Origin of the sequence: Pectobacterium jejuense (genome assembly GCF_026800125.1) — a bacterium.
In the GTDB taxonomy this organism is placed as follows: domain Bacteria; phylum Pseudomonadota; class Gammaproteobacteria; order Enterobacterales; family Enterobacteriaceae; genus Pectobacterium; species Pectobacterium jejuense.
In genome coordinates this window covers 1-230,686 of record NZ_JAPQKX010000004.1, presented here as the reverse complement: position 1 = coordinate 230,686, position 230,686 = coordinate 1, and the positions used below count along the sequence as shown (strand labels likewise).

At 52.2% G+C, this 230,686-nt stretch carries 209 protein-coding genes, 7 tRNA genes, 1 other RNA gene and 2 pseudogenes (1 of these 219 cut by a window edge); 136 read left to right on the top strand and 83 right to left on the bottom strand.

Annotated elements, in window-relative coordinates:
• From NXT09_RS09560 to NXT09_RS09535, 6 genes are all read right to left on the bottom strand, one after another.
• Window positions 1-318: the 5' portion of a hypothetical protein gene (locus tag NXT09_RS09560; RefSeq protein ID WP_268579522.1), read on the bottom strand. 303 nt of this gene lie to the left of the window's left edge; only the first 318 of its 621 coding nucleotides appear in the window; its start codon is at window positions 316-318; the stop codon falls past the left edge of the window.
• 148 nt (window positions 319-466) lie between these two features.
• Window positions 467-946: an Hcp family type VI secretion system effector gene (locus NXT09_RS09555; RefSeq protein ID WP_268579521.1), complete on the bottom strand. Its 480-nt coding sequence runs from the start codon at window positions 944-946 to the stop codon at window positions 467-469.
• A gap of 349 nt (window positions 947-1,295) precedes the next feature.
• The gene (gene ubiI / locus NXT09_RS09550) at window positions 1,296-2,507 is read right to left on the bottom strand and encodes an FAD-dependent 2-octaprenylphenol hydroxylase (protein ID WP_268579520.1); all 1,212 of its coding nucleotides are present in this window, start codon (window positions 2,505-2,507) and stop codon (window positions 1,296-1,298) included.
• 28 nt (window positions 2,508-2,535) lie between these two features.
• Window positions 2,536-3,714 (bottom strand): 2-octaprenyl-6-methoxyphenyl hydroxylase, encoded by a 1,179-nt coding sequence (ubiH, locus tag NXT09_RS09545; RefSeq protein ID WP_268579519.1) that lies wholly within the window; start codon window positions 3,712-3,714, stop codon window positions 2,536-2,538.
• 45 nt (window positions 3,715-3,759) lie between these two features.
• Window positions 3,760-5,085 carry a Xaa-Pro aminopeptidase gene (gene pepP, locus NXT09_RS09540; RefSeq protein ID WP_268579518.1) on the bottom strand — a complete coding sequence of 442 codons (1,326 nt, stop codon included), beginning with the start codon at window positions 5,083-5,085 and terminating at the stop codon, window positions 3,760-3,762.
• A gap of 57 nt (window positions 5,086-5,142) precedes the next feature.
• Entirely contained in the window at window positions 5,143-5,730 is a 588-nt protein-coding gene (locus NXT09_RS09535; protein WP_205553850.1) for a YecA/YgfB family protein, read from the bottom strand.
• Window positions 5,731-5,922: 192 nt separating this feature from the next.
• Between NXT09_RS09535 and zapA the strand changes: the two genes are divergently transcribed.
• From zapA to NXT09_RS09520, 3 genes are all read left to right on the top strand, one after another.
• Entirely contained in the window at window positions 5,923-6,252 is a 330-nt protein-coding gene (zapA, locus tag NXT09_RS09530) for a cell division protein ZapA (RefSeq protein ID WP_010284667.1), read from the top strand.
• Window positions 6,253-6,326: 74 nt separating this feature from the next.
• A non-coding RNA gene (gene ssrS, locus NXT09_RS09525) (6S RNA) lies at window positions 6,327-6,510 on the top strand.
• 39 nt (window positions 6,511-6,549) lie between these two features.
• Window positions 6,550-7,197, top strand: coding sequence for a 5-formyltetrahydrofolate cyclo-ligase (locus NXT09_RS09520; RefSeq protein ID WP_268579517.1), 648 nt, complete (start codon window positions 6,550-6,552; stop codon window positions 7,195-7,197).
• Here NXT09_RS09520 and nadR read toward each other — a convergent pair.
• The 3 genes from nadR to serB all read right to left on the bottom strand — a co-directional run bounded on the left by nadR (window position 7,194) and on the right by serB (window position 10,944).
• Window positions 7,194-8,447 carry a multifunctional transcriptional regulator/nicotinamide-nucleotide adenylyltransferase/ribosylnicotinamide kinase NadR gene (gene nadR / locus NXT09_RS09515; protein WP_268579516.1) on the bottom strand — a complete coding sequence of 418 codons (1,254 nt, stop codon included), beginning with the start codon at window positions 8,445-8,447 and terminating at the stop codon, window positions 7,194-7,196. The two genes, NXT09_RS09520 and nadR, sit on opposite strands and share 4 nt — an antisense overlap.
• A 119-nt stretch (window positions 8,448-8,566) precedes the next feature.
• A complete protein-coding gene (gene radA / locus NXT09_RS09510) occupies window positions 8,567-9,949 on the bottom strand; it encodes a DNA repair protein RadA (RefSeq protein WP_268579515.1) in 1,383 nt (460 codons plus the stop codon).
• Window positions 9,950-9,966: 17 nt separating this feature from the next.
• Window positions 9,967-10,944, bottom strand: coding sequence for a phosphoserine phosphatase (gene serB, locus NXT09_RS09505; RefSeq protein ID WP_039282511.1), 978 nt, complete (start codon window positions 10,942-10,944; stop codon window positions 9,967-9,969).
• Window positions 10,945-11,099: 155 nt separating this feature from the next.
• On the opposite strand from serB, the gene NXT09_RS09500 reads away from it, so the two are divergent.
• Window positions 11,100-11,795 carry a YtjB family periplasmic protein gene (locus tag NXT09_RS09500; RefSeq protein WP_268579514.1) on the top strand — a complete coding sequence of 232 codons (696 nt, stop codon included), beginning with the start codon at window positions 11,100-11,102 and terminating at the stop codon, window positions 11,793-11,795.
• A 54-nt stretch (window positions 11,796-11,849) separates the two neighbouring features.
• On the opposite strand, the gene NXT09_RS09495 is transcribed toward NXT09_RS09500, so the two are convergent.
• Window positions 11,850-12,770 carry a hypothetical protein gene (locus NXT09_RS09495; RefSeq protein ID WP_268579513.1) on the bottom strand — a complete coding sequence of 307 codons (921 nt, stop codon included), beginning with the start codon at window positions 12,768-12,770 and terminating at the stop codon, window positions 11,850-11,852.
• 291 nt (window positions 12,771-13,061) lie between these two features.
• Here NXT09_RS09495 and prfC point away from each other — a divergent pair, with 291 nt between their 5' ends.
• The 7 genes from prfC (at window position 13,062) to NXT09_RS09460 (ending at window position 19,805) form a co-directional block, all read left to right on the top strand.
• Entirely contained in the window at window positions 13,062-14,651 is a 1,590-nt protein-coding gene (gene prfC / locus NXT09_RS09490; protein WP_240584431.1) for a peptide chain release factor 3, read from the top strand.
• 505 nt (window positions 14,652-15,156) lie between these two features.
• Complete coding sequence (osmY, locus tag NXT09_RS09485; RefSeq protein WP_205553839.1) at window positions 15,157-15,765, top strand: molecular chaperone OsmY; 609 nt, start codon at window positions 15,157-15,159, stop codon at window positions 15,763-15,765.
• A gap of 145 nt (window positions 15,766-15,910) precedes the next feature.
• Window positions 15,911-16,072 carry a DUF1328 domain-containing protein gene (locus NXT09_RS09480; RefSeq protein ID WP_009114573.1) on the top strand — a complete coding sequence of 54 codons (162 nt, stop codon included), beginning with the start codon at window positions 15,911-15,913 and terminating at the stop codon, window positions 16,070-16,072.
• Window positions 16,073-16,244: 172 nt separating this feature from the next.
• Window positions 16,245-16,433, top strand: coding sequence for a CsbD family protein (locus NXT09_RS09475; protein WP_010284712.1), 189 nt, complete (start codon window positions 16,245-16,247; stop codon window positions 16,431-16,433).
• A gap of 114 nt (window positions 16,434-16,547) precedes the next feature.
• The gene (locus tag NXT09_RS09470; protein ID WP_268579511.1) at window positions 16,548-17,345 is read left to right on the top strand and encodes a TatD family hydrolase; all 798 of its coding nucleotides are present in this window, start codon (window positions 16,548-16,550) and stop codon (window positions 17,343-17,345) included.
• 317 nt (window positions 17,346-17,662) lie between these two features.
• Complete coding sequence (locus NXT09_RS09465; protein ID WP_039304533.1) at window positions 17,663-18,940, top strand: NupC/NupG family nucleoside CNT transporter; 1,278 nt, start codon at window positions 17,663-17,665, stop codon at window positions 18,938-18,940.
• A gap of 148 nt (window positions 18,941-19,088) precedes the next feature.
• Window positions 19,089-19,805, top strand: coding sequence for a 4'-phosphopantetheinyl transferase family protein (locus NXT09_RS09460; protein WP_268579510.1), 717 nt, complete (start codon window positions 19,089-19,091; stop codon window positions 19,803-19,805).
• 216 nt (window positions 19,806-20,021) lie between these two features.
• On the opposite strand, the gene NXT09_RS09455 is transcribed toward NXT09_RS09460, so the two are convergent.
• A complete protein-coding gene (locus NXT09_RS09455; protein WP_268579509.1) occupies window positions 20,022-21,983 on the bottom strand; it encodes a TonB-dependent receptor domain-containing protein in 1,962 nt (653 codons plus the stop codon).
• Window positions 21,984-22,078: 95 nt separating this feature from the next.
• On the bottom strand, window positions 22,079-23,329 hold the full coding sequence (locus NXT09_RS09450) for an MFS transporter (protein WP_268579508.1): 1,251 nt from the start codon (window positions 23,327-23,329) through the stop codon (window positions 22,079-22,081).
• A 343-nt stretch (window positions 23,330-23,672) separates the two neighbouring features.
• On the opposite strand from NXT09_RS09450, the gene NXT09_RS09445 reads away from it, so the two are divergent.
• From NXT09_RS09445 to NXT09_RS09415, 7 genes are read left to right on the top strand one after another with little or no spacing between them, the layout of a single operon-like run.
• Window positions 23,673-24,869, top strand: coding sequence for an isochorismate synthase (locus NXT09_RS09445; RefSeq protein WP_268579507.1), 1,197 nt, complete (start codon window positions 23,673-23,675; stop codon window positions 24,867-24,869).
• The gene (locus NXT09_RS09440) at window positions 24,866-26,494 is read left to right on the top strand and encodes a (2,3-dihydroxybenzoyl)adenylate synthase (protein ID WP_268579506.1); all 1,629 of its coding nucleotides are present in this window, start codon (window positions 24,866-24,868) and stop codon (window positions 26,492-26,494) included. Before NXT09_RS09445 ends, NXT09_RS09440 begins: the two co-directional genes overlap by 4 nt.
• A gap of 26 nt (window positions 26,495-26,520) precedes the next feature.
• Window positions 26,521-27,396 (top strand): isochorismatase, encoded by an 876-nt coding sequence (locus tag NXT09_RS09435; protein WP_268579505.1) that lies wholly within the window; start codon window positions 26,521-26,523, stop codon window positions 27,394-27,396.
• Window positions 27,393-30,536, top strand: a complete 3,144-nt coding sequence (locus NXT09_RS09430) for a non-ribosomal peptide synthetase (RefSeq protein ID WP_268579504.1) — start codon at window positions 27,393-27,395, stop codon at window positions 30,534-30,536. The genes NXT09_RS09435 and NXT09_RS09430 overlap by 4 nt, the downstream gene beginning before the upstream one ends.
• A gap of 5 nt (window positions 30,537-30,541) precedes the next feature.
• Window positions 30,542-31,312, top strand: coding sequence for a 2,3-dihydro-2,3-dihydroxybenzoate dehydrogenase (gene dhbA / locus NXT09_RS09425; RefSeq protein WP_268579503.1), 771 nt, complete (start codon window positions 30,542-30,544; stop codon window positions 31,310-31,312).
• Window positions 31,313-31,334: 22 nt separating this feature from the next.
• Window positions 31,335-37,697, top strand: a complete 6,363-nt coding sequence (locus tag NXT09_RS09420) for a non-ribosomal peptide synthetase (RefSeq protein WP_268579502.1) — start codon at window positions 31,335-31,337, stop codon at window positions 37,695-37,697.
• Window positions 37,694-39,808: an amino acid adenylation domain-containing protein gene (locus NXT09_RS09415; protein WP_268579501.1), complete on the top strand. Its 2,115-nt coding sequence runs from the start codon at window positions 37,694-37,696 to the stop codon at window positions 39,806-39,808. Before NXT09_RS09420 ends, NXT09_RS09415 begins: the two co-directional genes overlap by 4 nt.
• 543 nt (window positions 39,809-40,351) lie before the next feature.
• Here the strand turns inward: NXT09_RS09415 and NXT09_RS09410 are convergent.
• Window positions 40,352-41,371, bottom strand: a complete 1,020-nt coding sequence (locus NXT09_RS09410) for an IS110 family RNA-guided transposase (RefSeq protein ID WP_268579500.1) — start codon at window positions 41,369-41,371, stop codon at window positions 40,352-40,354.
• Between the two features lie 49 nt (window positions 41,372-41,420).
• On the opposite strand from NXT09_RS09410, the gene NXT09_RS09405 reads away from it, so the two are divergent.
• From NXT09_RS09405 to NXT09_RS09370, 7 genes are all read left to right on the top strand, one after another.
• Window positions 41,421-42,215 (top strand): alpha-D-ribose 1-methylphosphonate 5-phosphate C-P-lyase PhnJ, encoded by a 795-nt coding sequence (locus NXT09_RS09405; RefSeq protein ID WP_268579499.1) that lies wholly within the window; start codon window positions 41,421-41,423, stop codon window positions 42,213-42,215.
• Complete coding sequence (phnK, locus tag NXT09_RS09400) at window positions 42,212-43,000, top strand: phosphonate C-P lyase system protein PhnK (protein ID WP_174871844.1); 789 nt, start codon at window positions 42,212-42,214, stop codon at window positions 42,998-43,000. Before NXT09_RS09405 ends, phnK begins: the two co-directional genes overlap by 4 nt.
• Window positions 43,001-43,021: 21 nt before the next feature.
• Entirely contained in the window at window positions 43,022-43,768 is a 747-nt protein-coding gene (phnL, locus tag NXT09_RS09395) for a phosphonate C-P lyase system protein PhnL (RefSeq protein ID WP_095701505.1), read from the top strand.
• On the top strand, window positions 43,758-44,894 hold the full coding sequence (phnM, locus tag NXT09_RS09390) for an alpha-D-ribose 1-methylphosphonate 5-triphosphate diphosphatase (RefSeq protein WP_268579498.1): 1,137 nt from the start codon (window positions 43,758-43,760) through the stop codon (window positions 44,892-44,894). Before phnL ends, phnM begins: the two co-directional genes overlap by 11 nt.
• A gap of 2 nt (window positions 44,895-44,896) precedes the next feature.
• Window positions 44,897-45,466, top strand: a complete 570-nt coding sequence (gene phnN, locus NXT09_RS09385) for a ribose 1,5-bisphosphokinase (RefSeq protein ID WP_268579497.1) — start codon at window positions 44,897-44,899, stop codon at window positions 45,464-45,466.
• A gap of 71 nt (window positions 45,467-45,537) precedes the next feature.
• Window positions 45,538-46,290: a phosphonate metabolism protein PhnP gene (gene phnP, locus NXT09_RS09380; RefSeq protein WP_370690932.1), complete on the top strand. Its 753-nt coding sequence runs from the start codon at window positions 45,538-45,540 to the stop codon at window positions 46,288-46,290.
• A gap of 684 nt (window positions 46,291-46,974) precedes the next feature.
• Window positions 46,975-49,935: a TrlF family AAA-like ATPase gene (locus NXT09_RS09370; protein ID WP_268579495.1), complete on the top strand. Its 2,961-nt coding sequence runs from the start codon at window positions 46,975-46,977 to the stop codon at window positions 49,933-49,935.
• 223 nt (window positions 49,936-50,158) lie between these two features.
• On the opposite strand, the gene NXT09_RS09365 is transcribed toward NXT09_RS09370, so the two are convergent.
• Window positions 50,159-50,407, bottom strand: a complete 249-nt coding sequence (locus tag NXT09_RS09365) for a helix-turn-helix domain-containing protein (RefSeq protein WP_268579494.1) — start codon at window positions 50,405-50,407, stop codon at window positions 50,159-50,161.
• Window positions 50,408-50,491: 84 nt separating this feature from the next.
• The gene (locus NXT09_RS09360) at window positions 50,492-50,746 is read right to left on the bottom strand and encodes a helix-turn-helix domain-containing protein (RefSeq protein WP_268579493.1); all 255 of its coding nucleotides are present in this window, start codon (window positions 50,744-50,746) and stop codon (window positions 50,492-50,494) included.
• Between the two features lie 104 nt (window positions 50,747-50,850).
• On the opposite strand from NXT09_RS09360, the gene NXT09_RS09355 reads away from it, so the two are divergent.
• Window positions 50,851-51,093: a helix-turn-helix domain-containing protein gene (locus NXT09_RS09355; RefSeq protein WP_268579492.1), complete on the top strand. Its 243-nt coding sequence runs from the start codon at window positions 50,851-50,853 to the stop codon at window positions 51,091-51,093.
• Between the two features lie 84 nt (window positions 51,094-51,177).
• On the opposite strand, the gene NXT09_RS09350 is transcribed toward NXT09_RS09355, so the two are convergent.
• A tRNA-Phe gene (locus NXT09_RS09350) sits at window positions 51,178-51,253 on the bottom strand.
• A gap of 172 nt (window positions 51,254-51,425) precedes the next feature.
• Between NXT09_RS09350 and NXT09_RS09345 the strand changes: the two genes are divergently transcribed.
• Entirely contained in the window at window positions 51,426-52,265 is an 840-nt protein-coding gene (locus tag NXT09_RS09345; protein WP_268579491.1) for an AraC family transcriptional regulator, read from the top strand.
• 41 nt (window positions 52,266-52,306) lie between these two features.
• Window positions 52,307-52,897, top strand: a complete 591-nt coding sequence (locus NXT09_RS09340; RefSeq protein ID WP_268579490.1) for a LysE family translocator — start codon at window positions 52,307-52,309, stop codon at window positions 52,895-52,897.
• Here NXT09_RS09340 and NXT09_RS09335 read toward each other — a convergent pair.
• The 5 genes from NXT09_RS09335 to aspA all read right to left on the bottom strand — a co-directional run bounded on the left by NXT09_RS09335 (window position 52,894) and on the right by aspA (window position 58,551).
• Entirely contained in the window at window positions 52,894-53,469 is a 576-nt protein-coding gene (locus NXT09_RS09335) for a transcriptional regulator (protein WP_014914059.1), read from the bottom strand. The two genes, NXT09_RS09340 and NXT09_RS09335, sit on opposite strands and share 4 nt — an antisense overlap.
• Window positions 53,470-53,503: 34 nt before the next feature.
• The gene (locus NXT09_RS09330; RefSeq protein ID WP_268579489.1) at window positions 53,504-55,234 is read right to left on the bottom strand and encodes a protein-disulfide reductase DsbD; all 1,731 of its coding nucleotides are present in this window, start codon (window positions 55,232-55,234) and stop codon (window positions 53,504-53,506) included.
• The gene (gene cutA / locus NXT09_RS09325) at window positions 55,210-55,542 is read right to left on the bottom strand and encodes a divalent cation tolerance protein CutA (protein WP_010286405.1); all 333 of its coding nucleotides are present in this window, start codon (window positions 55,540-55,542) and stop codon (window positions 55,210-55,212) included. The genes NXT09_RS09330 and cutA overlap by 25 nt, the downstream gene beginning before the upstream one ends.
• A gap of 149 nt (window positions 55,543-55,691) precedes the next feature.
• Entirely contained in the window at window positions 55,692-56,993 is a 1,302-nt protein-coding gene (locus tag NXT09_RS09320; protein ID WP_010286407.1) for an anaerobic C4-dicarboxylate transporter, read from the bottom strand.
• A 118-nt stretch (window positions 56,994-57,111) separates the two neighbouring features.
• A complete protein-coding gene (gene aspA, locus NXT09_RS09315) occupies window positions 57,112-58,551 on the bottom strand; it encodes an aspartate ammonia-lyase (protein WP_039522514.1) in 1,440 nt (479 codons plus the stop codon).
• A gap of 528 nt (window positions 58,552-59,079) precedes the next feature.
• Here aspA and NXT09_RS09310 point away from each other — a divergent pair.
• The 5 genes from NXT09_RS09310 (at window position 59,080) to ubiA (ending at window position 63,442) form a co-directional block, all read left to right on the top strand.
• Window positions 59,080-59,553 carry an FxsA family protein gene (locus NXT09_RS09310; protein ID WP_012773216.1) on the top strand — a complete coding sequence of 158 codons (474 nt, stop codon included), beginning with the start codon at window positions 59,080-59,082 and terminating at the stop codon, window positions 59,551-59,553.
• 231 nt (window positions 59,554-59,784) lie between these two features.
• Complete coding sequence (locus NXT09_RS09305) at window positions 59,785-60,078, top strand: co-chaperone GroES (protein WP_005971295.1); 294 nt, start codon at window positions 59,785-59,787, stop codon at window positions 60,076-60,078.
• Window positions 60,079-60,123: 45 nt separating this feature from the next.
• Window positions 60,124-61,770 carry a chaperonin GroEL gene (groL, locus tag NXT09_RS09300; protein WP_012773217.1) on the top strand — a complete coding sequence of 549 codons (1,647 nt, stop codon included), beginning with the start codon at window positions 60,124-60,126 and terminating at the stop codon, window positions 61,768-61,770.
• A 264-nt stretch (window positions 61,771-62,034) separates the two neighbouring features.
• Window positions 62,035-62,544 (top strand): chorismate lyase, encoded by a 510-nt coding sequence (ubiC, locus tag NXT09_RS09295; protein ID WP_268579488.1) that lies wholly within the window; start codon window positions 62,035-62,037, stop codon window positions 62,542-62,544.
• Window positions 62,545-62,578: 34 nt separating this feature from the next.
• Window positions 62,579-63,442: a 4-hydroxybenzoate octaprenyltransferase gene (gene ubiA / locus NXT09_RS09290; RefSeq protein ID WP_268579487.1), complete on the top strand. Its 864-nt coding sequence runs from the start codon at window positions 62,579-62,581 to the stop codon at window positions 63,440-63,442.
• 138 nt (window positions 63,443-63,580) lie between these two features.
• Here the strand turns inward: ubiA and plsB are convergent, their stop codons facing one another.
• Window positions 63,581-66,076, bottom strand: a complete 2,496-nt coding sequence (plsB, locus tag NXT09_RS09285) for a glycerol-3-phosphate 1-O-acyltransferase PlsB (RefSeq protein WP_268579486.1) — start codon at window positions 66,074-66,076, stop codon at window positions 63,581-63,583.
• A gap of 127 nt (window positions 66,077-66,203) precedes the next feature.
• Here plsB and NXT09_RS09280 point away from each other — a divergent pair, with 127 nt between their 5' ends.
• The 3 genes from NXT09_RS09280 (at window position 66,204) to NXT09_RS09270 (ending at window position 67,955) form a co-directional block, all read left to right on the top strand.
• On the top strand, window positions 66,204-66,569 hold the full coding sequence (locus NXT09_RS09280) for a diacylglycerol kinase (protein WP_039282393.1): 366 nt from the start codon (window positions 66,204-66,206) through the stop codon (window positions 66,567-66,569).
• A gap of 110 nt (window positions 66,570-66,679) precedes the next feature.
• Complete coding sequence (gene lexA, locus NXT09_RS09275) at window positions 66,680-67,288, top strand: transcriptional repressor LexA (RefSeq protein WP_010282910.1); 609 nt, start codon at window positions 66,680-66,682, stop codon at window positions 67,286-67,288.
• Window positions 67,289-67,745: 457 nt separating this feature from the next.
• The gene (locus tag NXT09_RS09270; protein ID WP_010282913.1) at window positions 67,746-67,955 is read left to right on the top strand and encodes a CsbD family protein; all 210 of its coding nucleotides are present in this window, start codon (window positions 67,746-67,748) and stop codon (window positions 67,953-67,955) included.
• A gap of 55 nt (window positions 67,956-68,010) precedes the next feature.
• Here the strand turns inward: NXT09_RS09270 and zur are convergent, their stop codons facing one another.
• The gene (zur, locus tag NXT09_RS09265; protein WP_040032639.1) at window positions 68,011-68,520 is read right to left on the bottom strand and encodes a zinc uptake transcriptional repressor Zur; all 510 of its coding nucleotides are present in this window, start codon (window positions 68,518-68,520) and stop codon (window positions 68,011-68,013) included.
• A gap of 105 nt (window positions 68,521-68,625) precedes the next feature.
• Window positions 68,626-69,324, bottom strand: coding sequence for a pirin family protein (locus NXT09_RS09260; protein WP_205553733.1), 699 nt, complete (start codon window positions 69,322-69,324; stop codon window positions 68,626-68,628).
• Between the two features lie 113 nt (window positions 69,325-69,437).
• Between NXT09_RS09260 and NXT09_RS09255 the strand changes: the two genes are divergently transcribed.
• Entirely contained in the window at window positions 69,438-70,334 is an 897-nt protein-coding gene (locus tag NXT09_RS09255; RefSeq protein WP_010282925.1) for a LysR family transcriptional regulator, read from the top strand.
• A 96-nt stretch (window positions 70,335-70,430) separates the two neighbouring features.
• Here the strand turns inward: NXT09_RS09255 and NXT09_RS09250 are convergent, their stop codons facing one another.
• From NXT09_RS09250 to NXT09_RS09205, 10 genes are all read right to left on the bottom strand, one after another.
• Complete coding sequence (locus NXT09_RS09250) at window positions 70,431-71,426, bottom strand: glutathione S-transferase family protein (protein ID WP_048256595.1); 996 nt, start codon at window positions 71,424-71,426, stop codon at window positions 70,431-70,433.
• Between the two features lie 107 nt (window positions 71,427-71,533).
• Window positions 71,534-71,929, bottom strand: coding sequence for a DoxX family protein (locus NXT09_RS09245; protein ID WP_010282928.1), 396 nt, complete (start codon window positions 71,927-71,929; stop codon window positions 71,534-71,536).
• A gap of 276 nt (window positions 71,930-72,205) precedes the next feature.
• On the bottom strand, window positions 72,206-72,496 hold the full coding sequence (locus tag NXT09_RS09240; protein WP_014914073.1) for a YqjK-like family protein: 291 nt from the start codon (window positions 72,494-72,496) through the stop codon (window positions 72,206-72,208).
• A complete protein-coding gene (locus tag NXT09_RS09235) occupies window positions 72,493-72,888 on the bottom strand; it encodes a phage holin family protein (protein ID WP_268579485.1) in 396 nt (131 codons plus the stop codon). The genes NXT09_RS09240 and NXT09_RS09235 overlap by 4 nt, the downstream gene beginning before the upstream one ends.
• A 13-nt stretch (window positions 72,889-72,901) precedes the next feature.
• The gene (locus NXT09_RS09230; protein WP_040032650.1) at window positions 72,902-73,207 is read right to left on the bottom strand and encodes an ElaB/YgaM/YqjD family protein; all 306 of its coding nucleotides are present in this window, start codon (window positions 73,205-73,207) and stop codon (window positions 72,902-72,904) included.
• A 175-nt stretch (window positions 73,208-73,382) separates the two neighbouring features.
• Window positions 73,383-73,772 (bottom strand): DUF1090 domain-containing protein, encoded by a 390-nt coding sequence (locus NXT09_RS09225; RefSeq protein ID WP_268579484.1) that lies wholly within the window; start codon window positions 73,770-73,772, stop codon window positions 73,383-73,385.
• 5 nt (window positions 73,773-73,777) lie between these two features.
• Window positions 73,778-74,173 (bottom strand): EnvZ/OmpR regulon moderator MzrA, encoded by a 396-nt coding sequence (gene mzrA, locus NXT09_RS09220; protein ID WP_205553726.1) that lies wholly within the window; start codon window positions 74,171-74,173, stop codon window positions 73,778-73,780.
• Between the two features lie 2 nt (window positions 74,174-74,175).
• Window positions 74,176-74,859, bottom strand: a complete 684-nt coding sequence (locus NXT09_RS09215) for a DedA family protein (protein WP_040032654.1) — start codon at window positions 74,857-74,859, stop codon at window positions 74,176-74,178.
• A 501-nt stretch (window positions 74,860-75,360) separates the two neighbouring features.
• Entirely contained in the window at window positions 75,361-76,137 is a 777-nt protein-coding gene (gene exuR, locus NXT09_RS09210; protein WP_039303063.1) for a transcriptional regulator ExuR, read from the bottom strand.
• Between the two features lie 209 nt (window positions 76,138-76,346).
• Window positions 76,347-77,648 carry an MFS transporter gene (locus NXT09_RS09205; protein ID WP_268579483.1) on the bottom strand — a complete coding sequence of 434 codons (1,302 nt, stop codon included), beginning with the start codon at window positions 77,646-77,648 and terminating at the stop codon, window positions 76,347-76,349.
• 414 nt (window positions 77,649-78,062) lie between these two features.
• On the opposite strand from NXT09_RS09205, the gene uxaC reads away from it, so the two are divergent.
• From uxaC to NXT09_RS09185, 4 genes are all read left to right on the top strand, one after another.
• On the top strand, window positions 78,063-79,472 hold the full coding sequence (gene uxaC / locus NXT09_RS09200; RefSeq protein ID WP_205553720.1) for a glucuronate isomerase: 1,410 nt from the start codon (window positions 78,063-78,065) through the stop codon (window positions 79,470-79,472).
• Between the two features lie 324 nt (window positions 79,473-79,796).
• Window positions 79,797-81,263: a tagaturonate reductase gene (locus NXT09_RS09195; RefSeq protein WP_039555545.1), complete on the top strand. Its 1,467-nt coding sequence runs from the start codon at window positions 79,797-79,799 to the stop codon at window positions 81,261-81,263.
• 19 nt (window positions 81,264-81,282) lie between these two features.
• Window positions 81,283-82,773, top strand: a complete 1,491-nt coding sequence (locus NXT09_RS09190) for a UxaA family hydrolase (RefSeq protein WP_048256592.1) — start codon at window positions 81,283-81,285, stop codon at window positions 82,771-82,773.
• 104 nt (window positions 82,774-82,877) lie between these two features.
• Window positions 82,878-83,408 (top strand): YgjV family protein, encoded by a 531-nt coding sequence (locus NXT09_RS09185; RefSeq protein WP_039510620.1) that lies wholly within the window; start codon window positions 82,878-82,880, stop codon window positions 83,406-83,408.
• 83 nt (window positions 83,409-83,491) lie between these two features.
• On the opposite strand, the gene sstT is transcribed toward NXT09_RS09185, so the two are convergent.
• The 3 genes from sstT to NXT09_RS09170 form a co-directional block, all read right to left on the bottom strand.
• On the bottom strand, window positions 83,492-84,739 hold the full coding sequence (gene sstT, locus NXT09_RS09180; RefSeq protein WP_268579482.1) for a serine/threonine transporter SstT: 1,248 nt from the start codon (window positions 84,737-84,739) through the stop codon (window positions 83,492-83,494).
• 367 nt (window positions 84,740-85,106) lie between these two features.
• Window positions 85,107-86,060: a TerC family protein gene (locus NXT09_RS09175; RefSeq protein ID WP_240584465.1), complete on the bottom strand. Its 954-nt coding sequence runs from the start codon at window positions 86,058-86,060 to the stop codon at window positions 85,107-85,109.
• A 253-nt stretch (window positions 86,061-86,313) separates the two neighbouring features.
• Window positions 86,314-87,312, bottom strand: a complete 999-nt coding sequence (locus NXT09_RS09170; protein ID WP_268579481.1) for a Gfo/Idh/MocA family protein — start codon at window positions 87,310-87,312, stop codon at window positions 86,314-86,316.
• 161 nt (window positions 87,313-87,473) lie between these two features.
• Here NXT09_RS09170 and rlmG point away from each other — a divergent pair, with 161 nt between their 5' ends.
• Window positions 87,474-88,613 (top strand): 23S rRNA (guanine(1835)-N(2))-methyltransferase RlmG, encoded by a 1,140-nt coding sequence (gene rlmG / locus NXT09_RS09165; RefSeq protein ID WP_268579480.1) that lies wholly within the window; start codon window positions 87,474-87,476, stop codon window positions 88,611-88,613.
• A gap of 97 nt (window positions 88,614-88,710) precedes the next feature.
• On the opposite strand, the gene NXT09_RS09160 is transcribed toward rlmG, so the two are convergent.
• Entirely contained in the window at window positions 88,711-90,783 is a 2,073-nt protein-coding gene (locus NXT09_RS09160; protein ID WP_268579479.1) for an NADPH-dependent 2,4-dienoyl-CoA reductase, read from the bottom strand.
• A 215-nt stretch (window positions 90,784-90,998) separates the two neighbouring features.
• Here NXT09_RS09160 and NXT09_RS09155 point away from each other — a divergent pair, with 215 nt between their 5' ends.
• From NXT09_RS09155 to NXT09_RS09110, 10 genes are all read left to right on the top strand, one after another.
• Window positions 90,999-91,295 (top strand): hypothetical protein, encoded by a 297-nt coding sequence (locus tag NXT09_RS09155; RefSeq protein ID WP_010282972.1) that lies wholly within the window; start codon window positions 90,999-91,001, stop codon window positions 91,293-91,295.
• A 186-nt stretch (window positions 91,296-91,481) separates the two neighbouring features.
• Window positions 91,482-91,970 (top strand): ATP-independent periplasmic protein-refolding chaperone Spy, encoded by a 489-nt coding sequence (gene spy, locus NXT09_RS09150; protein WP_014914087.1) that lies wholly within the window; start codon window positions 91,482-91,484, stop codon window positions 91,968-91,970.
• Window positions 91,971-92,162: 192 nt separating this feature from the next.
• Complete coding sequence (locus NXT09_RS09145) at window positions 92,163-93,632, top strand: GGDEF domain-containing protein (RefSeq protein ID WP_268579478.1); 1,470 nt, start codon at window positions 92,163-92,165, stop codon at window positions 93,630-93,632.
• A 70-nt stretch (window positions 93,633-93,702) separates the two neighbouring features.
• A complete protein-coding gene (gene copM, locus NXT09_RS09140) occupies window positions 93,703-94,065 on the top strand; it encodes a CopM family metallochaperone (protein WP_268579630.1) in 363 nt (120 codons plus the stop codon).
• 314 nt (window positions 94,066-94,379) lie between these two features.
• Window positions 94,380-96,290, top strand: coding sequence for a beta-glucoside-specific PTS transporter subunit IIABC (locus tag NXT09_RS09135; RefSeq protein ID WP_268579477.1), 1,911 nt, complete (start codon window positions 94,380-94,382; stop codon window positions 96,288-96,290).
• 76 nt (window positions 96,291-96,366) lie between these two features.
• On the top strand, window positions 96,367-97,611 hold the full coding sequence (locus NXT09_RS09130) for a sulfatase family protein (RefSeq protein WP_268579476.1): 1,245 nt from the start codon (window positions 96,367-96,369) through the stop codon (window positions 97,609-97,611).
• A complete protein-coding gene (locus tag NXT09_RS09125) occupies window positions 97,608-98,096 on the top strand; it encodes a hypothetical protein (RefSeq protein ID WP_268579475.1) in 489 nt (162 codons plus the stop codon). Before NXT09_RS09130 ends, NXT09_RS09125 begins: the two co-directional genes overlap by 4 nt.
• Before the next feature lie 74 nt (window positions 98,097-98,170).
• The gene (locus NXT09_RS09120; RefSeq protein WP_268579474.1) at window positions 98,171-99,628 is read left to right on the top strand and encodes a sulfatase-like hydrolase/transferase; all 1,458 of its coding nucleotides are present in this window, start codon (window positions 98,171-98,173) and stop codon (window positions 99,626-99,628) included.
• A 105-nt stretch (window positions 99,629-99,733) separates the two neighbouring features.
• A complete protein-coding gene (locus NXT09_RS09115; protein WP_268579473.1) occupies window positions 99,734-100,957 on the top strand; it encodes an anaerobic sulfatase maturase in 1,224 nt (407 codons plus the stop codon).
• Window positions 100,958-101,013: 56 nt separating this feature from the next.
• Window positions 101,014-102,693 (top strand): sulfatase family protein, encoded by a 1,680-nt coding sequence (locus NXT09_RS09110; RefSeq protein ID WP_268579472.1) that lies wholly within the window; start codon window positions 101,014-101,016, stop codon window positions 102,691-102,693.
• Between the two features lie 74 nt (window positions 102,694-102,767).
• Here NXT09_RS09110 and NXT09_RS09105 read toward each other — a convergent pair whose 3' ends face one another.
• Window positions 102,768-104,156, bottom strand: coding sequence for a glycoside hydrolase family 1 protein (locus NXT09_RS09105; RefSeq protein WP_205553688.1), 1,389 nt, complete (start codon window positions 104,154-104,156; stop codon window positions 102,768-102,770).
• A 704-nt stretch (window positions 104,157-104,860) separates the two neighbouring features.
• Between NXT09_RS09105 and NXT09_RS09100 the strand changes: the two genes are divergently transcribed.
• A complete protein-coding gene (locus tag NXT09_RS09100; protein WP_268579471.1) occupies window positions 104,861-109,084 on the top strand; it encodes a sulfite reductase subunit alpha in 4,224 nt (1,407 codons plus the stop codon).
• Between the two features lie 109 nt (window positions 109,085-109,193).
• On the opposite strand, the gene NXT09_RS09095 is transcribed toward NXT09_RS09100, so the two are convergent.
• The gene (locus NXT09_RS09095; RefSeq protein ID WP_268579470.1) at window positions 109,194-109,958 is read right to left on the bottom strand and encodes a type 1 glutamine amidotransferase domain-containing protein; all 765 of its coding nucleotides are present in this window, start codon (window positions 109,956-109,958) and stop codon (window positions 109,194-109,196) included.
• Between the two features lie 182 nt (window positions 109,959-110,140).
• Between NXT09_RS09095 and NXT09_RS09090 the strand changes: the two genes are divergently transcribed.
• The gene (locus NXT09_RS09090; protein WP_268579469.1) at window positions 110,141-111,043 is read left to right on the top strand and encodes a LysR family transcriptional regulator; all 903 of its coding nucleotides are present in this window, start codon (window positions 110,141-110,143) and stop codon (window positions 111,041-111,043) included.
• Between the two features lie 72 nt (window positions 111,044-111,115).
• Here NXT09_RS09090 and NXT09_RS09085 read toward each other — a convergent pair whose 3' ends face one another.
• Window positions 111,116-111,481, bottom strand: a complete 366-nt coding sequence (locus NXT09_RS09085; RefSeq protein WP_268579468.1) for a protease inhibitor I42 family protein — start codon at window positions 111,479-111,481, stop codon at window positions 111,116-111,118.
• 283 nt (window positions 111,482-111,764) lie between these two features.
• Here NXT09_RS09085 and NXT09_RS09080 point away from each other — a divergent pair, with 283 nt between their 5' ends.
• The 4 genes from NXT09_RS09080 (at window position 111,765) to NXT09_RS09065 (ending at window position 116,880) form a co-directional block, all read left to right on the top strand.
• Window positions 111,765-113,756 (top strand): acyltransferase family protein, encoded by a 1,992-nt coding sequence (locus NXT09_RS09080; protein ID WP_268579467.1) that lies wholly within the window; start codon window positions 111,765-111,767, stop codon window positions 113,754-113,756.
• Between the two features lie 670 nt (window positions 113,757-114,426).
• On the top strand, window positions 114,427-115,842 hold the full coding sequence (locus NXT09_RS09075; RefSeq protein ID WP_180781198.1) for an integrase arm-type DNA-binding domain-containing protein: 1,416 nt from the start codon (window positions 114,427-114,429) through the stop codon (window positions 115,840-115,842).
• Window positions 115,843-116,529, top strand: coding sequence for a hypothetical protein (locus NXT09_RS09070; RefSeq protein WP_268579466.1), 687 nt, complete (start codon window positions 115,843-115,845; stop codon window positions 116,527-116,529).
• 141 nt (window positions 116,530-116,670) lie between these two features.
• Window positions 116,671-116,880 carry a helix-turn-helix domain-containing protein gene (locus NXT09_RS09065; RefSeq protein WP_180781196.1) on the top strand — a complete coding sequence of 70 codons (210 nt, stop codon included), beginning with the start codon at window positions 116,671-116,673 and terminating at the stop codon, window positions 116,878-116,880.
• Between the two features lie 373 nt (window positions 116,881-117,253).
• On the opposite strand, the gene NXT09_RS09060 is transcribed toward NXT09_RS09065, so the two are convergent.
• Together NXT09_RS09060 and NXT09_RS09055 are read right to left on the bottom strand one after the other, a co-directional pair.
• Window positions 117,254-117,517: a hypothetical protein gene (locus NXT09_RS09060; RefSeq protein ID WP_180781195.1), complete on the bottom strand. Its 264-nt coding sequence runs from the start codon at window positions 117,515-117,517 to the stop codon at window positions 117,254-117,256.
• A 2-nt stretch (window positions 117,518-117,519) separates the two neighbouring features.
• A complete protein-coding gene (locus NXT09_RS09055) occupies window positions 117,520-117,702 on the bottom strand; it encodes a YlcI/YnfO family protein (protein WP_180781194.1) in 183 nt (60 codons plus the stop codon).
• A 129-nt stretch (window positions 117,703-117,831) separates the two neighbouring features.
• Here NXT09_RS09055 and NXT09_RS09050 point away from each other — a divergent pair, with 129 nt between their 5' ends.
• The 15 genes from NXT09_RS09050 to NXT09_RS08975 all read left to right on the top strand — a co-directional run bounded on the left by NXT09_RS09050 (window position 117,832) and on the right by NXT09_RS08975 (window position 129,338).
• Window positions 117,832-118,083, top strand: a complete 252-nt coding sequence (locus NXT09_RS09050) for a host cell division inhibitor Icd-like protein (RefSeq protein ID WP_268579465.1) — start codon at window positions 117,832-117,834, stop codon at window positions 118,081-118,083.
• The gene (locus tag NXT09_RS09045; protein ID WP_268579464.1) at window positions 118,076-118,270 is read left to right on the top strand and encodes a hypothetical protein; all 195 of its coding nucleotides are present in this window, start codon (window positions 118,076-118,078) and stop codon (window positions 118,268-118,270) included. Before NXT09_RS09050 ends, NXT09_RS09045 begins: the two co-directional genes overlap by 8 nt.
• Window positions 118,263-118,445, top strand: coding sequence for a hypothetical protein (locus tag NXT09_RS09040; RefSeq protein ID WP_120358150.1), 183 nt, complete (start codon window positions 118,263-118,265; stop codon window positions 118,443-118,445). Before NXT09_RS09045 ends, NXT09_RS09040 begins: the two co-directional genes overlap by 8 nt.
• Window positions 118,438-118,755: a hypothetical protein gene (locus NXT09_RS09035; protein ID WP_268579463.1), complete on the top strand. Its 318-nt coding sequence runs from the start codon at window positions 118,438-118,440 to the stop codon at window positions 118,753-118,755. Before NXT09_RS09040 ends, NXT09_RS09035 begins: the two co-directional genes overlap by 8 nt.
• Window positions 118,748-119,185, top strand: coding sequence for a hypothetical protein (locus NXT09_RS09030; protein ID WP_268579462.1), 438 nt, complete (start codon window positions 118,748-118,750; stop codon window positions 119,183-119,185). Before NXT09_RS09035 ends, NXT09_RS09030 begins: the two co-directional genes overlap by 8 nt.
• A complete protein-coding gene (locus NXT09_RS09025) occupies window positions 119,182-119,406 on the top strand; it encodes a hypothetical protein (RefSeq protein ID WP_268579461.1) in 225 nt (74 codons plus the stop codon). Before NXT09_RS09030 ends, NXT09_RS09025 begins: the two co-directional genes overlap by 4 nt.
• Window positions 119,384-119,572, top strand: a complete 189-nt coding sequence (locus NXT09_RS09020) for a DUF4222 domain-containing protein (protein ID WP_120358146.1) — start codon at window positions 119,384-119,386, stop codon at window positions 119,570-119,572. Before NXT09_RS09025 ends, NXT09_RS09020 begins: the two co-directional genes overlap by 23 nt.
• Window positions 119,556-121,325 carry a DNA primase family protein gene (locus NXT09_RS09015; protein ID WP_268579460.1) on the top strand — a complete coding sequence of 590 codons (1,770 nt, stop codon included), beginning with the start codon at window positions 119,556-119,558 and terminating at the stop codon, window positions 121,323-121,325. Before NXT09_RS09020 ends, NXT09_RS09015 begins: the two co-directional genes overlap by 17 nt.
• A gap of 288 nt (window positions 121,326-121,613) precedes the next feature.
• Window positions 121,614-121,967: a hypothetical protein gene (locus tag NXT09_RS09010; protein WP_268579459.1), complete on the top strand. Its 354-nt coding sequence runs from the start codon at window positions 121,614-121,616 to the stop codon at window positions 121,965-121,967.
• Between the two features lie 296 nt (window positions 121,968-122,263).
• The gene (locus NXT09_RS09005; protein ID WP_151243186.1) at window positions 122,264-123,409 is read left to right on the top strand and encodes a nucleoid-associated protein; all 1,146 of its coding nucleotides are present in this window, start codon (window positions 122,264-122,266) and stop codon (window positions 123,407-123,409) included.
• Window positions 123,402-124,628, top strand: coding sequence for a hypothetical protein (locus NXT09_RS09000; protein WP_268579458.1), 1,227 nt, complete (start codon window positions 123,402-123,404; stop codon window positions 124,626-124,628). Before NXT09_RS09005 ends, NXT09_RS09000 begins: the two co-directional genes overlap by 8 nt.
• Before the next feature lie 632 nt (window positions 124,629-125,260).
• Entirely contained in the window at window positions 125,261-125,974 is a 714-nt protein-coding gene (locus NXT09_RS08990; protein ID WP_268579457.1) for a hypothetical protein, read from the top strand.
• 14 nt (window positions 125,975-125,988) lie between these two features.
• Complete coding sequence (locus NXT09_RS08985; protein WP_268579456.1) at window positions 125,989-126,495, top strand: hypothetical protein; 507 nt, start codon at window positions 125,989-125,991, stop codon at window positions 126,493-126,495.
• Window positions 126,496-128,349, top strand: coding sequence for a lytic transglycosylase domain-containing protein (locus tag NXT09_RS08980; RefSeq protein ID WP_268579455.1), 1,854 nt, complete (start codon window positions 126,496-126,498; stop codon window positions 128,347-128,349). It begins immediately after the preceding gene.
• 410 nt (window positions 128,350-128,759) lie between these two features.
• On the top strand, window positions 128,760-129,338 hold the full coding sequence (locus NXT09_RS08975; protein WP_268579454.1) for a hypothetical protein: 579 nt from the start codon (window positions 128,760-128,762) through the stop codon (window positions 129,336-129,338).
• A 255-nt stretch (window positions 129,339-129,593) separates the two neighbouring features.
• Here the strand turns inward: NXT09_RS08975 and NXT09_RS08970 are convergent, their stop codons facing one another.
• The 3 genes from NXT09_RS08970 to NXT09_RS08960 form a co-directional block, all read right to left on the bottom strand.
• Window positions 129,594-129,926: a hypothetical protein gene (locus NXT09_RS08970; RefSeq protein WP_268579453.1), complete on the bottom strand. Its 333-nt coding sequence runs from the start codon at window positions 129,924-129,926 to the stop codon at window positions 129,594-129,596.
• Window positions 129,927-129,945: 19 nt separating this feature from the next.
• Window positions 129,946-130,707: an abortive infection family protein gene (locus tag NXT09_RS08965; RefSeq protein WP_268579452.1), complete on the bottom strand. Its 762-nt coding sequence runs from the start codon at window positions 130,705-130,707 to the stop codon at window positions 129,946-129,948.
• Window positions 130,708-130,848: 141 nt separating this feature from the next.
• Window positions 130,849-130,924, bottom strand: a tRNA-Ile gene (locus tag NXT09_RS08960).
• A gap of 140 nt (window positions 130,925-131,064) precedes the next feature.
• Between NXT09_RS08960 and mug the strand changes: the two genes are divergently transcribed.
• The gene (mug, locus tag NXT09_RS08955) at window positions 131,065-131,568 is read left to right on the top strand and encodes a G/U mismatch-specific DNA glycosylase (RefSeq protein WP_268579451.1); all 504 of its coding nucleotides are present in this window, start codon (window positions 131,065-131,067) and stop codon (window positions 131,566-131,568) included.
• Between the two features lie 97 nt (window positions 131,569-131,665).
• Here mug and rpoD read toward each other — a convergent pair whose 3' ends face one another.
• From rpoD to rpsU, 3 genes are all read right to left on the bottom strand, one after another.
• Window positions 131,666-133,501: an RNA polymerase sigma factor RpoD gene (gene rpoD / locus NXT09_RS08950; RefSeq protein WP_014914103.1), complete on the bottom strand. Its 1,836-nt coding sequence runs from the start codon at window positions 133,499-133,501 to the stop codon at window positions 131,666-131,668.
• 154 nt (window positions 133,502-133,655) lie between these two features.
• Window positions 133,656-135,410, bottom strand: a complete 1,755-nt coding sequence (dnaG, locus tag NXT09_RS08945) for a DNA primase (protein WP_268579450.1) — start codon at window positions 135,408-135,410, stop codon at window positions 133,656-133,658.
• Between the two features lie 154 nt (window positions 135,411-135,564).
• Window positions 135,565-135,780 (bottom strand): 30S ribosomal protein S21, encoded by a 216-nt coding sequence (gene rpsU / locus NXT09_RS08940; RefSeq protein ID WP_001144069.1) that lies wholly within the window; start codon window positions 135,778-135,780, stop codon window positions 135,565-135,567.
• Between the two features lie 228 nt (window positions 135,781-136,008).
• On the opposite strand from rpsU, the gene tsaD reads away from it, so the two are divergent.
• Window positions 136,009-137,022: a tRNA (adenosine(37)-N6)-threonylcarbamoyltransferase complex transferase subunit TsaD gene (tsaD, locus tag NXT09_RS08935; RefSeq protein ID WP_039274184.1), complete on the top strand. Its 1,014-nt coding sequence runs from the start codon at window positions 136,009-136,011 to the stop codon at window positions 137,020-137,022.
• A 110-nt stretch (window positions 137,023-137,132) separates the two neighbouring features.
• Here tsaD and argR read toward each other — a convergent pair whose 3' ends face one another.
• On the bottom strand, window positions 137,133-137,603 hold the full coding sequence (gene argR, locus NXT09_RS08930) for a transcriptional regulator ArgR (protein WP_010283010.1): 471 nt from the start codon (window positions 137,601-137,603) through the stop codon (window positions 137,133-137,135).
• A 469-nt stretch (window positions 137,604-138,072) separates the two neighbouring features.
• Here argR and mdh point away from each other — a divergent pair, with 469 nt between their 5' ends.
• Window positions 138,073-139,008 (top strand): malate dehydrogenase, encoded by a 936-nt coding sequence (gene mdh, locus NXT09_RS08925; RefSeq protein WP_268579449.1) that lies wholly within the window; start codon window positions 138,073-138,075, stop codon window positions 139,006-139,008.
• 62 nt (window positions 139,009-139,070) lie between these two features.
• On the opposite strand, the gene NXT09_RS08920 is transcribed toward mdh, so the two are convergent.
• Window positions 139,071-139,334 (bottom strand): helix-turn-helix domain-containing protein, encoded by a 264-nt coding sequence (locus NXT09_RS08920; RefSeq protein WP_010283012.1) that lies wholly within the window; start codon window positions 139,332-139,334, stop codon window positions 139,071-139,073.
• A 187-nt stretch (window positions 139,335-139,521) separates the two neighbouring features.
• On the opposite strand from NXT09_RS08920, the gene NXT09_RS08915 reads away from it, so the two are divergent.
• On the top strand, window positions 139,522-139,908 hold the full coding sequence (locus NXT09_RS08915) for a DNA-binding protein (RefSeq protein ID WP_268579448.1): 387 nt from the start codon (window positions 139,522-139,524) through the stop codon (window positions 139,906-139,908).
• A gap of 248 nt (window positions 139,909-140,156) precedes the next feature.
• Window positions 140,157-140,531: a DNA-binding protein gene (locus NXT09_RS08910; protein WP_010283015.1), complete on the top strand. Its 375-nt coding sequence runs from the start codon at window positions 140,157-140,159 to the stop codon at window positions 140,529-140,531.
• A 78-nt stretch (window positions 140,532-140,609) separates the two neighbouring features.
• Here the strand turns inward: NXT09_RS08910 and ispB are convergent, their stop codons facing one another.
• Window positions 140,610-141,581: an octaprenyl diphosphate synthase gene (gene ispB / locus NXT09_RS08905; RefSeq protein WP_010283025.1), complete on the bottom strand. Its 972-nt coding sequence runs from the start codon at window positions 141,579-141,581 to the stop codon at window positions 140,610-140,612.
• Between the two features lie 256 nt (window positions 141,582-141,837).
• Between ispB and rplU the strand changes: the two genes are divergently transcribed.
• The 4 genes from rplU to cgtA all read left to right on the top strand — a co-directional run bounded on the left by rplU (window position 141,838) and on the right by cgtA (window position 144,910).
• The gene (gene rplU, locus NXT09_RS08900; RefSeq protein ID WP_010283026.1) at window positions 141,838-142,149 is read left to right on the top strand and encodes a 50S ribosomal protein L21; all 312 of its coding nucleotides are present in this window, start codon (window positions 141,838-141,840) and stop codon (window positions 142,147-142,149) included.
• Between the two features lie 19 nt (window positions 142,150-142,168).
• The gene (gene rpmA, locus NXT09_RS08895; protein WP_005971498.1) at window positions 142,169-142,426 is read left to right on the top strand and encodes a 50S ribosomal protein L27; all 258 of its coding nucleotides are present in this window, start codon (window positions 142,169-142,171) and stop codon (window positions 142,424-142,426) included.
• Between the two features lie 89 nt (window positions 142,427-142,515).
• Window positions 142,516-143,478 carry a DMT family transporter gene (locus NXT09_RS08890; RefSeq protein ID WP_268579447.1) on the top strand — a complete coding sequence of 321 codons (963 nt, stop codon included), beginning with the start codon at window positions 142,516-142,518 and terminating at the stop codon, window positions 143,476-143,478.
• A 259-nt stretch (window positions 143,479-143,737) separates the two neighbouring features.
• Entirely contained in the window at window positions 143,738-144,910 is a 1,173-nt protein-coding gene (gene cgtA / locus NXT09_RS08885; RefSeq protein ID WP_039282291.1) for an Obg family GTPase CgtA, read from the top strand.
• Window positions 144,911-144,979: 69 nt separating this feature from the next.
• Here the strand turns inward: cgtA and dacB are convergent, their stop codons facing one another.
• Window positions 144,980-146,413, bottom strand: coding sequence for a serine-type D-Ala-D-Ala carboxypeptidase (dacB, locus tag NXT09_RS08880; RefSeq protein WP_268579446.1), 1,434 nt, complete (start codon window positions 146,411-146,413; stop codon window positions 144,980-144,982).
• 268 nt (window positions 146,414-146,681) lie between these two features.
• Between dacB and greA the strand changes: the two genes are divergently transcribed.
• A complete protein-coding gene (greA, locus tag NXT09_RS08875; protein WP_039355275.1) occupies window positions 146,682-147,158 on the top strand; it encodes a transcription elongation factor GreA in 477 nt (158 codons plus the stop codon).
• Window positions 147,159-147,286: 128 nt separating this feature from the next.
• Here greA and yhbY read toward each other — a convergent pair whose 3' ends face one another.
• Window positions 147,287-147,580 (bottom strand): ribosome assembly RNA-binding protein YhbY, encoded by a 294-nt coding sequence (gene yhbY / locus NXT09_RS08870; protein WP_205553663.1) that lies wholly within the window; start codon window positions 147,578-147,580, stop codon window positions 147,287-147,289.
• A gap of 143 nt (window positions 147,581-147,723) precedes the next feature.
• Here yhbY and rlmE point away from each other — a divergent pair, with 143 nt between their 5' ends.
• From rlmE to NXT09_RS08840, 6 genes are all read left to right on the top strand, one after another.
• On the top strand, window positions 147,724-148,353 hold the full coding sequence (gene rlmE / locus NXT09_RS08865; RefSeq protein ID WP_107170110.1) for a 23S rRNA (uridine(2552)-2'-O)-methyltransferase RlmE: 630 nt from the start codon (window positions 147,724-147,726) through the stop codon (window positions 148,351-148,353).
• 56 nt (window positions 148,354-148,409) lie between these two features.
• Window positions 148,410-150,350, top strand: coding sequence for an ATP-dependent zinc metalloprotease FtsH (gene ftsH / locus NXT09_RS08860; RefSeq protein ID WP_205553653.1), 1,941 nt, complete (start codon window positions 148,410-148,412; stop codon window positions 150,348-150,350).
• Window positions 150,351-150,467: 117 nt separating this feature from the next.
• Window positions 150,468-151,301, top strand: a complete 834-nt coding sequence (gene folP, locus NXT09_RS08855; protein ID WP_268579445.1) for a dihydropteroate synthase — start codon at window positions 150,468-150,470, stop codon at window positions 151,299-151,301.
• Between the two features lie 6 nt (window positions 151,302-151,307).
• Window positions 151,308-152,645: a phosphoglucosamine mutase gene (gene glmM / locus NXT09_RS08850; protein ID WP_039274136.1), complete on the top strand. Its 1,338-nt coding sequence runs from the start codon at window positions 151,308-151,310 to the stop codon at window positions 152,643-152,645.
• Between the two features lie 249 nt (window positions 152,646-152,894).
• Window positions 152,895-153,227: a preprotein translocase subunit SecG gene (gene secG / locus NXT09_RS08845; RefSeq protein ID WP_014914113.1), complete on the top strand. Its 333-nt coding sequence runs from the start codon at window positions 152,895-152,897 to the stop codon at window positions 153,225-153,227.
• 24 nt (window positions 153,228-153,251) lie between these two features.
• Window positions 153,252-153,338 (top strand) — tRNA-Leu (locus NXT09_RS08840).
• A 54-nt stretch (window positions 153,339-153,392) separates the two neighbouring features.
• Here NXT09_RS08840 and NXT09_RS08835 read toward each other — a convergent pair.
• From NXT09_RS08835 to NXT09_RS08820, 4 genes and pseudogenes are all read right to left on the bottom strand, one after another.
• On the bottom strand, window positions 153,393-153,575 hold the full coding sequence (locus NXT09_RS08835) for a hypothetical protein (protein ID WP_268579444.1): 183 nt from the start codon (window positions 153,573-153,575) through the stop codon (window positions 153,393-153,395).
• Window positions 153,576-153,955: 380 nt separating this feature from the next.
• Complete coding sequence (locus NXT09_RS08830; RefSeq protein ID WP_268579443.1) at window positions 153,956-154,135, bottom strand: hypothetical protein; 180 nt, start codon at window positions 154,133-154,135, stop codon at window positions 153,956-153,958.
• Between the two features lie 53 nt (window positions 154,136-154,188).
• Window positions 154,189-154,365: a hypothetical protein gene (locus NXT09_RS08825; RefSeq protein ID WP_268579442.1), complete on the bottom strand. Its 177-nt coding sequence runs from the start codon at window positions 154,363-154,365 to the stop codon at window positions 154,189-154,191.
• A 55-nt stretch (window positions 154,366-154,420) separates the two neighbouring features.
• Window positions 154,421-154,894: pseudogene (locus tag NXT09_RS08820) on the bottom strand (lysozyme).
• Between the two features lie 870 nt (window positions 154,895-155,764).
• Between NXT09_RS08820 and NXT09_RS08810 the strand changes: the two are divergent.
• The 12 genes and pseudogenes from NXT09_RS08810 to NXT09_RS08760 all read left to right on the top strand — a co-directional run.
• Window positions 155,765-155,899 (top strand): annotated as a pseudogene (locus NXT09_RS08810) (response regulator transcription factor); the annotation flags it as partial.
• A gap of 309 nt (window positions 155,900-156,208) precedes the next feature.
• Window positions 156,209-156,285: transfer RNA gene (locus NXT09_RS08805), tRNA-Met, on the top strand.
• Window positions 156,286-156,503: 218 nt separating this feature from the next.
• Window positions 156,504-156,956, top strand: a complete 453-nt coding sequence (gene rimP, locus NXT09_RS08800; protein WP_010279686.1) for a ribosome maturation factor RimP — start codon at window positions 156,504-156,506, stop codon at window positions 156,954-156,956.
• A 21-nt stretch (window positions 156,957-156,977) separates the two neighbouring features.
• Window positions 156,978-158,507 (top strand): transcription termination factor NusA, encoded by a 1,530-nt coding sequence (gene nusA / locus NXT09_RS08795; RefSeq protein ID WP_205553618.1) that lies wholly within the window; start codon window positions 156,978-156,980, stop codon window positions 158,505-158,507.
• A 25-nt stretch (window positions 158,508-158,532) separates the two neighbouring features.
• Window positions 158,533-161,232 carry a translation initiation factor IF-2 gene (gene infB, locus NXT09_RS08790; RefSeq protein WP_010300008.1) on the top strand — a complete coding sequence of 900 codons (2,700 nt, stop codon included), beginning with the start codon at window positions 158,533-158,535 and terminating at the stop codon, window positions 161,230-161,232.
• 74 nt (window positions 161,233-161,306) lie between these two features.
• Complete coding sequence (rbfA, locus tag NXT09_RS08785) at window positions 161,307-161,705, top strand: 30S ribosome-binding factor RbfA (RefSeq protein ID WP_039491232.1); 399 nt, start codon at window positions 161,307-161,309, stop codon at window positions 161,703-161,705.
• On the top strand, window positions 161,705-162,649 hold the full coding sequence (gene truB, locus NXT09_RS08780) for a tRNA pseudouridine(55) synthase TruB (RefSeq protein ID WP_052902307.1): 945 nt from the start codon (window positions 161,705-161,707) through the stop codon (window positions 162,647-162,649). Before rbfA ends, truB begins: the two co-directional genes overlap by 1 nt.
• 121 nt (window positions 162,650-162,770) lie before the next feature.
• Entirely contained in the window at window positions 162,771-163,040 is a 270-nt protein-coding gene (gene rpsO / locus NXT09_RS08775; protein WP_010279698.1) for a 30S ribosomal protein S15, read from the top strand.
• Between the two features lie 249 nt (window positions 163,041-163,289).
• Window positions 163,290-165,410: a polyribonucleotide nucleotidyltransferase gene (pnp, locus tag NXT09_RS08770; RefSeq protein WP_010300014.1), complete on the top strand. Its 2,121-nt coding sequence runs from the start codon at window positions 163,290-163,292 to the stop codon at window positions 165,408-165,410.
• A 140-nt stretch (window positions 165,411-165,550) separates the two neighbouring features.
• On the top strand, window positions 165,551-166,435 hold the full coding sequence (gene nlpI / locus NXT09_RS08765) for a lipoprotein NlpI (RefSeq protein WP_010279700.1): 885 nt from the start codon (window positions 165,551-165,553) through the stop codon (window positions 166,433-166,435).
• Between the two features lie 104 nt (window positions 166,436-166,539).
• The gene (yrbN, locus tag NXT09_RS22565) at window positions 166,540-166,617 is read left to right on the top strand and encodes a protein YrbN (RefSeq protein WP_099606227.1); all 78 of its coding nucleotides are present in this window, start codon (window positions 166,540-166,542) and stop codon (window positions 166,615-166,617) included.
• On the top strand, window positions 166,610-168,508 hold the full coding sequence (locus NXT09_RS08760) for a DEAD/DEAH family ATP-dependent RNA helicase (protein ID WP_014914132.1): 1,899 nt from the start codon (window positions 166,610-166,612) through the stop codon (window positions 168,506-168,508). The genes yrbN and NXT09_RS08760 overlap by 8 nt, the downstream gene beginning before the upstream one ends.
• Window positions 168,509-168,595: 87 nt before the next feature.
• Here NXT09_RS08760 and NXT09_RS08755 read toward each other — a convergent pair whose 3' ends face one another.
• The 3 genes from NXT09_RS08755 to ubiU form a co-directional block, all read right to left on the bottom strand.
• Window positions 168,596-169,603, bottom strand: coding sequence for a luciferase-like monooxygenase (locus NXT09_RS08755; RefSeq protein WP_039548565.1), 1,008 nt, complete (start codon window positions 169,601-169,603; stop codon window positions 168,596-168,598).
• Between the two features lie 166 nt (window positions 169,604-169,769).
• Window positions 169,770-170,648 (bottom strand): U32 family peptidase, encoded by an 879-nt coding sequence (locus tag NXT09_RS08750; RefSeq protein ID WP_268579441.1) that lies wholly within the window; start codon window positions 170,646-170,648, stop codon window positions 169,770-169,772.
• Between the two features lie 11 nt (window positions 170,649-170,659).
• Window positions 170,660-171,655: a ubiquinone anaerobic biosynthesis protein UbiU gene (ubiU, locus tag NXT09_RS08745; RefSeq protein ID WP_240584503.1), complete on the bottom strand. Its 996-nt coding sequence runs from the start codon at window positions 171,653-171,655 to the stop codon at window positions 170,660-170,662.
• A gap of 356 nt (window positions 171,656-172,011) precedes the next feature.
• Here ubiU and ubiT point away from each other — a divergent pair, with 356 nt between their 5' ends.
• Complete coding sequence (gene ubiT, locus NXT09_RS08740) at window positions 172,012-172,536, top strand: ubiquinone anaerobic biosynthesis accessory factor UbiT (protein WP_262253153.1); 525 nt, start codon at window positions 172,012-172,014, stop codon at window positions 172,534-172,536.
• Window positions 172,530-173,072, top strand: a complete 543-nt coding sequence (locus NXT09_RS08735; RefSeq protein WP_268579440.1) for a GNAT family N-acetyltransferase — start codon at window positions 172,530-172,532, stop codon at window positions 173,070-173,072. Before ubiT ends, NXT09_RS08735 begins: the two co-directional genes overlap by 7 nt.
• Window positions 173,073-173,096: 24 nt before the next feature.
• Here NXT09_RS08735 and NXT09_RS08730 read toward each other — a convergent pair whose 3' ends face one another.
• The gene (locus NXT09_RS08730) at window positions 173,097-173,396 is read right to left on the bottom strand and encodes a GIY-YIG nuclease family protein (RefSeq protein ID WP_268579439.1); all 300 of its coding nucleotides are present in this window, start codon (window positions 173,394-173,396) and stop codon (window positions 173,097-173,099) included.
• A gap of 217 nt (window positions 173,397-173,613) precedes the next feature.
• Here NXT09_RS08730 and NXT09_RS08725 point away from each other — a divergent pair, with 217 nt between their 5' ends.
• The 5 genes from NXT09_RS08725 (at window position 173,614) to deoD (ending at window position 180,035) form a co-directional block, all read left to right on the top strand.
• The gene (locus NXT09_RS08725) at window positions 173,614-175,092 is read left to right on the top strand and encodes an amidohydrolase (RefSeq protein ID WP_268579438.1); all 1,479 of its coding nucleotides are present in this window, start codon (window positions 173,614-173,616) and stop codon (window positions 175,090-175,092) included.
• A gap of 663 nt (window positions 175,093-175,755) precedes the next feature.
• On the top strand, window positions 175,756-176,535 hold the full coding sequence (deoC, locus tag NXT09_RS08720; protein ID WP_268579437.1) for a deoxyribose-phosphate aldolase: 780 nt from the start codon (window positions 175,756-175,758) through the stop codon (window positions 176,533-176,535).
• Window positions 176,536-176,628: 93 nt separating this feature from the next.
• Window positions 176,629-177,957: a thymidine phosphorylase gene (gene deoA, locus NXT09_RS08715; protein WP_268579436.1), complete on the top strand. Its 1,329-nt coding sequence runs from the start codon at window positions 176,629-176,631 to the stop codon at window positions 177,955-177,957.
• A gap of 89 nt (window positions 177,958-178,046) precedes the next feature.
• Window positions 178,047-179,270 carry a phosphopentomutase gene (deoB, locus tag NXT09_RS08710; RefSeq protein WP_268579435.1) on the top strand — a complete coding sequence of 408 codons (1,224 nt, stop codon included), beginning with the start codon at window positions 178,047-178,049 and terminating at the stop codon, window positions 179,268-179,270.
• 45 nt (window positions 179,271-179,315) lie between these two features.
• On the top strand, window positions 179,316-180,035 hold the full coding sequence (gene deoD / locus NXT09_RS08705; protein ID WP_010279739.1) for a purine-nucleoside phosphorylase: 720 nt from the start codon (window positions 179,316-179,318) through the stop codon (window positions 180,033-180,035).
• Between the two features lie 52 nt (window positions 180,036-180,087).
• Here deoD and NXT09_RS08700 read toward each other — a convergent pair whose 3' ends face one another.
• From NXT09_RS08700 to NXT09_RS08680, 5 genes are all read right to left on the bottom strand, one after another.
• The gene (locus NXT09_RS08700; RefSeq protein ID WP_268579434.1) at window positions 180,088-181,836 is read right to left on the bottom strand and encodes an ABC transporter ATP-binding protein/permease; all 1,749 of its coding nucleotides are present in this window, start codon (window positions 181,834-181,836) and stop codon (window positions 180,088-180,090) included.
• 48 nt (window positions 181,837-181,884) lie between these two features.
• Entirely contained in the window at window positions 181,885-184,380 is a 2,496-nt protein-coding gene (locus NXT09_RS08695; RefSeq protein WP_268579433.1) for a TonB-dependent siderophore receptor, read from the bottom strand.
• Window positions 184,381-184,530: 150 nt separating this feature from the next.
• On the bottom strand, window positions 184,531-185,493 hold the full coding sequence (locus tag NXT09_RS08690; RefSeq protein WP_268579432.1) for a FecR domain-containing protein: 963 nt from the start codon (window positions 185,491-185,493) through the stop codon (window positions 184,531-184,533).
• Entirely contained in the window at window positions 185,490-186,032 is a 543-nt protein-coding gene (locus NXT09_RS08685) for a sigma-70 family RNA polymerase sigma factor (protein WP_268579431.1), read from the bottom strand. The genes NXT09_RS08690 and NXT09_RS08685 overlap by 4 nt, the downstream gene beginning before the upstream one ends.
• A 181-nt stretch (window positions 186,033-186,213) precedes the next feature.
• The gene (locus tag NXT09_RS08680; protein ID WP_268579430.1) at window positions 186,214-187,110 is read right to left on the bottom strand and encodes a LysR substrate-binding domain-containing protein; all 897 of its coding nucleotides are present in this window, start codon (window positions 187,108-187,110) and stop codon (window positions 186,214-186,216) included.
• Window positions 187,111-187,210: 100 nt separating this feature from the next.
• Here NXT09_RS08680 and NXT09_RS08675 point away from each other — a divergent pair, with 100 nt between their 5' ends.
• Window positions 187,211-187,510 carry a carboxymuconolactone decarboxylase family protein gene (locus tag NXT09_RS08675; RefSeq protein ID WP_268579429.1) on the top strand — a complete coding sequence of 100 codons (300 nt, stop codon included), beginning with the start codon at window positions 187,211-187,213 and terminating at the stop codon, window positions 187,508-187,510.
• A 4-nt stretch (window positions 187,511-187,514) separates the two neighbouring features.
• A complete protein-coding gene (locus tag NXT09_RS08670; RefSeq protein WP_268579428.1) occupies window positions 187,515-187,904 on the top strand; it encodes a tautomerase family protein in 390 nt (129 codons plus the stop codon).
• A gap of 139 nt (window positions 187,905-188,043) precedes the next feature.
• Here NXT09_RS08670 and NXT09_RS08665 read toward each other — a convergent pair whose 3' ends face one another.
• The 3 genes from NXT09_RS08665 to NXT09_RS08655 form a co-directional block, all read right to left on the bottom strand.
• Complete coding sequence (locus NXT09_RS08665) at window positions 188,044-188,523, bottom strand: discoidin domain-containing protein (RefSeq protein WP_010279759.1); 480 nt, start codon at window positions 188,521-188,523, stop codon at window positions 188,044-188,046.
• A gap of 202 nt (window positions 188,524-188,725) precedes the next feature.
• Window positions 188,726-189,169 (bottom strand): ribosomal protein S18-alanine N-acetyltransferase, encoded by a 444-nt coding sequence (rimI, locus tag NXT09_RS08660; protein WP_014914153.1) that lies wholly within the window; start codon window positions 189,167-189,169, stop codon window positions 188,726-188,728.
• Window positions 189,138-189,551: a DNA polymerase III subunit psi gene (locus NXT09_RS08655; protein ID WP_109410739.1), complete on the bottom strand. Its 414-nt coding sequence runs from the start codon at window positions 189,549-189,551 to the stop codon at window positions 189,138-189,140. The genes rimI and NXT09_RS08655 overlap by 32 nt, the downstream gene beginning before the upstream one ends.
• A 159-nt stretch (window positions 189,552-189,710) precedes the next feature.
• Between NXT09_RS08655 and rsmC the strand changes: the two genes are divergently transcribed.
• Window positions 189,711-190,760 carry a 16S rRNA (guanine(1207)-N(2))-methyltransferase RsmC gene (gene rsmC, locus NXT09_RS08650; protein ID WP_205553553.1) on the top strand — a complete coding sequence of 350 codons (1,050 nt, stop codon included), beginning with the start codon at window positions 189,711-189,713 and terminating at the stop codon, window positions 190,758-190,760.
• A gap of 15 nt (window positions 190,761-190,775) precedes the next feature.
• On the opposite strand, the gene NXT09_RS08645 is transcribed toward rsmC, so the two are convergent.
• The gene (locus NXT09_RS08645) at window positions 190,776-191,768 is read right to left on the bottom strand and encodes an aldo/keto reductase (RefSeq protein ID WP_268579427.1); all 993 of its coding nucleotides are present in this window, start codon (window positions 191,766-191,768) and stop codon (window positions 190,776-190,778) included.
• A 113-nt stretch (window positions 191,769-191,881) separates the two neighbouring features.
• Between NXT09_RS08645 and NXT09_RS08640 the strand changes: the two genes are divergently transcribed.
• The 4 genes from NXT09_RS08640 to NXT09_RS08625 all read left to right on the top strand — a co-directional run bounded on the left by NXT09_RS08640 (window position 191,882) and on the right by NXT09_RS08625 (window position 193,258).
• The gene (locus NXT09_RS08640) at window positions 191,882-192,787 is read left to right on the top strand and encodes a LysR family transcriptional regulator (protein ID WP_268579426.1); all 906 of its coding nucleotides are present in this window, start codon (window positions 191,882-191,884) and stop codon (window positions 192,785-192,787) included.
• 103 nt (window positions 192,788-192,890) lie between these two features.
• Window positions 192,891-192,977 (top strand) — tRNA-Leu (locus NXT09_RS08635).
• Window positions 192,978-193,041: 64 nt separating this feature from the next.
• A tRNA-Leu gene (locus NXT09_RS08630) sits at window positions 193,042-193,128 on the top strand.
• Window positions 193,129-193,171: 43 nt separating this feature from the next.
• A tRNA-Leu gene (locus tag NXT09_RS08625) sits at window positions 193,172-193,258 on the top strand.
• 146 nt (window positions 193,259-193,404) lie between these two features.
• Here the strand turns inward: NXT09_RS08625 and NXT09_RS08620 are convergent.
• Window positions 193,405-193,695 (bottom strand): DUF1435 domain-containing protein, encoded by a 291-nt coding sequence (locus tag NXT09_RS08620; RefSeq protein WP_029369019.1) that lies wholly within the window; start codon window positions 193,693-193,695, stop codon window positions 193,405-193,407.
• A gap of 106 nt (window positions 193,696-193,801) precedes the next feature.
• Window positions 193,802-194,704, bottom strand: a complete 903-nt coding sequence (locus NXT09_RS08615; RefSeq protein WP_268579425.1) for a LysR family transcriptional regulator — start codon at window positions 194,702-194,704, stop codon at window positions 193,802-193,804.
• A 129-nt stretch (window positions 194,705-194,833) separates the two neighbouring features.
• Between NXT09_RS08615 and budA the strand changes: the two genes are divergently transcribed.
• The 3 genes from budA to NXT09_RS08600 all read left to right on the top strand — a co-directional run bounded on the left by budA (window position 194,834) and on the right by NXT09_RS08600 (window position 198,917).
• Window positions 194,834-195,616 (top strand): acetolactate decarboxylase, encoded by a 783-nt coding sequence (budA, locus tag NXT09_RS08610; protein WP_205553524.1) that lies wholly within the window; start codon window positions 194,834-194,836, stop codon window positions 195,614-195,616.
• A 21-nt stretch (window positions 195,617-195,637) separates the two neighbouring features.
• Entirely contained in the window at window positions 195,638-197,317 is a 1,680-nt protein-coding gene (gene alsS, locus NXT09_RS08605) for an acetolactate synthase AlsS (RefSeq protein ID WP_226300499.1), read from the top strand.
• A 133-nt stretch (window positions 197,318-197,450) separates the two neighbouring features.
• Window positions 197,451-198,917 carry an alpha/beta hydrolase gene (locus NXT09_RS08600; RefSeq protein ID WP_205553520.1) on the top strand — a complete coding sequence of 489 codons (1,467 nt, stop codon included), beginning with the start codon at window positions 197,451-197,453 and terminating at the stop codon, window positions 198,915-198,917.
• A 44-nt stretch (window positions 198,918-198,961) separates the two neighbouring features.
• Here NXT09_RS08600 and fucO read toward each other — a convergent pair whose 3' ends face one another.
• On the bottom strand, window positions 198,962-200,113 hold the full coding sequence (gene fucO, locus NXT09_RS08595) for a lactaldehyde reductase (protein WP_268579629.1): 1,152 nt from the start codon (window positions 200,111-200,113) through the stop codon (window positions 198,962-198,964).
• A 559-nt stretch (window positions 200,114-200,672) separates the two neighbouring features.
• Between fucO and gcvT the strand changes: the two genes are divergently transcribed.
• The 9 genes from gcvT to NXT09_RS08550 all read left to right on the top strand — a co-directional run bounded on the left by gcvT (window position 200,673) and on the right by NXT09_RS08550 (window position 211,057).
• Window positions 200,673-201,788 carry a glycine cleavage system aminomethyltransferase GcvT gene (gene gcvT, locus NXT09_RS08590; RefSeq protein WP_268579424.1) on the top strand — a complete coding sequence of 372 codons (1,116 nt, stop codon included), beginning with the start codon at window positions 200,673-200,675 and terminating at the stop codon, window positions 201,786-201,788.
• 59 nt (window positions 201,789-201,847) lie between these two features.
• Complete coding sequence (gene gcvH / locus NXT09_RS08585) at window positions 201,848-202,240, top strand: glycine cleavage system protein GcvH (protein ID WP_205553516.1); 393 nt, start codon at window positions 201,848-201,850, stop codon at window positions 202,238-202,240.
• A gap of 118 nt (window positions 202,241-202,358) precedes the next feature.
• A complete protein-coding gene (gene gcvP, locus NXT09_RS08580) occupies window positions 202,359-205,232 on the top strand; it encodes an aminomethyl-transferring glycine dehydrogenase (protein ID WP_268579423.1) in 2,874 nt (957 codons plus the stop codon).
• A gap of 144 nt (window positions 205,233-205,376) precedes the next feature.
• Window positions 205,377-205,847 (top strand): GNAT family N-acetyltransferase, encoded by a 471-nt coding sequence (locus NXT09_RS08575; RefSeq protein WP_268579422.1) that lies wholly within the window; start codon window positions 205,377-205,379, stop codon window positions 205,845-205,847.
• Between the two features lie 178 nt (window positions 205,848-206,025).
• Entirely contained in the window at window positions 206,026-206,898 is an 873-nt protein-coding gene (locus tag NXT09_RS08570; protein ID WP_109410754.1) for a carbohydrate ABC transporter permease, read from the top strand.
• Window positions 206,888-207,808, top strand: coding sequence for a carbohydrate ABC transporter permease (locus tag NXT09_RS08565; protein ID WP_240584524.1), 921 nt, complete (start codon window positions 206,888-206,890; stop codon window positions 207,806-207,808). Before NXT09_RS08570 ends, NXT09_RS08565 begins: the two co-directional genes overlap by 11 nt.
• A 36-nt stretch (window positions 207,809-207,844) precedes the next feature.
• Entirely contained in the window at window positions 207,845-208,669 is an 825-nt protein-coding gene (gene gpdQ / locus NXT09_RS08560; RefSeq protein WP_095993674.1) for a glycerophosphodiester phosphodiesterase GpdQ, read from the top strand.
• Window positions 208,669-209,757, top strand: coding sequence for an ABC transporter ATP-binding protein (locus tag NXT09_RS08555; RefSeq protein ID WP_174868590.1), 1,089 nt, complete (start codon window positions 208,669-208,671; stop codon window positions 209,755-209,757). Before gpdQ ends, NXT09_RS08555 begins: the two co-directional genes overlap by 1 nt.
• Window positions 209,750-211,057, top strand: a complete 1,308-nt coding sequence (locus NXT09_RS08550; RefSeq protein ID WP_268579421.1) for an ABC transporter substrate-binding protein — start codon at window positions 209,750-209,752, stop codon at window positions 211,055-211,057. The genes NXT09_RS08555 and NXT09_RS08550 overlap by 8 nt, the downstream gene beginning before the upstream one ends.
• Before the next feature lie 45 nt (window positions 211,058-211,102).
• Here NXT09_RS08550 and NXT09_RS08545 read toward each other — a convergent pair whose 3' ends face one another.
• The 4 genes from NXT09_RS08545 to NXT09_RS08530 all read right to left on the bottom strand — a co-directional run bounded on the left by NXT09_RS08545 (window position 211,103) and on the right by NXT09_RS08530 (window position 216,583).
• On the bottom strand, window positions 211,103-212,365 hold the full coding sequence (locus NXT09_RS08545) for an MFS transporter (protein WP_205553502.1): 1,263 nt from the start codon (window positions 212,363-212,365) through the stop codon (window positions 211,103-211,105).
• A gap of 196 nt (window positions 212,366-212,561) precedes the next feature.
• The gene (locus tag NXT09_RS08540; RefSeq protein ID WP_268579420.1) at window positions 212,562-214,706 is read right to left on the bottom strand and encodes an alpha-galactosidase; all 2,145 of its coding nucleotides are present in this window, start codon (window positions 214,704-214,706) and stop codon (window positions 212,562-212,564) included.
• 209 nt (window positions 214,707-214,915) lie between these two features.
• Window positions 214,916-215,920: a LacI family DNA-binding transcriptional regulator gene (locus tag NXT09_RS08535; protein ID WP_268579419.1), complete on the bottom strand. Its 1,005-nt coding sequence runs from the start codon at window positions 215,918-215,920 to the stop codon at window positions 214,916-214,918.
• Between the two features lie 54 nt (window positions 215,921-215,974).
• Window positions 215,975-216,583: an HD domain-containing protein gene (locus NXT09_RS08530; RefSeq protein ID WP_240584529.1), complete on the bottom strand. Its 609-nt coding sequence runs from the start codon at window positions 216,581-216,583 to the stop codon at window positions 215,975-215,977.
• Between the two features lie 429 nt (window positions 216,584-217,012).
• Between NXT09_RS08530 and trhA the strand changes: the two genes are divergently transcribed.
• The gene (gene trhA, locus NXT09_RS08525) at window positions 217,013-217,660 is read left to right on the top strand and encodes a PAQR family membrane homeostasis protein TrhA (RefSeq protein ID WP_010279833.1); all 648 of its coding nucleotides are present in this window, start codon (window positions 217,013-217,015) and stop codon (window positions 217,658-217,660) included.
• Window positions 217,661-217,714: 54 nt separating this feature from the next.
• Here trhA and ygfZ read toward each other — a convergent pair whose 3' ends face one another.
• Window positions 217,715-218,716 (bottom strand): tRNA-modifying protein YgfZ, encoded by a 1,002-nt coding sequence (gene ygfZ / locus NXT09_RS08520; protein WP_268579418.1) that lies wholly within the window; start codon window positions 218,714-218,716, stop codon window positions 217,715-217,717.
• Between the two features lie 235 nt (window positions 218,717-218,951).
• On the opposite strand from ygfZ, the gene sdhE reads away from it, so the two are divergent.
• The 3 genes from sdhE (at window position 218,952) to rlmF (ending at window position 220,616) form a co-directional block, all read left to right on the top strand.
• Window positions 218,952-219,218 (top strand): FAD assembly factor SdhE, encoded by a 267-nt coding sequence (gene sdhE / locus NXT09_RS08515; protein ID WP_005971623.1) that lies wholly within the window; start codon window positions 218,952-218,954, stop codon window positions 219,216-219,218.
• Between the two features lie 19 nt (window positions 219,219-219,237).
• A complete protein-coding gene (locus NXT09_RS08510) occupies window positions 219,238-219,612 on the top strand; it encodes a protein YgfX (protein ID WP_010301815.1) in 375 nt (124 codons plus the stop codon).
• 68 nt (window positions 219,613-219,680) lie between these two features.
• Entirely contained in the window at window positions 219,681-220,616 is a 936-nt protein-coding gene (gene rlmF / locus NXT09_RS08505) for a 23S rRNA (adenine(1618)-N(6))-methyltransferase RlmF (RefSeq protein WP_010301818.1), read from the top strand.
• 65 nt (window positions 220,617-220,681) lie between these two features.
• Here rlmF and NXT09_RS08500 read toward each other — a convergent pair whose 3' ends face one another.
• The 4 genes from NXT09_RS08500 to NXT09_RS08485 form a co-directional block, all read right to left on the bottom strand.
• Window positions 220,682-221,005, bottom strand: coding sequence for a hypothetical protein (locus NXT09_RS08500; protein WP_094370095.1), 324 nt, complete (start codon window positions 221,003-221,005; stop codon window positions 220,682-220,684).
• Window positions 221,006-221,033: 28 nt separating this feature from the next.
• Window positions 221,034-221,552, bottom strand: coding sequence for a flavodoxin FldB (gene fldB, locus NXT09_RS08495; protein ID WP_268579417.1), 519 nt, complete (start codon window positions 221,550-221,552; stop codon window positions 221,034-221,036).
• Between the two features lie 339 nt (window positions 221,553-221,891).
• On the bottom strand, window positions 221,892-222,278 hold the full coding sequence (locus tag NXT09_RS08490) for an acyl-CoA thioesterase (RefSeq protein WP_039282122.1): 387 nt from the start codon (window positions 222,276-222,278) through the stop codon (window positions 221,892-221,894).
• A 244-nt stretch (window positions 222,279-222,522) separates the two neighbouring features.
• Entirely contained in the window at window positions 222,523-223,851 is a 1,329-nt protein-coding gene (locus NXT09_RS08485; RefSeq protein ID WP_268579416.1) for an MFS transporter, read from the bottom strand.
• Between the two features lie 311 nt (window positions 223,852-224,162).
• On the opposite strand from NXT09_RS08485, the gene xerD reads away from it, so the two are divergent.
• The 5 genes from xerD to lysS all read left to right on the top strand — a co-directional run bounded on the left by xerD (window position 224,163) and on the right by lysS (window position 230,547).
• The gene (xerD, locus tag NXT09_RS08480) at window positions 224,163-225,062 is read left to right on the top strand and encodes a site-specific tyrosine recombinase XerD (protein WP_268579415.1); all 900 of its coding nucleotides are present in this window, start codon (window positions 224,163-224,165) and stop codon (window positions 225,060-225,062) included.
• 137 nt (window positions 225,063-225,199) lie between these two features.
• Entirely contained in the window at window positions 225,200-225,916 is a 717-nt protein-coding gene (dsbC, locus tag NXT09_RS08475) for a bifunctional protein-disulfide isomerase/oxidoreductase DsbC (protein ID WP_010279866.1), read from the top strand.
• Between the two features lie 6 nt (window positions 225,917-225,922).
• Complete coding sequence (gene recJ / locus NXT09_RS08470; protein ID WP_268579414.1) at window positions 225,923-227,683, top strand: single-stranded-DNA-specific exonuclease RecJ; 1,761 nt, start codon at window positions 225,923-225,925, stop codon at window positions 227,681-227,683.
• A 239-nt stretch (window positions 227,684-227,922) separates the two neighbouring features.
• Window positions 227,923-229,021 (top strand): peptide chain release factor 2 gene (gene prfB, locus NXT09_RS08465; protein ID WP_117625043.1). Its coding sequence is split into 2 segments (ribosomal slippage): window positions 227,923-227,997 and window positions 227,999-229,021, totalling 1,098 coding nucleotides; the frame shifts between segments, so codons are not numbered across the junction.
• A gap of 8 nt (window positions 229,022-229,029) precedes the next feature.
• Window positions 229,030-230,547, top strand: a complete 1,518-nt coding sequence (gene lysS / locus NXT09_RS08460) for a lysine--tRNA ligase (RefSeq protein ID WP_240584536.1) — start codon at window positions 229,030-229,032, stop codon at window positions 230,545-230,547.
• The last annotated feature ends 139 nt before the right edge of the window (window positions 230,548-230,686 follow it).

The following is a 230,686-nucleotide window of genomic DNA, read 5'->3' as shown; positions in this document are numbered from 1 at the left end:
GCAGCTAAAACCGCTATCCGTAGCAAGTGAGAACAGGGGGTTAGACTGTAACCCTTCAAATTTTAGAGAGACGTAAAACATTATGGAGAGCGCAATAGAGCGTTTAGTCTCTATCGACAGCCCTCTTTTGACCTTCCATTGCGCATGAACCCCCGTCTGCACATGGCGATAATGCATAGCCTGAGAATAATTAACCAAGAAATATCCTTTAAGTAACGGATTCGCAGGTTCACTAATGAGTTGCCCCCACAAATCCCTCGCATCGTCACCTTTTGCGTGGCCTAAATCAATCCACCCAAGCTGTTCGGTGTAAATCAAACGATTCCTTTCTATATCTCGCCTTGTTGTCATTCCAAATGACTCCGACTGAAGGTTTTATCACTGGGCTGCCACTTGTTGCTCGCTATCCCTCCTGATACAAAACCATAATGTATTAAAGAATTAATGAGGTGTGTTTTATGGCTTATCAGTACATATTCTCAGTCAATATGCTGTATCCCGATGTGCCTGCAATATTGTGTTGGCAGGTAATGCTTTCATAGCGCAGGCTTAGGGTTTCAAAAGGCTGCATATCGCTATGCGTCAATGAATTGGGATTCTGATTAGAGAGATTGACAATAGACGCATCCCTTAATGTGATTGTCATGTAGTTTTCTTGCGTCCCGCTGGCGGAGGTACGGTAATACCTCAATTCAACTTCCATTAGCTCATTGTTGGCGATGCTGGTTAGCAAGAGTGGTGTAGATTTATCAACGACTTTGGTTACGGAAAAGGGATGATGATTGACGTGTCGATCTCTTGATAAGTCGTAATTCGTTGCATAAACAAAAATCTCATCTTCGTGACCAGATATATGTTTATTTCCTACAGAATCGATACTTAGACACCCTTCAGAGATCAGTCCCTGAATTTTTCCGGTGATCTTCATGAAAATAGAATTAGCCATTCGTGTAACTCCCTGTTAAACAATCCTTGTTGGGAACGTTATAACGTAAATCTTGATTGAACAAAAGAAGAACTCGACTATTTAATAAGAAATATGATTCCTGTCAGAAAGATATCCTTTCTAAAATTATATAATTAATTGTTTTTATTGATAATTATCCTTGCGGGGGAAGGGTTTTTATTACTCTGCTAATTATGTTTTGATGATAAATTTATTATATAAATAAAAATATCTTGGTCGATTAAATAACAAGGGGGATGGCTAAGTAAATTAGTGCTTTAATTAAAAAGAAAGCGTTATTGATAACTCGCCGCTTAAGCGGCGAGCTTTATTATCTATTCTGGTTTTATTATTTCCCGACGCTAAGCCAGTCTGGCAGATCGTGTAATCCCATTGCCTGACGTACCAGCGTAGGTTTAATGCCGGGCAGTTTGTCCGCTAGCACCAGACCGACATCACGCAGCAGCTTTTTCGCCGGATTGTCACCGTCAAACAGTTCGCGGAACCCCTGCATACTGGCGAGCATCACCGCAGCGCTGTGTTTGCGGCGGCGTTCATAGCGTCGCAGATAAAGGTGCTGGCCGATGTCTTTGCCCTGCGCCTGTAAGCGCTTCACTTCCGCAATCAGTTCGGCGACATCCATGAAACCAAGGTTGACACCTTGCCCCGCCAGCGGATGAATGGTGTGCGCTGCGTCGCCGACCAGCACCAGCCGGTGTGCCGCGAAGCTGCGAGCGTAGCGTCCGGTCAGTGGGAAAGTCTGGCGTTCGCTTTCCAGTTCACACAGCCCCAAGCGCATATCAAAGGCAATAGCGACCTGACGATTGAATTCTTCGGCAGGCAAGCTCTGCATCGCCTGGGCCTGTTCCGGTGAAAGCGACCAGACAATCGAACAAAGGTGAGGTTCGTCCAGCGGCAAGAACGCCAGAATACCGTCGCCGTGAAACGTCTGACGCGCAACGGACTGATGTGGGTGTTCAGTTCGAATATTGGCGACCAGCGCGTGATGGCCGTAGTCCCAAAAGGTCAGTGGAATATCCGCATGCTGACGCAGCCACGAATGGGCGCCGTCCGCACCGACTACCAGCCGGGCGGTCAGCATGCTGTCGTCTTGCAACGTAATGAAGGCTTCGTTCTCGCCCCAGGCGACCTGTTTTAATGATGCGGGGGAGAGCAGGGTGATGTCGCTTAACTGGGCGGCGCGTTGCCACAGCACCTGCTGAATCACCGGGTTTTCAATGATATGTCCAAGGTGGGAAAAGCCGAATTCTTCACCGCTAAAACTGATTTTGCCAAAGCTGTCTTTGTCCCATACCTGCATATCGTTGTAAGGGCTGACGCGTTGCGCCACGAGATTTTCCCAGACGCCGATATGGCGCAAAAGACATTCGCTGGCGGCATTGATGGCAGAGACGCGCAGGGCATGGTCTTTCCCGAGCGGTTGAGGTTCGGCCGTCTGTTTCTCCAGCACGGCGATACGCAGGCCGCTGCCCTGTAAGCCGCAGGCTAGCGCCAGACCGACCATACCGCCACCGGCAATAACCACGTCGAATGATTGCATTTCCGTCTTTTCCTGTTGGCGAGCTTAATTAACGTTCTACCCAGCCTAGCGTGCGACGAGCAAAGGCGTCGCGCATCAGCGGCAGGTTATTCATGGCGATCAGTCCCAGATTGCGGCTGACGGTCAGCGCGGCATAGCGGTTAGCGAACAGCCTGACCAGCCCATCGGTGATCGCCACCGTGGAGTGTTGGTCAGGCGTGCGCCGCTGTTGATAGCGGTTGAGTACCGTGTACTGGCCGATATCCTGCTGGTTTTTTGCCGCGTCGACGAGGGTTTCTGCCAGCGACATCACATCGCGAATCCCCAGATTAAAGCCCTGTCCGGCAATCGGGTGCAGCGTTTGTGCCGCATTACCCACCAGTGCCAGTCGATGGCTAATATGCTGGCTGGCCGTGAGTAAGCGCAGCGGGTAGCTGTGGCGTTCGCCGATATGGGTGAACTGCCCCAGACGCCAGCCAAAAGCCAGCTGTAGTTGCTGGCGAAATTCGGCTTCGCTCCACCCATCGACCTCATGTTGACGGTGTTTATCATGGCACCAGACGAGCGAGCAGCGCCCGTTGCTCATCGGCAAAAGCGCCAGCGGGCCGTGCGGGGTAAATCGCTCGAACGCGCGGCCGCGATGGGGTTCGGCAGTTGTCACATTGGCTATCGTCGCGATCTGATCATAATCATGCTGCTGCCATTGAATGCCGCAGGACTGCGACAGCATGGATCGCGAACCGTCGGCGGCGACCAGTAGCTGACCCGTTAGTTCGGTACCGTCGTCCAGCGTTAGCGTTGCGTTATCCTGCGTCCGCGTGACGGCAACGACTTTGGCTGGGCAATGCAGGCGAACGCCCGGTGCCTGTTGCAGCAGGGAAAACAGGCGTTGTCCGACGTCGTGCAGTTCAACCACATGGCCTAATGCCTGAACGTGATAGTCCGAGGCTTTCAGGTTCACCACGCTGGCATGGCCGCGTTCGCTGACGTGAATGTCGGTTATCGCCGTTGCATTACCCGACAGCGCTTGCCAGATGCCCAGCGCTGCTAGCTGCTGACGTGTGCCATCAGACAGCGCGAGGGCGCGTGCGTCAAAACCCGGATGTTCCTTGTCGAGCGGCGAGTGTGCCTCGATCAGGTCAACCGGGATTGCGCCCTGCGAAAGCCGCGATATTGCCAGCGCCAGCGTTGCGCCCGCCATCCCGCCACCGACAATCATGACCGCCATGCTGTTGTCCTTTGCAATTATGCTATTGTCCTTTGAAAGGACGGCTTAGTGTTGTGTATCATGCCGTTGCGCCATGAGCGCTTCGATGGCATCAGCGTCTTTGATTACGCCAGCCGTCAGGTTTTCATTGCCGTTTTCGGTGATCACGATGTTATCTTCGATACGTACGCCGATTCCCCGGTACTGCTGTGGCACTTTGGCATCGGGTGCGATGTAAAGACCTGGCTCGATGGTCAGTACCATACCCGGTTCCAGCGGACGACCCCGATCGGTGGTGCCGTAATCACCCACGTCATGCACGTCCAGACCCAGCCAGTGGCTGAGGCCGTGCATGAAGAACTGGCGATGTGCCTGCTCGGCAATCAACTCTTCCACTTCACCTTTCAGCACGCCGAGCTTGATAAGCCCGCTGACCATGATGCGCACCACTTCTTCGTTCACTTCACGGATGCTGCGACCTGGACCAAACAGTTCCAGCGCCCGCAGCTGTGAGCGCAGCACGATGTCGTAAATAGCACGCTGCGGCGCGGTAAACTTGCCGTTGACAGGGAAGGTGCGGGTAATATCGCCAGCATAGCTTTTGTATTCACAGCCGGCGTCAATCAGCACCAGATCGCCGTCGCGCATTTGCGTTTCATTTTCGGTGTAATGCAGGATGCAGGCGTTGTCACCGCTGCCGACGATGGTGTTGTAAGAAGGATAGCGCGCACCGTGACGGGTAAATTCGTGGTGAATTTCGCCTTCAAGCTGATATTCATACATGCCGGGGCGACATTTCTGCATAGCGCGAGTGTGGGCCAGCGCGGTAATTTCACAGGCGCGGCGCATTACGCTGATTTCTTCTGGTGATTTAAACAGGCGCATTTCATGCACCCACGGGCGCCAGTCGGTCAGCGTCGCAGGGGCAGCAAAGCCCTGACGGGTGCCGTTGCGTAAGGTGTCGAGCGCGGAGAAGACCAGCTTGTCGGCATAATCGTACTGCCCTTGCGCGTGGTACACCACGTCCAGCCCATTCAATAAGAGATGCAGCTGTGCGCCGATTTCGCCAAACGGCAGGGCGCGGTCAACACCGAGTTTGGCGGGTGCTGCTTCCTGGCCGAGACGACGACCAAACCAGATTTCGGCTGTCAGATCGCGTACGCGGTTGAAGATCACGCTGTGGTGATGTTTGGCATCGCTTTTTACCAGCAACAGCACGGCTTCCGGTTCGTTGAAGCCAGTGAAATACCAGAAATCGCTATTTTGACGATAAGGATAGTCACTGTCGGCATTGCGCTGCGCTTCCGGCGCAGAAAAAATAATCGCCGCGCTGCCCGGTGCCATTTTTTCCAACAGTACCTGACGACGACGAAGAAATTCTTGTGGATTCATCACCTGCTCCTGAAAGTAGTCCGTGCGGTTACCTTTCCTTTCCGCCTTGCATAAAAATCAATGCAGCGTCGGTTTTTGCTGCTCGGGCGCAGTCACAACGCGCTGGCTGGTAAACTCGGTATGGCACAAAATGGCAGAAACGCGAACATACTCAATCACTTCTTCCAGCGATTGCTCCAGCTCTTCCTGATCTTCATCTTCGTCGTAGCCAAGCTGTGCTATGTTGCGTAAATCTTCGATGGCTTCTTTCAGCTCACCTTTGGCTTTGTTCAACTGCGGTTGAGCCACGCCCAGCCCAAGCAGGAAGTGGTTAACCCAGCCTGCCAGCGCGTCGGCGCGATCGAAAACGCTCACGCTCTCCAGCGAATCGTCCGGCAGGAAAAGCTGGAACAGAAAACCATCATCTTCCAGCGCTTCACGCGTGGCCTGGTATAGGTCCTGAAGCGGCTGTGACAGCGTTTGGGTAAACGCCATGCCTTCATTAGTCAGTTCAAAAACCAGCGTTCTCCAACTGTCGTCATGGTTTCCACCACACAGCATCCCACTGATCAAACCGTGCATTTCTGCTGCGGTCAGCGCGACTTGCTGTTGGTGAAGCAGTTGGTCAAGGCCTTCATAGGCGGGAAACGTATTCTCTATAGACATGCGGATTCGTCATCGTTGGCTGGATTGGTTCGTGCTATGCTACCACCAAGCTCCCTTTCGATACCAGAAAGGGCTTGTATCTTAGATCTCAGCTATATATAGTTGCGCCCGCTTTAACGATCCCGATGTAACGGGTAATGCTCATGCTATGCGGCACGCGGGCGCAAGAACGACAAAAGGCAGGAAGGTGGTATGTCTGCACAACCAGTAGATATTCAGATTTTTGGCCGTTCGTTAAGAGTGAATTGCCCGCCAGAACAACAGGATGCGTTGAATCAGGCTGCGGAAGATCTTAACCAGCGGTTGCAAGATCTTAAAGTTCGCACTAGAGTCACAAACACTGAGCAACTGGTGTTTATTGCCGCGCTGAACGTGTGCCATGAGCTGGCGCAGGAACGGGGTAAGACGCGTGATTATGCGTCGAATATGGAACAGCGTATTCGTATGTTACAGCAGACCATCGAACAGGCGTTGCTGGAGCAGGGCAAGATCACCGAGCGTCAGGGTGCACAATTTGAATAACGTCGTATTTTGACAAAAGTACGGTGTTTTTACGCGATAAGACGTGCTAAGGTTTATCGCGAGTAACGAATAAAATTTCTCTGAGATGTTTGTCAGCGGGCCAGTCCCCTGAGCCGATATTTCATACCAACAGAATGTAATGCTCTGCGGTTGGTGAGCACGCTCGGTTCGTCCGAGAAGCCTTAAGACTGCGACGTTATGTTCACCTTGAACCAAGGGTTCAAGGGTTACAGCCTGCGGCGGCATCTCGGAGATTCCCTTTCTTTTATCATTCTTGTCCCGTGGCGAATGCGGCCCATGTCATCTTCTGATTCATCTTCATCGGCATTTCCTGATACGTCACTCTCCTCTACAGCAGCATCGCGTCAGCAAATTCGTCAGGCTGTGCGGCAGAATCGACGTTTACTGACGTCAGAGCAGCAGTCGCGTTTTGCGCAACAGGCGTGTGAGCGCGTCATGGCGCATCCGAAAATCATACGGGCAGATAGCGTAGCGGTATTTCTATCATTTGATGGCGAGCTGGATACAACCCCGCTGATTCAACAGCTGTGGCAGCAGCAGAAACGCGTGTATTTGCCGGTTCTGCATCCGTTTCGCACCGGGCATCTGCTGTTCCTGCGCTATGCGCCAGACACCGAGTTGGTACGCAATCGTCTGAAGATTATGGAACCGCGTTTGGATGTGCGTCAGGTGCTGCCGTTACCGCAGTTAGACGTCTTGCTGACGCCGCTGGTGGCGTTTGATCATCTGGGACAGCGGCTTGGTATGGGGGGCGGGTTTTACGACCGTACGTTGCAGTATCGCAACCAGATATCGCGTGGGCCTTACCCGATCGGTCTGGCCCACGATTGTCAGCAGGTTGACGCACTGCCAGTGGAAAGCTGGGATATTCCGCTGCCGGAAATCATTACCCCCTCCCGCCATTGGCAGTGGAACACGCGCTAACTTTTGAGCGGTTCAGGCGAGCGATCGTGGCCCAACATCTGTTGTACCAATTCCACACAGTGCAGGAAGCGCGAATCGTAGTCCGACTCTTTGATGTAAACGTACGGGATATTATTGTTAGCCAGCATCGTTTTCAGCAGATCCTGGAACTCCGAACGGGCGGTGGTGCTGCCTAAACTGCGCAGCCCGTCGGCAACCCACGGCGTGTTGTTTTCCAGCAAAATCACCAGATCGAATCGGTATTCGTCGATCAGCGCCTGAACGAACGGGTGCTCACGGCCCTCATATTTCTTGCAGAACGCCTGCGTGGTGACGAAATCGGTGTCGATAAAGGCTACTTTATTGGCATATTTCACTGCAAAATCAATGTACTGTGCCTGACCTAGCGCTATCTTGTCGTAGTCGGAATACTGCAACGCCATCTCGTCACCGCCCAGATGGGAGAACACGTAATCGCGGCCATATTCCCAGGCGCTGGTGGTGTTGAAGATATTCGCCAATTTGTTCACCAGCGTGGATTTACCGCTGGATTCGCCGCCAAGAATGGCAACGGTACGCACAAAGAACGGCTTCACTTCGGTCGGGATATAGTCCCAGTAGCGGAAGGGATCGTGACGAATCTGCGAACCACTGATGTTCATAAAGGAGCGCTGCGGGTCGATCAGGACGGCCTCAATGCCCAGTTGCTCACGGTACTGCGCGGCATCCTGTTCTTCGCTGGTGTAGACGAAATTCGGCGTGATGCTTTTTTCCTGCATAAACGCCTGAATTCCTTTACTCCACACATCCCAGCCGTGCGGGTAAGGCTCCATTCCTTGCTCATTGAAGGCGTGAATATGAATATTTTTCTGATATTTAAAGGTCTGCAATAGCCAACGCAGGCGGTCGCTGACGGTAGGCTGCTGTGACATCGAGCTGTTCTCAAACAGCAGGCGGTCACGTGGTTCGTCGTAACCTAAAATCACATGCAGTTCATCGACCTGGCTACAGGCTCGCTGGATCAGGTAAATGTGGCCAGTGTGTAGCGGATAGAACTTGCCGAAGACGACACCAATGCTCTTTTCGTGGCGCGGGAATTCCAGTTCAAGAAAGCGATGCAGCGCTTCCAGCTTCTGGGCACTAGGGCTTTTGATTTTGGCATTAAGTAATTGACTGAGATAGCCTTTGGTCATATCGGTCGCGTCGGCAACCTGCTGTAGGGTGCAACCCTTCTGCCGGATGGCGGATTTCAGGTAATCAAATGATGACATGGTGCAGCACTCTTGTTTAGCTTACTAAACAAAATACCACAGAACAGGGCAACATCCGCTACGCTTTCATCCCCTGTTTAGCTCAGGATGGAAGGGGCGGATGGCCTTCTGTGGTCCGTTTAGAGATCGTCGAGGATCGCCAGCGCGTCGGCCAGCTTTTTCACGCCGAACACCTGCATGCTGGCAGGGACTTTCTTCGGCATATTGGCATGAGGAACGATGGCGCGTTTGAAGCCGTGCTTGGCGGCTTCGGTAATCCGTTCTTGTCCGCTCGGAACCGGACGGATTTCGCCCGCCAGACCGACTTCACCGAAGATGACAAGATCCTGTGGCAGTGGGCGATCGCGGAAGCTGGAGACCAGCGATAGCAGCAGCGCCAGGTCGGCGCTGGTTTCGGTGACTTTAACGCCGCCGACGACATTCACGAATACATCCTGATCGGACATCTGCAAGCCGCCGTGGCGATGTAATACCGCCAGCAGGATGGCTAATCGGTTTTGCTCCAATCCGACCGCCACGCGACGCGGGTTGGCCATCATCGACTGATCCACCAGCGCCTGAATCTCGACCAGCAGCGGACGGGTACCTTCCCACACCACCATGACCGAACTGCCGGACGTGATTTCGTCCCCGCGGCTGAGGAAAATTGCCGACGGATTGCTGATCTCGCGTAGACCCTGTTCCGTCATCGCGAACACGCCCAGCTCGTTAACGGCACCGAAACGGTTTTTATGGCTGCGCAGGGTGCGGAAGCGGGAATCGGCATCGCCATCCAGCAGCACGGAGCAGTCGATACAGTGTTCCAATACTTTTGGCCCAGCGAGTGAGCCATCTTTGGTGACGTGGCCGACCATCACGATAGCAACACCGCGCGTTTTGGCGAAGCGCGTCAGGTAGGCGGCAGTTTCACGCACCTGCGCCACGCTGCCGGGAGACGATTGAATATCAGCGAGATGCATGACCTGAATGGAGTCGATCACCATCAGCTTCGGCTGTTCCTGTTCGGCGATCAGGCAAATCTGTTCAATGCTGGTTTCCGACAGCATATTGAGATTCTGGGTCGGCAGGTTGAGACGATGCGCCCGCATAGCCACTTGCTGTAGTGATTCTTCACCGGTGACGTATAGGGTTTTCATGTTCTCTGAAAGCTTGCAGAGCGTTTGCAGCAGTAAGGTACTTTTACCCGCTCCGGGGTTACCGCCGATCAGAATCGCACTGCCGGGGACGACACCGCCGCCCAGAACGCGATCAAACTCCTGAAAGCCGGTAGAAAAGCGCGGCAGAGCTTCAAGACTGATTTCCGAGAGCTTTTGTACCCGGCTGACGCCAGCGCTTTCGCCCGCATAGCCGGTGAGACGGTCGGAACGTGATACTGACGCCGAGGCCAGACGGACTTCGGTAATGGTGTTCCAGGCATGGCAGGCGCTGCACTGTCCTTGCCAGCGCGGGTAATCAGCCCCGCATTCATTACATACAAACGCCCGTTTGATGGCTTTTGCCACGTCTCACCTCCAACTGATTAACGCTTTTCGTGTCTCATACTGCCGCTGAGAATGCACAGCACGCCAGTCAGATCGGCATGACGGATGGTTACCGCAGACTGCTCATTGACCTTCGGTTTGGCGTGATAGGCAATGCCTAAGCTGGCTGCCTTGATCATCGGCAGATCGTTCGCGCCGTCGCCAATCGCAACGGTCTGATGCATTGGAATTTCCAGCTTTTCCGCCAGCTGTTGCAGCGTGGTCGCTTTATATTTTGCATCGACAATCGTGCCGATGACATCGCCGGTCAGCTTGCCGTCTTGCATGCCTAATTCGTTGGCAACGGCGGCGACAAGACCTAATTCATCACGTAAATAGTCGGCAAAGTAGGTAAACCCGCCCGATGCAATCGCGACGTGCCAGCCTGCTTCCTGAAGCTGGCTAACCATATTACGCAGGCCCGGCATCAGTGGCAGCGTTTTACGCACCGTCTGTAAGATATTGGCGTCGGCACCTTTTAATGTCCCTACGCGCTGGCGCAGGCTGTCAGCGAAATCCAGCTCGCCGCGCATGGCGCGTTCGGTGACTTCAGCCACCAGCTCGCCTGTGCCCGCCAGTTTGGCGATTTCATCAATACATTCGATCTGAATCGCAGTGGAATCCATGTCCATCACCAGTAAACCCGGCGAACGCAGCGTTGGCGCGTTACGCATGGCCGCGACATCGATGCCCAGTTCGTGGGCCAGCTTGGTTGCGCGCGGCGTCAGCGTGCCAGCTAAACGCACGACCTGATAATCGCCCACGTTCCAGGCGCTCACGATCACCATCGCGCTCCCCAGCTTACGCTGGTAGCGGGAAATCAGGTTTTTATCGAGGACGTCGCTGTAGATCAGCCAGCCTGTGTCGCCAGCGCGGTAGTCAAGCGGCATCACTTCGTCACCGCTTAATGATAGTGGCAGTCCCGGCCAACAGTTGATCTCATCAGGGAGATCACGATAGGTCAGACTATTCGACATGGGGTAAATCCTCTGCTGGCAGTAGTGCGATAAGTCGTGCGATAAAGAAGGATGCGGCGTCGACCAAACATATCCCTCCAAAAACTGGGCAACAAGCTATCCTATCGTCGGCGCTTCTGGCAACATGAAAGTATCCAAATCGTGTAAGGATTATCATGGTTCGCGCCCGGGTGAAATTTCGTCTACACCGCACGGCAATTGTGCTGATTTGCCTCGCTCTGCTAGTGGTATTAATGCAAGGTGCGTCCTATTTCAGTTTGAGCCACCAGATGGCGCGATCTGAACAGGTTGAAGATCTGGCGCGTACGCTCTCCAGACAGGTGGCTTACAGCCTTTCTCCGCTGATGGGCAGCGTGGATGATAATAGTCAAAAAATTAATACCATCCTCAAACAGCTTACCGATCACAGCCGCATTCTGGATGCCGGTGTGTATCAGCAGGACGGCTCGCTGGTAGCGCATATCGGTGAACAGGTGCAACTGAGAGACAGGCTGGCGCTGGACGGCAATCGGGTCGGTAGCTACTTTAACCATCAGTTGGTTCAGCCGATTGAGGGAAAAGAAGGGCCGATCGGCTTCCTGCGGATTACCTTAGATACCCATGTGCTGGCGACCGAAGCCAGACAGGTCGATAACACTACCAATATTCTGCGTCTGATGATTTTGCTTTCACTGGCTATCGGCATCATCCTGACCCGCACGCTCTTGCAGAATCGCCGTACCCGCTGGCAGCAGTCGCCTTATCTTCTTACTGCAAGTACGCCAGTGAAAGAAGAAGATGAGACCGAAAATGACACGCAGCCAGACAGCGGTTCGGTAGTGAAAAAAGACGGGGAAGAGAAAAGCCTCTGACACACGAACGGCCGCCCCGTACAAACGCTTTGTTTGTACGGAGGACGATGCGAGTTATTTCAATGACAGTTGAAACTCCAACCAGTGGCTATGGAATTGATTGAGTATCGAGGTGTATTCGCTTTTGGTGTAGCGATCGGATGCAGTAACGGAAATATAGTTACGAAAATTGCTGAACATGGCGTCGTTGTCGTTTGATGCAGCCAGAGAAAAGATTTGCTGGCGTTGAACCTGCGTGGCTGACGTGCCTTCCGCGTTTTTCTGTAGTTCCTGGAAAGTCGCATTCGCCTTATCAGTGTCTCCCGCATCGACGCTGCGCTGATACTCATCTTGCAGAATATGTTTTTCCACATTACTTAGCGCATCAGACTGGTACTGGATGAAGTCCTGAATATCCTTATCGGCTTTCGGTTGCGTGCTGCTATCCACATAGCGGTTTTTCAGTTCTTCCAGCTTTGCCGCTTTTATGGTGATTTCCATGCTATCGGTGGTGTAGTTCCATAATCTCACGTCGGACGGTCTCGACAGCGCCTGATTCACCAGACCGACAAACTCTTCTTTACTGATGCCGCTGTCTTCTTTGAGGTGATTTGACCAGTCTTCGAGCGCCATTTTGTTGGTCTCGACGTGATTAACAGATAGATTGATGCCCAAGGTGGGTTCCATGGCATTTCTTTGTCGTGCGAGATGTAGGGCTTGTGCCTCTGTCCGCTGCGCATTTTCATCTATCTTGGTCAGGCTAGGATGCAGGGGCTTGCCAGCATTTTCTTTCAACCGTGCCATCGCTTCCGCAGAGATTGTTATATTGCTGGGAAAGGTGAGCGCCGTTTTCCCGGTAATCGGATCGATGATGCGTGTGATGTCGCCGCTGGCCGTGGTGGGTTCTGTTGTCGTGGAACGTGCCGTGTTCGATGATGTCGCGGTGCTTTGGGCCTGAGAATTGCCATAACCCGTATTATTTACAGACAAGCTCATACTCTCTCCTTAAGTGCGATCATGTGGTTAAATATTGACCCAAATATTATCGGCAAAGATAAATGATAACTTTATAAATGATTTATGGCGTAATTGTTGACGGCGGTATCAGAACGGTGACGGCGGGCACGATGTCTCCGCGCTGTTTATGCCATCACCGATTGTGTCTGCACGTTAAATCAGGGAAAATGCTCGGCTATAGTTTATTTCCGCTTTGCCTGACGATCTGACATCGGTGTGTTGTTGACTTGATGCTGACGCCGGGTGGCTAACAAAAGAAACCTGAAAATCATGTCTCCAAGTGAATACGCCCGCGAAGTCTCCAAAAGAAGAACGTTCGCTATCATTTCTCACCCCGATGCCGGTAAAACCACGATTACCGAAAAGGTCCTGCTGTTCGGACAGGCGATCCAGACTGCCGGTACGGTAAAAGGGCGTGGTTCGAACCAGCATGCGAAATCCGACTGGATGGAGATGGAAAAGCAGCGTGGTATCTCCATCACCACGTCCGTGATGCAGTTTCCCTACCGCGAATGTCTGGTGAATCTGCTCGATACCCCAGGGCACGAAGACTTCTCCGAAGATACCTATCGTACGCTGACGGCGGTGGACTGCTGCCTGATGGTGATCGACGCCGCCAAAGGCGTCGAAGATCGTACGCGTAAGCTGATGGAAGTCACCCGTCTGCGCGACACCCCGATTCTGACGTTCATGAACAAACTTGACCGTGACATCCGCGATCCAATGGAAGTGCTGGATGAAGTCGAGAGCGAGCTTAAGATTGCCTGTGCGCCAATTACCTGGCCGATTGGCTGTGGCAAATTGTTCAAAGGCGTGTACCACCTTTATAAAGACGAAACCTATCTGTATCAGACCGGTAAAGGCCATACGATTCAGGAAGTGCGCATCGTTAAAGGGCTGAACAACCCGGAACTGGATACCGCTGTTGGCGAAGAGCTGGCTGCGCAACTGCGTGAAGAGCTGGAACTGGTGCAAGGCGCATCGCACGAATTTGAGCTGGACGCGTTTCTGGCAGGTGAGCTGACGCCTGTCTTCTTTGGTACGGCGCTGGGTAACTTCGGCGTTGACCATATGCTGGACGGCTTAGTCGCCTGGGCCCCTGCGCCGATGCCGCGTAAAACGGATACCCGTGAAGTGACGGCGGCGGAAGAGAAATTCACCGGCTTTGTGTTCAAGATTCAGGCCAACATGGACCCGAAACACCGTGACCGCGTGGCGTTTATGCGCGTGGTGTCCGGAAGATATGAAAAGAGCATGAAGCTGCGTCAGGTGCGTACGGGCAAAGACGTAGTGATTTCAGATGCGCTGACCTTTATGGCGGGCGACCGTTCCCACATTGAAGAAGCCTACCCCGGCGATATCATCGGGTTACACAACCACGGCACTATCCAGATTGGCGATACGTTTACACAGGGTGAAGATATGAAATTCACCGGTATCCCTAACTTTGCGCCGGAACTGTTCCGTCGTATCCGCCTGCGCGATCCGCTCAAGCAGAAACAGCTGCTGAAAGGGCTGGTACAGCTGTCTGAAGAAGGCGCAGTGCAGGTCTTCCGTCCATTGACCAACAACGACCTTATCGTGGGTGCCGTCGGTGTGCTGCAGTTTGACGTGGTCGTTGCTCGTCTGAAAACGGAATACAACGTTGAGGCGATTTACGAATCGGTTAACGTTTCTACCGCACGCTGGGTTGAGTGCAGCGATGTGAAGAAATTCGAAGAGTTTAAGCGTAAGAACGAACTGCATCTGGCGCTGGATGGCGGTGATAATCTGGCCTATGTGGCACCGACGATGGTGAACCTGAACCTGACGCGGGAACGCTATCCAGAAGTGACGTTCCACCAAACGCGCGAGCATTAATTTTGATCGGTTGCGCGACGGTTTCATGAGAATCATCGTGACTGTGGCGTTTAAATCGTGACCACATTGTTAAAATAATCATCACCCGGTTATGCTTGGCTTTGGGCCAAAAATGCCGGGTGTTTTTATTTTTAAATATGTTAAAAAACAATGCATTACCCTGATTTTTTTCCTGCTGTGACTTCTCGCTTTAGTGCAACAGACAAATCTGAATTGCTGCGCATATTCCCTTGCTCCCCTGTGATTTTCCATTCTGTAGGCTATAGTTAACAGCGTGTTAACTGATTTAGCTTGTTCAACTGTTGGTGCAATTTAAGTTGGTTCATTATTTTGATTTGTTTCGTCTTTGCAATTCAATACTCTGGTTTTTTTATGTAAGCAGAGGAAATCATCGGAGTGTTGATAACGTCATTATCACCTTGATTTGCTGATGACGGTGCAGGCGTTAACGTGACCCAAATCGGTTATTTCGGGTTTATAGAAGAACATAAGAAGGAAGACATCGATGAAAAAGACCAAACTGACACAATCGCTGATCGTAGTTGCTCTGGGTTCGATTCTGGCTGGCGGTGCCATGGCTGAGGAAACGTTAGGGCAGAAAGTAGAACGTATCGCGGACACAACTGGTGCAAAAATCGATAGTTCCGCCAATAAAGCCTCTGGCTACGTCAATGACAGCGCTATCACAGCAAAAGTGAAGAGTGCGTTGCTGGAAGATAAATCGATTACCAGCAGCGACATTTCCGTTGAAACATCAAATGGCGTCGTCACGCTGAGCGGCTTTGTTGGTAGTCAGGAATTGAGCACCCGTGCGGTGCAAATCGCTACGCAGGTTGAGGGCGTTCAGTCCGTCAGCGATAAACTGCAGGTGAAAGATTCCCAATCACAATCGGTTGGCGCTTATGCCGATGATGCTGTGATTACCAGCACGATTAAAGCCAAACTGCTGGCAGATGATATTGTTCCGTCCCGTAAAGTGAAAGTCGAAACGCAGGCTGGCGTTGTGCAACTGAGCGGCGAGGTGGACAGCAAAGCACAGTCAGACCGGGCTGAAAGTATTGCGAAGGCCGCTGACGGTGTGAAAAGCGTCAAGAACGACCTGACAGTTAAATAACCATTTCACACAGGGTTATCCGTGATAGCGGATAACCCTACCTAATCCGCATAATAAAACACCATCTGTGGATACGCAGTCAGGACGTAAGAATCGCGTCAGGATGACCACCATGATTTTCCATTTTGTCTGGTAAGGAGAGCGTATGTTTCGTTGGGGCATTATATTTTTAGTTATCGCACTGATCGCGGCGGCACTGGGTTTCGGCGGATTGGCCGGTACAGCAGCTGGCGCGGCGAAAATCGTCTTTGTAGTTGGTATTATTCTGTTTCTGGTTAGCTTGTTCGCGGGTCGGAAACGGCCGTAGCACAGCACATCCTTTCATTCTTTCTCCATAGAAAGAAATGTAATACAGAGCACACAGCCGCGCCACGCGGCTGTCACATTTTACCGGCACACTATCTTCTATTGGCATACTATCTTTTACTGACACTACTCGCGTATTTGCTGCATTTCGACAGTTTATCAGGAGGGTTATGATGAATAGCGATATCGTTGTTGGCAAATGGAAGCAGTGGAAAGGGAATTTCCTGGCGCTGTGGGCCGATTGGTTTGACAGCGACTGCGCCTGGCTGGAAGGGAGTAATGATTACCTGTCCGGCGTCTTGCAAGAGGGTTACGGAAAAGCACACGAAGAGGTATCCTCAGAGAAAACCACGTTACACTGAGGCTATACCGCAACGACCAGTCCGATTCTGCCATGAGGCTTTGGCAGGATAGTACTTGGGCGTAGATTAGGTCGCCTCATCTTGACGTGACTAATCTTGACGGAGAGAAGCAACGTGCTTTCTGAACGACACCGCTTTATCGATACCCACTGTCATTTCGATTTCCCCCTATTTTATGATGATGCACCGGAAAGTTTGCGACTGGCGCAAGACGCTGGGGTTGAGCGCATTATTATTCCGGCTGTGGCCTCTCAGCATTTTGAGCGCGTGTTGACGCTCGCTCGCACCTACTCTCCACTTTACGCTGCACTGGGCCTTCACCCGCTTTATATCGCCGAACATCAGGAAAGCGACCTGCTCCGTCTGGAAGAGGAACTGCGCCAGCTACCTGTCACGCTGGTTGCGGTGGGGGAGATTGGGTTGGATCTCTATATGCCGGAACCGCAGTTTGAGCGGCAGCTTACCTTTCTTGAGGCTCAGCTTCGGCTGGCGAAAAAATACGATCTCCCGACGATCCTGCATTCGCGGCGCAGCCACGACAGGCTCGCGCAGTTGCTCCGTCGTATCGACGTGCCGCGTACTGGCGTGGTTCACGGGTTTGCAGGCAGCCTGGCGCAGGCGCAAGCCTTTATCCGGCTGGGCTATTACATCGGTGTCGGGGGAACTATTACCTATGACAGAGCGAATAAAACGCGTCAGGCGATCGCGCAGTTGCCGTTAGATCGGCTGCTGCTGGAAACCGACGCGCCCGATATGCCGATGAGTGGCTATCAGGGACAGCCAAACCGACCCGAGCGTATTTCGTGCGCGTTTCAAACGCTGTGTGAGTTACGTGCAGAACCGCCTGAAGAGATCGCTGAGGCGCTGTGGCAGAATTCATTCAGACTGTTTGGACGGCTTACCCCAACGTAACGCCGAGAGTGTTACGTCGCTACCCGTTACACCACTGCTATTCCCCCCAAGTGGAAGAATCTTTGCTTCCGCTTTTCTCTTATTTCTGTGCAACAGCTGACAGAACAGTCATTCCGATTTCATATACCAACCATAAAATTGTGATGAAGATCACTTTTCGGTATTTTTGACTGTTCGATGTTGTATGTATTTGTGACATAAATTAGCGACCTTTACGGGCCTGTCTTTATAATCGGCTCGCCAGCGCGTGCTTACCGTTCTGGCGAAACGATTTTTATTATGCTCTCACTTTTTTCACGCGTTATAGGGAACTGCACATGCAACTCGTTATGAGTCTCATCGGCATGATTGTTCTGATACTGTGCGCGGTTATGCTGTCCAATAACCGTAAAGCTATCAGATTGCGCACCGTAGCCGGTGCTTTCATTCTTCAGATCGGTATTGGTGCACTGGTGCTGTATGTACCAGTAGGCCGCAAGGTTCTTGAAGGTTTGACGGGCGGTGTAGCAAACGTTATCGCCTACGGAAATCAAGGCGTTTCGTTCATGTTTGGCGGTTTGGTCTCCGACAAAATGTTCGAAGTATTTGGCGGTGGCGGGTTTGTTTTCGCACTCCGCGTATTGCCGATTATCGTCTTTTTCTCTTCCCTTATCGCTGTGTTGTACTACATGGGCATTATGCAGTTGGTCATCAAGGTACTCGGTGGCGGATTGCAGAAACTGCTGGGAACCTCCCGTACTGAATCCCTCTCTGCGACGGCCAATATCTTTGTTGGCCAAACGGAAGCGCCGCTGGTGGTCCGTCCGTATATTGCCAACATGACGCAGTCAGAGCTGTTTGCGGTAATGTGTGGCGGGTTGGCGTCGATTGCAGGTGCGGTGATGGCGGGTTATGCCCAGATGGGCGTGCCGTTGGAATACCTGATTGCGGCATCCTTTATGGCTGCACCGGGCGGGTTACTGTTCGCCAAACTGATGGTGCCGGAAACGGAAAAAACGCACGACCATGATGAGATGGTTGGTTTTGTCGATGAAGACGATCGTCCGGCTAACGTCATTGATGCCGCGGCAAGCGGTGCGGCTTCTGGTATGCAGCTGGCGCTGAATGTGGGGGCGATGCTGCTGGCGTTTATCGCCTTGATCGCCGTGTTGAACGGTATTCTGGGCGGCATCGGCGGCTGGTTTGATTACCCGCAGCTGTCACTGGAACTGATTCTGGGCTGGTGCTTTGCGCCTGTCGCGTTCCTGATTGGTATTCCGTGGAGTGAGGCAACCGTGGCGGGCTCGTTCATTGGGCAGAAGCTGATCGTCAACGAGTTCGTTGCTTACATGAATTTCAGTGAATATCTGAAAGCGGATGATGTGGTGCAGGCCGCGGGTTTGCAGGTTCTGTCGGATCATACCAAAGCTGTGATTTCGTTCGCGCTGTGCGGCTTTGCTAACCTTTCGTCTATTGCTATCCTTATTGGAGGTTTGGGCAGTATGGCACCGACTCGGCGTCAGGATATTGCCCGCTTTGGTTTGAAAGCGGTTGCGGCAGGTACGCTTTCGAACCTGATGAGCGCCTGCATCGCAGGGTTCTTCCTGGCCCTGTAAATGTAACCAGGCATTCTTGCAGTAGCGAGATGATGGGCGGCGAAAGTCGCCCATTGTTCGTTTAACCCCTACATTTTTTAGGGGTTAAACGTGGCCGATGTAGCATTTACCGAATGCGGGTGCGATATGCTTGCCTGAGTGGAGCAACATGCTTTCTGCTTTTATTGACGATGTTGAATGGATTACTTTTCCACGGGCAACGGACGGTGCCGCCTACCCAGGTATTACTGCTCGCTGCCATTTTCATTTGTCTGCCTACAACGACGCGCTTTTTGCCGAGGCGAACATTCCTTTCTCCGACGCGCTAGAGCGCGCCGTACCGAAACGACGCGCCGAATTTCTGGCCGGACGCTGTGTGGCCAAACACGTGTTGAACAAGCTGGAACACCCTGATTTTGTTCTGCATAGCGGGGAAGACCGCTCGCCGCAGTGGCCGGGTAATATTGCCGGTTCGCTGAGCCATAACAAAGACAGCGTACTCTGCGCCGCCCATTTACGGAGCGATGCGCTATCGTGCGTGGGGGTGGATATCGAAGGATTTATGTCTGACGAGCGTGCGCAGTCGCTGTGGCCCGGCATCATTGGCGACGAAGAATTCCAATGGTTTCAGGAGCGGGATGAGGCATTTAGCTGCTTGCTGACGATCAGCTTCTCGGCGAAGGAGAGCCTGTTTAAGGCGCTTTACCCGCAGGTCCGGCACTATTTCGATTTTCTGGATGCCAGACTGGTGGCGCTGGATATCACCAAACGCGAGTTCGAGCTGGAACTGCTGACGGATCTCACTCCGACGTTTTACGCCGGACGCCGTTTTAAAGGCGCGTATCTGTTAAGAGAGTACGACGTCACTACATTTCTCTGCTGCTAAAAAAGCCCGCGTTAGCGGGCTGAGATTGCTTACAAAGACCGTTGAGCGGGAGTAACGGATAGATCCGTAAAGACGCTACAAGTACGTCCATGTAAGCTCGGATTGCGCCATCCCTGGCGCAAACGCTTTACTCTTCTATTCCGTTACACCCGTTTTCATTCGGCAAATAGGTTTGTCAACGGTCTGAAGCCCGCGTTAGCGGGCTAGAGTCATTCATCAGAACTTATAGCTCACGCCGCCGTACACCGTACGTCCAGACAGGAAGTAGTCGTTGTTGGTAGCGACGTAATCCCGTTTTTCGTTAGTCAGGTTCGTGAGGCCCAGCTTCAGGTCTACGTTTTTAATTGGCGTATAGGTTGCACCGATATCCACGGTATTAAAGCCGCGTGTCTTACTGACTTCTTTATCAAACAGATACTGATTGCCCGTGTACTGGTAAGAAATATAGGTTGATAAATTATCCAGTGCCTGCCAGCTCAACTGTGTGTTAACCGTATTTTTCGGTGTTTGCTTCAAGCGCATTTTGGTGGTGCGGTCTTCGGCATCGACGATGGTCCAGTTGGTTGTCCAGTTCAAGTCATCTGTCACATCGACCCAGAATGAGGTTTCAATCCCCTGAATCCGTGCTTTGTTGACGTTTTCATAAGTGAGGCGTGTCGCGACTCTGTCCCAGGTTTGGACCTGAATCATGTCTTTAATATCGTTATTAAATAGCGTAACGCCCGCGCCAAAGCGTTCGGCTTCATAAGCGGTGCCAATTTCATAGCTGATTGACGTTTCAGGCTTCAGGTCTGGGTTACCTACCGTCTGGCAACGGCCACGGCAGGCCGCGATGGCATAAGATTCCGATGATTGCGCAATGGAAGGTGCTTTAAACGCTTTGCTGACGCCGCCTTTTACCACCCAGTTGTCAGTTAGACTATAGGTAGCATAAGCGCGTGGGCTGAATTCTGTACCGTACGTCTCATGTTTATCGACACGTCCGCCGAAGGTTAATGCCAGATCGGCGAGTTTGAATTCATCTTGCAGGAAGAGTGCTCCCTGACTCACGTCAATGGTGCCGTTGGGTAGATTCATGCTGTGTTTTAGTGAAGTCAGACGGTATTCTCCTCCACCGGTCAGTAAATGGTCGCCCAGATAACCAGAGACTTGTCCGTCAACGGTGTGGTTGTCCTGCGTAATATCTGCTTTGCCATTATTGAGCTGGGAATTATCCATCAATTCCACATTTTCATAGAAGTAGCGCAGACGCGTATCGGCGTTATCCCAACTGCCGTTGTGCGTTAACCCCAGCCCCAGTCGTTCCATTTTTTGGATGTTACGCACCGCAGCACCATAGTTATTCCAACGTACATCACGGTCGTCTTTGGTATATGTTACGTCAAAATCCAGACTCTGTTGAGAATCAAGCAGCCACGTCAGGTTTCCTATTACGTTGTAATTGTCACGTTTTTCCAGCGCATCAGTATTCTGATTGATCGACTGTTCCGTTTTCCATGCGTCACGTTTTCCGCCATCGGCCAGCAGGCTTCCCAGTAACGTATTCTCTATCAGTGGACCGCTGATATAACCGTTCAGACGGTTATGATCGCCGCCGGAACCTTCTGTTGGTGCTTCAAAGTTATAGCCAATGTCACCTTTGAGGTCGTTACCTGGTTGTTTCAGAATTACGTTAACAACGCCGCCTAACGCATCGGCACCGTACAGCGAAGACATCGGGCCACGGATGACTTCGACACGTTCGATAGCGGAGATAGGAATCGCACTTAGGTCGAAATCGTTCCCCATGTTGCCCGCAAGTGCATCACGGGAATTTACCCGGCGGCCATTGATGAGCAACAACGTGTAGTCTGATTTCATGCCACGGATTTTGATTTCGTTACGGCCATAGCTGGTAGAGGGATTGATGTTAATGCCCGGCAGCTTTTTCACCGCGTCGGAAACGTTATTCACCGACATCTTTTCCAGCTCGGCGCGGGTGATGACAGAAACGCTGGCGGGGGCGCTTAGCGTAGTGTGTTTCGTCTGTGTTGCTGTCACGACGATTTTTTCATCTTCCGCGTTTTCTGCCTGTGCGAGTGCAGGCAGTGCCAGTAACCCGGTCACCAGCAGGGCGCGATACACCTTGCTGTGTGGGAAATGATGATATGAAAAACGACTTTCCGGTTTTAGCTGCATGTCAAAGACCCCATCCAAGAGTGGAAAAAATATCCCCGTAAATAGCGTGTTGTATTGCGTATATTGCCGATCCACTCGTACGTGAATCGATCGGTTTATTGCCCTGTAGCCTGCGCAGGCTGGCGTGCGGCCATCTTTCGGCTGCGTTCAGCCAACTGCGGAATCAGGCGCATGGTCAGCAGCATGGCAGCCAGCGCAAAGACGGCGCTGGCGATAGCGAGCTGTGAGAAGCCGTCAATTTTTCCCTCGGCAGAGGTGCTCAGATAAGCGGCAGACGCGACGCTGGCAAGCCCCGATGCTACGTTGGCCGCGGTTCCCTGATAGGACATAAACGCGGCACGCTGATGCGGCAGTGGAATACCTGCGGTAATCGCCAACGTGCTGCTGGATCGCGCTGCGCTGAGCGCCATGAACAGGGTGAACACCAGATACAGGGAAAGTGAAAAAGGCAAAACGAAACCGCAGAGAATCACAACGGCCAGCAGCAGCGTCGTGACGACAATCGTCCGGCTGGCATATCCCCGATCCAACAGACTGCCACACAGTTGCATGGTCACCATGCTTGCCAGTCCACCGCAGAGATAGAGCAGGGAAATATCGTCCCGCGGGAAAGCCAGATTGAACTGAAAGTAGTTGGAAAAATGAGGGATCAGCAGGAAATGACCGAACATTTGTAGCGACATGATCGTCAGCCCCAGCAGGAAAAGCGGCGATGCCAGCAGGTCATGTAATACCGAAGTGCGCGCTGTCGTGGGTGACGAACCTTGCTGAACCCGGTGCGTTGGCGGCATTGAAGGAAAGCGCCACAGCACCAACAACACCAGCAACAGACCGCCAAGGCCGAAAGTATAAAACGGCGCTTGCCAGTTAATACGGTGCGCTAACTCTAGTGACAGCGGCATGATGACAATCGCCGCGAGCGAAAAGCTCATGCCGACATACGCCAACTGCTTTCCGCGCTCGTTGGCCGGCACAATATCGACAACCGCCGCCATCAGGACGCCAGATGCCGGCCCGGCCACGCAGCCCGCCAGAATAAACAACAGTAGAAGATGGGTTTGGCTGGTGGCAAACATGCAGGCGGCCGTCAGGCCGAAGCGCAGCGTTAGCAGCACGATCAGGGCATGTTTACGGTTAAATCTGTCCAGATAGGGAGCGGCGAGGAAGCCGACAATGGCAGAGGCAAACGTTGCGCCGCCGCTAATGTAGCCGATGTTCTTGGCATCCATCGACAGTGCACTGATGAAATCGGGGCCTAACGGCATCACCATCATCAGGCTACCAAGGGAAAGCATGTTAATTAGCAACGCCAGATGCACAACAGATCGGGTGTGCGGGCGGTACATGCTTTCATCCATGACAGGCTCACATTTAGACACAGTTAGTAAAATATTTGCGCAGTCTAGCGCAGCTTAATTTTCCTGACAATGAATGATAAGTATTTTCATTATCATCTGTGATGTGGGTTTTATAATCAATACATTCCTGTTGCTAACCATTATCCATTCTGAAACATGCACAAAAAAATTGATTAACATCAATATAACCCCTAATTATAGGGCGTGAATAACCATTCTGTGGAAGGATTGACCGAACACGTTACTTCAGTGTAATTTAACTGCGCTTAATATAAATGATAATGATTTTAATAATCATTGGTATTTAATTTGCGAGCGCAGGAGCTGTCTTGTGGATACACTGATTACAGAAACTGAAGCATCTAGCGGGCTAACCTATTCGGAACAGACCGCTTTTTTATATGCATCGGAACACCGAAGCCTTTCTACTTCTGGCTTATTTGAACGTATTTCTTCCCCTGTTTGTGTTCCGGGCTCGCACGATGACAGGCTTAGCCCTGCAATCGCGCAGGCATTCCAGCGAGCGCGTCAGGCAGGGCAGTCGCTGCCTATTGTTGTGGGGGCGATACCCTTTGATACCACGCAACCGTCTTGTCTCTATGTCCCTGATAGTTATACCGTTACGACGAAGTCTGAACTCGTCAGCCGTGCCCGTAAGCACACGGCTGCGGGTCCTACCGCGTTAACGTTAAACAGCGTCCCGGACGAATGTCAGTTCAAGTCCATCGTGGCAGAGGCCGTTGAGCGCTTCCGCCGTGGTGAGCTGAGCAAAGCGGTGCTGTCACGTATTCTGGACATTGAGCTGGCGAGCCCCGTTAAGGCGCAAACGATCCTCAATAACCTGATGGTGCAGAACGCGGGTGGCTATCACTTCTCGCTGCCGCTACCGGACGGTTCGGTCTTGCTGGGGGCGAGCCCGGAACTGCTGCTGCGTAAGCAGGGGAACGTCATTGTCTCTAATCCGCTGGCGGGATCGGCGCGACGAATGAACGATGAACATCTGGATTACCTCAACAGCCAGCGCCTGCTGAAATCGGGTAAAGACAAGCACGAGCATAAGCTGGTGGTGGACGACATCCGCCAACGCCTGATGCCGCTGTGCGCGTCGTTAACGATTCCATCGGCCCCTTCGCTGATGCACACCGCTTCCATGTGGCACCTGTCTACCGCTATCCGCGGTGAACTGGCGAACCCCGCCATGACGGCGCTTCAGGTCGCCTGCCAGCTCCATCCGACCCCCGCGTTGTGCGGCTTCCCCACGCAGGAAGCGCGCCAGCTGATCGCTGAACTGGAACCGCACGATCGTGGCGTATTCAGCGGCATTGTCGGCTGGTGTGATGCCAACGGCGATGGTGAATGGGCGATAGCGATTCGCTGCGGCACCATCAAACACAACAAAGTCCGCCTGTTTGCCGGTGCGGGTATTGTTGAGGCGTCCGTCCCCGAGGATGAATGGGCTGAAACCGCCGCCAAATTAAACACGATGCTGAATGCGTTTGGGCTTAACTCAGGTGTGGATGGACTATGAGCATTGAATTTACGCCCTGGCCAGAGGAACTGGCACAGCGTTATCGCGACAAGGGATACTGGGTCGGCCTGCCGTTAACGGATGCCTGGGAACGCCATCTGGTGACACAGCCTGACGCCGTTGCGGTGGTGTGCGGTGAGCGCCAGTGGAGCTATCGTGAACTGGATCGACAGTCTTCTGCGCTGGCATCGCGCCTGACGGAAAGCGGACTGCGCTGTGGTGATACCGCGCTGGTGCAGTTGCCGAACGTGGCCGAGTTTTATCTGACCTTTTTTGCGCTGCTGAAAATGGGCGTCGCGCCGGTTAACGCGCTGTTCAGCCATAACAAAATGGAGCTGCTGTCGTACGCCACGCAGATCGAACCGCGCTTACTGATCGCCTCCGTTGAACATCCACTGTTCGGTAACGGTGAGTTTCTGGATCGGCTACAGACGCAGGTTCCCCGTCTGCAAACGGTGGTGATGCTCGGCGACAGCCCGCTGGGGCACAGTCTGTCAGACTGGCTGCAGCCACGCGCGTCGACCAGCCAGTATCAGCCTTCTGCGTCGGGACAGGTGGCTTTCTTCCAGCTTTCTGGCGGCAGTACCGGTACGCCGAAGCTGATTCCCCGCACTCATGACGATTATTACTACAGCGTGCGCCGCAGCGTAGAAATTTGTGAGCTGACGCCGCAAACCCGCTACCTGTGCGCCTTGCCCGCGCCGCATAACTTCCCGTTAAGTTCGCCCGGTTCGCTCGGCGTATTTTACGCCGGCGGACGCGTCGTGCTGGCCCCGGATCCGGGGGCGATGACTTGCTTCCCGCTGATCGAACGCCATCAGATCGATATTACCTCACTTGTGCCGCCCGCCGCCGCGCTGTGGATCCAGGCAGCCGAACAGTTTGGTGGCGCGCTGCGTAGCCTGAAAATCTTGCAGGTGGGTGGTGCGAAGCTGAGTGAAACCGTCGCGCGTCGTATTCCGGCGGTATTGGGCTGCCAGCTACAGCAGGTGCTCGGGATGGCGGAAGGGCTGGTGAACTACACCCGACTGGACGACAGCGACGAGCACACATTCACGACGCAAGGCTATCCGATGAGCCCGGACGATGAAGTGAAAGTGCTGGATATCGACGGCAATCCGGTGCCGAGAGGCGAAGCGGGTTTGCTGGCGACGCGCGGTCCGTATACCTTCCGCGGCTATTACCGCAGCCCGGAACACAATGCCCGCGCCTTCGACAGCGAAGGTTTCTACCACTCGGGCGATGTGGTGCAGATGACTGAGGATGGCTATTTGTGCGTGGTCGGGCGGGAGAAAGATCAGATTAACCGAGGCGGTGAAAAGATTGCCGCGGAAGAGATCGAAAACCTGCTGCTCAAGCATGACGGCATTCTCCATGCCGCGCTGGTGTCCATGCCCGATCCGATTATGGGCGAAAAGAGCTGCGCTTTTCTGGTGGTCAGCGATCCCTCGCTGAAAGCCATTACGTTAAGAAAATATCTTCGTAATCAGGGGATTGCTGAATTCAAACTGCCGGACCGCTTCGAGATGATCGACACCTTGCCCGTTACGCCGGTTGGCAAGACTGATAAGAAATCACTCCGTCAGCGCATCCAGACCCAACTGAGCACTCAAGACCGAACGTAGTATTCAAAACCAATAAGGATTTTGTGATGGCAATCCCTTCTATTGCTTCTTATCCCCTGCCGCGCGCACAGGATTTCCCTGAGAACAAAGTTTCCTGGGCGTTTGAACCCGAGCGCGCGGTGCTGCTGATTCACGACATGCAGGACTATTTCGTGAATTTCTATGGCGCGGACAGCCCGCTGGCGCAGCAGTTGATCGAGAACATTGTGGCGTTGCGAACCTACTGCAAAGCACAGGGGATTCCGGTGGTGTATACCGCGCAGCCGAACGCACAAAGCGCGGCCGACCGGGCGCTGCTGAACGACATGTGGGGCGCAGGGCTGAATAATCATCCTGAAAAACAGCGCGTCGTGAGTGCGCTGGCACCAGATGAGCACGACACGGTGCTGGTGAAGTGGCGCTACAGCGCATTCCACCGTTCACCGCTGGAACCGATGATGAAGGAGATGGGCAAAAATCAGCTGATCATCTGCGGCGTTTACGGGCATATCGGCTGCATGATTACCGCGACGGATGCCTTCATGCGCGATATCAAGCCGTTCATGGTCGGCGATGCGGTGGCGGATTTCTCACTTCAGGAACACCAGATGGCGTTGAAATATGTGGCTACGCGCGCCGGACGAGTGGTTAGCACGGCAGAACTCACAGGAGCAAAAATGGCACAGGCACTGACGAAACAGGGATTGAGAGCGCACCTGCTGACCTTGATCGACGAAGAAGAAGATCAGTTCGATGAAGATGAGAACCTGATCGACTACGGTTTGGATTCTGTGCGCATGATGTCGCTGCTGACCGAATGGCGTAATCAGGGCGTCACGCTGAGCTTTGTCGATCTGGCACGTAATCCCAGCCTGAATGCCTGGTGGACGCTGATCGAAAAACAGCAGGGAGCCGCATCATGAAGCCCTTGAGCGTTGCGCAGCGCGGACTGTGGTTAGGCCATGCCCTGAACGATGATAAAGCGACGTTCAACACGGCGGAGTGCATCGCGTTTGATGGCAAGGTCGACATTGAGGCCATGCTGAGCGCGATCCGTCAGGCGGTCATGGAGTGCGAGTGCCTGTACTGCCAGTTTGTTGAGGTTGCCGGTGAACATGCTGACCAGCCGGAAGTCGGCTTTGTGGCTTCACAGCTGCCAGTACCGATTGGCGTGCTGCCGATTATTGAACTGTTGCCTGCGCCGATGAAGGATGAAGAGCAGACGATACGCCAGTGGGCGCGCGAGGAAATCGCCCAGCCGCTGGATTTGCTGAACGGATTACCCTGCCGTTTTGCGCTGCTGTGCGGTGAAAAGCGTGATTTTCTCTACAGCTGTGTTCACCACATCGCGCTGGACGGCTTTGGCACGACGATGCTGTTTCAACGTATCGCCCAGATCTATACCGCGCTGACGGCGGGGCAACCTGTGGCGGTGGCGGAGTTCGGCCCGTTTAGCGAGGTACTGGAAGAAGAACAGCAGCGCGATGCCAGTGGGCAGACGGCGCAGGCGCGTGATTTCTGGCTGGAAACGCTGAATGCGATGCCGGAACCGGCCAGCTTCAGCGAGAAGAAAGCACCGATTGCGGCGCGTTTTTTGCGCCAGAGCAGCGTGTTGCCGACGGATATCTGGCAGCCGCTGACGGCGCTGTGTGAAGGCAACAAAATCAGCTGGCCGGATCTGTTTCTGGCGATGCTGGCGACGCACCTCAAGCTGGTGTCCGGCAGCGACAGACTGACGTTCGGCATGATGGTGATGAACCGTATCGGCTCTGCCTCGCTGACGGTGCCGAGCATGCAGATGAATATCGTGCCGCTGTGCATTCAGGTGGATGAGCAGGCGGACTTTGTCACACTGGCGCAGCAGGTTGCCCGCACCAAACGCACGCTGCGTCGTCATCAGCACTATCGCTATGAGCATTTACGGCGCGATCTGAACCGCGTTGGTGGTGAACAGCGGCTCTTCGGCCCGCTGATCAATATCATGCCGTTCGATCATCCGCTCAACTACGGATCGTTGTCGTCCAGTACGCTGAATCTCAGCGCTGGGCCGGTAGAAGATCTGACGATCGAGATCCATTTCAAACCCGATGGCACACCGGTATTGGATTTTGATGCCAACCCGGCTTGTTACAGCGCGGAGGCGCTGGCCAGCCTGCAAGAAACGCTGTTCACGCTGCTTCAACGCTGGCTGGCACAGCCGCAGCAGACCTGCGGCGAGTTGTTAGGACGCTGGCTGCGTGAAGAACGTGAACTGGCGCTGATCACCAGCCGCGAGCCTGAACCCTTTGTCGAACCGGTTCTGACGGCGATTGCCAAGCAGGCGCGTAAAAACCCGCATCATCCAGCGCTGACGCAGCGCGACCGGCAGTATAGCTACCAGCAGTTGCTGGATCTGAGCGGTCAGGCCGCTGCGGCGCTGCATGAGCGCGGCGTTCAGCCTGGCGAGCGCATCGGCATTATGCTGAACCGCAGCCCTGAAACCATTATTTGCCTGCTGGCCGTGATGCAGTGCGGTGCGGTGTATGTGCCGCTCGATCCTGAACAGCCGCACGAACGTCAGCAGCACATCATCCAGATTGCCGGGCTACGCACGATTGTGACGCAGGCGGATTACCAGCATCGGCTGGCGTCGGTCTTTTCCGGCGAGATCGTTCTGGCGGGGCATCTTTTGTCATCCAGCGCACAGGCCGCCGCGCTGCCGCCTGTGGAAGCGAGGGTCGGGCAGATTGCCTATGTGATGTTCACCTCGGGATCGACTGGATTGCCGAAGGGCGTGGAGATCGGCGCCAGCGCGTTGGATCACTTCACGGCAGCGGCACGTCAGCGCTACGGCCTGCGTGCAGCGGATCGCATGCTGCAATTTGCTCCGTTCAATTTCGATGCCAGCATTGAAGAAATTTTTGCCACGCTGACCAGCGGTGCGACGCTGGTGCTGCGCACCGATGAGATGCTGGAATCGATTCCGACCTTTGTCGAACAGGTCGAAGAACAGGGGATTACCCTGCTCGATCTGCCGACCGCATTCTGGAACGAATGGGTGGTGGGGCTGAAAACCGGCACGCTGAACATGCCTTCTGCACTGCGCGCCATCATCATTGGCGGTGAAGCGGTGTACCCCGAGCAGTTGGCGCAGTGGCAACGCCATGCGCCGAACACGTTGCGCTTAATCAACACCTATGGCCCAACCGAAACCACGGTGGTGGCGACCAGCTGCGATCTGCAAACGCAGTCTTCCGATGTGGCACAGCTTCCTATCGGTCTGCCGCTGGCGGGTGTCAACGCGTTGATTCTGGCGGCGGGCGACCGCCCAGCGGCAGAAGGAGAACTGGTGCTGCTGGGGCCAATGCTGGCGGCGGGTTACATCGGTACAGAACACACGGCGTTTACGCAAATAGCGGTGGGCGATCAGGCGCTTCCGGCTTATCGCACCGGCGACAGAGTTCGGCTGGAGAAAGGGCAGCTGCTGTACCTCGGACGCATGGACAACGAATTTAAAATCAGCGGCTACCGGATTCAGCCAGGGGAAGTCGAAGCCCATCTGCTGGCGCAGCCGGACGTTGATGAAGCCTGCGTACAGGGCATTGTTTACCCCAACGGCGTGCGGCGTCTGGTGGCGTTTGTCGCCACGAAAGCAGGCGAGATTGATGCGCGTGCGCTGAAACAGCGTCTGGGCAGCGTGCTGCCGCCAGCGATGATCCCGACCGATTACCGCGCCTTCCACCAGTTGCCGAAAACCGGCTCCAACAAGGTCGACCGTAAGCGCTTGCTGGCGGAATACCGCGATGAGGCACCGGCGCAGGCGTTAGCCAGCGAAACCGAGAACCGGGTCAGCGCCATCTGGCAGCAGATCCTCGGCGTGTCGGGGATCCAATCGCGGGATAACTTCTTCGAACTGGGCGGACAGTCGTTGCAGACCATCCAGATCGTTAACCGTCTGGCCGCTGAATTTTCCGTCAGCATCAAGGTGTCTGATGTGTTTGATCATCCCCAGCTCAGCGACTTCTGCCGCTATCTGGACGACAGGCTGTCACAGGATGAAAACAGCGTGGAAATGGTGTGGTAGGGAAAATGATGAACAAGGCACAACCTCTTCAGTTTGATTTCAGCGGCCAGACCGTCTGGGTCACCGGTGCGGCGAGCGGCATTGGCGAAAGCATTGCCCGCCAGTTTGTCGCACTGGGCGCGAACGTGATCGGCTTCGACCGCACATTCCGGCATCAGGATCATCCGTTTACCTGCGTGACGCTAGATATCAGCGAACCGGACAGCGTGGCGGCGGTCTGTCGCCAGCAGTTGTCAGAAACGGGACTCGATGTTCTGGTCAACGCCGCCGGGATTCTGCGTTTGGGTGACATCGATGCGCTGAGTGTGGATGACTGGCACCAGTGCATCAACGTCAACGCTTCTGGTGCGTTTTACTTGCTGAACGCACTGGTTCCGCATTTCAAGCAGCAGCGCCGTGGCGCGATTGTCTGCGTCGGCTCCAATGCCGCGCATGTTCCCCGTCTACAGATGGCGGCGTACTGCGCCTCGAAAGCGGCGCTCACCAGCCTGTCTCATTGTGCCGGTCTGGAGCTGGCGCCTTACGGCGTGCGCTGCAATCTGGTGTCGCCGGGTTCGACGGATACGCCGATGCAGCGCGGCATGTGGCACAGCGCTGATGCCGAACAGCGCACTATCGCGGGCTTTCCTGACCAGTACAAACTGGGTATTCCGCTGGGCAAGATTGCTCAGCCGGAAGAGATCGCCAATACCGTGGTTTTTCTGGCTTCCGATCTGGCCAGCCACATCACCATGCAGGACGTGGTGGTGGATGGCGGGGCAACGCTGACGGCCTGATTTGCTGAGAGAATGACAAGTCATGAAAGATATCGTAACGCTGTTAAAGCAGCTGGAACGGCAGGGCGTTCGTCTGGCGTTGAATGCACAGGGACAGCTGATTTCGCAGTCCAACAAAGACGCGATCACGGCGGACATTGGGCGCACGATTAAGGAAAACAAAGACGCCATCGTGCGCTGCCTGACGGCGCAGCAGGCGTTTGAGCGCCCCATCACGCCGCAGAATGCCACGTCTGGCCCGCTGTCGTCATCCCAAAGCGGACTGTGGTTTATCGAACAGTACGAAGAGCAGTCACACCTCTACAATATGCCGGTCTATTTTCGCCTGACTGGAACGCTGGATGTGGCCGCGCTGGAGTTTGCCTTTGACGCGCTGGCGCAGCGCCATGCCAGCCTGCGCACGCGCTTTGTGGTCAATGAACAGGGCAAGGGTGAACAGCGTATCGATGCCTATCAACCGTTTGTGATACAGCATGATGACTTCTCGCTGCTGCCGGAAGCCGAGCGGGAAGGGCGTTTACAGCAGCAGGTGAAAGCGGAAATCAGCCGGCCGTTCGATCTTACGGCGGGCGATCTCACTCGCGTGCGGCTGGTGAAAATGAGCGAACGGGTACACGTGCTGATGATCACCCAGCACCATATTATTTCTGATGGTTGGTCGGTGAAGAATATGTTTGCGGACTTCAAACCGGCTTTTCTGGCCTGTCAAAATCGCCAGCCTCACCCCGTCGAGCCGACCCAGCTTAACTATATTGATTACGCACATTGGTTCAATTCGGCGTCGTTTCTGGATTACCACAACGAATTCAAGCCGTTCTGGGTTGAGCGACTGACGGGGATCCCCGAAGTGCACAGCCTGCCGCTGGATAAAACCCGTCCGGCGCACCAGAACAGCGGCGGTGAGGTGATCTTCTCCGCGATCAACAACGATCTGTGGGATAAATTCAAACGCCTGTGCCAGCGCTACAATACGTCTAACTTCATTGGTCTGCATGCGGTGTTTTCCCTGATGCTGGCGCGCATCAGCGGTGAGAAAGACATCGTCATTGGTTCGCCGCTGGCCTACCGCGAGCGGCCGGATATCGAAGATGTCGTCGGCTTCTTCGTTAACACCATCGTGCTGCGTACCCAGTTGCAGGACAGCCAGAGTTTTGTCGATTACCTGCAATACTGCCGCGAGCAGGATCTGTCGGCTTTCGATCATCAACTTTACCGTTTTGAAGCGCTGAGCGAGGCGATCGGCTCCGATCGCACCACCGCGATCAACCCGATCTTCCAGGTGATGCTGGTGTATCAGGCCAAAGTGGATTTCAACGATCTGATCCCCGGTTGTGATGCAGCGGAAGAAACGTCGCCCGTGCTGCCTGCGAAGACTGATATTTCGGTCAAGGTGACGGAGCTGATGGGCGAGGTACGGCTGGACTGGCTGTTTGCGACCGCGCTGTTTGAGCGCCAAACGATCCAGTATTACGCCGACCGTTTTATCCGGCTGATTGAGGCCGTGGTTGAGGCACCGGAAACCGATGTTTGGCATCTGCCGCTGATGGAAGCGGATCGCTTTGCCGCCGTGTTGGCGGAAAGCCAGCAGCTGCCGCGTAGCTATCCGCAGCCGCAGCTGACGGTAACCGACGTGATTGAAGCCATCGCCCAGCGCGATCCCCAGCAGTTGGTGATAGCCTTTGATGGCGAACAGCGCACCGATACGCTGACGTACGCTGAGCTGAACAGGCAGTCGAATCAACTGGCGCACTGGCTGCACCGTCAGGGGCTGGGCGAACAGTCGCTGGTTGGCGTGCTGGCGAAGCGCGATCGCTATTTTGTTATTGCGCTGCTGGCCGTCTGGAAAGCGGGTGCTGCCTATGTGCCGCTGGATCCCGACTATCCGCCGGAGCGGCTGCGCCACATCATTACCGATGCCAATCTTGCCGTGATTCTCGGCGGCGATGGGCAGCAGCTGGCGCAGTGGTCTACCGAACAGTGCATCGATCTGACCGATCCGGCCGTTGTCGCACAGTGGCACGATCTGCCGGGCGATGAACCGCCAGCAATTCCGCGCCATGCGCAGCAGCTGGCACAGGTGATCTACACCTCGGGGTCGACCGGTCTGCCGAAAGGCGTCATGATCGAACACGGTTCGTTGATCAATCTGCTGGACGATCATCGCGATCGTATCGATTTCACGCCGCAAAGCACCATGTTCAACTGCATGTCGCTCTCATTTGACGCCGGTAACATGACGACGCTGCTGCCTCTGAGCAGCGGTGGCACGTTGGCGTTTGGCGAGCCCAACGATCGGGCGATTGTGCAGGCTGAACAGGCGGGTGCGACGCACCTGATCCTGCCAGCGGCGCTGATGTCGATTCTCGATCCACAGCACGTTAATGGCATTCAGGCGATTGGCATGGGCGGTGAGGCCTGTCCGAACGCCGTGGTGGAAAACTGGGCCGATAAGGTCGCGCTGTACAACATGTACGGGCCGACAGAGTGTACCGTCACCGCGTTGAGCACCCGCCTGCGTAAAGGTCAGCCTGTCACCATCGGGAAACCCATCGCGCATATTCAGGCGCTGATTCTGGATGCGGCCGGGCAACTGTGTCCGGCGGGCGTACCGGGTGAACTGTGTCTTGCCGGGCTTGGTCTGGCGCGTGGCTACCTCAACCAGCCGCAGATGACTGCCAATCGCTTTGAGCACATCACGCTGCACGATGTGAACCATACCGGACAAGGTACAGCGACGCTGCGCATTTATCGCACGGGTGACAAGGCCAGACTGCTGAACAACGGCGACTATGAATACTGTGGCCGTATTGATGAGCAGATCAAGCTGCGCGGCTACCGCATTGAGCCGGGTGAAATCGAGGCACAGCTGGCGGCGGTATGTCCGTCGCTGAAGCAGGTTAAAGTCATCGTGGCACAGGTCGGGAACCGTCCGGCGCTGGTCGCCTATGGCACGGTGAAAGCCGGTAGCAGCAGCCCAGAGCCTGCCGCCGTGCTGATTGATGTCGCGAAGCACCTGCCGGAATACATGGTGCCTTTCCGGCTGATTCTGCTGGAAGACATGCCGCTGACGCCGAACGGCAAACTCGATACGAAACAGCTGCCACCAGTGCTGGAAGCCAGCGAGGGCGACGGCGAAGCCGATAATCCTCTGGAAGCGGACGTACTGGCGATTTGGCGCAGCGTGCTGAATACGCCGCTGGGCGTTGAGGATGATTTCTTCCGCTTAGGCGGCGATTCCATCCTCAGTATTCAACTAACGACGCGCCTGCGCAGCGCGGGCTATGTCTGCACGGTGAAAGACGTTTTCGAGGCAAAAAGCGTACGGCGTTTGTGCCGCGTGCTGGCACAGAATACCCATGACACAGGGATTATCGCGGAGCAAGGCACGCTGGAAGGCGAATTCGCGCTGCTGCCGATTCAGCGCTGGTTTATGGAACAGCCGCTGGCACGCCCTGAACACTGGAATCAGGCGGCGATGATTCAACTGCCGGACGTGGATACTGAACGCCTGACTGCGATGTTGCAGGCGCTGATGGCGCAGCATGACGCGTTGCGTCTGGCCAGTGATGCCGACGGACAGCGCTATCTGACAGATGTGCCTTGCCCTACATTGCAGACGCTGGATTATAGCCAGATCGGTGACGACGGCCTGCAACAGGCGTTTACCGCGTTGCAGAGTGAATTCGATCCCGCGCAGGGAAGAACGATGGCCGCTGCACTGGTTCGGCACCATCCGCAGGCGGACACGGCGGTGTTCCTCGCTTTCCACCATCTGGTGATTGATGCCGTGTCCTGGCGCATTTTGGTCGACGATCTGGAGCAGCTATATCTCGGTGAGCCGCTGTTGCCGAAAACGTCGAGCTATCGCCAGTGGGGCATGGCGCTGAGTAACTATGCTACACAACATGCGGAACAGCTGACGTACTGGCAGGCGCAGGAAGACGGTGTGGATCAGACGGCGCTGCTGGCGGCGAAAGATCCGCAGGGTCAGGCCAGCGCCGCGATTCTGACGCTGGACGCGGAAACTACGGGCCAACTGGTGAGTGAGGCCAACCGTGCCTTTAATACCGAAGTCAGCGATTTGCTGCTGGCAGCGCTGACGCGCACGCTAAACGATCTCGGCTGGGGCGACAAAGCGCGCATCATGCTGGAAGGGCACGGCCGCGAAGCGATTGATCCGACGCTGGATGTCAGCCGCACGGTGGGATGGTTTACCAGCACCTATCCGGTGTGTCTGCAAGATCGCTCCGACTGGGCTTCTCTGATTCAATCCAGCAAGGAACAGCTGCGTCAGGTGCCGGATAAAGGCGTCGGGTTTAATCCGCTGCGCTACCATCACCCGCAGGGCGGTTCGCTGACGCTGTCGCCGATTGTGTTCAACTATCTCGGGCTGTCGGTTCAGGCGGCTGGCGTGTGGCGTCCGGTGGATGTCGCACCGGGAGGCTGCGTCGCGACGGAGAATAAACCGGCGGAGGTTATCAGTCTCCACGGCGGTATTACGGGCGGACAGCTGACGCTGCGTCAGGTGGGCTGCCTTAACCAGCGTGACAGCGAACGCCTGATGGTGCGGTTGACGGAAAATCTGCGTGCGCTGACGGCAGCCTGTTTGGCACAGGTAAGCCACGGCACCGCCTTTACCCCCAGCGACTTCCCAGCGGTGACGCTGAGCCAGACGCAGCTCGACAGCCTGTCGCAGCGTTATGATATCGACACGCTGCTGCCGCTGTCATCGCTCCAGCAGTCGATGTTGTATCACCGCCTGCGCTGTCCGCAGGACGATGCTTACCATCTGCAAACGCCGATCCGCTATGCGCAGGCGCTGGATGTGGAAGGCTATCGTCAGGCATGGCAGCGTCAGATTCAGCGTTTCCCGGCGCTGCGTGCCGCGCTGGAAAGCGAGTGTGCCAGCGTGCAGGTGATTGTGACGCAGGCAGATCTGCCTTTCTACTATCAGGATGTGGCGCAGGAGTCCGATCCGCACGCGGTCATCGAGCGCTATCGCCAGCAGGATTTACGCACCGGATTTAACTTGTCGCAGCCGCCGCTGTTGCGCATTGCCTGTTTCCGTTTAGGTGAGCAGGACTATCGGGTGCTTCTGAGCTGTCACCACAGCGTGATTGATGGCTGGAGTGGTCCACAGCTATTGGGCGCAGTGCATCGTGATTATCTGCTGCTGATGCGCGGTGAAACATTTATGCACGGCGAAACATCCGCGATTCAGTCGGATCGTGCTTATGTGGATCACGCGCTACACGCCGTAGCGCAGCAGCCCACTGTCGATGCCTTCTGGCAGCAGCGGCAGCCGCTGCTGACGCAGACGAACGATGTAGCGATGCTGTTTGCGGCGGCGGGGAAACGCGCCGATCTCAGCCAGCATCTGACGCAGGTTGAACCGCAGGTTACCGGCGTGAGTCTGAACGAACAGGATCAGGCTACACTCATTGCCTTTGCCCGCGAGGTGGGCGTCACGCACAGCATTATCGCGCAATACGCCTGGCACCGGCTGCTGGCGCGCTCGACCGGCGATGCGGTCAGTATTGTCGGGAACGTGCTGTCGGGCAGGGAAAGCCCGGTGGAGGACGTGGCGAGCAGCGTGGGTCTGTACATCAACAGCCTGCCGCTGGCGCTGAGCTGGCAGCAGCCAGTGTCGCTGCAACAGCATCTGGTGCAGTTGCAGAATGAGCTGATGGCGATGAACCAGCATGCTACGCAGTCGCTGATTGCGCTGACGGCCGGACGTCCGCGTCTGTTCAACAGCCTGTTTATCTATGAAAACTATCCTGGCGCAAAAGCAGAACCGAGCCAACGTGCTGATGAGCCGCATCGGTTATCTCCCGAATTCTCAGCTGCTTATGAAAAAGTCGAGATGCCGCTAAATCTGGTGGTGCGTGAACAGGCGGGCTGCATGCTGCTGCGCTTCGAGTTTGATGCCGATGTGTTGGACAGCGCGCAGGCGCGTCGGGTGCTGATGCGTTGGCATGACGAAGTGGTGGCGCTGGTGAATAGTTCACCGCAGCAGCCAGCCGAGATTATCGGACATAATAAAGCACCCGCTGCCGTGGCGGCACGCGACAAGACACAGCAAACCGTACTGGGTAACCACGCTGGCTCGCCTGATACGCCGTCTGCCCAGTCGCTGCTGCGCGTGTGGGCGCAGACGCTACGTCTCAGTGAACTTAGCCTCAGTGAATCCGGCCTCTGGTCGCAGACGCTGTGTGAAAGCGGTGTCGATTCGCTCCAGCGTATTGCGCTGGCACAGGCATTGAGCCGGGCGTTAGCGCAGCCGGTGAGCGTGGCGTTACTACAACGTTACCCGTCACCACAGGCACTGAGCGGGTATCTGGCACAGTCGAAGGTTACCGCCAATGAGGAAACGCTGTCATGACAGGGAACGATGAAGCAGGGGGGAATCCGCTGGCGGATATCCAACAGCCCACGGCCTTCGGGCAGCGGGTGGGTGCCGCGCACGGTGAACAGCGGCACAGCAGTGAACTGATTCAGCATTATCCCACGTCTCTGGTGAGCGCGGCGTGGAGCTGGCTGCTGTACAAATACAGCGGTGAAGAGCAGGTGTGTGCGGCGCTCGTCACGGCCGATCTTCCTGACAGCGTGAGGCCATTGATCGCCAATTTTCAACAGCGCGATCGTCTCGTCAGCGAGTGGATCGCTGCCGTGGGATCGTCATGCGATCCGCAGTCTGCGTCAGAGATGCTGACCACAGATACCCAGCATGCGCTGTTTAGCAGCCTGCTGATCGTGGGGGATATGGCATCGTTACCTGTGGTAGTACAAAAAGCGGCGCAAAACGTGGCGTTGATCGTGCAGGTTCAGAACGATCGGGTCATTCTGACTGCGCCTGACGGGCAGTTCGACAATCGGCAGCTACAGCGTATTGCCCGCGATCTCACGCAGCTACTTGATGGCCTGCTGGCATTGCGCTGGGAACGGCTGGCACAGATTCGCCTCAGCCCGCAGGTGGTGCCGCTACCGCACAGAGCGACAACGCTTGCGCTGCATGATGAACTGCTGGCACGCCTTGCTCAGGAAACGCGTCAGGATCGCGTGGCGATCGTCTTTCAGGAGCGCGAAATTCGCTATCGGGAACTGCTGCAACGCGTGGCGCTGATTCAGCAGGCGCTGGCGACGCAGGGCGTGACGGCCGGTCAGCACGTGGGGCTGCATCTTAGCCGTCAGCCTGACACCGTGGCGGCGCTGCTGGCCTGCCTGTTTTCTCAGGTGACGTTTGTGCCGCTGGAGCCGGATTTTCCGGGAGAGCGTCTACAGGCGATTCAGCAGGAAGCGGCGTTGGCAGCGGTCTTGCAGGACGGTTATACCGGCGGCTCGCTGGCGTTTGACTGCCCGATACTGAACCTGTGTGATTTACCGTATGCCGCCAGTGATTCTACGGCGAGCGTACAGTTGGCGCGGACCGGTGGACCGGAAACGGCGGCCTACATGATGTTTACCTCCGGTTCGACGGGGAAACCAAAAGGCGTGGTGATTGGTCAGCGGGCGCTGCAAACCTTTATTCATGCCAGCGTAGAGCGACTGGCTTTAACGGATAAAGCCAACTGGCTGCTGATTACCACGCTGGCGTTTGATATCTCCATGCTGGAAGTGTTTGCGCCGCTGTGGGTTGGTGGCGTGCAGCATCTGACTACGCATGAGGAATACAAAGATCCGCAGGCGGTGGCGGCCTATTTGCAGACTCGGCCGGAGATCAACGTCTTGCAGGCCACGCCTGCGTTTTGGCGCATGATGTTCAAAGCAGGCTGGCAGGGCAAACCCGATCTGGTGGCGTTGTGCGGCGGTGAAGCGCTGGATCTGCGCTTGGCACAGCGTCTGGTTAGCCGTTGCAGGACGCTGTGGAACTGCTATGGGCCGACCGAAGCGACAATTTGGTCGCAGATGGCGCAGATTGATGGCGCGGTGTTGGAGAACCAGCACACGGTCGCGCTGGGCAACACGCTGGCGGGCTATCAGCATCTGGTGATCGATGACGATCGTCATCCGCTGTCGGAAGGGATGGTCGGCGAACTGTGTATTCTCGGTGACGCGCTGAGCAGCGGATACTGGCAGCGTGACGATCTGACGCAGGATCGTTTTATTCAACAGGTGGAATCCGGGCAGAGAATGTACCGCACCGGCGATAAAGTCCGGCTGCTGGCGGACGATCGTTATCAGTATCTGGGGCGTTTCGACGATCAGGTGAAATTGCGGGGATTTCGCATCGAGTTAGGGGAAATCGAGGCACAATTGAAGCGGATCGAGCAGGTGCAGGATGCGGCCGTCAAACTTCAGGGGGAGGGGGATGAGGCGGTGCTGGTCGGTTACGTGGAATATAAACCTGACTCGGAGATGACCAAACTGGCGCTGCGCAAACAGCTGCATCAATTCTTACCGGCTTACATGGTGCCGGGGCGCATTGTGGTGCTCGACAAACTGCCCAAAACCGGCAGCGGTAAGGTCGATCGCAAGCGTTTGACGGACGTCTGATAGTCAGTGGGGCAGCGGTGCTGCCATTTCACTGCGATGAGCGGTTTCCTGATCACATTCTATGTGAATGCGGAGATGGTTTCGTGCGCCATAATACTGCTATTTTCATGCTACCTCGTAGCACGCGCCCGCACAGGGCGGCTCAGTTGCCGTCGCCCTGTGAACCCTGGCTTCCGGCTAAATTATGTCGCTGCGCGATACCTTCGTCGGTATCAGGCTTAACGGACCGCTTGCGACACGCTCCCGGCGTGGCGCAAGCTTTCGCCGCGTATATGGACGCTCCCGGTTGAACAAGGCATTTTTCAGCAAGATGTAAAATCGGTAACTGCAGGCATATATCCGGTTTCTGATGAGGCTTCTGCGCCCCGAACCATGATGAAATCCGCCAGGTGAGAACCAAGCATCCACTACGGGCTATCGTGCCCATCGGCGAACCGGTTTACCTCACCTGCGGTCTTACCTGTTTTGCCATCTTTTTGATTACACCTGCAATTCCGGACTGCATTTTACCCTTTGTGAACCCCAGCAAAGACTGAGCGGTACTCAGGCTACCGTAGGGGGGCGATATTCGGTTTCATGGACCAGCATCGACCACAGTATCCGCGCTGTTTTACTCGCCTGTGCCACTACTGCAACATTGTAATTTTTGCGTTTCAGCAATCCGTCGAGCCACCGCATGTCTTCCCTGTGTCGCTCAATCACGGAAGCGACTGCCCGGGCTCCGTGAACCAGAAGATAACGGAAGTAACCATCGCCCCGTTTGCTTATCCGCCCCAGATGCTGTTTGCCTCCGCTGGAATATTCACGCGGTGTCAAACCCATCCAGGCTGAGAACTGTTTTGCACAGCTGAACTGCTTTCCGTCACCCACTGACGCGACCAGATACGTCGCCGTCAGCAGTCCGACGCCAGGCACTTTTGTCATGCGTTTACAGGCTGCCTGTGTTTCGGCCCATGACTCCAGTTGTTGTTCGATAAGCTCCAAATGGTCATCCAGCGCATCAATATGCGCCATCTGCCGTAATGCGCTGGCACGAACGAACGGGGATAGCTCATTTTCTCCGTCTTCAAGAATTTCTGGAACGCCCTGCTTCAGCGCTTTTCTGCCTGTTGCCATCACAAAACCAAACTCGCTCAGCATGGCCCGCAAGCTGTTCGTACAGGCGACCCGTTCCCGGATAATGATATCCCGCTCCGTATGAAGGGCGAGTACAGCCTGCTGGTCAACGGTTTTGACCTGAACAAAACGCATATTGGGCCGAGTAACGGCTTCGCAGATGGCTTCCGCATCCGTCGCATCGGTCTTGTTGGTTTTGACGTAAGGCTTGACGTACTGCGGTGGCATCAACCTGACCTGATGGCCGTGGCGGATAAACATGCGGGCAAAATGGTGGCTGGATGAACACGCCTCCATCCCAATAAGACAGGGTTCGAGACGGATAACGAACTCAGCAAACTTTGCCCGCGAGAGTTTCTTTTTCAGCACGGTCTGGCCGGTGTGATCGACACCATGAAGAACGAAAACGTTTTTTGCCAGATCGATACCAAGGGTAGATACTTGCATTTGGACGCTCCTTCTTTTGAGATTTGACACTCATACTCTGGCACATCTGATGCCGTTAAGATGGAGCGTCCATCTCATTATCCCTGGGCATCAGGTGCCGTTCGGTAGCCGGGAAATGCCCATGCCTTACGGCTGGGGCACCGGCGGCATTCAAATCACCGCCAGCATTATCGGGCCGGACGATACGCTAAAAGTGATCGATCAGGGATCTGATGATACGACCAATGCAGTATCGATCCGCGCCTTTTTCCGCAAGGTGGCACAGGTATCAACCACGGAAAAGACCAGTGAAGCGACGCTGATCCAAACGCGACACCGCATTCCTGAAACACCACTTAAAGAGGATCAGATCCTGATCTTTCAGGTGCCGATCCCCGAGCCGCTGCGCTTTATTGAACCGCGCGAAACCGAGACGTGCAAAATGCATGCGCTGGAGGAATACGGCGTGATGCAGGTGAAACTCTATGAGGATATAGCACGGTTTGGGCACATCGCCACGACTTACGCCTATCCGGTGAAGGTGAACCATCGCTATGTCATGGATCCGTCACCCATCCCGAAATTCGACAACCCGAAGATGGACATGATGCCCGCGTTGCAACTCTTTGGTGCCGGGCGCGAGAAGCGGGTCTATGCCGTTCCGCCCTATACCTCGGTAGAAAGTCTCGATTTCGACGATCACCCTTTCACAATACAGCAGTGGGACAAGCCGTGTGAGCTGTGTGGTGCGCGAGACAGCTTCCTTGATGAAGTGGTGATGGACGATGACGGCACGCGCATGTTCGTCTGCTCCGACACCGACTATTGCCAGCAGCGCCAAAGCCAGGGAGGAGAACCGTCATGACGACAGAGCATCACGCATCCGACAGCCCACTGCTCGATGTGCGGCACCTCACGCACCTGTATGCACCGGAAAAAGGCTTCCGCGACGTGTCGTTTCAGCTGTGGCCGGGGGAGGTTTTAGGGATTGTCGGCGAATCGGGTTCAGGGAAGACCACGCTGCTGAACGCGATCTCTGCGCGGCTGGCACCTCAGGAAGGTGAAGTTATCTACCGCAACGCCGAGCAGCAGACGCTCTCGATCTATGACATCAGCGAACGGCAGCGGCGTGCGCTGGTGCGCACCGAGTGGGGGATTGTCTGGCAGCATCCGCTGGCGGGATTACGCCCCACGGTGTCTGCGGGCGGCAATATCGGCGAGCGGCTCATGGCAATCGGCAATCGGCATTACGGCGATATCCGCAGCAAGGCGGCGCAGTGGATGGAAAACGTCGAGCTACCCGAAAACCGTCTGGACGATTTACCGACCACGTTTTCCGGCGGGATGCAGCAACGCCTGCAGATCGCACGCAATCTGGTGACGGCACCGCGGCTGATCTTTATGGATGAACCTACTGGCGGGTTAGATGTATCGGTACAGGCGCGGCTGCTCGATCTGCTCAGAACGCTGGTTGTGGAGATGCAGCTTTCCGTCGTCATCGTGACGCACGATCTCGGCGTCGCCCGCCTGCTGTCGCACCGCCTGCTGGTGATGCAGCGTGGGCGAGTCGTCGAGCAGGGATTGACGGACAGGGTGCTGGACGATCCGAGTCACCCTTACACCCAGCTGCTCGTTTCTTCCATTCTGTAAATCCAGACAAAAGGACGCTTGATGGATACGCAATTACGCATCGAGAACGTTGATAAAACGTTCGTGTTATATAACCAGCAGGGCACAAAATTGCCGGTTTTCCACGACGTTAGCCTGTCCGTGAAAGGCGGTGAGTGTGTGGCGCTGCACGGGCATTCAGGAAGTGGAAAATCCACGCTGCTGCGTTCTCTGTACGGCAACTATCAGCCTGATGGCGGGCACATTTGGGTTCGCCATCGCGAACGTTGGGTTGATATCGTCAATGCGGACGCACGCCATGTGCTGGAAATCCGCCGTGAAACCGTGGGCTGGGTCAGCCAGTTTCTGCGCGTCATCCCGCGCATTAGCACGCTGAACGTGGTTATCCAGCCGTTGCTGGAACGCGGTATGTCTCGTCAGGAAAGCGAGATTCGCGCCGGTGAACTGCTGACGCATCTGAATGTCCCTGAGCGGCTCTGGTCGCTTGCGCCCGCTACCTTTTCCGGCGGTGAACAGCAGCGCATCAATATTGCTCGCGGGTTTATTGGTGATTACCCGATCCTGCTGTTAGACGAACCGACAGCGTCGCTGGATGCTAAAAACCGACTGGCTGTCACACAGCTCATCAACAATGCGAAAGACAAAGGGTGTGCCATCGTCGGTATCTTTCACGATGACGAAGTGCGTCAGGAGGTGGCCGATCGCCTTTACACGATGTCAGTGAACGCCATGTCGATGAATACGCTGCCGATCGCTTCCAACGCTCAGGAGACCGCAAATGATCATTAATAACGTCAATATGGTGCTCTCACGGGAAATTATTCATGGCTCACTGGAAGTGCGCAACGGCGTGATTCACCACATCAGCGACAGGCACAGTCGTCATCCCGGTGCGCTGGATGGCGAACAGGCCTGGCTCCTGCCGGGGCTTGTCGAGCTACATACGGATAATCTCGATAAGTGTTTCACGCCGCGCCCCGGCGTTAACTGGCCTTCTGAAGCGGCGATGCGCAATCACGACGCGTTGATTATCGCCAGTGGGATCACCACCGTACTGGATGCCGTCGCGGTAGGGGATGTACGCGATGGCGGGCATCGGCTTGAGAACCTGCGGCGCATGACGGATGCGGTATTGCACAGCCAGCAGCATGGCACCAATCGGGCGGATCATCATTTGCACCTGCGCTGCGAACTACCGCATCAGGATACCTTTCCCCTCTTTGAGCAGTTAGCAGATATTCCGCTGGTCGCGCTCGCGTCATTGATGGATCACTCTCCGGGGCAGCGGCAATTCTCCTCTCAGGAGAAATATCATCAGTATTACAAAGGCAAGTATCACCTGAATGATGCGCAAATGGCCGCGTTTGAAGAGGAGCAACTGGCCGGTTCACGCCGCTGGTCGCAGCCTAACCGCGAGGCGATTGTCCGTCTTTGTCACGACAGAGGAATCAAGCTGGCCAGCCATGACGATGCGACGCCGGAACATATCAGCGAAGCCCATCAGCATCGTGTCGCTATTGCTGAATTCCCCACTACCGAGATCGCGGCGCAGCAGGCAAATGGCGTTGGCATGAATGTGCTTATGGGCGCGCCGAATGTCATCTGCGGCGGCTCGCATTCCGGCAACGTGTCGGCACATCATCTGGCGACGCTTGGCGTGCTTCACATTTTATCTTCGGACTATTATCCGGCTAGCCTGCTGGAGGCGGCCTTCATGATCGCAGAGGATGAACGCAATGATTACGACTTGCCGCGAGCGATAGCGCTGGTCAGCCACAACCCCGCTCAGGCGCTGCAATTTGACGATCGCGGCTGCATTGAAGAAGGGCGTCGAGCCGACCTGCTGCTCGTCAAACGGCACGCGCCACAAATGAAGCTGCTGCGCGTGTGGCGTCAGGGCGTCCGGGTATTCTGATCATGACGAAACTCATCTACCTCATTGGCCCTTCCGGCGCAGGCAAAGACAGCCTGCTGCGGGCGATTCGCCAACTGTCGCTGCCACGCCTGCTGGTGGCGCATCGGTACATTACCCGTCCCGCTGAAATACAGGGAGAGAATCACATTGCGCTGACCCCGGAGGAGTTCGCGAACCGCCAGCAGCTTGGCCTCTTCGCGCTCCATTGGCAGGCGCATCAGTGCCACTATGGCATCGGGATAGAGATTGATGACTGGCTACAGCGAGGGAATGACGTCATCGTGAATGGTTCACGGGCTTACCTGACTCAGGCGCGTGAACGCTATGGCAACACGCTGTTTCCGATATGCCTGACTGTCTCTGAATCGGCACTGCGAGAGCGGCTACGCGCCAGAGGGCGGGAAAGTGAACAGCAAATTGCCACGCGTTTGCAGCGTGCTGAAGAAGAGCAAAGCCGGTTAGCAAACGACTGTGTTTTATTGAATAACGACGGCGATCTGCAACGCACCTTATCCACCTTTCGGTCGCTTCTGCCGTTCGACAGCGCCTGTAAGACGCGCCGCGAACGATAGGCCGAGTGGCAAACGCTCCGGAGAGCAGGAGAAAACCGATGGCAGCAAATATGGCAGCAAATAGTGACGGGATCGTTTTTCACTTTTTGGGAACCGGCGGCGCACAGCAGGTTCCCGCCTTTGGCTGTGAATGTGAAATTTGCCAGCAGGCGCAACGTGATGAAAAAAAACGGCGTCGTGCCTGCTGTGCGGCAATCACAACACAAGACCGGATCATCCTGATTGATGCCGGATTACCCGAGCTAGCGCCGTCTCTGCTTCCTTATCCGACTCGGCATATTTTGCTGACTCACTATCATATGGATCACGTTCAGGGACTATTTCCCCTGCGCTGGGGCTACGGCGATCCCATTCCTGTCTTTGGGCCCCCGGATGAAGCGGGCTGCGACGATCTCTTTAAGCACCCAGGGATTCTGCATTTTCAACCGCCTCTTGTGCCTTTCCAGCCCTTTGAGCTGGACGGCATAAGGATCACGCCGGTTCCTTTAATCCATTCCAAATTAACCTACGGCTACCTCATCCAGACGCCGACGCATACGCTGGCCTACCTGACCGACACCATCGGACTACCTCCTGAAACCGCCCAGTTTCTTGCATCACACTCGCTGGACTATGCGGTAGTCGATTGCAGCCATCCTCCCCAAACGACGCCACCGCGCAACCACAATGACGTTACCCGTGCGCTGGCGATCTTCACCCAACTGAATCCCAAACAGCTGTACCTGACCCACATCGGCCACGAACTGGATCGCTGGCTCCAAACGCAAACGCTGCTGCCTGAGAACGTCCATGCGGCGTATGACGGGCTGGTGTTGGGGTTGTAGGGATGGGCTATACGTGAGAATACGGTTTGGTGGATATTTTGATTTCCCGTGTTACCTGTAATAATAATGACATTAGCTATATACATTCTGTACGGTTTATACCCAGCTGTGCTGAGGATAGCGTTATGCCGACGAAAGCAAAAGGAACAAATCGTACTGATTTTGTTCTCGAAGCTGTCCACTCTGCTAGAGAGGAAATGTTGCTTGATCTGAGAATCATCATGGATGTCCCCTGAAGCTTCTTGTGAATTTCTTGCCCGCTTGTGCCAGGCTGGCCACCTTCCTAAATGCCGAAATCCGCAAAACTATGTAAACTCCCTCACCGTGGGCACAGGATAAATGCTCTCCGCTCCTGAGCTACTCCGTGCTGAAGATGAGTTATCCTATGTTTGTGACATTGATAGGAATGTTTGAATAGTTATTTTGATCTTTTATCTAATTTAATTTAACCTCGGATCATGGAAGGTTTCAGAAAAATATGTAGCAAGGGGCTATAATTATTGGAAATAATTAAAGATGAATTAAGAGGTTGATTTAATTATTGCCATAATAATTACCGTCCTATGCAAAACATACTTTATATACAATCTTCTACTATTGATGCTAAATTCTCATGGTTTTTTAATAACATTGAGGGATTTATAGCACTCAGATGAAATTATCTAACTTTACTAAGGAGATTATATGATTAACCGAGGTTCTGATTGGAGAAAATGGGATTTACATGTTCATACAAAAGGCACAAATAAGAACGATCAATTTAAATCATTTTCAATAGAAGATTTTTTTTATTATTTTTTTAAAAAAGCCTTCGATAACAAAATTTCTGCAATTGGAATAACTGATTATTTTTCAATTGAAAGGTATTTAGAAGCGATTGAGTATCAAAAAAATATAGAAAATAAATTAAATGAATATGGCGATGCTCTTTTTAGTGGTGATGAGGTTAAATTTATAAAGAATATCTTTCTTTTCCCAAATGTAGAGTTGAGAATGTTACCAACAACAAATAAGAGTAAGTTGATTAATATTCACTGTTTATTTAACCCAGACTATACATCCAATCTAGAACATGATTTTTTTTCTAGAATAAAAAACGAGCTATCATATCAAATGACTCGTCATGGAATTATCAGTTATGGTAAAAGCCTAGATCCTTCAATACAAAATGAAGGGGATCAATATAAAAAGGGAGTTGATAATTTTACTGTAGACATTAAATCACTAAATGAAACTATTTCTGGAAATCTAAAGAATAACACTATTTTAGTCGTTAGTAATTCTAGTAACGATGGTGCATCGGGAACACAGGGACACTATGAACTATTCGAGAATGAACCTGGGAGTTTAGATGGTGTACGTAGGTCTATTTATAATTTATCCGATGCAATTTTCTCATCAAACCCTAAAGATATTAAATATTTCCTTGGGAGAAAGTCTCAAGGGAATGAAAATTATAGTGAGAAAATATATAGAAGTGAAGTAGATGAAATAAAAAGAGATAAAGGTTCATTAAAGCCTTGCATTGTCGGTTGTGATGCGCATACAGAAGATGAGTTATTTACTCGATTTACGTGGATTAAAGCTGATTTAAATTTTGAAGGGTTAAGACAAATTTGTTTAGAACCAGAGTCTAGAGTTAAAATACATCCTACAAAACCAGATTTTAAAGAAGGAAAATTTATAATTGAAAAGATTAGGTTTATCTCCCCAGGTAACATTTTTTCTGGCCGTCAAATTTACCTTAATCCGAATCTTAATGTTATTATTGGTGGTAAGTCTTCTGGTAAATCCATTTTGTTGTTTGCTATTGCAAAAACACTATCTTCTGATTTAGGTATTTTAAAAAACAAAAATGATAATTATTTATATGAGTTAGATGAAATTGAAAAAGGATTGGATTTTGAAGTGACGACAAAAGGAGGTTTTAGCCAGAAAATAAATCTTCGAGAAGATAATGGTGAGAATTCCATTATTCCTGAAATAAAATACATTCCTCAAAATTATTTAGTGAAACTTGCAGAACCGGAAGTGAATAAAACCGGAGCGCCGCTCAATAAATTAATTAGAAATTTAATCATTGAAAATAATGATGCTAATAGATTATATGCTGACTTTATTAGCAACGTTACTCAAAATGATAAATTTAGAAATAATCTTATTGACTTATACTTTAAAATATCCAAGGAAATAAAAATTTCAGAAGATGAGTTAAAAAGTAAGTCGAATAAAGAAGTTCTTACTGGGAATATTGAGGCGAATACAAAAAAAATAGAAGAGTTAAATAAAAGCATTAAATTAACACAAGAACAAATTGATAGCTTTAAGTTTTTGCAAAATAAACTAGAGGTAAATAAGAATAATATCAATGGAGTTAATGAGGATTATTTTTATGTAAAAAATGCCAACTCTGAATTATTGCAAATGTTAGGTAATTTAAAATTTAGAAAAGATAGTTTATTATCAAATTTAAAATCACCAAAAATAATTGAATACTATAAAGATATTTATTCTATAGTAGATATGTTACTCGTTAAAATTAACGAGGTAGAGAATTCCTTACAATTAGAAACTAAAGATGACGGTGTGAGCTATTTTAAATTCGATTGTAAGTTTAATGAAGTACTGAGTTTTTTGAATGCTGAAAATAAGGAAATAACCAATAGTATTCAGCCATATTTAAGCGATCGTGATGTAGGAAAAGATATTGAAAAACTTAATGAATCAATCACTAATGACAAAAGGTTATTGGCAGATATCGATATATTAATGAAAAAAATAAAGGAGGATAAAGAAAAATTAGAAGCAACTAGAAATAGAATAATAGAAGTATATGAATCCAGTTATCAAGAGTACATCAAGATAATTGAAGGGTTGAAAACCAGAACGAATGAGTTGGAAAAAGATGGTTTAACTATTGTTGGAAAGGCTAAATTTAACTTTCAGAAAATGAAAAAATCATTACTAAATGTTAGTGATGGAAGAAAATCATCTTATAAAGGGTATTCAATTTTGTCAGATGATATAGAATCAACGAGTGAAGTCGACTACCAAAAAATTATAGATGATATTAAGAGGCTTTTTGATGATATAACATCAGGTAAATATTATTTTAATCGAAATGCTAATATTGAAAATGTTATTAAAGATGTGTTAGATGATTATTTTTTTGATTATTGGGAGATTACGTATAAAAATGACAAATTAGGTGAGATGTCCACAGGGAAAGCAAGTTTTGTTATTTTAATGTTGATTGTTGGTCTGAGCACTTCAAAGGCCCCTATTTTAATAGACCAACCAGAAGATAATCTTGATAATAGATCTATTACCACTGATTTAGTTGGTTACTTACGTAATAAAAAACTTGAAAGGCAAATCATTGTTGTAACTCACAATGCAAACATTGTTGTTAATGCAGATGCAGAGAATGTAATCGTTGCAAATCAAATTGGACAAAATAATGATAGGGATTCTAGTTCTTTTAGATTTGACTATATTAATGGAGCTATTGAAAACTCTTTTGATAAAATAAATCATGAGAAGGATATATTAAAGTCTATGGGGATTCGTCAGCATATTGCTGATATCGTTGAGGGTGGAAAAGAAGCATTCAAAATGAGAGAAAGAAAGTATAGATTTAACTAATATCAATATTATTTAATGTGACTGCTTTCTTTAAGCAGTCTTTTTTTGTGTTTTATCTAAAACATCATTAAATACTTAACATAAAGTATTCTGAAATGTTGTGTAAATTTTTTACACTTATATATTTTCAGCACATCTATGCTTTTATCAAGATTGTGATTACAGATAAAACGCCTTTTATGAGAGTTTAATAATTTATCTTTATCACTAAAGATTTAAATCATTAGCCAAGCGTTTTACGTTTAGAAGGGATCTTAGCAATAATGTCGGCGGGGTCTAACGAGAGTAAACGGGCGATATGGGTAAACTCTACGATGTCTAACCTTCTTTCCCCGTTCTCAACCTTGGCGATAAACGATTGAGGACGATCTAGCGCTAACGCTAGGTTTCCCTGCGTGATCCTTTTGGCAATCCGTGCTTCACGTAATGCTTTGATAACTATTTGATATTCATCAGAGTAAATAGAAGCCATCGATTCAACCCCATAAAATTTGGGATCAAATATCCGTTGTGTGCTGATTTATCCCAAAACGGGATAAATAAAGGTTTGTAGTGATTACTTGATGTCATCTATCTGTATTTTATGGGCTATTTTTTCTAAAACTGTAGAAGCGTCTACAGATAGCAGGTGAGCTATGTGAACAAATTCAACAACATCTAGCCTACGCTCCCCATTCTCGATTTTGGCTACGAAAGACTGAGGTCGGCCTAAAGTGTTGGCTAAATTTTCTTGGGTTATGCCTTTTTCGATTCTGGCCTCTCTCAGTATTTTTATAACTGATTGATATTCATCTGAATAAATGGATGCCATTTTGGTGACCTTGATTAATATCCCAAAATCGAATATCAATCATTTTCTTTTTTATCCCAAAATGGGATAATTGAGCCGATTTATCATAGGGAGAGGTTAGAGAAATGGATAAGAACGATTGGCATCCGGCAGACATTATTGCTGGCCTGAGGAAGAAAGGCACAACGCTGGCGGCGGTTTCAAGGGCATCTGGATTAGCGTCTTCAACACTTGCTAACGCGTTGACAAGACATTGGCCGAAAGGTGAGAGATTAATTGCCTGCGCATTAGGAAAGCAGCCGGAAGAGATCTGGCCGTCACGCTATCAAGGTATGAACCCGAATCATGGGGAAGGGGAGGCGGGATAGCGTTCTCGTAGAGAACCGAACCCAGTTCAGAACCCAATCCCCAAAAGCAAAAAACCAGCCGTTAGGCTGGTTTCTTTAAATTAGTGGTGCCCGGACTCGGAATCGAACCAAGGACACGAGGATTTTCAATCCTCTGCTCTACCGACTGAGCTATCCGGGCAACGGGGCGCATTAAACCTTAATCCCGTATGATCGTCAACCCTATTTAGGGAAAAGCTGTTCAACTGCTTAACTTTACGGCAATCTGATCGGGTAGGCGTCGATTTTGCACAAATCTTCCAGAATTGATGCCTATGAACGGGTAATGCTGGTAGCGAAAAGAGGGGAGCGAGATGGCGAACGACTGGCTTGAGCTACGTCAGCATGCAGATACGGGGATTGAAACGATCAAGGCGCATTTTGAAGGGCACGCCTACGATCCACACTGGCACGACAGCTACCTCGTGGGCGTGACGCTTTCCGGTACGCAGCAGTTTCACTGTCGCCGTGAGCGACATCATAGTCGGCCTGGTGATGCCTTTTTGCTGGAGCCGGGTGAAATCCACGACGGTGACGCGCCGGTCGATGGCGGGTTTACCTATCTGACGTTTTACCTCGATGAGCACTGGCTGACCAATGCGTTGCACGGCTTATATGCTTCCACGCCAGGAAGTTACTCGCTTCATTTTGCGCAAACACTCACGCGTGATCCACTGCTGGTTCGTTCGATTGGCGACACGTTCGCCACGCTTCACAACGATGAAATGAAAATCGTGCAGCAGAGCACTATGGATAACCTGCTCTCGCAGATCACCGCGCATTGCCACTGGCGAAAAAGGTTGCCCTCTCAGGTGCAAAGCACGGCGGTGGCCCATCGCGCACGCGATTATCTTTATGCACATCTGGGCGAAAATATCGGCCTGTCTGACCTCGCGCGGGAGACGGGCACCGATCGCTTCACGCTGACACGTTGCTTTAAACGTGAATTTCATCTGGCTCCGCACGCCTGGCTTATCCAGCTTCGTTTGGCGAAAGCACGGCAGCTACTGGCATACGGCGATCAGCCTGCCGACGTGGCTGCGACCCTGGGTTTCTCCGATCAAAGCCATCTTGGCCGTTGGTTTCAGCGGGCGTATCGGATCTCGCCTGCCCATTACCGTCGGTTGTGCACAAACCTTCCAGACGTTTCCTGAAAATAGCGGCACAGTCAGGGCTCTTAAAAAAGGAGTGACCTGTGAGTTTGATGCCGTTTCTGCTGTTTGCATTTGTCGCCTCGATAACGCCGGGGCCAACGAATATCCTGATTTTAACTAATAGCCAACTCTATGGCGTGAGAAACACGTTACCCGCAGTGGTCGGTGCCTGTGTGGCGGCAAGCGCTATCGTACTGATTTCCGGTGCTGGCGCGGGGGAGATGCTGCGTCAGTATCCGGTGGTTCGTCAGGTGATGAGCTGGGCGGGCGTGCTGTGGCTAAGCTGGATGAGCTGGCAGTTATTCAGGGCACCCGCCGCTAATCTCTCTGGCGAATCGCACAACCGTTTTACGGCTCGCGCAGCGGCGTTGTTACAGGTGATTAACCCGAAAACGTGGATGATGGCATTAGCCGTCGTGAGCTTGTTCGCCCCTGAGGGGGAGCATGCATTGCGGGAGATATCGATAATGGCGCTGTGGTTTTTGATTATCTCGATGGTCTGTCTGGTGTGCTGGGCAGGGCTGGGGAAGGCCGTGAACAGGGTGTTTCGCACCACCGTTGCAATGGTGCGCTTTCAGCGCCTGATGGCGCTGTGTCTGTTCGTTTCCGCCTGGGCAGGCATGCTCGCTTAGGTCAACGCGCCGTTTTTGCGACACAGCGCAAAGCGTAAGACATCTTCTGCTAACCGCTGTGCAGTGGCGATGCTGGCGGCCTGATGCTTGACTAACAGGTTGCTCAGGCAGCCTTCCAGAATCAATTCCATCTGTTGAGCGACCATCTCAGGATCGTCGGTTTCCAGCTCTTCCAACAAGTCGCGGGTGTACTGATAAGACGCCAGCTTCTGCTGTTCCGCAATCTGGTGGATAGGGTGATTGATATCAGGGAAGAAGCTGCACGCCGCAATAAACAAGCAGCCCGGATAACGCTGTTTGTTCACCGACTCGTGCAGCACCTGATAGCGTGCCAGCAGCTTTTGCTCGATACTTTTCTCGTCGTCCAAGAGAAGCTGACGTCGCCAGGTATCGACCTGCTGGCTATGGTGACGCAGGCCGTCGTACAACAGCGCTTCCCGATCCGGCCAGAATGGCGTCAGTTCCTCTACCGGAACGCCTAGTCTCTCCGCCAGCATATCCAGCGTTGTCATGGCAAAGCCGTGCTGCTCCAGCAGAGTAAGCGCATGTTCAAGAACATCTTCCCGTTGCATTAGGTCTCCTCCAGAAGCACATATATCGTGTTGTTTATGGGCTGAACTTCTGCAAATGCGCCTTAAATTGTTCAGCGTTCATAAAACCGGTGACGCGCGAGCCGGGGATTTCTTTCCCCTGAGCGTCAAAAAATACGATGGTCGGCAGCCCTAAAACCTGTAGCTTTTTCAGCAGCGCGTTTTGTTCTTCGCGGTTCGCGGTGACGTCCGCCTGTAGCAGCGTGATGCGCGACAGATGGTTTTGCACCGCCGGGTCGCTGAACGTGTATTTCTCGAACTCTTTGCAAGCCACGCACCAGTCAGCGTAAAGATCGAGCATAACAGGCTGAGCGCTCTTTGCCAGCGCGCTGTTGAGATCGGCAATATTGGCGACAGGGGCAAAGTTCAGTGCTGAGGTGTGGGCTTGCGCCACGCCAGCCGGAGGAAATGCCCAGTCTTGCAGCGGTTTAGCGCTGATCACCACGCCTGCCAACAGCAGCAGCTGTACGCCGCGCATCCAGCCTTTGCTGCTGCGCAGCGTCAGCATGAGTGCCCAGCCGAAGAAGGCGATACCTAACGCGCTCCACAGCCGCATTCCCCACGTCTCGCCCAGAATGCGTTCCAGCAGGAAGACGGGCAGCGCCAGAATAATGAAGCCAAACGCTTCCTTAACGTACTGCATCCACGGGCCGCTGCGCGGCAGCAGTTTATTGCCGAACAGCGTGACCAGAATGAGCGGTAATCCCATGCCGAGCGCGTAGAGATAAAGCGTGCCGCCACCTGCCAGCATGTTACCGCTCTGGGCGATGTAAAGCAGGATGGCGCTGAGCGGGGCGGTGGTGCAGGGGGAACAAATTAGCCCAGCCAGCGCGCCCATGCAGAATACGCCAGTGACGGAGCCGCCTTGCTGACGGTTGCTCCACTCTGTCAGTCGGGTTTGTACCGAGGACGGGAGCTGGAGCGTATACAGGCCAAACATGGACAGCGCCAGCGCAGCAAACATCACCGACAGGCCAATCAGAATGTAGGGATGCTGGAGCGCGGCCTGAAAGCGTAATCCGGCGGCGGCGACAACCAGCCCGAGCAGCGTGTAGGTCAGCGCCATGCCCTGAACGTAGGTCATCGACAGCAGCAGCGTGCGGCGCGGCGTCAGCTGTTCTTTTCTGCCCAACACCAGACTGGCAATCAGCGGGTACATTGGCAGGACGCAAGGGGTAAAGGAGACGCCGATACCAATCAACAGCGCCCACCACGGCGAGAACGGCATCGGCGTGGTCTGCGGCGGTGCCGTCTGGGCTGATGCAGTATTCGAGGTATCTGTGCCTGCGTTAGCAATCACCTGACTGAGAGGGACGACGCGCGTTTCCGGCGGATAGCAGAAACCGGCATCGGCGCAGCCCTGATAGGTGACTTTAACCGTCGCGCCGCTCTCGGCCTGTTGAATCGGAACCGTTAGCGCCAGCCGATCCCGCAGAATAAAGACCTGACCGAAGAACTCGTCGTTATGGCTTTCGCCCTGTGGCAGTTCCACTTTGCCCAGCGTGGCGCCGTTCCCTTCGATCTTGATTTGTGCGCGGTACAGGTAGTAATCAGGATGGATATCCCAGCGCAGATTGAGCTGGTTATCCTGCTGCTGAAACTCAAAGGCGAAAGCGCCATCGACAGGCAGAAAGCGTGACGTCGTGCTGTTGCCAAACAGTTTCTGACCGAAAGAAGAGGCGGCCACACTGGGTGTGCCGAAAGCCGTCCATAACAGGAAAATCAGCGTAAAGATGCGTTGAGCCATGTCAGATAATCGCTATCGCCCCCGGATACCGGCAGGACTAACAGTTCCGGCGTATCGTAAGGGTGTTGTTGTTTCAGGTGAGTCAGCAGGGCTTGCTGATGTGAGGTATCGCTTTTTATCAGCATTTGTACTTCTGATTGCTGTTCGAGCTTGCCTTCCCAGTAGTAGAGCGAACGTGCGCCGGGCAGCAGGGTGACGCAGGCGGCAAGCCGCGTTTCCAGCAGCGAGTCGGCAAGCCGTTGCGCGCAGGCGTCGTCAGGTGCGGTACATAATATGACGACAGCATCGCAAAGCGGGCGGTCAGACATCACATCCTCCGTGTCAGATGAACAAATTCCAGACAACCAGAGCCACACTATACCTTGCTTTATTGTTTGAAGGGAATGAACTGCGAGAGTGGAAAGAAGCGGATCGACGAGTTACGCCGATCCGCGAGGGACTGTCTGACAGGCAATCTTTAGATCAGGATGCTGCCAAGGATGAAGCCAAATATCACCGACAGCGTAATCGCCATCACGCCCGGAATCAGGAAGGAGTGGTTAAACACAAACTTGCCGATGCGCGTTGAGCCGGTGTCGTCCATTTCCACGGCGGCCAACAGAGTCGGGTAGGTCGGCAGAACGAACAGAGCGGAAACGGCAGCAAAAGACGCAACGGCCGTGACCGGAGACACGCCCAGCAGCAGCGCAGCAGGCATCAATGCTTTTGCCGTTGCCGCCTGCGAGTAAAGCAGCGTCGCGGCGAAGAACAGCACGACGGCCAGCATCCACGGGTAGCTTTGCAGCAGCGCGCCAGCGGTATCCTGAATATCGGAAATGTGCGCTTTAACAAAGGTATCGCCCAGCCAGGCCACGCCCATCACGCAGATACAGGCGCTCATGCCGGACTTAAACGTGCTGGCAGAGAGGATGCGCGCGGTGTCGATTTTACAGGTGATGCAAATCAGCGTGGCGATCGTCAGCATAAAGACCACAATCGCTTCGTTACGTGGTAGAACGGGATTCTGAATCAGCCCAACTGTGCCGCTGATCGCTGTGGCATACAGCACGACAGCGACAATGCCGATCAGAAATAGCATCACGGAAAGTTTGGCGCCCGGTTTGATCTCATGCTGGCTATTACCGCGCAGCGTGGTTTCACCTTTTTTCAGACGTTCCTGATAAATCGGATCGTCTTTCAGCTCTTTACCCAGGAAGTTGGTCACAATCGCCGTCAGCAGGATGGCGGCGAGCGTGGTAGGAATGCAGATGCCTAACAGCAGCAGATAGCTGACGCCGTGCGGCTCAAGAATACCGGCGACAAACACCACCGCCGCTGAGATTGGCGACGCGGTAATGGCGATTTGCGAGGCAACAACGGCAATCGAAAGCGGACGAGAAGGGCGAATGCCCTGCTCTTTGGCAACTTCGGCGATAACCGGCAGGGTGGAAAACGCGGTGTGTCCGGTTCCGGCCAGAATCGTCATGAAGTAGGTGACCAGAGGGGCGAGAAAAGTCACGTATTTCGGGTGCTTACGCAGCAGTTTCTCCGCCAGACTGACCAGATAATCCATTCCGCCCGCCACCTGCATCGCGGCGATGGCAGCGATAACGGCCATGATAATTTCAATGACATCAAAAGGGATCACGCCGGGCTTTATCTGAAACCCCAGCGTAAGAACAAGCACTCCCAGGCCACCGGCGAAACCAATGCCGATGCCTCCCAGTCGTGCTCCCAAATAGATGGCAAGCAGAACGATCAGTAACTCAAGACCAAGCATGACTATGCTCCTTAATTAATAAAAAATTCATAACTTATTCTTATGGCCGTAGGCGGCAAAAAATAAAGGCACGCTGTTCTTCGTGAACGGACGTGCCTGTGGGTATTAGGTGTTGGTGTTAGGGAAGCTCGTTTTCATCGGTGTAACGTTTGGCTTTGTACGCCGGATGCATCAGGTTCTGGATAGAGAAAATGTCATCCAGCTCGGCTTCCGTTAGCAGGCCGCGCTCCAGCACGACTTCACGCACGCTTTTCCCCGTTTCTGCGCAGATCCTGCCGACGATATCGCCGTTGTGGTGGCCGATGAACGGATTCAGGTACGTCACAATCCCGATGGAGTTGAAGACGTAGGCTTCGCACACGCTCTTGTTGGCGGTGATGCCGTTAACGCATTTCTCCAGCAGGTTGTAGCAGGCGTTGGTCAGAATGTGGGTCGATTCAAACATCGCCTGACCGATGACCGGTTCCATCACGTTTAACTGCAATTGCCCGGCTTCTGACGCCATCGTGACGCAGGTGTCGTTACCGATGACCTTGAAGCACACCTGATTGACGACTTCCGGCACAACCGGATTCACCTTGGCGGGCATGATTGAGGAACCCGCTTGCAGTTCCGGCAGGTTGATTTCATTCAGACCAGCACGGGGGCCGGAAGAGAGCAAACGCAGGTCATTACAGATTTTCGACAGCTTCACGGCCAGCCGCTTCAGCGAACTGTGTACCATCACATAGGCACCGCAGTCTGACGTCGCTTCGATCAAATCTTCTGCTGGCACGCACGGCAGGCCGCTGACTTCCGCCAGACGCTGTACCGCCAGTTGCTGGTAGCCGTCTGGCGTATTCAGACGCGTACCGATGGCGGTCGCGCCCAGATTGACTTCAAGCAGTAGTTCCGACGTGCGCAGCAGGTTTTTGATTTCTTCCTGCAACAGCACGTTAAACGCATGAAATTCCTGGCCGAGCGTCATCGGCACCGCGTCCTGCAACTGGGTACGACCCATCTTCAGCACGTCTTCAAATTCTTTGGCTTTACGCTCGAAGCCATCGCTCAACTTCGCTATCGCCTCGGTTAGCTTCAGGACGGACGCATAGACCGCGATACGAAATCCGGTGGGGTAGGCATCATTAGTGGACTGACATTTGTTCAGATGATCGTTGGGATTCAGGTACTGGTATTCGCCTTTCTGGTGGCCCATCAGTTCCAGACCAATATTGGCTAATACTTCGTTGGTATTCATATTGACCGACGTGCCAGCGCCCCCCTGATAGACATCCACCGGAAACTGATCCATGCATTTTCCGTTATTCAGCACTTCATCACAGGCACGGATGATGATGTCGGCGATTTTTTTCGGGATAGTTTGCAGTTCTCTGTTCGCTAACGCCGCCGCTTTCTTCACCATGACCATGCCGCGTACGAACTCGGGAATGTCACTGATTTTATTGTTGCTGATATAGAAATTTTCGACGGCGCGCAGCGTATGAACGCCATAATACGCGTCTGCGGGAACTTCTCGGGTGCCTAACAGGTCTTCTTCAATACGGATGTTTTCTGACATGAGAGTGCCTATCCTGTTGTGCGGCTAGTGATGCAACTAGACGCTGTGGGCTGGTGTGTCGGGCGGCGTTATCGTGGGAAACTGTTATCTCAGAAAACGTGCTCTCTCAGGCAAACAGTGTGACCCTGGATAAACCGTCTTATCTCGGCAATAGTCTCGGGATGTTTGACCAACCAAGTATCCATTGCCGTGAGGATATGTCGTTATGAAAGCGAAAAACAGGTGTTTAGATCACTATACTGGCGTTCTCTACCACTACAGTAAATGAACTGTGACTGTAGTCACGAGTCACTATTTTAGAACAATATTCGTGGGGCGGCGGCATTGAAAATGCGCAAGGCCGTCCCCATTTAAGTCACTCATGATGTGCCAGATCGCAGAGCAGGGCGCGCATTTTACCTAATCCATTGGTAGTAAAGTCGATGGGCAGTAACGCGTACTGGGTTTTCAATCGCGATGGGCTTAACACGTTCTTATTCACACACGTTTTTATTAAAACAGTACGCGTAAAACACACAGGAGAACCGGGTGCGCTGGTTACCGTTATTACTTATTTTTCTTTTGGCTTACATCGAGATATCGCTGTTTATTCAGGTGGCTGAGGTGCTGGGCGTCGCTATGACCCTGCTGCTGGTGGTCTTCACGTCCTGCGTGGGGGTCTCACTGGTGCGAAATCAGGGGATGAAGACGCTGGTGCAGATGCAGCAGAAAATGGCAGCAGGTGAAAGCCCGGCGGCTGAAATGGTAAAAAGCGTGTCACTGGTGCTGGCAGGCTTTCTGCTCCTGATTCCGGGTTTCCTGACTGACTTTCTGGGGCTACTGCTTCTGTTGCCACCGGTGCAAAAAAGCCTGACGCTCAAACTGATGCCTCACCTGCATATCTGGCGTTCCGGCTCCGGCGCGTCGTCGTCCTCTGGTGGTAACACCTTTGAAGGTGAATACCAGCGCAAGGATGGCGGGAGCGCAAATATTGAACATCGGGACGATCGTGACGACCGTTAACGTCACGATGAACTGAAAAACAGATAAGGATTATCATATTGATAATCCTTATTTTTTATCTGCTGTTTGCGACAAGTGGCCGCCTAACGCAAAAAAAATGAATTTTCTCCCTTGAAGGGCGGTGAAACGTCCCCACTTAGAACACCACAAGGCCAATGATGAAAAGCATAAGCAAAACATCGTCGGCGTTTATCCTAAACCGATATGGACTTTCTCAAAGGAGAGCTATCAATGAATATTCGTCCATTGCATGACCGCGTGATCGTCAAGCGCAAAGAAGTCGAGTCAAAATCTGCTGGCGGTATCGTACTGACTGGTTCCGCTGCTGGTAAATCTACCCGCGGTGAAGTTCTGGCCGTAGGTCACGGACGTATCCTGGAAAATGGCGAAGTGAAGCCGCTGGATGTGAAAGTTGGCGACATCGTTATTTTCAATGATGGCTATGGCGTGAAGGCAGAGAAGATCGATAACGAAGAAGTGTTGATCATGTCTGAAAGCGACATTTTGGCAATTGTTGAAGCGTAATTGCGCGTAATCATCTGAACTGAACGAATTTAAGGGAAATACACCATGGCAGCTAAAGACGTAAAATTCGGTAATGACGCTCGCGTAAAAATGCTGCGCGGCGTAAATGTACTGGCTGATGCAGTGAAGGTTACCCTGGGCCCGAAAGGCCGTAACGTAGTTTTGGATAAATCCTTCGGTGCACCGACCATTACTAAAGACGGCGTATCTGTTGCGCGTGAAATCGAGCTGGAAGACAAGTTCGAGAACATGGGCGCGCAGATGGTGAAAGAAGTTGCCTCTAAAGCGAATGACGCAGCAGGCGACGGCACCACGACCGCAACCGTATTGGCGCAGGCTATCATCACTGAAGGCCTGAAAGCTGTTGCAGCGGGCATGAACCCGATGGATCTGAAGCGCGGTATCGATAAAGCCGTTATCGCCGCTGTTGAAGAGCTGAAAGCACTGTCTGTACCGTGCTCTGACTCTAAAGCTATTGCTCAGGTTGGTACCATCTCTGCTAACTCCGACGAAACCGTAGGCAAAATGATTGCCGAAGCCATGGACAAAGTCGGTAAAGAAGGTGTTATCACCGTTGAAGAAGGTACCGGTCTGCAAGACGAGCTGGACGTGGTTGAAGGTATGCAGTTCGACCGTGGCTACCTGTCTCCGTACTTCATCAACAAACCAGAAACCGGTGCGGTAGAACTGGAAAGCCCGTTCATCCTGCTGGCTGACAAAAAAATCTCCAACATCCGCGAAATGCTGCCAGTTCTGGAAGCGGTAGCGAAAGCCGGCAAACCGCTGGTTATCGTTGCTGAAGATGTTGAAGGCGAAGCACTGGCAACGCTGGTGGTTAACACCATGCGTGGCATCGTGAAAGTCGCTGCGGTGAAAGCACCGGGCTTCGGTGACCGTCGTAAAGCGATGCTGCAAGATATCGCGACGCTGACTGGCGGTACCGTTATCTCTGAAGAGATCGGTCTGGAGCTGGAAAAAGCGACGCTGGAAGATCTGGGTCAGGCAAAACGCGTTGTAATCAACAAAGACACCACCACCATCATCGATGGTACGGGTGAAGAAGCGGCGATTCAGGGCCGTGTTGCTCAGATCCGTCAGCAGGTTGAAGAAGCTACGTCTGATTACGATCGTGAAAAACTGCAAGAGCGTGTGGCTAAACTGGCTGGCGGCGTAGCCGTTATCAAAGTTGGCGCAGCAACTGAAGTTGAAATGAAAGAGAAGAAAGCACGCGTTGAAGATGCCCTGGCTGCGACTCGCGCTGCGGTAGAAGAAGGCGTGGTTGCTGGTGGTGGTGTGGCGCTGGTTCGCGTTGCAGCGAAACTGGCTTCTCTGACTGCTCAGAACGAAGATCAGAACGTGGGTATCAAAGTGGCGCTGCGCGCGATGGAAGCGCCACTGCGTCAGATCGTTTCCAACGCTGGTGAAGAGCCATCTGTGGTTGCCAACACCGTTAAAGCGGGCGAAGGTAACTACGGTTACAACGCGGCAACGGAAGAATACGGCAACATGATCGACTTCGGTATCCTGGATCCAACCAAGGTAACCCGTTCTGCGCTGCAATACGCGGCTTCTGTTGCAGGCCTGATGATCACCACCGAATGTATGGTAACCGACCTGCCGAAAAGCGATGCGCCTGACTTAGGTGCTGCTGGCGGTATGGGCGGCATGGGTGGTATGGGCGGCATGATGTAGTGCGACACCTTTGTCGCCAGAAGCCATTTTCTGGTGACAGGAGTCAGGTTACAGAAGCTCGTCTTTCTGTCCTTCAAAGAGCACTATCTGGTCGCGAGACTGGGTGGTGCTTTTTTTATGCGCTGCATTGCTGAAATGTTGCCGTATCGTTGATGAATGCGTTTATCGCGTGTTATCGGGGGAAGCATTCTGCGCTACAATGGCGGCGTTACTTTATTTACGAATACCTTTTTATTCAAAACAACCCTGTTCGGAGTAGGGACAATGTCTGACGATGCGTCTACGCTTCTGCGCTCTATTTCCTGGTTTACTGAGCCCCCTTCGGTATTACCTGAGCACATTGGTGACTGGCTGATGGAAACCGGCTCCATGACGCGGCGACTTGAAAAATATTGTGCCCAACTGAAGACCATCCTGTGCAGTGAGAAATTCATTACGCCACAGGCGCTGGGCGAAGAGCGCGAACAGCTGCCGTACAGTGAACGTTACTGGCTGCGTGAAGTGGTGCTGTATGGTGACGATCGTCCCTGGCTTTTTGGCAGTACCATTGTTCCGCAACAGACGCTCGACGGCACGGATTCAGCCCTGACGAAAATAGGTAATCAGCCGCTAGGCCGCTACCTGTTTGGGCAAAAGGCGCTGACGCGTGACTATATTCATACCGGATGCAGTGAAGGCTTATGGGCGCGACGTTCCCGCCTGTGTGTCTCGGGTTATCCGTTACTGTTGACTGAGCTTTTCTTACCGGAATCACCGATTTATTTCAGCCGGTGATGAAGGTTGGCAGGTAATTTGAGGAGATAAATCCTTGGAAAGAAGTGTTACAGCAGGGAAATGGCTGGCTTATTGTCGCTTGATGCGAATTGATAAACCGATAGGTTCTCTGTTGCTGCTGTGGCCAACGCTATGGGCGCTGTGGCTAGCGGGAGGCGGGGCGCCTGCACCGTGGACGCTGCTTGTTTTTGTCGCTGGCGTTTTCTTGATGCGTGCGGCGGGCTGCGTTATCAATGATTATGCCGATCGCCATTTTGACGGCCATGTAAAACGCACCGCTTCTCGCCCATTGCCCAGCGGTGAGGTAAGCGAGCGAGCGGCCAAAGTGCTGTTTGTCGTGCTGGTCTTGTTGGCGTTTGGCTTGGTGCTGACGTTGAATAAGATGACGATCTGGCTGTCCGTTGCGGGGCTGGGTCTGGCGTGGGTCTACCCGTTCATGAAACGGGTCAGCCATCTTCCTCAGTTTGTGCTGGGTGCGGCGTTTGGCTGGTCAATCCCGATGGCTTACGCGGCGGTGAGTGAAAGCCTGCCAGCGAGCTGCTGGATGATGTTTTTGGCGTATATTTGCTGGACGGTCGCCTACGATACCCAATATGCGATGGTGGATCGTGATGACGACCTAAAGATCGGCGTGAAATCCACCGCGATCCTATTTGGCCGTTTTGACAATATCATCATCGGGTTACTGCAGTTTAGTATGCTGGCGTTGCTGCTGGCTTTGGGCATCACCACTGGATTAGGAACGCCATACACTATTTCGCTGCTGGTAGCTGCGGGGATGTTTGTTTATCAGCAAATCCTGACCGCTGGGCGCGAGCGTGATGCCTGTTTCAAAGCTTTTCACAATAATAAATACGCGGGCATGGCGATATTTATTGGTGTACTGTTTGGCCTATAGGGCGAACCGATAGAGACAAAAAAGCAGCGATTTCTCGCTGCTTTTTTTATGGTGGAATGCTCAGACATGTTTGTTATGCCAAACGTATTCACGGCTTGATGGCGGCGCGTCGTCCGCCATTTTCCCGTGATTGTCCGGTTAATCCTGCTTTGTCTCTTCCACTTTTTCTACCGTCTGACTATTAGTTTCCACCTGACTGGCGGCTTCCATTTCAGCTGGTGAGCTGGCGCTTTCGATAGTCAACCGCACTTCCGGGGTGATCAGATCGCCGAGGATGTTGTAGATTGCCACGATATCGCTTTGCGCCGTTTCCGCGCTGTCGGTGATATATCCTTCTGTACGTAAGGTCGCGACCAGCGTTGAGAACACCGCTTTATCAAAGAATTCCGGCGCGTTGATACCGTGCAGGACGGACAGGCGCTGCGCCATGTTCCGGCTTTCTTTCTCCAGCGTCCCACGGTTGATCTCTGGGTTCGCACACAGCAAAGACAGCGTGATCGCATAGCGTTGCAGCGTTTCACGCACGCCTGCTGACAGCAGTTGCAGCGTACGGATGCGTGGCGGATTGATGGCTAATTGACCGTTACGGCTGCACAGCAGCTCTTGTCGAATCAGTTCATTAGCCAGCGTTTCCAGCACGCCCGGCAACTGCTCTTTGGAATAGTGCAGGAACAGCTCAGCTTGCAGCAACGGATAGATCAGCGTGATCTGTCGTACGACTTCGGCAAGCGTAATCCGGCGATGGTGGATGACGATGCTGGCGATCAGCGACGGCAAGACCAACAGGTGCTGGATGTTATTGCGGTAGTACGTCATCAGTACCGCCTGCTCGCGCGGCAGAATGATGATATCGCCAATGCTATCCTTCTCGACTTCAAACTTGTTCATGCCCAGCGCGTGTTCCAGCAGTTCATCTGCTGTCTTCTTCGGTGCCGTAATATCTTTGTGATAAGGCACCTGGCGCAGCAACTGGAGGTAGCAATCCAGCTGTTCGTGCATTTGTTCACGCGTCAGTGAACGCTGGCGCGAGGCTAATAAAGCCGTAGAGCACAGGTTCATTGCATTTGCTGCCGCAGAATTGTTGATGCGCACCATGATATCCATAGAGATATCCTGCACCGTCGGCGTTAGCCAGCTTGGGCGCTGTGCTTCAATGGGATCGATCGCATCACGCCATTGCGGAACATGCTGGTTCAGATAGGTTGTCAGCGGGAGTGGTTCGCCGAAGTTCACGTACCCTTGGCCGAGATTACGCAGTTTGCGCAAACCGCGCACCATCTGCATAAAGCCTTCTTTTTCCTTCACCGCACCGCGCAGCTCTTTCGCATAGGTGCCGACTTCCATCACATGCTCGTAGCCGACATAAATCGGTACCAGCGTGATGGGGCGCGTACCGCCTCTCAGCATGGCCTGAATGGTCATCGCCAGCGTACCGGTTTTTGGCTCTAACAGACGGCCCGTGCGTGAACGTCCACCTTCCATGAAGTATTCAACCGAATAACCGCGGGCAAACAGTTCGCCCAGATATTCACGGAAAATCGTGGAATACAGCTTGTTGCCTTTGAAGGTACGGCGAATAAAGAACGCGCCAAGACGGCGGAAGATCGGGCCTGCTGGCCAGAAATTCAGGTTGATGCCAGCGGCGATGTGCGGCGGCACTAAGCCTTGATGGTACAGGACGTAGGACAGCAGCAGATAATCCATGTGGCTGCGGTGGCAGGGCACATAGACAATCCCGTGACCATCCTGCGCCAGCTGGCGAACGCGTTCGGCGTTGTGGACGTTAATCCCCTGATAAAGGCGGTTCCACGTCCAGCTTAATACGCGATCCGATAGACGCACGGCTTCGTAGGAGAAGTCAGCGGCGATTTCTTCCATCAGCGCAATAGCGTTCTGCTGCGCTTTCTCAGTAGAAATTTTCTTACTGCGCGCTTCATCGTCTACGGCTTTCTTGATCGCTTTGGAATCCAGCAGCTTGTTAAATAGCTCCTGACGCACCGGCAAACGTGGCCCTACTGCCGCCAAACGTTGGCGAGAGAAGTGCATACGTGCGACACGCGCCAGTTTGTGGGCTATGGTTTTGTCAGTACCATGCTCGGTCGCCATATAACGTAGCGACACCGGGCTGGAGAAGCGGACAAAGCTGTCGCGGCCTAGCCACAGGACGGCGAAGAATTTCTCAATGCCGTTGAGCAAGCGCAGATGCGGTGTGGCCTGAGCGTGGCCTTCCCGACCCGGAGAGCGCCCAAACATCACAGAAACTGGCACCATTTGTACGTCTAAATCTGGATTGGCACGATGCAGATCCAGATAGTCGTGAAACAGCTTGACGGATTTCTGTTTGGGAACGTAATAGCGGAAGACGCGCGGCCCGTCATTAATAAAGACGTGGCTAGGAAGTTCGACGCCATTGAATTCGAACGACTGCGAGGGATCGGGTAGCCCCAATGCCAGGCATTTCGCACGTAGCGTCAAGAGATCCGCCTGAGAGTTATAAGGCAGAACATAGAGTATAGGACGTGAGGGATCTAACCCTAGCTCGACCACCGGATCTGCGGGAATAACTTTGCTCTTCACCAACAGTTTCAGTGGGAGATTCAATAATTTATAGTAAATTTTACGCCAACCTGACATAACAACATGGAGCCTCTTGTTAGCAATGCGCCGCAAGGATACCAGAAACTGCGCCGGAGATCTGTGGTGATGAGACAACGTAAGCGCGTTAAAATGCGAACTATTTTGCATAAATAGCGGAGGATAAATGAATAAAGCAACGGGGATGACCCGGATCATTAAGGCGACTGGTTATTCCTTTAAGGGGCTGAAGCAGGCGTGGCAGCATGAGGCGGCATTTCGTCAGGAAACGATACTGACCCTTGTCGGCGTCATTATCGCGTGTTTACTGCCAGTTACGCTGGTCGAAAAACTGCTGCTGATCGGGTCTGTGGTACTGATTATGCTGTTTGAACTGGCCAATAGCGCCATTGAAGCCGTGGTTGATCGCATTGGTCTTGAGCACCACGAATTATCCGGTCGGGCGAAAGATATTGGCTCGGCGGCTGTCTTTGTTGCCATCCTGTTAGCCGCTGTCGTCTGGGGCAGCATCCTCTGGCAACATTTTGCCTGACGGCGCGCATAAATGAGTAAAAGTCAGGGGCTTTGCCGAGATCTCCATTCCCAATTGTGGCTTACCTGTATATACTCACAGCAAGACTGTATAAACAACCAGGGGGCGGAATGAAAGTATTAACAGCAAGGCAGCAGCAGGTTTATGACCTGATCCGCGATCATATTGCGCAAACCGGAATGCCGCCAACGCGCGCGGAAATTGCTCAACAACTGGGGTTTCGCTCTCCTAATGCGGCTGAAGAGCATCTGAAAGCGCTGGCGCGTAAAGGCGTTATTGAGATTGTATCGGGCGCGTCTCGTGGTATTCGTCTGCTAATGGAAGAAGAGACGGGTATTCCTCTGGTTGGCCGCGTGGCCGCAGGTGAACCCCTGCTGGCACAGGAACATATCGAGTGTCACTATCAGGTTGACCCTGCGATGTTCAAACCCAGCGCTGATTTTTTGCTGCGGGTGAGCGGCATGTCGATGAAAGATATCGGTATTATGGATGGTGATTTACTGGCCGTGCATAAAACAGAAGATGTGCGCAACGGTCAGATTGTCGTCGCGCGTATTGACGATGAGGTGACGGTGAAGCGCCTGAAAAAGCAGGGCAATACGGTACACCTCCTCGCTGAAAATGAAGAGTTTGCCCCGATTGTTGTCGATCTGCGTCAGCAAAGCTTTTCGATAGAAGGCTTAGCGGTTGGCGTGATTCGTAACAGCGACTGGAGCTAACCATTCGCAGAGATGCACTGCTCGTCTGTCTGGGACAGTGCATCACGTTCTGTGTATTAATCTGCTAACCATATACATTTAGTTACATTTTGCGTGCGTTTTCTACTATCTCATTACCTCCTGTTTTTTCACCGCTTTTGCGGTTATTTTCCCTTTATCAATGCTCGTTCCAGTTACAGATTCCTGATTTTTCATTCAAAGTAAAATATTCGACTATAATTTTTATCAAGGTAAGCATTTTTATCTTGATTGTGTGGCGATAGATCAGTTTGACGATTGAGTATTAGCCATCACATTTAGATAGCCTGGTAATCAAGGGAGACAGTGGCGAAGAGCACCGTCATGGTTCACTGAGTTATGATGTTGCTTACTGAATACATCTATTTATCTGAAACTGACGCATACGTCGGTAGTTATGATTTTTTATGCGCAATTCACCTAAGGTACGGAGATTCTTATGAATAAAGACCAAGCCAGCGGTAACTGGAAACAGTTTAAAGGTAAAGCGAAAGAGCAATGGGGCAAATTAACGGATGACGATCTGACGGTCATCGAAGGTAAACGTGACCAACTGGTGGGGAGAATCCAGGAGCGTTACGGGTACGAAAAAGAAGCGGCAGAGAAAGAAGTGAAACACTGGGAAGAGCACCACAAATATCATTGGTAGCTATCACTGGTCACCAAGGTGATGTATCCCCACAGAAAAAACGATAGCCCTTGGGCTATCGTTTTTTAATCGGAACGGTATGGTCGTGACCGCAATGGTCCGGCTGCTTGCATGATGCAACTTCCTGACAGCCCCCACACAAGCCGTGTGCTTCCACCACGCTGTGACGCAGCGTAAATCCCGACTGTTGCGCCAGACTACGCAGCGTTTCTTCCACACCTTCGGTTTGACGTTCTGTAACCTGTCCGCAGCGGTCGCAGATGAAAAGGGCAGACGTGTGGCTGTGGTCTTCGATATGGTGGCAGAGCACGTAGCTGTTGTTGGATTCGACGCGGTGAATGAAGCCTTGTTCCAGCAGAAAATCCAGCGCGCGATAGACAGTCGGCGGTTTCGCCTGAGGTTCGGAAACGCGCAGCAGGTCCAGCAGGTCATAAGCGCTGATAGCACCGGACTGCTGTGCCATAAGGCGTAAAACCTCTAACCGCTGTGGCGTGAGACGCACAGCGCGCTGCTGACAAATCTGTTCAGCCTGGGCAAGAAGTTTGTCCTGTTTGGTTGAATCCATTGTCATATCACCCTGACGCATTGAGGAACAAGACGGATATCTTACCACGACTGAATAAAAACGCCGAACTGGCGGCGTTTTCCTGTGAAGACGAGGATAGAAGCGCTATACGACCAGATCGATGAGCAGCGCCCGCAAAGGCGACTCTGCCTGTAGCGTCAACGCCGTTTCTTCCTTAATGAAGGCTCCGTCGCCGCAGTGCAGTGTTTCACTGTTCTGATTGCCTTTTACCGCCATTGAACCGTGGATCAGTTGGAGGTACGCCTGATTTCCCTTTAGCGTGATGGTGCTTTGCTCATTCTGCTGGAGATCGACATGATGCACCCAAACCTGCTGGCGTAGTTGCAGGCTATTGTGTTCGCCTTCCGGTGAGGCAAGTAGCGTATGGTTTACTGAATTCAATCCCATGCGCTGCAGCGGGCTGTTCTCGCGGGTCTGGCAGGCATTCAGCCATAATTGCAGACGTGTCAGCGGCTTGTTGGCGTTGGTATTATGTTCGCTATAGCTGACGTTTGGCTGCGTGGAGAGCAGCAGCACATCTCCGGCTTTGGCCTGAATGTGGCCGCCGTTGCTGTCGCGGTATTCCGCTTCGCCCTGAAGAATAATGTTCAGAATATCAACCCGTGGGTAGGTTCGCGGCTGGAATGATGCCCCCGGTGCCAATACTTCCTGATTGAGCACGCGCAGAGACGCGTAGCCCAGCAACTGTGGGTCAAAATAGTGACCAAAAGAAAAGGTATAGCGCGCCTGCAACCAGCCATAGTCGGCCTGTCCGCATTGCCCCGCTGCTCTTCGTGTGATCATAATTGTTATCCCCCCAGAGAATTATTTATTGAACTGATAGTAATTGTGTGGACGTTGGATTGTTAGCTAGTTAATCTGGTGGGTATGTTCAAAATTCCTGAATGAGTACGAAGATGGCGAAAGAACGAGCATTGACGCTGGAAGCTTTGAGGGTGATGGATGCGATCGATCGCCGTGGCAGCTTTGCCGCTGCGGCAGACGAGCTGGGTAGGGTGCCTTCGGCACTGAGCTATACCATGCAGAAACTGGAAGAAGAGTTAGATGTGGTGCTGTTCGATCGTTCTGGACATCGTACTAAATTCACGAATGTCGGGCGGATGCTGCTGGAACGCGGACGTATTCTGCTGGAGGCCGCGGATAAACTCACGACGGACGCAGAAGCGCTGGCGCGCGGTTGGGAAACGCATCTGACGATTGTGACGGAAGCGCTGATTCCTACTCAGCGAATTTTCCCGCTAATCGATAAACTGGCGCTTAAAGCCAATACGCAGGTATCGATTCTGACGGAAGTGCTGGCGGGGGCGTGGGAGCGTCTTGAGCAAGGGCGCGCCGATATTGTGATTGCGCCAGACATGCATTTTCGCGCGTCTTCTGAAATGAATACCCGCAAGCTGTACACGATGAATAACGTTTATGTCGCCAGCCCAGATCATCCGATTCATCAGGAGCCTGAACCGCTGTCGGATGCAACTCGGGTGAAATACCGTGGGATTGCGATGGCGGATACTGCGCGCGAACGCCCGGTACTGACCGTGCAGCTGTTGGATAAACAGCAGCGTCTGACGGTGAGTTCGCTGGATGATAAACGGCGTGCGCTACTGGCGGGATTAGGCGTCGCGACCATGCCTTACCCGATGGTTGCACAAGATATTGCCGAAGGGCGTTTGCTGGTAATTGGGCCTGAGCATCAGATGGAAAGCCAGATTATTATGGCGTGGCGGCGAGACAGCATGGGCGAGGCGAAATCCTGGTTCCTGCGTGAAATTCCAAAACTGCTGAACCAGCCCTAAATCCCGCGCTTTTTGCGGCAAGGTGTGGTTCCGCACCTTGCCGCACTATTCACTACTTTACGACTTCACTACTGCGTAGCGAAAATCGACAAAACCCTAGTATAAATCGACAAACGTCTTATCGCGATGGTGAGGCTGGTTCAGATCTTGTTCTGGACCCAGCGAAATCACACCATGCGGATTAATCGTGCCGTGGCTACGATAGTAGTGGTGACGAATATGCGCCATATCGACGGTATCGGCGATTCCGGGCATCTGATAAATATCACGCAGAAAACCGAACAGATTGGGATAATCGCTCAGGCGGTATTTATCGCATTTAAAATGCGTGTGATAGACCGGATCGAAACGGATCAAGGTCGTCCACAGCCGCAGGTCGGCTTCGGTTAACTGCTCACCCGTCAGATAGCGCTGTTTTGCCAGAATGCTTTCCAGATCGGAGAGCGCGGCGAAAACGGTCGTGGCGGATTCATCATAGGCTGACTGGCTTGTCGCAAAGCCGGCTTTGTACACACCGTTGTTGACCTTGTCGTAAATCCAGCCGTTCAATTCGTCAATCTGAGCGCGTAGCGCCTCTGGATAATAATCTCCCGCCGTTGCTCCCACGCCATCAAAAGCGCTGTTCAGCATGCGGATGATATCGGCGGATTCGTTACTGACGATAGTGTGCTGCTCGGTATCCCACAGGACAGGCACGGTCACCCGACCGCTGTAGTCTGGCATAGCGTGCAGGTAGAGCTGGTAGAGGAATTCGTGCTGATAGAGTGAGTCACCCGTCGCGGCTTCAAAATCGGTACCGAACGTCCAGCCATGATCGAGCATGAGCGGATGAACCACCGAAACGGCGATATGATCGGTTAACCCTTTCAACTGCCGCATGAGCAGCGTGCGGTGTGCCCACGGGCAGGCGAGCGAAACGTAGAGATGATAACGGCCGGACTGAGCAGGAAAGCCACCTTTGCCGGTGAGGCCGGGTGCGCCATCGGGCGTTACCCAGTTGCGGAATGCGGATTCTGAACGCTTAAAATGGCCGCCGGTAGATTTGGTTTCATACCAGGTATCGTGCCATACGCCGTCAACCAGTTGTCCCATAAATCCTCCCGTTAGTGAGTGATGATAAAACAACGGCAAGCCTTATCTGCTTGCCGTCTCATTCGTTATTCGACTTTAAGTGTAGTACAGGCCGGAAAAGGCTCGTCTTACCACTTTTTGCCCAGCAGGCGGTCGATACTGAATGCGCCTGGGCCCGTTACAGCCAGCAGGAGGTAGCCACCAGCGATGGTCAGGTTTTTCATGAACATCAGTTGGTTCATGCCTTCTGCAAAGTTAGAGTGGAAAATCAGAGCAGTCAGCAGCGTAAAGCCTGCAGTGAACAGCGCGACGGTACGCGTCAGCAGACCGAACAGAACCGCCAGGCCACCACCCAGTTCCAGCAGAATGGTCAGCGGCAGCAGGAAGGACGGTACGCCCATCGCCTGCATATATTGTTGTGTGCCTGCATAGGCATCACCCAGCTTACCGTAACCTGCAACGATAAACAGAATTGGCATTAAGATACGTGCAACCAGCAGTGCAGTGCTTTCTAAATTTTTCATCATCTCTCCAATTAATATTGTTGTGGGCTATATTGCCCTGTTTTGTTTGTTGTAGCAGGTGTGGTCTGAAAACTTGGCCCGCCATCAGGTTATGGGCAGATAGTATAGAGAGATGATTTGCGCTTCCAGCGAGTATAATTGTCGCTTTATTTCAGAAAAATTGATGTTCAGTGAACAACTGTGCAAAAACGCGCTGTAATGGCATGAGCGCGTTAGGTAAAAGTCAGATGAAAAATGTCTTATAGATAAGGCAGATAGCCGAGGCGATAGGAAGAATTACGGACGTGGCTCAAACGTTTTGCGAACGAGTCTGACTGTACCCCACAGCCCGACAAGGCGGCGTCCCCAGCGAATCATGCGGCTGGGATGGCGCACGCCATAGAGCGCCACGAGGCTGGAACCCACGATCCAGTATTTACGCCACTGCATCAGGCTTTGCCAGCCGCGATCGTAACGGGCAGTGGTGTCCAGCCAGTGTTTTTTACCTGCCGATAAATCCAGCCGCTGCTGCTGTATCTGGCGCAGTAGCTGGGTTTTTTCTCTGTCTCGCTGCTGACGCTGGTTCACTTGGTATCTTCCTCCAGCAGCGATCTGTCGGTCGCCAGCTCCTTACGCGTCGCTTTGAGCAAGGTGGAGCGACGTACCTTCACGAGTGTCCATATGCCGCCTATCAGCGCCAGTCCGAGCAATGTGGCGGTAGTACACCCCAGCGCAAAGAGGCGATATTGCGGATCGATGCCCCAGATGATCAGCGCGATCAGGCTCATAATGCCAAAAGCGGCAAAAAGCAGCGTCAGGCCGACCATAATCAGCAATTGAATCAGATTGGCTTTCTCTTCCTCTAATTCAATGACTGCCAGTCGAACGCGGCTTTCCACCATACTGACAATAATGGAGATGATGCGCTGAGCAGAAGCCATGACCCCGCTTGCGGGGCCTTGTTGTGATTTATCTGTCATAGCAATCCGCTAATTAGCGACGAGACAGCAGGACGCCAAGCACGACACCGACTGCTGCGCCAATGCCGACACCGGTCCACGGATTCTGGCGTACATAATCGTCCGCAGATTCAACCGCTTCCTTGGTTTGGGAAGCGATGCGCTCACCGGTCTCGCTCAGGCGACTGCGCGTTTCTTTCAGCGCGCTTTCTGCCTTATTACGCAGCTTGTCGAGTTCCGCTTTAGATTTATCGCTAGAGGTGCTTAATACTTCTTCCAGCGTGTCCGCCAGTGATTTCAATTCGGCGCGGAGGTACTCAGAATTTTGATCTTTAGCCATATTAGTAACCCTTCATGTTATAAACCTGAATGTTAACTATAGCTGAAGCTGAAATTTATGCCGCCCCAAACGGGTACGGACAATTCTGATAACTCGCTGTAAATTTTAGCGATTTGTTTTTTGAATATAAAATGAACAGTTGCTGTGTGTTTTATAAGGACACTGTATTGATGGGTTATTGCGATGCGGCATGTTCCGCTGCGCGTAATTCCTGCTCGGCTTCAGCCAGCTTTCTTTCGCGCTTAAGGATCTTTTCGGCGTCATCTCCTTTCTGCCGGCTTTCGTTCAGTTCCTGCTGCCGTTCAGCGACGTCTTTACGTTTTTCCGCAATGGCTTCCTGACGTTTCTCTGCTAATCCGGCATCCGTGCAGTGGGTTTTCACGCCGTCCAATGCCTTTTCTAACCCGTTGATGCGATTCTGATTGCCATGCTTACGCGCTTCATCGATTTGGCGCTGAATGTCTTGCGCTTTCTGCTGACAGGTCTCCACCTGATTGGCGGTATTCGCCAGTGCATGACCAGAAAGCAGGACGGATAAGGCAATAATGGATGGAGATAGTTTCATAGTCGTCACCCCAGTTTGGATTGTTTCTGTGTCAGTTTCTGCTGCCAGAATGGTGTCGGGATTGTCACTTGCTGCGCGGTAATCGTGACTTTAGGCAGAGACAAACGCAGGACATCTCTGGCAGCGATACTCTGTTCTGGCGAGGCCAGACGGACGATCAGGCTATCTTGCTCTGGCGTAATGCTTTTGATCGCAATCCCTTTTTCGTTTAGACGCTGATACACGTAAAAGCCATCTGGCAACGCGGCACCATCATAAGGCTTGATGTGTAGCATAGCATCGTCTTGGGAACGGCGTAGCGACTGGGACTGCGTCAATGCAATCATCGGTAGAGCAAGCAATAGCAGTATGCGACCTGCTTTCCTGGAGAAGAGCCTGGAGAATAACCCGCTGATTGACACGGTTAGCTCCCTTTTTCAGCGTTATCTGCTTTAGCGTCACGTTTTTTACGCCACAGGACAAAGAGCGATCCAAACAGGCCGATAAACAGCAGCGCCAGCGGTAGCATCATCAGGCAGAACATCAGCTCGTCTTCATATTTCAGGAAGACCGTTGTTTTTCCTAAGGCGAAGCCCAGCGTAACCAGAATAAATACCCACAGGAACCCGCTCATCCAGTTAAAGAACTGAAAGCGCGCGTTATTCAGGCCAGACAAGCCTGCGATGGTAGGGAGTAACGTTCTGACAAAAGCCAGAAAACGCCCAACTAAAAGTGCGGACAAACCATGACGGTGGAAAAGCTGGTGGGCGCGTTGGTGATAGTGTGCGGGCAAATGTGATAGCCAGCCCTGAACCACTCCCGTATTGCCAAGCCACTTCCCTTGAATATAGCTGGCCCAACAGCCGAGGCTGGCGGCTGTCGTCAGGAGAAATATCGTAAAAGGGTAATTCATTGTGCCTTTGGCAACGAGGACGCCGACCAAAATGAGCAGGCTATCGCCGGGTAGGAAAGCGGCTGGGAGCAGGCCATTTTCCAGAAAGATGATCAGAAACAGTAATATGTAGATGGTCCATACCAGCTTCGGGTCGGCTAAAATATCGAAATCCTGATGCCAGAGTGCGTTTAACAGTTCTTTGATTAATTCCATCCGGTATTCCTAATACTGCTGTTGCATTTTAGCCTTGGCGACAATCACGCTTCTGGACATGATAAGAGTGAATACAGTGTTAATCCCGTCATACTCCAAGTTGCCTGAAACTTGAATTATTTAGGGTATATCAGGGCACAGGATTATGATTTTTTGATGATCTCTGTTTTTCTGCCTGATGGTGGAACTGGCGTCTGACTTGATGCTCGCTTTTCGCTGCGAACCTGATAAACAGGCTGCTTGGGGATTGTTTGGTCTTGGCAGACTTTGCATCCAAAGCGACGGATTAAGCGTAAGAAAGACGCGTTAACTGTAACAAAATAGGTGTTACTGAGACAGAAAAATATTACGACAACTGGGGCGGTTTGGGGGGATTTTTCGAAGAAGAGTGGGGATTTCTGCGATATTTTACACTCGCTGACAGAAATCAACGTTTTCTGACTTTTTCCCTTTGGTGCAAAATTTTCCCCCTTCGCTCAAAACAAGGGGGAGGATGCATAGTTAGGACTTGCCCGTGTGTATCTGGTCGAGGTGGACGACCGGATTCTCGGCGAACATATAGCGGTCAACGTTAAACTCGAAATCATCCGTCGTGGCGCGAAATAGCATCTGTTTGGTATTTTCCAGATGTTGCCACATTGCCAGTTTAGCCGCGTAAGGATCTTTGCGAATCAGTGCCTTAAGGATGCGATCGTGCTCTTCGCACCAGCTTTCAATCGACTTGTCGTCAATGTGCTCATGCAGTTTGCGCCAGTAAGGATTATGAATCCGTTGGCTCCACATTTTCTCGACGATGGTCGCCATCGCGGAGTTCTGTGTTGCCAGCGCGACCTGAACGTGGAATTTGAGATCCCACTGAGAATCACGAAAGCGATCTTCTTGCCGCGCGTATTCCTGAATTTCCATCAGCTGGATGATGTCCTGACGGGTCACCTGCGTGGCCGCAAATTCGGCAATGTTACTTTCAATAAGCTGGCGAGCCTGAAGCAGCTCAAATGGGCCCGCCGCGACAAATTCAATATCGCCGCTATTAATGAACGGATTCTTCTGCTGGTTGGAAATAACGTGAATGCCTGAACCCTTGCGTACTTCAACGTACCCTTCGACTTCCAGCATAATAATAGCTTCACGTACCACGGTGCGGCTGACGTTCATTTCTTCAGAAATATAGCGTTCTGCCGGTAATTTTTCGCCGACCTGATACATACCGCTTTCGATGCGTTGTTTTAATTCTGCGGCTAACTGCTGGTATAGCCGTCGGGGTTCAGTGAGTGCCATGATGATGTCTACTCTCGATAGATGACGGTCCATGTGCCACGTCAGGGCCTGAGTGTCTATCTCGTTAATCTTTCAGGGATGATTTGTTATACCACTTAATCATAGCAGCAACCAATGTTGTGGTCACAGTTATCGCGGTGTGTTATCGGAGGGAGGTGGCTCACCCAGTCGCAGATCATACCGGATGAGCCAGGATAATGCAGGGATTATCAGTGCTGGTTGGCTTCTTTCAATGTTTCCGCCGCGGCGGCGACTTCTGATGCAGGTTGGTTTTTCAATACCGTCCAGATGACGACAGCACCTAGCAGATCGAAGACGGCCAGTGCAGCAAACAGCGGGCTGAAGCCCAGCGTATCGGCCAGCGCACCGACAACCAGTGCAAATAGGGTACTGGCCATCCAGGCTGCCATCCCGGTTAAACCGTTCGCGGTCGCCACTTCATTACGACCAAATACGTCAGATGACAGGGTAATCAGCGCGCCGGACAATGACTGGTGCGCGAAACCGCCGACGCACAGCAGAGCGATGGCGACGTAAGGGCTGGAGAACAGCCCGATCATGCCCGGTGCAATCATCAGTATCGCACCCATCGTGACCACCAGTTTGCGGGAAACGATCAGGTTCACTTTGAAGTGTTTTTGGAACAGCATCGGCAGGTAGCCACCCAGAATGCAGCCGATATCGGCAAACAGCATCGGCATCCAGGCGAACATGGCGATTTCTTTCAGGTTAAAGCCGTAGGCTTTAAACATGAACAACGGGATCCACGCATTGAACGTTCCCCAGGCAGGTTCAGCCAGGAAACGTGGCAGTGCGATACCCCAAAACTGACGGTTACGCAGGATCTGCCAGGCAGACATTTTCTTCGCGTTATTGGTTTGGTGCTGCGCTTCTTGCCCGCTAAGAATATAGTCGCGCTCTTCGTCGCTGAGTTTTTTCTGATCTTTCGGGTGCTTATAGAAAACGAGCCAGCAGATGGCCCAGATCAGGCTCAGCGCACCGGTAATGATAAAGGCCATTTCCCAGCTGTGTGCCACAATCGCCCATACCACCAGCGGTGGTGCGATCATGGCGCCGATGGATGACCCCACGTTGAAGTAACCCACCGCAACAGAACGCTCTTTTGCCGGGAACCATTCGCTACTGGCTTTCAGGCCGGCAGGGATCATGGCCGCTTCTGCCATACCGACCGCGCCGCGGGCGATCGCTAAACCTCCCCAGCTATTTGCCAGTGCGGTACCCATACAGCAGATGGCCCACAGAATGGCGAACATGGCATAGCCGATTTTTGTACCCAGCAAATCCAGTACATAGCCGGCGATGGGCTGCATAATGGTATAACAAGCTGAGTAGGCAGCAACGATGTAAGAATACTGCTGTGTGGTGATGTGTAACTGATCCTGTAGCGTCGGTGCAGCAACAGAAATTGCATTACGCGTCAGATATCCCAGCACGGTGCCAATGGTCACCAGGCCGATCATATACCAGCGTAATCCTTTGATTTTACGCATTTACTTTCTCTCCGAGTCAATAAAAACACTGTGATGGCTCTTGAGTGGCGTCACGGTGTAATGTGTCTTGTGATGTTGTACGACACGTTTTGTTGTTGTGCTGAACAGGAAAACCCTTCTCTTTGTGAGATAGCGATTGAATCCCTGCTTAAGGCAGCGCTACAATAATTTGTCATACAACTTTAAAAGTTGAGTGATATCACAAAACCATTATTTTTATATGGAATAGCGGATTCCTCGTTTAAACCGAGAGAGACAAGCCTTTTACGGCGATAAATGCTGAGTTATTGTACTGTTTGTTACATTTTTGCGATCATGACCTCACAAATACTGTGAGATATCGAGCATGATTGGTGTGATATCTTTTAACGGTCAACTAATTTGGTGCACAAGAAGCACGGTAAGGAAGAGAACATGCCCCAGTTTCTGAGTGAAGATTTTCTGTTAGACAGTGAATTTGCCCGTCGTCTTTATCATGAGTATGCCGTCGACCAACCGATATTTGACTATCACTGCCATTTGCCGCCTGAGCAGATTGCGGAAAACTATCGCTTCAAAAATTTGTATGACATCTGGCTGAAAGGCGATCACTACAAATGGCGTGCGATGCGCACCAACGGCGTGCCTGAGCGTTTGTGTACAGGTGATGCCAGCGATTGGGAAAAATTTGAAGCCTGGGCTGCTACCGTGCCACACACCATCGGCAACCCGCTCTACCACTGGACACATCTGGAACTGCGTCGTCCGTTCGGTATCACCGGCACGCTGCTGTCGCCGAGCACGGCAAAAGACATTTGGGATCGTTGTAATGCCATGCTGGAGCGCGATGACTTTACCGCGCGCGGCATCATGCAGCAGATGAACGTGAAAATGGTCGGGACGACAGACGATCCGATTGACGATCTGCGCCACCATAAAACCGTTGCTCAGGATGCAAGCTTCTCTATCAAAGTGTTGCCGAGCTGGCGGCCAGATAAAGCGTTCAACATTGAGCTGGCAACCTTCAACGACTACATGGCGAAACTGGGTGAAGTCTCCGACACCGACATTCGTCGTTTCAGCGATCTGCAAACGGCGCTGACCAAGCGTCTGGATCACTTCGCCGCACACGGCTGTAAAGTGTCTGACCACGCGCTGGATGTGGTGATGTTTGCCGAAGCCGATGACGCAACGCTGGATAACATTCTGGCGCGTCGCCTTGCTGGCGAAACGCTGAGCGAACATGAAGTGGCACAGTTCAAGACTGGCGTACTGGTCTGGCTGGGGGCGGAATATGCCCGTCGCGGCTGGGTTCAGCAGTACCACATTGGCGCACTGCGCAACAACAACCTGCGTCAGTTCAAGCTGCTGGGGCCGGATGTGGGCTTCGATTCCATCAATGACCGTCCGCTGGCTCAGGAACTGTCTCGCCTGCTCAGCAAGCAGAATGAAGAAAACCTGTTGCCGAAAACCATCCTTTACTGCCTGAACCCGCGCGATAACGAAGTGCTCGGCACCATGATCGGTAACTTCCAGGGCGAAGGGATGCCGGGCAAGATGCAGTTCGGTTCCGGCTGGTGGTTCAACGATCAGAAGGACGGCATGCAACGTCAGATGACTCAGTTAGCACAGCTTGGTCTGCTGAGCCGCTTCGTCGGTATGCTGACCGATAGCCGTAGCTTCCTGTCTTATACCCGCCATGAATATTTCCGCCGCATCCTGTGCCAGATGATTGGCCGCTGGGTGGAAGATGGCGAAGCGCCAGCCGACCTGCCGTTGCTGGGCGAAATGGTGAAAAACATCAGTTTCGATAACGCTAAAAACTATTTTGCCATCGAGCTGTAATTCCACCGCGTAGGTGTGAGTTGCGCGAGGGACGCGGCAGTAAGACTCCTTAAGGGAATTACGCCGCGGCTCTCGGTGTCTCGGTCTTTTGTCATCTGCATCGGTGGTGATTCGGTGCAGGCGAATGTATACCCCAAATAATTCGAGTTGCAGGAAGGCGGCAAGAGAGGGAATCCCGATGAGCTTACACAAGTAAGTGATTCGGGTGAGTGAACGCAGCCAACGCACATGCAGCTTGAAGTATTACGGGAATGAATATAGGGCAAGGATGACGGTGGTTCGGTCGTGCCCTGAATGTGAGATTCGTCCTAAGGTAGCCTGTTAATGCAAACGTTAAATCGTCGTAACTTCCCCGGTCGTCAACACCCGGATCGTGTTATCCAGTTTGGTGAAGGCAACTTCCTGCGCGCCTTCGTTGACTGGCAGTTGGATTTGCTGAATGAGCACACCGATCTGGATGCGGGGATTGTCGTGGTTCGCCCGATCGATTCCGATTTCCCGCCCGCGCTGGACACGCAGGATGGGCTGTACACCACGATTATTCGCGGTCTGAACGAGCAGGGCGAGGCGGTGCGTGAACCCCGTCTGATCCGTTCGGTAAACCGTGAAATTAACGTGTACCGTCAGTTCGATGAGTATCTGGCGCTGGCGCACGATCCGAATATTCGCTTCGTGTTCTCCAATACCACCGAAGCCGGTATCAGTTACCACGCAGAAGACCGACTGAACGACGCACCGCCTGTCAGCTTCCCTGCGAAATTAACCCGCCTGCTGTATGAGCGCTTCTGTCATTTTGACGGTGCGGCGGATAAAGGCTGGGTGCTGCTGCCGTGCGAGCTGATTGATTACAACGGCGTGGCGCTGAAAGAGCTGGTGCTGCGCTACGCGGCACAGTGGAAACTGACGCCAACGTTTACCGCCTGGCTGAACGATCACAACACCTTCTGCTCGACGCTGGTAGACCGCATTGTGACGGGTTACCCGCGTGCCGAAGTGGAAGCGCTACAGCAGGAAATGGGCTATCAGGATACCTTTTGGGATACGGCAGAGCATTTCTACCTGTTCGTGATTCAAGGGCCACAGTGGCTGGCGGAAGAATTGCGTCTGAACAAGCTGGATCTGAACGTTCGTATCGTTGATGACATCAAGCCGTACAAAGAACGTAAAGTCGCGATTCTCAACGGTGCTCATACTGCGCTGGTGCCGGTCGCCTTCCTGGCGGGTTTGGATACCGTTGGCGAATCGATGAATGATGCGCTGATTGGTAAGTTCGTGGAAAAGACCATTGCCGAAGAGATTGTGCCGGTATTGGATTTGCCGCATGACGAACTGACGTCATTTGCTCAGGCTGTGCTAAGCCGCTTCCGTAACCCGTTCATTCAGCACCAGCTGTTATCTATCTCGCTGAATGGCATGACCAAATTCCGCACCCGTATTCTGCCGCAGTTGCTGACCTACCGTGAGCGTCACGGTGAGCTGCCTGCTCGCCTGACGTTTGCGCTGGCGGCCTTGATTGCATTCTATCGCGGCGAGCGCAGCGGTGAAGGCGATGCGTTACAAACCTATCCGTTGCAGGACGATGCACACTGGCTGGAGCGTTATTCCACGCTGTGGGCGGGCGTAAAAGAAAACACCGTCAGCCTGGCTGAGCTGGTGAATGTTGTACTGCGCGATGCCGATCACTGGGAACAGGATTTAACACAGGTTCCTGGCCTGGCTGCGCAGGTGACTGAACAGTTACAAACCATCGTTGAGCGCGGCATGCGCGCAGCTGTGGAAGGTTATTGCTAATCAGCAAGAAGGGTTATCCATGCAAAGTATTATAAAAATTCATTCTCTGGACAATGTGGCTGTCGCCCTGCGTGATGTCGAGCAAGGCGAAACGGTGTCGGTGGATAGCCATACGGTGACACTTCAGCAACCTGTCGTGCGCGGACATAAGTTCGCGCTGGAAACCATCGCACCGGGAGAAATGATTACCAAGTATGGCCTGCCGATCGGCCATGCGTTGGTGTCTATTGCTCCCGGAGAACACATCCATTCTCAGAATGCGAAAACCAATCTGAGCGATCTGGATGAATATCAGTATCAGCCTGAGTTCCTCGAACTGCCGCCACAGATGGGCGATCGGGACGTGCAACTCTATCGTCGCAAAAATGGTGATGTGGGTATCCGTAATGAGCTGTGGATCCTGCCAACCGTTGGTTGCGTGAACGGGATTGCGCGTCAGATTCAGCAGCGTTTCCTGAAAGAAACTAACGATGCGGAAGGGATCGACGGCGTTTACCTGTTCAGCCATACCTTCGGCTGTTCACAGCTTGGTCAGGATCACGAAAACACCCGTACGATGCTGCAAAACATGGTGCGTCACCCGAATGCGGGGGCGGTACTGGTGATCGGTCTGGGCTGCGAGAACAATCAGGTTGACGCATTCCGCACGACGCTGGGTGATTTTGATTCCGACCGCGTGACGTTCATGGTGTGTCAGCAGCAGGATGACGAAGTCGAAGCTGGTCTGGAACGGCTGCATACGCTGTATGAGGCGATGCGTCATGACAAACGCGAGCCGGGTAAGCTGAGCGAGCTGAAGTTTGGTCTGGAATGCGGCGGTTCCGATGGGCTGTCTGGTATTACTGCCAACCCGCTGTTAGGCCGTTTCTCCGACTATCTGATCGCCAACGGCGGCACCACCGTGCTGACCGAAGTGCCAGAGATGTTCGGTGCGGAACGTATCCTGATGAGCCGCTGCCGTGATGAAGCTACGTTTGAGAAAACCGTGCACATGGTGAACGACTTCAAACAGTACTTCATCGCACACAACCAGCCGATTTACGAGAACCCCTCGCCGGGTAACAAAGCGGGCGGGATCACCACGCTGGAAGAGAAATCACTGGGCTGTACGCAAAAAGCTGGACAGAGCAAAGTGGTGGACGTGCTGAAATATGGTGAGCGCTTACATACCCCAGGGCTCAACCTGCTCAGCGCTCCGGGGAATGATGCTGTCGCCACCAGCGCGCTGGCGGGTGCCGGTTGCCATATGGTGCTGTTTAGTACCGGACGCGGCACGCCTTACGGCGGGTTTGTGCCTACCGTAAAACTGGCGACCAACAGTGAACTGGCGAAGAAGAAACCGCACTGGATTGATTTCGATGCGGGGCGTCTGATCCACGACATGCCGATGGATGAACTGCTGAGCCAGTTTGTGGAGCTGATTGTCGAGATTGCTGACGGCAAACGGACGAAGAATGAAGTGAACGACTTCCGCGAATTAGCCATATTTAAGAGCGGCGTGACGTTGTAAATTCTATCCATTCCAATTAAAATAAAACGGCGTTTCATTTTCATAATGGCGCCGTTTTTTTTCGCCACAACTTTTATTCGCTACAACTTTTAGAGGCAGGGATCATGACACATTATTGGATTGCCCAGTCTGTTGGTGTACTGGCATTTCTGGTCGGTATTACCATGTTTTTCAACCGTAACGATCAAAAATTCAAAATACAGCTCTCGGCATACAGCGCCGTTATTGGTCTGCATTTCTTCCTGATGGGGGCAAATGCGGCAGGTGCCAGCGCATTGTTGAACTCGGCACGTACGCTAATCTCACTGAAAACGCACAACATCCTCGTGATGTTTGTCTTTATCTCACTGACGCTGCTCTTTGGGTTGTCGGGCATGAACCATGCGATGGAACTGCTGCCGATAGCGGGCACGGTCGCCAGTACCTGGGCGCTGTTTCGTACGTCTGGATTGACGACGCGCTGCGTGATGTGGTGCTCAACCGCCGGTTGGGTCGCGCATAATATTTGGCTGGGCTCGATTGGTGGGTCGCTGATCGAAGGCAGTTTCCTGCTGATGAACGGCTTTAACATCATTCGCTTCTGGCGCATGCAGCAGCGAGGCATCGATCCTTTCAGCGTAGAGAATAAAGCGTAATTTCAAGTGTTTCTCTTAATCTCACGCCGTTCGTTTTGACGCGAACGGCGTGAGAGGAAAGGGGATAATCACTCCCTAATCAGTTACAGCAGATTCAAGCGCTCTTTTTCCGCCAGCTTGGCATCTTCCGCGTGGCATACGGCGGCGATGAACATCACGTCCGTCGAGGAGTTCACCGCGGTTTCTGCCGAGTCCTGCAATACGCCGATGATGAAACCAACCGCAACCACCTGCATGGCGATATCGTTGGAGATACCGAACATGCTGCACGCCAGTGGAATCAACAGCAGTGAACCACCCGCCACGCCCGAGGCACCACAGGCACACAGTGAAGCCACGACGCTGAGCAGCAGCGCGGTCGGCACGTCAATCTGAATACCCAGCGTATGGGCGGCGGCCAGCGTCAGTACCGTGATGGTAATCGCCGCGCCTGCCATATTGATGGTTGCACCCAGCGGAATGGCGACAGAGTAGGTGTCTTCATCGAGATTCAGTTTGCGGCACAGTTCCATATTCACCGGAATGTTGGCGGCGGAGCTGCGGGTAAAGAAGGCGGTTACGCCGCTTTCACGCAGGCAGCGCAGCACCAGCGGATAAGGGTTGCTGCGAATCTTCCAGTAGACGATCAGCGGGTTGACCACCAGCGCGACCAGCAGCATGCCGCCGATCAGCACCATCAGCAGATGAGCATAGCCCCACAGTGCGCCGAAGCCGGTTTCCGCCAGCGTTGAGGCGACCAGACCGAAAATCCCCAGCGGTGCGAAACGAATCACGACGCGCACGATCATGGTGACCGCGTTGGAGGCATCGGTAATCATGCTCTTGGTGCTGTCCGAACCGTGACGGAATGCAATGCCCAGCCCAACGGCCCAGACCAGAATACCGATGTAATTTGCATTCAGCAGCGCGTGAATCGGGTTGGCGATGACGCTCATCAACAGCCCTTCCAGCACTTCGACAATCCCTGACGGTGGCGTGATGTCGGCGGCCTGCGCGTTGAGCGCCAGCGTGGAAGGGAAGAGGACGCTTAGCACCACGGCAATCAGCGCCGCCGAGAAGGTGCCGATGAGGTAAAGAAACAGGACTGGGCGAATATTGGTTTTCTGCCCTTGTTGGTGGTTGGCGATAGACGCCATGACCAGCACTAATACCAGAATGGGGGCGACGGCTTTCAATGCGCCGACGAACAGCGTTCCCAATAAGCCAGCCGCCAGTGCGGCCTGCGTGGACAGCGAGGCCAGAATAATACCAGCCGCAAGCCCCAGAAGAATCTGTTTAACCAGGCTGCCGTGGGTAATGTACTGCAAAAAACGAGAGTGTTGAGTTTCCATAATTTTGACGGGATAACCGTTCCGCTAAGTAGTTGTCTGTACGGAGCTGACACCTCTGGCCTGCGCCGGGTGGCTTTTTCTTTCCGTAACGAAGTGTGTTTGCATGTATCAGTATATGAAAATTTATTTTTGAGAAAAGCAATGATGTGGTTTTTTATGATGGACATCCTTGTCCATCACCCTGCGGGCCGTTGCTATGCAACGTTGAAAAACGCTCCCGACGTTTTTTTATGACGGACATCTTTAGTCCGTCACCCTGCGGGCCGTTGCGTAGGGCGTGTGTCGAAACGTATGTATGAATGTAGAAAGCATTAATGGGGAAACGTCTCCGCACAGTCGAAGCCGTGCGGAGAGGTGAAAAGCAGGATTAACGCTCGGCGCGTTTGTTCACCCAGACGTTGATCAGCATGGTGATGACCAGAATGCTGGCAACGACGCCCAGAGAGACTGCCACCGGAATATGGAAAATGTCGATGAGCATCATCTTGGTACCGATGAAGATCAGGATGACGGCCAGACCATATTTCAACAGCGAGAAGCGTTCAGCCACGCCAGCCAGCAGGAAGTACATTGCACGCAAGCCCAGAATAGCGAACAGGTTTGATGTCAGTACGATAAAGGGATCGGTCGTGACGGCGAAAATAGCCGGGATACTGTCTACGGCGAAAATCACGTCGCTGATTTCAACCATAATCAGCACCAGAAACAGCGGCGTGGCATACAGGATACCGTTACGACGGACGAAGAATTTTTCATTCTCGATGCTATCCGTCATGCGCAGACGACTACGCAGCCAGCGCACCAGCGGCTTGTCGCCGATCGCGCCGCCATCTTCTTTCGCCAGCGCCATTTTAAGGCCGGTGAACAGCAGGAATGCACCGAACACGTAGAGCAGCCACTGGAACTGCGTGACTAACCAGCTGCCGCCAAACACCATCAGCGTTCTGAGAACGATGGCACCCAGCACGCCGTAAATCAGCACGCGACGTTGGTATTGCGGGGGAACGGCGAAGTAGCCGAATAGCATCAGCCAGACGAAGACGTTATCGACGGCAAGTGCTTTTTCGATCAAATAACCGGTCAGGAAGGCGAGCGACTGGGCGTTGGCCACCTCGCGACCCATCGTACCGTCCAGATACCACCAGAAACCGGCGTTGAACAGCAGTGAGAGCGTGACCCAGATGATAGACCAGACGGCAGCCTGTTTGAACGTCATTACCGTCGACCCTTTACGCCCTTGATAGAGCAGGTCGATGGCCAGCATCACTATAACAATGGCAGCGAAGCTGCCCCATAACCATGGCGTGCCGATGGTGTGCATAGCAAGATCCTTAAATAGAAACAAAAACGGCCAACATCGGAAGGACGCTGGCCGCTTGTTATTAAAGCTGCAGATGCACCTCGCCTTCCGGCAAGGTCTCACTTACAACATTAATGAAGCTGTCTCATCAAGGTTGCCCGGTAACCGGATGCGTAAAGCATCGTAATGACGATTGACCGGCGGAAAAGTTACTCCCCTTTGCCTGACAGAAGATAGGTGAAAAGATGATCTTGGTCAAATAATTATCGCTGTCTTACTCCGCATTTCCCGGTGTCGCGGCATCGGCAGGAAATACGACACCCGTTTGACGGCGAATTTCCGTCAGCAGCCCCGCAACGGTGCGCGATCGTGCCAGTTCCGCATGGTTAATGTCGTTATCGTTTACCAGCGTGGCAAAGACCTCGGCTTCGTACAGCATGCTATTGATATGCTGTGGCTGGCTGAGATCCACCTGCTTGCCTTCACGCGGGATGAATTTCACGTTCTGGCATTCGGACACTTTTTCAATCACCAGCGAACCGTCTTCCCCTTGAATTTCACTGGAAATAGCGGAGTGGCTGACTTTGGAATGGATGATGGTGACATCGAAATCGCCGTAATTCAGGATGACGCAGCCATGTGCGTCTACGCCGCTTTCCAATAGCGTCGCGCTGGCCTGCGTGGTGCACGGTTCGCCCCACAGCGCCACGGCGAAGGCTAAGCAGTAGTAGCCGATATCCATGATGGAACCGTTGGAGAATGCAGGATTAAACGTGTTGGGATTCTCGCCCGCCAGATAGCGCGGGTAGCGTGAAGAATACTGGCAGTAATTCAGCACCACTTTACGCAGCCTGCCGACTTTTGGCAGCGCCTGTTGTATCACGCTAAAATTGGGCAGGCTGGCGGTTTTGAACGCTTCAAAGAGCACAACCTGATTTTCTCTGGCGCAGGCGATCATCTGTTCGACTTCATAGCGGTTGGAAGCCAGCGGTTTTTCGCAGATGACGTGCTTGCCGTGGCTCAGGAAAAGCAGTGCCTGTTCGCAATGCAGGGAATTAGGGCTGGCCAGATACACGGCGTCGATAAGATCGGATTTCGCCATGGCTTCCAGTGAATCAAACAGCGTATCCACCATGTAATCGGCTTGAAACGGCTGCGCTTTTTCTGCCGTACGTGAATAGATGGCGGTGAGCTTCAGTTTGCCGGTTTCATGGGCGGCATCAACAAACTGACGGGTGATCCAACTGGTTCCTACAATGGCGAAGCGAATCATAAGCGTTTGGTATCCTGAAGGGATGGGTAATGACTATGGAGATTATCACGGTGAAATGACAAGGCAACGTCAATCATTTCCGGTTCTGGCAGAGAAAAGCATTTACTGACGGGCTATTTTAAGGGATAAACAGCGCAAATTTTATGATGCAGGAGAGGCTAATGAGCCAACTCGAATTGGAAACGTGCAACCTGACGTTGGTGCGTTATCCTCAGGTCGCTGAAAACTCGGCGCTACAGGCGTGGGATGCCGCAGATGAATATCTGCTGCGTGAACTGGCTACCATGGAAATCGCGCCGGGTCCGCGCCTGATTTTCAATGATACGTTTGGTGCGCTGGCCTGCGGTTTACAGGCGCAATCGCCCGTCAGTATCAGCGACTCTTACCTGAGCCAACTGGCGACGCGACATAATCTGGAACTGAACGGTTATGCTGTCGATGCGGTCACGCTGCTGGATAGCATGGCGGAACTACCGGATGCGCCCGCGCTGGTAGTGATAAAAATACCGAAAACGATCGCGCTGCTGGAACATCAGTTGAGAATGTTGCGCAAGGTTGTTACGCCGCAAACGCGCATCATCGCCGGGGCGAAAGCACGGGATATTCATACCTCTACGCTGCAACTGTTTGAACGCGTGATGGGGCCGACGAAAACCTCTCTGGCCTGGAAAAAGGCGCGTCTGGTTCACTGTGAGTGGGCGGAACTCAAAGTCAGTGAGCAGTCACTTACTACTGAGTGGGAGCTGGATGGCTACGGCTATCGCATTCAAAACCTGGCTAACGTGTATTCGCGTAATGGGTTGGATATCGGCGCACGCTTCTTTATGCAGCATTTGCCGGAACAGCTAGACGGTAAGATCATCGATCTCGGCTGTGGCAACGGCGTCATCGGGCTGGCAGCGCTGAAAGCCAACCCAGAAGCCACCGTCGGCTTCTTCGATGAATCCTACATGGCGGTAGCATCGAGCCAGACGAACGTTGAGGTTAACTGCCCGCAGGATATCGAGCGCTGTAGCTTCGTGGTGAACCACGGATTGGCCCGTGTGAAGCGAGATACGTTGCAGGCGGTGTTGTGTAATCCGCCATTCCACCAGCAGCAGGCGGTGACGGACGAAATCGCCTGGCAGATGTTTATGGATGCCCGCCGCTGCCTGCAGGTCGGCGGAGAACTGCGCATTGTGGGGAATCGCCATCTGGATTATTTCCACAAGCTGAAGCGTCTGTTCGGTAACTGTGAAACCCTCGCCAGCAACACGAAGTTCGCGGTACTGCGCGCCGTGAAAACGGGCTCGTCCCGCTAAGCGGCTCCTGCTTCGTGAGGCTGAATTAGCCTCACGAAGCGGAATCTGTTTCGCAAAACTGACTTTTCTTCTCTACGAACTTAGTGTGTCCCACGAACTACAATATTAACGCCAGCCGGGTAGCCTGATCGATCGCTCTGCGTGCGTCTAATTCCTGCGCCACATCGGCACCGCCAATCAAATGAACGTGACACCCAGCAGCGAGTAAAGGGTCATACAGCTTACGGTTAGGTTCCTGACCGGCACAAATAATGATGTTATCCACTGGCAAACAGCGCATTTGCTGGTCGTGGATAATGTGCAGCCCCTCATCATCAATATGGTGATATTCCACGCCGCCCAGCAGCGTTACGCCGTGGCGCAGCAGCGTGGTGCGATGTATCCAGCCTGTCGTTTTCCCCAGATTTTCACCGGGCTTGCCGGTCTTCCGCTGTAATACGGTAATGTCCCGCTGGTGGGGAAGCCCGTCAGGCTGATGAGGTAGCAGGCCGCCCCGGTGCTGCAATTGTTTATCGATGCCCCATTCCGCATAAAAATCGCCATGTCCCGCTTGAGAAGGCTGGGGATTAAGACGATGGTTCTTGCTAAGAAGGCTGTTATCGTTAAGAAGGCTATTCTCGTTAAGAAGATAGTGCGCGGTATCAAAGCCGATGCCACCTGCGCCGATAATCGCGACCCGTTTGCCGACGGGCTTTTTGTCGCGCAGCACGTCCAGATAGCTCAGCACGCTAGGGTGATCGATACCTGCAATCGCGGGAATACGCGGCACGATACCACAGGCCAGAATCACGTCATCAAAACCAAGTAAATCGGCGGCGGTTGCCTGCGTGCTCAGGCGAAGCGTGACGCCGAGCAGCTCTAGCTGCCGACGGTAGTAGCGCAGCGTTTCATAAAATTCGGCTTTGCCGGGTATCTGTTTGGCAATATTGAACTGTCCGCCGATATAGGAAGACGATTCGAACAGCGTGACCTGATGGCCGCGTGCGGCTGCGTTGACGGCGAAAGCCATGCCAGCAGGCCCCGCACCAACCACCGCAAAGCGTTTACCGACTCTGGCGGGCTGGATTGGCAGTTCAGTTTCGTGGCAGGCGCGCGGGTTGACCAGACAGGACGTGACCTTGCCAGCAAAAATCTGATCGAGGCAGGCCTGATTACAGCCGATACAGGTATTGATTTCATCTGCACGTCCCGACTGCGCTTTTGCTACCAGTTCCGCATCGGCGAGAAAAGGGCGCGCCATCGACACCATGTCGGCACAGCCTTCGGCTAAAAGCTGTTCCGCGACGCCAGGATCGTTGATGCGGTTGGTGGTAATCAGCGGGATGCGGACTTTCCCCATCAGCTTCTGCGTGACCCAGCCGAAGGCGCCGCGCGGCACCAGCGTGGCGATAGTTGGAATTCGTGCTTCATGCCAGCCGATACCGGTATTGATGAGCGTGGCACCTGCCTGCTCAATCGCCTGCGCCAGTTGCACAATTTCTTGCCAGCTTGATCCTTCTTCTATCAGGTCGAGCATCGATAAACGGTAAATCAGGATGAAGCCCGGCCCCGTTCGTTCCCTAACGGCGCGAACAATCTCAAGCGCGAAGCGGCTACGGCGCTGGAAATCGCCGCCCCATTCATCATCGCGATGGTTGGTGTGCGTCACCAGAAACTGATTAATCAGGTAGCCTTCCGATCCCATAATTTCCACGCCGTCGTAACCCGCCTGCTGCGCCAGCGCGGCGCAACGGGCAAAGTCGTCGATGGTTTGCACAATATCCTGCGTACTCATTTCTCGTGGTGCAAAGCGGTTAATCGGTGCCTGAATAGCCGATGGCGCGACCGGATCGGGCTGATAGCTGTAGCGTCCGGCGTGGAGAATTTGTAGCGCGATCTTCCCGCCCGCGTCGTGTACCGCCTGCGTCAGCACCTGATGATGCGCCAGCTGCGCCTCGTCATGCAGCGTCGCGCCGCCTTTGGCAACAGCACCTTTGGCGTTTGGCGCAATGCCGCCTGTGACAATCAGGCCGACGCCGCCCTGCGCCCGCTCACGGTAAAATGCCGCCAGCCTTTCGGTGCCGTCCGGGTGTTCTTCCAGACCGGTATGCATGGATCCCATCACCACACGGTTCTTTAACGTCGTGAAGCCAAGATCGAGTGGGGAAAGCAGCGTGGGGTAGGCAGTCATTGCACTCTCCGGTGAAGTTAACTGGTCTGATGAGTCATGGTGTTCAATCTAGCCGTAATTGAGGGAGTTGTGAAATTTATGTTTCTTTATTGTGATTGATGTCATTGCGAATCGTGGGGAGAAACGCGTGCAGGCAAGGGATCGTACGCTGGAGTATTTGTTGTCGGGGGCGTGTGACATTATAATCCGCGAGTTTATTGGGCAAAGGTATCGTTATGCGGGTGGAAGAGTTGGAATATCGACTGGATAGCGCGCTTCGGGCGTTAGAGCAAAGCGTTCAACGTCAGCAACAGACGTGGCGGCAGGAACATCAGTCCCTCCAGCAGCAGTTGCTTCAGGCGAAAGAGCGTGACGCTTACCTTTGTGCGCAGATTGAACGGCTCTCTGCACAGCTGAGCTCGATGGATAGCTCGCCGGAGCGTAATCCGCTGATTCAGAAAATGAAGGTCGTTCATGCCCATCTTGATGTGTTGGCACAAGAAGCCAGCGCCTTTAGGCGTTCACTGCGGTAACGCGTTAACGCAATCCTTCCGCTTCCTTACACAATTCCTCCTCATTCTCCATAATTGCCGCAAATGTGGAGCCGACACTTGCAGAGATTTACCCTTGCTCTAATTAACTGAAGGTGTCGGGCCTATACTTTCTCTCGTAGCACGGCACTCGCCGTCGACAAGTCAATTCAGAGAGAGGAATAGAATATGCGTAAACTCACTGCAATGCTGGTTGCTTCTTCTTTGGCATTGGGCGCGGCAGGTATCGCGCATGCTAATGACGCACCGAAAGGTCCTGGCCCGGAACACAAGATGATGATGAAAGAGGGTCGGGAGCATCGTGGCATGATGGGGCCGGATGCGATGTTTAAGGAGCTGAATTTGACGGAAGCGCAGAAGCAGCAAATTAAAGACATCATGAAAGAGTCCCGCGAGAAAATGCACAAAGCGATGCAAGACGATCGTCGTGATATGCATAGCCTGGTCGCATCCGATACGTTTGATGCTGCAAAAGCACAGGCACAGTTGGATAAAGCCGACGCCGCGCACAAGGCCAGAATGCTTAACGGACTGGAAACCAAGAACAAAATTTACAACGTTCTGACGCCAGAGCAGAAAAAGCAGTATAACGACAATTTTGAAAAACGACTGACTCAACCACCAAAACCTGACGGCAAGCCTGTCCCTGCGGAATAACGCGTCCGCAAGATAACTCACTGAGTCAACAAGACCACCGGATTGACGTATTACCTTACGGGTAATGCCTCGGTCCGGTGGTTTTTTATTTATTTTCCCGCCGCCATCGCACTGTGAGTAGGGAAATGATTAATGCTATTCTCACGCGGAGACAGCAGGTGAAATGATCGGACAGCGGGCGGTAAAGGACAGATGAATCACGATTTGACGTTGAAAAATATAAAGTTCATGCCGCTGCTGTTTCTGACCACTCTGGTAGTGAGCTGTCTGGGATTTCGGTTTCGGGTGTTGGATGAACTGTCGCTGTTTTGGCCCGCCAACATTCTGGTGTTTTGCCTCATGATCATTTTCAGAGCCAGAAAAGGGACGATAACAGATAAAACGCTCTCTATCTGTAGCGGTTTTTTGGTGAGTTATGCGGCGATGCTGTCGGCCGCGTTACTGATGGATAATAGCTCGCCGTTAAAAACCAAGGTGCTGTTATGTTTGTGCAATATGGTTTTTGTGGTGACGGCCTGGTGCGCCTTTTGCCTGATGTGTCGGTTTACCGGAAAGTGGTCGACATTTGAAAAATTCAGCAAATATTACGTCTATATTATTTTCGCTGCGACGTTTGTCGGCGCGTTCTTATCCGGCGTGGCGTATGGGGTTTATGCGTATGTTTACGATACGGGAAACCGCTATGCCGAGTTTATGGACTGGTTCAGCGAACAGCTGGGAACCGGTATTATCCTCGCGTTCTTTTTCCTGCGGGGTAAAGACATCCTGCGCGCGTTACGGAATATTCCGCTGTGCCCTAAGAGCATCAGAGAAAATATCTTTCCCTTTTTGGTCTTCATCATTTTCTTATTAGTGAGCCTCTTTTTCCTTGATGCCAGCCTGATTACGTTGTCCGTTATTCCACTCACGCTGTGTGCGTTCAATTACTCTTTTCCGATCATGTCGCTGCTCTGTGCGATTACCGGCGTAATACTGAATTATCTCTATATTAATCAGGTCGGTATACTCATCAATTCGAATTCCGAAGCGTACATTAATTCGTTTCTTACCACGGCAAGGCTGAACATCGCGATGTTAATTATGGCGATGTTAAGCGTCTCTCATTTTGTTTCGATGAATCGGCGACTGATAAAAATCATCGAAAGCAGCAGCCTGAAGGATGCACTCACGAATACCTTCAATCGTCGCGCTTTTCTCAGCATGTTGAATGGACGGCAGGGCGTGCTGATGAATAAGAAAAAGCGCCAATTAACGCTGCTGTTTCTGGATATCGATTATTTTAAGCAGGTCAACGATACCTACGGTCATGCCTGCGGCGATGAACTGATCGCCAGCTTTGCCCGTATGCTGAGCGCCACGATTCGTCCGAGCGACATCCTTTGCCGCTGGGGTGGGGAGGAGTTCGTGATTGCGGCTTATGACCTGACGGCTGAGCAATCCGAAGCGATGGCTGAAGCGCTGCGGCATCTTACGGAATCCACGGCGCTGAGACTGTCCGACGGCCGGGAAATCCGTTTTACGACCAGTATTGGCGTTGCCACGTTTCCCCAGTATGAAGGCGGCAATATTTACGATCTGATCGGGCTGGCGGACGAGCAGTTGTATAAAGCGAAGGCGCAGGGGCGTAATCGTGTCTGTATGCGTCTGGTCGAAGAGGTCTGACTCTTCCCTTGACCTTCCCCTTACTGGAACGTCTACCCTCAACCGTACTGTGACTGATTGAGGGGTTATGATGAAGAAAGTCCATTTGTTATTAACGGCAGCGTTGCTGGTTCCGTTTCTCTCGTTCGCGGCCGACAGCGCGCATAGCGGCCACGGTGCTACGAACGACGCGTCGTCCTCCCAGCAGGCATATATGAAAGGGATGGATGCGATGCATAGTGAGATGATGGAAGGGATGCAGTCCAGCGACCCTGATATTGCCTTTGCCAAAGGGATGATTGCGCATCACCGCGGCGCGATTGATATGGCAAAAACGGAGCTGCAATACGGCAAAGACCCGGAACTGCGCAAGCTGGCGGAAGAGATTATCAAAGCCCAGCAGCCGGAGATCGACCAAATGGAAGCCTGGTTGAAGAAGCAAGGCAAACAGTAAATGTGCCGATGGCGCTTCTCCTGAGAGGCGTCATTTTTTTATCAGGCCGTGGAAGTGAGTGGCTTCGCCCGATTGGTAAAAATTTAGTGACTGTTTTCACAGAATAAAACGTAGAGATAGCTTTCTCAGCGTGAACTTGTTAGAAAACAGGAAAGGACGTCACCAGAATTTTCTGGGCGAGACCTGGATAAAGCAGCGTATAGCACGCTGCTTTATCCAGGTTTTTTTTTGCTTATTTTCCAGCTGGCCAGCGGACAACAAGCGGGATGACGTGTATCAGGCAGTTGCAGCCATTGACGAAACGGGAAGTCATTATGAATAGCAAAGTGCTCGCTGAAAATATTCTGAGGTTGGTCGGAGGGGAGAGGAACGTTTCTACTCTGGTGCATTGTGCAACACGCTTGCGCTTTAAGATTGTCGATCACGATAAGGTGGATGTGGCTGCGCTTGAGGCGCTGGAAGGCGTCATTACTGTTATCAACGCATCAGGGCAATTGCAGGTGGTGATCGGGAACCGCGTGCCGGAGGTGTACCGCGCGTTTGGTGCGATCTCCAAACTGCTGGAGGATGGCGGAGAGAAACGTCAGGCAGTAGAAAGTGAGGCATCGACGTCTGCGATGGGGCGGCTGATCGATCTGGTTGCCGGGATCTTTACTCCATTGCTGGGGGCTATGGCGGCGGCAGGTGTGCTAAAAGGGGCGCTAGCTATCGTCATTGCGCTCGGCTGGCTGAATACCAAAGAAAGCACCTATGTCATTCTGCATGCGGCGTCCGACAGCCTGTTCTACTTCCTGCCGATGCTGCTGGCGATTACCTCCGCGCGTAAATTTGAAACCAACATTTTTGTGGCGGTGTCGATTGCCGGTGCGCTGGTTTACCCGACGATTCAGGGATTGTTTGATGCCGGTCAGCCCGTGACGTTCTTCGGCCTGCCCGTCGTGATGATGAAATACACCTCCTCGGTGATTCCGATTATCTTCAGCGTGTGGCTGATGTCGTATATCGAGCGTTTCCTGAATCGCCATATTCACGAAAGCGTGCGCAATATTCTGACGCCATTCTTCCTGCTGGTGCTGATGGTGCCGCTAACGCTGATGACCATTGGGCCGATTGGTATCTCGGCCAGTAAGTTGATTGCGTCTGTGTTTGTCAGTATCTACAGCTTCAACCCGATTATTGCCGGGGCGCTGATTGCGGCGGCATGGCAGATTTTAGTGATCTTCGGCGTGCATTGGGGCTTCGTGACCGTGTTTATTAATGACCTTTCGGTCATGGGACACAGCTACCTCAAAGCGGCATCCAGCCCGTCGGTCTTCGCTCAGTCTGGTGCGCTGTTGGGCGTCATGGTGCGTACCAAAGATAAAAAGCTCAAAGCGCTGGCGGGCAGTACCTTTATCGCCTCGCTGTTTGGTATCACGGAACCTGGTGTTTACGGCGTCACGCTGAAGCTGAAAAAACCGTTTATCTGTGCGGTGATCGCTGCTGCACTGGGGGGCGCGATCGTCGGTTACGCGAAAAGCTCGGCGATCTCCATGGGAATGCCCGGCTTGCTGACGCTGCCGATTTTCTACGGCGAAGGCTTTATCGGGTTCCTCATCGGCTGTGCGATTGCTTTCGTGGCCAGTTTTGTCCTGACGGTTATCGTTGGGTTTGATGAACCGACGCAGCCTGCCGAGAGTACGCCTGCTCCCACGCATTCACCTACCACGACACCGGCTGCGCCAGTATCGCGCCAGCACGCCAATGCGTTGCCGCTGAAAGACGCACCGGAGACGGCGGAACAGCTGGGGTCGCCGGCAAAAGGTGAACTGATCTCACTGGAAGAGGTAAATGACAAGGTGTTCTCTTCCGGCGTCGTCGGGCAGGGCATTGCCATTCTGCCACAGGAAGGTCGTATCTATTCGCCGGTGGACGGCATGATTGCCAGCACGTTTGCCAGCGGTCACGCCGTTGGCATTCTCTCGCAAAATGGTGCGGAGATTCTGATTCATGTCGGCATCAATACGGTACAGCTGGAAGGTCAGCATTATCAGATGCATGTTGCGGAAGGCGATAAGGTGACAAAAGGCCAACTGCTGCTGGAGTTCGATCTGGACGCGATCCAGAAGGCGGGCTACGACATCGTGACGCCGATGGTGATTACGAATGCGGAAGAATATCGCGTATTCAGCCTGGGGGCTGCACGTCAGCAGCAGGCCGGAGAGACGGTTATTGCGCTGGCGTAGGATGATGGATGATAAGAGCATTTACCGCCACATAACGTGTGGCGGTGTGCAGCTCAAGACGTCTGAGGAAACCTAAATGATGAAGACGACACCGCTGGTCGCGGCGATGTTGGCGGCATTTTCACTGTCCGGTCAGGCGGTGAGTGCCGATTTTTCCGCTCAGATTGCCAGCCCGCGCCCGAATGTGGTGCTGATTGTGGCGGAGGACATGAATCCCCGTCTGGGCGCATACGGGGATACGCAAGCGCGAACACCGAATCTGGACGCGCTGGCAAAAGAGTCCGTTGTCTTTACGCAGGCCTTTACGATGGCAGGTGTATCGGCACCGTCACGAGCGGGGCTGATTACCGGCATGTTTCAACATACCACCGGGTTGCAGCACATGCGCACGGCGACCCGACCTGCTGGCGGCTATTTAGGCGTGCCGCCTTCTTACGTGAAAGGCTATCCGGAACTGCTGCGCCGCAGCGGTTACTTCACCTATAACGACACCAAGACGGATTACCAGTTTACGAAAGGTCATGCCGATGTTGGCCCTTTCACCCTGTGGACGCAACACGGGGAGTACAGCAACATGGACGATCTGCATATTCAGCTGGCCTGGCGTAATTATGATCTGAAGGGCAAGCCGTTCTTCATGAATTTCAACCCGCAGATTACGCATGAATCGGCGCTCTTTACGGCGGAAAACCACCCAGCAGGTCAATCACGCTTCGTCAAACAGTGGGATACCTTCCGCCAGCAATACCGTTATACGCCAACGGATCCGCAAAGTCTGAAACTGGAGCCTTATCTGCGGGATACGCCGCAAACCCGACAGGAACTGGCGCAGCATTACGACAATATTCATATTATGGATATGCAGGTCGGTAAGCTGTTGGACGGGCTGAAAAAGGACGGGCTGTGGGATAACACCATCGTCATTTTCACGGCGGATAACGGCGATGGGATCCCGCGTCATAAGCGTGAGGGCTACGACTCCGGCACTCATGTCCCGCTGATCGTGCATATCCCTGAGAAATATCGCCCGGCAGGCTGGTTGGCGGAAGGGAGCAAGAACGATCGGCTGGTGTCGTTCGAGGATCTGGCACCGACCATTCTGGGGTTTGCCGACATCAAACAGCCTGACTATATGCGCGGTATCAGTCTGGCGCAGGATTTCGCGCCGCAGCGCCAGTTTGTCTACGGCGTGCGGGGGCGGATGGATGAATACGACATGCGCGCCTATTTTGTCCGAGATCGTGACTATCAATATGTCCGTAATCTGGCGACCACGCCGGGGGCATCGGCATTGCTTTCCGCAACGCGCTCGGATCGATGAAAGATTTGAATGCGGCGCACGATCAGCACCAGCTAAGTGCCGAGCAGCAAAGCTGGTTTGCCGATCGTCCGGCGGAAGAGCTTTACGATCTGCAACGCGATCCTTTGCAGTTGCACAACTTAGCGGCCGATCCTGCCCAACACGTTGTATTGATGCGGATGCGTGAGGAAATGGATCGCTGGCGTAACCGGGCGAACGACATGAATCTGATTGCGGAAGATCAGATGGTGGCGGATTTGCTGGATGAGCAGGGCAAGCAGCGCGCCACGCTGACGCCCGTGGCGCAGTGGGATGCGGTCAGCCACAAAATTTATCTGGCTAACCGCACGCAGGATGCCTCCATTGGCTATAGCTGGGATGGCAAAGAGTGGGAGCTGTACACGGGCAGTATCACGCCGCTGAAGAGCGCATCGCAGCTGCAATTCAAGGCGATCCGCTATGGCTGGCAGGAAAGCCCGGTCGGTACATTGCCCATTCAGCCGTGAAAACCGATATGTGTATCTGTTCACATACCTTGATGATGTGAGAAAAGCTAAAACGACACTCTGGGGGATGGAAGATGATGAAGAAACAGGTCATGGCGCTCTCTATCGCGACGGCGCTGCTGGCTGGGCCGGCGGCCGCTACGGCGGCGCAGGCTAAGCCGAATGTGATCATCCTGTTTACCGATGATATGGGGTGGGCCGATATGTCGGTACAGGGCGCGAAAACGCCGACGCCTCATCTGGATAAGCTGGCGGCAACAGGGCAGCGCTGGACCAATTTTTATGTCTCTTCGGCGATCTCTTCTCCCAGCCGCGGCGGATTGATGACGGGCCGCGTCGAAACCAAAACCGGGCTATACGGCACGAAAATTCCCGGCGTGTTTATGGATGAAGATCCTGATGGTTTCCCCGACGATGAAATCAGCATGGCGGAATCACTCCAGCACAACGGATATCGCACCATCATGTACGGCAAATGGCATTTAGGGACGCAGTCGAATGCGTTTCCGACGCGCCACGGTTTTGACGAATGGTACGGGATCCCGACCAGCAACGATCGCTTCAGCACCGTTGTCGATCAGGTGGAGATGAATCGGCTGGCAAGCACCGATCCGAAAAGGCGTGAACTGCTGAGTAAAATGGAAGCGATCAACCGTGCGCCGCAGCAGGAATACTGGAACGTGCCGCTTTATCACTCCTACAAAGACAAGGGAAAGCTGGTCGATTACGCCGTACCGCAGGGCTTCCAGCAGGCCAGTTTTACCAAGGATGTAACGAACAAGGCGGTGCAGTACATTGCCGACAATAAAGATCAGCCGTTCTTTATGTATATGGCTTACCAGCAGACCCACGTACCGTTGTTTACCTCACCGGAATTTAAAGGCAAAGGGCATAACCCTTACGGCGATGTGATGCTGGAGATCGACTGGTCGGTGGGGCAGATCTATCAGGCGCTGGAAGCGAACAAGCTGGCGGAAAACACCATCGTGATTTTTACCTCCGACAACGGCCCGTGGTTGCAGTATGACAAAGACGGTTTGGCCGGCTCGGCACTGCCGCTGCGTTCGGGTAAAAGCACCGTATTTGAAGGGGGGCAGCGCGTGCCGTTTATCGTGAACTGGAAATCCCATATCGCGCCGAAAGTGGTGGATGATATCGGCAGTACGCTAGATCTTCTGCCGACGCTGATGAAGATCACTGGTAGCCAGCATGCCCAGCGCGATCTGGACGGCGTGGATCTCAGCGCCGCCTTCCTGAACGGAAAACCGAGCGCGCGTACCTTCATGCCATATTTCTATTGGGGCAAGATGGATGCCTATCGTGACGGCGACTACAAGGTGGTCTTCCGTGACAAGAAAGCGGGTATTCCGGTCGATCTGGAAAAACCGCTCATGTTCAACTTGCGCGATGACGTCTCTGAACAGCACGATCTGTCGGCGAAAGAGCCGGATCGCTATCGGGCGTTGATTGAGAAAGCGCGGGCGTATGAACAGTCGCTGGGTGAGAAGAAACCGCCGCTGTTCGATCTGTAATCGCAAACGATCCGCCGACCAGGAGGTTGGCGGTGATTTTCTCAGGAAAGAGAATCCTCTCAGGGAAAGAACATCGTGTAGCCAGTAAGTTACGTTGAGGTACCAATGAGTCAGTCTATTGCCAATTTTCAGTTGATGGCCAAGCCTTCAGGGTCCGTGTGCAATATCGATTGCTCATACTGTTTTTATCTGGAGAAGGAACATCTTTATCCCGAGCGAAAAAGCCGCTGGAAGATGGATGGTGATACGCTGGAAAACTATGTGCGACAGAACATCAGTAGCCAGCAGGCACCCGTTGTTGATTTTCCGTGGCAAGGCGGCGAACCGACGCTGCTGGGCATCGATTTCTTCCGTGAAGCGGTACGGCTACAGAACCAATATCGTGGCACAAAGCAGATCAATAATTTCTTTCAGACCAACGGCACCAATATTGATGACGACTGGGCGCGTTTTCTGAAAGAGAACCAGTTTCTGGTGGGGTTGTCGATTGACGGTGACCGTATCAGCAATGATACGCATCGCCTCACGCGGGCAGGGAAAAGCACCTTTGATGACGTGATGAAGGGGCTGGAGGCGCTGAAGCGTCATCGGGTCGAGTTTAATACCCTGACGGTGGTGAATGCGGAAAACGTGAAACGCCCGCTGGACGTCTACCAGTTTCTGAAACGCATCGGCAGCCGCTACATGCAGTTCATTCCGCTGGTGGAGCGCCGCGCTGCCGAGCCGGATGACAACGGACTGGTGCTGATTCAGCCGGACTTTTCGGGCCAGTGCAGCGTGACGGAGTGGTCAGCGCCTGCCAAAGCCTATGGCCGTTTCCTGAATACGATCTTTGACCATTGGGTTCAGCACGATCTGGGCAATGTGTTTGTCATGAACTTCGAGCAAACGCTGACCAAAATGACCGGGCAGCTTAGCGCCTGCGTTATCAACGAAACCTGTGGCGGCAACCTGATTGTTGAAGCAAATGGCGATGTGTATTCCTGCGACCATTTCGTTTATCCCGAAAATAAGCTCGGCAATATTAATCAGGACGATCTGGCATCGCTGGTGAATTCGCCGCAAAACCTCGCCTTTGGTGAAAATAAGCGAAAAAACATCAGCAAAGATTGCCTGAACTGCGAAGTGAAAGCGGTTTGTCATGGCGGCTGCCCGAAGCATCGGTTTGAAATTTCCAGCGATGGGCGACCGAATAAAAACTATTTCTGCGATGGCTTTAAAACGCACCTATTCCATGTGTTACCACGCATGAATGCCTTGCTCTCTCAATTGGGACGCCAGGAATCGATGAAGAAAATAAGAAGGAATATAAAAGCCGAGTTTTATTAACCGATGCCGAATACTCTTCGAGCGCTCTGGGAAGGGATGGCATAAAAGGAAAAATAATGAAAAGAAACAGACTTCTGGCCGCGATTACGCTGGCCTGTATGCAAGCGGCAGGGGGACAGGCTGCCGCGGCGACTTCTCCTGCAACGACGATGCCGTCGGCGGATGGTAAACAACCAAACGTGGTTTATATCATTCTTGACGATCAGCGCTACGACGCGTTCGGCTTCCTGAACTCGGCTATTCACACGCCGAATATGGATAGCATCGCCAAAGAAGGGACGTATTTTAAGAATGCGTTCGTGACTACTTCGCTGTGCTCTCCCAGCCGCGCCAGTATTCTGACGGGAATGTACGTGCATAATCATGGGGTATCGGATAACAATCCGTCCGATCTCTCTCATCTGAACTATTTCCCGGAACTGCTGCGCGACAACGGCTATCAGACCGGTTTCTTTGGCAAATGGCACTTCGGCGGCGCGGATAAAACGGCCACGAAAGGCTTCGCCGGCTTCGATCGCTGGGTAGGGCTGCTGGGACAAGGCAGCTATTATCCGGTTGATAACTATGGCAAGCCGACCATGCTCAATATTGATGGCAAGATGGTGCCGCAAAAAGGCTACATCACCGATGAGCTGACGGATTACGCCGTAGACTGGCTGAACACGCTCGATAAGAAAAAGCCGTTCATGATGTATCTGTCGCATAAAGGCGTGCACTCCGATTTCCTGCCCGCCAAACGCCACCGTGGCAGTATGAAAGAAGTGACGTTCCCTGTGCCGGATACCTATGCCGATACGCCGGAAAACTATGCCGGCAAGCCGATGTGGGTGAAGAACCAGCGTAACAGCTGGCACGGCGTGGATTATCCCTACAACACGGATATGGATCTTCAGCAGTATCAGCGCGACTACTATGAAACGCTGCGCTCGGTGGATGACAGCGTAGGGCGAGTGCGCGACTGGCTGCAAAAACAGGGGCTGGATAAGAACACCATTATCATGGTGATGGGGGATAACGGCTTTATGTTCGGCGAACATGGGCTGATCGATAAGCGTAATGCCTATGAAGAGTCGATCCGCGTGCCGCTGATTGCCTCCGGGCCGGGCTTCGCCAAAGACAAAGTGGTGGAAGACATCGTCAGAAACATCGACGTGGCACCAACCATTCTGGAAGCCGCAGGCGTTGCCGCGCCGAAGCATTACGACGGTCAGAGCTTCTGGCGTCTGGGGCTGGATGGCTATACCGTGCCGAAGCGCAAAGACTACTTCGTCTATGAATATTTCTGGGAATACAGCTTCCCACAGACGCCAACCACGTTTGCGATCCGCACGCCGGAATACAAATACATCCAATATTACGGCGTGTGGGATAAAGAAGAGCTTTACGACATGCAGAACGATCGGGAAGAGAAGCACAACCTGATCGATTCGACCGATGAAAAGATCGTGAATGTCAAAATCGCGCTGCGCAAAAAGCTGTATGAAGAGCTGAGTAATCGACAGGGGAAAAATGTGATCCCCTATAACCAGCGTACAGGGCAAGGACAGGTCTATCGCTATGAAGGCACCGGTGAGCAGCTTGCGCCGTTCCCACGCGAATGGCTGAAAGGGTACAACCACGAGGAGATTCTCGCCGGGTTTATCCCCGATCAGGTCGGTAAAGAAGCGAAGGTGAAAGCCTCGAACGACGCGGTGAAAAAGAGTGAGCCGCTGCTGAAAGAACTGATGGATAAATAATCCAGCGTAATAAATCAGACGGCGCTGTGTGAATACGCCGTCTGATTTTCTCTCTCATCTGATGTGCTATAGCGTTACAGCGATTTTCCGTTGCTGTTAATCACATCCTGATACCAGTAGAAGCTGTCTTTGCGCCGACGCTCCAGTGTGCCTTTGCCGTCATCATCGCGATCCACATGAATAAAGCCGTAGCGTTTTGACATCTGTGCCGTCCCCGCGCTGACCAGATCGATCGGCCCCCAACTGGTGTAGCCCAGCAGCTCGACGCCATCGTCGATGGCTTCACGTACCTGAATCAGATGGCGACGCAGGTAATCAATGCGGTAGCTGTCGTGAATGCTGCCGTCCTCTTCCACCACGTCGCGTGCGCCCAGCCCGTTTTCCACGATGAACAGCGGCTTCTGATAGCGGTCATACAGCTCGTTCAGCAGGAAGCGCAGGCCTTCGGGGTCAATCTGCCAGCCCCATTCGGAGGCTTCAAGGTGCGGATTAGGAATCAGACGGATGATATTGCCGCGCGAGGACTGATATTTCTCTGGCTCGAAGGTCGCGCAGCCGCTCATGTAATAGCTGAAGGAGACAAAGTCTACGGTGTGGCTCAGATCGTCCTTATCCTGCGCGGTAATGGTAAGTTCGACGCCATTTTCCCGGAAATAGCGCTGGATCCAGGCAGGATAGGTGCCGCGTACCTGCACATCGCCGAAGAACAGCCATTCACGGTTCTTGCTCTGCGCTTCCAGCACATCTTTCGGATGGCAGGTCATGGGGTAGCGTACCGCGCCCAATAGCATGTTGCCGATTTTGGCATCCGGGATAATCTCGTGACAGGCTTTCACCGCGCGTGCGCTGGCAACCAGTTGGTGGTGAATAGCCTGATAAATCTCTTGTTTCGAGGGTTCACCGCCCAGCCCGATGCCCGTAAAGGGCGAGTGCAGCGCCATGTTGATTTCATTGAAGGTCAGCCAGTACTTCACCTTGTCTTTATAGCGGCTGAAAACGGTACGCGCATACTTCTCAAAATGGTCGATGACGGCACGGTTGCCCCAGCCTCCCAGTTTTTTCACCAGCCCGTAAGGCATTTCATAATGCGACAGCGTAATCAGCGGCTGAATCTGATGCTTCGCCATTTCATCGAACAGACGATCGTAGAAGGCCAAACCGGCTTCACAGGGCTCGGCTTCATCCCCTTCGGGGTAAATGCGCGTCCAGGCAATCGAGGTGCGCAACACCTTGAACCCCATTTCGGCAAACAGCTGAATATCCTGCGGATACTGATGATAAAAATCGATGGCCCGATCTTTGATGCAGCTAATACTCTCATCGCGTTCCGTCACCGGACCATGTACGCCCTGTAGCTGAAGATCGGAGGTGGATACGCCTTTACCGTCTTCATTCCATGCGCCTTCAACCTGGTTTGCTGCAACTGAACCGCCCCATAAAAATCCGTCGGGGAATGCTTTCATGGTATTTCTCCTCATCGTTTTCTACATCATTACGCTGCGCCGGGCTGTGGCTCCGCGTCGGGAACCGCCGAATGACAGGCAAAAAAAAACTTGGGCAGAAAAGAGTATCACTACTCACCTCTGCCCAAGTCTCGCCCGCCATTGGCGGTAACGTCTTGTTAGAACACTATACAATCCTGAATCTCTGCGGCAATGCTCCCGTCTGGTTATGTGACGCGAGTCACGTCATCTTTGTTGGCGTCCCCTTTCACACCGGAATGGCAGGGCTATCAGCCGATCGGTCGCTGATTTATCCTGCTCCCCCGCAGTAAGCCGGTAAATCATGTTCGTGGTGTACCGGTTCTTCTTCATCGACGTGCATAACGGAAGGAGCAGATGAACCAGAAGTGAGCGGCTGTCTCTGGTCCTGCACCATCGTGATGCAGACTCGTTGCACGACATTCCCTCGTTTCCCCCTCTCTCTCGCTATATCTGGCCGTGCATAACGGTGGCACGCAACTTGCTTCTCAAACATATAGCGATTCCGCAGGCTTACCTCAACGGTGAGTGAAGCCTCGGTCAGGACAACGGCGTCCACATCATCATGCTTTTCGCATTACGGCGAGAGCAGGGGGGGGGTGGACGTTTTTTTATGTCTGGATTCGTCAGGTTCAGCCTTTCTTTAACTACGAGGTTGTGATACGTCGGTCCGATGGGAGTCAGTCATGAATGCCAAATCCTCTGCGTGTGTAAAGAGTGTTTGCCCTTACTGTGGGGTCGGTTGCGGTGTGGTGATGGAAGTAAAAGATAATCGCGTGATCAAGGTGTCAGGCGACAAGACGCATCCCACCAACTTTGGTCGACTGTGTACTAAGGGAAATACGAGTGGTCAGGCTCTCGCTGAATCAGGACGGTTGGAGTACGCCTACCTGCGTGTGGATCGTCAGCACGAATCAGTTAGGGTTGATATGGGGAAGGCCATCAAGGAAACCGCGCGGCGGTTACGGGCGATCATTGATACCCACGGCCCTGATGCCGTGTCGCTTTACGTCTCCGGCCAGATGTCGCTGGAATCCCAATATCTGGCGAATAAACTTGCTAAGGGCTTTATCGGGACGAATAACATTGAGTCGAACTCGCGCCTGTGTATGGCCAGTGCGGGGAGCGGCTACAAGCTCTCTCTGGGGTCGGATGGGCCACCGGGCTCCTATCAGGATTTTGAACATGCCGATGTCTTTTTTGTCATCGGTGCGAACATGGCCGACTGCCACCCCATCCTTTTCCTGCGGATGATGGAGCGCGTTAAAGCAGGCGCTAAGCTCATTGTGGTTGACCCGCGCCGCAATGCTACGGCGGACAAAGCGAATCTGTTCCTGCAAATCAAGCCCGGTACGGATTTGGCGCTACTCAATGGCCTGCTGTATCTGCTTGTCCAGAATGGGCATACCGATCCCGCATTTATCGCTGAGTTCACCGAAGGGTGCGAGGCGATGCCTGAGTTCCTTGACGACTATCGCCCAGAGACGGTGGCGGAGATCACCGGGCTACCAGAGGCCGACATCCGCAAGGCGGCGGAATGGATTGGTACCGCGCCGGAGTGGATGAGTTGCTGGACGATGGGGCTTAACCAAAGCACGCACGGCACCTGGAATACCAATGCGATCTGTAACTTGCATTTAGCCACTGGCGCGATTTGTCGCCCTGGGAGCGGCCCATTTTCTCTGACGGGGCAGCCCAATGCGATGGGCGGGCGTGAAATGGGCTATATGGGGATGGGATTACCGGGGCAACGTTCGGTACTGGTGGAGAAAGATCGCGCGGCGATTGAAGCCCTCTGGAACGTCCCTGCTGGCACGTTGCGCACCGATCTGGTCGGAGGCACCGTCGCCATGTTTGAAGACATGATGGCGGGCAAGATCAAGGCGTGCTGGATTATCTGCACCAATCCGGTCGCCACGGTCCCCAATCGTCAGAACGTGATTGCCGGGTTGCAAGCTGCTGAGCTGGTTATCACACAAGATGCGTTTCTCGATACCGAGACTAACCGTTATGCCGATATTTTGCTGCCCGGTGCGCTGTGGGCTGAAGCGGAAGGCGTGATGATCAACTCCGAGCGAAATTTGACGCTAATGCAAAAGGCCGTTGAACCGCCCGGCGAAGCGATGGCTGACTGGCAAATCATTGCTAACGTGGCCTGCGAGATGGGCTATGCGCAGGGGTTTAGCTACAGCTCGGCATCTGAGGTGTTTGAAGAAATCAAGCAGTTCTGGAACCCGAAAACCGGCTACGACATTCGTGGTGCCAGCTATGAGCGCTTACGGCAGGCGCCGTTGCAGTGGCCCTGTCCCCCTGATGATAAGCAAGATCGTCACCCCATTCGCTATCTTAATGACGGCGTGAGCCAGACGCGTAAAGACCTACCGGACGGCACGCGGCCGCGTCTTGTTTTTGCGACCGAAAGCGGTAAAGGGGTATTCCTGCCTCGACCGCACATGCCACCTGCCGACATGCCGGATGGGGATTTTCAGTTCGTGTTGAATACGGGGCGCTTACAGCACCAGTGGCACACGATGACGAAAACCGGAAAGATTCCAGCGCTCAACAAGCTCAACCCAGGGCCTTTTATCGAAGTGCATCCCGAAGATGCCATCGCGCTTGGCATTCAGGATAAGGATTGTGTGGAAGTCCGTTCACGTCGAGGGCGTGCCGTCCTTCCTGCCATCGTTACTGATCGAGTACGTCCCGGCAACTGCTTTGCGCCTTTCCACTGGAATGATGTCTTTGGTGACGATCTGGCGATTAACGCGGTCACTAGTGACGCCATTGACCCGATTTCCCAGCAGCCTGAATTCAAGTTCTCTGCGGTGGCGCTGGCGCGGATCGCTGAACCATCCGCGCGTCTTTCTCCAGAGCGGGAGAGCCATTCTGCTGCTGTTCCCGTCTCGGAACAGACTGAGGCGGGTACGCCGAATAACGACATCAAGGAACTCGACATGAAACACATTGATGCGCTGGCCACGCTACTTGGTCTTGATGCGCCTCCGGCGGTGACGCTGAGTACGCACGAACAGCATTATCTGCAAGGGTATATTGCGGCTTTGCGTACCGACGCATCACGATTGGCTGGTGGCGTACCCGTGCTGCCTGCTACCGCACCATTGGAACCCTCAAGGCGCCTGATGCTCGACGGCATGCTAGCGGGGCTTTTTGCTCGCACCTGGCTGCCTAATGACGGCATCGCGTCGCGACCCATGTCCTCTCCTGTGGTCGCGGCAGCGACATCACCGTCACCTGTTTTGATTTTATGGGCATCATCGACGGGTAATGCGGAAGGCTTTGCAGCGCAGTGCGCCGAACGTCTGAAAGCGGAGGGGCATGCTGTGACGCTGTCCGAGATGGATAGCGTCAAGAGTGGAGATCTGCCTGCAACGCCGCGCGTGCTCTTTATCGCCAGCACGTTTGGCGACGGCGATCCTCCCGATAATGGTACGAATTTATGGACGGCATTGCAGGCGGAAACGGCCCCCAAACTGGCTGATGTGACGTTCGCCGTGCTGGCATTGGGGGATTCAAACTACGACCAGTTTTGCGGCTTTGGCCGTCGGCTCGATGCACGGCTGGAGGCACTGGGTGCGAAGCGTCTATTAGCTCGAATCGACTGCGAGCCTGACTATCAGGAGGCGGCAACCGCCTGGCTGGACAGTATGGTTAACGTGCTTGCAGGAGCACATGCGCCAGCGGCAAGTCACATGGCTACCGCGGCGACAGCGGTACTGGCTGATGGGGATGAAGAGCGTGTGCTAGCGCCTGCCGTGGCAGCGGCTTCTACCTTCAGCAGGAATGCACCTCTGCCAGCACGCCTTGCCATCAATCAACGACTTAATGCACCGGGCGCGGAAAAAGAGACCCGACAATTTGCCTTTGATATTTCAGGCTGCGATATGAGTTACGAGGCGGGTGATGCGCTCGGCATCTGGCCAACGAACAGCCCCGAGCTGGTAAGCGATATGCTCTCCGCACTCAACCTTTCGCCTGCCACTATGGTGACCGTCAAGGATAAAGGCGAAATGACGCTTGCCGAGGCATTATCTCAGCATGTCGAGATTGCCCGTATCACGCCGGAGATCTTGCAGTTTGTTCGTGAACGTTCGGGCCATCCTGTTCTTGTCGATCTGTTGAAAGAAGAACGCAAGGATGAGCTTAAGCAGTGGCTGTGGGGACGGCAGATTATCGATTTACTACGGGCGTTTCCGATTCAGGTTCAGGCTGACGAATGGTTGGCCGTGCTCAAGCGCATTCAGCCGCGCTTATACTCGATCTCGTCCAGCCCGAAAGTCACACCGCATCAGATCCACCTGACGGTCTCGACGGTGCGCTATAGCATGGAGGGCAAACAACGTGGTGGTGTGTGTTCAACCTTTCTGGCTGACCGAGCTGTAGAGTCGACAGCGGTGCCCATTTTCATCCAAAAGTCCGCCCATTTTCGCATACCGAAACATGCTGGTACACCAATCATCATGGTGGGGGCAGGCACGGGCATCGCACCTTTCCGCGCTTTTCTGCAAGAGCGCCGGGCGACGAAAGCCCAAGGTAAGAACTGGCTTTTTTTTGGTGAGCAACGCGCCGCGACCGATTTCTACTATCGTGATGAACTGGAGGAGATTCAGCGTGATGGTTACCTGCACCGATTGGATACGGCCTTTTCGCGTGACCAAAGCGAGAAAATTTATGTGCAGCACCGTATGTGCGAACAGGGCGCTGAACTGTGGCACTGGCTAGAAGAGGGGGCGTATTTCTACGTGTGTGGCGATGCCAGTCGCATGGCTAAGGATGTTGATTTAGCGCTCCGGCAGGTGGTACAGGTTCATGGTGTAATGAGTAGTGACGACGCGGCAGCCTATGTTGCCAAAATGGCGCAGGACAAACGCTATGTCCGCGACGTGTACTGAGTTTGCAGTGACTTTTGCTGTTATCAGGCGCATTGCCTGATGTGTGACATTATTCTTGAGGTCGATGCGTTAGGTGTTTTACCACCTAACGCATCTGATAAGGCGAGGATTACGCTTTAGTTTGCAGAGCTTTGACAACCGCTTCGCCAAGCCCTTTCGCTGATGCAGGGTTTTGACCTGTAATCAGTCGGCCATCTACGACGACTTTATTTTCAAAGATCGGTGCTTCTTCGAATTTTGCGCCATCTTTTTTCAGCGCGGCTTCGAGTTCAAACGGAACGATCTTGTCGTAATGGCGGAAAGCCTCTTCTTCTGCGGTAAAGCCGGTCAGGCGGCGGTCTTTAATCAGCAGTTGACCATTGCTGAGCTTCACATTCAGCAGACCCGCCGGGCCGTGGCAGACGGCACTGATGATGTCATTTTTCTCGTACATGGTACGCACGATGTTGATCAACTCAGGGTTGTTAGCGAAATCCCACATCGGTCCGTGTCCGCCGACGAGCAGGATTGCGGTGTACTTCGCTGGATCAACCTTGTCGAGTGGGATTGAATTAGCGAGTTTGTTACGGTGCTCTGGGTTAGTCCAGAAATCCAGATTTGCCTGATCTTTAAGATCGAAGCCGTCAAACGGAGGCAACCCTCCTTTAGGGCTGGCGATATCGTAATCCAGTCCGGCTTTGTCGAACACTTCAACTGGGTGAGTCAGTTCTGGGAACCAAAAACCGCCAACGAGATCGGGTGTTTTTTTATCCAGACTGGAGACGACGATTAAGACCTTCTCTTCTTTCAGATTAGCCTGGGCGAAAACGGGGGAGGCTGCGGCAAACACAGCCATCGCGGCGATAAGACCAGCACAGCGCTTGATGATTGACATAAAAAAACTCCTTTCAGCAGGTGGTGATGGTCGCCACTATATCCGTGATAATGGGTGGAAAACAGGCGGTAAAAGTGGAATGCATTGTTTAAAAAATCGATGTAATCACTTTATATTGGCGTGATAAATTATCGTAAAATGCGTTTGATGATCCCTGTGTTGCATGACGATGAGGAACCCTGATGGGGCAATCCGATAGCTTTGATGGACTGGCAGAATTTCTGGCTATAGCGAAACGCTTGAGCATTCGCAAAGCCGCGCTCGATCTGGGTAAGACGCCGGGATCGGTGAGTTTGTCGCTCCAAAAACTGGAGCATCGCCTCGGCGTGCTACTTTTCCACCGCACGACGCGCAAGATGGCATTGACGGAAGCAGGGGAAGATCTGCTGCTGAGAATCGGGCCTGCGGCACACGTTATCGCAACAGGTTTTGAAGATGTGGCGCAATCGGCAAAAAAACCATCGGGGACGTTGAAGCTGATCGTAGAACGCTTGGCATTACCTCATGTCATCGAACCGCTCATCCCTGCATTTCGTCAGGCGTGGCCGAATTTGAATATCGATATCACGGTGAGTAATCGTCACGATAACTTCGTTTCTGGAGGCTATGATGCTGGCATCATGATCGGTTCCTATATCGAACAGGATATGATTGCAGTACGGCTCTCCCCACCATTTAAGTGGGCAGTATTCGGTTCGCCGGAATATTTCAAAGCAAACGGTAAGCCTAAAGCGACGCGCGATCTGGAGCATCACGAATGTATTCGCTTTCGTCGCCCTGAAAAGGGAGATATTTATCGGTGGGAGTTTGTCGAAAATAAAGAAACTGTAAGAGTTGATCCAGCCGGCACAATTACCGTGAACGATGGCGAGCTCATGCGTAGCCTCGCGGTCAGGAGCGTTGGGCTTATTTACTCATCCACTTTCCATACCTCACGCGAGCTGGAAAACGGCACGCTGGAAGCCGCGTTACTCGATCTCTCGCCGGGAAATGACGGCCTCTTTCTTTATTTCTCAAGAGCCGCGAGGAATCAACCAAAATTGCGCGCGTTTATCGACGTGTGTTCGCAGATAATTAAGACGTGAGTGTGTTTACCCTAATAATTGCGCTGTGAAAATAATCCTGCAAAGCCCCCTTTTCAGAGGGCGAGTGTACGATCACTTAATTTCAACGTTGACCTTATGCGCTTTCCACGTTGATTTATCGAAAGGCTGACCATAAATCAGCTTCAGAGTCCCTTTACCGGATTCTTTAGCAATAAAATAAAAAGTCTGTTCACCGCCACAGCCTACCATTCCACTTTTGCAATCCTTTGACTGTTGGTAGTCGCTGGAAACGAGGATTAGCTCATTGGGAAGACTTTCCAGCATCCAGCTGTATCCTGTCGTAGGATTGGCTTCAAACGATAGCTTGATCTCTTTGCCCACTGCGCCATCCAGATTGTTAGTTTTTTCAGCGGCATGTACGCCAGCAGCGGTAAACATCACTATACCGCTCAACACGCAGGTTAATATTTTACTCATAAGTCACTCTCAGGTTGTTATGGTAAGCCACGCTACTTTTTATAGTGTATATCCCTAAAAAGGAAAGTGATAAAAGCACATCAGAAAATGGTAGGTGCAATGAACGTAGGGTTTGTTGGGGCATTCTGCGGAGGTAAAGTATCTGAATTACTGTTCAGCGCAATGGTTAGATAGGGTAAAAGTTGTTGCTGTTGGTCATCTGAGAGTATAATTTTTATCACTTTTTTACACTCTATCCGGCTAAAATTCTTTGACAAGTTTTGCCGAGCGTGAACTCAGTCTAATGACAACATCGAATTCTCATCTTTCACACCCAAAGTACCGTCCCGACATTGACGGGTTAAGAGCCGTTGCTGTTCTCTCCGTTGTGGCTTTCCACGCCTTTCCTGATTGGATGAAAGGGGGTTTTATTGGTGTTGATATCTTTTTTGTTATCTCCGGTTTTTTGATTTCCACCATTATTTTTGAGAATTTAGATAAGGGAACATTCAGCTTTGCTGAGTTCTATGCACGCCGTATCAAGCGGATATATCCCGCCTTGCTACTGGTTTTGACTGTCTCTATTGTATTTGGCTGGTTTGCTTTACTTGCTGATGAATATAAGCAATTAGGTAAGCATACCATGGCGGGGGTTGGGTTTGTTTCCAACTTAGTGCTATGGGGCGAATCTGGCTATTTTGATAATGCCGCAGAAACTAAACCACTTTTGCACTTGTGGAGCTTAGGTATAGAGGAACAATTCTATTTTCTCTGGCCTTTGCTGTGTTGGCTTTTTTGGCGAATGAATTTTCGCCGAATTGCGTTACTACTTAGTTTTATTTTGGCTTCTTTTGTTCTGAATATTTACATGATAAGGAGCGATGGAGTCGCAACGTTTTACTCTCCATTGACCCGATTCTGGGAACTGTTGTTCGGTAGTTTATTGGCGTTTATCGTTCTTTATCACAAGAGCTTTGTCGATAAGTTTCAAAAAAATCAGTTTGTGATAAATGGCTTTTCACTATTTGGTTTTTTGATCTTGGGTTTTGGCTTTTTATCCATCAATAAAGATGCATACTTTCCTGGCTTTTGGGCTCTGATTCCCGTTATTGGTGCTGTCCTCATCATTTTTGCCGGCCCTAATGCGATGCTCAATCGTTTGTTTTTGAGCAATAAGATCGTGGTTTGGTTTGGTTTAATCAGTTTCCCTTTGTACCTATGGCATTGGCCGTTATTGACCTTTTTGAGAATTGTAGAAAGAGGCACACCAGATCGTTTTTTGCGATTAGCCGCTGTCTTTTTATCGATCTTATTGGCCTGGCTTACGTATAAATTTGTTGAGGGGAAAATAAGAAAATCAAAGGGATATAAATTTGTTGGTACGTTGGTTCTTTTAAGTTTTGTACTATTTTTATCCGGTTCTGCTGTTTTTTATAAAGATGGATTTGCAGAACGCAAGGCTGTGACAACGAGTGATTTTACCAAAGAGGTTCAGTATCAGTTTATGGGACCAATATGGGCCTATACAAAGAATGATACTTGCCTGTCTGAATACCCTTATAAAGATCAGAATAATCTAGCTTGGTGGTTCTGCATGAAGAGTGGAACTAAGCCGCCAACGATTCTTCTTTTGGGTAATAGCTACGCAAACCAGCTCTATCCTGGGTTCGCTAAAAATGAAAAATTGAAGCACCAGACTATCCTTTCGATAGGAACGTGTGGGGTTGGTTTTGATAATTCTGGTGACGATCCGAGAAGCCCTTGCTATGGTTCCAGGATAACCGATCAAGCCAAATTTATTGATGACATTATCAAGAGAACACCATCCATAAAATTTGTGATTTTAGACGGTTTGTCACGAAAGCCATCTAACGATGAGATTGGCAGAGTGATTCAACGCATCGACTTCCTTGAAAAACAGGGAGTGAAGGTCATTATTTTTACGCCACACATAAGACCGGGCTTTCATCCAAAGGCCTGCTTTAAATCGCCCCTTAAACAGCATCCAAAGGATTGCTTGGTTTCCTCTGATGTTCGGAGTTCCATTCTGAAAGATTTCAACCCACTGCTTGTGGCGGTTCATAAAACCCACCCCAGCGTGCTTGTTTTTGAACAGAATGATGTATTCTGCGATAGAAAGGACGGTAAATGTTCTTATGTTAAGAATGGCCTTCCATTATATCGTGACGAAGGCCATACCTCTGAATATGCTTCACTGCTGCTTCAGGATTACTTTACTAAGTGGGCATCGAGTCATGTTCCATCGATGCTTGACTCAGCGCCCGCTGACAATTAAGCGTGTGAATACATCTATTTTAGTTTCACACTTTTCTTGAGGTAGTCGGCTTTTGGGCTGGTATTTTCCCGTACCAGCCTATTCAGATATTCACGGGGCGTTTGTTGTTAGAGTCATACAGCGAGCACCCCGTGGTTCATGTGATTTTATTCCCCGTTCTGAACAGGTAAAAAGCCCGTCTTTCTGTCTGGTATTTCCGGTTAAACCCTTCGATAAAAACACTCTGGCTTACCCGATTTGATAAACCTCAAGCCACGCGTCATTGCGATGGTCATGGCTGATATTGCTAATACTATGATGTATTTCTCTCAATCGAGAGGCAGGCGAGTTAATGCTAGTGAGTCGTGGGTGAGGGGGTTGTAATGATGTTTGCTAACCGCTAATTCTGTTTGAAAATACCCTGGAAAAAGCAAAGGAGCTGCGCTATTAACGCAACTCCTTAAATTTGGTGGCCCCTGCTGGACTTGAACCAGCGACCAAGCGATTATGAGTTAGGGCGAAACTCCTTACCTGAAAATACTTATTGATAATTTTCAATCAGTTAATTAATTCATGTTTACTGTATAAATAACCAGAAATACTCTAAAATACTCATCTGCGGTATCCTATGGGTATCCTAGAGCCTGCAAGCGATTTGCAGGATACCCTAATCGCTTGGTACGGGGTGTTTGTGGAAACATTCAAATTCACGAAAGCCAAACTCGAAAGTTTGCTACCCGCTGATCGTGGTCAGGTTGAGTATGGCGATACCGTTGTTAATGGTTTGCGCGTTCGAGTGGGTGTCAGTGGCGTTAAGAGCTTCTGTATCTCCAGAAAACGGAATGGCAAATTCATACGAGCTACGCTGGGGCGCTTTCCCGATCTCACAATTGATAATGCCAGGGCAAAGGCTCTGGAATTGCTGGGGGACGTGGCCACCACTGGTAGAAATCCTAACGTGGAAAGACGCATCAACGAAAAGGCATCGGTTACGCTTGCTGATGCACTGGATACCTACATCGAGAGCCGTGACGCAAGATTGGGCGCCGATACTGCAAAGCAATATCGCTCTATCCTGCAAAACTTCTCTGGCGATTGGATGAAACAGCCCATCGCCTCTATCAGTCGGGAACGTGTTGAGAACAGGCATAAAGCCGTTACTGATGGCTCAGTGTGGTTTGGTGCCGATAAGTTAACGCTACGCGCTGGCGTAGGTGCTGGAAGTAAAGCGCAGGCCGATCTCTGGGCTCGGGTGCTACGGGCTATTTACCGTTTTTCCCATGACCACTATCGTGATGCTGAAGGGAAAACCCTTCTCCCTGATCCTCCCACGATGGTGCTGAGTACTAAGCGCAAATGGCATGGAACCGTCAGGAAAACCGAGCGCATTCGTACCAATGAGCTTGGTAGGTGGTTCGGTGCGTTGTCTTCTGTGCGTAATGTTGCTGAACAGGGACGTGATGATATAGCTGCTGCTGTATGTGATGCCATTGAAATGGCTATTTTTACCGGGCTGCGCAAATCAGAGATTTTAGAGCTGAGCTGGGATCGGGTTAATCTGGGGGGGCGCTATTTCTGGATTGATACTACAAAGAATGGTGATCCGCTTGAACTGCCAGTAACCGAAACGCTCCTAAATTTATTCCGCCGTCGTGCAAAGATGAAATCTGGCAATGAATTGCTGGTTTTCCCTGGTGATAAAGGTGTGATTAAGGAATACAGGCACATTATCGACCGTATAAGCGCTGCTACTGTACCAGACCCAAATCCCGACCTGTTCCATCCCATCCCTTTCAAGTGGCATGATGGCCGTCGCACGTTCGGCACTGTTGCTGAGCTGGTGGGCGTTGGTAACTACATTCTGAAACGCCTGCTGAACCACCGCACGATGAGAAGCGCTGATGTTACTCAGGGTTATTTGCACTTTGGGGCTGATGAACTAATGGAACCAGCTTCAAGAATAGAACGGGCAGTACTTGAATACGCAGGGATGATTGAGAGTAGAAAATCTCTGGACGCTAAATTATTACTTGCGCTTGAAGGTCTGAGCGAAGAAGAAAAACGCAGTCTCATTTTTAAATTATCCAAAAATATTAAGGTGATTTAAATGTCTAAAAATAACATCACAGAAGTTAATATTGAGTTTTGCCCTGAGGATTTAGAGGACTTAAATAAATTTGTCTCTATGATTAGAGATAAAACATCTGAATCACTTATAACAAAAACCGTCCAGGATATGTATGGTATTACACCTTCAAAAATGACTCTGGAAGAACGTCTTAAATTTTCCGCTGAAATAGAAAATGAAGAAATAGTTGTTTCATCAGGAATGTCTATCAGTGTAGGAGATGTTAACGAGACTTTGAATTATGAAAGCTCAGACATGTCAGATATGTTGAAAGCCTCGGCTATACTGGAAGTGATGGGTTTTGAGCGATTAGCTAACCAGATGAGAAAACGTTATGGTGAGATGTTTGTTGAAACTCTGATGGGTAGTTTACGGCAGATCGAATATGCCAAGAAGGTTATAAGTGAGGACAGAAGTAAAGCTCGAAGAGGGAAAACAAATCGACATTATGTTACAGCCCTGAGAATTGCTGCTGATACATGGGCTAGATACCCACATGCCAGCCTTGCGGGACTTTCAGAGGATATTTACTCGTATTTGAGAAAATCATGGAAGGATGTTCCCGTAGCCGGAACTGTAGAGAAATGGTTAAAAGAGTCAGGGCTTAATCCCGATGTAAAACCAAAAAATAGGAATTTTGAACTAATTATATCTGAGGGGGAGTAAATCTCGTCTTACACCCTCTAATCTTGTTATCACCATAGCTAACCAGATATAAGCGTTTATATCTGGTTTTGCTTACTCTTCAAGTAGTTATATCAATAATAAAGTATCACCACTGTTAACCAGCAATACACGGTGATATCTATGCGTTTAATTACTAATAACCTTCAATTAGAACGTTTAACCCGAGCGGAGGCCGCTGCTTATCTTGGCGTTAATGCGCAGACTTTGGCTAATTGGGCACATACCGGAAAGGTGGAAATTCCACACCATAAGGTGGGGCGCAAAGTCATATACATGAAGTCTGACCTTGATAGCTACCTTGCGGCAAATCGTCGCACTCAGACGGCGTAAGGGGCGGGATATGGTATATAAAACAAAAGCGGCCATGCCGGGCCGCTCATGTCACTGCATAAAACTAAAGCATGCCCAGAATAACACGCTGATCGATCAGGTCAACTCCGGATATACCCGGAGTTTCGTTACCTATTATTTGGGTACTGCTGGTGGGCGAGTTTCAGATTTGCAACTCAGCCGGGCTAAAGTCAAAAAATGTCCTTTGGAACAAAATCAACATGCTAACTGCTTGAAGGAAAAGCAAAGCTCAAATTTGCGCTTAGTATGCGTTTCTATTTTTGAAACTGCCGGATGCAACTTTCATTGCATCACCAAACCTTTTAGCCAACGCAATTTTTTGCTGGCTGATTTTATGAATTTTAGTCGTGCACTAACGAGACATGAAATTTTGCAGTTGCACATTAAATTTACCTTTAAGGTCTGCTATGCATACATCAAGCCTTTCTTGGCTGCTGTAATTTTCTCGCGGGATAACTGGCAAAAGGCCATCATTTACACTGCAACTTTGAAGTCGATTTTCATCAAAAAATATACGTACTCTAATAGCAGTGGACTCTGGATCAATAAATTCAACGTGGAATCGTTTGAAGGCTATTTTTATTTGAGACATAGCTTCATCTTTCGTAATTTTCATAATCATGATCCTTTAGTTTCCAAACCACGTTGTTTCAGCTCTTTTCTAATGATGCGTTTTATCCAGGCTGCTAAAGATTCATCACCATCCTGCTGTTGTGCTGTTTCCATTAAGTCACGTAACTCAGGATCAAGGCGAAACTGGAACGGTGGATTGCCACGTCTTTCATTTTTGTGTGTTGACACGTTAAGTACACCAGATGTAATGTGTTTGTGTGTGATGACACATTACACGCACATGAATGAAAAGACAACGCCCCGGAGTGCTGGAACACTACCGAGGCGTTTAACCACAACGTTAAATGAGGTAACGCTATGGCTGATATCCAGTCTACCCAAACTCGCCCTAAATTTCAGTATCGCTTTCTCGCCCTTAATCGCCACGACAAGAAGGCCAAGCCTTGCCGCCTGTCCGTTGAGGCTGAAACTGAATGTGAAGCCCGCCGCATTCTGGCCCCTCACTTCATCCTCTCTTTTGCTGCACGCCTTCCATTGGCGGATATGGTGGAAATCGCCATGCCTATCTGTGTTGTTGAAACCGAAACGCAGGAGGTGCGTCATGTTTGATAACACGCCTTTGGAATTGGAAGAGGTTATCGATCAGTGTCGTGCTCTGGTCTACGCGATTGTTGAACTGAGCAACCCCGAAGCTAAAGAGATTTTAACTTTTGTGTTAGCGGAACGGCTGAATAGCCTTCACCAAGCCTTCCATGCATCGGAAACCATGGTTCAAGGGGAGGTTGGTCATGCTTAAGAAACACATCAATCATGCTGACGAAGCGCACACTCAGATTGTTCACGCTAAGGCCATAATTACGTTGATAGCCTCGCAGGACATTAACAACCCCGCTGTAGAAAATGCACTTGAAGCCGTCGCCGAAATACTGGAAAGAGCAGAAGCTGAGCTGGTGGAGGTGACACATGGTTAACCCTATCGCTCCGCATGTTGTCAGTGGGAAATTACTTTCCCCTGAAAAGACGCCAGAAGAAGCGCTTACCACGTTACGCACGTACTTTGATGAACTGGCTAAACACCAAGAATTCATCGCAATGGCATGGAGTAAGCAGTACGACACCAGACGCGATCTGGAATGGATACGTGACCCTGTTAACGCCAGAATGCGCAGCGCCATGGGCCAGGTATCTGTAATGGTGATGCTGGTGGAAGACAACCTTCAGGTGATTGAAAGCCACTTTAAGCCAGCACCCTCTACTTCTACGGAGGTGCGTCATGCATGAGCTAATTTCTGTGGGCGCTCGTTTCATCGATAACAATAGTGAAGTGTCGGTGGTTATCCGGGAGCAAACAGTTGATCGTGTGGTGTTCTCCTATGAGCAATGCCCGCAAGCCAGGTATCACTACCAGCGGGATGCGTTTATCCGTGACTTTTCTCCATTAAAGGCGAAAGAAATCAACTTGGATGCCTACTACGACGATCAGCGGCGTGTTAACGCCCTGATTGGCTCCATTTGTGCGCCAGTGCCAGCTACGTCGGAAAACATATCGCGTAATCGTCTGTTACGCGCTCAGGTGGGATTACGGCACCTACTGACTGAGGTCATTCCCCAAATCACTGACGAACAACAACGCCGTGAGGTTTATTTGTGGGTTGATGGTATTTACGCCATTACGTGCTTTGAGGAAGTAGACGCGGGGATTCAACCATGAACAGACAACATCTTGAAGTCGTTACGTGCGTTGAACATGCCAATGCAATGAACAAGCAGGCCAGAGCGGTGCTTTCAATGTGGCTTGACGCCTTACCGAGTGAGGAACGGGACAAAGAGGACGCTAACCTTGTTGCCGCCGTTCTGTCGCTGGTGGCTGGTGCCATTAATCATCTTGATAAAGCGATGGAGGTACGCAATGCGCCAGCCTCAACCAAATGATCGCTATCAGGACAAAAACGGCCAATGCGTCACTGTCAGGACGAATGCTTTTAACCGTGTAACGTTTGTGCGTGATGGTTATTCAGCGGAGTGTGTTTATCCCGATAACCGCTTTCTTGCCGAATTTGTTTTGCTACAAGGGGGTAACAATGAAGTTAGCGCCTAACGTGAAACAGTTACCCAAAGACAAAGGGACGGAAGCGGTAATCTTTGCGGGTACAAACGCTTGGGAAGTGGCAAAGCGCTATCAGTCTGGCAATAACAACGGTGACGATATACCGCCTATTGTGCTCGATCACGCCCAGCTTAACGATCTGGCTAACCTGCATATTGTGGATAAGGGGCGTAAGTACGCCCGTGTCTATCAGGCGGGGCTGGTGGATCAGGCCAAAATGTCGCTTATTGCTAAAAAACTGGCAGCGGCTGGCGTGAAGGAGGCCAAGCTCTACAGTGAAGCCGGGGAAGTGCTGGAGGACTGGAAAGGCTACTTTGAACGTATGGCAAGTGAGCCGTTGGAATCATTGCCGGGAGTCGCCGACCTTTCCCGCATGGGAGCCAGCCAGCGCGGTGAAGTGTTACGGGCGCATTATGGCTGTGCCTTAGCGGTTCATGGTGATTCTGACACCGTTCACCACTACAACGGCGTGATATGGGAGCCAGTGGCCGATAAGGACTTGCAGCGAGAAATGGCGCAAATCTTTATTGAAGCGGATATTGCCTACTCGCAGAACGCCATTAAGTCGGCAGTGGAAACCATGAAACTGAGCCTGCCTGTCATGGGGGCTACCGCTCGTAACCTTATTGGGTTCAGTAACGGGGTATTTGATACCCGTACCGGGCAATTCCGTGACCACAGTCAGGAGGATTGGTTACTGATAGCCAGTGAATTGCCATTCAGCGCCCCGGCAGAAGGGGAAACGCTGGCGACTCATGCGCCCAGCTTCTGGAAGTGGTTGAGCCGTTCTGTTGGTAACAACAAGCGGAAAGCCGATCGCGTCCTGTCAGCGTTGTTTATGGTGCTGGCTAACCGTTATGACTGGCAGTTGTTCCTTGAGGTCACGGGGCCAGGGGGAAGCGGTAAAAGCGTCTTTGCAGAGGTTTGCACCATGCTGGCGGGTAAAGCCAATACCGTATCGGCCAGCATGAAAGCGCTGGAAGACCCGCGAGATCGTGCACTGGTGGTTGGTTATTCGCTCATCATCATGCCGGATATGACCCGCTACGCTGGCGACGGCGCAGGGATTAAGGCGATAACGGGCGGGGATAAGGTATCTATCGACCCCAAACACAAAGCGCCTTACTCAACGCGCATTCCTGCGGTGGTGCTGGCCGTGAACAATAACGCTATGACGTTCAGTGACCGAAGCGGCGGCATATCCCGGCGACGGGTGATTTTCAACTTCTCCGAAGTGGTGCCGGAAAACGAACGTGACCCAATGCTACCGGAAAAGATAGAAGGTGAACTGGCCGTCATTATGCGTCACCTGTTAAGCCGCTTTCCCAGTAATGACTGGGACGAGGCAAAACGTTTGTTGCATGAACAGCAGAAATCAGAAGAGGCACTGGCTATCAAGCGTGAAGGAGATTCGCTGGTGGACTTCTGCGGTTACCTGATGGCGTCGGTGTTATGCGATGGCATGTTTATTGGTAACGCTGAAATCGTGCCGCACAGCCCGCGCCGCTACCTGTATCACGCTTACCTTACCTATATGCGTGCCAATGGGCTTAACAAGCCCGTATCGTTAACCCGGTTCGGCACGGATATGCCGGGGGCAATGGCGGAGTATGGCAAGGAGTATCAGAAGCGCAAAACCAAGTTGGGCTTACGCTCAAACGTTATGCTCAGTGAGGATTCAGAAGACTGGATGCCGCAATGTGACGCGCCCCAAAACGGTCAAAATGAAGAAGGGATAAAATAAAACTTATAGGCGAAGTGTTCATCACTATTCACCCTGTTAAAAAATCAATGAATAACAGTGTGTTAATGGGTGAACACTTTTTTATAAACTCTTCACCAACTGTTCACCTGTTCACCTTTTCGTGAAAGCACTTCCAAAGGGTGAAGGGTTAGGGTGAACAGTAGTGAATAGTTAAAAGGAAAGTCATCACCCTATAATGGTATGAAAATAAAAGAGAAATAGGAAAAGGTGAATAGGTGAACACTTGGGCGTATATTTTTTAATTTTATGTCAGAGGTTAGATAAGCCATGAGAGTGAAACAGCTATTGAATGATTTTAGCGATCATCTATTGAGTGATTTTAGCAAGGTGGTTGAAGGGAGTTCCGGTGCGTTATCTTTTGGTGTTATCCAGTGTCTGGCCGTAGCAGTTTCTGTCACCAAGCTGAATAACGTTACGGGGATAGGATTCTTTATTACTTTTATCGTTGCGGTGGTTGCGACTCTTGGATTTTTTCTATGCATCTTTAGCGTAGGTAAGGTGATCGCCGAAGTTACAGCTGAGAATAAAGTAAGGAAATTTCTGTTGTATATGCTGCTATACCCTGCTGCGGTAGGAATTTTGATTTCAGCAAAGGTCAGTCTTATGTCTATTTTTCAGTAATCCGGCTCGTACAGGAGAAACAAACAGAAAGTCCCCTATGTGCCTAACGATGCCCACTTCATCTTTGCCAGAACCACGAGCGGGTTATCCGTGCAGGTTAGCTTTATTAAACTGGATTACATTCCTGCGCCCGCTACATCACATAAAGTGAGGGCATGTCGAACTTGGGCTTTAGTCTGATAAGACGCTTAACGTCGTGACTTCTCTTATCACAGTAACTAAGTTTTTTGCGTACGCGTTAGCTTTTTTGTATTCTTTAACATCCTCTGGTTCCACTATTTTTAAAAAGGATTATCATGACGGATGTTATCATTAGGCATGTAATAGTTCACGAGCTAATAAAAGAAGCTAAAAAACCCATTAATCATTCAAATAAATTTAAATTTAGAGATACAGTCCTAGATCCTAATAATAATATTGTGCTAAAGCTTGTGTCTGAAATAAATGTTTTATATGGAAAAAAAGGGAATTCTGCTTATTATGGTGTCTTCAAGGAGGAGGTAACCGAGCGAGGGCCAATCCCAGATGCAATAGAGGTATACTCAACAATCCCGAAGAGCGACACCCAGCAATTTATAGATCTTAGCGTCCAAATAATGCAAAAGTTGGCACTAGAGGCAGATAAGCAAATCTGGTCATCAGGTGGAGTTATTGTGTTCGCTGATTATGTAAAAGATTCAAATCATTTCCTTTTAATAACGATGATAAAGCAAAAAGAAGGGATAAGGCTGAGCTCTAAACTCGAGCCGGAATTATTGGAGCAATTAGATCTAACAAAAATAAACCAAGCCGCACGAATAAATTTTGATAGGTTTTATCAATATCAAAATTCTTCTGCAATAGATAAAAATGACCTTAGTTATTTAAGCTTTATAAGTACAACAGCTCAACAGACAGCATCTGGATATTTCATTCTCGCATTAGGTTGTGATAAAGGAATCACATCTAACAAGGCAACAAAGTCTCTACCAAAAGAAGTAAAGAATTTCTTTGACTCGCACCCAGAATTAAAAGAGCGGTCTAGGGATTTTAAAAACGATATCATTAGCTACCTTGAACAACAATCAGCAAGTGATAAACCTGCCAAACTTTCTGACATCTCATCTATGGCATATAGATACATGCTTCATCTTGATGATGATACACGGGAAAGTCTGTCTGAAGAATTAGTTCAATATTTGAATAGTGAATCAATAGGAATTCCCGTTGAGTTTAATGTAAGTAAAAGTGGGCTCAATCAAATTTTAAATATTAAGTTCAGAGGTGATGGTTATAGTTTCAATTTTGAAAAAGCACTCCTGGGTACAAATGGAGATGCTGATATATGTTATAATAAAGACATGAATAGCTTAACTTTCACTAGACTACCAAAAGAAGTTATAAAAACCATAGAACTGGCTTTGAAAGAAAAACAGGATGCCTACAGTGGAGACGATGAGTAATTCAATTTTAAAAATAATGGTTTATTTATACAGAATAGCTGGAAAACCAGCCGTTCAAGGAATGTATTTGCCATTAAAATTAAGTTATTCACTTGAAGCCGATGAGCTCATTAGGCAACTGTTGAATTCAAAGCAATTCAACAGATATGTTGAACAGATTGAATTTGATGGTTTGTCTAATGATGTGAGTGAGGTTCCGGAAAATTGGGTCGATTTAAGTATTTCATTAAAACTACCAAGAGATAATGTGTCCCGATTCCATCCATCTGTTAATGATTTAATCGGGTTTTCATCTCTTCGCAATGGCGATTTTCCCAATGACTTCTATATAATAGATTTAGATTACTATACTTCTGATATAGTTAAACCGGAACCAATCATTAAAATTGAAAACATATGTCGTCTAATAAAATCTTTATCTAAACTAGCACATTACCATGATCGAAAGTCTACAGATGGTGAGCCGCGATTGGTTTTTATTCAGGGGTCTGATGGAAGATCAAAATCCGCGATAATTCAACCGACAATTCAAGCAGAAATGTTAGGAATGGATGATTTTGATTGTAGAATAGTCGAACAACTTCAAGAGGAGTTATCATCCGAAGACGTGAACCATCATGTTGAAAAGAGGGGGATATTTCGGAATACAATTGTTGAGTTTATCAATGAAAATAATTTCAAGTTCATTGATTTAGTAAAAAATTGGACAGATTTCAGGCTGGCTTATGATAACAATCTTTCCGTGTATTTAAGTGGTTTTAATTTTCACAAGGCAAGAAAAGACGTCGCATCTGCTGAGCTTGAGTTTGCCGAAAAAACATCGAAGACCTTGAGTGAACTTACAGCAAAAATTTTAGCAATTCCAGTTTCGATATTAGCAGCTTTAGGAATTTTAAAGCTAAACGATGTTGCCGACCAATTGGTGGTTTTTTTTGGTGTATTAGTAACATCCATAGCAATTCATCTATTAATTATGAGTCAAAAAAAACAACTGGATCGTATTATTCATGCTAAATCTCTAGTTTTCTTGCCATTTCAAGCAAGACTAAAAAAATACCCAGAGGATTTAAAACAGTCGTTAGAAAAAACACTTGAACAACTTAATAAAAATGAGAATTTCGCTAAGCATGTATTAAATTCATTTTATTTCCTATGCTGGTTGCCTACATTTATTTCAATTTTCTTAATCATATATAAACTGACTAAGTGTGAAGCATAAATATTATGTCATCAATAAACCTTATAGCGGCTTGTAATCCTTTCTTATTTTCCCATCAGAACATTTTTACTTTTTGGTGATCGCCCGAAGCGAAATCCCTAAAAAATGCGTGATAACGAGGTCATACTCTTTAGGCTTATATTTTTCAAATGAGCAACACAGCCTTTTAGAGACATCTATCAGCGCTATCAATCCCCCTTACTGCAAAAAAACATCTTCCCTGATTGCCTTTCCTGTTCTGGAAAGCGCCGTAATCTGGCGTTCTGCACTGACGTGATGAATTCGTATCATCCCTTAAATTGAAATATTGGTTTGTATTGTTGCATTTATTGCAATATATTTAACTGTATAAATAATCAGTTAAGGCCATCATATGAATCGCAAACCCAACACACAGGCTGTACTGCTTACGCGGAAACAAGTGGAGGCACTACAACGTTTACGGGAGCAAGAGAGTAAGCGCTCTGAGCTTGGTATCACACCCTCAATCCATGAAGTTGCCCGCCGCTTGATGGACAAGGTGTTAAACAAAATAGTGGGGTAACGGTACAGCGTTTTTAGTTGTTGGGTTCATGGCGAATTGAGAGAGGCCATTAACTACCGTCAGCATGTCTCTACAGGAAAAAATATCCATGTTTAATTTTCAGCATCTTCTCGGTGGCTCCAAAGCCAAAGGCTCAAACGGCAATGATGTTATTCAATCTGCCGATGAAAAAGAGCCGATTAAGGTTGCTCGTCCCGGTCAGCATAGCCGTGAACATAATGTCGCTATTTCTGATGAAGCTAAGGAAAACCCTATCCTTGCTATTCGTCTGCTGAAAGAGACTGATCTGTCATCCAAGAAAATCAAGGCGAAGCTGGTATCTGCACCACAGGGGCTGTCCGTATTTACCCAAAAATTCATGGAAGAGAACGATCCCACCTGGGAATTTCAGGACGATGAAGAAAAGGCACGGACAGCGCTGACTTATTCTGCTCATAACGGCGATAGAAACGGTTTCAATAAAGCCCGTATCGGTGCCACTAAAGCCTTGAAGAAAATGGAAGAGCCATTGACTGATGATGAGCTTCAGGCGCTGGTGGCACGCTCCACCCAAATGATAAATGATTCCGATCCTAACTCGATAGATAACCTGAATGCGCGTCGTAAGGCCGATGAAGAGTACAAAGATACGCTGGCTCAAGCCGCCGCACGTCGCAATCAGCAATTCCGAGCAACGGGTGCTGTTTTGCCCGGAGACAGTCGGTTAGTCAGCGGTAAAGCCGCCAATCCAGTGAATGAAGCTGAAAAGATTAAATCTCGACTGGATGCAGGATTGCCGATCATTGATATGCCGCCTCGTTAACTGGATGAATGCTTATGAGAACGTTCAGCCATTTAAATCTTGGGGTACAGGATAGCGGCTTAACAGCCAGAAGTGAGTTAAGCCGCTATTCTCCGGTTCGTCATCGGGGTGGGGCTTTTGCTGGTGGTGAAGATCAGCAAATAGATGAACAGGAGAGGCAACCACAGCATTCCAACGCACATTGGATAGCGGTTAGCCAAGAAGCAAAAAGTAACCCCATATTCGCACTCAAGCTGATTAAACGGGGTAAGCCGTACCAGCAGGCTATCGATATTCTGTCGGTCAGTTATCGGCACCTCAGCCATTACACCAAACGTAAAATGATTACGGCTTATCCTGGCTGGGAATGTCTGGATACGGAGGATCGTAATATGGCGGCGTTTATATACAGTTCTCTGAATAATGATGCGAATGGATACCACGCGGGTTTTAACGCTGCGCTGGTGGCATTAGAGAAATACGTCGAACCACTCACCGCTGAAGATTTTATTTCAATATCATCTTCGAGACAGGGGGAATAAGTGGGTAATTCCTTTGATTTTGAGATTAAAGCCAACGATCAGGCTAGTGGCGTCATTGCTCGTATTGATGAAGCCGTCAAGAAGTTACAGCCTCAATTGGATAAAACTACAGAAGGGTTGCATCTCGGGGGCGATAATTCATTAAGCCAGCTCAGTAAAGTTAACGAGCAGTTCGACTCTTTAAGCAAATTAGCCCGCGATAACGTCCAGTCTATCGGCGATATTGTTCCTCCGTTAAAAATGGTGGGTGAGCTTGGGTCAAAATATGCGGGAATATTAGGGAAAATTGGCGTAGCAGGTGCTGTGGCCTCTGGAGTTGGTGGCACTGTTATGGTTGTTGCTCGGGGACTCGATCGGGCGGCGAACTCTGCCTATCGTCTGGATGTTTCGGCAAAGAACGCTGGCATGAGGGTGGATGATTTTAGCCGTTTGGCTGGTGTAATGCGGATTCTGGGTGCAGACGCTGACAGCGCCAATCAGTCCGTTGAGAGGATGTATAAAACGTTTAATGACGCGCTTCAAGGGCGTAACGATGGCGTTTTAGCTACGCTGAATCAGATTGGGGTGAAAATCGCTCGTAATGCTGATGGTACAGCCAATGTCATGGAAACAGTAGAAGCGATTGCGAGTAAATACCCCCAACTCTCGCCACAAAATCAAAAAACGCTGGCGGATAACGCTGCTTTTGACGACAACGATCTCATGCTGTTTCGTAAAGGGGCTGAGCTTAAAATATTACTGACTAAAGCCGATAAATTCGGTTTAACTGTTGACCCGGCCCTTAATGATCAACTGGTTGGTGTTAATGAACAACTTAATGAGTTGAAAGCGAGAATAGACGGGTTCAGGGAAACACAGGAAATGAAGTTCTTTTCCTGGCTTGGTGGTGACTCAGAATCCACCGCATCCAAAGCAATAAAAGAACTCCAGAAGTATGAGAAGGACGGTGCAGGTAATTTTTATCATGGAGATAAACAGCAAGATATTTTGCATCGGGCAAGACGGGATGACGAGTTTAAAGGCTCTCTAACCTTTACCGAAGGTATTGAATTAGCACTTGGCCGCCCTGGAAACGCATTGCAGGATAAATTAAACCGAAAATATTCTCTGTCTTGGTCTGTTCAGCAATTCATGGATGATATTCAGAAGATCAGCACCCCAACTGAAGGCATGATAAATCCAATAGACCGGGTATTGAGAAACACCCCCGAACAAAAACACCTTTCAATGCTGGAGGCCAAGCATAAATTGCCTTCAGGTATTCTTGATAATGTCTGGAATGCCGAATCCTCTCGCGGAAAAAATTTGTTATCACCTGTAGGTGCTCAGGGGCCGTTTCAGTTTATGCCTGCGACGGGAAGAGATTACGGCCTTAATTCATACGGTGATCGGATGGATTTTCATAAATCGAGCGGGGCTGCGGCAAGCTATTTATCTGATCTGCTGAAAATGTTTGATGGTGATGTTAAGAAGGCCCTTGCCGCATATAACTGGGGGCCAGGAAGGGTTCGTGATTATGGATTGGGGCGTGCGCCAAAGGAAACCAGAGATTACCTGCGTAAAACCATGCCGGGCTTGCCATCATATTTCTATCAACAAGAGGGTGATTTAGAAATGGATAGCAGCGTTAACCAAAATACACCATCAATATATGGGTATCAGTCTTATCAGGGCAAAGGTGATGTTGCCGATGCCAGTAAAGAGCTGATCTCTGCGCTATCTACACTTAATCAAACTTTGCAAGATGGTCCGATGCAGGTCGAAATCTCAATGATTGATAGCAAGACTGGAGAGCGCCGAACGTTATCCAGTGGTAGCGGTGGGCGAATAACAATGCCTATGTCTTTCCCGTAAACATTACGTGATGTTCGTTAAGGCGTGGAGCCAGATTATCTGTGTCGATATCCATGAGTTGAATAGAGCGATAGCAGAAGCGATGAGGACGGCGAAATGATGGCAACAAATGACAACAGTTATCATCTAGAAAAAAATGGGTCCTTCCTGGCACTTTTGTAAAGCACGGGCATTGCGCGCCGCGTTGTTTCACTAGCTATCAACTTTTGAATTTGATTCACACTTTACACTTCACAGTTTTGTTGGTGAATTGTTGCAAGTCTTTGATGGCAAGGCTTAGCGGGGAAATAGAACAGCATTTGATTTACAGTTTGATTCACACTTTTCATTAAAAAGTGTGAACCCTTCACAGATGTTAGTGTGCACAAGTGTGAAGGGTTCACACTCTGTCTGTCAGAGGGAGTATTTTTATGTTGATGTCAGTAAGCCAGTACGCCGAGCATGTAGGGATTAGTCGTCGGGCATTCTACAACTGGGAGAGTAAAGTGGGCTTTCCCTTGCGGGTTAGCGGCAAGGTTGATGCGGATGCCTGTGACGCTTATCTGTCTCAGTATCGTGACAGTCATGATCCGCGAGCACAGAACGCCAAGAGTAAGTCAGGGCTGACTAGGAATAAGATAAAGACAGGTGAGTTGGTGGAAATGAGCGTCACTGAGATTAAACAGCACCTGGCGAATTGTGTTGGTCAGGCGGTTGGCATGGATGGGCATGAACGCGCTGCGCTATCTGCTAAAGCTGTGGGGCTCTATTTGAGTGAAGGGCCTGATAACCCGCCTGTAACCTTTGGTGGCTATCGCTTGTCTATCGTCGAAACGCCAGCGTGTGAAGTTGGGGAGATTATTGCTGGTGGAGCCTTTGGGCTATCCGATGCTGACGTGGTATTTGAATGCCGGGATTACACGCTGATGCTGATGGAGGATGAAACAGAGCCAACGGCGATACGTGAGGTGGTTCCTTCACTGCTTTATGTTCTGGCTGAAGATGATTAGGTAGATGCTAACTGCTGGTTGCTCTTGTATTTGTCAACTGGCCACTGCGGCTAAGGTTCTTTCATGGTAATGGATAATTCCCTACCCACCTTCGGTTTGCGTCCGGTAGCTGTGTTTCAATTTCCGCAACACAGCTATTCGTTCATTATTGCTGATACGGCACAGCAGTGAAATATATCGCTGAAATATTCAGAATGAACCACACACAATGATGTAAGCCCAAATAACCAGTGTTAGGTGGTAGAGGAATAGTGGTTACTTTGAAAGGTTCTCAATCATTGCGTCTATCTTCTTAGACATATCGCTGAGATTTTGCAAAATATCAGCTTTAAAATCAGAACCCTCCTCAATGATTTTTCGAATTTCATTGGTCTGGTGAGAGCGGATCATTAATTCTTCTAAAATAGAAAATCCGTCTTCGGAATCATAAGGTTGTGGGGTGTCAAAAACTAAATAAGTGTGTGGAGGGTTGTGGTAAACCTTTTGTAAGGTATCAAATTCATAGTCATTTCCTTGCACAATATCTGCATCAAAAGGTACTGTTTTATCAATCTCAATAAGTCTTTTAATAAGCTCTGATGTTTTCACTGTAATCCCTTGATAAAGTCTACTTCATTTCTTTTCGGTTAAGCCAAGTACTAATCAAGAACAGCGCCATTGAACCAGCAAGATTAACTGCTAATTCAGCGTGGCGTGATGATGGTTTGACCGCCATCCTATTTTTACCGTGTGCATCACCAAGACGGTTTCTCAGTGTTCCCAATCCATTCACAACAGCTGAACATCCCCCAAGTATCTGCTTAAAAACAAGTTCTGAATGTTGATCACTTGATAAGTTCAGTTTTGTAGACACTTGTTTATACAACTCGGACATTTCGATATTTTTATTGTTATAGGGCTCTTTCAGCTCATCCAGTATGTATTTGCACACTGTTTCTAGCAGCGTCCGTGCTGACGTTATGGCACCGTCAGGGTCGGTATTACGTCTTTCTAATGCTTTCGCCCATACCGCATGAACACCATCTTCACTAAAGGACCTTAGTGCATCAGTAATTGCCTCATCAGCTGGGGCACTGTTTTTTCCCTCAATGAAGTCCAGTAGTGGTTGAAACTCGGTCCAAATAATCTCGCTGCGGGGAGCGTAACCGTCAGTTTTTTTTATGTGTTGCCAAAACTGGCTGAGCGAACGGCATGTCCTGACGAATTGAGGAAGTAAACCAGCCAAATGAGGGATATTAAGGAAGTATTGACGAAGTTGCTTATAGGCGATTTCGTCCTCGCCTTTCCCTGTTGCTCTATCCAAAAGAGTATTTTGTAGAGCCAGGGCGCGTTCTAAATCGTTTTTCAGCGTATCCAGCAAGTTGTTCATTTGCGCCACCGAAACTTGGACTATTCGATTTAATGGTGAAAGAAGGACCGCCATGATTACCCGCTAATACTTGGCTGCGGTATCCTATGGGTATCCTAGAAAAAGCTAAGGACCTACGTTTTAGTGTAAGTCCTTGAAATTTGGTGGCCCCTGCTGGACTTGAACCAGCGACCAAGCGATTATGAGTCGCCTGCTCTAACCACTGAGCTAAGGGGCCGAATGGGCGATGATTATACGGTAATGTGCGGGGGGAGGTCTATAGCCTATCTGCCGGGTGATGGTTTTATACTCAAGATAGCTTGTTGTTATTCTTATCAGAATTTACGATGGCTGTAGTCAACGGAAATAGGGAAAGACATGATTACCGATATTCTGGCCATGAATCTTCAGGTTGTTTTCTGTGGCATCAACCCCGGGCTGTCCACTGCCCATCACGGTTACCACTTTGCTAATCCCAGTAATCGCTTCTGGAAAGTGATTTATCAGGCAGGCTTTACCGAACGCTTGCTGACACCCGCAGAAGAACAGCATCTGCTGGATACCGGATGTGGCATCACCATGCTGGTGGAGCGCCCAACGGTTGAAGCCACCGAACTGGGGCGAGACGAGTTGCTGCAAGGCGGCAATGCGATTGTTGAGAAGATGACGCGCTATCAGCCGCGTGCGCTGGCGGTATTAGGGAAGCAGGCGTTCAGTCAGGCGTTTGGTATCAAAAAGGTCTCATGGGGGCGTCAGGAGCTGTGTATTGGCAAAACGCAGGTTTGGGTACTGCCGAACCCTAGTGGGCTGAATCGTGCGACGCTGGAGTCGCTGGTGGAGTCGTATCAGGAACTGCATCAGGCGTTGCAGGATAACGTATAAATTCAATCTGAGCGTTCTGACAGGCAAAAAATAACCCCAGCGAACTGGGGTTATTTATCGTGAGGCTATCTACCGTGCGGATTAGCTGAGGAATGAATTAATCATCCAGGAAGCTACGCAGCACTTCGGAACGGCTTGGGTGGCGCAGTTTACGCAGCGCTTTCGCTTCGATCTGACGAATACGTTCACGCGTAACGTCAAACTGTTTGCCCACTTCTTCCAGAGTATGGTCGGTGTTCATATCGATACCGAAACGCATGCGCAGGACTTTCGCTTCACGCGCGGTCAGGCCAGCCAGTACGTCGTGTGTCGCAGAGCGCAGGCTTTCCGACGTGGCGGAATCCAGCGGCAGCTCCAGCGTCGTATCTTCGATGAAATCGCCCAAATGTGAATCTTCATCATCACCAATCGGGGTTTCCATTGAAATCGGCTCTTTCGCGATTTTCAGCACTTTACGGATCTTGTCTTCTGGCATCAGCATACGCTCAGCCAGCTCTTCCGGCGTTGGCTCGCGACCCATTTCCTGCAACATCTGACGAGAGATACGGTTCAGTTTGTTGATCGTCTCAATCATGTGTACCGGAATACGGATGGTACGCGCCTGATCGGCTATAGAACGCGTGATCGCCTGACGGATCCACCAGGTGGCATAGGTCGAGAACTTGTAGCCACGGCGATATTCAAACTTATCTACCGCTTTCATCAGACCGATGTTGCCTTCCTGAATCAGGTCGAGGAACTGCAAACCACGGTTGGTGTATTTCTTCGCGATAGAAATAACCAGACGGAGGTTAGCTTCCACCATTTCTTTCTTGGCGCGACGCGCTTTCGCTTCACCAATCGACATACGGCGGTTGATGTCTTTAACTTGCTCGATCGTCAGGCCAGTTTCTTCTTCGATCTGCTGCAGTTTTTGCAGGCTGCGGGTGACGTCTTCTTCAACATCATTCAGCTTTTCAGACCATGGCTTGCCCATGGCGACTGCTGCGGCAAACCAGGTGTTGTTGGTTTCATTGCCAGTGAACATCGTGACGAAGTTTTTCTTCGGCATTTTGCACTGTTCAACACACAACTTGATGATCAAACGTTCCTGAGTACGAACGCGATCCATCATGGAACGCATGCTGTTAACCAGGAAATCAAACTGTTTTGGCACCAGACGGAACTGTTTGAAGACTTCGGACAGATTCAGGATTTCCTGTGCTGCCAGCGCATGGCTACGACCGTGAGCTTTGATAACCTGACGAGTCGTTTCATATTGCTCACGCAGCTCGGTGAACTTCTCACGCGCCAGCTCAGGATCGATGCTGTTGTCGTCTTCTTCTTCCTCGTCGTCTTCTTCCTCGTCGTCATCGTCCATTTCTTCGCTCGAAAGCTCAGAACCAACGTGAGTCGCGGTAGGCGCAATGTCCTCTTCCGCATTAGGATCGACAAAGCCAGTAATCAGGTCGGACAGGCGGCTTTCGCCCGCTTCGACGCGGTCATACTGTTCCAGCAGGTAAGTAATGGCTTCAGGATACTCCGCAACAGAGCACTGAACCTGGTTGATACCGTCTTCAATACGCTTGGCGATATCGATCTCGCCTTCGCGCGTCAACAGTTCAACGGTACCCATTTCACGCATGTACATGCGAACCGGGTCGGTGGTGCGACCAATTTCCGATTCAACACTGGATAGAACCTGCGCAGCAGCCTCTGCCGCATCTTCATCGGCATCATTGGTGTTTTCGGCTAGCAACAGATCGTCTGCATCCGGTGCTTCTTCCATCACCTGGATGCCCATGTCGTTAATCATCTGGATGATATCTTCGATCTGATCCGAGTCGATGATATCTTCCGGCAGATGGTCATTGACCTCAGCATAGGTCAGGTAGCCTTGCTCCTTACCACGGGTGACAAGCAGCTTCAGCTGTGACTGCGGGTTTTGCTCCATAAGACGGTATCCACACTTCAGAGTATTTGGGTTGGTGTCGGTCAGCGTAGTTCGCTAACAATAGCATTAGGGGTATTTTTCTTATCGCCGCGGCCCCTGTAGCGGCTCTTTGCAGGGCTCAACCCTGCTATTTATCGGCAATTAAGCCTCTGTATCAGTGTTTTCTGGTCAACGCCAGTTGCAACGACCAAAGCTCTTTTTTTTCTTTGGCGTTGAGCCCATGCGTTCTGTCACGGGCAATCAATGTTTCTTGTCGCTGTTTCAACAGCTGATCGTAGAGTTCTGCCAGACTGATTCTGAACTTCTCGTCGAGCTCTTCCTCTACGATCATATGGTTCCATGAAGCCATAGTTTCAAGCTGCTTGCGGTACTTGCTGTCGCGATATTTTTCCAACAGCAGACCCATGTTCATCCCAGGGCTGGCATTGCAGGTTTTCACCAAGTCCTGAAACAGGGATAAACCCGCCACTTTGTCTTCTTCAATGCCTTCCAGCGCGAGGTCAGGCACCTCTGCTGCTAGTCTTGGGTTTTGTACTAAAAGCCCTATAAGTATACGCATAGTTGTGACTTTTAGTTGCGGCGGCTGGTAGGATTGAGCCTGCTCTGCCACTTTTGGGAGCAGTCTGTCCAACTGGCTGTCGTCCAAAATGCCTAGCTTGTTGCCGAGCTGCTGGCGCAAATACAGCCGCAGCGTTTCTCCCGGTACCTGGCCAATCAGCGGCAGTGCCAGCGTGCTGAGCTTGGTACGGCCATCGGGTGAACTCATGTCCACCTGCTGTTGCAGCGTCTCAAACAGAAACTGCGACAGCGGCAGGGCCTGTTCCATGCGCTTTTCAAAGGCGACTTTGCCTTCTTGACGCACCAGCGTGTCGGGATCTTCACCGTCCGGCAGGAACATAAAGCGCAGCTGGCGACCATCGTTCAAATAGGGTAGCGCAGTTTCCAGCGCGCGCCATGCCGCTTCGCGTCCGGCACGGTCTCCGTCGTAACAACACACCACCAGATCGGTGGCGCGAAATAGTAACTGAATGTGATCGGCGGTCGTGGAGGTACCCAGCGATGCCACCGCATAATCAATACCAAACTGCGCCAGCGCCACCACATCCATATAGCCTTCAACAACCAAAAGTCGCTTGAGCTCTGGGTGATTTTGCTGCGCTTCATACAGGCCGTACAGCTGGCGACCTTTATGAAAAATTTCTGTTTCCGGCGAGTTAAGGTACTTTGGTGTACCGTCGCCTAATACGCGTCCGCCGAAGGCAATGACTCGTCCCCGTTTGTCGCGGATGGGGAACATCACACGCTCGCGGAAGCGGTCATACGTTCGGCCCTGATCGTTAGTCACCAGCATGCCGGCATCGTTCAATGTGCTGCGGTCATCATTATTGCGGCCAAAGCGCTTTAAAACGTTATCCCAGCCGGGCGGGGCGAAGCCAATCGCAAAATGGCTGATCACTTCTGCACTTAAACCGCGCTGTTGCAGATACTGCAACGCTGGCGCACCGACTGATTGGCTTAATGCTTGTTGATAGAACCCGCTGAGCTGTCCCATCAATTCGTACAGACTTTGCCGTTGGTGACGCTCTAACTGGGTTGGGCCAGTGCCGGTTTCATAAGGCACTTCGAGGCCGTATTGGGTGGCAAGTTCTTCAATGGTTTCAACGAATTCGAGACGATCGTAATTCATCAAAAAGTCTATGGCGTTGCCGTGTGCGCCACAGCCAAAACAGTGATAGAACTGTTTGTCACCGTTTACGGTGAATGAGGGGGTTTTCTCGTGATGGAACGGGCAGCACGCATGGTAATTTTTGCCCTGCTTTTTCAGTTTGACGCGCGCGTCAATGAGATCGACGATGTCGGTGCGAGCCAGCAGGTCATTAATAAATACGCGTGGGATTCGTCCAGCCATAAGCCCCTGGTGTATACCCTTCTGTAAGGTGGTTACATTGGATATAGCTTATAAACGACAACAAGCCGCGCTTCCTTTCGGAAAGCACGGCCTTACGTATGCAACTGCTAAGTCTGCGGATTAATCACGCGTTGGAGGGAAACCCTCCTGAAAATTAATACAGACGAGTGCGGCGTGCGTTTTCTCGAGCCAATTTCTTCGCGTGACGTTTCACTGCAGAAGCTTTAGCGCGCTTACGTTCGGTCGTTGGTTTTTCATAAAACTCACGACGACGAACTTCAGCCAGAACGCCTGCTTTTTCACAGGAACGTTTGAAGCGACGCAGAGCTACGTCGAACGGCTCGTTTTCACGTACTTTAATTACCGGCATGTGCCTCTCACCTCAATAAATTCGGTTTGCCGCTGGCCTTGTGCCAGCCTTTTCAAAATGGTGCGGAATTCTACTGCAAACGTGACGCCTTTGTAAAGCATTGCGGTGATCATAAAACACCCAACCGCGGCCAGAGCAGAAATCAGGCCGCTTATGGTAGACTATCCACAGTTTGAAGCAAGCGACATTCAACGGGCGCTTGTATCGTCATCAAAGTTAGGAACAGCAATGCGCGTATTGGGTATCGAAACATCCTGTGATGAAACCGGCGTGGCCATTTATGACACAGAGACCGGTTTGCTCGCTAATCAGTTATACAGTCAGGTTAAATTACATGCTGATTACGGCGGCGTAGTGCCTGAGCTTGCCTCACGCGATCACGTGCGTAAAACGGTTCCGTTAATTCAGGCGGCGCTGCGCGAAGCGGGGCTACAGGCTGACGATATCGATGGCGTGGCTTACACCGCTGGCCCAGGTTTGGTTGGCGCGCTATTAGTGGGCGCGACGATCGGTAGGTCATTGGCATTCGCCTGGGGTGTGCCGGCGATTCCTGTGCATCATATGGAAGGGCATTTGCTGGCGCCGATGTTGGAAGATAACCCGCCAGCGTTTCCCTTCGTGGCGTTGCTGGTTTCTGGTGGTCATACGCAGCTCATCAGCGTGACGGGCATTGGTGAATATCGCCTGCTGGGCGAGTCTATTGATGACGCGGCGGGTGAGGCGTTTGATAAGACGGCGAAATTACTGGGATTAGATTATCCCGGTGGTCCAATGCTGTCGAAAATGGCGCAAGCGGGGGATTCCCAACGCTTCACGTTTCCGCGCCCGATGACCGATCGGCCGGGGCTGGATTTCAGCTTCTCTGGGCTAAAAACGTTTGCGGCTAATACGATTCGTAGCAACGGCGATGACGATCAAACCCGTGCCGATATCGCACGTGCCTTTGAAGATGCCGTTGTAGATACGCTGGCGATAAAATGTCGTCGTGCGCTGGATGAGACGGGCTTTAAACGACTGGTCATGGCGGGGGGCGTAAGTGCAAACCGGACGCTGCGCCAGCGCTTAGGTGAAGTGATGGCGAAACGCGGTGGTGAGGTGTTTTATGCACGCCCCGAATTCTGCACAGATAACGGCGCGATGATTGCTTATGCGGGCAGTGTACGTCTGGTTCATGGCGCGAGCCAGACGTTGGGCGTATCCGTTCGGCCACGTTGGCCATTGGCTGAATTGCCTGCGGTGTGAGGCTTTAAACGCAATAGTCGCTACGTGTAGCGGGTCTACACGTAGCGGAAAACGTAGTAAAAAACACGTAGCAAAGAACGAATTGCAAAAAACGGCAGCGGACGAGCGGATTACAGCTCTTGTTCGAAGAGCACCAGAATAGCTTCGTAGAGTTGTTTGACGCTGAAGCCTCTTGCCGGGGTGGTAAAGATGGTGTCATCACCCGCGATGGTGCCGAGAATACCTTCTGACTTACCAAGTGAGTCCAGCAGGCGAGCAATGAGCTGCGCGGCTCCAGGGCTGGTATGGATCACGACAACGGCATCATTGTAATCTACGTCCAGCACAAGGTTCTTCAGCGGGCTGGACGTCGTCGGGACGCCAAGCTCGGCAGGGAGACAATACACCATCTCCATTTTGGCATTGCGTGTGCGCACGGCACCAAATTTCGTTAGCATGCGTGACACCTTGGATTGGTTGATGTTTTCAAATCCTTCGTCTTGCAATGCCTGAACAATTTCACTTTGAGAACTGAACTTCTCTTCCTTTAACAGCGCTTTGAACGCTTTAACGAGGTCTTCTTGTTTTGTCGAATTTCGCATTCTGCACCGGATTAATTGTTATGGTTAATCTTCCTATTATGCAGTTGTGTGAATTTTTATGCAATTAAATCGCGTATAATTCCAGTCCCTTTCACCAGATATGCGTTAGTCGCTGTTTTCAAAAAAAATCGACTCTCGGGTAGTCCGAAAAATGCGTCCTGCGTCACATAAAAGTAAATCAAATGTTATCAGAATGATGTTGTTTGGACGCCATCGATCGGTGTAATGTAGCGCACAGGTTAATCGCACGTGAATGAACACCGCGTTATAGCTCAATAGCTTATTAACTTTACTTACCTTTCAAACGAATGGTTGTTTTTGATTTATTATTAGAGACATAGCGTATTTTTTGTCTCTCATGTCATTTGTAGAAAGATAAGTAGGTTGCTCGTACCCCCATTTTTATATTCTGTTTATAACCAAATGAATTCACGGCACTTTTTTATTTTATGATAATAAGGAGTTTAGGATGAAAGTTGCAGTTCTCGGAGCAGCAGGTGGTATCGGTCAGGCACTCGCACTCCTCCTCAAAACCCAGCTTCCTTCAGGTTCAGAACTATCCCTTTACGATATCGCCCCAGTAACCCCGGGTGTTGCCGTCGATCTGAGCCATATTCCTACAGCAGTGAAGATCAAAGGCTATAGCGGTGAAGATGCTAAACCAGCGCTTGTTGGTGCAGATATCGTGCTGATCTCCGCAGGTGTGGCACGTAAACCTGGCATGGATCGTTCCGATCTGTTCAACGTCAATGCTGGCATTGTGCGTAATCTGGTTGAGCAAATTGCGGTTACTTGCCCGAAAGCCTGTATTGGTATCATCACCAACCCGGTGAATACGACCGTTGCCATTGCAGCCGAAGTGCTGAAAAAAGCTGGCGTATACGACAAAAACAAACTGTTCGGCGTCACAACGCTGGATATCATCCGTTCCAACACGTTCGTTGCCGAGCTGAAAGGCAAACAGCCGCAGGATATTAATGTGCCTGTTATCGGCGGACACTCTGGTGTGACGATCCTGCCTCTGCTGTCTCAGGTTCCTGGTATCAGCTTCAGCGAGCAGGAAGTGGCCGATCTGACCAAGCGCATCCAGAATGCGGGCACCGAGGTTGTTGAAGCTAAAGCAGGTGGCGGATCGGCAACGCTGTCGATGGGTCAGGCTGCGGCACGCTTTGGTCTGTCTCTGGTTCGTGCACTGCAAGGCGAAAGCGGTGTGGTGGAATGTGCATACGTTGAAAGCGATGGTAAATATGCCCGCTTCTTCGCTCAACCGATTCTGTTAGGCAAAGACGGCGTCGCCGAGCGTAAAGACATCGGCACATTAAGCGCTTTTGAGCAAAATGCGCTGAACAGCATGCTGGATACGCTGAAGCAGGATATTGAGTTAGGCGAGACGTTCATCAAGTAATTGCGATTGTTAATAATACGCAGAATAAAAAGCCGGAGATCGATATCTCCGGCTTTTCTTTTTTAATCGGGACGGATGAGTCTTTTTCTGTCGATAAGCTCATTGGTTTCTGGATTGTAGTACCGGCTGGGCCAAATCTCTGAGGGGTGAATACCTAGCGCATCGGCAATAAGCCATTCCCCTTTAGGCCAAGGGCGTGAGAGCGCATTAGCTAACGTCGATGAGCTTAATCCGGCCGCTCGCGATACCGCCGCCAGCGTCGTGTTTTTCTTGCGCAGTGCAGCAATGATATCAGCGGGATGCCAGTCTTGTTTCCTTAAAATCATAATCCTTCCCTTATTTGCTATAAGACGACTGTCGATTAGTGGTATAAATAACGGATGTTAGTTATATGCCGAGCTAACATGACATTATTATTTGGAAATAATATAGCATTAATTTTCCTTAAAATTCTCAATTAATTTCCAAATAAGCGCGTTTTTGTTAGGGATGGCACTATCAGGATGAAAGGCAATGAAAAAAGAGTGGTTTGCTACCAGCGAATTGGTTGGAGTCGGCGGCCTTCCGAAATCAAGACAAGGATTAAATAAGCGCGCCCGCGAGGATGGATGGGAGAAGCGTCGCCGTAAAGGCGTCCAGGGAAGAGGAGTGGAGTACTCAATTCACAGCTTGCCGGATACGGTAAAGAAATCCCTATTACTCGAAATCGAGCCTTCCGCCTACTCGGCGAAACAGCCTGCGGCACTGGCCGTATGGATGCAGATTTACCAGCAACTGTCTGAAAAAGAAAGAGATGATCTAATCGCTTATATTCTGCGAGTCGGGGTGTCCTCCACGCTGAGTCAGTTGGGTATTACGCCATCGGATGAGGAGCAAATCTCATCAATGGACATTGACTGAGCTACCGAGGGTGAACTCTTAGATTGCTGACGTTGGTGGTAAAAAGGAACCTGTATTGTCTTTCGCTTTACCGTATTGCTTCTGGCCGCGATGTTGCAGCATCGCGCTGGATTTAATCATTTCTTCATTACTTAGGTGTGTCGGTAACGTGTAAAAGTTAGCGGTTTAGGTAATTATAGTCTATTATATGGAAACTTTTGGGCGAGTTGACGTAATGCCTGTTCAAAACAAACAAGGGAGTGACGAGTATGGACAAAGAATGGTTTGCAACAAGTGAGCTGGTTGGCGTAGGTGGATTGCCTAAGTCGCCGCAGGGGTTGAACAAGCGGGCGCGAGACGATGGTTGGGAAAAGCGCAGGCGGAAAGGGGTTCAAGGGCGCGGTGTCGAATATTCTATTCGCAGTTTGCCGAACGAGGTCAGGAACTCTCTGCTGGTAAAAGAGAATCCGCCAACCGAATATTATCGTATAGATAATGAGCCGACCCTGCTGTCATCGTGGGTGCATATTTTCCATCAGCTTTCCGTTGATGAACGAACCCGGCTGATTAATTTCATCTTGCGTGAAGGGACAATAGCGATGCTGTCTCGGCTGGATGATGTCACAATCGACCAGACTGCCTAAGTCTGGCGAACGAGTAGCGCTGCAGGGCAGCGCTACTTATGAATCAACGATCTTATCTGATAAGAACCTTACACCACGTTAGAAATCGCGCTGTACGGCTAAATGGGCAAGGCCTTCGAGCGCCATACGGTAGGGTGTTTCCGGCAGTTGCTGTAGTGCGCTAATTGCCTTATCTGCCTCTTCTTCGGCGCGTTGGCGCGTATAATCAAGTGAACCGCATTGCTGCATGGCGGAAAGAACCGGTTCCAGCAGATGACGCCCGTTTCCTTCTTCAATGGCCTTGCGAATCAGCGAGCTCTGCTCTGCATTACCATGACGCATAGCGTGCAGCAGTGGCAGCGTTGGCTTGCCTTCATTAAGGTCATCGCCCGTGTTTTTGCCCAGCGTTTTTCCGTCTGCGCTGTAGTCGAGCAGATCGTCAATTAACTGGAATGCGGTGCCCAGGTAGCGGCCATAGTCCTGAAGCGCTTTTTCTTGCTCTGGCGTCGCACCGGCAAGGATGGATGAAGATTGCGCTGCGGCTTCAAATAAACGCGCCGTTTTACTGTAAATGACGCGCATATAGCTTTCTTCAGTGATATCCGGGTCGTTGCAGTTCATTAGCTGCAAGACTTCGCCTTCAGCAATCACGTTTACCGCTTCTGACATCAGTGCCAGCACACGTAACGATTCGAGGCTGGTCATCATCTGGAAGGCGCGGGTATAAATGAAATCCCCAACCAATACGCTCGCTGCGTTGCCAAAGGCGGCATTGGCTGTCGCTTTACCCCGGCGCATGTCGGACTCGTCTACCACATCATCATGTAGCAGCGTTGCGGTGTGGATAAATTCGATCAGTGCGGCGACAGTGACATGCTTATCACCGTTATAGTCGAGGGCTCTGGCTGCAAGTACAGCAATCATCGGGCGTATACGTTTTCCACCACCGCTGATGATGTAATGTCCAAGCTGGTTTATCAAAACGACGTCGGAATTCAGCTGTTCAAGAATGACGTTATTAACAGCCGCCATATCCTGTGCAGTCAATGCTGTAATTTGTTCTAGATTCATGGTTTGTGCCAACGTATGTCTTCAACACTGCCGTAAGATTGCTGTTGCATATCGGCAAGACGGAACTTATTGGGCCAATTGTACTTGAAAAATGAGAGAGATAAACGGCAGTTGATACGTTGTATTCTTTTTCTTCACATCCGTTGATTATGCACTTGTCATCCTCAGTATTTTTGCGTAGAATTCGCGCCCTATTATGAATATTTATAGCGCGCTCTGAAACCTATTAACGGGTGCGCGGAAAGCGGAGTTTTATATGTACGCAGTTTTCCAAAGTGGTGGTAAACAACACCGAGTAAGCGAAGGTCAAACCGTTCGCTTGGAAAAGCTGGACATCGCAACTGGTGAAGCCGTTGAGTTTGACCAAGTTCTGATGGTTGCCAACGGTGAAGAAATCAAAATCGGCGTTCCTTTCGTCGATGGCGGTAAAATCAAAGCTGAAGTTGTTGCTCATGGTCGTGGCGAAAAGGTGAAGATCGTTAAGTTCCGTCGCCGTAAACACTACCGTAAGCAAGCAGGCCACCGTCAGTGGTTCACTGACGTGAAAATTACCGGCATCAGCGCTTAAGATTAGGAGAGCGGATTAAATGGCACACAAGAAAGCTGGCGGTTCAACCCGTAACGGTCGTGACTCTAACGCACAACGTCTGGGCGTAAAACGTTTTGGCGGCGAAAGTGTTCTGGCTGGTAACATCATCGTTCGTCAACGTGGTACTAAATTCCACGCAGGAACTAACGTTGGCTGCGGGAAAGACCACACTCTGTTCGCTTTGACTGATGGTAAAGTTCAGTTTGAAGTTAAAGGCCCAAAAAACCGTAAATTTATCAGCATCGTTGCTGAATAATTTTTCGCGTTAGGTCTTACGGATTTAAGCCCCGCAATTCTTTGCGGGGCTTTTTACATTCTGATTCTGAGTAAACCATCTGGATAAGTATGAATACTAAACAACAGACGGGTATCGGTCTGTGTCTGGCGCTGACTACGGCTGTTTGCTGGGGGGCGTTACCGATAGCCATGAAACAGGTTCTGGTGGTAATGGAACCTTATACGATTGTTTGGTATCGCTTTTTTATCGCTTCGATTGGACTCGGCATTATTCTGTCATCCCGTAAGAAGTTGCCGCCAATGCGGGTTTTCCGGCATCGACGCTGGTGGGTTCTGCTACTGATTGCGACGGCTGGACTACTGGGTAACTTTGTTTTCTTTAGCTCGTCTCTGCAATATCTGAGTCCAACAGCGTCTCAGGTTATTGGGCAACTTTCCCCTGTAGGCATGATGTTCGCCAGCGTACTTATCCTAAAGGAAAAGATGCGCGGCACGCAGGTCATTGGCGCGATCATGCTGATTTGCGGTCTGCTTCTGTTCTTTAATACCAGCCTGATTGAGATTTTTACCCGGCTGACTGACTACACGCTGGGCGTGCTGCTGGGTGTTTGCGCCTCGGCGGTATGGGTATCCTATGGTGTAGCGCAGAAAGTTCTATTGCGACGTCTGACATCGCAGCAGATTCTGTTTCTGTTATATGTGTTGTGCGTCGTCTTTATCACGCCTTTTGCCAAGCTTGAGGTTATTTTTCAACTGAGCAACTGGCAGCTTATTTGTCTGCTATTTTGCGGCGCGAATACGTTGATTGGCTATGGTGCGCTGGCAGAGGCAATGGCTCGCTGGCAGGCATCGCAAGTTAGTGCGGTCATTACGTTGACGCCACTATTTACGCTGCTGTTTTCCGATCTATTGGCATTAGGATGGCCGACTTTCTTTGCTGCGCCAGTGCTGAATTGGGTCGGCTATGTGGGAGCCTTTGTCGTTGTTGCGGGCGCTATGTTTTCCGCTATCGGGCATCGCCTCTTACCCGGCAAGAAAGAACCCGTGCCGCCATTGATGGTGCGGAAGTAGCCTAAAAGAAAGTGTATTGCAGCGGTCACGGCCGCCTTTTGATATTCTGCATGTGTTGTTTATTTTTAATACAGATGAAATTATTGGAGCAGGCAGGTACAATCCGCTCCTTTGCTGGAATGCGTTCTGGTGCGTCAGTTTTTTAATGGTGAGTAGAACTACGCTACATGCCGTAAAATCAAAAAGTTACGCCAAGAAGAACCAATAACAAGCCTAAAACACGTAGATATTCTCTATTGGTTTTTTGCGGAGAGAATCAATGAAGTTTGTAGATGAAGCCACAATTCTCGTTGTGGCAGGCGATGGCGGTAACGGTTGTGTCAGCTTTCGCCGTGAAAAATATATTCCCAACGGCGGTCCGGACGGTGGTGACGGCGGCGATGGCGGTGACGTTTATCTGCTGGCAGACGAAAACCTGAACACGCTGATCGACTATCGTTTTGAAAAATCTTTCCGCGCTGAGCGTGGGCAAAACGGGCAAAGTCGTGACTGTACGGGTAAACGCGGCAAAGATATTACGATTAAAGTCCCAGTTGGTACCCGTGTTCTGGATCAGGGAACTGGCGAAGTGCTGGGCGATATGACGCGCCATCAGCAGAGCCTGATGGTGGCGAAAGGCGGCTGGCATGGTTTAGGTAACACGCGTTTTAAATCGTCCGTCAACCGTGCTCCTCGTCAGAAGACCAGCGGTACGAAAGGCGAAGAGCGTGAGCTGACGCTGGAACTGCTGTTGCTGGCTGACGTGGGCATGCTTGGCCTGCCTAACGCAGGTAAATCGACCTTTATCCGCGCGGTATCTGCTGCGAAGCCGAAAGTGGCTGATTATCCGTTTACTACATTAGTGCCGAGTCTTGGTGTTGTCCGTATGGATAGCGAGCAGAGCTTTGTTGTGGCGGATATCCCAGGTTTGATTGAAGGTGCATCTGAAGGTGCTGGGTTAGGGATTCGCTTCCTGAAACACCTTGAACGCTGCCGTGTACTGTTGCATCTGGTTGATTTAGCACCGATTGATGAGTCAGACCCAATTGAAAATGCCAAAATCATTATCAATGAGTTAGAGCAGTATGGCGCGGGTTTGGCAGAAAAACCGCGTTGGCTGGTTTTCAACAAGGTTGATTTGATCGACAAGGCTGAAGCGGAAAAACGTGCCAAAGAGATTGCGGCTGCGCTTGGCTGGGATGATAAATACTATCTGATTTCTGCAGCGAACCGTGAAGGCGTCAACCCACTTTGCTGGGATGTGATGAACTTCCTGAAAGCCAATCCGAAAGTAACGGCGATTGCCGAAAGCGCACCGGAAAAAGTGGAGTTCATGTGGGATGATTATCACCGCGAACAGCTGGCTGAAATAGAAAAAGAAGCCGAAGAAGAGTGGGATGATGACTGGGACGATGAAGATGATGAAGGTGTTGAAATCATCTATCAAAAATAATTCGTTCTTCTGTTAGTCAGGTCTTACATACGCGGGCTTATCCAATCAGGGTAAGCCCGCGTTGTTATTTTAATTGCTCTGATAAATATCTTTGTAGAGGCGACTTTCAAATCTCACCAGAGGGACGCGACGTGCGCGCTGGTCTTCTGGCGGCACGGCATAGCCAGACAGGAACTGGACGAATGCCATACGCTGGCCGCTCGCGGTAGTAATGAAGCCTGCCAGATTGTATACGCCTTGCAATGCTCCGGTTTTAGCCGAAACCTTGCCATCCACGCCAGCTTCATGCAGGCCGCCACGATAACGCAGCGTGCCGTCATAGCCGGAAAGCGGAAGCATGGTGATGTAATTCAGTTCATTATCGTGCTGTGCGATGTACTGCAAGACCTGCATCATCGTTTCCGGTGAAATCAGGTTATGGCGCGACAGGCCTGAACCATCGACAACAATGCTGTTTCCTAAATCCACGCCAGCCTTCTGACGCAGAATCTGTCGCACGGCATCTGCACCCGCACGCCACGTACCCGGTACGCTAAAACGCTCATGCCCAATAGTACGAAAGACTGTATCGGCAATCATGTTGTCTGATTTTTTCAGCATGATAGTGAGCAGGTCGTGCAGTGGCGCTGATTGTGTCTGGGCCAGTACGCTTCCTGCCGGGCCTGGCTGCGTTTGGCGGCGAAGGCTGCCTTTAATACGGATATCTGCCTGCTGTAGCTCATCTTTAACGATAGCACCGGCATAGCTGGCACCATCCTGAATCGCGAACGCCAAAGGAAGCGGTTCTGTGCGCTGAGTCAGACATCCCGTGAGCGTAAAGCGGTTCAGTTCCCCGGGAACCACATCCAGTTCGCAGTATTGGGCATCGGCTGAGCCCTTAGCCAGCGTGCGGACTTCGCTGAACATCTGCACCGGATAATAGGATGCAACGCGGATAAACGCATTATCACCCGCTTTAGGCGCACTATAGAGTGAGACGGAGAAGCAGTTGCGATCGACAATCGCGGCACCCGGCGGGGCGCTGAAGCACTGTGTCATGTCGTTCCAGGGCCAGCCCGGCGCTTTATCGTGACTGGCGAACACTGAGGTGTCGATCAACACATCCCCTGCGATTTCCTGTATCCCGCGTTTCCTTAATTCCTGCACCATATTCCGTATTTGCTGACGTTTAAGCGTAGGATCGCCGCTAAACCGTACGATGAGGTTACCGTTCAGAATACCGCTGGTGACAGGGCCGTGGCTTTCCATCGTGGTGATGAACCGATAATCTGGCCCCAATTGCAGTAATGCGGCTAATGCGGTTATCACCTTTTGTGTACTGGCTGGGAGCGCCATTTGCTGGCTATTGAAGGCCATACTGGGTGTTGTTGCGCCAACTTTTTGAACCAACAGCGCCAAATTGGCACCGTCTGGTAAATATTGGCGATGATCCTCAACAGAAGCTGCATTGGCATGCAGAGCAAAAGCGCAGGCAAGTCCGGTAACAATCGATGAAAAACGCATAATCTCAGCTAATAACGGGGTAACGTGTGGTCATACTACGGCGCAACAAGGTCTAAAGTAAACGATGACCCTCATTGAACTCTGGGGTAAAATACGTATCAAAATGCAAAACCGCAGCTAGCCTGGAAATTTTGTTCCGGGGCTGGTTGCTTTTGTTTTATGTCCAGTGAGGACTGGCACGTTGCAGAGACTCCGTCGCCTTTGATTTTTAGCGCGTCAGGATGACGATTATTTGAGTCTTACGGACTTTTTTAGAGGTATAGACAATATGAAACAATTTCCGATGACGTTGCGTGGTGCTGAAAAATTGCGCGAAGAGCTCGACCACCTGAAATCTGTGCGTCGACCTGAAATTATTGCGGCCATTGCCGAGGCGCGTGAGCACGGCGATCTGAAAGAGAATGCGGAATATCACGCTGCACGCGAGCAGCAGGGCTTCTGTGAAGGGCGTATTCAAGATATTGAAGCTAAATTATCTAACGCACAGGTTATCGATGTTACGAAGATGACGGCGAACGGGCGTGTTATTTTTGGTTCGACCGTGACGGTGATGAATCTGGATAACGAAGAAGAGCAAACTTATCGGATTGTTGGCGATGACGAGGCGGATTTTAAACAGAATCTGATCTCTGTAAATTCGCCCATCGCGCGTGGTCTGATCGGCAAAGAGCAAGATGACGTTGTGGTTATCCGTACGCCTGGCGGCGACGTGGAATATGAGATCCTGAAGGTCGAATATCTGTAAATTTTGCCGTATTGTTGATTAAAACAGCAAAAATTGTAAAGAAAAGAAAAAGGCCGCTTGCGGCCTTTTCTCTAACCGAGAGGCATGGCACCTTTCCGTTAAAACCGAGTATCCAGAAATAAAAAGTGTTATCGTGGTAACACAATTTTACGTTCTTTCGCAGGACGGTAGAGCACCAGCGTATGGCCGATAACCTGAACGTTAGCGGCACCCGTTTCACGAACAATTGCCTCCACGATCAAGACTTTGGTTTCGCGATCTTCTGTCGCTACTTTTATCTTGATCAGTTCGTGATGTGCCAATGCTTGTTCGATCTCAGCCAGAACACCTTCGGTGAGACCGTTATTGCCCAGCATGACAACCGGTTTTAGCGGATGTGCCAAGCCTTTCAGGTGTTGTTTTTGTTTATTACTTAGGTTCATTGTCTTTTTTACTTAGGTTGGGATTGAAAACGGGTCATTCTACCGCCATCTCATGATTATAACCAATTTGACTGCTCTGATTGGTAATATGTGAGAAGTTTCTCCCCACCACGAGCGTGTTACTGAGAATAGTTGGAAAATCGATGGCGAATAAAAAGCGTTCTGCAAGTTCCAGTCGCTGGTTGCAGGAACACTTTAGCGATAAATATGTGCAGCAGGCCCAGAAAAAAGGGCTGCGCTCCCGTGCTTGGTTTAAACTTGACGAAATACAGCAAGGCGACAAACTGTTTAAACCCGGTATGACAGTTGTGGATTTAGGCGCGGCACCGGGCGGCTGGTCACAGTATGTGGTCACGCAAATTGGTGGGAATGGTCGAATTATCGCGTGTGATATTTTACCGATGGATCCGATTGTCGGCGTCGATTTCCTGCAAGGGGACTTTCGTGATGAACAGGTCCTCAAAGCCTTGCTCGAAAGGGTTGGCGATAGCAAAGTTCAGGTGGTGATGTCTGACATGGCCCCTAACATGAGTGGTACACCAGCCGTTGATATTCCGAAGTCGATGTATCTGGTTGAATTAGCACTTGGTATGTGTCGGGATGTATTAGCGCCAGGCGGAAGTTTCCTGGTGAAAGTGTTTCAGGGAGAAGGCTTTGATGAATACCTGCGGGAAATTCGCTCCCTGTTTACGAAAGTGAAAATTCGTAAACCAGACGCCTCACGTGCCCGGTCTCGTGAAGTGTATATTGTAGCGACAGGGCGCAAACTGTAGTACCCTAACGCTGTTTTTTAACACAGTTGTAATATGAGGTTAATCCCTTGAGTGACATGGCGAAAAACCTAATTCTCTGGTTAGTCATCGCAGTTGTGCTGATGTCTGTTTTCCAGAGCTTTGGGCCCAGCGAGTCGAATGGCCGTAGGGTGGATTATTCAACCTTCTTGACTGAAGTGAATCAGGATCAGGTCCGTGAAGCACGTATTAACGGGCGTGAGATCAGTGTTATCAAAAAAGACAGCAACAGATACACGACTTACATTCCTGTCAATGACCCCAAGCTACTGGATAACCTGCTAACGAAGAACGTGAAAGTCGTTGGTGAGCCGCCGGAAGAACCGAGCTTGCTGGCTTCTATCTTTATTTCTTGGTTCCCGATGCTGTTACTGATTGGCGTCTGGATCTTCTTCATGCGTCAAATGCAAGGCGGCGGCGGTAAAGGCGCGATGTCCTTCGGCAAGAGCAAAGCGCGCATGCTGACTGAAGATCAGATCAAGACGACGTTTGCTGATGTAGCGGGTTGTGACGAAGCGAAGGAAGAGGTTAGCGAACTGGTCGAGTACCTGCGCGAACCTAGCCGTTTCCAGAAACTGGGCGGTAAAATTCCGAAAGGCATTCTGATGGTCGGCCCACCAGGAACAGGTAAAACGTTGCTGGCAAAAGCGATTGCCGGTGAAGCGAAAGTGCCTTTCTTTACGATTTCCGGTTCTGATTTCGTAGAAATGTTTGTCGGTGTCGGTGCTTCTCGTGTCCGTGACATGTTCGAACAGGCGAAGAAAGCTGCGCCTTGTATCATCTTTATCGATGAAATCGACGCCGTTGGCCGTCAGCGTGGCGCAGGTCTGGGCGGTGGTCACGATGAACGTGAACAAACGCTGAACCAAATGCTGGTTGAGATGGACGGCTTTGAAGGCAACGAGGGCATTATTGTCATCGCGGCAACTAACCGCCCTGATGTTCTTGACCCCGCGTTGCTGCGTCCAGGTCGTTTTGACCGTCAGGTTGTGGTTGGCCTGCCAGATGTTCGTGGTCGTGAGCAGATTCTGAAAGTTCACATGCGTCGCGTACCGCTGTCTCCAGATATCGATGCGTCAGTGATTGCACGTGGTACGCCAGGCTTCTCTGGTGCGGATTTGGCTAACCTGGTTAACGAAGCCGCGTTGTTCTCCGCTCGTGGCAACAAACGCGTTGTTTCGATGGTCGAGTTCGAGAAAGCGAAAGACAAAATCATGATGGGTGCAGAGCGCCGTTCCATGGTTATGACTGAAAAGCAGAAAGAATCGACGGCGTATCATGAAGCTGGGCATGCGATCATTGGTCGTCTGGTGCCAGAACACGATCCAGTTCATAAAGTGACGATCATTCCGCGCGGTCGTGCGCTGGGTGTGACGTTCTTCCTGCCTGAAGGCGATGCGATCAGCGCAAGCCGTCAGAAGCTGGAAAGTCAGATCTCTACGCTGTACGGTGGTCGACTGGCCGAAGAAATCATTTACGGCTCGGAACATGTATCGACGGGCGCGTCCAACGACATCAAAGTGGCAACGTCTATTGCTCGTAACATGGTGACGCAGTGGGGCTTCTCTGAAAAACTCGGTCCATTGCTCTATGCGGAAGAAGACGGTGAGGTATTCCTCGGTCGCTCCGTGGCAAAAGCCAAGCACATGTCAGATGAAACCGCGCGTATTATCGATCAGGAAGTGAAATCGCTGATTGAACGCAACTATGTGCGTGCTCGTGAACTGTTGATGGCAAACATGGATATTCTTCACTCAATGAAAGATGCGTTGATGAAGTATGAAACCATTGATGCGCCGCAGATCGATGACCTGATGGGACGTAAGAAAGACGTTCGTCCGCCAGCAGGTTGGGAAGAGTCTCGTTCTGACAACGATTCTGGCAACGGCGGCGGTACACCTAAAGCCCCTACGCCAGTGGATGAGCCGCAGACGCCTAATCCTGGTAATACGATGTCTGAGCAAGTGGACGACAAATAATCCGCCTGCGATTCACATCTGTAACCTACGAAACCCCAGCTCAGGCTGGGGTTTTTTACTGGGAGTGTTCTTCGAACCACATTTCATGCTAACTACACCAGAATGCGGAGGTAAATCATGCAACTGGTCGCCAGAGACTCAACGCTGGATCTTTCCTGCCCACACATCATGGGTATTCTTAACGTCACGCCGGACTCTTTTTCCGATGGTGGTAAACACAACAAGCTCGATGCGGCATTACTGCACGTTCAGGAGATGGTTAACGCTGGTGCGACCCTGATTGATATTGGCGGTGAATCGACGCGTCCCGGTGCGGCTGAGGTGAGCACGGAAGAAGAGCTAGACCGTGTGGTACCCGTGGTTGAAGCCATTGCTAAACGCTTTGACGTATGGATCTCGGTCGATACCTCAAAGCCGGAAGTGATGACAGCATCGGCGCAGGCGGGAGCACATCTGATTAATGATATCCGCGCTTTGCAAGAGCTCGGCGCTCTGGAGGCGGCGGCGGCAACCGGTTTGCCAGTGTGCCTGATGCACATGCAGGGTATGCCGAGAACCATGCAGCACAAACCGCATTATGATGACCTGATGCAGGACATTGGCGATTTCTTGCAGCAGCAGATTGATCGCTGTGTTAACGCCAATATTCCGAAAAGTAAGCTATTGCTGGATCCTGGGTTCGGATTCGGTAAGAATCTTGCCCATAATTATGCGCTTCTGGCCCGTCTGAGCGAGTTACATCGTTTTGAACTGCCTCTTCTGGTTGGTATGTCGAGGAAATCCATGATTGGACAGATCCTCAATGTGCCGCCTGCGCAGCGAGTTCACGGCAGCATTGCCTGCGCAGTGATTGCGGCGATGCAGGGAGCACAGATTATTCGCGTGCACGATGTTAAAGAAACGGCTGATGCCATGCGCATTGTTGAGGCCACCCTTTCTGCGAAGGAATAAAACGAGATGAGTAACCGCAAATATTTTGGTACCGATGGTGTGCGTGGCAAGGTTGGTGATACGCCGATTACCCCTGATTTTGTGCTTAAACTGGGTTGGGCTGCTGGGAAAGTTCTCGCGCGACATGGTTCTCGTAAGATTATCATCGGCAAAGATACGCGCATTTCTGGCTATATGCTGGAATCTGCGCTGGAAGCCGGGCTGGCTGCGGCTGGTTTGTCGGCTTCTTTTACCGGTCCAATGCCTACGCCAGCGGTTGCTTATCTGACTCGTACGTTCCGCGCTGAAGCGGGTATCGTGATTTCTGCTTCTCACAACCCGTATTACGACAACGGTATTAAATTCTTCTCAATTGACGGCACCAAGCTGCCGGATGACGTAGAAGAAGCGATCGAGGCTGAGCTGGAAAAACCGCTGACGTGTGTTGAGTCGGCTGAATTAGGCAAAGCCAGCCGCATTGTTGACGCTGCCGGACGCTACATCGAATTTTGTAAGGGGACGTTCCCGAGCGAACTGAGCCTTAATGGTTTAAAGATTGTCGTCGATTGCGCCAATGGTGCTACCTATCATATCGCTCCTAGCGTATTGCGCGAGCTTGGCGCTAAAGTCATCGCCATTGGCTGTGAGCCTGATGGGATGAACATCAATGAAGAATGCGGGGCGACGGACGTCAGACAGCTACAGGCGCGCGTACTGGCTGAGAAAGCGGACGTTGGGCTGGCGTTTGACGGCGATGGCGATCGGCTCATCATGGTCGACCATTTAGGCAACAAGGTTGATGGCGATCAGATCCTGTATATCATCGCCCGCGAAGGTCTACGCCAAGGGCAACTGCGCGGTGGTGCTGTGGGCACGCTGATGAGTAACATGGGGCTTGAGGTGGCGTTAAAGCAGCTGGGTATCCCGTTCGCGCGTGCCAAAGTGGGTGACCGCTATGTATTAGAAATGATGCAGGCAAAAGGGTGGCGCATCGGGGCAGAAAACTCCGGTCATGTGATCCTGCTGGACAAAACCACGACGGGCGACGGTGTGATTGCCGGTTTGCAAGTCCTTACCGCGATAGTGAAAAACCATATGAGCCTGCATGATTTATGTAGCGGTATGAAGCTGTTTCCACAGATTCTGGTCAATGTGCGGTTCACAGGTGAACACGATCCGCTGGAAGACAAAAACGTGCAGCAGATTACGCAGGATGTGGAAAAAGAATTGGCCGGACGCGGGCGGGTATTGCTGCGTAAATCCGGTACTGAGCCGCTCATTCGCGTTATGGTTGAGGGGGAACACGAAGAGACGGTCATCGCATTGGCGAATCGCATTGCCGATGCGGTGAAAGCGGTCGGCTGAGGGCGTTTTTGATTCGCCAATCAGGTAGATAAGGCTTTCGATAGGTCTCTTGCGTCGAAAGCCGCTGTTTTTTTCTGCAATCAACCTGTGGTGACTAAATTACCCTTGCGTACGCTACATCCTTTGGTTAGTATTCAGACCCGCTTGATAAGGGATGTTCTACATCCTGCTTAGCGGAATGACACGCGGTTTACCGCCAGAATATAGCATCTCCATGAATCATGGGGAAAACGGTTAACGGGTACGACTATGTACGAAGCTCTATTAGTGATTTTCCTGTTAGTATCGATCGGGCTCGTTGCCTTGATCATGCTTCAGCAGGGTAAAGGTGCTGATATGGGAGCGTCGTTCGGAGCAGGTGCTTCTGCCACTTTGTTCGGTTCGAGCGGCTCTGGTAATTTCATGACCCGCATGACGGCGATACTGGCGACCCTGTTCTTCATTATCAGTCTCATTCTGGGCAACTTGAGTTCGCTGCAGAAAAGAGGCGGTGCATGGGATAACCTGAGCCAGCCAGAAAAAGCCGAGCAGACGACAACGCCTGCTGCGCCTTCAACGCCGGCGAGTGACATTCCGAAGTAAGCGTTTTAAAGCAGTAACTGTGATGCCGTGGTGGTGGAATTGGTAGACACGCTACCTTGAGGTGGTAGTGCCCGATTGGGCTTACGGGTTCAAGTCCCGTCCTCGGTACCAACATAAAAAATAGACGTCGATAGACGTCTATTTTTTTGTCTTTAATTTACTGTTTCAGTGCCTTACAGGCAGCACCAGCTGCTTGCCAAAGTGTTTGCTGTCTAATAAGTCGATAAAGGCTTGGGGCGCATTCTCTATTCCCTCAATAATGTTCTCTCGATATTTTAACCGCTCTTTCTCCACGGCATCTAATAGCCAGATATTTGCTTCCGCATAGTCTTTGAACCATTCTTTCACAAGAAAAAAGCGGCTTAGCGGGGCATCGGGCAGAGAAAGAAAAATGCTACCGTGCTGGGTGCGTCAACGTCAGGACCCTGATTGTACGGTTGAAATTGCGTCGCAGACCGACAAAAGACGCTCTCTTGATGGATATCAAACAGGATGACGCCTTCCAGATAAAGATAGTCGCTAAGCCCCGATACCAGGATGAGAGCAATGATTGGCAGATAACCTTGCCAACGGCTGATGAGTTGCAGTCCACCGGAATAGATCGCGGTTATTAACAGCGCGATACCAGATATCGCTAAACGGTTAACGGCAGGGGATGGCCCATGTTTTCTCCTCCCTTACGTCATAAAATTGCCGTCCTGCGTTTGAAACCACAGACGGCGAATGTGTTATTGCCATACTTTTTTGAGCTGTTGCGCCATTTCAAAAACGATAGTTGCGCCGAGAGTCCATCCTCCGAGTACCAGGCGAGAGTGATGAACGATGTCGCCAGCTTCTGAGAGATAAAAAGCGGCAAGCACTTTGATATCGGCGTTATAAGGCTGGTTAATGCTGATTTTTCGGGGCATGGAATGCTACGCATTTTTCTACTGAGGGTAGGGGTAACGCGCCATAATTTATCTTATCGTTGGCGGTTAATGGCATCGCATCTAGCCATACCCAGCGTTCTGGCTGCATATAGTCTGGCCGTTTTTTCTGCAGTGCCGTTTTTACTGTGGTCGCCGAATAATCCTGCAACTGATGCAATAATATCACTGATCAGAATGTCATAAATAATAGGGGATTGTGAGGTATTCATAATATATCCACGATGATTTTTCTATGAAATAGTGATTTTTAACTTCTGTTGAATATTAATTTGGTGTGATGGTTTGTAGAAAAAGTGTTTTCTCTGCTTCTCTACGACGAAGGAATCCTTCCACGACTTGCTCACCATTTTTTCCAAACGTGGAAATTGATCGGCTGCGGCAGCATAGTCACCTTGGTTAAGCAGTCGTAATAATGTCGACGTCTTCAGGCTATTTATTCCCAGATTATAGGTAAATGACGTTAATGCACTAAATTAATTTCCGTGAGATAAACGGTCACATAATGCTGAACACCAGTTGTTGTCGTTCTTAATTTCTATCGTAACAATAAGTCCTCTTCAGGGTAATTCCGTTACCAAAACTTTCATTCGACAGTATTAAATGTTCATATCCAATCGTAAATTTTCCTGCTATGTCACGATATTTTTTTAATTTCAGACCTTAAAAGTTATTAATTAGCGAGAGGCCCGCTTCATTGAAAGTGTCTGGAATATTAGCCGCTTTTTCCTCTTGCGTTATTCGGGGGAGAACGAGATTGGTGTATTCATCAATTAACCTCATGATGCTTTCTGGAGGATTCAGCGCAGTCAATTGCATTTCTATATCGACGTGATGCCGGGGATCGAGTTGAATCGCTACTGTCTTTGGGGTTAACACATCATCAGCGTCACGTTCAAAAAAAGCTCGAGAGTCCGTTGATATTGATGAGCGATAAATTGATTGGCGGCGGTGGCTGCATGCTGCATACCGCGAGCAATGTCTGCTAGCGTCATTTCCTTTGATGACGTCATGCTATCGTTCTGTGTGAAATGAGGATTTTCCCTTGGGTATTATCACTCTTGTCTGTTTTTATTTTTTACTGTTTTAAATTGGCAGTAAATTTTTTATGAAATAATTACGCCATTATGTATTATTTTTAGATGGTATTTCACTGCTGAGAGCATTCCTCTTTGGGACATTTTTATGAAATTATTATGTTAGTGTGCGCGAATAAATATGGCTCAGTCTATCAGGTGAAAGGCATATGCAAAATGGCGTGATATCATATCTTTCAAGATAGGCTAAAATTTCTTAGAGATAATTTTTAAATATGGCATTTTAAAATAAAAGTAAATAGAGATTGCAATGTGAATGTTGCTTTGTTGACAAGCCCCCTTTTTTCATTCAGGCGTTATCTGTTGGACTGAATAATTTTATGCACAGTGCCAATACTGTTGGCGTAAAGTAAATTAACAATGTATGGCCTTTTCTCGAAGAGATGAACAACGCTTTTATTTTATTAAATTGTAATAAAGAAAGTGGAGAGTACAGCTTTTTCCTGGAGGTACTGCATGAGAAATATATTAGTGAAAGGTAGCATGAGATTCTGTAACTGATTGCGTCAGGGCTTCTAATAAAAAAATCAGCCGAACATTAAACATCAGTGCAGGAACCGTGAAGTCACATCTGGGGGCGATTTTCAGGCGGCTTAATGTGCGTAACAGAACACAGGCTGCGATCGTACTATTAGAAGAACGAAGATAAGTTTTATCCTATTATATTATTCAGTTATTGTTTGATTTTTAAGCATCAGGGAATCCCCCACAGCGTCACTCTTTTAGCTATTTCTGGTGTCCGTGTCTTTTTGCAACGGTTGGCCCGCTTTGCGGTTTGCGTGACGACACAAAATTTTCTTCCTACAGTGGAATGTCCGTCATCGCGATAGTCGCTTCTACGCCCTTTATGATTCTTGACAAAAAAACGTATTACACGTATAAAAATCGCCTTCGAACCAATCCTATAGATGACTTGCATTTATGCAGTTGTCAGCGTAGTATTTGCCACGATTTCGGACGCGGGGTGGAGCAGCTTGGTAGCTCGTCGGGCTCATAACCCGAAGGTCGTCGGTTCAAATCCGGCCCCCGCAACCACTTAACTTCCAGTAAAGTGTTTTTTCAAATACGTTCTTCACTCAATTTCTATCTCTTTTTGCAGTGATTTTTGAAAAAATCCTTCACCGAAAGTTATGCCGCGCTGGTTAGCGGTATTAGGGTCCAGTTGCATAAAGCCCCGATTCTTCGGGGTTTTTTGTTATTTGGCAACAAACAACTGGGCTATTAGGCCCTTTTTTTATGTCTTGGGGGTGGACTTGTCCACATTAGAGCAAAAATTAACAGAGATGATTTCAGCACCCGTTGCCGCATTAGGCTACGAATTGGTTGGGATTGAGTTCATCCGTAGCCGCCAATCGACGCTGCGTATCTATATTGATAGTGAAGATGGGATCACTGTTGATGATTGTGCTGATGTCAGCCACCAGGTCAGTGCGGTATTGGACGTAGAAGATCCAATCACTGTCGCCTATAACCTGGAGGTTTCGTCTCCAGGGCTTGAGCGTCCGTTATTCACGGCAGCACATTATCTGCATTTCGTCGGTGAAGAGGTCACAGTGGTGCTGCGTATGGCAGTCCAGAATCGCCGTAAATGGTTGGGTGTGATCAAAGCTGTTGACGGCGAAATGATCACCATAACAGTGGAAGGCAAAGATGAAGTATTCGCGCTGAGCAACATTCAGAAAGCGAATCTTGTACCCCACTTTTAAAGTTTGGATGAGGCAACTAGGATGAACAAAGAGATTCTGGCTGTTGTTGAAGCAGTTTCCAATGAGAAAGCCCTTCCGCGCGAGAAGATTTTTGAAGCGCTGGAAACCGCACTGGCGACAGCGACCAAGAAAAAATATGAGCAGGAAATTGATGTCCGCGTCAGTATCGATCGCAAAACAGGCGATTTTGATACCTTCCGTCGTTGGTTAGTGGTGAATGAAGTCACTCAGCCAACCCGCGAAATTACGCTTGAAGCGGCGCAGTTTGAAGATCCTGCTCTTGATGTCGGCGGTTACGTTGAAGATCAAATCGAATCCGTAACTTTTGACCGCATTACGACGCAAACGGCAAAACAGGTTATCGTACAGAAAGTGCGTGAAGCAGAACGTGCGATGGTTGTTGATCAGTTCCGTGAGCAAGAAGGCGAGATTATCACTGGTGTCGTGAAGAAGGTGAACCGTGATAATATTTCGCTTGAAGTCAGACCAATCGATGGCTCTAACACCAGTGCAGAAGCGGTAATTGGCCGTGAAGACATGCTGCCTCGTGAAAATTTCCGCCCTGGCGACCGTATTCGTGGCGTGCTGTACTCTGTTCGTCCTGAAGCTCGCGGTGCTCAACTGTTTGTCAGCCGTTCCCGCCCGGAAATGCTGGTTGAACTCTTCCGCATTGAAGTGCCAGAAATCGGTGAAGAAGTTATCGAGATTAAGGCAGCGGCCCGCGATCCGGGTTCACGTGCAAAAATTGCAGTGAAGACGAATGACAAACGTATCGATCCTGTCGGTGCTTGTGTCGGTATGCGCGGTGCACGTGTGCAGGCTGTTTCCAGCGAGCTGGGCGGCGAGCGTATTGATATCATTCTGTGGGATGATAATCCTGCACAGTTTGTCATCAATGCCATGGCACCTGCCGATGTGGTATCGATCGTGGTTGATGAAGATACCTGCACGATGGATATCGCTGTTGAGTCGAGCAATCTGGCTCAGGCGATTGGTCGAAACGGGCAGAACGTACGTTTGGCTTCCCAACTGTTGAAACAGCATCGTTCAGACGATCGTTGGGAACTGAACGTGATGACAGTGGAAGATCTTCAAGCCAAGCATCAGGCTGAAGCACATGCTGCAATCGACGTCTTTACCAAGCACCTTGATATTGATGACGAGTTTGCCACTGTGCTGGTTGAAGAAGGTTTCTCCTCACTTGAAGAACTGGCTTACGTGCCAATCAAGGAACTGTTGGCCATCGAAGGCCTTGATGAAGAAACCGTTGAAGCATTGCGTGAGCGTGCGAAAGCCGCATTAACAACGCTGGCACTGGCACATGAAGAAAGCCTGGGTGACGGTCAACCTGCTGAAGACTTGCTTGGCTTGCCTGGGCTGTCGCGTGAGTTGGCATTCAAGCTTGCTGCGATCGGTGTTTGTACGCTGGAAGATCTTGCTGAACAGGGTGTTGACGACCTGACAGATATTGAAGAGCTCAATGATGAGCAAGCGGGCGAATTGATTATGGCCGCACGTAATATCTGTTGGTTTGGCGACAACAACGAATAACGAACTGTAGCAGGAAAGGAACAGCATGACAGATGTAACCGTAAAATCGCTGGCCGCAGAGATTCAGACTCCGGTCGACCGCCTGATACAGCAGTTTGCTGATGCGGGAATGACCAAGTCTGCATCAGACTCTGTGACCCAGCATGAAAAAGAAACGTTATTGGCGCATCTGAACCGCGATCGCGGTAATGCGCCGAGTAAATTGACGCTGCAACGTAAAACGCGCAGCACGTTAAATGTCCCTAGCACCGGTGGAAAAAGTAAGTCGGTGCAGATCGAAGTCCGCAAGACACGCACTTATGTAAAACGCGATCCGATTGATGCCCAACAGGCTGAAGAGGAAGAGCAGGCACGGCGTGAAGCGGAAGAACAGGCACAACGTGCCGCTGAAGAGCAGGCTAAACGCGAGGCCGATCTGCGCGAAGCTGCTGAGAAAGCGAAGCGTGCTGCCGACGAGCAAGCCAAACGTGAGGCCGCTGAAAAAGCTAAGCGTGATGTAGCGGAAAAAGAAAAAGTGACGAACCAACAAAACGAAAATATGACCAAGCCGGCTCAGTCTGAGAAAGCGAAACGTGAAGCGGAAGCTGCCGAACTTAAGCGTAAAGCAGAAGAAACTGCACGTCTTAAGGTTGAAGAAGAAGCTCGTCGTATTGCTGAAGAAGCTCGCCGTATGGCTGAAGAAAATGCCGGGCGTTGGGAAGCGGAAAGCGCTAAACCAGAAGAATCTGCCGATTATCATGTGACGACCTCTCATCATGCCCGCGAAGCGGAAGATGAAAATGACCGTCAGGTTGAAGGTGAGCGCCGTACCCGTACTCGCGCAGCCAAAGTCACCAAGCAGAAGAAAGGTAATCGCCAGTCTGAGTCCAAGGCTGACCGTGAAGAAGCGCGTGCTGTTACCCGTGGTGGTAAGGGTAAACGTAAGCCAAGTACACTGCAGCAGAGCTTCAATAAGCCCGCTCAGGCAGTGAACCGTGATGTGATCATCGGCGAAACGGTTACCGTTGCTGAACTGGCTAACAAAATGGCGGTTAAAGGCTCTCAGGTCATCAAAACGATGATGAAACTGGGCGCAATGGCAACAATCAACCAGGTCATCGACCAGGAAACCGCGCAACTCGTCGCGGAAGAGATGGGCCATAAAGTCATCCTGCGTCGTGAAAACGAGCTGGAAGAAGCGGTAATGAGCGACCGTGATACGGGTGTTGCAGCGGAATCCCGCGCGCCAGTCGTGACCATCATGGGCCACGTTGACCACGGTAAAACCTCACTGCTTGACTATATTCGTTCAACCAAGGTAGCAGCAGGTGAAGCGGGTGGGATTACCCAGCACATTGGTGCTTACCACGTTGAAACCGACAACGGTATGATCACGTTCCTGGATACACCGGGACACGCCGCGTTTACCGCAATGCGTGCTCGTGGTGCTCAGGCAACGGATATCGTGGTACTGGTTGTCGCAGCGGATGATGGCGTGATGCCTCAGACCATCGAAGCGATCCAGCATGCGAAAGCGGCTCAGGTTCCGGTGGTTGTTGCAGTAAACAAAATCGATAAACCTGACTCTGATCCAGATCGTGTGAAAACGGAACTGTCTCAGTACGGCATCATGCCGGAAGAGTGGGGCGGCGAATCTCAGTTTGTCCACGTATCCGCTAAAGCAGGTACTGGTATCGACGAACTGCTGGATGCGATTCTGTTGCAGGCCGAAGTTCTGGAACTGAAAGCGGTCCGTAGCGGCATGGCGAACGGTGTCGTGATCGAATCCTTCCTGGATAAAGGTCGTGGCCCAGTTGCAACCGTACTGGTTCGTGAAGGTACGCTGAATAAAGGCGATATCGTTCTGTGCGGCTTCGAATATGGCCGTGTTCGTGCGATGCGTGATGAATTAGGTCGTGAAATTACGTCCGCGGGCCCTTCTATTCCTGTAGAAATTCTCGGTATGTCCGGTGTGCCTGCCGCAGGCGACGAAGCGACGGTTGTTCGTGACGAGAAGAAAGCACGTGAAGTAGCCTTGTATCGTCAGGGTAAATTCCGTGAAGTTAAACTGGCTCGTCAGCAGAAATCTAAACTGGAAAACATGTTTGCCAACATGACAGAAGGTGAAGTTTCTGAGCTGAACATCGTTCTGAAATCTGACGTTCAGGGTTCTTGTGAAGCGATTTCCGATTCACTGCAGAAACTGTCTACTGATGAAGTGAAAGTGAAGATCGTCGGTTCCGGTGTGGGCGGTATCACAGAAACGGACGCCACGCTGGCAGCGGCATCGAATGCGATTATCCTTGGCTTTAACGTTCGTGCAGATGCATCAGCTCGCCGCGTAGTGGAAGCGGAAAGTCTGGATCTGCGTTATTACTCCGTCATCTATGATTTGATCGACGAAGTGAAACAGGCGATGAGCGGTATGCTGGCGCCGGAATATAAGCAAGAGATCATCGGTCTGGCCGAAGTGCGTGATGTCTTTAAATCACCGAAATTTGGCGCTATCGCCGGTTGTATGGTGACGGAAGGTATCGTTAAGCGTCACAACAAGATCCGTGTACTGCGTGACAACGTGGTGATCTATGAAGGCGAGCTGGAATCTCTGCGCCGCTTCAAAGATGACGTTAACGAAGTCCGTAACGGCATGGAATGTGGTATCGGCGTGAAGAACTACAACGACGTTCGCCCTGGCGATATGATCGAAGTCTTTGAAACGATTGAGATCAAACGTACGATCGCGTAATCCGTTTTCAGCGACGACGTAAGTGATTCGTAAGGGGGGCCTAGTGCCCCCCGATTTTTACTGGAGAATTTATCATGGCAAAAGAATTCAGCCGCACCCAGCGCGTTGCGCAGGAAATGCAAAAAGAAATCGCCATTATCATTCAGCGTGAAGTGAAAGATCCGCGTATCGGCATGGCGACCGTATCCGGTGTAGAAGTGTCTCGCGATCTGGCGTATGCCAAGGTTTTTGTGACCTTCCTGAATGATAACGAACCAGAGCAAGTTCAAACGGCAATCAAAGCACTGCAGGATGCGTCTGGTTTTATCCGTACTCTGGTTGGCAAAGCAATGCGCCTGCGTGTTGTCCCAGCACTGACATTCTCCTACGACAACTCGTTGGTTGAAGGGATGAGAATGTCCAATCTGGTGACCAATGTGGTCAGAAACGATACGGAACGTCGTTCTGTTACGGGCGAAGATCAGGAGGATTAATGAGTCGTCCTCGTCGCCGTGGCCGTGATATACACGGCGTATTGCTATTAGATAAGCCTCAGGGCGTGTCGTCTAATGATGTTTTACAGAAGGTAAAACGGATTTTTAACGCCAACAGAGCGGGCCATACGGGGGCATTGGATCCATTAGCCACCGGTATGTTGCCGATTTGCCTTGGGGAAGCGACGAAATTTTCCCAGTATTTGCTGGATTCTGATAAACGCTACCGTGTTATTGCTCGACTTGGGCAGCGGACCGACACCTCTGATGCCGATGGCAACGTGATTGAAGAGCGTGCGATTGGTTTTTCTGCTACCGATCTAGAGCAGGCGCTGGAAGGCTTTCGTGGTACCACGCAGCAAGTGCCGTCCATGTATTCGGCGCTGAAGTATCAGGGGCGTAAGCTGTATGAGTATGCGCGTCAGGGGCTGACGGTTCCACGTGAAGCGCGTGAAATCACCGTGTACGAGCTGCAGTTCATTCGCTGGGAAGGTGATGAGCTAGAGCTGGAGATTCACTGTTCGAAAGGCACGTACATTCGTACCATTATTGACGATCTGGGCGAAAAGCTGGGCTGTGGCGCGCATGTGATTTACCTGCGTCGTTTACAGGTCGCCACCTATCCTACCGAAAGAATGGTGACGCTGGAGCAGCTAGCGGCTTTGGCCGAGCAGGCTCAAACACAAGAGCTCCCACTTTCGCAGAGTCTCGATCCGCTGCTTATGCCGATGGAAAGCCCAGTCATTGATTTTCCTGAGGTGAATTTGACGCCGGTTGTTGCGGGTTATTTGAAGCTGGGGCAAGCGGTTCAGGCAGCGAATGTGCCCTCGAACGGCATGGTGAGAATCACCGAAGGTGACGAACACAAATTTATCGGAATGGGTGAAATTGATAGCGATGGCCGCGTTGCGCCACGTCGTCTGGTTGTTGAGTTTCCGGTGTAAACCCGCCTGTTGCTGCCTTGCTATCGCAGAACGCTGAGGGTAGAATAGCGCGGCTTGACTATTGGGTGGCTGAATTAGAGATCGGCGCCTGTTTTTTATCTATAATGTTTGGAGTATTACAATGTCTCTAAGTGTTGAAGCTAAAGCTAAAATCGTAGCAGACTTCGGTCGTGGCACTAACGATAGTGGTTCTACTGAAGTTCAGGTTGCTTTGCTGACTGCGCAGATCAACCATCTGCAAGGCCACTTTTCTGAGCACAAAAAAGATCACCACAGCCGTCGTGGTCTGCTGCGTATGGTTTCTCAGCGTCGTAAGCTGCTGGACTACCTGAAGCGTAAAGATGTAGCACGTTACACCAGTCTGATCGAGCGTCTGGGTCTGCGTCGCTAAGTCTTCCGAGTTTCAGTGGGAAGGGGCCTCTTTTGGCCCCTTTCTTCTAGGAAGCGTTAGCAAAACAGAGTAGTGTATTGTTGTTAATATGATCTTTCATTACAGAGGTTCGCGCGGCTAATGAGAGGCTTTATCTGCATAAGCAAGATAAGGGTTGTCATTAGTCGTGAGGATGTAGTGTAAAGGTCGGGAGTTCACTGGCGCGTTTATCTTGAATACGTGTAGCGCGCCCCAGCTAAGGATATTATTTTGCTGAATCCGATCGTCCGTAAGTTCCAATATGGTCAGCATACCGTCACGTTAGAGACCGGTATGATGGCACGCCAGGCTACCGCCGCTGTGATGGTAAGCATGGATGACACCGCGGTATTCGTTACCGTTGTAGGCGCTAAAAGTGCCAAACCTGGTCAAAGTTTCTTCCCATTAACGGTTAACTATCAGGAGCGTACTTACGCTGCTGGGCGTTTCCCTGGTGGTTTCTTCCGCCGTGAAGGCCGTCCAAGCGAAGGTGAAACGCTGACCTCTCGTCTGATTGACCGCCCGATCCGCCCTCTGTTCCCAGAAGGTTTCCTGAATGAAGTTCAGGTGATTGCGACCGTCGTTTCTGTTAACCCACAGGTTAGCCCTGACATCGTTGCCATGATTGGTGCCTCTGCTGCGCTGAGCCTGTCTGGTATTCCGTTCAACGGCCCTATCGGTGTTGCACGCGTCGGTTACCTGAACGACCAGTATGTCTTGAACCCAACGATGGATGAGCTGAAAGAAAGCCGCCTGGATCTGGTGGTTGCCGGTACAGAAGGCGCGGTTCTGATGGTGGAATCCGAAGCTGAGCTGCTGAGCGAAGATCAGATGCTGGGTGCTGTGGTGTTTGGTCACGAGCAACAGCAGATCGTTATCCAGAACATCAACGCTCTGGTTGCTGAAGCAGGCAAACCGAAGTGGGACTGGCATGCGCCAGAAGTTAACGTTTCTTTAGAGCAGCGTGTACAGGCTTTGTCTGAAGCACGTCTGGGTGACGCTTACCGCATCACTGAAAAACAAGAGCGTTATGCGCAAGTTGACGTCATCAAAGCTGATGTTGTTGCCGCTCTGCAAGCCGAAGACGAAACGCTGAATGCGGGCGATATCCAGGAAATTCTGGGTAACGTTGAGAAAAATGTCGTACGTAGCCGTGTACTGGCTGGCGAACCGCGTATCGATGGCCGTGAAAAAGACATGATTCGTGGTCTGGACGTGCGTACTGGCGTACTGCCGCGTACCCACGGTTCTGCACTGTTCACCCGTGGTGAAACGCAGGCGTTGGTAACCGCAACGTTGGGGACTGAGCGTGATGCGCAGAATATTGACGAACTGACCGGTGAACGTACCGATCGCTTCCTGCTGCACTACAACTTCCCTCCGTACTCTGTCGGTGAAACCGGTATGGTCGGTTCGCCTAAGCGTCGTGAGATCGGTCACGGTCGTCTGGCTAAGCGTGGCGTGTTGGCAGTTATGCCGAAGGCGAACGAATTCCCGTACACCGTGCGTGTGGTGTCTGAAATCACGGAATCCAACGGTTCTTCTTCCATGGCGTCTGTCTGCGGTGCTTCTCTGGCACTGATGGATGCGGGCGTGCCAATCAAATCAGCCGTTGCGGGTATCGCAATGGGTCTGGTGAAAGAAGGCGACAATTTTGTTGTTCTGTCTGACATTCTGGGTGACGAAGACCACCTGGGCGATATGGACTTCAAAGTTGCTGGTAGCCGCGAAGGTATCACCGCGCTGCAGATGGATATCAAGATCGAAGGGATTACCCGTGAGATCATGCAGGTTGCTTTGAATCAGGCAAAAGGTGCACGTTTGCACATTCTGGGCGTGATGGAGCAGGCGATCAGCACGCCACGTGGCGATATCTCTGAATTCGCACCGCGTATTCACACCATCAAGATCAGTACCGATAAGATTAAAGACGTGATCGGTAAAGGTGGTTCTGTGATTCGTGCGCTGACGGAAGAAACGGGCACCACGATTGAAATCGAAGACGATGGTACTGTGAAGATCGCTTCAACCGACGGCGAAAAAGCGAAACACGCGATTCGTCGTATTGAAGAGATCACTGCCGAAATCGAAGTCGGCCGCGTGTATCAGGGTAAAGTTACCCGCATCGTTGATTTTGGTGCTTTCGTCGCTATTGGCGGCGGCAAAGAAGGCCTGGTGCATATTTCTCAGATCGCCGATAAACGCGTAGAGAAAGTGACTGACTACCTGCAAATGGGTCAGGAAGTGCCGGTCAAGGTTCTGGAAGTTGATCGCCAGGGTCGCGTGCGCTTAAGCATCAAAGAAGCAACTGCGCAAACTCAGGAAGCGGCAGCCCCGTCTTCTGAGGAATAACGACTGTTAGATAACGGTCTTATGGCACCTTGCCTGATTATCATGGCAAGGTGCTGCGTGTATCGTAAGGGAATGGATGACCTTGCGTTGAGCGGTCCGGGACAGGATGTTCATCCAATGTTTGTCTTCGGGAGTGGGAAATGAAGCCTTTCTTGCGCTGGTGTTATGTTGCAACAGCACTCATGCTGGCAGGATGCAGCAACACGGATTGGCGTAAAGACGCAGTATTGGCGATTCCGTTACAGCCTACTTTGCAGCAGGAAGTGATCCTGGCACGCATGGAACAAATCCTTGCAAGCCGGGCATTAACCGATGATGAGCGAGCACAGCTATTATATGAGCGCGGAGTGCTGTATGATAGTCTCGGGTTACGGGCATTGGCGCGGAATGATTTTTCACAAGCGTTGACGATCCGCCCTGATATTCCAGAAGTTTTTAACTATTTGGGTATCTATTTAACGCAGGCAGGCAATTTTGATGCTGCCTATGAAGCGTTTGATTCTGTACTAGAGCTTGATCCAACTTACAATTACGCGCGTTTAAACCGAGGCATCGCTTTGTATTATGGCGGTCGCTATCTGTTAGCGCAGGATGATCTGCTGGCGTTTTATCGAGACGATCCGAATGATCCTTTCCGTTCGTTGTGGCTGTATCTTGTGGAGCGAGAAATCAATCCAGAGACGGCCAAAATTGCGTTGAAGAAACGCTATGACGACGCCAAGAAAGGGCCTTGGGGATGGAATATTGTCGAATTCTATCTGGGCAGTATCAGTGAAAAAACACTGATGCAGCGTTTACAGGTAGAAGCTACGGATAACACTTCGCTCGCTGAGCATCTCAGTGAAACTGACTTCTATTTAGGTAAGCACTACCTAAGTCTGGGGGACAAGAACACCGCTTTGGCGCTGTTCAAGCTGACGGTTGCCAACAACGTTCATAACTTTGTTGAGCACCGCTATGCATTGTTGGAATTGGCGCTATTAGGCCAAGAGCAAGACGACCTATCAGGATCGGACCAGCAATAGCTGACGAACACTTAATCAGCCTGAAAAACTTCGGTTATCACCTTAACGGGTGAGGGCTTTTTTGTTCGCTTTTTAATCCAATTTGAGCCGGTTCACACTTTTCAATGAAAATGACTGAAAATTTTCACGACGAGTTATGTAGACTGGCCGCCATGTTTAATGAGGCACGTGTACATGACTGATTTAGTAACTTCTTTTGCCGATTTGGGGCTGAACACCTCTATCCTTAACGCCCTGACTGATTTGGGCTATGAAAAACCGTCTCCGATTCAGGCGGAATGTATTCCTCACCTGCTGAACGGTCGCGATGTGCTGGGTATGGCACAGACCGGTAGCGGTAAAACAGCAGCGTTCTCTCTGCCATTACTGAACAATCTGAAACCTGAACTTAAAGCACCACAGATTCTGGTGCTGGCACCGACCCGCGAGCTGGCGGTGCAGGTAGCAGAGGCCTGCAATGATTTCTCCAAACATATGCACGGCGTGAACGTCGTCGCACTGTACGGCGGCCAGCGCTATGACGTGCAACTGCGCGCTTTGCGTGGTGGTGCACAGATCGTTGTAGGTACGCCGGGCCGTCTGCTGGATCACCTGAAACGCGGTACGCTGGATCTGTCCAACCTGAGTGGTTTGGTGCTGGACGAAGCTGATGAAATGCTGCGCATGGGCTTCATCGAAGATGTTGAAAACATCATGGCTCAGATCCCTGCTGAACATCAGACTGCGCTGTTCTCTGCGACCATGCCTGAAGCGATTCGCCGCATTACGCGCCGTTTCATGAAAGATCCGCAAGAAGTTCGCATTCAATCAAGCATTACTACGCGTCCAGACATCAGCCAGAGCTACTGGACGGTGCAGGGTATGCGTAAAAATGAAGCGCTGGTACGTTTCCTGGAAGCGGAAGATTTTGATGCGGCGATTATTTTCGTTCGTACCAAAAATGCGACGCTGGAAGTGGCCGAAGCCCTGGAGCGTAGCGGTTACAACAGCGCCGCGCTGAACGGTGACATGAATCAGGCGCTGCGTGAGCAAACGCTGGAGCGTCTGAAAGATGGTCGTCTGGATATCCTGATCGCGACCGACGTTGCGGCGCGTGGTCTGGACGTTGAGCGTATCAGCCTGGTTGTTAACTACGATATTCCGATGGATGCTGAGTCTTACGTTCACCGTATTGGCCGTACTGGTCGTGCGGGCCGTGCGGGCCGTGCTCTGCTGTTCGTCGAAAACCGTGAGCGTCGCCTGCTGCGCAACGTTGAGCGCACAATGAAGCTGACCATTCCTGAAGTGGAATTGCCAAATGCTGAATTGCTGGGTCAACGCCGTCTGGCTAAATTCGCCGCTAAAGTACAGCAACAGCTGGAAAGCAGCGATCTGGACATGTACCGCGCGCTGCTGACAAAACTGCAACCGCAGGAAGAGCTGGATGTCGAAACGCTGGCTGCTGCGCTGCTGAAAATGGCGCAGGGCGAACGTCCTCTGATTCTGCCACCAGACCCGGTATTCCGTCCTCGTCGCGAATTCCGCGATCGTGATGAGTCTCGCAGTGATTCACGTGGCGATCGTCGTCGTGATCCTCGCGATTCTCGTGACAGCCGTGATGGTGACCGTCCGCAACGTCGTGAGCGTCGTGATGCTGGCGAGATGGAACTGTATCGTATTGAAGTGGGTCGTGATGACGGCGTTGAAGTTCGCCACATTGTTGGTGCTATCGCCAACGAAGGTGATATCAGCAGCCGCTACATCGGTAACATCAAGCTGTTCGCGTCTCACTCGACGATTGAACTGCCGAAAGGTATGCCGGGCGACCTGTTATCACATTTCACCCGTACGCGTATTCTGAACAAACCAATGAATATGCAGTTGATGGGTGATGCAGTTGCACAGCCAGAACGTCGTGGTGGTGGTCGTCCTGGTGGCGAACGTCGTGATGGCGCAGCACCACGTCGCTCTTTCGGCGGTGGTGAACGCCGTGAAGGTAACGGTAACGGCGGTGAGCGTCGTGAGCGTTCTTTCAACCGTGATAACCGTGACGGCGCTTCACGCGCTCCACGTCGTCGTCCTGCTGACGCGTAAGCTACGATTTTTTTAAAATCTACTGCAATACAAAACGACCCTTAACGGGTCGTTTTTTTTGGTCAGAACAAACTCACTCATTCGATATTACAGCGTCTGCCGTACATCCATTGCGATTTCAAACGATCGCAGTCGCGCCTGATGATCAAAGATTTGACCGTTGATCATCACTTCATCCGCCTGCGTTTCACGCAAAAGGCTCTGCAATCCATGACGGACTTTCGCGCTATCGCCAACAATCGACAGCCGCAGTGCTTGCTCCGCACCAAACTGTTCGGCAGGCGATCCGACTGTGTCGATATTCTCTACTGGCGCGGGCAGCGGGCCCGGCGTACCACGGCGCAGGTTGATGAACTGTTGCTGCATCGAGGTGAAGAGGAAACGCGCGTCCCGATCGCTATCGGCCGCAACCACATTGACGCAAACCATCGCGTAGGGCTTGGCGTGGGTGGCAGAAGGGACAAAGTTTTCACGGTAGAGACGGAATGCTTCCAGCAACATATCGGGTGCGAAATGGGCGGCGAAGGCAAAAGGTAATCCCAGTCTCGCGGCCAGCTGTGCGCTGTACAGGCTCGATCCCAATAGCCAGATCGGAACGTGTAAGCCCTGTCCGGGGACTGCCTGTACTCCCTGACCCGGCTGTGCATCGGCAAAATAGCGTTGCAATTCCTGCACATCGCGTGGGAAATCTTCGATATCGGCATTGAGGTGACGACGCAGCGCCATCATGGTGCGCTGATCGGTGCCGGGCGCACGGCCTAATCCCAAATCGATACGGCCGGGATACAGCGATTCCAGCGTACCGAACTGCTCAGCGATGACGAGCGGCGAGTGGTTCGGCAGCATCACGCCGCCGGAGCCGAGGCGGATGCGCTGTGTTCCCGAAGCAAGATAGCCGAGAAGCACGGACGTCGCCGCGCTGGCGATACCCGTCATGCTGTGGTGTTCCGCCAGCCAATAGCGGTGATAGCCCCATTTTTCTGTATGTTGCGCCAGATCTAACGAGCGATGGAAGGCGTCACGCGCTGTCGCACCTTGCGGAATCGGCGCAAGATCGAGGACGGAAAACACGGTGGGTTGAGAAGACGTAGACATAATATGGCTCACTTTGTTGTTCACTGACTCCACCCATTCGGTGGATGCTAACGCCGTCAGTCAATGATGAAAGTCAGAACAGTATGCGGGAATGTTGCAGCGCTATGTAATTCAAAAGGTGCGCTTAGGAAGGAAAGGGCGGCTGACCGCCCTGATAGAAAAGGAGTTATTGAACGAGTTCAAGGCCAGCGACGCGACGCCAGTAGCCGTTGCAATCCGCCTGATTTTCCAGCGTTAATGGCGCATTACCTTGTTCGTTGGCGCGGAATTTATCCAACATCGCCGGTGTGCTGATATCGTTCGGGGACAGCCGGACGATATCGACCAGATCCTGCATTGATGTCAGTTCGTTGCCGAGGTTGTAGCAATAGCCGCTTTGCGTCTGAATGCCGTTGAGGACAAACACCTGCTGGTTCTCCTGCGACAGCATTTTTCTGCCTTGCGGATAGCTGAGGCAGCAGGTTTCGCATTCATCCTTTGGTCGATCTTCTGAACGAGCGGTAAAGCAGCGGGCGGAATAGGCTAACGGCAAATGGCCATAGCTGAGCACTTCCACTTCAAACTGATGGCGAAAGCCAAGCTCTTCACACTGATTCAGCAAATTTTGCAGCCAGTCGCGGGAGAGCTCAACGGGCATGCACCAGCGCACCATGCCTTGTTTATGCAGGACTCGCAGAGTGTATGCGTTGTAGCAGTTGAGCGCGTGCCCGGCGACAAACGGCAGATTGCGTTCGGCGGCGATGTTAACGGCGCCCAGATCGTTCGCTTCCAGCAAGAACTCGCCGTTCTCCACATAGCGTTTTAGCTCGGTAAGTTCAGACGGCGCTTGTAAGAGCGCAAGCGTAGAGATCACCACCTGTTTACCGCTGTTGGCGACCTCACGAGCAACGTTGATCCAGTCTGCCACCTTCATCAGACGGCGCTTGCTGCACACCGTTTCGCCGAGATAAATGATATCGGCGCTGCTGTTCACCGCTGCCTGATAAAACGCCTCAACATCCTCTTTCGGCCAATAGTAGAGAATATTCCCTAATGCGTATTTCATGTGTTCTCCTGCTACTGCCATTTGCGGTGATAAGCGCCGAGCGTGGTTTGTGTGCCTTCTGCCACCGCACCTAGCGCATCCATCCAGGCCTGAGTGGGAACGAATGTCTCAGGATTGGCGCGGCAGCGATCGATAGCCTGTCGCCATACCTGCGTAATCTGGCTGACGTAGGCCGGGCTGCGCTGACGGCCCTCTATCTTCACAGAGGCAATATTGGCAGCCATCAGTTCAGGCAGCAGTTCCAGCGTGTTCAGGCTGGTCGGTTCTTCCAGCGCATGGTAGCGCTGTCCATCGACTAAATAACGCCCTTTGCACAATGTGGGATAACCGGCATTTTCATCGTCCTGATAGCGGTCGATCAGGATGTCGTTCAGGCGTGATTCCATGCCGTTTTCCGTCTGCTGCCAGCGTACAAATCGCGCGGGCGAGCAGGCACCTACGGTATTCGGTGATTCACCGGTCAGATAAGAAGAGAGATAGCAGCGGCCTTCCGCCATAATGCATAGGCTGCCGAAGGCGAACACTTCGAGCGGCACGGGGCTGGTGCGGGCGATTTGCTTCACCTGATGGATGGACAGCACGCGCGGCAGCACGATGCGTGAGACATCGAAATGGCGATGATAGAAACGGATCGCTTCGGTGTTTGTCGCGGAAGCCTGAACCGACACGTGACGCTCAATGTGGGGATAGCGCTCGGCGGCATATTCCAGCATAGCGAGATCGGCGAGGATCAGCACGTCGGCCCCGATCTGCGCGGCCATGTCCACGGCGCGCTGCCAGCGCTGATAGCCGTCCGGGTGCGCAAACGTATTGATAGCGATATGCAGCTTACGCCGGTGGCGGTGCACGTACTCGCGCGCTTCCTGTAGCTTCTTATCGGTAAAGTTAAGCCCGGCAAAATGACGTGCGTTGGTGTCATCTTTCAGGCCGATATAGACCGCATCTGCGCCATTATCGATGGCAGCTTTCAGTGCTGGCAGGTTGCCAGCGGGGCAAAGCAGTTCCATACACAATCCTTCATTAATCCCTTCGGGGCCGTAGCTGCTCGGTACGATCAATGATGTTCAGACTGACGATCGCGTTTATGACGGGCATTCTGCCTCTCGCCCTTACGGGTCGCCGTAAGCGATTTTTTATCAGTCGATGAATGTTGTTAACGATTGGGAATCTTAATTAACCAAATCGGTAAGGACTTTGATTTAAGGCAGTTTATGGTGCTAATCGTCGCGTAAGGACAAAATCTGTTGGGCATAATCGGATAACCGACTAAATTATTGACATAGACCTCTGCCGCGTGCGGTGGATGTGGCAAAATGCTTGCAGATTATCTGAACAGTCAGATTGCTTTAAGAGGAGTACGCCAGTGTTGGAAAAACTACGAGCGCAGATTGTGCGTCAGGGGCCGAGCTTATTAGGTAAGCCACTCAAGTTCACCCCCTTTGCGCTACAGCGTCAGGTTTTGGAACAGATGTTGGGCTGGCAGTTCCGTCAGGCGCTGGAAGAGGGCGATCTGGCATTTCTCGAAAGCCGCTGGCTGAAAATTGAGGTGCGTGATGTCGGCTTGCAGTGGTTTATGACGCTGCGCGAGGGCCGTTTGGTAGTGAGCGACGCTGAGACGCCGGATGTCAGTTTCAGTGCAGATGCGAACGATCTGATTTTGATCGCCGCGCGTAAAGAAGATCCCGATACGCTCTTTTTCCAGCGTCGTCTGCGCATTGAGGGCGATACCGAGTTAGGTTTGTATGTGAAGAACCTGATGGACGCCATTGAGCTGGAAGCCATGCCTGCGCCGCTGCGCATTGGCCTGCTGCAACTGGCAAACTTTGTTGAAGCCGGCTTACAGGAGGGCGTAGTGCAACCAACGAATCACGCGCCAGTATCATGCTAGTTCGGGTGGAAATTCCCGTTGATGCCGCAGGGATCGACAACTTATTGCGCCGTGCTTTTCCAACTGGCGCGGAAGCGGATTTGGTTCATCAACTGCGTGAAGATGGCTTATTGACGCTTGGCGTTGTGGCGACCGACGATGAAGGTGGCGTGGTGGGCTACGCGGCATTCAGCCCGGTGTTGATCGAGGGTGAGGATCGCCAGTGGGTGGCGCTTGCGCCGTTGGCGGTAGACGACAGCCTGCGCCGACAGGGCGTAGGGGAGAAGCTGGTCTACGAAGGGCTGGATGCGCTGAATGAATTTGGCTACACCGCTGTCGTGGTCTTGGGTAACCCCGCGTATTACTCCCGTTTTGGCTTTGTTCCGGCGGCAGAACAGCAGCTACATTGTCGCTGGCCAGACAGCGAATCGGCTTTTCAGGTCTATCCGCTGGCGGATAATCATGTTGTCGGTGAGGGGAGTCCTGAGGGCGAAAGCGGGTTTGAAAGCGCGAGCGGGCTGGTGGAATACGCCGAACCGTTTAACCGCTTTCTCTAACGCGACTCGCTGACCGATAGCGAATCAATACATCGTGTCTGAAATGCATAGCGTCTTGGGCTGGTCTTGTACCAGCCTTTCTTTTTGGTTTTTGCTCAACTGCTTAATGCGATATTCCAGTTTGAGTGCGTCTGAGCGACCGCCCACCAGACAGTGAAACACCAGCGTTAACTCGCCTTTTCCCCGCAGCGCTTTTGCCCCTTTTCCCATTTGATGCTGATTCAGACGACGGCTGACATCCGTTGTGATACCCGTGTACAGCGCCCCAGCGACCGTGCGCAGTATGTATAGATACCAGTGAGAATCTTCGGCGTGTTCAGTCATCGCGTTGTCTGTGGATTATTGTCTGTGGATTATTGTTTGAAAAAGCTGCTCGGCACAGCTAAACATAAATAGCACTTTCCACCAATCGTATTTCAAATAATTAGCATTTCAAAGCACTAGCATTTCAACGCTCTTGCCTTTCAAAGAACGGACACTGCATCACATTAATGGCTGTTATTCAAAGACATGCATTTCTTTTACGGATAGGGAAAAACGTATGACACTGAAACGATATATACCTCCCGCGCTGGCCGTGGCGTTTTCTTCTTGCTTCCTCTCACTGGGCTATGCCACTGAACTGGCAGAGAAAGATCGGGAAACGATTGTGAACGCCGTCGCGAATTACTCGGGCCAGATGACGACCGTTGCTCAGCAGATATGGTCAAAGCCCGAACTGGGCTATCTGGAAACCAACACCTCCCAACTGCTACAGAATGAGCTGAAAGCCGCTGGGTTCAGCGTTGAAGCGGGCGTCGCGGGTATCCCAACTGCGTTTGTGGCGACGGCGGGGAAATCCGGTGGGCCGGTTATCGGCATTCTGGCCGAGATGGATGCGCTGCCGGGCTTCTCTCAGGCCGCGACGCCGGAACGTTCGCCGGTTGCGGGTATTGAGGCCGGACATGCCTGTGGGCATCACCTGTTTGGTGCGGGATCGGTGGGCGCGGCGATTGCGCTGAAGCAGTGGCTGGAAGCGACGGGCAAACCGGGCCAAATCCGGGTGTACGGCACGCCAGCGGAGGAAGGCGGTTCCGGTAAAGTCTATATGACGCGTGAGGGGCTGTTTAAGGATGTGGATGTGATGCTGCACTGGCATCCCGGTGATGAGAATTCTGCTTCGCAAGACTATTCGCTGGCGAACGTGAACGGTAAGTTCCGTTTCTATGGTCGCTCCGCGCATGCCGCGATGGCACCAGAGAAAGGACGTTCGGCGCTGGACGGCGTGGAGGCGTTGAATTTTATGGTGAATGCGATGCGGGAACATGTGCCGCAGGAAACGCGCATTCACTATGTGATTACCGATGGCGGTAAAGCGCCGAACGTGGTGCCGGATTTTGCCGAAGTGTATTACTACGTACGTCACCCCGATCCGGCCGTGGTCGCCAGCGTGACCGATCGTATCCGTAAAGCGGCGGAAGGCGCGGCGTTGGGAACCGAAACGCGTTATGAATTTGAAATTCTCGGCGGTGTGTACAGCCTGTTGCCGAATAACGTGTTGGGAAAAGTGATGGATGACAGCCTTAGAAGCGTCGGTGCGCCGCAGTGGGATAAGGCGGATGCGGATTTTGCCACCGCGCTACAGAAAACGTTGGAGCAATCCAAGCTGCCGTCGCTTTCCAGCGCTGGTCAGATCGCGCCATACCATTTTGGTGAAACGGGCTATGCGTCGACCGATGTGGGCGATGTCAGCTGGGTGGTGCCGACGGTCGGGCTGGGAACGGCGACTTGGGTGCCGGGCGTACCTGCGCACAGCTGGCAGGCGGTGGCATCCGGCGGCATGGCGATTGGCTATAAAGGCATGGACGTTGCAGCCAAAACGCTGGCCGTCACAGGAGCGAAGCTACTGAGCGATCCCGCATTAATTCAACAGGCAAAAGCGGAGTTCGACAAGAGCCGTGGCGAGAACTTCCACTATAAGCCGCTGCTGGGCGATCGGAAACCCGCGCTGGATTACCGTAAACCTTCCGCAGGGAAATAATTTTCCTGCTCTGCCCGCGGTTTCTCCCTGTACTTAGGGAGAAGCCGCTATGCTTACTCCATACCCGTCATACTTCAAGTTGCATGTACGTTGGCTTCGCTTAGTCACCCGAATCACTTACTCAGGTAAGCTCATCGGGACTCCTTCGCTTGCCGCCTTCCTGAAACTTGAATTATTTAGGGTATATACATGAATTCAATTAGAAGCATCGGGCGATCTGCGACCGCGTGCAGACGCCTCTTTATTCCTTTATGAAGGGCGGAGCTGGTCGACAAGGCTGTCAGCGCTATTCCCCGGCTTGGCCTCATTCAGGGGAGTATGTGTGATAAAAATCACATATAATCACTATCTATTGCATTTCTCTTACATCAAGTGTGAATGAATGCACAAAATAGTCCGGCATGGCGTGTTCAAATGTCTGATGAATCGTCTTTTATCTAATGAATAAATGGGTTTCTTTCGATGTCGTTCTTTCGGTGTTGAAATAGTCACAGAATGAAGGGTAGAGGAAGGCTGATTGCGGTGAGAAGGATCTCTGTGCCGCTACAGGTTGTTTCGCCTGGGCGCTATCTTCAAGGAACCAAGTCCGCTCGCCAAACGTGCTGGTTTTGCACCAGTTAATGTTCAGGGCCGGTTAGACCGGCTGACGAGTTGGAGTGTTGTATGACCAAGCTGACCACGGCCGCGCAACGTGCGCTGGCGCTGATGGATTTAACCACGCTGAATGAGGATGATACGGATGAAAAAGTGACGGCACTCTGCCGTCAGGCGAACAGCCCGGCCGGAAAAACGGCTGCTATCTGTATCTATCCACGTTTTATCCCTCTGGCGAAAAAGATCCTGCGTGAGCAGGGTACGCCGGATATCCGCATCGCGACGGTGACCAACTTCCCGCACGGCAATGATGATGTAGCAATTGCTGTTGCTGAAACCAAGGCGGCAATCGCCTACGGCGCTGATGAAGTTGATGTCGTATTCCCTTACCGCGCGCTGATCGCAGGCAATGCGCAAATCGGTTTTGAGCTGGTGCAGGCATGTAAAGCCGTGTGTCAGGATGCCCACGTGCTGTTGAAGGTGATCATCGAGACGGGTGAGCTGAAACAAGAAGCGCTGATCCGTCAGGCGAGCGAGATTGCCATTGATGCGGGTGCCGATTTCATTAAAACCTCGACCGGTAAAGTGCCAGTGAACGCGACGCCAGAAAGTGCGGCGATCATGCTGAAGGCGATCCGCGATAAAGGCGTGGGTGAGCGCGTCGGCTTTAAAGCGGCCGGCGGCGTGCGTAACGCAGAAGATGCCGCCATCTACCTGCAACTGGCGGACGATATCATGGGCGCGGAATGGGCGACGGCACAGCATTTTCGCTTTGGCGCATCCAGTCTGCTGGCGAGCCTGCTGACCACGCTTGGCCACGCGATAGCGGCTCCGCAGGGTAGCTACTAATTACGTGCACACAGCGTACGATTTTGTTCACAGCAAATGTGCTTGCAGCGACAGGCTGCTGAGCCACATCAGAATTCATCAGGAGTACAGACCTTGTTTCTGATTCAAGAAATTATTCGTAAGAAGCGTGACGGAAAAACTCTGAGCGAAGAAGAGATCCGCTTCTTTATCAACGGTATTCGTGACAATACCGTCTCTGAAGGCCAGATAGCAGCGCTGGCGATGACCATCTATTTTCATGACATGTCGATGGACGAGCGCGTGGCGCTGACGTTGGCGATGCGTGACTCTGGCACGGTGCTGGACTGGAAGAGTCTGAACCTGAACGGCCCGCTGGTGGATAAACACTCAACTGGCGGCGTCGGGGATGTCACTTCGCTGATGCTGGGGCCGATGGTCGCTGCCTGCGGGGGCTACGTCCCGATGATCTCCGGGCGCGGCTTAGGGCATACCGGCGGCACGTTGGATAAGCTCGAAGCGATTCCGGGGCTGGATATTTTCCCGAACGATGAAGACTTTCGCCGCATCATCCAGCAGGTTGGCGTCGCGATCATTGGGCAGACCTCATCGCTGGCTCCGGCGGATAAACGTTTTTACGCCACGCGTGATATTACCGCCACGGTCGATTCAATCCCGCTGATCACCGCGTCGATTCTGGCGAAGAAACTGGCTGAAGGGCTGGATGCGCTGGTGATGGACGTCAAAGTGGGGTCGGGAGCGTTTATGCCGACCTATGAACTGTCCGAACAGCTGGCGCAGGCGATTGTCGGCGTAGCGAACAACGCGGGATGCCGCACCTGCGCATTGCTGACGGACATGAATCAGGTGCTGGCCTCTAGCGCAGGCAACGCGTTGGAAGTGCGGGAAGCCGTGCGTTTCCTGACGGGGGAGAGCCGCAATCCGCGCCTGTATGATGTTACTATGGCGCTCTGTGGTGAGATGCTACTGGCGGGCGGACTGGCAAGCTCGGCGGACGATGCGCATTCACGTCTGCAAGCCGTGTTGGATAACGGCAAAGCAGCCGAAGTCTTTGGTCGCATGGTCGCCGCACAGCGTGGTCCAGGCGATTTTGTCGAGCACTACGATCGTTACCTGCCGGTAGCGACATTAAGTAAGCCGGTATTCGCGACGCGTGAAGGCATCGTGACTGGAATGGATACCCGCGCGCTGGGCATGGCCGTCGTTTCGCTGGGCGGCGGACGCCGTCAGGCTACGGATACGATCGATTACAGCGTCGGTCTGGATAGTATGATCAGTCTGGGTGAGCGCGTTGATGCGCAGCGCCCGCTGGCGGTGATCCACGCCAATACGGAAGCGCAGTGGCAGCAGGCGGCGAATGAAGTCCGTGCTGCGATCCAACTGGGCGACACTGCGCCAGAAAAGACCCCGATGGTCTATCGTCGAGTGAGTGCAGAAGCGTGATCGCACAGGGCTGCTTAGTGGTCGTCTTGAATTGATTTTCCCCTGCCTGTCGGCAGGGCGTTAGCGCATAGCTGCGCAGGAGAAAAAGAATGAAACGTGCATATATTATGGTTCTCGACTCGTTTGGCATCGGCAGCAGTGCTGATGCAGAACGTTTTGGCGATGTCGGTTCAGATACGCTGGGCCATATCGCTCAGGCGTGTGCCGCGGGGACGGCGGATAAAGGGCGCAGTGGCAAGCTGCATTTGCCGAACCTGAGCCGTCTGGGGCTGGGTAAAGCCGCTGAGGCCTCAACGGGAACATTCCCGCCAGGGCTGGATGAAAGCGCAGACATCATCGGTGCTTACGCGCACGCCAGCGAAATCTCCTCGGGTAAAGATACGCCGTCGGGTCACTGGGAAATTGCCGGTGTGCCTGTCCTGTTCGACTGGGGCTATTTTAAAGATGAAGAGAACAGTTTTCCGCAGGAGCTGCTGGATAAACTGGTGAAGCGCGCCAATCTGCCGGGCTATCTGGGCAACTGCCACTCTTCCGGTACGGTGATTCTGGATCAGCTGGCTGAAGAACACATGAAAACCGGCAAGCCGATTTTCTACACCTCTGCGGATTCCGTGTTCCAGATTGCCTGCCATGAAGAAACGTTCGGTCTGGATAAGCTGTACGAGCTGTGTGAGATTGCCCGCGAAGAGCTGACCGAAGGCGGCTATAACATCGGGCGCGTGATCGCACGTCCGTTTATCGGCGACAAACCCGGCAACTTCGAGCGTACCGGCAACCGTCACGATCTGGCCGTTGAACCGCCTGCGCCGACCATCCTGAAAAAAATGGTGGATGAAAAAGGTGGCGAAGTGGTTTCCGTCGGTAAGATTGCGGATATTTACGCGCAGGTCGGTATCACGAAGAAAGTGAAGGCGACCGGCATCGATGCGCTGTTTGACGCCACGCTGAAAGAAATGGATAGCGCGGGCGACAACACCATTGTGTTTACCAACTTTGTTGATTTCGATTCCGCCTACGGCCACCGCCGCGATATTCCGGGCTACGCTGCCGCGCTGGAGCTGTTTGACCGCCGCCTGCCAGAAATGCTGTCCCGCGTGAAGGGCGACGACATCCTGATTCTGACGGCTGACCACGGCTGTGACCCAAGCTGGCACGGTACCGATCACACCCGTGAAAATGTACCGGTGTTGATCTATGGGCCGAACGTGAAGCCGGGCTCATACGGCCATCGTGACACTTTCGCCGATATCGGGCAGACAGTCGCGGCTTACTTTGGCCTGTCGCCTATGGACTACGGCAAATCGATACTGTAAAACACACCGTTTTTTACGTGAACTTGATTAATAAGGAATAAACGCATGGCAACGCCACATATTAATGCAGAAATGGGTGATTTCGCGGACGTTGTACTGATGCCGGGCGACCCGCTGCGTGCTAAGTACATTGCGGAAACCTTTCTGGATGATGCCCGCGAAGTGAACAACGTGCGTGGCATGTTAGGGTTCACCGGGACTTACAAAGGCCGTAAAATTTCGGTGATGGGTCACGGTATGGGTATCCCATCCTGCTCAATCTATGCGAAAGAGCTGATCACCGAATTCGGCGTGAAGAAGATCATCCGTGTGGGTTCCTGCGGCGCGGTACGTGAAGATGTTCAACTGCGTGACGTAGTGATCGGCATGGGCGCCTGTACGGATTCCAAAGTGAACCGTATGCGTTTCAAAGATCACGACTACGCGGCGATTGCCGATTTCGACATGGTGCGTAATGCTGTTGATGCTGCTAAAGCTCGTGATGTTTCTGTCCGCGTTGGTAACATTTTCTCCGCCGATCTGTTCTACACGCCAGATCCGCAGATGTTCGACGTGATGGAAAAGTACGGCATTCTGGGGGTGGAAATGGAAGCGGCCGGTATCTACGGCGTAGCGGCAGAGTTCGGTGCGAAAGCGCTGGCCATCTGTACCGTTTCTGACCACATTCGTACCGGTGCACAGACCACGTCAGAAGAACGTCAAAACACCTTCAACGAAATGATCGAAATCGCGCTGGAATCCGTTCTGCTGGGCGATAACGAGTAAGTTCACATCAGCCCGGACGTTCGCTCCGGGCTGTTTTTTCCTGTTTTTCCCTTCACATCTTTCCATAAACAACCTGCTGACTGTCCGCCGCTGGCGGTGCAACCGAAGGCTCGTCTATGTGATTCTCTGTTTGCGCTTTTTTCTCTGGTTTGAGCGGCGTTAACCGTATCTGATGTCTGAAACTGGCCTGTACGGCAGGCTGGTGGCTGACGGCCAAGACAATAGTTTGTGGCAGCGTAATCCTGATGTGTTCTAGCAGTTGAAGCGCCGCCACGTCATCGAGCTGGCTGGTGGCTTCATCTAGACAAAGCAGCGTCGGGCGCAGCAGTAGCGCACGCGCAAGCGACAGACGCTGTTGTTCGCCGCCAGATAGCTCCCGACTCCAGTTCGCCTTGTCGTCCAGACGAGGAATCAGCGCGGTCAGCCCGGTTTGTTCCAGCACTGCGGTCAGCTGTGCGGTATCCGCTAACTGCGCCTGCGGGTAACACAGTACCTGACGCAGCGTGTCCTGCGGTAAATAGGCTTTTTGCGGCAAAAACAGCGCGCGGCCCGCCGGGAAATACCAGTCTCCTTGTGAGACAGGCCATAGCCCCGCGAGCGTGCGCAGCAGCGTGGTTTTTCCCGTGCCGCTGGCTGCGTTAAGCGTCGCCCATTCGCCAGACTGAAGCGTGAGCGTCAGCGGGGCGAAATACGGCGAACCATCGGGGCGCGGTACGGACAGCGCGTTGATATGCAGAGTATGACCTTCATGGCGCGGAGCGTCTGGTGTTGGCAATTGCTGTAAGCGGTGCTGGAATTCCCACAGGCGTTCAATAGTGGAAGACCACTGAACCAGCTGCCGATAGGCATCGATAAACCAGCCAAAGGCGTCCAGCACATAGCCGAAGGCGGATCGCGCCTGCATAATCGCCCCGAGGCTAATCTGACGTGCGAGAAACAGCGGCAGCGTAGCGAAAACCGGGATAATCAGGCTGAAGCGGAAATAGCTGGTCGTAAAGCTCTCCAGCCGGAATTCCCGCGCCATTAAGCGCTGCCAGTTTTGCACGATGGGCTGGAAATACTGCCGCATCCGCTGCTGCTCGGCGTCACTCCCTTGGTAGAACGCAATCTGCTCGCTGTTATCCCGCACCCGCAGCAGCGTGGCGCGATAGTCGGCCTCTGTCCGCTGACGTTCAATATTCAGCTTGTGCAGGCGGTGTCCCAGCAGGTGCGTCACGATGCTGGCTACTGCGGCGTAAACCAGCGCGATCCACACCAGATAGCCGTGTATCGTGAGGGTGTAGCCGCTCAACGTGAAGGTATGGACGCCGGAAAGCTGCCAGAGAATCGCGATGAAAGAGAAAAAGCGGGCGGTATTTTTCAGCAGCGAAAGCAGGAGTTCGAGGCTTTGTTCGATCAGCAGGCGAATATCTTCCGCGATGCGCTGATCGGGGTTATCCAGCCCTGAGTTGAGCCGATAGTGGGCGTGATTGCGCAGCCAATCCTGCTCATACTGCTGCGTCATGGTATCGCGCCAGCGGATAATCAGCTGTTTCTTGAGCCAGTTGCCGCAGATGATGACCAGCACGAACAGCAGTGTATAGGCCAGATAGCGCACGGCCATATCGTAGACTGAGGCGTGCTGAAAATAGTCTGCCAGCGCGTCGTAAAAATCCCGACTCCAGTTATTGTACTGCACGCTGATCCACACGACGGAGAGCGTCAGGCTCATAATCAGCAACAGCAAAAACCACAGCAGCGTGGCGCGTGTAGTCAGCCAGATAGGCGCGACCAGTGAATAAAAGCGTCTAAGCGTTTGCATAATGGATGGGGCGATGGCCTGCCAGCAGAAGCCGGCAGGCGTGTTCGCTTAGAAATTCCACTTCGCAGTTAGCATGAAATTACGCGGATCGCCGTAATAGTTGTTGCCGCTAAGATGGCGGTTGTTCAGGTTTAAGAAGTAAGTTTTATCCGTCAGATTATTACCCACCAGATTGAAGCTCAGGTTTTTGCTGTGTTGATAACGGATATTGGCGTTAAACAGGGTGTAACCGCCCTGATGCAGGCCATAAGCCCGATTAGGGTAGGTTTGCGTCTCGGTCTGTGCCGTCATACCCGCGCCAATCGTCCATTGGTTCAACTCACCCGGCAGATTGTATGAGGTGTAGAGCTTGAACATATGCTTCGGCGTGCGCGGGCTGAACTGTGCGGCTCTTTCGCTTGCGCTGCCTTCAAGATATTTACTGTTGGTCAGGGTATAACCCGCCTGAATCTGCCAGCCTTCGGCCAGTTTGCCCGTGACATCGAACTCGACACCCTGGCTGCGTACTTCGCCTTGAGCTTGGGAGCAGCTTGTCCCGATCAGGCAAACCGAGCTATCCGCGACCGCCATCGCACGGTTCGCCTGAATGATGCGGAACAGCGCCAGCGAGGTATTCAGATCACCATCAAAGAACTCGCCCTTCACGCCGGTTTCATAGTTGGTGCCGGTAATGGCGGGCAGCAGCTTACCGTTGCGGTCTTTCTCACTCTGCGGCTTGTAGATCTCAGCGTAGCTCAGATACCAGGTGTAGTTGTCGGCGAAGTCCCACAGCAGTCCGCCGTAAGGCACAAACTCATTGCTGGCATGCAGGCTGCTGAGTGAGGACGTATTGCGGAAATGGTTAGTGAAATATTCGTCATAGCTGTAGGCGCTGTAGCGGCCACCCAGAATCAGTTTCCAGTCATCCGCCAGCTCGAATCTGGCCGTGGCGAACGCGCCGCGCTGATACAGATTAAAGCGGTCGTTGTAGTGATTGCTGTAGAGACTCGTATTTGACCAGTCTGGTTCTGCCAGCGAATTCGGCTGCCAGTTGAAGATATTCACGGTGCTGGTGTTGTTAATGCGGATATGATTGTTATCGAAGTTCTCTTTCTGATAATCACCGCCTACCACCAGTTCATGGTTGCGTCCCAGCAGTTCGAACGGGCCGTTCAGGCTCAGGTTGTAACCCCACTGTTCGGCCTTGTTGCCGTAGCGCAGGTTATTGTTCAGCGACGAATTTCCCGTTGCTGGATTGACGCCGCTGGTGCCGTTCATGATACCGATATAGCTGCTGTTCGCGCGGGAATGGATATAGTTCAGCGCGGTTTTCAGCGTCCAGTCGTTATCGAAGTGGTGCTCCAGTTCGACAAACGGGTTAATTTTTTCAAACTCGATCCGGTTCCAGCTTGCGCCCAGATAGGTGGATCGCGGCAGGTTCAGGCTACTTTTATTGGTGGCGAACGGGATGCCATATACATCAGGCACGCCCCGGGTCTTTTGCCAGTTGATGCCGCCGGTGACCGTGGTGGATGGCGTCAGATCGTAGGCCAGCGTACCGAACAGCACTTTTCTTTCGCTGTGCTCGTAATCTTTAAAGCTCTGTCTATCCTGATAAACCCCAACGAGACGGCCGCGCAGGCTGGCATCGTCGTTCAGCGGCCCGGAGACATCGAGCTCGCTGCGGTAATTATCCCAACTGCCCGCGCCAACGCTGCCGGATGCCTGAAAGTTGTGGGTAGGCTGTTTGCGCACCAGATTAACGGTGCCGCCGGGTTCGCCATTGCCTTGTGACAGGCCGGACGCGCCGCGCAGAATCTCGACGCGGTCATAAATCGCCAGATCGGGTGATTCGCTGGAGGCTTGCACCGCACCCATATTGGAGACGCTGTTCTGGCTGGAGAAGTTAACGCCGTCTTCCTTGATATTATCCATCACGAAAGCACGCGATTCGTACTTCACCTGATAGCTATTCTGATTGACCACGTTAATGCCGGTGGTTTGCTTCATCGCCTCATCCAGTGAGGTCATATTCTGATCGTCCATCCGCTGGCGTGTGACGACGCTCACCGACTGCGGCGTTTCTCGCGGCGACAAATTCAGCTGCGTTGCGGTGTTCATGCTACGTGTGGTGTAGGACTGGGTGCCTTCGGTCACACCGTGGCGGTTGACGCCCGCTACGACCAGCATTTCATCCCCCTGCGGTATTTTCTGTAAGCGCCAGACGCCGTTAGGCTGCGGAATCACCTGAAGCCCGCTTCCTGCCAGCAGCGCCGAAAATCCGCCGTCGACGCTGTAATTCCCTTGCAGGGACGGCCCGGTTTTTCCGGTCGCCAGCTGTGCATCGCCGACTAGATAAACGCCCGACTGGGCGGCAAACTGGTTTAGCTGCTGGTTAAGCGGACCGGCAGAGATGGAATAGGGTTTGGTTGCCGCCGCGACTGTTGTTTCTGCCGCCGTTGCGGTGGAATGCACGACCAGCGGTGTGCCGCACAGCAGCAGATGAACGGCAATTGCCAGTTTGGACGGTGTGCGCTGTGTAGAGAAAAATGGAATCAATGCCATGAAAATTCGCCTTCTGACCCAGAGTAAAAATTGGTGGTTTTACTGTGAATCGAACGACAGTGGAAAAAGGGGAACTCAAAAGAGAAAATTTTTGGCTGCATCCCCAAAAAACGGTATCCAAAAAAGTGGTATCCGAAAAAGCGGGCGAGTTCAGCGCGGTTCTACGGTCACCCACCACGGAAAACGGCGATGGATGCGAACCGGGAAGGCCTGCGCCAGCATGTTCAGTGCCATGTCGGTATCGGCTAAGGGGAAGGTGCCCATCACGCGTAAATCCGCGATAGCAGGCTGGCACGCCAGATAGCCGTGGCGATAGCGGGACAGCTGCGCCACAACGTCCCCCAGCGGCATGTTGTCCGCCTGGAGCACGCCGTGTGACCAGTCGGCATCGTTCTGCTGGTTGGGCACGATGTTACCCTGACCGTCGGCGTTAAAGCGCAGGTGATAGCCCGCATTGACCCGACGTGCGGGGGAAGCGTATTTGGCGCTGGCGTCGACCGCGTGTTGGTAAACGGTCAGCGTGGTGGCATCCGGTTCCTGCGCGACGCTGAAGCGTGTGCCTAGCGCCTGCAAGCGCCCTTGTGCGGTGGTGACGAAGAAAGGGCGGGCGTCGGCGGCGGTATCAATCAGAATGTCCCCTGCTAGTAGGGCAATTTCCCGACGCCGATCGCTGTAGCGGATATCAATCGCGCTGGCGGTGTTCAGCCACAGTCGGGTGTTGTCCGGTAAGGTCAGCGGTTTGATTTCTCCTACTGCGCTGTGATGATCGGCCGTCATCGCCAGCAGCGAGCCTTTTAACGGTGTGTGGCGATAAGTCAGCCAGGACAGCAGAGAACCGGTGCTGAGCAGCGCGGCGAGCTTGAGCGCACGGCGGCGTGTCATCGGCGCAGGCTGGTGCAGCAGCGTATTCAGCGCGGGTTGTTGACTGTCGCCACGCAGCGGCTGGAAACGCTGGCTGACCGTTTGCACGAATTCCCAGGCCTGGCGATGTTCCTCACTTTCGTCCATCCAGCGCTGCCAGTGGTGATAGTGTTCATCGTCAGGTTCCCGATCGCACAGTTGGGCGTACCATTGCGATGCCTGCTGCAAGGCGATAAAGCTGGGCTTATTCATGAATGAACGGCCTGACTGTCCGCGTCTATCTCCGCTTCCAGCAGTACACAGTGCAGCATGGCCTGCGCCATGTATTTTTTCACCATGCGTTCGGAAACGCCCAGCGCCGTAGCAATTTCTCGATAGGGCAATCCCTGAACCTGCGCCATGATAAAGGCGGCGCGCACCTTCTCCGGCAGCGCACGCAGCATGGCATCAACCTGATACAGCGTTTCGAGAATGATGTTGCTGTCTTCCGCCGACAGGGCAACTGGCTCCGGCTGTTCGGCTAATGAGGTGAGCCAGACTCGCTCAATTTCCCGTTTGCGCCAGAGATCGACGCACATGCCTTGTGCCATCACGCTCAAGTAAGCCCGCGCGCCTGCGTGGCTGTCGAACTGGCGCGGTTTTAGCAAGAGCCGTAAAAATACATCCTGCGCCAGATCGGCCGCATCACACAGATTCCCCAGCCGTTTGCGTAATAGCCCCTGTAACCAGCCATGATGCTGACAATAGAGCTGGTGCAGATCTGCTGAGGTATCAATATTGGCTGATGACATGTCTGGTGCCTGAAACGGAGCGATAGGAGGTCAAATTTCAGGCGCATATTAGTTGAGAATGATTTTTATTTCAATGCTAAGGAAAATGTGGGTACTGATGGGGAGAGGGAAAATATCCCACCCGCGTACGACTACTAGGGGGCGTTTAAGTAAACCCGTGGGAGACTGACCTTTAGGTTGATCATGGCGACTCAAGCTTCACATTTAACAGCGCCTTTTCCATCAACTGTCCCAGAACTGCCTGCACGTTGTGAATGGCTTGATTCTCAGTCCTTTGCTCCAGCCTAATGCCGAGAGTTCCTGGTGAGGGTAAAACATTCCCCATTATGTGGAGATTGTTGGGCATCCCGATACGCGTACGCACGGTAATACCCAGTCCGGCCTGCACTGCTGCCCAGATACCGCTCAGGCTATGGCTGATAAACACCACTTTCCACGCAATACCAGCCCGGTCTAAGCAGGTTGTGGCACGTGAACGCATCAGGCACGGGCTTTCAAGCATCACTAACGGCAAGGGTTCCCCCCGTGCTAGTAGTGTGTTGATGTCTAAATCTGGATGCTTTATCCACTCCAACTGGCATTGGTCGATCAGTCGGCCTTCACGCGTGGTGTTCTCCGGCTGCCACAGTAGTGCCATATCAAGTGCGTTGTTATCCAGCGCGGTGAGCAGCGCCTGGTTACGATCTACTCGAGCAATAATCCGCAGTCCCGGATGGTGGCGTTTGAACTCGCCCAAAATACCAGGCATCAGCGACTCGCCAAAATCTTCCTGCATGCCAATGCGGATTTCCCCCTGCAATAGCTCACCTTTCACCGCTCGCTGCGCCTCATCATTCAGTGCCAACAGACGACGGGCATAGCCTATCAATATCTCGCCTGTATGGGTCAACACCAGGTGACGGCCCTGCTTTACCACCAGTTTGGCACCGCACTGTTGTTCCAACTTTTTTAGTTGGGCGCTTATCGCCGAGGTTGAGCGGCAAAGCCGTGTCGCAGCCAGTGCAAAGCTGCCGCACTCCATACCCGTCACAAAACTGCGTAGCGCATCAAGGTCAAGCGTCAGAGAGAGTTTGTCCATTATCGTCCTGCAATTCGGGATGGTTGTTTGAAAATAATTTGATTTTCGGGATGAAACTATCGCGCCAGAATTGATCTACTGTCAATACGGAGAAAATACCATGGCGAAATCGCTCGATCGTGAAACGTTGGCCCGCGTCGCACCGAAACTGGCTGAACTGAGCATAGACACACTGTTTAATGATATTTGGAAGCGTGAGATGCTTTCTCCGCGTGAGCGTAGTCTGATCACACTGGGGGCCCTGACGGCGCAAGGGCGCGTGCAGCAGCTTCCTTGGCATATCAACTTCGCTCAGCAGAATGGGTTAACCCGTGAAGAGATCGTTGAGGTTTTCACTCATCTGGCATTTTATGCAGGCTGGCCAGCGGCCGTTTCCGCCCTCGGTTGTTTGGAGGAATAAGGAAATGCCTTTCACCCGTATCACCCTGCGTCAGGGTTATAGTGACGCACAGATAAGTCAGATCTCCGATATTCTGCAACAAAGCCTGATAGGTGAGTTTGCTGTCCCGCCTGCCGATCGCTTTCAAGTGTTTGAAACGCTGCCAGCCGGCCAGCGCATATTTGACAGGCATTATAAAAGTGGCGGACGTAGCGACGACTTTATGCTGTTCCATATTTTTGCGGGAAAACCTAGAACCCGTGAGCAGAAGCGAAACTTATTCCGCTCGCTAAGCGAGCGACTGCATAGTGCGCTGAATATTCATCCGAATGATGTGATGGTGATAATCCAGTTCAACACTGCCGATGAATGGAGTTTCAGCAACGGCCAGATGCTGTCGGAGGAGAGATTATGATTGTGATGCAATACCGCTTCACTCTGCTAGCTCCCAACTAAGCAAAAAAGCTGCTATCACCTAATGAAATAGCAGCTTTTATCAACATATTCTCTTAACTGACCAGCATGAGACCTAAGCTCCAGGTCATCCCAACACGTTACTTAATGGCCTGAGCCGGAACCTGTGCAGCGCTGTTAAAGCTGATCTCGTTGATGGCGCTCCATTTGTTCACATCGGTGCCAAACGTATCCAGCTTGAAGAATTTCGCTTTAACGGCAGGGAAGGTGAATTTTTCACCGTCTTTGGCGTTGTTGGATGTGACCAGATTGTCGGCCAGTTTTTGCCAGGTTTTCCCGTCGGTGGAGTAGGACACGGAGAACTTCAGTTTGCGCTCGTCCGCTTTGAAAGGAACCAGAACAAAGTTCTCAACCGACTGTTCTTTATCCAGTTCTAACTGAACCCAGCTCTCACCATTTGCCGCCCAGCGGGTTTTTACGTCGCCATCGGCAATGTTGGCAGGTTTGTGACCCTTGTCTGAATCATAAGCGGAAGCTGTCACCGCCGTTACTTGTACCGCGTAAGCGGAAAGAGAGAATAAGCCGCACAGGAGCGTCGTAGCCAGAGTGTATTTTTTCATATTATTCCTCGTAGATAACGGATAAACCATACATGCCTGCAAACCAGAAACATGAAATGGAATCGCATTGTGATAAAAAAGAAACGAGGTTTTATTTATGGTGATCACGTTGCGGGGATTTTTCTGGCAGGAAAAAAGGCAGAGCGGGACGGGGCGCACATTTATGGCACTCTCCTTGTGGCGAGTGCCGTAGATAAAGGTGTTAGCCGAGCGGCAGCGCCATGAGAATGGCGTCTTCCCGGCCTTGTGCCGTGGGGTAATAATCCCGGCGCACGGAGACTTCGTTAAACCCCAGACTTTCATACAGCGCGATGGCTCGCGCGTTTGACTCGCGGACTTCCAGCCATAGCGTCAGAATTCCGCGCCGCTCCATTTCGTCGATCAGGTGTTCCAATAGCTGGCGGCCCAATCCCTGACGCTGATGATCGGGATGCACCGCGATATTGAATAACGTCGCTTCATCCAGCACGACCTGCGTGATGGCATACGCGGCAAGCTGTCCGTCATGTTCCAGTTTCAGGTTGAAATAACGCTCACCCTGATTGCTGATAAACGTCTTTTCCGACCAGGGAAAGGCGTGGCTGACTTGTTCAATTTTAAAGGCTTGTGCCAGGTCAGCTGGCGTCAGGGAAGATATCGTGTTCATGTTCACAGATCTGTTGCCACAGCGCCCGTTTGGCGTCGGCATTTTGATAAAGTTCGGAAAGCAGAGGGCTGGAAAGCTGAACGCCCTGTAGCGCAATGGGTTCCGCGATGCCCAACCGCCAGCTGTGGCAGCGTGCATCGGCGGGCAGCATTTCGATCTGCTGTGGCGTCAGGCGATAGGCTTGCGCAGGCGTGAGCGCCAGACTGTGTAGCACGTCGGTTAGCAGCGGTTCATCATCGGCCAGCGGCTCGGCGGAGACGATCACCAGACGCACCTGTTCGGGCAGACTGACGGCGATTTCGCCTTGCAGCACCGTCGGGCGACGCAGTGTCCACTGCGTAATCCCCAGTTGCTGTAGCAGCCTGTCACGTCTTGATTCCATGCGTTATCCTGTCTGGCGTGCGAGAAAATGATTCGCGCCTATGCTAACAAACCCCGTCAGACTGCGCCAACGTCGGTGCGGTTATTTCCTCTCCGCTCTGCAACTTCGGGGACGAAGCGTATATAATCCCCCGCTCAATGATTAAGGAGCCGTAGCCCGATGTCCGCATTAACCCCCGCCAGTGAAGTCATACTGCGCCATAGTGACGAATTTCTTTCACGCCGAGTTCTGTTTGCCGGTGATTTGCAGGATACCCTGCCCGCTCAATTTGAGGCGGCGTCGGTGCGTGTCCATTGCAACCAATATCACCACTGGCAACAGATGGCAAAGCCACTTGGGGATAATGCTCAATATGGTCTGGTTGCGGATGCGGCGCTGGTGGCGGATAGCGACACGCTGATTTATTACTGGCCGAAGAGCAAACAGGAAGCCGAATTCCAATTGCGTAACCTGCTGTCCCTGATGCCGATCGGCGCGGAAATCTTCGTTGTTGGGGAAAACCGCAGCGGCGTGCGCAGTGCTGAACCCGTGCTGTCTGACTTCGTTGAGCTGGCAAAAATCGACAGCGCACGTCGCTGTGGGCTTTACCACGGTCGGATTGACAAGCAGGCCAGCTTTACGCTGGATGACTGGTGGGACGAGTATGTGACGGACGGTGTGACCGTCAAAACGCTTCCGGGCGTCTTCAGTCGTGATGACCTGGATCCGGGTAGCCGACTGCTGCTGTCTACGTTTGAGCCGCACATGAAAGGCAAAGTGCTGGATATCGCCTGTGGTGCAGGCGTGCTGGCATCGGTGCTGGCGAAACAGTCGCCGAAAATCCGCCTGACGCTGAGCGATGTCAGCGCAGCCGCTGTCGAATCCAGCAAGGCAACGCTGGCAGCGAATGCGTTAGAAGGCAACGTGATTGCGAGTAACGTTTATTCAGACATCGACGGTCGCTTCGATATGATCGTGTCTAATCCGCCATTCCATGATGGCTTGCAGACTAGCCTGCAAGCCGCGGAAATGCTGATTCGTGGTGCGGTGACCCATTTACCGATTGGCGGACAGTTACGCATTGTCGCTAACGCCTTCCTGCCTTATCCGGCGCTGTTAGATGCCGCCTTTGGTAGCCATGAAGTGCTGGCGCAGACCGGACGCTTTAAGGTGTATCAAGCCACCGTGGGTCGTCCGCCGCGCACAGCCAGTAAAGGTCGCCGTCGGTAATTACGGATACTTCATCTACTGATTTAGTGCCGCCATGCTCTCCTTGCCGTAGCGTTCGCCTGCTGCGGCATCGGGCGGGAAGATGGCATCAATGGCGGCCAGTTCCTCTTTCGTCAGCGTGACATCCAGCGCCGCGACGTTCTCTTCCAGATAGCGGCGGCGTTTAGTGCCTGGAATCGGCACGATATGTTCACCCTGTGCCAATACCCACGCCAGCGCCAGCTGTGATGGCGTAACCTGTTTTTCCTGCGCCAGTTGGTTAATTTTCTCTACCAGTTGCAGATTCTTGCCGAAATTTTCCCCCGAGAAGCGTGGATTGGTACGACGGAAATCGTCGGCAGCCAGATCGTCCGGGCTGCGAATCGCGCCAGTCAGGAAACCACGCCCTAGCGGGCTGTAAGGCACGAACCCGATACCCAGACGCTCACAGGCAGGCAGAATCTCGGCCTCCATATCGCGGGTCCACAGTGAGTATTCGCTCTGTAACGCAGTAATAGGGTGTACGCGATGCGCACGTTCCAGCGTGGTGGCGGAGGCTTCACTCAGGCCGATGTAGCGAATCTTGCCTTCCTGAACCAGTTCGGCCAGCGTGCCGACCGTCTCTTCAATGGGAACGGTTGGATCAATGCGATGCTGATAGTAAAGATCGATAACGTCGGTGCCGAGTCGCGTCAGGCTGCCTTCCACCGCGCGGCGGATGTAGTCCGGTTTACCGCAGACGCCGCGTGCATTGGGGTTTGCCGGATCGCGGATGATGCCGAACTTGGTCGCCAGGAAGACCTGCTCACGCTTGCCTTTTATCGCTTTGCCGAGCAGCAGCTCGTTGGTGTGGGGGCCATACATGTCGGCGGTATCCAGCAGCGTGACGCCCAGTTCCAGTGCGCGATGCAACGTGGCAATGGATTCTTTTTCATCCTGCGCCGTGGAATAGAAATCACTCATTCCCATGCAGCCCAGCCCAATAGCGGAAACCTGCGGGCCGTTCGCGCCTAATTTGCGTTGTTGCATTGTCATCTTCCTCATCTCGTTGGCAGTGAAAGCAGTCTGGTTGTTTATCCAACAAAGATAAATACCGCTTTTTATGCAACACTATTCAAAAATAACCAACAATGGTGGCGGCGATGGATCACATTCAGGCGATGCGGGTTTTTGTGCGTATTGTCGAACTGGGCAGCTTCAGCCGCGCGGCGGAGCGACTGACGTTGCCACGCGCGACGGTGAGCAACACCATCAAACAGCTTGAAGCACGGTTGGGGGTTCGTTTGCTGCAACGTACGACCCGTCAGGTGCAGATCACCGATGAAGGGCGCGTTTATTATGAACGCTGCCTGCAATTGCTTGCGGAAATTGAAGAGATCGACACGCTGTTCACGCAGCAAAAGCAGCAGCCGGTGGGCAAAGTGCGGGTGGATATGCCGCATTCGCTGGCGCGGGAAATCGTCGTTCCGGCGCTGGGCGAGTTCTACGCGCGCTATCCGCAGGTGACGCTGATGCTGAGCGCCAACGATGCGGCGATTAATGTGCTGCGTGAAGGCGTTGATTGTGTGCTGCGTGCCTGGCAGACGGACGACGAAACGCTGGCGACCCGCCATTTGCCGTCAATGCCGCAGATTACCTGTGCGTCGGCCGACTATCTGGCGCGATACGGCGTGCCGCGTTCGCTCGATGAGCTATCGGGGCATCAGATGATCGGCTATTTCTCTTTGCGTACTGAACACCGTTATCCGCTGGAATTCATGTCGGGCGATGAGTGCATTACGCGTATGTTGCCCGGTGCATTGCAGGTTAACGGCACCGATGCCTACATCGCCAGCGCGCGTGCCGGACTGGGGATTATTCAGGCGCCGCGTCGTGGCCTGCGCCCGTTTCTGGAAAGTGGAGAACTGGTGGAGATCCTGCCGGAAATGCCGCCGCCTGCGATGCCGCTTTACGTGATGTATGCGCCCGGTCGTTTTCTCGCGCCACGGATTCGGGTGTTTATAGAATGGCTCGATGAGCTCTTTACACGCAACGCCGCAGCGAGATGATGATTTTTGCAGCAAACCCCGCATTCCAGAGGAAATAATCATTGACGTGAACGCGAAAACCTCTAGAATTCGCCCCCGTAGTGATATTGCGTAAAGCAGTGTTGCGAAGGTGGCGGAATTGGTAGACGCGCTAGCTTCAGGTGTTAGTGTTCTTACGGACGTGAGGGTTCAAGTCCCTCTCTTCGCACCAACATCACTACAACGGTTCTGGTTTGTCGAACCGAAGCAGTAAATCAATATTACATGAAAAAGTTGCGAAGGTGGCGGAATTGGTAGACGCGCTAGCTTCAGGTGTTAGTGTTCTTACGGACGTGAGGGTTCAAGTCCCTCTCTTCGCACCATGTCGTGATAGATTTACCGTATAAGACAAACAACGTTCTCAGTGCGAAGGTGGCGGAATTGGTAGACGCGCTAGCTTCAGGTGTTAGTGTCCTTACGGACGTGAGGGTTCAAGTCCCTCTCTTCGCACCACAGACTTGCTCTGTACTCCCCTGATTTTATTCCCTATTTGTTCTCTTTTATCCCGTTTCTGGCTTTTCTATACCTGTTCGTTGTTCGAAATTCTGATTCTTTGCATCTTGCCACGTCTACTTATCCATTTACTGATCAACGTACATTTACAGCGTCGTCAGGTTAAACGTGACGGACAACGCCGCCAAACCGCCAGCCAGTGCAATGCAGGATGGCAGCAGTAAATAGTGGCGTAAGCGTTGATGGAACAGCATGACAAGCGTCGCTAGCAGGGCGATGGCGATAATCACTTTCAGATGTGTCAGATTCAGGTTGAGCAGTGCCAATAGCGGCATGATGGCACAAGGCAGCAGTACGCCCCACGCACTAGACAGATGCTTCCCCATACACCAACTCACACCCCATAGCCCGCAGGCTGTGATCATTGCTGTCAGCATTTTTCCACCCGTCAAAAATGATAATGATAACTAATATCATATAAGAATTTATATCAATTACTAGCTTTTTGACGAGCAGATTGTTGGAATTTTCTACCTAGGCGCGTTAATCGGGATGCTGAGTGCTTAAATGCTGGCGTATCAGGTGGATCATATTCATGATAGCGGGCGATCGTTCATGTTTGCGCCAGATAGCCGCAATTTGTGTATGGATTTCGGGCATGCCGATATCATGATAGGTCACATTATCCGCCTTAATACAGGCGAGAGACTCCGGCACAAGCGTGATGCCGAAGCCCGCGGCCACCATCCCGACGGTGGCCGTTAACTGTGGAGCAAATGGGCTGGGTCTAGGGCCATAGCCTGATAGATAGCAGGTGCGGATAATCATATCGTGCAGCCCCGGGCACACCTCGCGCGGGAAAATAATCAGCGGTTCCTGACGCAGCTCGCTAAGCGAGACCTGCGCTTTATGGCTAAGCGTATGCCCGGCAGGTAGCACTAGTTTCATCGGCTCTTCAGCCAAAATTTCCCCGTTAATGTCATCACTAAGATCACAGGGTAGGCGCAGAAATGCGATGTCGATATTGCGTTCTTGCAGCGCCGTGATGAGCGCTGCTGGATTTTCTTCCTTTGGTAGAGGCTGAACGTGTGGATACTGCTGACAGTAGCGATGCAGCAGCGCAAGCACGGTCGGGTGGAACATGGCCGACGGTGAAAACCCTACGTTCAGGCTCCCTTTTTCGCCTCGCGCAATGCTTCTGGTTCGCGCGATTGCCGAATCGGTCAACTGCAAAATCTGGCGTGCGTCCTCATACAGCGCCTGTCCCGCTTCCGTCATTTCTACGCCGCGCGTCAGTCGCTTGAACAGCGGTGTACCGATCTCCTGCTCGAATTTTTTGATCTGTTGGCTGAGTGGTGGCTGTGACATCCCGAGATTTTCCGCTGCACGCGTGAAATGCTTAGCCTGTGCAACAGCGACAAAGTAGCGCAGATAACGTAGCTCCATTTACGTGACTCCATATGTATCCGATCTTGAAATGACCTTAATTGCATATTGGAATTTTGTCCTCTTCCACGTCAATCTTTATCTAAATATTAGTATTGTTTAAGTAATTGGTGCGATGAGAAGGACGGTATGAAAACGAGTGTCAGTGACCAATCCTGTGAAGAAGCCTTTGTTAGCTACGCTTATGACTTTCGTCGACAGCATGCAGACAGCGTTATTTATCAAACCTCATTAATGAGTGGACTAATAAATGGCGTATACGAAGGTAGCCGAACGATGACCGAATTACTGGAACATGGCGACTTTGGATTAGGGACATTTAATAGTTTGGATGGGGAACTGGTTGCCTTGAATAGCCAGATTTTCCAGCTGTTATCCGACGGCAGCGCACGGGCGGCAAAGCCAGAGCAGAAAACGCCGTTCGCGGTGATGACGTTCTTTCGTCCGACAGAAACGATCCGTTTTGATCGCTGGACCTCGCGTGAAGACGTGCATCGTCAGATCGATGAGGTTGTGGGAACGGATAACCTGTTTTGCGCCTTGCGGATTGACGGGAATTTTCGCTGTGTTGAAACTCGTACCGTCCCCCGGCAGTGCCGACCTTATAAACCGATGCAGGAAGCGGTTGAAGGGCAACCAACATTTCATTTTGAACACCGTAGCGGCAGCGTTATTGGTTTTCGTAGTCCAGCTTACACTCAGGGAATTAATGTCGCGGGTTACCACGAACATTTCATTACTGACGATCGCCAAGGCGGCGGACATATTCTGAATTATGACGTCGAACACGGCACGCTGACGTTTGGCGTGATCGCCAAACTGATCATCGATCTGCCTCAGGATCGGGAATTTCTCAATGCCGACCTGTCCTCAGAAAACCTCAACAGCGTCATCAAGTCAGTAGAGAGTTAGTCATTTCATCGGAGTCATGTCATGGAAAAGTCCACCGAACAGCAAAGCTGGAGTAGCGGAGCCGAGCTGATTGTAAAACACCTGGAAGCGCAGGGCGTGAAGCATATTTTTGGTATTCCCGGCGCAAAAATCGATCGCGTGTTTGATGAGCTGGAAGATTCAACGATCCAAACGATCCCCGTACGGCATGAGGCGAACGGCGCGTTTATGGCGGCAGCGATAGGGCGTCTCACGGGGAAAGCGGGGGTGACGCTGGTAACGTCCGGCCCCGGTTGTTCCAACTTGGTCACCGGGCTGGCAACGGCAACCGCAGAAGGTGATGCGGTCGTGGCGCTGGGCGGGGCGGTTAAGCGGGCGGATAAACTTAAGCTGACGCACCAGAGTCTGGACACCGTTAGCCTGTTTCAGCCGGTCAGCAAATTCAGTGCGGAAATCACGGCATCCAGTGCGATTTCTGAAGTGCTGGCGAATGCGTTCCGAGCCGCGGAAAGCGGCCGTCCGGGGGCGGCGTTTGTCAGCTTGCCGCAGGATATCGTCAATGAACCGGTGATTAGCCCGGTGCTGGCTTGCCCACATTTACCGCTGTTAAACGGTGCGCCGCATAGTGATGTTGCCGAAGCGGCCAAGCGGTTGCGGCAGGCTAAAAATCCGGTGTTACTGCTCGGGTTAATGGCTAGCCAGCAGGAAAATGCGCAGGCGCTGCGTCGTTTCCTTCACCATAGCAAACTGCCTGTGACCAGCACGTATCAGGCTGCTGGCGTGATCGATCAGCAGCAGTTCGATCACTTTGCCGGGCGTGTCGGATTATTCAACAATCAGGCTGGCGATAAGCTACTGCAACAGGCGGACGTGATCGTGACCGTGGGTTACAGCCCGATTGAGTACGATCCGGTGTTATGGAATAGCGGTAAGGCGACACTGATCCACATCGATGTGCTGCGGGCGGAGATCGACAGTGCGTATCGTCCCGATATTGAGCTGCTGGGGAATATCGCGATGACGGTGGACACGCTGAATACCTGTATCAGCGAGCCGTTTATCTTGTCTGCTGATACACGGCTCGTATTGGAGGATCGCCAGCGCCAGCGTCACGATCTCAGTACGCGCGCGATCGACATGGCTGGATTTGCGATCCACCCTCTGCGTCTGGTGCGGGCGATGCAGGATATCGTGAATGAGGATGTCACGCTGTGTGTAGATATGGGGAGTTTCCACATCTGGCTGGCGCGTTACCTGTATAGCTTCCGTGCACGACAGATTCTGATGACCAACGGCCAGCAGACGATGGGGGTTGCGCTACCGTGGGCAATTGCTGCATCGCTGGTGCAGCCCGGCAAAAAAGTGGTGTCCGTCTCCGGCGACGGTGGGTTTATGCAGTCCAGTATGGAGCTGGAAACGGCGGTGCGCCTGAAAAGCAATCTTCTGCATATCATCTGGGTGGATAACGGCTACAACATGGTAGAAATCCAGCAACTGCACAAATACCACCGTCCGGCGGGCGTGTCGTTTGGGCCGATTGACTTCAAAGCGTATGCGGAAGCATTCGGTGCGAAAGGGTTTGCCGTTGAATCCGCGGATGAACTGGTTAGCAAACTCCGTCAGGCGATGGACGTTGACGGTCCCGCTGTTATTGCGATCCCCGTTGATTATTCCGACAACCATTGGCTGATGGAGAATCTGAATATTAGTGTGCTGATCTGATAGTGCAGGTAATCACCCGCCCGTGTGGTATCGGGCGGGAGTGTGTCGTATTTCCCTAAATAATACTGTGTGTCTGCATGATTTTCTTTAGAATCATCTGCATCGCTACACGGTAACGGTAAGGGAAACGAGCATGCTAATGAAATCAGCCCGGCGCATTGTCAGACGTGGGCTCATTGTGATTGGGGTGATCGCGATGACGCTGCTGGTTATTCGCGTTTATGATACGCAAAGCGGGCCGCCGCTTGCACCCTGGCATACCTATGTGCCGGATGAACTGTCCGCTGATGAATTGGATAAAAGCGATTGGACTGCGTATGTAAAGCAGGAAGCACTCATCTTCCAGCAAGTGAATCAGCACGTCACGCAGGAACTGGACGAAGATGAACAGCGTCCGGTCAACCGCTATTTTTCGGGTAGCCCGGTTTATCCTGGGAAATTTCAACATGACTGGAATCGTTCCTATGAACTGTCGCCGGAAGGGGAACTGAAAGGCGCGGTAGTGATGTTGCACGGCCTGACCGACTCCCCCTACAGCTTGCGACATGTTGCGGAGCGTTATCGCCAACGTGGTTTTTTCGTGGTCGGGATTCGTTTACCTGCCCACGGGACGGTGCCGGGGGCGCTGACCGATGTGGAATGGGAAGATTGGCTAGCGGCTACGAGGCTTGCTGTGCGTGAAGCGACGTCACACCTGACGGTGCAACAGGGCCAAAGGCTGCCGCTACATATTGTCGGCTTTTCCAACGGCGGTGCGCTGGCGCTGAAGTACGCACTGGATGCGTTAGATAATCCCGCGCTGGTGCGCCCTGACCAGCTCATCCTCATTTCCCCGATGATCGGTATTACCAGCTATGCGCGCTTTGCGGGACTGGCTGGGTTACCCGCGATCTTTCCCGCCTTTGCCAAATCTGCCTGGCTGGGTATTTTGCCGGAATTTAATCCCTTCAAATACAATTCATTTCCGGTAAATGGTGCTCGCCAATCCTGGCTGTTGACGCATGAACTTCAGAGTCAGCTAAGCCGTAAAGCGCAGGCGAGCACGTTGGTCAATCTGCCGCCGGTGCTGACGTTCCAGTCGGTGATGGATTTCACCGTTAGTACGCGTGCCGTTATTACGGCGTTCTATAATTTGTTGCCTGCTAACGGCAGTCAGCTGGTACTCTTTGATGTAAACCGTACCGTTAATTTTGGCCCGCTTCTGCGTGAGTCAACGAATGGTGCTGTCAGCCAACTGCTACCTGCCGCTCCACGCCATTACGATACAACGGTGATATCCAACGCTGCCCCGCATAGTTCGCGTGCCGTAGCGTTTGACGTCGCCGCGGGGACGACGCAAGAACAGACGCGCGAGCTGGGAATGGATTATCCATCTGACGTGTATTCACTATCGCATGTCGCGCTGCCGTTCCCGGATTCAGATTCGCTGTATGGCCGTTTCTCACAGAACCCTACCGAGTTTGGCTTGCCGCTGGGAAAAATTACCCCAAGAGGAGAACGTGCTGCGCTGGTGGTCGATCTGGATACGCTGCTGCGACTGTCATCGAATCCGTTTTATCCCTACTTGATCCAACGTATTGAAGAGAAAATTCCACGATAGTGAACGGCCACCCGCGGGATATCGCGGGTGGCATTGAGATATTCTCAATAAATAGATCGATACAGCGCTTTAATCTCATCGATATTCGTATCGCGCGGGTTGCCGCCGGTGCAGACGTCGTCAAAGGCGGCCTGCGCCAGTGCTGGAATATCCTCTTCCCTTACTCCGACATCACGCAGTCTCGGTGGAATATCCACGTCGTGGGAAAGCTGCCGCACGGCGTTAATCGCGGCTTCTCGCGCTTGAGCAATCGACATCTCTGCCGCGCCTTTTACTCCCATTGCCGCAGCGATGTCTCGGAATTTTTCACCGGTATAATCCGCGTTGTAGGCCATGATATGCGGCAACAGGATCGCGTTAGCAACGCCGTGTGGCGTGTTGTAAAACGCGCCAAGCGGGTGCGCCATACCGTGTACCAGCCCAAGCCCGACGTTCGAGAATCCCATGCCAGCGATGTATTGCCCCAGCGCCATCTCTTCCACGCCTTTTGGTTTCCCGGCGACGGAATCGCGCAGTGAGCGGCTGATAATCTCAATGGCCTTCAGATGCAGCGTATCGGTCAGTTCCCAGGCGGCTTTGGTGGTGAAGCCTTCAATGGCGTGCGTCAGGGCGTCAATCCCCGTAGCGGCTTTCAGCGAGGCAGGCATGCTCATCATCATGTCGGGATCGACGATGGCGACAATCGGTATATCGTGCGGATCGACGCACACGAATTTGCGGCGTTTTTCTTCATCTGTGATGACATAGTTGATGGTGACTTCTGCGGCTGTGCCGGAGGTGGTCGGGATCGCGATAATCGGGACTGCAGGGCGTCGGGTGGCTGCAACGCCTTCCAGACTGCGGACATCGGCGAATTCAGGGTTATTGATAATAATCCCGATAGCCTTACAGGTATCCTGCGGTGAGCCTCCGCCAACCGCGATCAGATAATCGGCCTGTGATGCCTTGAAGCGCTCGACGCCTCTTTCCACCACGGTGATGGTTGGATTGGGAATCACTTCATCGTAGATATCGTAGGGTAATCCTGCCGCATCCAGTTTCGCCGTGACGTTGGTCACGACGCCAAATTTAACCAAATCCTTGTCCGTCACCAGCAGCGCTTTTTTGAACCCCCGCCGCTTCACTTCATTGACGATGTGCGCAATCGCGCCCGTGCCAAAGTAGGACGTTTCGTTAAGGATCATTCTGTTAGCCATCATCTATCTCCTAATCACGTTTGATTTTGATAAAGCGAAAAATACATGTCGCGCAATTCCTTGCTATTAGTGTGGGATAAGTCAGTTCTCAGCGCCTTCCGTCAGGTGCCATGTCATTTTGTTCGCTGGCACTGAGGTAAAGACGCCTGAGAAGCGGTTCACAGAATCGTGATGATGGCGGAAGGGAGGGCGTCAGGTTGGGAGTCGTTGTTGGGTTTTGATTGAAAAAATCTAATTTAGGTTTGTTTTTATCATTATATTATCTAATCCGAATGGCATTTTCAGTTGGGTGTCAATGCCTGCGTTAGCCAGTTTTAATGTCATTAATCTGTGGTTTTCGCTGATTTAAATAATTTACGTGCTTATTTTTGTTAATTACTAAGAATATTACGCTACTTTGTTTTTTGTGGACGATTCGACTTTCTTTGTCTTCTATATAATTTATCTTATGTCTGAGAGAGTGGTTTAACCTGCGCGTCGGTGGTAAGTTCAGTCATAAGATATCGTTTGCGCAGTGTGTTTTATCGCCTGAACGCCATGCGCTGAAGAGGGATGAAGAATGGCAAAGCAGACCCCGTTGTACCAACAACATCTGGCCGATGGCGCCAAAATGGTGGATTTTCACGGCTGGATGATGCCGCTGCATTACGGTTCCCAACTGGATGAGCACCACATTGTGCGTCGGGAAGCCGGCATTTTTGATGTCTCCCACATGACCATCGTCGATTTGCACGGTGTGAGAACGCGTGAATTCCTGCGCTATCTGCTGGCGAATGATGTCGCCAAACTCACACAGCCGGGCAAAGCGCTTTATAGCGGCATGCTGAATGCCTCCGGCGGTGTCATCGACGATCTGATCGTTTATTTTCTCACGGAAGACAATTTCCGACTGGTTGTGAACTCTGCGACCCGTGAAAAAGATCTCGCTTGGATCGGGCAGCACGCTGCACCGTTCGGGGTTGAACTCCGCGAGCGCGACGATCTGGCGCTGGTCGCGGTGCAAGGTCCGCAGGCGCAGGAAAAAGTGCAAGAAATCCTGAAGGCAAAAGGCCTGAGTGATGCCGACGTGGCAGCAGTCGCTGGCATGAAGCCATTTTTTGGCAAGCAGGCGGGCGACTTCTTCGTTGCCACGACGGGTTATACGGGCGAAGCCGGTTATGAAATCGCGCTGCCGAATGAGCAGGTGGTCGATTTCTGGCAACAGCTGCTGGCAGTTGGCGTGAAGCCATGCGGACTGGGCGCACGCGATACGCTGCGGCTGGAAGCGGGGATGAACCTGTACGGTCAGGATATGGATGAAGGCATTTCGCCGCTGGCGGCCAATATGGGCTGGACAATCGCCTGGCAGCCGGAGGATCGCGAGTTTATCGGACGTGAAGCATTAACGCATCAGCGCGAAAAAGGGACCGATCAACTGGTTGGTTTGGTACTGACGGAAAAAGGCTTATTGCGCAATGATTTACCTGTGCGCTTTACTGATAGTGATGGCGTGATGCGAGAAGGGGTCATCACCAGCGGATCGTTCTCGCCAACGCTTGGCGTGAGCATCGCGCTGGCGCGTGTTCCGGTGGGGATTGGTGAGCAGGCGATTGTGCAGATTCGTAACCGCGAACTGCCTGTCCACGTGACCAAACCCGGCTTTGTCCGCGCCGGAAAAGCCATCGTTCAGTATTGAGAGCAGCTTGCCTGTAAAGATAAGCGCACGGGATTAACGACTTTAGGAAAGGGGATGCAATGAGCAACGTACCAGTAGAATTAAAATACACCGCGTCGCACGAATGGGTGCTGCACGAGGGCGACGGTATCTACAGCGTGGGCATTACCGAACACGCGCAGGAGCTTCTGGGTGACATGGTTTTTATCGATTTGCCGGAAGTGGGCACGGTCGTTGCCGCAGGCGATGACTGCGCGGTGGCGGAGTCGGTAAAAGCGGCGTCGGACATTTATGCGCCCATCAGCGGTGAGATCGTGGAAGTGAACGAAGATCTGGAAAGCGCCCCTGAGCTGGTCAACAGCGCGCCTTACACCGATGGCTGGCTGTTCCGCATCAGAATTTCTGATGAGTCTGATTTGGACGAACTGCTTGATGCCGAAGCCTATCAGGCGTCGCTAGAAGAAGACGAGTAGTTATCGCGCCCCCGGTTTTGCTGAACCGGGGGCGTTTTGTTTTATTCGCCCGCGTCGTCTTTCAGCGCGGCAGCGATCACGATTGATGCAAGCACGATTAATGCAGGAAATTACTGTAATGACCCAGACACTCAGTCAACTCGAACATGACGGCGCGTTTATCGAGCGCCATATCGGTCCTTCCGTCAGCCAACAGCAGCACATGCTGTCGGTGGTCGGCGCGACGTCGCTGGATGCGCTGATCCGCCAGATTGTCCCGGTGGACATTCAATTGCCTGGCCCGCCAGCGGTGGGAGAGGCGGTGACGGAACATGAAGCGTTAGCTGAGCTGAAGGCCATTGCAGGACGCAATCAACGTTATAAAAGCTACATCGGCATGGGCTACAGCGCGGTGCTGATGCCGCCAGTGATTTTACGCAACCTGCTGGAAAACCCAGGCTGGTACACCGCCTATACGCCGTATCAGCCGGAAGTCTCTCAGGGGCGTCTTGAAGCGCTGCTGAATTTCCAGCAGGTTACACAGGATTTAACCGGTCTGGATTTGGCCTCCGCCTCGCTGCTGGATGAAGCGACCGCGGCGGCGGAAGCGATGGCGATGGCAAAACGCATCAGCAAACTTAAACAGGCTGAGCGTTTCTTCGTCGCCGACGATGTGCATCCGCAAACGCTGGACGTGGTGCGTACCCGTGCGGAAACTTTCGGTTTTGAGATTGTCATCGGTAAGGCTGAAGAAGCGCTGAAAGACGATGCGGTGTTTGGCGTACTGCTGCAACAGGCGGGGACAACGGGCGAACTGCACGATTACAGCGACCTGATGGCCGCTCTGAAAGCGCGCAAGGTCGTCAGCTGTGTGGCGTCGGACATCATGGCGCTGGTGCTGTTGACCGCACCGGGCAAGCAGGGCGCGGATATCGTCTTCGGTTCCGCACAGCGCTTTGGCGTGCCGATGGGCTACGGTGGGCCACACGCGGCGTTTTTCGCCTGCCGTGATGAACATAAACGTGCGATGCCGGGACGTATCATCGGCGTGTCGCGCGATGCGGCAGGCAATACCGCGCTGCGCATGGCGATGCAGACGCGTGAACAGCACATTCGCCGCGAGAAGGCGAACTCCAATATTTGTACCTCGCAGGTGTTGCTGGCCAACATTGCGGGGATGTACGCGGTATTCCACGGGCCGGAAGGGCTCAAACGTATTGCAGGACGCATTCACCGTCTGACCGATATTCTGGCGGCGGGATTAACGCGGGGCGGGCTGCTGCTGCGCCATCGCAGTTGGTTCGACACCTTGACTATTGAGGTTGCGGACAAAGACGCGGTGCTGAGCCGGGCATTAAGTTTTGGCATCAACTTGCGCAGCGATTTGGCGAGTGCGGTAGGCATCACTCTGGATGAAGCGACCACGCGTGAAGACGTTCTGGCGCTGTTTGCCGTACTGCTAGGCGACGATCACGGGTTGGATATTGACGCGCTTGATGCGGCCATCGGCCAGAAAGCGGCAACGATCCCCGCCGGGCTGGTGCGCCACGACGCGATTCTGTCGCATCCGGTGTTCAACCGCTATCACAGCGAAACCGAGATGATGCGCTACCTGCACCGTCTGGCGCGTAAGGATCTGGCGCTGAATCAGGCGATGATCCCGCTCGGTTCCTGCACCATGAAGCTCAACGCGGCGGCAGAAATGCTGCCGATTACCTGGCCGGAATTTGCCGAGCTGCATCCATTCTGTCCGACGGAACAGGCGCTGGGCTATCGTCAGATGATCGAACAGCTATCAGGTTGGCTGGTGCAACTGACGGGCTATGACGCGATTTGCATGCAGCCCAACTCAGGCGCGCAGGGTGAATACGCGGGGCTGCTGGCGATCCGTCGCTATCATGAAAGCCGCAATGAAGCTGGCCGCAATCTCTGCCTGATTCCTAGCTCCGCCCACGGTACGAACCCGGCATCGGCGCAGATGGCGGGGATGGACGTGGTGGTGGTCGCCTGTGACAAGCAGGGCAATATCGATCTGCACGATCTGCGTGAGAAAGCGCAGGCGGCGGGCGAACAACTTTCCTGCATCATGGTGACCTATCCATCTACTCACGGCGTTTATGAAGAGACGATCCGTGAAGTGTGCCAGATCGTGCATCAATACGGCGGTCAGGTATATCTGGACGGTGCGAACATGAACGCGCAGGTTGGCATCACGACGCCGGGCTACATTGGCGCAGACGTTTCGCACCTGAATTTGCATAAAACTTTCTGTATTCCACACGGCGGTGGCGGACCGGGCATGGGGCCGATTGGCGTGAAAGCGCATCTGGCACCGTTTGTACCGGGTCATCAGGTGGTAAAAATCGAGGGAGTGCTGACGGAACAAGGCGCGGTCTCTGCTGCACCGTTCGGCAGTGCGTCTATTTTGCCGATTAGCTGGATGTACATCCGCATGATGGGCGCGGAAGGGCTGAAACAGGCTAGCCAGATGGCGATCCTGAACGCCAACTACATCGCGACGCGCTTGCAGCAGGCGTATCCGGTGCTCTACACCGGCCGTGACGGTCGTGTGGCGCACGAATGTATTCTGGATATTCGTCCGCTCAAAGAGAGTACGGGTATCAGCGAGATGGATATTGCCAAGCGTCTGATCGACTACGGTTTCCATGCACCGACCATGTCATTCCCGGTAGCGGGCACGCTGATGGTGGAGCCAACGGAATCGGAAAGTCAGGTAGAGATCGATCGCTTTGTTGACGCTATGCTGGCGATCCGTGCCGAAATCAACCGCGTTGCACAGGGCGAATGGCCGCTGGATGACAATCCGCTGGTGAACGCGCCGCACACGCAGGCGGAGCTGGTGGCTGACTGGGCGCATCCGTACAGCCGCGAGCTGGCAGTCTTCCCGGCAGGCAGCGAACACAAATACTGGCCGAGCGTGAAGCGTCTGGACGACGTGTACGGTGACCGTAACCTGTTCTGCTCGTGTGTGCCGATGAGCGATTATGCGTAATTAACCACGATCGTTGAGATGGTTACTGCCAGTGATAGGCGGACACTGAGTTATCGAATTAACGATAGTTTTCAGATACCGCCTTGTATCACCTAATCAGTTAGGCATAAGCAGTGGGTAGGGATAGCCCAAAATGGAGAAAAAATGAAAGTCAGACTTGCAGAACCTGATGAAGCAGAAGAATGTTGGGAGATCAGGAATCAGGCTATCCGCCATGGATGCAAGAGCAGCTATGAAGCGACAGTTATTGCAGCATGGACACCAGAATCCATGCCGGAGGGATACAGGCGAGCTATTGCTACTAACCCATTCTTTGTTGTTGTGGATTTAGATAACAGACCAGTTGCTACAGGCTTTCTCGATATTTCTTCTCGCAGTGTTGAGGCTATTTTTACCTTACCTGAGTATGTTGGGAGAGGGTTGGCTGGAATGATTCTTGACGCTATAAAGAATGAGGCTCGCGAACGTGGTTATGAGCAATTAACATTATCCTCAACCCCTAATGCCCACTCTTTCTATCAAAAGCATGGTTTCCTGTTTCAGCAGGAAAGCTTATATCAATCCACTCTTACTGGGAGTGAGATGCGCTGTATAGATATGGTTTTCAAATTATAGTATTGGCTGCTTTGCGGCTTATATGGCGCTAGCTCATTGTTGTACTGAATTTAACCCCTCAACTTAGCCAACGAATTATTTACTTTCGAAAACAAACTGTCATTAAACTGACGCCCCACTGACACGCTAGCGTTCTAGGGTAAGGCCTCTGTGTTTCACACTGAGCGACCTTTGAGTTATGCGTGCAAAATGCTTTCCCTATCTTGTGCTGTTGCCGACGCTGGTTTTTTTGCTTGCCTTCACCTATTTCCCCCTGTTGCGCTCGGTCATCGACAGCCTGTATGACACCCGGCTGAATGCCGATACGCCGCTGTTTGTCGGGATGGATAATTTTGTACGTCTGGTGCAGGACGCAGTGTTCTGGCAGGCGTTGCTGAACAATGTGCTGTATATCCTGATGACGGTGGTGCCCGGCGTGCTGCTGGCGCTGTTGCTGGCGGTATTGCTGTGGGAAAACACGCGCGTTAACCGCTGGCTGCGTACCGCTTTCTTCTTTCCGATGATTATTCCGCTGGTGAGTGCCGCGACGCTGTGGCTGTTCATCTTTATGCCGGGGCTGGGGCTGCTGGATTACTATCTGGCGAAAGTATTTGGCCCGATGAACAACAACTATCTCGGCATGAGCGACAGCGCGCTGGTGGCGGTGAGCATCATCGGTATCTGGAAATTCGCCGGCTACTACATGCTGTTTTTTCTCGCCGGTCTGCAAGCCGTTTCAGCCTCTGCTCGCGAGGCGGCGCTGATGGAAGGGGCTTCACGGCGTCAGGTGTTTTTCTACGTCACGCTGCCGCTGCTGCGGCCAACCATCGCCTTCGTGGTCACCATCGCCTTTATCTACGCCATTACCCAAATCGACCATGTTGCCGTGATGACGCGCGGCGGGCCGAATAATGCGACGACCGTGCTGCTCTATTACATCCAGGATCTGGCGAATGACACGCACGATCTGGGCAAAGCCTCTGCGGCGACCTTCCTGACGCTGGCGATGCTGTTCGCCTTTTCCATTATGAATCTGAAAGTGCTGGAGAAAGGGGCGCACTATGAACGTTGAAAATCCGAGCGTTGATCGCCCGAATGTTGAGAACCTAAGCGTTGACGTTCGGCATGTTGCTAACCGCAGCGTTGCCAATCGTCATCCGCTGCGCATTACGACGCGGTTCACGCTGCCGCTGCTGCTGATTTGCGCCGCGTTACTGTGGGTCAGCCCGTTTATCTGGATGCTGTCTTCTTCCGTCAGCACCAGCAGCTTTGGCGTGGACATGGCCTCACTGCTGCCGCGTCTCCCACTGACGCTCGATAACTTCCGCGATGCGTGGGACAGCGCCGACTGGTTACGGCTTTACACCAACACGCTGATCTTTGCGGTCGGCACGTTTCTGGTGCAGTTAGTGACGATCACCACCGCGGGCTACATCTTTGCCTATCACGAATTCCGCGGCAAAACGCTGCTGTTCTACCTGCTGTTGATTCAGATGATGATCATGCCCGTCGTCATGATGGTGCCAAACATGATGACGCTCAAACAGCTCGGCCTGCTTAACACTCTGACCGGTGTGATGATGCCGTATTTCGCCTCGGCATTTGGCGTATTCCTGATGCGTCAGGCGTTTCTCAATATCGCCAAAGAGATTGAAGAAGCCGCGTTGATGGAAGGCTGTCGCTGGTGGCAGGTGGTGTTTCACGTCCTGATCCCGATGACCTGGCCGTCGATTCTGGCTTTTGCCACGGTCAGCATTACCTACCACTGGAACGAATATCTCTGGCCGCTGATGGTGCTCAACGACCCTGACAAACAGGTGCTGACCATCGGGCTGGTGTCGTTTGCCATGGGCGCGGAGTCCGGCGGGCAGTGGGGATTGATCTGCGCGGGTACGCTGCTGGTGTGCCTGCCGTTGATGGTGGCTTTTGTGGTGTTCCAGAAGCAGTTCCTGAGCAGTTTCGGCTTCTCGGGCATTAAGTGAATCGCCAATGGGCGAAATAACGATGAGGTGGTAGTTATGTTGCTGGCACAAATTTCCGATCTGCATTTTCGCAGTGAGGGGCGCAAACTCTATGAATTTATTGATATTAACGGAGAAAACGCCAAGGTCATTAACCAGCTAAACGCGCTGAGCGAGCGGCCGGACGCGGTGGTGATTAGCGGCGACATCGTCAACTGCGGAAGCCCGCAGGAGTATCAGGTGGCACAGCGCGTGTTGCAGATGCTGGATTACCCGATGTATGTGATTCCGGGCAATCATGATGATAAGCAGCATTTCCTCAACGCGATGCGCCCGCTTTGCCCGCAATTGGGCGATGATCCCGAGAACATCCGCTATGCGGTGGATGACTTCCCGATGCGCCTGCTGTTCATCGACACCAGTTTGGCTGGGCAGGCGAAAGGCTGGTTGACGCCGTCTACGCTGGGCTGGCTGGAGCAGCAATTGCAGGATCACTCCACGCGCGAAACGGCGATCTTCATGCATCATCCACCGCTCCCGCTGGGATCGGCGCATATGGATCGGATCGCCTGCGAAAACGGAAGTGAGCTGCTGACGCTGATCGAGCGTTTCCCGCAGCTTACGCGGATCTTCTGTGGACATACGCACCGCCTGATTATGACACAGCATCGGCAGGCGATTATCGCCACCGTGCCGGGTACCGTCCATCAGGTACCGTATTTCTACTATGACGATACGTCGTACTACAACCTGGAACCCGCCAGCGTGGTCATGCACCGCTATGTGCCAGTCACCGGGCTGGTGAGCTACAGCCAGTCGATCACCTCGTATCCTGGACCTTACCTCTACGATCCGCGTATCAGCTGCCCGGTGGATGCGTAATGGCCGTGATTCAGTTACGTAATATCAGTAAACGCTTCGAGCACATGCAGGCGCTGGCGTCGCTTTCGCTGGATATCGCTGACGGTGAGTTTCTGGTGCTGGTCGGGCCGTCTGGCTGCGGAAAAAGTACGCTGCTGCGTATGCTGGCCGGTCTGGAAGACGTGAGCGATGGGCAGATCCTGCTGGGTGACGACGACATTACGACGTGGAGTCCGAAGCAGCGCAATTTCTCGATGATTTTCCAGAACTACGCGCTGTTTCCGCACCTGACCGTCGAGCAAAACATCACTTTCGGGATGCGGATGCGCGGTGAGCCGAAAGCGGAGTATCCACAGCGCGTGCAGCGCGTTGCCAGCCTGCTTCAGCTTGAACCACTCCTGAAACGTAAGCCGGGAAAACTGTCCGGCGGTCAGCGTCAGCGTGTAGCAATGGCGCGGGCGATCGTGCGCGATCCGCGCTTGTTTTTGATGGATGAACCACTGTCGAATCTGGATGCCCGCCTGCGCAGCGACGTGCGGGACGGCATTATGGATCTGCATCGGCAGTTGAAAACAACCACCGTTTACGTCACGCACGATCAGATCGAAGCGATGACGATGGCGGACAGAATTGCGGTGCTCGATCGTGGCGTGCTGCAACAGGTTGGCACGCCGGAACAGCTGTATTCTCACCCCGCAAATGTCTTTGTCGCCGGATTTATCGGCACGCCCGCGATGAATATGGTGACGCTGCCTTGTGCTGATGGGCAGGCATTTCTACAGGCATTGTCTGTGGCGCTGCCCGCCAGTGAAGAAACGCGTTCACTAACCAGTGTGCTGCTCGGGATCCGCCCTGAGCATATTACCGAACACGCCGCGTCAGACGGCGACTTGTCATTGTCGGGAACGGTGAAACAACGGGAGCTATTTGGTGCGGAGTATCTGATCCATGTGGATACGCCGTTGGGAAATATTCGCTACCGTCGGCCAAATCGCGATGGCGTGCCGGATGTCGGCGCCTCCATTGTGCTTCATTTTTCACCGCAGGATTGTCATTGGTTTTCCGGGCAGACCGCCCGTAATTTATCCCAGGAGAAAAGAAATGCGTAAGCCCCGTATTATGGCGCTGGCGATAGCCTTGCTGATGTCCGGCCCCGCGTTGGCGAAAGAGAGTATCGATTTCATGTTTCCCGCGCCGGTTGATGGCAAGCTGACGATGGAAATGACGCGCATCATCAAGGAGTACAACCAATCGCAGGATCAGGTTGAAGTGCGTGGGATCTTCACTGGCAATTACGACACGACGAAGGTGAAAGCGGAAGCCGCTGCCAAAGCGGGCGATCCTCCCGCGCTGGTAATTATGTCGGCAAACTTCACTGCCGATCTGGTCATCAAAGATGAAATTCTGCCGATGGACGAGCTGTTCAAATACGGCAACGAAAAGGCCACGCCTTTCCTGACCAAAAATTTCTGGCCTGCGCTGCATCAGAACGCGCAGGTGATGGGCGTAACTTACGCGATCCCGTTCCACAACTCGACGCCGATCCTTTATTACAACGAAGATATGTTGAAGAAAGCCGGTTTCAACGAACCGCCGAAAAACTGGGATGAAGTGATTGCAGTTGCGAAGAAGCTGACTGATCCGGCGAAAGGACAGTGGGGCATCATGATTCCGTCCACGAACGACGACTACGGCGGCTGGATGCTGTCTGCGTTGACACGTGCCAACGGCGGGGCGTATTACAATGCCGACTATCCGGGCGAAGTGTATTACAACACCGCATCAACCAAAGGCGCGCTCCAGTTCTGGCGCGACTTAGTGTACCGCGACAAAGTGATGCCTGCTGGCGTGCTGAATTCCAAACAGATCAGCGCCGCATTTTTCTCCGGCAAGCTGGGCATGACGATGCTGAGCACCGGCGCGCTGGGCTTTATGCGTGAAAACACCAAAGATTTCCAACTTGGCGTGGCGATGATGCCGGAAAAAGAGCGTCGTGGCGTGACCATTGGTGGGGCAAGTCTGGTGAGCTTCAAAGGGATTTCCGAAGATCAGAAGAAAGCAACCTGGCAGTTTATGAACTATCTGGTCAGCCCGGAAGTGAGCGGCAACTGGAGTCGTTTTACCGGCTACTTCGCCCCGCGCATGGCGGCCTACGATCTGCCAGAAATGAAGGACTATCTGGCGAAAGATCCGCGTGCGGCGATTGCGCTGTCACAGCTGCAATATGCCCATCCGTGGTACGCCACCTATGAAACGGTCGCGGTACGTAAAGCGATGGAAAATCAGCTGGCGGCGCTGCTAAACGATCCGGCGAAAAAGGTCGATGACGCTGCTGCTGCCGCACAAAAAGAGGCGGATGGCATCATGAAGACTTATGTGGATAAAACGGCGTTGCGAGACGTGAAATAGTAATATCGCGCCCCGTTGGTATTAAACCGATGGGGCGCGATAATGTTAATGCGCAGCCTGAGAACTCATCCCCGCCGAGCTACGTGACGATGACAGAGTAAAGGCAGAGATTGCAGTGAAGGTAAGCGCGATGCCGCCCAGAATAAGGTAAGTCTGGTTGAAGCCGATGCGGTCATACAGATTGCCCGCCGCGGAGGAGAGGAATATCGCCATAAACTGCTTGGCGAACTGGAAGCCCACCAGATAAATCGTGGCCGACAGGCGCGAATCAAACGTATTGGCGATGTATTTGAAAATCCCGATGAGCAGCAGCGGCACTTCAAAGGCGTGCAGCATTTTCAGTATGATCACCTCCGTGACGGACGTGGCACAGGCCGATCCCAATATCCTGATCGACATAATCGTGCCAGCCACCAGAAGCGCATTTTTAGCGCCGATCCGGTTAATAAGCCAAGGCGTACAGAACATCACTAGCGCATTTGCAGCTTCCCCCGCGGTGGTGACAAAACCAAAGATCTGGTTGCCCTGTTCCTGCGAGCTAAAGAACGATTTAAAGAAATTAGCGAATTGCTGATCGTAGACGTCATAAATACAGGCGACGCCGACCACGTACAGCACCAGCAGCCAGAACTGACGGTTGGCCAGCAATCCTAACGCCAGCTTCACACTAAAAGGCGAAGCGTTAGCCCCGAGCGAGTCCATGACGGCGGCGGTCGGGTTGCTTTCCGTCTTCGCCAGACATAGCAACACAATCAAGATAATCGCCGAGCCGGATCCCATCCAGAACACGATATCGGGGTTGATGTTAAACAGCATACCCGCCGTTGAGGCGCAAATTCCCCAGCCAAAACAGCCAAACATGCGCGCCTTGCCGTACTCAAAGTGGTGCTGTCGGCTGATGCGTTCGATGTAGGCTTCAATGGCTCCGGCTCCCGCGCTGAAAGAGAACCCGATATACAAGCCGCCGACTAAAGCACCCAGTATCACGTTGATTTTTAACAGCGGCGCGAAGACATACAGAAAGAAAGGGGCAAAAAAGAGCAACAGCACCGAGATCACCCATAGCAGGTGCTTCTTCATGCCCAGCTTATCGGACAGGATGCCGAGGAAAGGCTGAAACAGGATCGCGAACAACGACAGGAAGGAAAAAACGATGCCGGTATCGGTCTTGTTGAGCCCGATAACGTCCGCCAGCCAAATTGGCAAAAACGGAAAGCACGTTGCCATGATAAAGAAATAAAGAAAGAAGAACGCGCCGAAAATCCAGAAGTTACGGTTGTTTTTGTAGTAGCACGAGGTGGTAGGCATCTTACTTTCCCCCTGGAAGGTATACCTGTCATACTTCAAGTTGCAGGTGTGTTGGCTGCGCTTAGTCACCCGAATCACTTACTTGAGTAAGCTCATCGGGATGCCTTCTCTTGCCGCCTGCCTGCAACTCGAATTATTTAGGGTATCGGTGTGTGGTTATGTGTTGGTGTTCCATGATTGCTATACAGCAAAAAAGCTAGCTGCCAGCGGTGTCCGGCACTGCGGAAAGCGCGACCAGAATGGCGGTTTCCGGCGTCAGGACGGGCAGGGCAAGGCCGGCCTGCATCAGCCAATCACCGGAAACCACGATCGGCTGACGTAACCAGGGCGGGAGCTCACGCATAGTGCCGCCGCCTTCTCGCACCGTTTTGATTTCCGGACCGTCCAGCAGCGTGACCTCATAGCGCGCGTCGGGCTGCAGGCCGGGGATGCGGAGCGTCCCCGCCAGCGAATAATCCGGCATACGTAGCTGAGCGACCTGGAAAACGGCGTGCTGCCGATCGTTGCTCACCACGCCGGTGACCTGCACCGTATCGTCCGGCATCTCGACCCGCCAGGTGGTGCCGCTGTGCAGCAGTGGGCGCAGCGTTTTGTGCAACTGGATGTAGTGGCGATAGCCTTCCAGCTCGTTGTCGTCAGCCTTCACGGGATCCAGCTCAATGCCCATGTGGCCGAACAGAGCCGTCAGGCCGCGAAAGGCGATGGTGTGACGCCGATACGTGGCGTGACAGCGAGCGTGCCCAATGTGTTGCCCCATGACTTCTGGTGGAAAGAAGTAGCTCATGCCGCGCTGGATGGTCTGGCGCTCCAGCGCGTCGTTGTTATCCGACACCCAGAAGCGCTGGGTACGTTCCAGTACGCCGTAGTCGATGCGTCCGCCACCGGAGGCGCAGGATTCAAATTCGACATGGGGAAAACGCTGGCGCAGGGTATTGAGCAGACGATAGAACTGTCGGGTTTGCGCATCGGCGGCCAGACGCCCTTCATGACCGGGCTGCACCAGCTCGCGGTTCATATCCCACTTCACATAATCGACCGGGTGTTCGCCCAGCAGCCAGCTCAGCCGCTCCAGCAGATAAGCAAAGGCCTCGGGCTGGTTTAAATTCAGCACGTACTGGTAGCGGCCCGTTGGCTGTGCGTAGCCGGGCAGTTGCAGCACCCAGTCGGGATGGGCGCGGAACAGGTCGGAATCGGGGTTAATCATCTCCGGTTCGACCCAAATGCCGAACTCCATCCCTAAGGCTTTGACGTGCTCAATCACCGGCATCAGCCCGTTAGGGTATTTTTCCTCGTCCAGATACCAGTCGCCGAGCGCGGCTTGGTCGTGGTGACGCCCACGGAACCAGCCGTCATCAATAATGAAGCGCTCTACGCCGACGTCGGCGGCTTTGCTCGCCATCTGCATGATGTACTCGGGGTCATGATCGAAATAGATCCCTTCCCACGTATTGAGGTGGACCGGGCGTGGTTTATCGCCGGAAAATTGGATCAGGGACTGGCGCAAGAAGGTGTGATAGCGCTGGCTCATGCCGTTTAAACCGGCATCAGAGAAGGCGGCGTAGACCCACGGCGTGGTGAGGGATTCCGACTGCGCCAGCGTGATTTCGCCCGGCAGATACAGGGCTTCAGCCTGCACGACGCGACGGCCGTCCGTTTTGATATCGGCACGCAAGCGGTGGTTGCCGCTCCAGCCTAAATGCACACCCCATACCGATCCACGCTGTTCGCTGAACGCGGACTCACCGAGGATAAAAGCGGGGAAATATTCGTGGGAGCTTCTGCCCCGACGGCTTTCCTGAATAAAACCGCCATGCTGCAACGTGAGGCGGTGAGCCTGAAACTCACGCAGCCAGCGGCCGTGGAACGCCATGACGTCGCTCGCCCGTTCCGGGATGGGCAGCGTGACGGCGAGGCGCTGTACTTGCCAGGCATCCGTACGCAGATTCTCTAGCGTGTGGCGCAGTTGCAGGACGTCGGTCTGCGGATCCAGACGCAGTTCGCTGATCAGGCGTAGCCCTGCCAGTTCATCTTCTGCCGTGATGGTGAGCGTATTGCCCTGAACGTCAGCCTGCGTCGTCGTGAAGATCGGCGCGGCGTCGTAGCCTGAACAGTGCCCCTCAATACCCGGCGAGCCAAACTGACCGCGCCCGTATTCCATCGCCAGCGTCAGAGGAAGATCCACATCCAGACGACCGTTAGCGACGGGGCGTTGCAGAGAAACGATATCTTCTGGTGAAAAACCGCGCAGCCGTGGTCCCCAGTAGAGAATTTCCGCCGCAGGGGCGCAGCGTACGATGACATCGCACTGTGCGCTGGTTAATTGAACAATATCACGCATCATGAGGAGGATTCCAAATTACGAATAGTGGATCTCAGTGAAAACTTAAACGTTTAAGCCATCAACTTAAACGTTTAAGAAATGTGATATTGTTAAAATAATCGTTAGAAAATGGAAAAAGTTTGCGATGGGGATGTGAAGATCATCTCGCTGACGGCTGGAGTCGTAAACCAACCGGTGGCTTTATGAAATGTGGCAGAGAGCGGGATAGATTAGGCGGGAAAACTCGTGTTACCGAGGCGTAACGTTGGCTGCCATAACACCTGCAAGTTTTCTACGGCTTCGCCTGCGATGAGCGCCTGCATCATGCTGGCAATCTGTTCGCCAACCTGCTCGCGTGTCGCCTGCTCGATGGCGGTCACGGTGATGTCGGTCAGGCTGTCCTGTGGTAAGCCGTCATACATCACTAATGCGATAGGGTGTGAACCGGAAAGCCGACCCGCCTGCTGTAATGCGGCAACGGCACCATCGCCGTGGACGTTGCCGTCCATCACCATCGCGGTGGGCGGTTCAGGCAGCGCCAGAAGATCGAGCATGGCCTGATAGCCCGCGCGGCGCGTGGGGTTCACACAGCGCAGATAGGTGTCGTGAAACGGCAGGCCGTGGTGTTGCAGAGCATCGCGATAGCCCTGACGACGCTGCATGATAAACGCCTGCGGGTGATCTTCGCTTAACATGGCGATACGGCGATGCCCAAGCGCGATCAGGTGTTCGGTTGCCAGCGCCATGCCTGCGCGGTTGTCAAAATCGAACCAGGCGTAAGGGTGAGGGAGCTGGCTGCGCCCCAGCGCCAGAAAAGGCACGTTGTGGCGTTGCAGTAACGTCAGCCGTGCATCCTGCTCGCACGTATGCGCCACAATCAGCGCGTCGATACGGCGGCTGGCGATCAATCTGGCGGCACCCTGACAGGCGTCTTGCTCGTCTGCCAGCAGGAGAAAATCGACTTCATGCTGTGCCAGCTTGCGGCTGATCGCGCCAATCATCTCAAAAAAGATATCGTTACTCAGGGAAGAGGCGTAGGGATAGACCAGCCCGACGGCGTTGCTTTTGCCCATTTTCAGACGGCGTGCGTGGGTATTGGGGCGGTAGCCAATGCGCGCCGCTTCTTCCTGAATACGCTGGCGCGTGGCGTCGGAGATATCACTATGGCCGTTCAACGCACGACTCACCGCCGCCACGGACAAACCCAGGTTATTCGCGATTGTTTTTAAAGACATCACCCTCTCCTGACGTGCATGCCCGGCGACGGGGCGTCTAGCGGGAAAACCGAATTATAGCAACCAGCCCTTGGCTTTGGCGTCTTCCAGATGTTGCTGGAGGTATTGCCACAGTTCTGGATTGATTGTGGAGATGAACTCGGCGCGGTCAAGAACCTGTTCCAGACGGATGCCGTTTTCTACCCAGCTTTGGCCGCCGTTAGACAGGTTCATCAGCATCGGCATGACGCGATCAAGCACCAGAGCGAACTGGGCACTGGGGGTTTCATTGGCTTCGTATTCTTCCCACAGATCGTGGAATTGCTGACGCTGTGGCTCGGGCAGCAGGCCGAAAATACGGGCGGCGGCGGCGACTTCCTGATCGTGAATCGCCAGACGAGCGGAAAGATCGTAAACGAGCACATCGCCCGCATCAATTTCGACGATGTCGTGAATCAGCGCCATTTGGATCACGCGCTGGATATCCACGCCTTCACCGGCATAAGGCGCCAACGCCATTGCTGCGACGGCAAAGTGCCAGCTGTGTTCGGCAGAATCTTCGTGACGTTCGCTGCCGATAATTTTGTTACGGCGCTGTACGCTTTTTAATTTATCGATTTCTATCAGAAAGCCGAAGACATCGGTCATGGAACCGAAATTCAGAGTAGATGGGGCAGATGACATGAAAAACTTACCTCTTGCAGTGAACACGATGCAGTAAAAATCATGCAGTGAAACGATATGTAGTGAAAACCAAAACGATATGTAGCGAAAACTACAGGAAGGTGCTGTGAGCGTCAGAACCGGATGACCGTTAACGCGAATAACCGGTAACAACGGCAGAGCCCTTCAAAAAACAGGGAGATATCAACGTCGATCATTGTAGGGGATGTCGCCCGAGATTGACATGAATGATTACACGCTTAGTGAGAGAGAAAACCGGAAATCAGGTGAGTGTAAATATTTTAGCTTACACGTGTACACTGAAACTATTCTCAGTTAATCTGCTCAAAGGTTAAGCACCTGCACCTGCGTCCCTGCATGAAAATGGGAAAGGCAAGGTGGATAACGTCAGCGCACGACGTGTACTGTTGAATACTGCGGAATCGATTGATGTCAAAAAATGAACAAATGCCGGATTACTCTCTGGCAGAGGAAATTGCGAACAGCATAAGCCATGGAATCGGTGTGATTTTCGGGATTGTGGGGCTGGTTTTATTGCTGGTGCAGGCGGTCAACAATGACGCTGGCAGCGTCGCGATTACCAGCTACAGCCTCTATGGCGGCAGCATTATTCTGCTGTTTTTGGCATCGACGCTGTATCACGCGATTCCGTCTCAGCGTATTAAGCCGTGGCTGAAGAAATTCGATCACTGCGCCATCTATCTGTTGATTGCCGGAACTTATACGCCGTTTTTGCTGGTCGGGCTGAATTCGCCGTTGGCGCATGGCCTGATGGTTGTCATCTGGAGCATGGCGCTGCTGGGCGTGATCTTCAAACTGGCGTTTGCTCACCGTTTTGAAGTGCTGTCGTTGATTACCTATCTGGTGATGGGCTGGCTGTCGCTGGTGGTGATTTATCAGATGGTGATGAAACTGGCGGCGGGGAGCGTGACGCTGCTGGCGGTGGGCGGCGTGGTGTACACGCTGGGGGTGATTTTCTACGCCTGCAAGCGCATTCCGTATAATCACGCGATTTGGCATGGATTTGTGTTGGGCGGCAGCGTCTGCCACTTTCTGGCGATTTATCTTTATATCTGAGCCTGCATAAAACGCATGAGCCAGACTGGCTCATGCGCGGTATTACTCGTCGAATTAATCCGTTATTTCATACGGCAGCGGCTGAACCGTGAGCTGGCTTTCGGCATCTTCACGGACGCGCAAAACGTTCTCTGCGGTAAGATCGTTATTCAGCACCGCCTGTACCCACACGTCACCGTTCTGCAATTGGCTGGCTGCCAACACCGTACCGGTACGACGCCAGTTCTCACCGAGCTGCAATTCGAGATCATCCCCCGCCTGCGGCACCTTGCTTGCCTTACCCGCTAGCCAATAAAGCGCACGTTTGTTGGCACCACGATATTTTGCCCGAGCGACCATTTCCTGACCGGTATAGCACCCTTTGCTGAAACTAATTCCATTTAATGCCTGTAGATTAGTCGCTTGCGGGATGAACTGCGCACTGTTTGCGCTGTCAATGATGGGCTGACCTGCTTCAATATCCAGCGTTAGCCATTGACGGCTGTCATTTAGGCTGACTTTATCGCCGAGCTGTTCAAGCAGCGATGCACTGTGCTCAGGCGACAGAACCAGCAAGAAACGTTCTGCAGGATGGGCGAAATGCAGTAAGGTAGCCCCTTCGTGCTGCACAACAGGGTGTTCAGCGTCAGGAAGCTGGCTAAATACAGATGCCAGCAGATCGCGGATGCCCGCACCCGCCGCGCCCAGCAGGATGGCGTTGTCGTCCGGTGCGATGGTTGTTTTCGAGAAAACGGCGTATTTTTTCAGTTCGTTAAGCTGGGCATCGCGTAGATTACGACGCTCAATAAACGCAAAGCCTTCGCCGTGATGGAACAGACGCAGGTTGCTCCACATTTTTCCTTTCGCGTCGCAGTGGGCGCAAAGGATGTGCCCATCGTCAGGCAGCGCGCCGACATCCGCGGTGACCTGCCCCTGAAGATATTTGACGGTATCCGGCCCGACCATCGTGACCAGTGCCCAGTCATCCAGCGAGATGAGCGTGGCGGCCAGTTGAGCGGAAGCAAATGGGGGTTGTGATGCAAAAGGGCGTTGATGAGCCGTATGTTGATTAACCATATAGTACAATCCTGCGCTAAGGGCGATACCCGAATGACCTAATGGTAAAAGAGCGCTCAGGGTTTGCAAGTGGTTATTCACGCTGCGTTATTAGAGAGCACATCCTGATACTGATGAGCGCACTCGGCGCGGCGCACGCCGGTAAACTATGTCAAAATGTTACTATTAGTTGATACCCGCTACCGGAATCAGAGTACACTAGCGGCAAGCAGCGATAACAAGGTGGACATGAAATATGGAAATCGATAATAAATCACGCATTCATTGGGCATGCCGCCGTGGTATGCGCGAATTGGATATCGCGATCATGCCGTTTTTTGAGCATGACTATGACACACTTAATGACACTGATAAGCGCACGTTTGTACGCTTGTTACAAAGCGACGATCCCGATTTATTCAACTGGCTGATGAACCACGGTGAACCGGAGGACGGAGAGCTGAAACGCATGATTTCCCTTATTCAGACGCGAAATAAAGATCGTGGCCCAGTGGCGATGTGACCTTCGCGTTTCCTGGCGCATGCAACTGCTGTCATTGGTTGTGCATGGCCTATTAGTATTGCTCATTCTGCTGGCACCGTGGCCGGACGGCTACGCGTGGCTATGGCTATGCCTGGTCACGATGGTGATGTTCGGTTTTATCCGTAGCCAACGGAATATTAAATCCCGACAGGGGGAAATCGTTCTGCTCAGCGAAACGACCCTGAACTGGCGGCAGCAGGAATGGCAGATCGTTAAACGACCGTGGCTGCTGAAGAATGGCGTATTACTGTCATTACAAGCAGTTAACGGTAAAGACAAACAACAGCTGTGGCTGGCATCGGACAGCATGGGCGATGACGAATGGCGTCACTTGCGCCAAATTCTTTTGCAGCAGAAACACTGGGCAAGATAGCAGTGCGTTGGACAGGTTTTTATTCGGTCATCGTTTGGCCGTGCTTTGAAATTGATTGGATATAACTGATGACTAAGCCCGCAGTGCAAAAAAATGGTCTGCACCCTCGTAATCGCCATCGCGACCGATATGATTTTCCCGCGCTCAAACAGAGCTATCCTGCGCTGATCCCGTTTGTAAAGGTGAATGCCTACGGTGATGAGTCCGTGGACTTTGCCAATCCTGAGGCGGTAAAAACGCTGAATCAGGCGCTGTTGCAGCATTTTTATCAGATTGAGCACTGGACGATTCCAGAGGGCTTTCTGTGCCCGCCGATTCCTGGCCGCGCCGATTATATCCACCATCTGGCTGACTTACTGGCGGAGGATAACCGTTCGGTGGTGCCGCGCGATGCATCCGTGCTGGATGTCGGCTGTGGTGCCAACTGCATCTATCCGCTGATTGGACATCGCGAGTACGGCTGGCGTTTTACCGGCAGCGAGATCAATCCGCAAGCGATGAAAGCTGCCAATGAGACCATTGAGGCGAACCCCGGCTTGAATCGGTCGATTCGTCTGCGTCGTCAGAAGAACAGCAAAGCGATACTGGCAGGGATTATTCATAAGAACGACACGTTTGATGCCGTCATGTGTAATCCGCCGTTCCATGCGTCTGCGGAGGATGCCCGTCAGGGATCGCAGCGCAAACTGCATAATCTGGGGCTGGATAAGCGCTCACCGCTGAATTTTGGCGGGCAGCAGGATGAGCTGTGGTGTGAAGGCGGCGAATCTGCTTTCATTGGTCAGATGATCAAAGAGAGCGCCGGTTTCGCCCGCCAGTGCCTGTGGTTTACGTCGCTGGTGTCGCGCAAAGAGAACCTGCCAGAGATTTATCGTGCGCTGGAAGCGGTTGATGCGGAGAAGGTCAGAACGATAGATATGGCGCAAGGCCAGAAGCAAAGCCGCTTTGTCGCGTGGAGTTTCCTTGATACCGCCGCGCGTACCCGCTGGTTACAAAAACGCTAAGCCATTTCAACGTCTACAAATATCAATATTTGCGGATACCGGTCACAACGGTATCCGTGAATGTGTTACTCGACGGTAATCGTATCCGGTTCCTGTTGGGTCACCTTCAACGACGTTCCCTGAATCGCCATAAACACCGCTTCCCGCCGGGTCAGATAGCCTTTGACGGGATGCGGTTTAATCGCGCCAGTCAACGTGGTATCGGTGATGATGCCACAGCCTGTTGCATGCGCGATTTGTTGTGCTGTCTCATCAAACCTTGAGAAATCGATAGTGTAATACTGCGGCACATCGCATTTCCCGCCCAGATTTCTGGCGTATTCCTCTGTGCCTGTTTGAGCACAACCAGCAAGCAACAATCCTGCGACCGCTATGAGTAACATTTTCATCGTGCTTACCTCTGTTGAGTCGTACGGTTTACAGCAGTGACGACATCTCTTGCAGGATCTGTTCGCACCACTGTTCCAGCCGTTCATCGCTGAGATCGTATTGGTTCACTTCGTCCAGCGCCAGTCCGACAAAGTGTTTGCCGTCGGCGGTCAGCGGTTTCGGGCTGGTGAATTCGTAGCCCTCTATCGGCCAGTACCCAATGAATGTGACACCCAGCGGCAGCAGTTGGTCATGCAGCATACCCAGCGCATCAAGGAACCATTCGCTATAGCCAAGCTGGTCGCCCATACCGTAGAGCGCGACGACTTTGCCTTTGAGGTTTAGCGTCGCCAGTTGACCCCAAATGTTCTCCCAGTCTTCCTGAATCTCACCGAAATCCCAGGTGGGGATGCCGAGAATCAGCGTACTGTAATCTTCCATACGTTGAGGATCGACATCCTTAAGATTGTGCAGATCCACCAGTTCTTCGCCCAGAATGTCGCGAATTTTTTCCGCCGCCATTTCGGTGTAGCAGGTGCTTGAGCCGTAAAACAGACCGATTTTCATACTATCTATAAGTCCATGATTTAATTATTTTCTACAATCAATGCGTTGGTTCAGTCTCTGCGCGGCGATGTCACTGCCTAAAGGCGATAAGCCCATCGCTCATTTGCTGCAGGAAACAGGCAATGGGTGCCATATTCGATGATATTGAGGTCTTTTACAATCGCTGGTGAAACATGCGGGGCAGAGCTATTGGCTTAAATGGCGGGGGAAAGAACCGTATTGAGGGAATGAGTTCGGAGGGAAGCACAGATCTCATTACAACATTCAGGATCTCTGCATTAGCACACCCGCGTATATGTCGAGTGTGCTAACAAAGAGAACTCATGGCAACACGAACGCTTAAAGCGCTAACGCATTCACTACCGCTTCTGGCATGGATGGGCGACCATTAGTCAGGCAAGTAGCGACAAACGTGGCTTCTGCGTAAGGGACACCGCCAACCTTGATTTGCTGAACGAAATTGACACGATTACGTTTCTCGTTCTTTTCCAACTGGCAGGTCACTTCTAATTGATCGCCTTTTTGCAGGCTTTTACGGAAACGCAGAGTGTACTCAAGCACCATGTAAATCTTTCCCTGCTTGAACTCTTCTTCAATATCAATGCCCAGCGCCTCTTTCATAAAGGCATGGCGCGTCCACTCCATGTAAAACGGGTAATAGAGACCGTCGACGACGCCCTGAAAGTCGATATGGCTGTCCTCAACTTCATAATGTTTTGAAAACATTTTTTGCATCCCAATCTGGTTGTATGTACTGAACAGATTTGTTGTACCGAATGAATTTGTTGTACTGAACGGATTTGTTACACCGACAGGCTTGTTGGTATACCTCACTTGATTAGCGTGGTAAATGCGAAAATGTATCAAAGTGATAATAACGTGGGGTTATGGTTTGAGCGGGGCTGAGCGGTGTGGTGACATCGTGAAAAGGAAAGGTGCAGTGAGGGCCGTAGCCCCCACTGAAGGGACATTATCCCAGAGACTGGTGACGCGTTTCTTTGGTTGCCAGCAGTGCGATCAGCGTCAGCGACGCCATGGCTGCCAGATAAACGCCGACGTAGAACAGGCCATAGTTAGCCGTCAACCACGCCGCGATATACGGTGCAACCGATGCACCCAGAATCGACGAAACGTTATAGGAGAATGACGCGCCAGTGTAGCGCACTTCCGTCGGAAACAGCTCCGGCAGCAGTGCACCCATTGGGCCGAATGTCAGTCCCATGATGCTCAGACCCAGCACCAGGAAGCCCATCACCAGCGCCTGATTACCTGAACCGAGCATATACGGGAACAGCATGGCGAAGACGATCATGAGACAGGTGATAGTAATCATGGTCTTACGGCGGCCAAAAGCATCCGCCAGATAGCCAGCTACCGGCACCATCAGACCAAAACCGATCACCGCAATCATCAGCATCAGCAGGAAACTGTTACGAGAGAAGCCAAGTCCTTTAGGTTCTGGCGCCGTACCGTACGTCATGGAATAAACGGTCATGATGTAGAACAGCGTGTAGGTCGCCAGCATGATGAAGGTGCCGAGGATCGTGACTTTCATATGCTTACTGAGTAGCGTGCCTAGAGGCATACGTACCTGCTTGCCGGCTTTGACCGCTTTGGTAAAGACGGGAGCTTCATGCAGAGAGATACGGACATACAGACCAACCAGCACCAGCGCGGCGGATGCGACGAACGGCACGCGCCAGCCCCAGGTCATGAATTGCTCTTCTGTCAGCAGCCAGGACAACAGCAGGAAGGTACCGTTAGCGAAGAAGAAGCCAATCGGTGCGCCAAGCTGAGGGAACGACCCATACAGCGCACGTTTATGGGACGGGGCATTTTCGGTCGCCAGCAGCGCTGCGCCACCCCATTCACCGCCTAGACCCAGCCCCTGGCCGAAGCGTGCCAGTGCCAGCAGAATCGGTGCAAAAATACCAATGGTTTCGTAGGTCGGTAACAGTCCAATAAGAACGGTTGAAATCCCCATGGTCAGCAGAGAAGCGACCAGAGTGACCTTACGTCCGACGCGGTCGCCAAAGTGACCGAAGACCGCCGAGCCAATAGGGCGAGCCACAAAGGCAATCGCAAAGGTGGCCAGCGACTGTAGCGTGGCGGCAGTCGGATCGCCTTGTGGGAAGAAAATGTGCGGGAAAATCAGCACCGCGGCAGTGGCGTAGATATAAAAATCGAAAAATTCGATAGCGGTGCCAATTAATGACGCAACAATCACTTTATTGCGTGAGTTTACGGGTGGTGCTTCCGCTTCGGCATCGAGAGTGGGAGTGACGGTGGTGGCTTGCATAATGTTTCTTTATTTTAACAACACGAACGACCATTCTACGCACAGAAAAATCGGCTTTTCAACGTTGATTAAGTAAGGGCAATGCCAGTCGGCACGCGGCTTCAAGGAGCCTGTTCCAATATATTATCGATACATAAAATATAATGTGCCACGGCCTTATTTTTGCCGGAGAATGTTATGGCGATGTTGATGTTCACGGGATATGTGAGATCGCACACAATTCTGTTTGCGAGAGAATGCGGACTTGATGAGGGTGTAAAGTCTCCGCTTCATCGGCATAATATTGCCAATCAGTGAAGAAGGACACAGCGATGCAAGAACACGATCAGGCGCTTATCGAACAGTTTCTCGATGCGCTGTGGCTGGAAAGAAATCTGGCAGAGAATACGCTGGCCTCTTATCGGCTGGATCTGCGAACGCTGGCAGAGTGGCTTGCGCATCATGACAACGATTTATTGCAGGCGCAGTCGCTCGATCTTCAGGCGTTTCTCGCTGACAGAGTTGAAGGGGGCTACAAGGCAACCAGCTCGGCTCGCTTGCTGAGCGCGATGCGTCGCTTCTTTCAGTACCTTTATCGGGAAAAGCTGCGCAGCGACGATCCGAGTGCCGCGCTGTCATCGCCAAAACTGCCGCAGCGCCTACCCAAAGATTTGAGTGAGGCGCAGGTGGATACGTTGCTCAACGCCCCAAGCATTGAACAACCGCTGGAATTACGCGATAAGGCCATGCTTGAGGTATTGTATGCCACGGGTCTGCGTGTTTCCGAGCTGGTCAGTTTGACGATGAGCGATGTCAGCCTGCGGCAGGGCGTGGTGCGCGTGCTGGGAAAAGGCAATAAAGAACGGCTGGTGCCGCTGGGTGAAGAAGCGGTGTACTGGATCGAGTATTATCTGGAACATGGTCGTCCGTGGCTGCTGAACGGGCAGACGCTGGATGTGCTGTTTCCCAGCAATCGCGCACGGCAAATGACGCGCCAGACGTTCTGGCATCGTATCAAGCATTATGCGGTACTGGCGTCCATCGACAGCGAAAAGCTCTCGCCGCACGTCTTGCGTCACGCGTTTGCGACCCATTTATTGAACCACGGCGCGGATTTACGGGTCGTACAGATGCTCTTGGGGCACAGCGATCTTTCCACGACGCAGATTTACACCCATGTCGCGACGGAGCGGCTGAAACAGCTGCATCAGCAGCACCATCCGCGCGCCTAGGGATAACATAACCAATTGAGTCACTATCAGAGTAACAGGACGTTATCTGGCTGACGGGACACCCCGTTCACTATCACAACGCATTGGTACAAGGCTATTTTGCTACGAACCATGTTGCGACAAACAGGATTGATGAAATGAAAAAAGGGTTATTACTGCTTTCTTTGCTGGTGGCGACGGCGACCAATTTTGCGCACGCCGATGATGCCGCGATCAAGCAGACGTTAACGCGTCTGGATATGCAGGGGGCGGAAATCCTGCCTTCGCCGATGGCTGGCATGAAAACCGTCATTACCGACAGCGGCGTGCTGTACATCAGCGAAGATGGCAAGCATTTGCTGCAAGGCCCGCTTTATGACGTGAGCGGCACCATGCCGGTTAACACTACCAATAAGATCCTGATCGGCAAGCTGGATGCGCTACAGGAACAGATGATTGTGTATAAAGCCGCGCAGGAAAAACACGTGATCACCGTGTTCACCGATATCACCTGTGGCTATTGCCACAAGCTGCATGAACAGATGAAAGACTACAACGCGCTGGGTATTACCGTGCGCTATTTGGCCTTCCCGCGTCAGGGTATGAAATCGCCAGCAGCGAAAGACATGCAGTCCATCTGGTGCGTGGCCGATCGCAATAAAGCATTTGATAGCGCGATGAAGGGCGACGCGATCTCGGCAGCAACGTGTAAAACTGATATTGCCGCGCATTACCAACTGGGCATACAGTTTGGCGTGCAGGGCACTCCTGCCATCGTGCTGCAAGACGGTATGGTCGTGCCGGGATATCAAGGACCGAAAGAAATGCTGGCGATGCTGGAAGCACACAAAGCTTCGAAGAAAACCGGCGGTTAATGCTACGTGAATATGATTACCCAACTCCGTCGGCGTCCGCTGGCGGAGGACATTGATTTACCTGACACCGTTCCGCCTTTGCTGCGTCGCCTTTATGCGCAGCGCGGCGTGAAAGGGGCGCAGGAGCTGGAACGTAGCCTGAGCGGTTTACTCAATTACCGTTTGCTCAGCGGCATTGATAAAGCGATTGATCTGCTGCAACACACGCTGGCCGAGAAGCGCTGTATCGTCATCGTTGGTGACTTTGATGCCGATGGTGCCACCAGCACGGCGCTCACCGTATTAGCGCTGCGCAGTATGGGCGGCGTGAACGTGAAATATCTGGTGCCGAACCGTTTTGAAAACGGCTACGGGCTAAGCCCGGAAGTGGTGGCGCAGGCTGCCGCGCTGGGTGCCGAAGTGATTGTGACCGTAGATAACGGGATCTCTTCTCACGCGGGCGTCGAAGATGCGCATCGGCGCGGTATCGCGGTGCTGGTGACCGATCACCACCTGCCGGGCGAAATCTTGCCTGATGCCGACGCGATGATTAACCCCAATCTGCCTGACTGCCAATTTCCCTCGAAGGCGCTAGCGGGCGTGGGCGTTGCGTTTTACCTGATGATGGCACTGTTCGTACGCCTGCGTGATAGCGGCTGGTTTACGCAGCCCTTATTTACGCAACAGGGGCTGGCGAAGCCGAACCTCACCGAATTACTGGATCTGGTGGCGCTGGGCACGGTGGCTGACGTGGTGCCGCTGGATGCGAATAACCGCATTCTGGTCGCTCAGGGGCTGAATCGCATTCGTGCGGGCGAGTGTCGTCCGGGCATTCGGGCGCTGTTGGAAGTGGCGAACCGCGATGCCAGCCAGCTAGTCGCCAGCGATTTAGGCTTTGCATTAGGCCCACGGCTGAATGCTGCTGGGCGATTACACGACATGAAAATCGGTGTCGACTTGTTGCTCAGCGATGACATTGTACAAGCACGCATCCTTGCCAACGAACTGAATGAAATGAATCAGGATCGTCGGGAGATCGAACAAGGGATGCAGGTCGAAGCGCTGCGCCTGTGCGAATCGCTGGAGCGCACTCGTACTGAGTTGCCTTACGGGTTGGCGATGTATCACCCAGAGTGGCATCAGGGCGTTGTTGGCATTTTGGCGTCGCGTATTAAAGAGCGTTTTCATCGTCCGGTGATTGCTTTTGCACCCGCTGGCGACGGCATGCTGAAAGGGTCAGGACGTTCCATTTCCGGCCTGCATCTGCGCGATGCACTGGAGCGGTTGGATACGCTGTATCCCGGCATGATGCAGAAATTCGGCGGACACGCGATGGCGGCAGGGCTATCGCTGCATGAAGATCGGTTCGAGGATTTTCGTCAGCGCTTCGGTGAACTGGTCGGCGAATGGCTCGATCCATCTCAGCTTGAAGGTGTCGTCTGGTCTGACGGTGAACTCGTGCTGCCGGAACTGGATTTGCTCTCAACGGCAGAAATGCTGCGTTATGCAGGGCCGTGGGGACAAGCTTTCCCCGAACCAACGTTCGATGGCTGCTTCCGTATCCTGCAACCTCGCCTACTCAAAGAGCGCCATTTGAAAGCGATGTTTGAACCGATCGGTGCAACAGGGCAGGTGCCGCTGTTAGACGGTATCGCGTTCAATATCGATACCACCATCTGGCCGGATCCGAGCATTAAAGAAGTGGAAATGGTCTATCGGCTGGATATTAACGAATATCGCGGTAAACGCTCGGTGCAATTGATGATTCAACATCTGTGGCCGCGCTGATATACCCGTCATACTTCAAGCTGCTTGTGCGTTGGCTGCCCTTACTCACCCCAGTCGCTTACTTGAGTAAGCTCCTGGGGACTCGCGCGGTTGCCGCCTTCACGCAGCCCGAATTATCTAGGGTAGAGTGTGGACGGAATACGGCAGGCAGAAAGTCTATAAAATGGGCCTTTTATCCGCTAGAATGGCGGGTTACACCATTCCGTTGTCAACGACTTAACGTAAGAATATAAAAAATCATGTTTGAAATTAATCCGGTAAAAAACCGCATTCAGGATCTGTCTGAACGTAGTGCCGTTCTTAGGGGGTATCTTTGACTATGATGCCAAGAAAGAACGCCTCGAAGAAGTAAACGCCGAACTGGAACAGCCTGATGTCTGGAATGAGCCTGAACGCGCTCAGGCATTGGGAAAAGAACGTTCCTCGCTGGAAGCTATCGTCGACACCATCGATCAACTGACTCAAGGTCTGGAAGATGTGAATGGTCTGCTTGAGCTCGCGGTGGAAGAAGACGACGAAGATACGTTTAATGAAACGTCGGTAGAACTGGACGCGCTGGAAAATAAATTAGGCCAGCTCGAGTTCCGTCGCATGTTCTCTGGCCAGTACGACAGTGCGGATTGCTACCTGGATATTCAGGCGGGTTCTGGCGGTACGGAAGCGCAGGACTGGGCCAGCATGCTGGTGCGTATGTACCTGCGTTGGGCGGAAGCCAAAGGGTTTAAAACCGAAATTATTGAAGAGTCAGACGGTGACGTGGCCGGTACGAAATCCGCCACCATCAAGATCATCGGTGACTATGCGTTTGGCTGGCTGCGTACTGAAACCGGCGTACACCGTCTGGTGCGTAAGAGCCCGTTCGATTCCGGCGGCCGCCGTCACACCTCATTCAGCTCCGCGTTTGTCTACCCGGAAGTGGATGACGATATTGATATCGAAATCAATCCAGCCGACCTGCGTATTGACGTGTACCGCGCATCCGGTGCGGGTGGTCAGCACGTTAACCGGACAGAGTCCGCGGTGCGTATTACCCACATTCCGACCAACATTGTTACGCAGTGTCAGAATGACCGTTCCCAGCATAAAAACAAAGATCAGGCGATGAAACAGCTGAAAGCGAAGCTGTATGAGTTTGAGATGCAAAAGAAAAATGCTGAGAAACAGATGATGGAAGACAACAAGTCTGATATCGGCTGGGGTAGCCAGATTCGTTCCTATGTTCTGGATGATTCGCGCATCAAAGATTTACGTACCGGCGTGGAAACACGTAATACTCAGGCGGTGCTGGATGGCGATCTGGACAAATTTATTGAAGCAAGTTTAAAAGCGGGGTTATAAGAATTCACATGGCTGAATCACAATCACAGGGTGCCGATCAGGCGCAAGATCTGAATAATGAATTAAAAACGCGTCGTGAGAAGCTGGTGGCGCTGCGTGAAACCGGGATCGCATTCCCGAATGATTTCCGCCGTGACAGCACGTCCGATCGTCTGCACGCTGAGTTCGATGCCAAAGAGAACGAAGAGCTGGAAGAACTGGGCGTTGAAGTGACTGTCGCGGGCCGTATGATGACCCGTCGCATCATGGGTAAAGCCTCTTTCGTGACCTTGCAGGACGTCGGTGGCCGTATTCAGCTGTATGTGTCCCGCGACGATCTGGCGGAAGGCATCTATAACGAGCAGTTCAAGAAGTGGGATCTGGGCGATATTCTGGGCGCGCGCGGCAAGCTGTTCAAAACCAAGACGGGCGAGCTGTCCATCCACTGTACCGAACTGCGTCTGCTGACCAAAGCGCTGCGTCCGCTGCCGGATAAATTCCATGGTCTGGCCGATCAGGAAACCCGCTATCGTCAACGTTATCTGGATCTGATTGCCAACGACGAATCACGCAATACCTTCCGCATTCGTTCTAACGTGATGGCTGCAATTCGCCGCTTCATGGTGGATAACGGTTTTATGGAAGTTGAAACGCCAATGATGCAGGTGATCCCCGGCGGCGCGTCTGCCCGTCCGTTCATCACGCACCACAACGCGCTGGACATCGACATGTACCTGCGTATCGCGCCGGAACTGTATCTGAAGCGTCTGGTTGTGGGTGGTTTTGAGCGTGTGTTCGAGATCAACCGTAACTTCCGTAACGAAGGCGTTTCCCCGCGTCACAACCCTGAATTCACCATGATGGAACTTTATATGGCGTATGCCGATTATAAAGACCTGATTGTGTTGACGGAGAACCTGTTCCGTACGCTGACGCAGGATGTGCTGGGCTCGACGACGGTGCAATACGGCGACCAGACATTCGACTTCGGTAAGCCATTCGAGAAGCTGACGATGCGTGAAGCGATATGCAAATACCGTCCTGAAACCAACGTTGCCGATCTGGACGATCTGGAGAAAGCGACCGCGATCGCTCAGTCTCTGGGGATCAAGATCGAGAAAAGCTGGGGTCTGGGCCGCATCGTTACCGAGATCTTCGAAGAAACGGCAGAAAGCAGCCTGATCCAGCCAACCTTCATCACCGAATATCCGGCTGAAGTGTCACCGCTGGCGCGTCGTAACGATCAGAACCCAGAAATCACCGATCGCTTTGAGTTCTTCATCGGCGGCCGTGAAATCGGTAACGGCTTCTCCGAGCTGAACGATGCCGAAGATCAGGCAGAGCGTTTTGCACAGCAGGTGAATGCTAAAGACGCGGGTGATGACGAAGCGATGTTCTACGACGAAGACTACGTGACTGCGCTGGAGCACGGCCTGCCGCCAACCGCGGGTCTGGGTATCGGTATCGACCGTATGGTGATGTTGTTCACGAACAGCCACACCATCCGCGACGTGATCCTGTTCCCGGCGATGCGTCCGCAGAAATAAGATAGAGAAAGTCAGACTGACGTTGTCGTCAAACTTCATTAAGCCGGTGCAACTGCACCGGTTTTTTTATTGTCAGCTTTAAACCACCTCCTCGGGAGGTGGTGATTGTTCCTGTGAGGCTATAGCCTGAAGAAAGCCC

What these genes read in the sequence shown, in the direction of transcription:
- NXT09_RS09555 (WP_268579521.1), bottom strand. Translation starts at nt 946, where the DNA reads ATGGCTAATTCTATTTTCATGAAGATCACCGGAAAAATTCAGGGACTG.
- ubiI (WP_268579520.1), bottom strand. Translation starts at nt 2,507, where the DNA reads ATGCAATCATTCGACGTGGTTATTGCCGGTGGCGGTATGGTCGGTCTG.
- ubiH (WP_268579519.1), bottom strand. Translation starts at nt 3,714, where the DNA reads ATGGCGGTCATGATTGTCGGTGGCGGGATGGCGGGCGCAACGCTGGCG.
- pepP (WP_268579518.1), bottom strand. Translation starts at nt 5,085, where the DNA reads ATGAATCCACAAGAATTTCTTCGTCGTCGTCAGGTACTGTTGGAAAAA.
- NXT09_RS09535 (WP_205553850.1), bottom strand. Translation starts at nt 5,730, where the DNA reads ATGTCTATAGAGAATACGTTTCCCGCCTATGAAGGCCTTGACCAACTG.
- zapA (WP_010284667.1), top strand. Translation starts at nt 5,923, where the DNA reads ATGTCTGCACAACCAGTAGATATTCAGATTTTTGGCCGTTCGTTAAGA.
- NXT09_RS09520 (WP_268579517.1), top strand. Translation starts at nt 6,550, where the DNA reads ATGTCATCTTCTGATTCATCTTCATCGGCATTTCCTGATACGTCACTC.
- nadR (WP_268579516.1), bottom strand. Translation starts at nt 8,447, where the DNA reads ATGTCATCATTTGATTACCTGAAATCCGCCATCCGGCAGAAGGGTTGC.
- serB (WP_039282511.1), bottom strand. Translation starts at nt 10,944, where the DNA reads ATGTCGAATAGTCTGACCTATCGTGATCTCCCTGATGAGATCAACTGT.
- NXT09_RS09500 (WP_268579514.1), top strand. Translation starts at nt 11,100, where the DNA reads ATGGTTCGCGCCCGGGTGAAATTTCGTCTACACCGCACGGCAATTGTG.
- NXT09_RS09495 (WP_268579513.1), bottom strand. Translation starts at nt 12,770, where the DNA reads ATGAGCTTGTCTGTAAATAATACGGGTTATGGCAATTCTCAGGCCCAA.
- prfC (WP_240584431.1), top strand. Translation starts at nt 13,062, where the DNA reads ATGTCTCCAAGTGAATACGCCCGCGAAGTCTCCAAAAGAAGAACGTTC.
- osmY (WP_205553839.1), top strand. Translation starts at nt 15,157, where the DNA reads ATGAAAAAGACCAAACTGACACAATCGCTGATCGTAGTTGCTCTGGGT.
- NXT09_RS09480 (WP_009114573.1), top strand. Translation starts at nt 15,911, where the DNA reads ATGTTTCGTTGGGGCATTATATTTTTAGTTATCGCACTGATCGCGGCG.
- NXT09_RS09475 (WP_010284712.1), top strand. Translation starts at nt 16,245, where the DNA reads ATGAATAGCGATATCGTTGTTGGCAAATGGAAGCAGTGGAAAGGGAAT.
- NXT09_RS09465 (WP_039304533.1), top strand. Translation starts at nt 17,663, where the DNA reads ATGCAACTCGTTATGAGTCTCATCGGCATGATTGTTCTGATACTGTGC.
- NXT09_RS09460 (WP_268579510.1), top strand. Translation starts at nt 19,089, where the DNA reads ATGCTTTCTGCTTTTATTGACGATGTTGAATGGATTACTTTTCCACGG.
- NXT09_RS09455 (WP_268579509.1), bottom strand. Translation starts at nt 21,983, where the DNA reads ATGCAGCTAAAACCGGAAAGTCGTTTTTCATATCATCATTTCCCACAC.
- NXT09_RS09450 (WP_268579508.1), bottom strand. Translation starts at nt 23,329, where the DNA reads ATGTACCGCCCGCACACCCGATCTGTTGTGCATCTGGCGTTGCTAATT.
- NXT09_RS09440 (WP_268579506.1), top strand. Translation starts at nt 24,866, where the DNA reads ATGAGCATTGAATTTACGCCCTGGCCAGAGGAACTGGCACAGCGTTAT.
- NXT09_RS09435 (WP_268579505.1), top strand. Translation starts at nt 26,521, where the DNA reads ATGGCAATCCCTTCTATTGCTTCTTATCCCCTGCCGCGCGCACAGGAT.
- NXT09_RS09430 (WP_268579504.1), top strand. Translation starts at nt 27,393, where the DNA reads ATGAAGCCCTTGAGCGTTGCGCAGCGCGGACTGTGGTTAGGCCATGCC.
- dhbA (WP_268579503.1), top strand. Translation starts at nt 30,542, where the DNA reads ATGATGAACAAGGCACAACCTCTTCAGTTTGATTTCAGCGGCCAGACC.
- NXT09_RS09420 (WP_268579502.1), top strand. Translation starts at nt 31,335, where the DNA reads ATGAAAGATATCGTAACGCTGTTAAAGCAGCTGGAACGGCAGGGCGTT.
- NXT09_RS09415 (WP_268579501.1), top strand. Translation starts at nt 37,694, where the DNA reads ATGACAGGGAACGATGAAGCAGGGGGGAATCCGCTGGCGGATATCCAA.
- NXT09_RS09410 (WP_268579500.1), bottom strand. Translation starts at nt 41,371, where the DNA reads ATGCAAGTATCTACCCTTGGTATCGATCTGGCAAAAAACGTTTTCGTT.
- NXT09_RS09405 (WP_268579499.1), top strand. Translation starts at nt 41,421, where the DNA reads ATGCCGTTAAGATGGAGCGTCCATCTCATTATCCCTGGGCATCAGGTG.
- phnK (WP_174871844.1), top strand. Translation starts at nt 42,212, where the DNA reads ATGACGACAGAGCATCACGCATCCGACAGCCCACTGCTCGATGTGCGG.
- phnL (WP_095701505.1), top strand. Translation starts at nt 43,022, where the DNA reads ATGGATACGCAATTACGCATCGAGAACGTTGATAAAACGTTCGTGTTA.
- phnM (WP_268579498.1), top strand. Translation starts at nt 43,758, where the DNA reads ATGATCATTAATAACGTCAATATGGTGCTCTCACGGGAAATTATTCAT.
- phnN (WP_268579497.1), top strand. Translation starts at nt 44,897, where the DNA reads ATGACGAAACTCATCTACCTCATTGGCCCTTCCGGCGCAGGCAAAGAC.
- NXT09_RS09370 (WP_268579495.1), top strand. Translation starts at nt 46,975, where the DNA reads ATGATTAACCGAGGTTCTGATTGGAGAAAATGGGATTTACATGTTCAT.
- NXT09_RS09365 (WP_268579494.1), bottom strand. Translation starts at nt 50,407, where the DNA reads ATGGCTTCTATTTACTCTGATGAATATCAAATAGTTATCAAAGCATTA.
- NXT09_RS09360 (WP_268579493.1), bottom strand. Translation starts at nt 50,746, where the DNA reads ATGGCATCCATTTATTCAGATGAATATCAATCAGTTATAAAAATACTG.
- NXT09_RS09355 (WP_268579492.1), top strand. Translation starts at nt 50,851, where the DNA reads ATGGATAAGAACGATTGGCATCCGGCAGACATTATTGCTGGCCTGAGG.
- NXT09_RS09345 (WP_268579491.1), top strand. Translation starts at nt 51,426, where the DNA reads ATGGCGAACGACTGGCTTGAGCTACGTCAGCATGCAGATACGGGGATT.
- NXT09_RS09335 (WP_014914059.1), bottom strand. Translation starts at nt 53,469, where the DNA reads ATGCAACGGGAAGATGTTCTTGAACATGCGCTTACTCTGCTGGAGCAG.
- NXT09_RS09330 (WP_268579489.1), bottom strand. Translation starts at nt 55,234, where the DNA reads ATGGCTCAACGCATCTTTACGCTGATTTTCCTGTTATGGACGGCTTTC.
- cutA (WP_010286405.1), bottom strand. Translation starts at nt 55,542, where the DNA reads ATGTCTGACCGCCCGCTTTGCGATGCTGTCGTCATATTATGTACCGCA.
- NXT09_RS09320 (WP_010286407.1), bottom strand. Translation starts at nt 56,993, where the DNA reads ATGCTTGGTCTTGAGTTACTGATCGTTCTGCTTGCCATCTATTTGGGA.
- aspA (WP_039522514.1), bottom strand. Translation starts at nt 58,551, where the DNA reads ATGTCAGAAAACATCCGTATTGAAGAAGACCTGTTAGGCACCCGAGAA.
- NXT09_RS09305 (WP_005971295.1), top strand. Translation starts at nt 59,785, where the DNA reads ATGAATATTCGTCCATTGCATGACCGCGTGATCGTCAAGCGCAAAGAA.
- groL (WP_012773217.1), top strand. Translation starts at nt 60,124, where the DNA reads ATGGCAGCTAAAGACGTAAAATTCGGTAATGACGCTCGCGTAAAAATG.
- ubiC (WP_268579488.1), top strand. Translation starts at nt 62,035, where the DNA reads ATGTCTGACGATGCGTCTACGCTTCTGCGCTCTATTTCCTGGTTTACT.
- plsB (WP_268579486.1), bottom strand. Translation starts at nt 66,076, where the DNA reads ATGTCAGGTTGGCGTAAAATTTACTATAAATTATTGAATCTCCCACTG.
- NXT09_RS09280 (WP_039282393.1), top strand. Translation starts at nt 66,204, where the DNA reads ATGAATAAAGCAACGGGGATGACCCGGATCATTAAGGCGACTGGTTAT.
- lexA (WP_010282910.1), top strand. Translation starts at nt 66,680, where the DNA reads ATGAAAGTATTAACAGCAAGGCAGCAGCAGGTTTATGACCTGATCCGC.
- NXT09_RS09270 (WP_010282913.1), top strand. Translation starts at nt 67,746, where the DNA reads ATGAATAAAGACCAAGCCAGCGGTAACTGGAAACAGTTTAAAGGTAAA.
- zur (WP_040032639.1), bottom strand. Translation starts at nt 68,520, where the DNA reads ATGGATTCAACCAAACAGGACAAACTTCTTGCCCAGGCTGAACAGATT.
- NXT09_RS09260 (WP_205553733.1), bottom strand. Translation starts at nt 69,324, where the DNA reads ATGATCACACGAAGAGCAGCGGGGCAATGCGGACAGGCCGACTATGGC.
- NXT09_RS09255 (WP_010282925.1), top strand. Translation starts at nt 69,438, where the DNA reads ATGGCGAAAGAACGAGCATTGACGCTGGAAGCTTTGAGGGTGATGGAT.
- NXT09_RS09250 (WP_048256595.1), bottom strand. Translation starts at nt 71,426, where the DNA reads ATGGGACAACTGGTTGACGGCGTATGGCACGATACCTGGTATGAAACC.
- NXT09_RS09245 (WP_010282928.1), bottom strand. Translation starts at nt 71,929, where the DNA reads ATGAAAAATTTAGAAAGCACTGCACTGCTGGTTGCACGTATCTTAATG.
- NXT09_RS09235 (WP_268579485.1), bottom strand. Translation starts at nt 72,888, where the DNA reads ATGACAGATAAATCACAACAAGGCCCCGCAAGCGGGGTCATGGCTTCT.
- NXT09_RS09230 (WP_040032650.1), bottom strand. Translation starts at nt 73,207, where the DNA reads ATGGCTAAAGATCAAAATTCTGAGTACCTCCGCGCCGAATTGAAATCA.
- NXT09_RS09225 (WP_268579484.1), bottom strand. Translation starts at nt 73,772, where the DNA reads ATGAAACTATCTCCATCCATTATTGCCTTATCCGTCCTGCTTTCTGGT.
- NXT09_RS09215 (WP_040032654.1), bottom strand. Translation starts at nt 74,859, where the DNA reads ATGGAATTAATCAAAGAACTGTTAAACGCACTCTGGCATCAGGATTTC.
- exuR (WP_039303063.1), bottom strand. Translation starts at nt 76,137, where the DNA reads ATGGCACTCACTGAACCCCGACGGCTATACCAGCAGTTAGCCGCAGAA.
- NXT09_RS09205 (WP_268579483.1), bottom strand. Translation starts at nt 77,648, where the DNA reads ATGCGTAAAATCAAAGGATTACGCTGGTATATGATCGGCCTGGTGACC.
- uxaC (WP_205553720.1), top strand. Translation starts at nt 78,063, where the DNA reads ATGCCCCAGTTTCTGAGTGAAGATTTTCTGTTAGACAGTGAATTTGCC.
- NXT09_RS09195 (WP_039555545.1), top strand. Translation starts at nt 79,797, where the DNA reads ATGCAAACGTTAAATCGTCGTAACTTCCCCGGTCGTCAACACCCGGAT.
- NXT09_RS09190 (WP_048256592.1), top strand. Translation starts at nt 81,283, where the DNA reads ATGCAAAGTATTATAAAAATTCATTCTCTGGACAATGTGGCTGTCGCC.
- NXT09_RS09185 (WP_039510620.1), top strand. Translation starts at nt 82,878, where the DNA reads ATGACACATTATTGGATTGCCCAGTCTGTTGGTGTACTGGCATTTCTG.
- sstT (WP_268579482.1), bottom strand. Translation starts at nt 84,739, where the DNA reads ATGGAAACTCAACACTCTCGTTTTTTGCAGTACATTACCCACGGCAGC.
- NXT09_RS09175 (WP_240584465.1), bottom strand. Translation starts at nt 86,060, where the DNA reads ATGCACACCATCGGCACGCCATGGTTATGGGGCAGCTTCGCTGCCATT.
- NXT09_RS09170 (WP_268579481.1), bottom strand. Translation starts at nt 87,312, where the DNA reads ATGATTCGCTTCGCCATTGTAGGAACCAGTTGGATCACCCGTCAGTTT.
- rlmG (WP_268579480.1), top strand. Translation starts at nt 87,474, where the DNA reads ATGAGCCAACTCGAATTGGAAACGTGCAACCTGACGTTGGTGCGTTAT.
- NXT09_RS09160 (WP_268579479.1), bottom strand. Translation starts at nt 90,783, where the DNA reads ATGACTGCCTACCCCACGCTGCTTTCCCCACTCGATCTTGGCTTCACG.
- NXT09_RS09155 (WP_010282972.1), top strand. Translation starts at nt 90,999, where the DNA reads ATGCGGGTGGAAGAGTTGGAATATCGACTGGATAGCGCGCTTCGGGCG.
- spy (WP_014914087.1), top strand. Translation starts at nt 91,482, where the DNA reads ATGCGTAAACTCACTGCAATGCTGGTTGCTTCTTCTTTGGCATTGGGC.
- NXT09_RS09145 (WP_268579478.1), top strand. Translation starts at nt 92,163, where the DNA reads ATGAATCACGATTTGACGTTGAAAAATATAAAGTTCATGCCGCTGCTG.
- copM (WP_268579630.1), top strand. Translation starts at nt 93,703, where the DNA reads ATGAAGAAAGTCCATTTGTTATTAACGGCAGCGTTGCTGGTTCCGTTT.
- NXT09_RS09135 (WP_268579477.1), top strand. Translation starts at nt 94,380, where the DNA reads ATGAATAGCAAAGTGCTCGCTGAAAATATTCTGAGGTTGGTCGGAGGG.
- NXT09_RS09130 (WP_268579476.1), top strand. Translation starts at nt 96,367, where the DNA reads ATGATGAAGACGACACCGCTGGTCGCGGCGATGTTGGCGGCATTTTCA.
- NXT09_RS09125 (WP_268579475.1), top strand. Translation starts at nt 97,608, where the DNA reads ATGAAAGATTTGAATGCGGCGCACGATCAGCACCAGCTAAGTGCCGAG.
- NXT09_RS09120 (WP_268579474.1), top strand. Translation starts at nt 98,171, where the DNA reads ATGATGAAGAAACAGGTCATGGCGCTCTCTATCGCGACGGCGCTGCTG.
- NXT09_RS09115 (WP_268579473.1), top strand. Translation starts at nt 99,734, where the DNA reads ATGAGTCAGTCTATTGCCAATTTTCAGTTGATGGCCAAGCCTTCAGGG.
- NXT09_RS09110 (WP_268579472.1), top strand. Translation starts at nt 101,014, where the DNA reads ATGAAAAGAAACAGACTTCTGGCCGCGATTACGCTGGCCTGTATGCAA.
- NXT09_RS09105 (WP_205553688.1), bottom strand. Translation starts at nt 104,156, where the DNA reads ATGAAAGCATTCCCCGACGGATTTTTATGGGGCGGTTCAGTTGCAGCA.
- NXT09_RS09100 (WP_268579471.1), top strand. Translation starts at nt 104,861, where the DNA reads ATGAATGCCAAATCCTCTGCGTGTGTAAAGAGTGTTTGCCCTTACTGT.
- NXT09_RS09095 (WP_268579470.1), bottom strand. Translation starts at nt 109,958, where the DNA reads ATGTCAATCATCAAGCGCTGTGCTGGTCTTATCGCCGCGATGGCTGTG.
- NXT09_RS09090 (WP_268579469.1), top strand. Translation starts at nt 110,141, where the DNA reads ATGGGGCAATCCGATAGCTTTGATGGACTGGCAGAATTTCTGGCTATA.
- NXT09_RS09085 (WP_268579468.1), bottom strand. Translation starts at nt 111,481, where the DNA reads ATGAGTAAAATATTAACCTGCGTGTTGAGCGGTATAGTGATGTTTACC.
- NXT09_RS09080 (WP_268579467.1), top strand. Translation starts at nt 111,765, where the DNA reads ATGACAACATCGAATTCTCATCTTTCACACCCAAAGTACCGTCCCGAC.
- NXT09_RS09070 (WP_268579466.1), top strand. Translation starts at nt 115,843, where the DNA reads ATGTCTAAAAATAACATCACAGAAGTTAATATTGAGTTTTGCCCTGAG.
- NXT09_RS09065 (WP_180781196.1), top strand. Translation starts at nt 116,671, where the DNA reads ATGCGTTTAATTACTAATAACCTTCAATTAGAACGTTTAACCCGAGCG.
- NXT09_RS09060 (WP_180781195.1), bottom strand. Translation starts at nt 117,517, where the DNA reads ATGAAAATTACGAAAGATGAAGCTATGTCTCAAATAAAAATAGCCTTC.
- NXT09_RS09050 (WP_268579465.1), top strand. Translation starts at nt 117,832, where the DNA reads ATGGCTGATATCCAGTCTACCCAAACTCGCCCTAAATTTCAGTATCGC.
- NXT09_RS09045 (WP_268579464.1), top strand. Translation starts at nt 118,076, where the DNA reads ATGTTTGATAACACGCCTTTGGAATTGGAAGAGGTTATCGATCAGTGT.
- NXT09_RS09040 (WP_120358150.1), top strand. Translation starts at nt 118,263, where the DNA reads ATGCTTAAGAAACACATCAATCATGCTGACGAAGCGCACACTCAGATT.
- NXT09_RS09035 (WP_268579463.1), top strand. Translation starts at nt 118,438, where the DNA reads ATGGTTAACCCTATCGCTCCGCATGTTGTCAGTGGGAAATTACTTTCC.
- NXT09_RS09030 (WP_268579462.1), top strand. Translation starts at nt 118,748, where the DNA reads ATGCATGAGCTAATTTCTGTGGGCGCTCGTTTCATCGATAACAATAGT.
- NXT09_RS09025 (WP_268579461.1), top strand. Translation starts at nt 119,182, where the DNA reads ATGAACAGACAACATCTTGAAGTCGTTACGTGCGTTGAACATGCCAAT.
- NXT09_RS09020 (WP_120358146.1), top strand. Translation starts at nt 119,384, where the DNA reads ATGCGCCAGCCTCAACCAAATGATCGCTATCAGGACAAAAACGGCCAA.
- NXT09_RS09015 (WP_268579460.1), top strand. Translation starts at nt 119,556, where the DNA reads ATGAAGTTAGCGCCTAACGTGAAACAGTTACCCAAAGACAAAGGGACG.
- NXT09_RS09010 (WP_268579459.1), top strand. Translation starts at nt 121,614, where the DNA reads ATGAGAGTGAAACAGCTATTGAATGATTTTAGCGATCATCTATTGAGT.
- NXT09_RS09005 (WP_151243186.1), top strand. Translation starts at nt 122,264, where the DNA reads ATGACGGATGTTATCATTAGGCATGTAATAGTTCACGAGCTAATAAAA.
- NXT09_RS09000 (WP_268579458.1), top strand. Translation starts at nt 123,402, where the DNA reads ATGAGTAATTCAATTTTAAAAATAATGGTTTATTTATACAGAATAGCT.
- NXT09_RS08990 (WP_268579457.1), top strand. Translation starts at nt 125,261, where the DNA reads ATGTTTAATTTTCAGCATCTTCTCGGTGGCTCCAAAGCCAAAGGCTCA.
- NXT09_RS08985 (WP_268579456.1), top strand. Translation starts at nt 125,989, where the DNA reads ATGAGAACGTTCAGCCATTTAAATCTTGGGGTACAGGATAGCGGCTTA.
- NXT09_RS08975 (WP_268579454.1), top strand. Translation starts at nt 128,760, where the DNA reads ATGTTGATGTCAGTAAGCCAGTACGCCGAGCATGTAGGGATTAGTCGT.
- NXT09_RS08965 (WP_268579452.1), bottom strand. Translation starts at nt 130,707, where the DNA reads ATGAACAACTTGCTGGATACGCTGAAAAACGATTTAGAACGCGCCCTG.
- mug (WP_268579451.1), top strand. Translation starts at nt 131,065, where the DNA reads ATGATTACCGATATTCTGGCCATGAATCTTCAGGTTGTTTTCTGTGGC.
- rpoD (WP_014914103.1), bottom strand. Translation starts at nt 133,501, where the DNA reads ATGGAGCAAAACCCGCAGTCACAGCTGAAGCTGCTTGTCACCCGTGGT.
- dnaG (WP_268579450.1), bottom strand. Translation starts at nt 135,410, where the DNA reads ATGGCTGGACGAATCCCACGCGTATTTATTAATGACCTGCTGGCTCGC.
- rpsU (WP_001144069.1), bottom strand. Translation starts at nt 135,780, where the DNA reads ATGCCGGTAATTAAAGTACGTGAAAACGAGCCGTTCGACGTAGCTCTG.
- tsaD (WP_039274184.1), top strand. Translation starts at nt 136,009, where the DNA reads ATGCGCGTATTGGGTATCGAAACATCCTGTGATGAAACCGGCGTGGCC.
- argR (WP_010283010.1), bottom strand. Translation starts at nt 137,603, where the DNA reads ATGCGAAATTCGACAAAACAAGAAGACCTCGTTAAAGCGTTCAAAGCG.
- mdh (WP_268579449.1), top strand. Translation starts at nt 138,073, where the DNA reads ATGAAAGTTGCAGTTCTCGGAGCAGCAGGTGGTATCGGTCAGGCACTC.
- NXT09_RS08920 (WP_010283012.1), bottom strand. Translation starts at nt 139,334, where the DNA reads ATGATTTTAAGGAAACAAGACTGGCATCCCGCTGATATCATTGCTGCA.
- NXT09_RS08915 (WP_268579448.1), top strand. Translation starts at nt 139,522, where the DNA reads ATGAAAAAAGAGTGGTTTGCTACCAGCGAATTGGTTGGAGTCGGCGGC.
- NXT09_RS08910 (WP_010283015.1), top strand. Translation starts at nt 140,157, where the DNA reads ATGGACAAAGAATGGTTTGCAACAAGTGAGCTGGTTGGCGTAGGTGGA.
- ispB (WP_010283025.1), bottom strand. Translation starts at nt 141,581, where the DNA reads ATGAATCTAGAACAAATTACAGCATTGACTGCACAGGATATGGCGGCT.
- rplU (WP_010283026.1), top strand. Translation starts at nt 141,838, where the DNA reads ATGTACGCAGTTTTCCAAAGTGGTGGTAAACAACACCGAGTAAGCGAA.
- rpmA (WP_005971498.1), top strand. Translation starts at nt 142,169, where the DNA reads ATGGCACACAAGAAAGCTGGCGGTTCAACCCGTAACGGTCGTGACTCT.
- NXT09_RS08890 (WP_268579447.1), top strand. Translation starts at nt 142,516, where the DNA reads ATGAATACTAAACAACAGACGGGTATCGGTCTGTGTCTGGCGCTGACT.
- cgtA (WP_039282291.1), top strand. Translation starts at nt 143,738, where the DNA reads ATGAAGTTTGTAGATGAAGCCACAATTCTCGTTGTGGCAGGCGATGGC.
- dacB (WP_268579446.1), bottom strand. Translation starts at nt 146,413, where the DNA reads ATGCGTTTTTCATCGATTGTTACCGGACTTGCCTGCGCTTTTGCTCTG.
- greA (WP_039355275.1), top strand. Translation starts at nt 146,682, where the DNA reads ATGAAACAATTTCCGATGACGTTGCGTGGTGCTGAAAAATTGCGCGAA.
- yhbY (WP_205553663.1), bottom strand. Translation starts at nt 147,580, where the DNA reads ATGAACCTAAGTAATAAACAAAAACAACACCTGAAAGGCTTGGCACAT.
- rlmE (WP_107170110.1), top strand. Translation starts at nt 147,724, where the DNA reads ATGGCGAATAAAAAGCGTTCTGCAAGTTCCAGTCGCTGGTTGCAGGAA.
- ftsH (WP_205553653.1), top strand. Translation starts at nt 148,410, where the DNA reads ATGGCGAAAAACCTAATTCTCTGGTTAGTCATCGCAGTTGTGCTGATG.
- folP (WP_268579445.1), top strand. Translation starts at nt 150,468, where the DNA reads ATGCAACTGGTCGCCAGAGACTCAACGCTGGATCTTTCCTGCCCACAC.
- glmM (WP_039274136.1), top strand. Translation starts at nt 151,308, where the DNA reads ATGAGTAACCGCAAATATTTTGGTACCGATGGTGTGCGTGGCAAGGTT.
- secG (WP_014914113.1), top strand. Translation starts at nt 152,895, where the DNA reads ATGTACGAAGCTCTATTAGTGATTTTCCTGTTAGTATCGATCGGGCTC.
- NXT09_RS08830 (WP_268579443.1), bottom strand. Translation starts at nt 154,135, where the DNA reads ATGCCCCGAAAAATCAGCATTAACCAGCCTTATAACGCCGATATCAAA.
- NXT09_RS08825 (WP_268579442.1), bottom strand. Translation starts at nt 154,365, where the DNA reads ATGAATACCTCACAATCCCCTATTATTTATGACATTCTGATCAGTGAT.
- nusA (WP_205553618.1), top strand. Translation starts at nt 156,978, where the DNA reads ATGAACAAAGAGATTCTGGCTGTTGTTGAAGCAGTTTCCAATGAGAAA.
- infB (WP_010300008.1), top strand. Translation starts at nt 158,533, where the DNA reads ATGACAGATGTAACCGTAAAATCGCTGGCCGCAGAGATTCAGACTCCG.
- rbfA (WP_039491232.1), top strand. Translation starts at nt 161,307, where the DNA reads ATGGCAAAAGAATTCAGCCGCACCCAGCGCGTTGCGCAGGAAATGCAA.
- truB (WP_052902307.1), top strand. Translation starts at nt 161,705, where the DNA reads ATGAGTCGTCCTCGTCGCCGTGGCCGTGATATACACGGCGTATTGCTA.
- rpsO (WP_010279698.1), top strand. Translation starts at nt 162,771, where the DNA reads ATGTCTCTAAGTGTTGAAGCTAAAGCTAAAATCGTAGCAGACTTCGGT.
- nlpI (WP_010279700.1), top strand. Translation starts at nt 165,551, where the DNA reads ATGAAGCCTTTCTTGCGCTGGTGTTATGTTGCAACAGCACTCATGCTG.
- yrbN (WP_099606227.1), top strand. Translation starts at nt 166,540, where the DNA reads ATGAAAATGACTGAAAATTTTCACGACGAGTTATGTAGACTGGCCGCC.
- NXT09_RS08760 (WP_014914132.1), top strand. Translation starts at nt 166,610, where the DNA reads ATGACTGATTTAGTAACTTCTTTTGCCGATTTGGGGCTGAACACCTCT.
- NXT09_RS08755 (WP_039548565.1), bottom strand. Translation starts at nt 169,603, where the DNA reads ATGTCTACGTCTTCTCAACCCACCGTGTTTTCCGTCCTCGATCTTGCG.
- NXT09_RS08750 (WP_268579441.1), bottom strand. Translation starts at nt 170,648, where the DNA reads ATGAAATACGCATTAGGGAATATTCTCTACTATTGGCCGAAAGAGGAT.
- ubiU (WP_240584503.1), bottom strand. Translation starts at nt 171,655, where the DNA reads ATGGAACTGCTTTGCCCCGCTGGCAACCTGCCAGCACTGAAAGCTGCC.
- NXT09_RS08735 (WP_268579440.1), top strand. Translation starts at nt 172,530, where the DNA reads ATGCTAGTTCGGGTGGAAATTCCCGTTGATGCCGCAGGGATCGACAAC.
- NXT09_RS08730 (WP_268579439.1), bottom strand. Translation starts at nt 173,396, where the DNA reads ATGACTGAACACGCCGAAGATTCTCACTGGTATCTATACATACTGCGC.
- NXT09_RS08725 (WP_268579438.1), top strand. Translation starts at nt 173,614, where the DNA reads ATGACACTGAAACGATATATACCTCCCGCGCTGGCCGTGGCGTTTTCT.
- deoC (WP_268579437.1), top strand. Translation starts at nt 175,756, where the DNA reads ATGACCAAGCTGACCACGGCCGCGCAACGTGCGCTGGCGCTGATGGAT.
- deoB (WP_268579435.1), top strand. Translation starts at nt 178,047, where the DNA reads ATGAAACGTGCATATATTATGGTTCTCGACTCGTTTGGCATCGGCAGC.
- deoD (WP_010279739.1), top strand. Translation starts at nt 179,316, where the DNA reads ATGGCAACGCCACATATTAATGCAGAAATGGGTGATTTCGCGGACGTT.
- NXT09_RS08700 (WP_268579434.1), bottom strand. Translation starts at nt 181,836, where the DNA reads ATGCAAACGCTTAGACGCTTTTATTCACTGGTCGCGCCTATCTGGCTG.
- NXT09_RS08695 (WP_268579433.1), bottom strand. Translation starts at nt 184,380, where the DNA reads ATGGCATTGATTCCATTTTTCTCTACACAGCGCACACCGTCCAAACTG.
- NXT09_RS08690 (WP_268579432.1), bottom strand. Translation starts at nt 185,493, where the DNA reads ATGAATAAGCCCAGCTTTATCGCCTTGCAGCAGGCATCGCAATGGTAC.
- NXT09_RS08685 (WP_268579431.1), bottom strand. Translation starts at nt 186,032, where the DNA reads ATGTCATCAGCCAATATTGATACCTCAGCAGATCTGCACCAGCTCTAT.
- NXT09_RS08680 (WP_268579430.1), bottom strand. Translation starts at nt 187,110, where the DNA reads ATGGACAAACTCTCTCTGACGCTTGACCTTGATGCGCTACGCAGTTTT.
- NXT09_RS08675 (WP_268579429.1), top strand. Translation starts at nt 187,211, where the DNA reads ATGGCGAAATCGCTCGATCGTGAAACGTTGGCCCGCGTCGCACCGAAA.
- NXT09_RS08670 (WP_268579428.1), top strand. Translation starts at nt 187,515, where the DNA reads ATGCCTTTCACCCGTATCACCCTGCGTCAGGGTTATAGTGACGCACAG.
- NXT09_RS08665 (WP_010279759.1), bottom strand. Translation starts at nt 188,523, where the DNA reads ATGAAAAAATACACTCTGGCTACGACGCTCCTGTGCGGCTTATTCTCT.
- rimI (WP_014914153.1), bottom strand. Translation starts at nt 189,169, where the DNA reads ATGAACACGATATCTTCCCTGACGCCAGCTGACCTGGCACAAGCCTTT.
- NXT09_RS08655 (WP_109410739.1), bottom strand. Translation starts at nt 189,551, where the DNA reads ATGGAATCAAGACGTGACAGGCTGCTACAGCAACTGGGGATTACGCAG.
- rsmC (WP_205553553.1), top strand. Translation starts at nt 189,711, where the DNA reads ATGTCCGCATTAACCCCCGCCAGTGAAGTCATACTGCGCCATAGTGAC.
- NXT09_RS08645 (WP_268579427.1), bottom strand. Translation starts at nt 191,768, where the DNA reads ATGCAACAACGCAAATTAGGCGCGAACGGCCCGCAGGTTTCCGCTATT.
- NXT09_RS08640 (WP_268579426.1), top strand. Translation starts at nt 191,882, where the DNA reads ATGGATCACATTCAGGCGATGCGGGTTTTTGTGCGTATTGTCGAACTG.
- NXT09_RS08620 (WP_029369019.1), bottom strand. Translation starts at nt 193,695, where the DNA reads ATGCTGACAGCAATGATCACAGCCTGCGGGCTATGGGGTGTGAGTTGG.
- NXT09_RS08615 (WP_268579425.1), bottom strand. Translation starts at nt 194,704, where the DNA reads ATGGAGCTACGTTATCTGCGCTACTTTGTCGCTGTTGCACAGGCTAAG.
- budA (WP_205553524.1), top strand. Translation starts at nt 194,834, where the DNA reads ATGAAAACGAGTGTCAGTGACCAATCCTGTGAAGAAGCCTTTGTTAGC.
- alsS (WP_226300499.1), top strand. Translation starts at nt 195,638, where the DNA reads ATGGAAAAGTCCACCGAACAGCAAAGCTGGAGTAGCGGAGCCGAGCTG.
- NXT09_RS08600 (WP_205553520.1), top strand. Translation starts at nt 197,451, where the DNA reads ATGCTAATGAAATCAGCCCGGCGCATTGTCAGACGTGGGCTCATTGTG.
- fucO (WP_268579629.1), bottom strand. Translation starts at nt 200,113, where the DNA reads ATGGCTAACAGAATGATCCTTAACGAAACGTCCTACTTTGGCACGGGC.
- gcvT (WP_268579424.1), top strand. Translation starts at nt 200,673, where the DNA reads ATGGCAAAGCAGACCCCGTTGTACCAACAACATCTGGCCGATGGCGCC.
- gcvH (WP_205553516.1), top strand. Translation starts at nt 201,848, where the DNA reads ATGAGCAACGTACCAGTAGAATTAAAATACACCGCGTCGCACGAATGG.
- gcvP (WP_268579423.1), top strand. Translation starts at nt 202,359, where the DNA reads ATGACCCAGACACTCAGTCAACTCGAACATGACGGCGCGTTTATCGAG.
- NXT09_RS08575 (WP_268579422.1), top strand. Translation starts at nt 205,377, where the DNA reads ATGAAAGTCAGACTTGCAGAACCTGATGAAGCAGAAGAATGTTGGGAG.
- NXT09_RS08570 (WP_109410754.1), top strand. Translation starts at nt 206,026, where the DNA reads ATGCGTGCAAAATGCTTTCCCTATCTTGTGCTGTTGCCGACGCTGGTT.
- NXT09_RS08565 (WP_240584524.1), top strand. Translation starts at nt 206,888, where the DNA reads ATGAACGTTGAAAATCCGAGCGTTGATCGCCCGAATGTTGAGAACCTA.
- gpdQ (WP_095993674.1), top strand. Translation starts at nt 207,845, where the DNA reads ATGTTGCTGGCACAAATTTCCGATCTGCATTTTCGCAGTGAGGGGCGC.
- NXT09_RS08555 (WP_174868590.1), top strand. Translation starts at nt 208,669, where the DNA reads ATGGCCGTGATTCAGTTACGTAATATCAGTAAACGCTTCGAGCACATG.
- NXT09_RS08550 (WP_268579421.1), top strand. Translation starts at nt 209,750, where the DNA reads ATGCGTAAGCCCCGTATTATGGCGCTGGCGATAGCCTTGCTGATGTCC.
- NXT09_RS08545 (WP_205553502.1), bottom strand. Translation starts at nt 212,365, where the DNA reads ATGCCTACCACCTCGTGCTACTACAAAAACAACCGTAACTTCTGGATT.
- NXT09_RS08540 (WP_268579420.1), bottom strand. Translation starts at nt 214,706, where the DNA reads ATGATGCGTGATATTGTTCAATTAACCAGCGCACAGTGCGATGTCATC.
- NXT09_RS08535 (WP_268579419.1), bottom strand. Translation starts at nt 215,920, where the DNA reads ATGTCTTTAAAAACAATCGCGAATAACCTGGGTTTGTCCGTGGCGGCG.
- NXT09_RS08530 (WP_240584529.1), bottom strand. Translation starts at nt 216,583, where the DNA reads ATGTCATCTGCCCCATCTACTCTGAATTTCGGTTCCATGACCGATGTC.
- trhA (WP_010279833.1), top strand. Translation starts at nt 217,013, where the DNA reads ATGTCAAAAAATGAACAAATGCCGGATTACTCTCTGGCAGAGGAAATT.
- ygfZ (WP_268579418.1), bottom strand. Translation starts at nt 218,716, where the DNA reads ATGGTTAATCAACATACGGCTCATCAACGCCCTTTTGCATCACAACCC.
- sdhE (WP_005971623.1), top strand. Translation starts at nt 218,952, where the DNA reads ATGGAAATCGATAATAAATCACGCATTCATTGGGCATGCCGCCGTGGT.
- NXT09_RS08510 (WP_010301815.1), top strand. Translation starts at nt 219,238, where the DNA reads ATGCAACTGCTGTCATTGGTTGTGCATGGCCTATTAGTATTGCTCATT.
- rlmF (WP_010301818.1), top strand. Translation starts at nt 219,681, where the DNA reads ATGACTAAGCCCGCAGTGCAAAAAAATGGTCTGCACCCTCGTAATCGC.
- NXT09_RS08500 (WP_094370095.1), bottom strand. Translation starts at nt 221,005, where the DNA reads ATGAAAATGTTACTCATAGCGGTCGCAGGATTGTTGCTTGCTGGTTGT.
- fldB (WP_268579417.1), bottom strand. Translation starts at nt 221,552, where the DNA reads ATGAAAATCGGTCTGTTTTACGGCTCAAGCACCTGCTACACCGAAATG.
- NXT09_RS08490 (WP_039282122.1), bottom strand. Translation starts at nt 222,278, where the DNA reads ATGTTTTCAAAACATTATGAAGTTGAGGACAGCCATATCGACTTTCAG.
- NXT09_RS08485 (WP_268579416.1), bottom strand. Translation starts at nt 223,851, where the DNA reads ATGCAAGCCACCACCGTCACTCCCACTCTCGATGCCGAAGCGGAAGCA.
- xerD (WP_268579415.1), top strand. Translation starts at nt 224,163, where the DNA reads ATGCAAGAACACGATCAGGCGCTTATCGAACAGTTTCTCGATGCGCTG.
- dsbC (WP_010279866.1), top strand. Translation starts at nt 225,200, where the DNA reads ATGAAAAAAGGGTTATTACTGCTTTCTTTGCTGGTGGCGACGGCGACC.
- lysS (WP_240584536.1), top strand. Translation starts at nt 229,030, where the DNA reads ATGGCTGAATCACAATCACAGGGTGCCGATCAGGCGCAAGATCTGAAT.